General features: G+C 60.0%; 207 protein-coding genes (2 of these 207 cut by a window edge). 110 read left to right on the top strand and 97 right to left on the bottom strand.

The features are described 5' to 3' along the window. On the top strand, window positions 1-315 hold the end of the coding sequence (locus QRN61_RS04270; protein ID WP_285373300.1) for a PfkB family carbohydrate kinase. Its footprint begins 615 nt before the window's first position; 315 of the gene's 930 nt are visible here — the last part of the coding sequence; the start codon falls outside the window, past its left edge; the stop codon is at window positions 313-315. Window positions 316-433: 118 nt separating this feature from the next. Here the strand turns inward: QRN61_RS04270 and QRN61_RS04275 are convergent, their stop codons facing one another. The 4 genes from QRN61_RS04275 to QRN61_RS04290 all read right to left on the bottom strand — a co-directional run bounded on the left by QRN61_RS04275 (window position 434) and on the right by QRN61_RS04290 (window position 2,275). After that, window positions 434-814, bottom strand: coding sequence for a Rho termination factor N-terminal domain-containing protein (locus QRN61_RS04275; RefSeq protein ID WP_027612376.1), 381 nt, complete (start codon window positions 812-814; stop codon window positions 434-436). 63 nt (window positions 815-877) lie between these two features. Next, on the bottom strand, window positions 878-1,135 hold the full coding sequence (locus QRN61_RS04280) for a hypothetical protein (RefSeq protein WP_096794892.1): 258 nt from the start codon (window positions 1,133-1,135) through the stop codon (window positions 878-880). Between the two features lie 44 nt (window positions 1,136-1,179). Continuing rightward, entirely contained in the window at window positions 1,180-1,524 is a 345-nt protein-coding gene (locus tag QRN61_RS04285) for a hypothetical protein (protein WP_047598772.1), read from the bottom strand. Window positions 1,525-1,621: 97 nt separating this feature from the next. Continuing rightward, a complete protein-coding gene (locus tag QRN61_RS04290; RefSeq protein ID WP_027612379.1) occupies window positions 1,622-2,275 on the bottom strand; it encodes an HD domain-containing protein in 654 nt (217 codons plus the stop codon). Between the two features lie 229 nt (window positions 2,276-2,504). On the opposite strand from QRN61_RS04290, the gene QRN61_RS04295 reads away from it, so the two are divergent. The 3 genes from QRN61_RS04295 (at window position 2,505) to QRN61_RS04305 (ending at window position 4,423) form a co-directional block, all read left to right on the top strand. Next, window positions 2,505-2,984, top strand: a complete 480-nt coding sequence (locus QRN61_RS04295; protein WP_007961964.1) for a GNAT family N-acetyltransferase — start codon at window positions 2,505-2,507, stop codon at window positions 2,982-2,984. 661 nt (window positions 2,985-3,645) lie between these two features. Further along, the gene (locus QRN61_RS04300) at window positions 3,646-3,936 is read left to right on the top strand and encodes a hypothetical protein (RefSeq protein WP_027612380.1); all 291 of its coding nucleotides are present in this window, start codon (window positions 3,646-3,648) and stop codon (window positions 3,934-3,936) included. Next, window positions 3,929-4,423, top strand: coding sequence for a hypothetical protein (locus QRN61_RS04305; protein WP_285373302.1), 495 nt, complete (start codon window positions 3,929-3,931; stop codon window positions 4,421-4,423). Before QRN61_RS04300 ends, QRN61_RS04305 begins: the two co-directional genes overlap by 8 nt. A 43-nt stretch (window positions 4,424-4,466) precedes the next feature. Here QRN61_RS04305 and QRN61_RS04310 read toward each other — a convergent pair whose 3' ends face one another. Continuing rightward, complete coding sequence (locus QRN61_RS04310; RefSeq protein ID WP_285373303.1) at window positions 4,467-4,913, bottom strand: hypothetical protein; 447 nt, start codon at window positions 4,911-4,913, stop codon at window positions 4,467-4,469. A 189-nt stretch (window positions 4,914-5,102) separates the two neighbouring features. On the opposite strand from QRN61_RS04310, the gene QRN61_RS04315 reads away from it, so the two are divergent. The 5 genes from QRN61_RS04315 (at window position 5,103) to QRN61_RS04335 (ending at window position 10,278) form a co-directional block, all read left to right on the top strand. Continuing rightward, entirely contained in the window at window positions 5,103-6,092 is a 990-nt protein-coding gene (locus tag QRN61_RS04315) for a 2-dehydro-3-deoxygalactonokinase (RefSeq protein ID WP_285373304.1), read from the top strand. 19 nt (window positions 6,093-6,111) lie between these two features. Then, window positions 6,112-6,732 (top strand): 2-dehydro-3-deoxy-6-phosphogalactonate aldolase, encoded by a 621-nt coding sequence (locus tag QRN61_RS04320; RefSeq protein WP_285373305.1) that lies wholly within the window; start codon window positions 6,112-6,114, stop codon window positions 6,730-6,732. A gap of 48 nt (window positions 6,733-6,780) precedes the next feature. Then, window positions 6,781-7,929, top strand: coding sequence for a galactonate dehydratase (gene dgoD, locus QRN61_RS04325; protein ID WP_007961968.1), 1,149 nt, complete (start codon window positions 6,781-6,783; stop codon window positions 7,927-7,929). 180 nt (window positions 7,930-8,109) lie between these two features. Next, complete coding sequence (locus QRN61_RS04330; RefSeq protein ID WP_097088423.1) at window positions 8,110-9,414, top strand: MFS transporter; 1,305 nt, start codon at window positions 8,110-8,112, stop codon at window positions 9,412-9,414. Between the two features lie 60 nt (window positions 9,415-9,474). Continuing rightward, a complete protein-coding gene (locus QRN61_RS04335) occupies window positions 9,475-10,278 on the top strand; it encodes an IclR family transcriptional regulator (RefSeq protein ID WP_096794901.1) in 804 nt (267 codons plus the stop codon). Here QRN61_RS04335 and QRN61_RS04340 read toward each other — a convergent pair. Beyond that, window positions 10,275-11,327: an NAD(P)-dependent alcohol dehydrogenase gene (locus QRN61_RS04340; RefSeq protein ID WP_027612386.1), complete on the bottom strand. Its 1,053-nt coding sequence runs from the start codon at window positions 11,325-11,327 to the stop codon at window positions 10,275-10,277. The genes QRN61_RS04335 and QRN61_RS04340 overlap by 4 nt on opposite strands. 190 nt (window positions 11,328-11,517) lie before the next feature. Here QRN61_RS04340 and QRN61_RS04345 point away from each other — a divergent pair, with 190 nt between their 5' ends. Next, window positions 11,518-12,408: an AraC family transcriptional regulator gene (locus QRN61_RS04345; protein WP_007961974.1), complete on the top strand. Its 891-nt coding sequence runs from the start codon at window positions 11,518-11,520 to the stop codon at window positions 12,406-12,408. A 183-nt stretch (window positions 12,409-12,591) separates the two neighbouring features. Here QRN61_RS04345 and QRN61_RS04350 read toward each other — a convergent pair whose 3' ends face one another. Further along, a complete protein-coding gene (locus QRN61_RS04350; RefSeq protein WP_285373306.1) occupies window positions 12,592-14,256 on the bottom strand; it encodes an electron transfer flavoprotein-ubiquinone oxidoreductase in 1,665 nt (554 codons plus the stop codon). A 525-nt stretch (window positions 14,257-14,781) separates the two neighbouring features. Here QRN61_RS04350 and QRN61_RS04355 point away from each other — a divergent pair. The 10 genes from QRN61_RS04355 to QRN61_RS04400 all read left to right on the top strand — a co-directional run bounded on the left by QRN61_RS04355 (window position 14,782) and on the right by QRN61_RS04400 (window position 24,224). Beyond that, window positions 14,782-15,531 (top strand): electron transfer flavoprotein subunit beta/FixA family protein, encoded by a 750-nt coding sequence (locus tag QRN61_RS04355; RefSeq protein ID WP_003226982.1) that lies wholly within the window; start codon window positions 14,782-14,784, stop codon window positions 15,529-15,531. A gap of 2 nt (window positions 15,532-15,533) precedes the next feature. After that, a complete protein-coding gene (locus QRN61_RS04360; protein ID WP_007961977.1) occupies window positions 15,534-16,463 on the top strand; it encodes an electron transfer flavoprotein subunit alpha/FixB family protein in 930 nt (309 codons plus the stop codon). Between the two features lie 80 nt (window positions 16,464-16,543). Continuing rightward, window positions 16,544-17,365 (top strand): substrate-binding periplasmic protein, encoded by an 822-nt coding sequence (locus QRN61_RS04365; RefSeq protein ID WP_285373307.1) that lies wholly within the window; start codon window positions 16,544-16,546, stop codon window positions 17,363-17,365. A gap of 9 nt (window positions 17,366-17,374) precedes the next feature. Further along, complete coding sequence (locus QRN61_RS04370) at window positions 17,375-17,731, top strand: DUF4398 domain-containing protein (RefSeq protein WP_027612390.1); 357 nt, start codon at window positions 17,375-17,377, stop codon at window positions 17,729-17,731. Next, window positions 17,728-18,540, top strand: coding sequence for an OmpA family protein (locus QRN61_RS04375; RefSeq protein ID WP_027612391.1), 813 nt, complete (start codon window positions 17,728-17,730; stop codon window positions 18,538-18,540). Before QRN61_RS04370 ends, QRN61_RS04375 begins: the two co-directional genes overlap by 4 nt. Window positions 18,541-18,741: 201 nt before the next feature. Beyond that, complete coding sequence (locus QRN61_RS04380; RefSeq protein WP_003226969.1) at window positions 18,742-20,181, top strand: aminotransferase-like domain-containing protein; 1,440 nt, start codon at window positions 18,742-18,744, stop codon at window positions 20,179-20,181. A 78-nt stretch (window positions 20,182-20,259) separates the two neighbouring features. Beyond that, entirely contained in the window at window positions 20,260-20,751 is a 492-nt protein-coding gene (locus QRN61_RS04385; protein ID WP_285373310.1) for a translation initiation factor 2, read from the top strand. Window positions 20,752-20,916: 165 nt separating this feature from the next. Continuing rightward, entirely contained in the window at window positions 20,917-21,171 is a 255-nt protein-coding gene (locus tag QRN61_RS04390) for a YkgJ family cysteine cluster protein (protein WP_027612393.1), read from the top strand. 41 nt (window positions 21,172-21,212) lie between these two features. Then, complete coding sequence (locus tag QRN61_RS04395; RefSeq protein WP_027612394.1) at window positions 21,213-21,818, top strand: START domain-containing protein; 606 nt, start codon at window positions 21,213-21,215, stop codon at window positions 21,816-21,818. 312 nt (window positions 21,819-22,130) lie between these two features. Then, window positions 22,131-24,224, top strand: coding sequence for an LTA synthase family protein (locus QRN61_RS04400; protein WP_027612395.1), 2,094 nt, complete (start codon window positions 22,131-22,133; stop codon window positions 24,222-24,224). Window positions 24,225-24,279: 55 nt separating this feature from the next. On the opposite strand, the gene QRN61_RS04405 is transcribed toward QRN61_RS04400, so the two are convergent. Further along, on the bottom strand, window positions 24,280-24,438 hold the full coding sequence (locus QRN61_RS04405) for a DUF3309 family protein (protein ID WP_169432680.1): 159 nt from the start codon (window positions 24,436-24,438) through the stop codon (window positions 24,280-24,282). A 323-nt stretch (window positions 24,439-24,761) separates the two neighbouring features. Between QRN61_RS04405 and QRN61_RS04410 the strand changes: the two genes are divergently transcribed. From QRN61_RS04410 to csrA, 3 genes are all read left to right on the top strand, one after another. After that, a complete protein-coding gene (locus tag QRN61_RS04410; protein ID WP_285373312.1) occupies window positions 24,762-25,577 on the top strand; it encodes an SDR family oxidoreductase in 816 nt (271 codons plus the stop codon). Between the two features lie 63 nt (window positions 25,578-25,640). Beyond that, the gene (locus QRN61_RS04415; RefSeq protein WP_003226957.1) at window positions 25,641-25,973 is read left to right on the top strand and encodes a YnfA family protein; all 333 of its coding nucleotides are present in this window, start codon (window positions 25,641-25,643) and stop codon (window positions 25,971-25,973) included. Between the two features lie 146 nt (window positions 25,974-26,119). Beyond that, window positions 26,120-26,305 (top strand): carbon storage regulator CsrA, encoded by a 186-nt coding sequence (csrA, locus tag QRN61_RS04420; RefSeq protein ID WP_027612397.1) that lies wholly within the window; start codon window positions 26,120-26,122, stop codon window positions 26,303-26,305. Here the strand turns inward: csrA and QRN61_RS04425 are convergent. From QRN61_RS04425 to mnmC, 5 genes are all read right to left on the bottom strand, one after another. Beyond that, a complete protein-coding gene (locus QRN61_RS04425) occupies window positions 26,302-26,529 on the bottom strand; it encodes a YheU family protein (protein ID WP_003192759.1) in 228 nt (75 codons plus the stop codon). The two genes, csrA and QRN61_RS04425, sit on opposite strands and share 4 nt — an antisense overlap. A 202-nt stretch (window positions 26,530-26,731) precedes the next feature. Further along, window positions 26,732-27,922 carry an osmoprotectant NAGGN system M42 family peptidase gene (locus QRN61_RS04430; RefSeq protein ID WP_150368286.1) on the bottom strand — a complete coding sequence of 397 codons (1,191 nt, stop codon included), beginning with the start codon at window positions 27,920-27,922 and terminating at the stop codon, window positions 26,732-26,734. Window positions 27,923-28,087: 165 nt separating this feature from the next. Beyond that, a complete protein-coding gene (gene ngg / locus QRN61_RS04435; RefSeq protein WP_285373313.1) occupies window positions 28,088-29,836 on the bottom strand; it encodes an N-acetylglutaminylglutamine synthetase in 1,749 nt (582 codons plus the stop codon). 3 nt (window positions 29,837-29,839) lie between these two features. Then, complete coding sequence (locus QRN61_RS04440; RefSeq protein WP_150368284.1) at window positions 29,840-31,612, bottom strand: N-acetylglutaminylglutamine amidotransferase; 1,773 nt, start codon at window positions 31,610-31,612, stop codon at window positions 29,840-29,842. Between the two features lie 149 nt (window positions 31,613-31,761). After that, window positions 31,762-33,741: a bifunctional tRNA (5-methylaminomethyl-2-thiouridine)(34)-methyltransferase MnmC2/FAD-dependent 5-carboxymethylaminomethyl-2-thiouridine(34) oxidoreductase MnmC1 gene (gene mnmC / locus QRN61_RS04445; protein WP_285373315.1), complete on the bottom strand. Its 1,980-nt coding sequence runs from the start codon at window positions 33,739-33,741 to the stop codon at window positions 31,762-31,764. Between the two features lie 341 nt (window positions 33,742-34,082). On the opposite strand from mnmC, the gene pap reads away from it, so the two are divergent. Beyond that, window positions 34,083-35,597: a polyphosphate:AMP phosphotransferase gene (gene pap, locus QRN61_RS04450; RefSeq protein ID WP_285373316.1), complete on the top strand. Its 1,515-nt coding sequence runs from the start codon at window positions 34,083-34,085 to the stop codon at window positions 35,595-35,597. A gap of 103 nt (window positions 35,598-35,700) precedes the next feature. Next, window positions 35,701-36,885, top strand: a complete 1,185-nt coding sequence (locus QRN61_RS04455) for a thiolase family protein (protein ID WP_285373317.1) — start codon at window positions 35,701-35,703, stop codon at window positions 36,883-36,885. A gap of 110 nt (window positions 36,886-36,995) precedes the next feature. Here the strand turns inward: QRN61_RS04455 and QRN61_RS04460 are convergent, their stop codons facing one another. Continuing rightward, complete coding sequence (locus QRN61_RS04460; protein WP_285373319.1) at window positions 36,996-37,190, bottom strand: DUF6316 family protein; 195 nt, start codon at window positions 37,188-37,190, stop codon at window positions 36,996-36,998. A 209-nt stretch (window positions 37,191-37,399) separates the two neighbouring features. Here QRN61_RS04460 and QRN61_RS04465 point away from each other — a divergent pair, with 209 nt between their 5' ends. Next, window positions 37,400-38,359, top strand: coding sequence for a DMT family transporter (locus tag QRN61_RS04465; protein ID WP_285373320.1), 960 nt, complete (start codon window positions 37,400-37,402; stop codon window positions 38,357-38,359). Window positions 38,360-38,472: 113 nt separating this feature from the next. Here QRN61_RS04465 and QRN61_RS04470 read toward each other — a convergent pair whose 3' ends face one another. Then, the gene (locus QRN61_RS04470) at window positions 38,473-39,867 is read right to left on the bottom strand and encodes a class II fumarate hydratase (RefSeq protein WP_115984061.1); all 1,395 of its coding nucleotides are present in this window, start codon (window positions 39,865-39,867) and stop codon (window positions 38,473-38,475) included. A 193-nt stretch (window positions 39,868-40,060) separates the two neighbouring features. On the opposite strand from QRN61_RS04470, the gene QRN61_RS04475 reads away from it, so the two are divergent. The 5 genes from QRN61_RS04475 to QRN61_RS04495 all read left to right on the top strand — a co-directional run bounded on the left by QRN61_RS04475 (window position 40,061) and on the right by QRN61_RS04495 (window position 44,428). Next, the gene (locus tag QRN61_RS04475; protein WP_003226938.1) at window positions 40,061-40,579 is read left to right on the top strand and encodes a DUF2059 domain-containing protein; all 519 of its coding nucleotides are present in this window, start codon (window positions 40,061-40,063) and stop codon (window positions 40,577-40,579) included. A 12-nt stretch (window positions 40,580-40,591) separates the two neighbouring features. Continuing rightward, window positions 40,592-40,891: a BolA family protein gene (locus tag QRN61_RS04480; protein WP_003226935.1), complete on the top strand. Its 300-nt coding sequence runs from the start codon at window positions 40,592-40,594 to the stop codon at window positions 40,889-40,891. A gap of 147 nt (window positions 40,892-41,038) precedes the next feature. Further along, entirely contained in the window at window positions 41,039-41,980 is a 942-nt protein-coding gene (gene trhO, locus QRN61_RS04485) for an oxygen-dependent tRNA uridine(34) hydroxylase TrhO (RefSeq protein ID WP_027612407.1), read from the top strand. Between the two features lie 35 nt (window positions 41,981-42,015). After that, window positions 42,016-42,618, top strand: coding sequence for a DsbA family protein (locus QRN61_RS04490; protein WP_285373381.1), 603 nt, complete (start codon window positions 42,016-42,018; stop codon window positions 42,616-42,618). Then, window positions 42,611-44,428 (top strand): ABC transporter ATP-binding protein, encoded by a 1,818-nt coding sequence (locus QRN61_RS04495; RefSeq protein WP_285373324.1) that lies wholly within the window; start codon window positions 42,611-42,613, stop codon window positions 44,426-44,428. Before QRN61_RS04490 ends, QRN61_RS04495 begins: the two co-directional genes overlap by 8 nt. On the opposite strand, the gene QRN61_RS04500 is transcribed toward QRN61_RS04495, so the two are convergent. Next, window positions 44,429-49,045 carry a deaminase domain-containing protein gene (locus QRN61_RS04500; protein WP_285373325.1) on the bottom strand — a complete coding sequence of 1,539 codons (4,617 nt, stop codon included), beginning with the start codon at window positions 49,043-49,045 and terminating at the stop codon, window positions 44,429-44,431. Window positions 49,046-49,218: 173 nt separating this feature from the next. Here QRN61_RS04500 and QRN61_RS04505 point away from each other — a divergent pair, with 173 nt between their 5' ends. Continuing rightward, a complete protein-coding gene (locus QRN61_RS04505; RefSeq protein WP_097088389.1) occupies window positions 49,219-51,678 on the top strand; it encodes an EAL domain-containing protein in 2,460 nt (819 codons plus the stop codon). 79 nt (window positions 51,679-51,757) lie between these two features. Then, window positions 51,758-52,519, top strand: coding sequence for an iron-containing redox enzyme family protein (locus QRN61_RS04510; protein ID WP_262924845.1), 762 nt, complete (start codon window positions 51,758-51,760; stop codon window positions 52,517-52,519). A 138-nt stretch (window positions 52,520-52,657) separates the two neighbouring features. Here QRN61_RS04510 and QRN61_RS04515 read toward each other — a convergent pair whose 3' ends face one another. The 5 genes from QRN61_RS04515 to QRN61_RS04535 form a co-directional block, all read right to left on the bottom strand. After that, window positions 52,658-53,584 (bottom strand): GGDEF domain-containing protein, encoded by a 927-nt coding sequence (locus QRN61_RS04515; RefSeq protein ID WP_027612413.1) that lies wholly within the window; start codon window positions 53,582-53,584, stop codon window positions 52,658-52,660. A gap of 362 nt (window positions 53,585-53,946) precedes the next feature. After that, on the bottom strand, window positions 53,947-54,687 hold the full coding sequence (locus tag QRN61_RS04520; protein WP_103368361.1) for a YciK family oxidoreductase: 741 nt from the start codon (window positions 54,685-54,687) through the stop codon (window positions 53,947-53,949). Between the two features lie 167 nt (window positions 54,688-54,854). Then, a complete protein-coding gene (mupP, locus tag QRN61_RS04525) occupies window positions 54,855-55,526 on the bottom strand; it encodes an N-acetylmuramic acid 6-phosphate phosphatase MupP (RefSeq protein ID WP_285373326.1) in 672 nt (223 codons plus the stop codon). Window positions 55,527-55,530: 4 nt separating this feature from the next. Continuing rightward, on the bottom strand, window positions 55,531-56,229 hold the full coding sequence (gene ubiG, locus QRN61_RS04530) for a bifunctional 2-polyprenyl-6-hydroxyphenol methylase/3-demethylubiquinol 3-O-methyltransferase UbiG (protein WP_096794918.1): 699 nt from the start codon (window positions 56,227-56,229) through the stop codon (window positions 55,531-55,533). 58 nt (window positions 56,230-56,287) lie between these two features. Then, a complete protein-coding gene (locus QRN61_RS04535) occupies window positions 56,288-57,622 on the bottom strand; it encodes a TRZ/ATZ family hydrolase (RefSeq protein ID WP_027612416.1) in 1,335 nt (444 codons plus the stop codon). 108 nt (window positions 57,623-57,730) lie between these two features. Here QRN61_RS04535 and mtnA point away from each other — a divergent pair, with 108 nt between their 5' ends. From mtnA to QRN61_RS04620, 17 genes are all read left to right on the top strand, one after another. Then, window positions 57,731-58,807, top strand: coding sequence for an S-methyl-5-thioribose-1-phosphate isomerase (gene mtnA, locus QRN61_RS04540; RefSeq protein ID WP_096794920.1), 1,077 nt, complete (start codon window positions 57,731-57,733; stop codon window positions 58,805-58,807). A 425-nt stretch (window positions 58,808-59,232) separates the two neighbouring features. Further along, a complete protein-coding gene (gene gyrA, locus QRN61_RS04545) occupies window positions 59,233-61,887 on the top strand; it encodes a DNA gyrase subunit A (RefSeq protein WP_027612418.1) in 2,655 nt (884 codons plus the stop codon). Between the two features lie 231 nt (window positions 61,888-62,118). Beyond that, complete coding sequence (gene serC, locus QRN61_RS04550) at window positions 62,119-63,204, top strand: 3-phosphoserine/phosphohydroxythreonine transaminase (protein WP_027612419.1); 1,086 nt, start codon at window positions 62,119-62,121, stop codon at window positions 63,202-63,204. After that, window positions 63,204-64,298, top strand: coding sequence for a prephenate dehydratase (pheA, locus tag QRN61_RS04555; RefSeq protein WP_003226907.1), 1,095 nt, complete (start codon window positions 63,204-63,206; stop codon window positions 64,296-64,298). The genes serC and pheA overlap by 1 nt, the downstream gene beginning before the upstream one ends. Before the next feature lie 13 nt (window positions 64,299-64,311). Beyond that, window positions 64,312-65,424, top strand: a complete 1,113-nt coding sequence (gene hisC / locus QRN61_RS04560) for a histidinol-phosphate transaminase (RefSeq protein ID WP_285373327.1) — start codon at window positions 64,312-64,314, stop codon at window positions 65,422-65,424. Between the two features lie 28 nt (window positions 65,425-65,452). Next, a complete protein-coding gene (locus tag QRN61_RS04565) occupies window positions 65,453-67,660 on the top strand; it encodes a bifunctional prephenate dehydrogenase/3-phosphoshikimate 1-carboxyvinyltransferase (RefSeq protein ID WP_245223469.1) in 2,208 nt (735 codons plus the stop codon). Next, window positions 67,657-68,346, top strand: a complete 690-nt coding sequence (cmk, locus tag QRN61_RS04570) for a (d)CMP kinase (RefSeq protein WP_015093983.1) — start codon at window positions 67,657-67,659, stop codon at window positions 68,344-68,346. The genes QRN61_RS04565 and cmk overlap by 4 nt, the downstream gene beginning before the upstream one ends. Before the next feature lie 119 nt (window positions 68,347-68,465). Continuing rightward, window positions 68,466-70,151 (top strand): 30S ribosomal protein S1, encoded by a 1,686-nt coding sequence (gene rpsA, locus QRN61_RS04575; protein WP_027612422.1) that lies wholly within the window; start codon window positions 68,466-68,468, stop codon window positions 70,149-70,151. 216 nt (window positions 70,152-70,367) lie between these two features. Further along, window positions 70,368-70,646 carry a hypothetical protein gene (locus QRN61_RS04580; RefSeq protein WP_027612423.1) on the top strand — a complete coding sequence of 93 codons (279 nt, stop codon included), beginning with the start codon at window positions 70,368-70,370 and terminating at the stop codon, window positions 70,644-70,646. A gap of 152 nt (window positions 70,647-70,798) precedes the next feature. Continuing rightward, window positions 70,799-71,095, top strand: coding sequence for an integration host factor subunit beta (ihfB, locus tag QRN61_RS04585; protein WP_003189779.1), 297 nt, complete (start codon window positions 70,799-70,801; stop codon window positions 71,093-71,095). Window positions 71,096-71,125: 30 nt separating this feature from the next. Further along, a complete protein-coding gene (locus QRN61_RS04590; protein WP_285373328.1) occupies window positions 71,126-71,365 on the top strand; it encodes a lipopolysaccharide assembly protein LapA domain-containing protein in 240 nt (79 codons plus the stop codon). Between the two features lie 223 nt (window positions 71,366-71,588). After that, a complete protein-coding gene (gene rfbB / locus QRN61_RS04595) occupies window positions 71,589-72,665 on the top strand; it encodes a dTDP-glucose 4,6-dehydratase (protein ID WP_285373329.1) in 1,077 nt (358 codons plus the stop codon). Further along, window positions 72,662-73,555 (top strand): dTDP-4-dehydrorhamnose reductase, encoded by an 894-nt coding sequence (gene rfbD, locus QRN61_RS04600; RefSeq protein WP_285373330.1) that lies wholly within the window; start codon window positions 72,662-72,664, stop codon window positions 73,553-73,555. The genes rfbB and rfbD overlap by 4 nt, the downstream gene beginning before the upstream one ends. Beyond that, window positions 73,552-74,442, top strand: a complete 891-nt coding sequence (gene rfbA, locus QRN61_RS04605) for a glucose-1-phosphate thymidylyltransferase RfbA (RefSeq protein ID WP_285373331.1) — start codon at window positions 73,552-73,554, stop codon at window positions 74,440-74,442. The genes rfbD and rfbA overlap by 4 nt, the downstream gene beginning before the upstream one ends. Before the next feature lie 55 nt (window positions 74,443-74,497). Beyond that, entirely contained in the window at window positions 74,498-75,421 is a 924-nt protein-coding gene (locus QRN61_RS04610) for a glycosyltransferase (RefSeq protein WP_285373332.1), read from the top strand. Continuing rightward, window positions 75,418-76,380, top strand: a complete 963-nt coding sequence (locus QRN61_RS04615) for a UDP-glucose 4-epimerase family protein (protein ID WP_285373333.1) — start codon at window positions 75,418-75,420, stop codon at window positions 76,378-76,380. The genes QRN61_RS04610 and QRN61_RS04615 overlap by 4 nt, the downstream gene beginning before the upstream one ends. After that, window positions 76,377-77,402, top strand: a complete 1,026-nt coding sequence (locus tag QRN61_RS04620) for an MraY family glycosyltransferase (protein ID WP_285373382.1) — start codon at window positions 76,377-76,379, stop codon at window positions 77,400-77,402. The genes QRN61_RS04615 and QRN61_RS04620 overlap by 4 nt, the downstream gene beginning before the upstream one ends. Window positions 77,403-77,472: 70 nt before the next feature. Here QRN61_RS04620 and QRN61_RS04625 read toward each other — a convergent pair whose 3' ends face one another. The 10 genes from QRN61_RS04625 to QRN61_RS04670 all read right to left on the bottom strand — a co-directional run bounded on the left by QRN61_RS04625 (window position 77,473) and on the right by QRN61_RS04670 (window position 91,590). Then, window positions 77,473-77,859, bottom strand: a complete 387-nt coding sequence (locus tag QRN61_RS04625) for a GtrA family protein (protein WP_285373334.1) — start codon at window positions 77,857-77,859, stop codon at window positions 77,473-77,475. Beyond that, entirely contained in the window at window positions 77,856-78,608 is a 753-nt protein-coding gene (locus QRN61_RS04630; RefSeq protein WP_285373335.1) for a WxcM-like domain-containing protein, read from the bottom strand. Before QRN61_RS04630 ends, QRN61_RS04625 begins: the two co-directional genes overlap by 4 nt. A 9-nt stretch (window positions 78,609-78,617) precedes the next feature. Continuing rightward, window positions 78,618-79,547, bottom strand: coding sequence for a GNAT family protein (locus tag QRN61_RS04635; protein WP_285373336.1), 930 nt, complete (start codon window positions 79,545-79,547; stop codon window positions 78,618-78,620). Further along, on the bottom strand, window positions 79,544-80,491 hold the full coding sequence (locus QRN61_RS04640) for a glycosyltransferase family 2 protein (RefSeq protein WP_285373383.1): 948 nt from the start codon (window positions 80,489-80,491) through the stop codon (window positions 79,544-79,546). Before QRN61_RS04640 ends, QRN61_RS04635 begins: the two co-directional genes overlap by 4 nt. Further along, window positions 80,488-81,597, bottom strand: coding sequence for a DegT/DnrJ/EryC1/StrS family aminotransferase (locus QRN61_RS04645; RefSeq protein WP_285373337.1), 1,110 nt, complete (start codon window positions 81,595-81,597; stop codon window positions 80,488-80,490). The genes QRN61_RS04640 and QRN61_RS04645 overlap by 4 nt, the downstream gene beginning before the upstream one ends. Before the next feature lie 30 nt (window positions 81,598-81,627). Further along, the gene (locus tag QRN61_RS04650; protein WP_285373338.1) at window positions 81,628-83,358 is read right to left on the bottom strand and encodes a hypothetical protein; all 1,731 of its coding nucleotides are present in this window, start codon (window positions 83,356-83,358) and stop codon (window positions 81,628-81,630) included. 240 nt (window positions 83,359-83,598) lie between these two features. Then, entirely contained in the window at window positions 83,599-87,903 is a 4,305-nt protein-coding gene (locus QRN61_RS04655; RefSeq protein WP_285373339.1) for a glycosyltransferase, read from the bottom strand. Next, entirely contained in the window at window positions 87,896-89,248 is a 1,353-nt protein-coding gene (locus QRN61_RS04660; protein WP_096794936.1) for an ABC transporter ATP-binding protein, read from the bottom strand. Before QRN61_RS04660 ends, QRN61_RS04655 begins: the two co-directional genes overlap by 8 nt. Further along, window positions 89,238-90,065: an ABC transporter permease gene (locus QRN61_RS04665; RefSeq protein ID WP_096794937.1), complete on the bottom strand. Its 828-nt coding sequence runs from the start codon at window positions 90,063-90,065 to the stop codon at window positions 89,238-89,240. Before QRN61_RS04665 ends, QRN61_RS04660 begins: the two co-directional genes overlap by 11 nt. A 586-nt stretch (window positions 90,066-90,651) precedes the next feature. Further along, window positions 90,652-91,590: a glycosyltransferase family 2 protein gene (locus tag QRN61_RS04670; protein ID WP_150368270.1), complete on the bottom strand. Its 939-nt coding sequence runs from the start codon at window positions 91,588-91,590 to the stop codon at window positions 90,652-90,654. 623 nt (window positions 91,591-92,213) lie between these two features. On the opposite strand from QRN61_RS04670, the gene QRN61_RS04675 reads away from it, so the two are divergent. The 4 genes from QRN61_RS04675 to fabF all read left to right on the top strand — a co-directional run bounded on the left by QRN61_RS04675 (window position 92,214) and on the right by fabF (window position 96,824). Continuing rightward, on the top strand, window positions 92,214-94,076 hold the full coding sequence (locus QRN61_RS04675) for a polysaccharide biosynthesis protein (RefSeq protein WP_502942566.1): 1,863 nt from the start codon (window positions 92,214-92,216) through the stop codon (window positions 94,074-94,076). A 110-nt stretch (window positions 94,077-94,186) separates the two neighbouring features. Beyond that, window positions 94,187-94,522 carry a ComEA family DNA-binding protein gene (locus tag QRN61_RS04680; RefSeq protein ID WP_285373341.1) on the top strand — a complete coding sequence of 112 codons (336 nt, stop codon included), beginning with the start codon at window positions 94,187-94,189 and terminating at the stop codon, window positions 94,520-94,522. A gap of 212 nt (window positions 94,523-94,734) precedes the next feature. Further along, window positions 94,735-95,532 carry an SDR family NAD(P)-dependent oxidoreductase gene (locus QRN61_RS04685; RefSeq protein ID WP_285373342.1) on the top strand — a complete coding sequence of 266 codons (798 nt, stop codon included), beginning with the start codon at window positions 94,735-94,737 and terminating at the stop codon, window positions 95,530-95,532. A 17-nt stretch (window positions 95,533-95,549) separates the two neighbouring features. Further along, window positions 95,550-96,824, top strand: a complete 1,275-nt coding sequence (gene fabF / locus QRN61_RS04690) for a beta-ketoacyl-ACP synthase II (protein ID WP_285373343.1) — start codon at window positions 95,550-95,552, stop codon at window positions 96,822-96,824. Here the strand turns inward: fabF and QRN61_RS04695 are convergent. The 3 genes from QRN61_RS04695 to eat all read right to left on the bottom strand — a co-directional run bounded on the left by QRN61_RS04695 (window position 96,821) and on the right by eat (window position 99,197). Further along, window positions 96,821-97,378 carry a TetR/AcrR family transcriptional regulator gene (locus tag QRN61_RS04695; RefSeq protein ID WP_285373344.1) on the bottom strand — a complete coding sequence of 186 codons (558 nt, stop codon included), beginning with the start codon at window positions 97,376-97,378 and terminating at the stop codon, window positions 96,821-96,823. The genes fabF and QRN61_RS04695 overlap by 4 nt on opposite strands. Window positions 97,379-97,537: 159 nt before the next feature. Beyond that, window positions 97,538-97,705 (bottom strand): DUF2897 family protein, encoded by a 168-nt coding sequence (locus QRN61_RS04700; RefSeq protein WP_003226857.1) that lies wholly within the window; start codon window positions 97,703-97,705, stop codon window positions 97,538-97,540. Window positions 97,706-97,832: 127 nt separating this feature from the next. Next, a complete protein-coding gene (gene eat / locus QRN61_RS04705; RefSeq protein WP_027612450.1) occupies window positions 97,833-99,197 on the bottom strand; it encodes an ethanolamine permease in 1,365 nt (454 codons plus the stop codon). Window positions 99,198-99,596: 399 nt separating this feature from the next. Between eat and kdpF the strand changes: the two genes are divergently transcribed. The 6 genes from kdpF (at window position 99,597) to QRN61_RS04735 (ending at window position 107,669) form a co-directional block, all read left to right on the top strand. Further along, a complete protein-coding gene (kdpF, locus tag QRN61_RS04710) occupies window positions 99,597-99,686 on the top strand; it encodes a K(+)-transporting ATPase subunit F (protein WP_007963673.1) in 90 nt (29 codons plus the stop codon). Between the two features lie 8 nt (window positions 99,687-99,694). After that, window positions 99,695-101,389: a potassium-transporting ATPase subunit KdpA gene (kdpA, locus tag QRN61_RS04715; protein ID WP_027612451.1), complete on the top strand. Its 1,695-nt coding sequence runs from the start codon at window positions 99,695-99,697 to the stop codon at window positions 101,387-101,389. 10 nt (window positions 101,390-101,399) lie between these two features. Continuing rightward, a complete protein-coding gene (kdpB, locus tag QRN61_RS04720; protein ID WP_285373345.1) occupies window positions 101,400-103,463 on the top strand; it encodes a potassium-transporting ATPase subunit KdpB in 2,064 nt (687 codons plus the stop codon). Window positions 103,464-103,594: 131 nt separating this feature from the next. Further along, window positions 103,595-104,140, top strand: a complete 546-nt coding sequence (kdpC, locus tag QRN61_RS04725; RefSeq protein WP_285373346.1) for a potassium-transporting ATPase subunit KdpC — start codon at window positions 103,595-103,597, stop codon at window positions 104,138-104,140. 130 nt (window positions 104,141-104,270) lie between these two features. Continuing rightward, window positions 104,271-106,922 (top strand): DUF4118 domain-containing protein, encoded by a 2,652-nt coding sequence (locus QRN61_RS04730; RefSeq protein WP_285373347.1) that lies wholly within the window; start codon window positions 104,271-104,273, stop codon window positions 106,920-106,922. A gap of 48 nt (window positions 106,923-106,970) precedes the next feature. Continuing rightward, window positions 106,971-107,669 carry a response regulator gene (locus QRN61_RS04735; protein ID WP_047295501.1) on the top strand — a complete coding sequence of 233 codons (699 nt, stop codon included), beginning with the start codon at window positions 106,971-106,973 and terminating at the stop codon, window positions 107,667-107,669. A 141-nt stretch (window positions 107,670-107,810) separates the two neighbouring features. Here the strand turns inward: QRN61_RS04735 and QRN61_RS04740 are convergent, their stop codons facing one another. After that, a complete protein-coding gene (locus tag QRN61_RS04740; protein ID WP_047598663.1) occupies window positions 107,811-108,848 on the bottom strand; it encodes a patatin-like phospholipase family protein in 1,038 nt (345 codons plus the stop codon). A 216-nt stretch (window positions 108,849-109,064) separates the two neighbouring features. Here QRN61_RS04740 and QRN61_RS04745 point away from each other — a divergent pair, with 216 nt between their 5' ends. The 3 genes from QRN61_RS04745 (at window position 109,065) to QRN61_RS04755 (ending at window position 111,212) form a co-directional block, all read left to right on the top strand. After that, entirely contained in the window at window positions 109,065-109,343 is a 279-nt protein-coding gene (locus QRN61_RS04745) for a hypothetical protein (RefSeq protein WP_007963692.1), read from the top strand. A gap of 79 nt (window positions 109,344-109,422) precedes the next feature. Next, complete coding sequence (locus QRN61_RS04750; RefSeq protein WP_027612456.1) at window positions 109,423-110,190, top strand: CHAD domain-containing protein; 768 nt, start codon at window positions 109,423-109,425, stop codon at window positions 110,188-110,190. 227 nt (window positions 110,191-110,417) lie between these two features. Continuing rightward, the gene (locus QRN61_RS04755) at window positions 110,418-111,212 is read left to right on the top strand and encodes an acyl-CoA thioesterase (protein WP_103368370.1); all 795 of its coding nucleotides are present in this window, start codon (window positions 110,418-110,420) and stop codon (window positions 111,210-111,212) included. Between the two features lie 5 nt (window positions 111,213-111,217). Here QRN61_RS04755 and QRN61_RS04760 read toward each other — a convergent pair whose 3' ends face one another. From QRN61_RS04760 to QRN61_RS04770, 3 genes are all read right to left on the bottom strand, one after another. Next, window positions 111,218-111,583 (bottom strand): Mpo1-like protein, encoded by a 366-nt coding sequence (locus QRN61_RS04760; protein WP_027612458.1) that lies wholly within the window; start codon window positions 111,581-111,583, stop codon window positions 111,218-111,220. 213 nt (window positions 111,584-111,796) lie between these two features. Continuing rightward, window positions 111,797-113,278: a methyl-accepting chemotaxis protein gene (locus QRN61_RS04765; protein WP_098964916.1), complete on the bottom strand. Its 1,482-nt coding sequence runs from the start codon at window positions 113,276-113,278 to the stop codon at window positions 111,797-111,799. Window positions 113,279-113,488: 210 nt separating this feature from the next. Continuing rightward, entirely contained in the window at window positions 113,489-114,295 is an 807-nt protein-coding gene (locus QRN61_RS04770; protein ID WP_285373348.1) for a TatD family hydrolase, read from the bottom strand. 235 nt (window positions 114,296-114,530) lie between these two features. Between QRN61_RS04770 and QRN61_RS04775 the strand changes: the two genes are divergently transcribed. From QRN61_RS04775 to QRN61_RS04785, 3 genes are all read left to right on the top strand, one after another. Continuing rightward, window positions 114,531-115,955: an MltF family protein gene (locus QRN61_RS04775; protein WP_285373349.1), complete on the top strand. Its 1,425-nt coding sequence runs from the start codon at window positions 114,531-114,533 to the stop codon at window positions 115,953-115,955. A 108-nt stretch (window positions 115,956-116,063) separates the two neighbouring features. Beyond that, window positions 116,064-116,498 (top strand): DoxX family protein, encoded by a 435-nt coding sequence (locus QRN61_RS04780; RefSeq protein WP_007964771.1) that lies wholly within the window; start codon window positions 116,064-116,066, stop codon window positions 116,496-116,498. A gap of 248 nt (window positions 116,499-116,746) precedes the next feature. Next, a complete protein-coding gene (locus tag QRN61_RS04785) occupies window positions 116,747-117,055 on the top strand; it encodes a hypothetical protein (protein ID WP_003226820.1) in 309 nt (102 codons plus the stop codon). 5 nt (window positions 117,056-117,060) lie between these two features. Here QRN61_RS04785 and greB read toward each other — a convergent pair whose 3' ends face one another. From greB to QRN61_RS04800, 3 genes are read right to left on the bottom strand one after another with little or no spacing between them, the layout of a single operon-like run. Next, window positions 117,061-117,558, bottom strand: coding sequence for a transcription elongation factor GreB (greB, locus tag QRN61_RS04790; protein WP_016770885.1), 498 nt, complete (start codon window positions 117,556-117,558; stop codon window positions 117,061-117,063). 34 nt (window positions 117,559-117,592) lie between these two features. Further along, window positions 117,593-120,097, bottom strand: coding sequence for an ABC transporter permease (locus QRN61_RS04795; RefSeq protein WP_285373350.1), 2,505 nt, complete (start codon window positions 120,095-120,097; stop codon window positions 117,593-117,595). Beyond that, window positions 120,097-120,780 (bottom strand): ABC transporter ATP-binding protein, encoded by a 684-nt coding sequence (locus QRN61_RS04800; protein ID WP_007964778.1) that lies wholly within the window; start codon window positions 120,778-120,780, stop codon window positions 120,097-120,099. The genes QRN61_RS04795 and QRN61_RS04800 overlap by 1 nt, the downstream gene beginning before the upstream one ends. Window positions 120,781-120,790: 10 nt before the next feature. Here QRN61_RS04800 and QRN61_RS04805 point away from each other — a divergent pair, with 10 nt between their 5' ends. The 3 genes from QRN61_RS04805 (at window position 120,791) to QRN61_RS04815 (ending at window position 122,855) form a co-directional block, all read left to right on the top strand. Beyond that, a complete protein-coding gene (locus tag QRN61_RS04805) occupies window positions 120,791-121,396 on the top strand; it encodes an arylesterase (protein ID WP_285373351.1) in 606 nt (201 codons plus the stop codon). A 57-nt stretch (window positions 121,397-121,453) separates the two neighbouring features. Continuing rightward, window positions 121,454-121,747 (top strand): hypothetical protein, encoded by a 294-nt coding sequence (locus QRN61_RS04810; RefSeq protein ID WP_003226812.1) that lies wholly within the window; start codon window positions 121,454-121,456, stop codon window positions 121,745-121,747. A 136-nt stretch (window positions 121,748-121,883) separates the two neighbouring features. Continuing rightward, a complete protein-coding gene (locus QRN61_RS04815) occupies window positions 121,884-122,855 on the top strand; it encodes a L,D-transpeptidase family protein (RefSeq protein ID WP_027613458.1) in 972 nt (323 codons plus the stop codon). A gap of 122 nt (window positions 122,856-122,977) precedes the next feature. Here QRN61_RS04815 and oprI read toward each other — a convergent pair whose 3' ends face one another. Further along, window positions 122,978-123,229, bottom strand: a complete 252-nt coding sequence (oprI, locus tag QRN61_RS04820; RefSeq protein WP_025113130.1) for an outer membrane lipoprotei OprI — start codon at window positions 123,227-123,229, stop codon at window positions 122,978-122,980. A 635-nt stretch (window positions 123,230-123,864) separates the two neighbouring features. Here oprI and QRN61_RS04825 point away from each other — a divergent pair. Further along, on the top strand, window positions 123,865-124,146 hold the full coding sequence (locus tag QRN61_RS04825; protein WP_003226804.1) for a GNAT family N-acetyltransferase: 282 nt from the start codon (window positions 123,865-123,867) through the stop codon (window positions 124,144-124,146). A gap of 60 nt (window positions 124,147-124,206) precedes the next feature. Here QRN61_RS04825 and QRN61_RS04830 read toward each other — a convergent pair whose 3' ends face one another. Together QRN61_RS04830 and QRN61_RS04835 are read right to left on the bottom strand one after the other, a co-directional pair. Further along, window positions 124,207-125,283 (bottom strand): 3-deoxy-7-phosphoheptulonate synthase, encoded by a 1,077-nt coding sequence (locus QRN61_RS04830; protein WP_027613457.1) that lies wholly within the window; start codon window positions 125,281-125,283, stop codon window positions 124,207-124,209. A gap of 129 nt (window positions 125,284-125,412) precedes the next feature. Next, the gene (locus tag QRN61_RS04835) at window positions 125,413-125,856 is read right to left on the bottom strand and encodes a PilZ domain-containing protein (protein WP_003226800.1); all 444 of its coding nucleotides are present in this window, start codon (window positions 125,854-125,856) and stop codon (window positions 125,413-125,415) included. Here QRN61_RS04835 and QRN61_RS04840 point away from each other — a divergent pair. From QRN61_RS04840 to cysB, 5 genes are all read left to right on the top strand, one after another. Continuing rightward, complete coding sequence (locus tag QRN61_RS04840) at window positions 125,855-126,241, top strand: thioredoxin family protein (RefSeq protein WP_027613456.1); 387 nt, start codon at window positions 125,855-125,857, stop codon at window positions 126,239-126,241. The genes QRN61_RS04835 and QRN61_RS04840 overlap by 2 nt on opposite strands. Further along, the gene (locus tag QRN61_RS04845; RefSeq protein ID WP_027613455.1) at window positions 126,242-127,198 is read left to right on the top strand and encodes a putative 2-dehydropantoate 2-reductase; all 957 of its coding nucleotides are present in this window, start codon (window positions 126,242-126,244) and stop codon (window positions 127,196-127,198) included. A 27-nt stretch (window positions 127,199-127,225) separates the two neighbouring features. After that, window positions 127,226-128,131, top strand: a complete 906-nt coding sequence (locus QRN61_RS04850) for a 5'-nucleotidase (RefSeq protein ID WP_027613454.1) — start codon at window positions 127,226-127,228, stop codon at window positions 128,129-128,131. A 98-nt stretch (window positions 128,132-128,229) separates the two neighbouring features. After that, window positions 128,230-128,733 (top strand): universal stress protein, encoded by a 504-nt coding sequence (locus tag QRN61_RS04855; RefSeq protein ID WP_027613453.1) that lies wholly within the window; start codon window positions 128,230-128,232, stop codon window positions 128,731-128,733. A 113-nt stretch (window positions 128,734-128,846) separates the two neighbouring features. Next, window positions 128,847-129,821, top strand: coding sequence for an HTH-type transcriptional regulator CysB (gene cysB / locus QRN61_RS04860; protein WP_007908591.1), 975 nt, complete (start codon window positions 128,847-128,849; stop codon window positions 129,819-129,821). Between the two features lie 9 nt (window positions 129,822-129,830). Here cysB and QRN61_RS04865 read toward each other — a convergent pair whose 3' ends face one another. Next, window positions 129,831-130,313, bottom strand: coding sequence for a GreA/GreB family elongation factor (locus QRN61_RS04865; RefSeq protein ID WP_003226791.1), 483 nt, complete (start codon window positions 130,311-130,313; stop codon window positions 129,831-129,833). 2 nt (window positions 130,314-130,315) lie between these two features. Then, window positions 130,316-130,726 (bottom strand): hypothetical protein, encoded by a 411-nt coding sequence (locus tag QRN61_RS04870; RefSeq protein WP_115984010.1) that lies wholly within the window; start codon window positions 130,724-130,726, stop codon window positions 130,316-130,318. 125 nt (window positions 130,727-130,851) lie between these two features. Between QRN61_RS04870 and earP the strand changes: the two genes are divergently transcribed. After that, window positions 130,852-131,994: an elongation factor P maturation arginine rhamnosyltransferase EarP gene (earP, locus tag QRN61_RS04875; RefSeq protein ID WP_285373352.1), complete on the top strand. Its 1,143-nt coding sequence runs from the start codon at window positions 130,852-130,854 to the stop codon at window positions 131,992-131,994. A gap of 48 nt (window positions 131,995-132,042) precedes the next feature. After that, the gene (locus QRN61_RS04880) at window positions 132,043-132,612 is read left to right on the top strand and encodes an elongation factor P (protein WP_003226785.1); all 570 of its coding nucleotides are present in this window, start codon (window positions 132,043-132,045) and stop codon (window positions 132,610-132,612) included. Window positions 132,613-132,795: 183 nt separating this feature from the next. On the opposite strand, the gene QRN61_RS04885 is transcribed toward QRN61_RS04880, so the two are convergent. The 4 genes from QRN61_RS04885 to QRN61_RS04900 all read right to left on the bottom strand — a co-directional run bounded on the left by QRN61_RS04885 (window position 132,796) and on the right by QRN61_RS04900 (window position 136,066). Next, window positions 132,796-133,806: an alpha/beta hydrolase gene (locus tag QRN61_RS04885; protein WP_095137300.1), complete on the bottom strand. Its 1,011-nt coding sequence runs from the start codon at window positions 133,804-133,806 to the stop codon at window positions 132,796-132,798. A 34-nt stretch (window positions 133,807-133,840) separates the two neighbouring features. Continuing rightward, window positions 133,841-134,260, bottom strand: coding sequence for an organic hydroperoxide resistance protein (locus tag QRN61_RS04890; protein ID WP_027613448.1), 420 nt, complete (start codon window positions 134,258-134,260; stop codon window positions 133,841-133,843). 320 nt (window positions 134,261-134,580) lie between these two features. Next, complete coding sequence (locus QRN61_RS04895; RefSeq protein WP_103368328.1) at window positions 134,581-135,036, bottom strand: MarR family winged helix-turn-helix transcriptional regulator; 456 nt, start codon at window positions 135,034-135,036, stop codon at window positions 134,581-134,583. Between the two features lie 73 nt (window positions 135,037-135,109). After that, window positions 135,110-136,066 carry a LysR family transcriptional regulator gene (locus tag QRN61_RS04900; protein ID WP_096794959.1) on the bottom strand — a complete coding sequence of 319 codons (957 nt, stop codon included), beginning with the start codon at window positions 136,064-136,066 and terminating at the stop codon, window positions 135,110-135,112. Between the two features lie 110 nt (window positions 136,067-136,176). Between QRN61_RS04900 and QRN61_RS04905 the strand changes: the two genes are divergently transcribed. Next, window positions 136,177-136,926, top strand: coding sequence for a sulfite exporter TauE/SafE family protein (locus QRN61_RS04905; protein ID WP_027613445.1), 750 nt, complete (start codon window positions 136,177-136,179; stop codon window positions 136,924-136,926). On the opposite strand, the gene QRN61_RS04910 is transcribed toward QRN61_RS04905, so the two are convergent. After that, window positions 136,916-137,770 carry a LysR substrate-binding domain-containing protein gene (locus tag QRN61_RS04910; RefSeq protein ID WP_025113145.1) on the bottom strand — a complete coding sequence of 285 codons (855 nt, stop codon included), beginning with the start codon at window positions 137,768-137,770 and terminating at the stop codon, window positions 136,916-136,918. The genes QRN61_RS04905 and QRN61_RS04910 overlap by 11 nt on opposite strands. Before the next feature lie 96 nt (window positions 137,771-137,866). On the opposite strand from QRN61_RS04910, the gene QRN61_RS04915 reads away from it, so the two are divergent. Further along, window positions 137,867-138,088, top strand: a complete 222-nt coding sequence (locus QRN61_RS04915; protein ID WP_097088306.1) for a DUF1127 domain-containing protein — start codon at window positions 137,867-137,869, stop codon at window positions 138,086-138,088. Window positions 138,089-138,152: 64 nt separating this feature from the next. Then, window positions 138,153-139,379, top strand: coding sequence for a winged helix-turn-helix domain-containing protein (locus tag QRN61_RS04920; protein WP_027613443.1), 1,227 nt, complete (start codon window positions 138,153-138,155; stop codon window positions 139,377-139,379). 117 nt (window positions 139,380-139,496) lie between these two features. On the opposite strand, the gene QRN61_RS04925 is transcribed toward QRN61_RS04920, so the two are convergent. After that, window positions 139,497-140,843 (bottom strand): class II 3-deoxy-7-phosphoheptulonate synthase, encoded by a 1,347-nt coding sequence (locus tag QRN61_RS04925; RefSeq protein ID WP_027613442.1) that lies wholly within the window; start codon window positions 140,841-140,843, stop codon window positions 139,497-139,499. Window positions 140,844-140,996: 153 nt separating this feature from the next. Here QRN61_RS04925 and QRN61_RS04930 point away from each other — a divergent pair, with 153 nt between their 5' ends. After that, window positions 140,997-141,752, top strand: a complete 756-nt coding sequence (locus tag QRN61_RS04930; protein ID WP_027613441.1) for a spermidine synthase — start codon at window positions 140,997-140,999, stop codon at window positions 141,750-141,752. A 119-nt stretch (window positions 141,753-141,871) separates the two neighbouring features. On the opposite strand, the gene QRN61_RS04935 is transcribed toward QRN61_RS04930, so the two are convergent. Next, window positions 141,872-142,663, bottom strand: coding sequence for a crotonase/enoyl-CoA hydratase family protein (locus tag QRN61_RS04935; protein ID WP_210558371.1), 792 nt, complete (start codon window positions 142,661-142,663; stop codon window positions 141,872-141,874). Between the two features lie 421 nt (window positions 142,664-143,084). Here QRN61_RS04935 and QRN61_RS04940 point away from each other — a divergent pair, with 421 nt between their 5' ends. Next, window positions 143,085-144,758 (top strand): DEAD/DEAH box helicase, encoded by a 1,674-nt coding sequence (locus QRN61_RS04940; RefSeq protein WP_027613439.1) that lies wholly within the window; start codon window positions 143,085-143,087, stop codon window positions 144,756-144,758. Between the two features lie 117 nt (window positions 144,759-144,875). Here QRN61_RS04940 and QRN61_RS04945 read toward each other — a convergent pair whose 3' ends face one another. Beyond that, window positions 144,876-145,643: a DODA-type extradiol aromatic ring-opening family dioxygenase gene (locus QRN61_RS04945; RefSeq protein WP_285373353.1), complete on the bottom strand. Its 768-nt coding sequence runs from the start codon at window positions 145,641-145,643 to the stop codon at window positions 144,876-144,878. A 104-nt stretch (window positions 145,644-145,747) separates the two neighbouring features. Here QRN61_RS04945 and QRN61_RS04950 point away from each other — a divergent pair, with 104 nt between their 5' ends. Beyond that, window positions 145,748-146,404: a thiopurine S-methyltransferase gene (locus QRN61_RS04950; protein ID WP_285373354.1), complete on the top strand. Its 657-nt coding sequence runs from the start codon at window positions 145,748-145,750 to the stop codon at window positions 146,402-146,404. A gap of 198 nt (window positions 146,405-146,602) precedes the next feature. On the opposite strand, the gene htpX is transcribed toward QRN61_RS04950, so the two are convergent. Together htpX and QRN61_RS04960 are read right to left on the bottom strand one after the other, a co-directional pair. After that, window positions 146,603-147,490: a protease HtpX gene (gene htpX / locus QRN61_RS04955; protein WP_007964827.1), complete on the bottom strand. Its 888-nt coding sequence runs from the start codon at window positions 147,488-147,490 to the stop codon at window positions 146,603-146,605. Between the two features lie 304 nt (window positions 147,491-147,794). Continuing rightward, window positions 147,795-149,006 (bottom strand): pyridoxal phosphate-dependent aminotransferase, encoded by a 1,212-nt coding sequence (locus QRN61_RS04960; RefSeq protein WP_003226761.1) that lies wholly within the window; start codon window positions 149,004-149,006, stop codon window positions 147,795-147,797. A gap of 223 nt (window positions 149,007-149,229) precedes the next feature. On the opposite strand from QRN61_RS04960, the gene msrB reads away from it, so the two are divergent. The 3 genes from msrB (at window position 149,230) to QRN61_RS04975 (ending at window position 150,670) form a co-directional block, all read left to right on the top strand. Further along, window positions 149,230-149,625: a peptide-methionine (R)-S-oxide reductase MsrB gene (gene msrB / locus QRN61_RS04965; protein WP_027613436.1), complete on the top strand. Its 396-nt coding sequence runs from the start codon at window positions 149,230-149,232 to the stop codon at window positions 149,623-149,625. A 101-nt stretch (window positions 149,626-149,726) separates the two neighbouring features. After that, complete coding sequence (locus QRN61_RS04970; RefSeq protein WP_027613435.1) at window positions 149,727-150,212, top strand: glutathione peroxidase; 486 nt, start codon at window positions 149,727-149,729, stop codon at window positions 150,210-150,212. Then, window positions 150,209-150,670: a MarR family winged helix-turn-helix transcriptional regulator gene (locus tag QRN61_RS04975; RefSeq protein ID WP_027613434.1), complete on the top strand. Its 462-nt coding sequence runs from the start codon at window positions 150,209-150,211 to the stop codon at window positions 150,668-150,670. The genes QRN61_RS04970 and QRN61_RS04975 overlap by 4 nt, the downstream gene beginning before the upstream one ends. On the opposite strand, the gene QRN61_RS04980 is transcribed toward QRN61_RS04975, so the two are convergent. Next, the gene (locus QRN61_RS04980; protein ID WP_027613433.1) at window positions 150,654-152,975 is read right to left on the bottom strand and encodes a hybrid sensor histidine kinase/response regulator; all 2,322 of its coding nucleotides are present in this window, start codon (window positions 152,973-152,975) and stop codon (window positions 150,654-150,656) included. The two genes, QRN61_RS04975 and QRN61_RS04980, sit on opposite strands and share 17 nt — an antisense overlap. Before the next feature lie 165 nt (window positions 152,976-153,140). Between QRN61_RS04980 and QRN61_RS04985 the strand changes: the two genes are divergently transcribed. Together QRN61_RS04985 and msrC are read left to right on the top strand one after the other, a co-directional pair. Further along, window positions 153,141-154,031: an ATP-binding protein gene (locus tag QRN61_RS04985; RefSeq protein ID WP_027613432.1), complete on the top strand. Its 891-nt coding sequence runs from the start codon at window positions 153,141-153,143 to the stop codon at window positions 154,029-154,031. Continuing rightward, window positions 154,028-154,510 (top strand): free L-methionine (R)-S-oxide reductase MsrC, encoded by a 483-nt coding sequence (msrC, locus tag QRN61_RS04990; protein WP_285373355.1) that lies wholly within the window; start codon window positions 154,028-154,030, stop codon window positions 154,508-154,510. Before QRN61_RS04985 ends, msrC begins: the two co-directional genes overlap by 4 nt. Here the strand turns inward: msrC and QRN61_RS04995 are convergent, their stop codons facing one another. From QRN61_RS04995 to QRN61_RS05030, 8 genes are all read right to left on the bottom strand, one after another. Next, window positions 154,511-157,456, bottom strand: a complete 2,946-nt coding sequence (locus QRN61_RS04995) for an HD domain-containing phosphohydrolase (protein WP_183785381.1) — start codon at window positions 157,454-157,456, stop codon at window positions 154,511-154,513. Between the two features lie 48 nt (window positions 157,457-157,504). Next, window positions 157,505-161,146: a transporter substrate-binding domain-containing protein gene (locus tag QRN61_RS05000; protein WP_285373356.1), complete on the bottom strand. Its 3,642-nt coding sequence runs from the start codon at window positions 161,144-161,146 to the stop codon at window positions 157,505-157,507. A gap of 8 nt (window positions 161,147-161,154) precedes the next feature. Continuing rightward, the gene (locus QRN61_RS05005) at window positions 161,155-161,781 is read right to left on the bottom strand and encodes a response regulator transcription factor (protein WP_027613428.1); all 627 of its coding nucleotides are present in this window, start codon (window positions 161,779-161,781) and stop codon (window positions 161,155-161,157) included. 348 nt (window positions 161,782-162,129) lie between these two features. Beyond that, window positions 162,130-163,458 carry a deoxyguanosinetriphosphate triphosphohydrolase gene (locus QRN61_RS05010; RefSeq protein ID WP_003226741.1) on the bottom strand — a complete coding sequence of 443 codons (1,329 nt, stop codon included), beginning with the start codon at window positions 163,456-163,458 and terminating at the stop codon, window positions 162,130-162,132. A 76-nt stretch (window positions 163,459-163,534) separates the two neighbouring features. Next, window positions 163,535-164,698, bottom strand: coding sequence for an EAL domain-containing protein (locus tag QRN61_RS05015; protein ID WP_285373357.1), 1,164 nt, complete (start codon window positions 164,696-164,698; stop codon window positions 163,535-163,537). A 124-nt stretch (window positions 164,699-164,822) separates the two neighbouring features. Next, window positions 164,823-165,161, bottom strand: coding sequence for a hypothetical protein (locus tag QRN61_RS05020; protein ID WP_027613426.1), 339 nt, complete (start codon window positions 165,159-165,161; stop codon window positions 164,823-164,825). After that, entirely contained in the window at window positions 165,158-165,544 is a 387-nt protein-coding gene (locus QRN61_RS05025; RefSeq protein ID WP_027613425.1) for a phage holin family protein, read from the bottom strand. Before QRN61_RS05025 ends, QRN61_RS05020 begins: the two co-directional genes overlap by 4 nt. A 2-nt stretch (window positions 165,545-165,546) precedes the next feature. Beyond that, window positions 165,547-165,861, bottom strand: coding sequence for an ElaB/YgaM/YqjD family protein (locus QRN61_RS05030; RefSeq protein WP_003226733.1), 315 nt, complete (start codon window positions 165,859-165,861; stop codon window positions 165,547-165,549). A 305-nt stretch (window positions 165,862-166,166) separates the two neighbouring features. Here QRN61_RS05030 and QRN61_RS05035 point away from each other — a divergent pair, with 305 nt between their 5' ends. After that, window positions 166,167-167,375, top strand: a complete 1,209-nt coding sequence (locus tag QRN61_RS05035) for an ammonium transporter (protein WP_285373358.1) — start codon at window positions 166,167-166,169, stop codon at window positions 167,373-167,375. On the opposite strand, the gene QRN61_RS05040 is transcribed toward QRN61_RS05035, so the two are convergent. Beyond that, complete coding sequence (locus tag QRN61_RS05040; RefSeq protein ID WP_115989244.1) at window positions 167,372-169,084, bottom strand: cation:proton antiporter; 1,713 nt, start codon at window positions 169,082-169,084, stop codon at window positions 167,372-167,374. The genes QRN61_RS05035 and QRN61_RS05040 overlap by 4 nt on opposite strands. 201 nt (window positions 169,085-169,285) lie before the next feature. On the opposite strand from QRN61_RS05040, the gene QRN61_RS05045 reads away from it, so the two are divergent. From QRN61_RS05045 to QRN61_RS05055, 3 genes are all read left to right on the top strand, one after another. Further along, window positions 169,286-169,522, top strand: a complete 237-nt coding sequence (locus QRN61_RS05045; protein ID WP_027613422.1) for a glutaredoxin family protein — start codon at window positions 169,286-169,288, stop codon at window positions 169,520-169,522. Window positions 169,523-169,689: 167 nt separating this feature from the next. Then, the gene (locus QRN61_RS05050; RefSeq protein WP_003226726.1) at window positions 169,690-170,007 is read left to right on the top strand and encodes a transcriptional regulator; all 318 of its coding nucleotides are present in this window, start codon (window positions 169,690-169,692) and stop codon (window positions 170,005-170,007) included. 81 nt (window positions 170,008-170,088) lie between these two features. Next, window positions 170,089-170,979 (top strand): pseudouridine synthase, encoded by an 891-nt coding sequence (locus QRN61_RS05055; RefSeq protein ID WP_285373359.1) that lies wholly within the window; start codon window positions 170,089-170,091, stop codon window positions 170,977-170,979. Between the two features lie 76 nt (window positions 170,980-171,055). Here the strand turns inward: QRN61_RS05055 and QRN61_RS05060 are convergent, their stop codons facing one another. Both QRN61_RS05060 and mobA read right to left on the bottom strand, forming a co-directional pair. After that, on the bottom strand, window positions 171,056-171,277 hold the full coding sequence (locus QRN61_RS05060) for a YgdI/YgdR family lipoprotein (RefSeq protein ID WP_027613420.1): 222 nt from the start codon (window positions 171,275-171,277) through the stop codon (window positions 171,056-171,058). Between the two features lie 78 nt (window positions 171,278-171,355). Further along, window positions 171,356-171,958, bottom strand: a complete 603-nt coding sequence (mobA, locus tag QRN61_RS05065; RefSeq protein ID WP_097088285.1) for a molybdenum cofactor guanylyltransferase MobA — start codon at window positions 171,956-171,958, stop codon at window positions 171,356-171,358. Window positions 171,959-172,040: 82 nt separating this feature from the next. Between mobA and moaB the strand changes: the two genes are divergently transcribed. Beyond that, a complete protein-coding gene (gene moaB / locus QRN61_RS05070; RefSeq protein ID WP_027613418.1) occupies window positions 172,041-172,580 on the top strand; it encodes a molybdenum cofactor biosynthesis protein B in 540 nt (179 codons plus the stop codon). Continuing rightward, the gene (locus QRN61_RS05075) at window positions 172,564-173,790 is read left to right on the top strand and encodes a molybdopterin molybdotransferase MoeA (RefSeq protein WP_096794974.1); all 1,227 of its coding nucleotides are present in this window, start codon (window positions 172,564-172,566) and stop codon (window positions 173,788-173,790) included. Before moaB ends, QRN61_RS05075 begins: the two co-directional genes overlap by 17 nt. Window positions 173,791-173,847: 57 nt before the next feature. Here the strand turns inward: QRN61_RS05075 and QRN61_RS05080 are convergent, their stop codons facing one another. After that, window positions 173,848-174,156: a hypothetical protein gene (locus tag QRN61_RS05080; RefSeq protein ID WP_171061883.1), complete on the bottom strand. Its 309-nt coding sequence runs from the start codon at window positions 174,154-174,156 to the stop codon at window positions 173,848-173,850. Window positions 174,157-174,474: 318 nt separating this feature from the next. Here QRN61_RS05080 and yegS point away from each other — a divergent pair, with 318 nt between their 5' ends. Beyond that, window positions 174,475-175,392: a lipid kinase YegS gene (gene yegS / locus QRN61_RS05085; RefSeq protein ID WP_097088281.1), complete on the top strand. Its 918-nt coding sequence runs from the start codon at window positions 174,475-174,477 to the stop codon at window positions 175,390-175,392. Here the strand turns inward: yegS and QRN61_RS05090 are convergent. The 3 genes from QRN61_RS05090 to QRN61_RS05100 all read right to left on the bottom strand — a co-directional run bounded on the left by QRN61_RS05090 (window position 175,376) and on the right by QRN61_RS05100 (window position 177,887). Further along, a complete protein-coding gene (locus QRN61_RS05090; protein WP_007969079.1) occupies window positions 175,376-176,035 on the bottom strand; it encodes a response regulator in 660 nt (219 codons plus the stop codon). The two genes, yegS and QRN61_RS05090, sit on opposite strands and share 17 nt — an antisense overlap. After that, on the bottom strand, window positions 176,032-176,925 hold the full coding sequence (locus tag QRN61_RS05095) for a sensor histidine kinase (RefSeq protein WP_027613415.1): 894 nt from the start codon (window positions 176,923-176,925) through the stop codon (window positions 176,032-176,034). The genes QRN61_RS05090 and QRN61_RS05095 overlap by 4 nt, the downstream gene beginning before the upstream one ends. A 491-nt stretch (window positions 176,926-177,416) precedes the next feature. Further along, window positions 177,417-177,887 carry a hypothetical protein gene (locus tag QRN61_RS05100; protein ID WP_027613414.1) on the bottom strand — a complete coding sequence of 157 codons (471 nt, stop codon included), beginning with the start codon at window positions 177,885-177,887 and terminating at the stop codon, window positions 177,417-177,419. A gap of 456 nt (window positions 177,888-178,343) precedes the next feature. On the opposite strand from QRN61_RS05100, the gene QRN61_RS05105 reads away from it, so the two are divergent. Together QRN61_RS05105 and QRN61_RS05110 are read left to right on the top strand one after the other, a co-directional pair. Further along, entirely contained in the window at window positions 178,344-179,279 is a 936-nt protein-coding gene (locus tag QRN61_RS05105) for a chemotaxis protein CheV (protein WP_003226705.1), read from the top strand. Between the two features lie 189 nt (window positions 179,280-179,468). Further along, a complete protein-coding gene (locus QRN61_RS05110) occupies window positions 179,469-180,275 on the top strand; it encodes an MOSC domain-containing protein (RefSeq protein WP_097088280.1) in 807 nt (268 codons plus the stop codon). A gap of 71 nt (window positions 180,276-180,346) precedes the next feature. Here the strand turns inward: QRN61_RS05110 and ppnP are convergent, their stop codons facing one another. The 8 genes from ppnP to QRN61_RS05150 all read right to left on the bottom strand — a co-directional run bounded on the left by ppnP (window position 180,347) and on the right by QRN61_RS05150 (window position 189,704). Further along, window positions 180,347-180,631: a pyrimidine/purine nucleoside phosphorylase gene (gene ppnP / locus QRN61_RS05115; RefSeq protein WP_003226701.1), complete on the bottom strand. Its 285-nt coding sequence runs from the start codon at window positions 180,629-180,631 to the stop codon at window positions 180,347-180,349. Between the two features lie 114 nt (window positions 180,632-180,745). Beyond that, window positions 180,746-181,288, bottom strand: a complete 543-nt coding sequence (locus QRN61_RS05120) for a 3'-5' exonuclease (RefSeq protein WP_027613412.1) — start codon at window positions 181,286-181,288, stop codon at window positions 180,746-180,748. A 70-nt stretch (window positions 181,289-181,358) separates the two neighbouring features. Continuing rightward, window positions 181,359-183,320, bottom strand: a complete 1,962-nt coding sequence (locus QRN61_RS05125) for an acetyl/propionyl/methylcrotonyl-CoA carboxylase subunit alpha (protein ID WP_285373360.1) — start codon at window positions 183,318-183,320, stop codon at window positions 181,359-181,361. 109 nt (window positions 183,321-183,429) lie between these two features. Beyond that, entirely contained in the window at window positions 183,430-184,227 is a 798-nt protein-coding gene (locus QRN61_RS05130) for an enoyl-CoA hydratase/isomerase family protein (RefSeq protein WP_183785448.1), read from the bottom strand. Continuing rightward, the gene (gene atuD / locus QRN61_RS05135) at window positions 184,224-185,381 is read right to left on the bottom strand and encodes a citronellyl-CoA dehydrogenase (RefSeq protein ID WP_027613409.1); all 1,158 of its coding nucleotides are present in this window, start codon (window positions 185,379-185,381) and stop codon (window positions 184,224-184,226) included. The genes QRN61_RS05130 and atuD overlap by 4 nt, the downstream gene beginning before the upstream one ends. Window positions 185,382-185,411: 30 nt before the next feature. Continuing rightward, a complete protein-coding gene (gene atuC, locus QRN61_RS05140; protein WP_285373361.1) occupies window positions 185,412-187,028 on the bottom strand; it encodes a geranyl-CoA carboxylase subunit beta in 1,617 nt (538 codons plus the stop codon). A 3-nt stretch (window positions 187,029-187,031) separates the two neighbouring features. After that, window positions 187,032-187,901: an SDR family oxidoreductase gene (locus QRN61_RS05145; protein WP_285373362.1), complete on the bottom strand. Its 870-nt coding sequence runs from the start codon at window positions 187,899-187,901 to the stop codon at window positions 187,032-187,034. A gap of 12 nt (window positions 187,902-187,913) precedes the next feature. Beyond that, window positions 187,914-189,704: an acyclic terpene utilization AtuA family protein gene (locus QRN61_RS05150; RefSeq protein ID WP_285373363.1), complete on the bottom strand. Its 1,791-nt coding sequence runs from the start codon at window positions 189,702-189,704 to the stop codon at window positions 187,914-187,916. Window positions 189,705-189,887: 183 nt separating this feature from the next. Here QRN61_RS05150 and QRN61_RS05155 point away from each other — a divergent pair, with 183 nt between their 5' ends. The 3 genes from QRN61_RS05155 to QRN61_RS05165 all read left to right on the top strand — a co-directional run bounded on the left by QRN61_RS05155 (window position 189,888) and on the right by QRN61_RS05165 (window position 192,494). Next, a complete protein-coding gene (locus QRN61_RS05155; RefSeq protein ID WP_285373364.1) occupies window positions 189,888-190,511 on the top strand; it encodes a TetR/AcrR family transcriptional regulator in 624 nt (207 codons plus the stop codon). Window positions 190,512-190,603: 92 nt separating this feature from the next. Further along, the gene (locus QRN61_RS05160; protein ID WP_285373365.1) at window positions 190,604-191,401 is read left to right on the top strand and encodes a substrate-binding periplasmic protein; all 798 of its coding nucleotides are present in this window, start codon (window positions 190,604-190,606) and stop codon (window positions 191,399-191,401) included. A 79-nt stretch (window positions 191,402-191,480) separates the two neighbouring features. Continuing rightward, window positions 191,481-192,494, top strand: coding sequence for a GNAT family N-acetyltransferase (locus QRN61_RS05165; protein WP_285373366.1), 1,014 nt, complete (start codon window positions 191,481-191,483; stop codon window positions 192,492-192,494). A 134-nt stretch (window positions 192,495-192,628) separates the two neighbouring features. Here QRN61_RS05165 and QRN61_RS05170 read toward each other — a convergent pair whose 3' ends face one another. Next, entirely contained in the window at window positions 192,629-193,183 is a 555-nt protein-coding gene (locus QRN61_RS05170; protein WP_027613402.1) for an RNA polymerase factor sigma-70, read from the bottom strand. A 369-nt stretch (window positions 193,184-193,552) separates the two neighbouring features. Here QRN61_RS05170 and QRN61_RS05175 point away from each other — a divergent pair, with 369 nt between their 5' ends. Next, the gene (locus QRN61_RS05175; protein WP_285373367.1) at window positions 193,553-206,551 is read left to right on the top strand and encodes a non-ribosomal peptide synthetase; all 12,999 of its coding nucleotides are present in this window, start codon (window positions 193,553-193,555) and stop codon (window positions 206,549-206,551) included. Window positions 206,552-206,743: 192 nt separating this feature from the next. Beyond that, window positions 206,744-207,559 (top strand): alpha/beta fold hydrolase, encoded by an 816-nt coding sequence (locus tag QRN61_RS05180; RefSeq protein WP_027613400.1) that lies wholly within the window; start codon window positions 206,744-206,746, stop codon window positions 207,557-207,559. A gap of 113 nt (window positions 207,560-207,672) precedes the next feature. Here QRN61_RS05180 and dsbG read toward each other — a convergent pair whose 3' ends face one another. Genes dsbG through dsbD form a run of 3 tightly spaced genes read right to left on the bottom strand, consistent with a single transcriptional unit; the run spans window position 207,673 to window position 211,022 of the window. Continuing rightward, complete coding sequence (dsbG, locus tag QRN61_RS05185) at window positions 207,673-208,443, bottom strand: thiol:disulfide interchange protein DsbG (protein ID WP_027613399.1); 771 nt, start codon at window positions 208,441-208,443, stop codon at window positions 207,673-207,675. Then, a complete protein-coding gene (locus QRN61_RS05190; protein WP_003226672.1) occupies window positions 208,419-209,288 on the bottom strand; it encodes a TlpA disulfide reductase family protein in 870 nt (289 codons plus the stop codon). Before QRN61_RS05190 ends, dsbG begins: the two co-directional genes overlap by 25 nt. Further along, the gene (gene dsbD / locus QRN61_RS05195) at window positions 209,289-211,022 is read right to left on the bottom strand and encodes a protein-disulfide reductase DsbD (protein ID WP_285373368.1); all 1,734 of its coding nucleotides are present in this window, start codon (window positions 211,020-211,022) and stop codon (window positions 209,289-209,291) included. It lies immediately after the preceding gene. A 153-nt stretch (window positions 211,023-211,175) separates the two neighbouring features. Between dsbD and QRN61_RS05200 the strand changes: the two genes are divergently transcribed. The 5 genes from QRN61_RS05200 (at window position 211,176) to QRN61_RS05220 (ending at window position 215,745) form a co-directional block, all read left to right on the top strand. After that, window positions 211,176-211,856, top strand: a complete 681-nt coding sequence (locus QRN61_RS05200; RefSeq protein WP_096794987.1) for a response regulator — start codon at window positions 211,176-211,178, stop codon at window positions 211,854-211,856. Then, window positions 211,856-213,178 (top strand): ATP-binding protein, encoded by a 1,323-nt coding sequence (locus tag QRN61_RS05205; RefSeq protein ID WP_098964858.1) that lies wholly within the window; start codon window positions 211,856-211,858, stop codon window positions 213,176-213,178. The genes QRN61_RS05200 and QRN61_RS05205 overlap by 1 nt, the downstream gene beginning before the upstream one ends. A gap of 217 nt (window positions 213,179-213,395) precedes the next feature. Then, complete coding sequence (locus QRN61_RS05210) at window positions 213,396-213,881, top strand: GNAT family N-acetyltransferase (RefSeq protein ID WP_285373369.1); 486 nt, start codon at window positions 213,396-213,398, stop codon at window positions 213,879-213,881. Window positions 213,882-214,024: 143 nt separating this feature from the next. Then, the gene (locus QRN61_RS05215; protein WP_204896478.1) at window positions 214,025-215,437 is read left to right on the top strand and encodes an aspartate aminotransferase family protein; all 1,413 of its coding nucleotides are present in this window, start codon (window positions 214,025-214,027) and stop codon (window positions 215,435-215,437) included. Window positions 215,438-215,520: 83 nt separating this feature from the next. After that, the gene (locus QRN61_RS05220) at window positions 215,521-215,745 is read left to right on the top strand and encodes an MbtH family protein (protein WP_003226665.1); all 225 of its coding nucleotides are present in this window, start codon (window positions 215,521-215,523) and stop codon (window positions 215,743-215,745) included. A gap of 185 nt (window positions 215,746-215,930) precedes the next feature. Here the strand turns inward: QRN61_RS05220 and QRN61_RS05225 are convergent, their stop codons facing one another. From QRN61_RS05225 to QRN61_RS05260, 8 genes are read right to left on the bottom strand one after another with little or no spacing between them, the layout of a single operon-like run. After that, entirely contained in the window at window positions 215,931-216,836 is a 906-nt protein-coding gene (locus QRN61_RS05225; protein WP_285373370.1) for a metal ABC transporter substrate-binding protein, read from the bottom strand. Further along, the gene (locus tag QRN61_RS05230; RefSeq protein ID WP_003226663.1) at window positions 216,837-217,736 is read right to left on the bottom strand and encodes a metal ABC transporter permease; all 900 of its coding nucleotides are present in this window, start codon (window positions 217,734-217,736) and stop codon (window positions 216,837-216,839) included. It abuts the gene before it with no gap. Further along, window positions 217,736-218,584 (bottom strand): metal ABC transporter ATP-binding protein, encoded by an 849-nt coding sequence (locus QRN61_RS05235; RefSeq protein ID WP_285373371.1) that lies wholly within the window; start codon window positions 218,582-218,584, stop codon window positions 217,736-217,738. The genes QRN61_RS05230 and QRN61_RS05235 overlap by 1 nt, the downstream gene beginning before the upstream one ends. Then, window positions 218,581-219,510: a metal ABC transporter substrate-binding protein gene (locus tag QRN61_RS05240; RefSeq protein ID WP_253150016.1), complete on the bottom strand. Its 930-nt coding sequence runs from the start codon at window positions 219,508-219,510 to the stop codon at window positions 218,581-218,583. Before QRN61_RS05240 ends, QRN61_RS05235 begins: the two co-directional genes overlap by 4 nt. A gap of 35 nt (window positions 219,511-219,545) precedes the next feature. Further along, entirely contained in the window at window positions 219,546-220,121 is a 576-nt protein-coding gene (locus QRN61_RS05245; protein WP_285373372.1) for a DUF6162 family protein, read from the bottom strand. Beyond that, on the bottom strand, window positions 220,118-220,459 hold the full coding sequence (locus tag QRN61_RS05250) for a hypothetical protein (protein WP_097088250.1): 342 nt from the start codon (window positions 220,457-220,459) through the stop codon (window positions 220,118-220,120). Before QRN61_RS05250 ends, QRN61_RS05245 begins: the two co-directional genes overlap by 4 nt. Then, window positions 220,456-220,998 carry a PA2404 family protein gene (locus QRN61_RS05255; RefSeq protein ID WP_027613388.1) on the bottom strand — a complete coding sequence of 181 codons (543 nt, stop codon included), beginning with the start codon at window positions 220,996-220,998 and terminating at the stop codon, window positions 220,456-220,458. The genes QRN61_RS05250 and QRN61_RS05255 overlap by 4 nt, the downstream gene beginning before the upstream one ends. Continuing rightward, window positions 220,995-222,185 (bottom strand): PepSY-associated TM helix domain-containing protein, encoded by a 1,191-nt coding sequence (locus tag QRN61_RS05260; RefSeq protein WP_047599900.1) that lies wholly within the window; start codon window positions 222,183-222,185, stop codon window positions 220,995-220,997. Before QRN61_RS05260 ends, QRN61_RS05255 begins: the two co-directional genes overlap by 4 nt. A gap of 317 nt (window positions 222,186-222,502) precedes the next feature. Here QRN61_RS05260 and leuC point away from each other — a divergent pair, with 317 nt between their 5' ends. Together leuC and leuD are read left to right on the top strand one after the other, a co-directional pair. Next, complete coding sequence (leuC, locus tag QRN61_RS05265; protein WP_097088244.1) at window positions 222,503-223,921, top strand: 3-isopropylmalate dehydratase large subunit; 1,419 nt, start codon at window positions 222,503-222,505, stop codon at window positions 223,919-223,921. Further along, a complete protein-coding gene (leuD, locus tag QRN61_RS05270) occupies window positions 223,918-224,532 on the top strand; it encodes a 3-isopropylmalate dehydratase small subunit (RefSeq protein WP_097088242.1) in 615 nt (204 codons plus the stop codon). The genes leuC and leuD overlap by 4 nt, the downstream gene beginning before the upstream one ends. Window positions 224,533-224,655: 123 nt before the next feature. Here the strand turns inward: leuD and QRN61_RS05275 are convergent, their stop codons facing one another. From QRN61_RS05275 to soxR, 4 genes are all read right to left on the bottom strand, one after another. After that, entirely contained in the window at window positions 224,656-225,606 is a 951-nt protein-coding gene (locus tag QRN61_RS05275) for a LysR substrate-binding domain-containing protein (RefSeq protein WP_285373373.1), read from the bottom strand. A gap of 24 nt (window positions 225,607-225,630) precedes the next feature. Next, window positions 225,631-226,506: an alpha/beta fold hydrolase gene (locus QRN61_RS05280; protein WP_285373374.1), complete on the bottom strand. Its 876-nt coding sequence runs from the start codon at window positions 226,504-226,506 to the stop codon at window positions 225,631-225,633. A 239-nt stretch (window positions 226,507-226,745) separates the two neighbouring features. Next, window positions 226,746-227,204, bottom strand: a complete 459-nt coding sequence (locus QRN61_RS05285) for a VOC family protein (RefSeq protein ID WP_096794999.1) — start codon at window positions 227,202-227,204, stop codon at window positions 226,746-226,748. A 103-nt stretch (window positions 227,205-227,307) separates the two neighbouring features. Continuing rightward, window positions 227,308-227,757, bottom strand: coding sequence for a redox-sensitive transcriptional activator SoxR (gene soxR / locus QRN61_RS05290; RefSeq protein ID WP_096795000.1), 450 nt, complete (start codon window positions 227,755-227,757; stop codon window positions 227,308-227,310). A gap of 96 nt (window positions 227,758-227,853) precedes the next feature. Here soxR and QRN61_RS05295 point away from each other — a divergent pair, with 96 nt between their 5' ends. After that, window positions 227,854-228,219, top strand: a complete 366-nt coding sequence (locus tag QRN61_RS05295) for an antibiotic biosynthesis monooxygenase (RefSeq protein ID WP_285373375.1) — start codon at window positions 227,854-227,856, stop codon at window positions 228,217-228,219. Here the strand turns inward: QRN61_RS05295 and QRN61_RS05300 are convergent. Then, a protein-coding gene (locus QRN61_RS05300) for a sigma-54 interaction domain-containing protein (protein ID WP_285373376.1) crosses the window boundary here: on the bottom strand, window positions 228,216-229,173 show its 3' portion. Its footprint extends 146 nt past the window's final position; the window shows 958 of its 1,104 coding nt (coding positions 147-1,104); the start codon falls outside the window, past its right edge; its stop codon occupies window positions 228,216-228,218. The two genes, QRN61_RS05295 and QRN61_RS05300, sit on opposite strands and share 4 nt — an antisense overlap.

Below are 229,173 nucleotides of genomic sequence, written 5' to 3' on the forward strand. Positions count from 1 at the left end.
CTGGACCGGCTGGCGGATCATCTGCCCAAGGATGTGCTGATGGTGGTGCGCGATGGACCACAGGGTTGCTGGATTCAGCAGCGTGGCGAGCGACGGCATGTACCGGGGTTTGCGGTAAAAGCCGTGGACAGCAACGGGGCGGGTGATGCCCATGCCGGGGTGTTCGTCGCCGGGTTGGCGCAGGGTTTGACAGCCCATGAGGCGGCGCGGCGGGCGAATGCGGCAGCGGCTTTGGCAGTGACACGATGGGGGCCGGCAACAGCGCCGGGCGCGGCTGAAGTGGATGGGTTTATCCGCGGATCCGGCAGCGACTGAGCTGACGCTTTCGCGAGCAGGCTCGCTCCCACAGGGAGATTTGCATCGTTCATAGTTCCCTTTGTGGGAGCGAGCCTGCTCGCGAAGGGGCCATACGGCTCAGCACAAAAAATATGGATCAGCCCGCTTTGCGCAACGCCGCAATCAACTCATCCTTGCGCATCGAAGAACGCCCGGCAATGTTCTTCGCCCGCGCCTCCTTGCGCAGACTGTCTACGGTCTGAGTATCCCGGGAGGCCTTGCTGTCACGCGCATGTCCCTCGCGACTGGCCACTGCGCGTCGTGACGACTCCTTGCGGTCTTCGGACTTGGCACTCGCCGGTTTCTTGCGTCCGGAACCGCCAGCCTTTTCGCCGCCGCCCGACTGTTTGTTGACCGTCGCCCAGGCCCGCGCTTCGGCTGCATCCTTCGACAAGCCTTTTTTCTCATAGCTGTCTTCGATGTGTTCGGCCTTGCGCTTCTGTTCGGCGGTGTATTTGTCTTTGCTTCCACGAGGCATGGGATTTCTCCTCTTTTGTGCAGATTCGGCCGCTCGCCGCACCGGCAGCGAGCGGCCTGAGGACTACTGCAAATCCAGCTTGCGCGCCGCTTCGACGCCCGCCGCACTGAGCTTGATCGGCAGATTCAACGAGTGTTCGCCGGCCTCGTTGCAGGTCACATGACCATGGTGGATCAAGCCGCGATCCTGCAGGGAGGCGAGGGCGCTGGCCACCACTTTCTCGCCGCGATAATTGTCCAGCACCTCTTTGCCCAGTCCGCTCGGATGGGCATGCAGCAGGCGGGTGAGGACTTCTTTTTCCAGGTTTTTATCGACGTTCATGGTTACCTCTTCATGGATGTGAATAGGACGCTCGCGTCGGCGAACTACTGGCCGCCGCCCTCGGAGCCCGAGCCACCGGTGGTGGTTTTCGAGCCGATGCCGGGGCCGGCGTTATCGGGTGTGGCGGGGGAGTCAGGGGTGTTCATGCCACCCTGGCGACCGGGGTCACTGCCTTGGGTGCGTGGGTCGGTGCCAGTGGCAGGTGGCTGGTTGATCAAGGGTACGCCGGAGCCATCGGTGTTCATGCCGGGGGCACTGTTGATGGCGGGCGCGCGTGGCGGTGGAACCGGGTCGGTGGGGCCTGTGCCCGCTGCGGTGGTGGAGGCGGCGAACACCGCAGGACTCAGCAGGGCGGCGAAAACGAGGGCAGTCAACCTTGACGGGATCATAGGGCTTCTCCAGTGATTGGAATCCTTACCTGTATTTGGTCTGCCCTCGAATCGGATTGGTGCCTGATGAACGACGAACGGTCGAGACACAGGATTATCAGTCGAGGCCGATTTCTTCCTTGAACTGCTCCATGAAACCCTTCAGGCGTTGATGGCGGATCTGCGCCAGACGCTGACCGGCGCCAGTCTGGAAACCGTCGGCGAGGTGCAGCAGCTTGGTCTGGAAGTGGTCGAGGCAGAAGCGTGTGTCGTCGTAGTCGCGCTCCTTGGCTTCAGGGTCGAGCGGGTCATACAGCGCACTGCCCATGCGCCCGGCGACGTAGAAGGTGCGGGCAACGCCGAGCATGCCCAGCGAGTCGAGCCGGTCGGCGTCCTGAACGAGTTTCGCTTCGAGGGTCAGCGGGGTGATGTTGGCGGAAAAACTGTGGGCTTCGATGGCGTGGGTGACGCCGCTGATTTTGCTTTCGGGCCAGTCCAGATCGGCCAGCACGCTGGCGGCTTTTTCTGCGGCGAGACGCGAAGCCTGCGAGCGCAGCGGCGAGTTTTTTTCCACGGACACGCAATCGTGCAGCAGCACGGCAGCGAGCAACACCTCCAGGTCGCCACCTTCGTCAGCCTGCAAGGTGCGCGCGTTGTGCCAGACCCGTTGCAGGTGCGCGAGGTCGTGGGCACCGTCGTCGCCGGGTTCGAGGGCGTGGGGCAGCAGTGCTGCTGCAAGCGCCTCCACGGGCATAAAAATCTCAGTGTTCATGAGCATCCTTTCAGACTGGCGAAGTTCCTGTGGGAGCGGGCTTGCTCGCGAAGGCGTCAATCCAGTCACCATCATTGTTGTTTGTCAGAGCGCTTTCGCGAGCAAGCCCGCTCCTACAAAAAGCCACACTGTTTGCAATAGCGGAGCAGGATATTCTCTGTGTTGCCATGTGACGAGCGCCGTCCGTGGCCTTAGTATGGCGCTTTCCAATTTCCGACAAGGCCCGTCCATGACGATCGAAATCCGCCCGGCGACCCCCAGCGATGCACCGCAAATCCTCGCCTTCATCACCGAACTGGCAGATTTCGAAAAGGCCCGTCACGAAGTCATTGCCAGCGTCACCGACATCGAGCGCAGCCTGTTCAGCGAAGGCGCTACCGCCCACGGCCTGATCTGCCTGCGTGACGGTGTGCCTATCGGTTTTGCAGTGTTCTTCTTCAGCTATTCGACGTGGCTCGGCAGCAACTGCCTGTACCTCGAAGACCTCTACATCACCCCCGAACAACGCGGCGGCGGTGCCGGCAAAACCCTGTTGCGGCATCTGGCGAAAATCGCCTGCGACAATGACTGCGGACGCTTCGAATGGAGCGTGCTGGACTGGAACACCCCGGCCATCGAATTCTACAAATCCCTCGGTGCGCAGCCGCAAGAAGAGTGGGTGCGCTATCGCATGGATGGCAAGGTGTTGCGTGAGTTTGCCGAAGGCTGATGAGATGATGGCAATCCGATGCTGAAGTGATTGCCGCCACCGGGATGGCGGTGTTGTTGCCGATCATTGAGATCAACCAGTTGGTGCAGTAGCTGATTCCGAGGTCGTCTGGTCTGGCCTCTTCGCGAGCAAGCCCGCTCCCACAGGGGACAGAGTTGTTAATGCAATATATGTCACACCGCAAGAACCTGTGGGAGCGGGCTTGCTCGCGAAGGCGCCCGTCAGAACAACAAATAATTCAGACTTTTTTACCAGGACTTCAGCATCACCCGACCCTCAAAAGCACCATCCTCGGGTTCTCCTTTCTGTCATCTGCAACCACCCCGCAACGGCTGCAGCCGTGACATCCGTTCGGTCGCGCCCTCCGCCAACTGCCTATGACGTAACAGCAGGTTTTTGCAGGCCTGCGGCATCTTTGGCAACCAAAGTGTGGCAAGCAATAACCTCGATATCAACAACCCCAGCGTTTGCAACGGCATTGGCCGTCCTCTGAACTAAAAATCTTGAAACTCAATGGCGGGCTCTTTATGGGACCGCCATTTCAAAAAGGATTTCGTAGTGACTGCGCACTGCCCGCCACCAGACACAACGCCACCGCGTGTGCCAACGGCTTGAGCAGCCAAAGCGACGGCTCGACGGTTTCACGCTTGGAGGACAGAACGTGGGTACGACGACGGGATGGGCGAGCGAGCATCAAAAAGAGCCCGCGCCTAAGGCTGAATATTGGGTGAATGTGAGAGCCGATGCCAAGGACTGGAATTTTTCCGACCTGGTGGCTGATTTCGGAGAACAGTGGGATATGAAGAGCGGTCCGAACATGAATGGCAGGGTTGACGTTAACCACGCTGATGCATGGGCCATTTATATTGCCGATCTTGGCGCTGGGCTGTCAGCCAGAGATGTTCTGATGGAATCGGTGGTGTTGCATTTTAAAGGAAGGAAATGTGCGTAAGTTAATTCTGATTTTGATGTTTTCGATGTGTACTTCATGTGCGATCAGCCACGGAAAACCTACTGCAAAAATCGAGTATTTGGGGGTGGAGCGCTACTTGGATCGAAACATTTACCAAGTCAGTTTTTCGTCCGACGTCGATGTAGACAAACTCTTCAAGTCCAAGATAAGTCAGTCGCTGCTTTGTGCTTTGGGGGAGAGTAGAGATTTTTCGCAGTCGCGCAATCTGAATGAATATGGTGAAGGATGGATTGAGCCTCTGAAGCCTGCAGACGGATCCACTTTCAAAGCGGATCTCATGTTTTATCGTGTGAAAGACTCAACGAGTGAAACGCTGATGAGCAGCAAGGACTTAAGCACTGTATTAGCGGGGCGAAAAACAATCGCATGCAAAGTCAGAATCAACTCCTACTCCTACAAAATCTACTATTCAGAAACGATGAATATTCCTGTTGCTGAGCTGCTTAAGGAAATTGACAAGTATTGAGATTGGGCTTCTTGCCTGATCACAGGAAGCCTTGTTCTGATGCTCATTTCTCTGCGGATTCCCAATGACCGCTGAGCAATCCATCAAGTGTCTTTCGCACGGAAATCTTGAAAGCCCCGGCCTTCTCTTCATCGAAGGCCGCTCTCCAGTAGGTGTAGCCCTGACTGAAATCCGGAATCTGCGCCGTCTCTCCCACGCGACGAGTCAGGCTGCGCTGCAAAGCCTCGGCCTGGAAAGGCAGGTGGGGCATTGCGGTGAACTCGCCTCCGGTGACCGGGTTGATCATCCGAATGCCATCAACGCGGATATGCACGACGCTGCCGTAGTGCGGATAGCTTTCGATTTTGAGGATGGTCAAGGTCGAGGCTTCTTCACCCGGCCGGGTGTTGTAAGCCCAGATATCACCCTCCTTGATAGCGGGCAAGGCGCGGGCAATCGCCGCGAAGCAGAGTGCGCTGCAGAGCAGTAACGCCTTTAAAGCGGTTTTCATTTTTCTTCCTTGAACCTGTCGAGAGCGGTCGTCGCGTGAATGGGATCGGCATTTTAGAGATTTGGCGAAGAAACGGCTGTTACACTTGTAAATCCCATAATATGGGAATGATATTTATATATTGAGATTTTCCTGCGCCGAGGTTTATAGTCCGTCGTACTCACTGCCAAAAACAAAACAGGTGAAGCGATGCAGGCGCAATTGATCGCGCTCGACTGGGGGACGACCTCATTACGTGCTTACAAACTCGCAGCGGGCGGGGTGGTGCTGGAGCAGCGTGCGCTGTCGTCCGGGATCATGCAGTTACCGAAGACGCCGCGAGTCATCAACGGTGCTGAATGCGCCGACGGTTTTGAACTGGCCTTCGAAGAGGCGTGTGGCGACTGGCTCGAGGCGCAGCCGGATCTGCCAGTGATCGCCTGCGGGATGGTCGGCAGCGCCCAGGGCTGGCGCGAAGCGGCCTACTGCGAGACGCCGGCGAACGTCGCCAATCTCGGAAATTCCCTACAAACACTGGTCAGTCTGCGCGGCACACGGGTACATATCGTGCCGGGGGTGATCCAGCGTTCGCGTCTGCCCAATGTGATGCGCGGCGAAGAAACTCAGGTCCTCGGCGTACTGCAGAACCTGCCGGCCGAGGCGGGCGGCGATCTGTTGATCGGTCTGCCGGGTAGCCACTCCAAGTGGGTGGAGGTGGTCGAGGGCCGCATCACGCATTTCGACACCTTCATGACCGGCGAAGTGTTCGCCGTGCTTAGTGAGCACAGCATTCTCGGGCGTACCCAGCAACAGGGTGCGGCGTTCGACGGGTTGGCGTTCGACCGTGGCGTGCAAGTGGCGCTGTCGGCGGACGGCGAACTGGGCGTGCTCTCCACATTATTCAGTGCCCGCACCCTGGGCCTGACCGGCGAACTGGCGCCGACGGCGCAAGCGGATTACCTCTCTGGCCTGATGATTGGCCATGAACTGGTGGCGCTTGCCGCAGCCCAGCGGCGCCGACGCAATAGTGCGCATCTGCCGTCGATCATCCTCATCGGCAACGCGCAACTCTGCGCCCGTTACGGCCGAGCCCTCGATGCCTGCGGTTTCGCGCGCGTCACGCTGGCCGAGCAGGCCACCGAGCGTGGTCTGTGGCAACTGGCGCTGGCCGCCGGGCTGCTCGATTCCTTATCCCGTTAACCCTGACTGGAGGCCTGACATGCTCAAGCAAGCATTGGCACAAAACGGTCTGATCGCAATCCTGCGTGGCCTGCATCCGCAGGAAGCCGCTGCTGTCGGAGAAGTCCTGTATGCCACCGGATTTCGCGTCATCGAAGTACCGCTCAATTCCCCGTCGCCGTACGAAAGTATCCGCATCCTGCGTCAGACCTTGCCCGCCGATTGCCTGATCGGTGCCGGCACGGTGTTGACCCCGGAGCAGGTCGAGCGGGTGAAAGAGGCTGGCGGCCAGGTGATCGTGATGCCACACAGCGACGCCAAAGTGCTGCGCGCAGCGAAAGCGGCGGGGCTGTACCTGTCGCCGGGAGTAGCGACGCCGACCGAAGCGTTCGCGGCGCTGGAGGAGGGCGCGGACATTCTCAAGCTGTTCCCGGCCGAGCAGATGAGCCCGGCGGTGGTCAAGGCATGGCTCGCGGTGTTGCCTTCCGGGACGGTGCTGGCGCCGGTCGGCGGGATCACCCCGGACAACATGCAAGCATTCATCGACGCTGGCGTGAAAGGTTTCGGCCTCGGTTCCGGACTGTTCAAACCGGGCATGACGGTTGAGCAAGTGGCGGCCAATGCCAAGGCCTACGTGGCTGCCTGGAAAGCCCTTCGCTGAGATTTATCCGGCGCTGCGTGCGCTGCATCTAACAAGAGAGACAAACAGATGAAAATCACCAAACTCACCACCTTCATCGTCCCGCCGCGCTGGTGCTTCCTCAAGGTCGAAACCGATGAGGGTGTGACCGGTTGGGGCGAGCCTGTGGTCGAAGGCCGCGCCCACACTGTCGCCGCTGCCGTTGAAGAATTGTCCGACTACCTGATCGGCAAAGACCCACGCAACATCGAGGACATCTGGACCGTGCTGTACCGCGGCGGCTTCTACCGTGGTGGCGCGATCCACATGAGTGCACTGGCCGGTATCGATCAGGCGCTGTGGGACATCAAGGGCAAGGCCCTCGGCGTGTCGGTCAGCGATCTGCTCGGCGGTCAGGTGCGCGACAAGATTCGTGTGTATTCGTGGATCGGTGGCGATCGTCCGGCCGACACCGCACGCGCCGCGAAAGAGGCGGTGAGCCGGGGTTTTACTGCGGTGAAAATGAATGGCACTGAAGAGCTGCAGTTCCTCGACTCCTTCGAGAAAGTCGATCTGGCCCTGGCCAACGTTGCCGCCGTGCGCGATGCCGTCGGGCCGAACGTCGGTATCGGCGTCGACTTCCACGGTCGGGTGCACAAGCCGATGGCCAAGGTGCTGATGAAGGAGCTCGACCCGTACAAACTGATGTTCATCGAAGAGCCGGTGCTCAGTGAAAACTACGAAGCGCTGAAAGAGCTGGCACCGTTGACCAGCACGCCGATCGCCCTTGGCGAGCGGCTGTTCTCGCGCTGGGATTTCAAGCGGGTGCTGAGCGAAGGCTACGTCGACATCATCCAGCCGGATGCCTCGCATGCCGGCGGTATCACCGAGACCCGCAAGATCGCCAACATGGCCGAAGCCTACGACGTGGCGCTGGCGCTGCATTGCCCGCTGGGGCCGATTGCGCTGGCGGCGTGCCTGCAACTGGACGCGGCTTGTTACAACGCGTTTATCCAGGAGCAGAGTCTGGGTATCCATTACAACGAGAGCAACGATCTGCTCGACTACGTGAAGGATCCGCGAGTGTTCGACTACGATCAGGGCTTCGTGAAGATTCCGAACGGGCCAGGGCTGGGCATCGAGATCAACGAGGAATACGTGATCGAACGCGCGGCGGTCGGCCACCGCTGGCGCAACCCGATCTGGCGCCATGCCGATGGCAGTTTTGCCGAGTGGTGAGTCTCTTCTGACCCACCACAAATCCTTGTGGGAGGGGGCTTGCTCCCGAATGCGGCATGTCAGCTAAAGAGATGTCGACTGACACTCCGCATTCGGGAGCAAGCCCCCTCCCACAATTGATCTCCATGGATGGGAGATGGCGTCAATGACCTCAAATAATCATAAGAAGAGGCACCCCCCATGCCAACGCAAACCCTCACCGGGCAGGCGTCTTTAGTCACGCCTAGCCGCAAGCGGTTTTTCATCATGGTGTTGCTGTTCATCACCGTGGTCATCAACTACCTCGACCGCAGCAACCTGTCGATTGCCGCGCCCGCGCTGACCAGTGAACTGGGCATCGACCCGGTTCACGTCGGGCTGATTTTCTCCGCATTCGGCTGGACCTACGCCGCGATGCAGATTCCCGGCGGCTGGCTGGTGGATCGGGTGCCGCCGCGCATTCTCTACAGTGTCGCGCTGCTGCTGTGGTCGCTGGCCACGGTGCTGCTCGGTTTCGCTGCGAGTTTCATTGCGCTGTTTGTGCTGCGCATGGCGGTCGGCGCGCTGGAAGCACCGGCCTATCCGATCAACAGCCGCGTGGTGACCACCTGGTTTCCCGAGCGCGAGCGGGCCACGGCGATTGGTTTCTACACCTCCGGGCAGTTTGTCGGCTTGGCGTTTCTGACGCCGGTGCTGGCCTGGCTGCAACATGAGTTCGGCTGGCACATGGTGTTCGTCGCGACCGGTGCGGCGGGCATTATCTGGGCGGCGATCTGGTACGCGGTGTACCGCGAACCGCGAGATTTCAAGGGCGCCAACGACGCGGAGATCGACCTGATCCGCGAGGGTGGCGGACTGGTGGATATTCAAGCGCAAACGGCCAAGGCCTCGTTTAGCTGGACCGACCTCGGCATTGTCCTGAGCAAACGCAAGTTGTGGGGCATCTACCTCGGCCAGTTCTGTCTGAACTCGACGCTGTGGTTCTTCCTGACGTGGTTCCCGACCTACCTGGTGAAATATCGCGGCATGGACTTCATCAAGTCCGGCCTGTTGGCATCGCTGCCGTTTCTCGCGGCCTTTGTCGGCGTGCTGTGCTCGGGGTTCTTTTCCGACCTGTTGATCCGCCGTGGCTGCAGCGTGGGCTTCGCGCGCAAGTTGCCGATCATTGGCGGGCTGCTGATTTCAACCTCAATCATCGGCGCCAATTTCGTTGAATCGACACCGCTGGTGATTGCCTTCCTGGCGTTGGCGTTTTTCGGCAACGGTCTGGCCTCGATCACCTGGTCGCTGGTCTCGACCCTCGCTCCGGCGCGGTTGCTGGGGCTGACCGGCGGGGTGTTCAACTTCATCGGCAACCTGTCGGCGATTGCCACGCCGATTGTCATCGGGTTCCTCGCCAGTGGTGATTCGTTCGCCCCGGCGATTACCTACATCGCGGTGCTGGCGCTGATCGGTGCATTGTCCTACGTGCTGCTGGTGGGCAAGGTCGAACGTATCGAGTTGTAGTCGTCTGCGTCGGGCGACCATAATGCCGCCCGTTCCCTCGCTCAACGGTAAAGGCTGGATATGCAGGAAGACGCCCCGGAAAAAACCAAGGACGCCGCACCCACCGGCACCCAGACGCTGCTTCGCGGCCTGGGTGTGGTGCAGGCGGTGGCCAGTGGCGCCCGCGATCTGAAAGAGATCGCCCGACTGATCGGCACCACGCGCAGCACCACCCATCGTCTGGCCAGTTGCCTGGTGGACGAACGCTACCTACGCGTGGTTCCGCAAATCGGCTATCTGCTGGGGCCAAAACTGATCGAACTGGGGTTTCAGGCGCGCGAAGAGTTGCCGCTGGTGAGTCTGGCCGGGCCGTATCTGGACGAGTTGTCGGCGCTGACCGGCGACACCGTGCACCTGGGCATTCGTGAGGGCGACGAGGTCTTGTATCTGCTGAAGAATCCGGGGCGTAACGGTCCGGAAATGCGCTCGCGGGTCGGCCATCGCATGCCGTTGGCGCGCACCGGGATCGGCAAGGCGTTGATGCTCGATGATGCGCCGCAGGATTGGCAGCGGCTGTACGACATCAGCCTGCCGGCGGGTGGGAAAAGTCAGTTCTGGCCGCAGCATCCCCAGCAGTCGTGGGAACAGCTTGAACAGCGCATGACCGAGTACGTGGCCGGCGGCTACGCCTTCGATCTGGAAGACAACGAGCCGTCGATCCGCTGTGTGGCGGCGCCGATTCGTGATGCGAGCAAGCGCATTGTGGCGGCGATCAGTATCGCCAGCACCGTGCCGTACATGCCGCTGGAAAAAATGGCCGAGCTGATTCCCCTGATCAAAGGGGTCACAGCCCGGCTCTCGGCAGAACTCGGTCTGAAGGTTTAAAGCTTCAACGTCGCCATGTCGATCACGAAGCGATACTTCACGTCACCGGCAATCATCCGCGCGTAAGCCTCGTTGATCTGGCGGATGTCGAGCATTTCGATGTCGCAGGTGATGTTGTGCTCGGCGCAGAAATCCAGCACTTCCTGGGTTTCGGCAATGCCGCCGATCAACGAACCGGCCAGCACGCGGCGGCCCAGCACCAGGTTGGCAGCATGCACCGGCGGGTCGATCGGTTCGATCAGGCCGACCAGAATGTGCACGCCATCAAAGCGCAGGGTTTGCAGGTACGGGTTGAGGTCGTGCTGCACCGGAATGGTGTCCAGCAGGAAGTCGAACCGGCCTGCAGCGGCAGCCATCTGCTCGGCATCGGTGGAGACGATCACGTGATCGGCGCCCTGACGACGACCTTCCTCGGCCTTGCTCGCCGAACGGGTAAACAGCGTGACTTCCGCGCCCATCGCCTTGGCGAACTTGATGCCCATGTGGCCGAGGCCGCCCATGCCGAGAATCCCGACCTTGTCGCCGGCCTTGACCCCGTAGTGCTTGAGCGGTGAGTAGGTGGTGATGCCGGCGCAGAGGATCGGCGCGGCGCTGGCCAGATCCAGCTTTTCCGGAATGCGCACGACGAAGTGCTCGCTGACCACGATGCTGTCCGAATAACCGCCCATGGTGTTGCTGCCATCGACCCGGTCCGGGGTGGCGTAGGTCATGGTCGGGCCTTCGAGGCAGTATTGCTCGAGGTTCTGCTGGCAGGCAGCGCAGGTGCGGCAGGAGTCGACCATGCAACCGACACCGACCAGATCGCCGACTTTATGTTGAGTGACGTTCGCACCGACGGCGGTGACTTTGCCGACGATCTCATGGCCGGGCATCAACGGATAAACCGCGATGCCCCATTCGTTGCGCGCCTGGTGGATGTCGGAGTGGCAGACGCCGCAGTACAGGATCTCGATCGCCACGTCGTCAGCGCGTGGGCTGCGGCGTTCGAATTTCATCGGGGCGAGGGGAGTGGTGGCCGATTGGGCGGCATAACCGATAGCGGTGTACATGAGAAACCTCGCAGAAGCAGTGACAGGTGAGGTGGCGCATTTTGGGCGCCGTCTGCCGCTGCGGCCATGACGATTCCTCCGGGTCTCATGCCTAATCCTCCGGCATGCAGGTCTGGGCAAGCGCATTGGCAAAAGGATCTGCGATGATGCTTGCATGCCTTTTTCCGTGACTTTTTTGAAGACCCCTCCGATGCAGTTGACCCGTCACCTTGATGCCAATGCCACGCTGGTTTCGCTGATCGAGCCGCTGGCGCTTTGCGATGGTTACAGCCAGACCGGGCTGCCCGGCGTGCAGGTGTTGCGCGCCAGTTGCGACGTGGCGCGTGGCCCGCACATTTATGAGCCGAGCCTGATGATCATCGCCCAGGGCAGCAAACTGGCGTTCCTCGGCCCGCGCACCATGGAATATGGCGCCGGGCATTACCTGATTCAGGCGCTGCCGGTGCCGTTCGAGTGCGAAACCTTTGCCTTGCCGGATGCGCCGTTGCTGGGTGTGTCGGTGGCCATCGACCGGGTGCTGCTCGGCGAGCTGGTGCTGGCCATGGGGCTGGCGCCCGGGCGGCATATCCCGGCGCAAACGCCGGAGTCGATGACCTCGGTGGTGCTCGACGATGACATGCGTGGCTGCGTCGAACGCTTGCTGCGCTGTCTGCACGATCCGCTGGAGCGGCAGATTCTCGGGCCGGCGCGAGTGCGTGAATTGTTGTTCACTGCGCTGCGCGGGCCGCAGGCCGATGTGTTGCGCGCGCTGGTCGAGCAGCAGGGGCAGTTCGCCCGGGTTGCGGCATCGATCAGTCATCTGCATGCGCACTACACTGAGCCGCTGAACGTCGAGACTTTGGCCAGTTGCGCGAACATGAGCGTGTCGTCCTTCCACGAGCACTTCAAGCGCAGCACGCTGTTGTCGCCGGTGCAGTATCTGAAACGTTTACGCTTGCTCAAGGCGCAGACCTTGCTGGTCGCCGAAGGGCTGGGCGTGGCGCAGGTGGCGCATCGGGTGGGGTATCAGAGTACGTCGCAGTTCAGTCGCGAGTACAAGCGCTACTTCGAGCGTAGCCCTGGTGATGAGCGCGTAGCCTGATAAGACGATAATCCCCTGTGGGAGCGAGCCTGCTCGCGAAGGCGGTGTAGCAGTCGACATCATTGTTAACGACACACCGCTTTCGCGAGCAGGCTCGCTCCCACAGTTGTTTTGTGGTGTCAGAGGAATTTTGGGCAACAAAAAGGCCCCCGTTTCGGGAGCCTCGTTGTTCAGCGATACGGCTTACATGTTCGGGTAAGTCGGGCCGCCAGCGCCTTCCGGCGTGACCCAGGTGATGTTCTGCGAAGGGTCCTTGATGTCACAGGTCTTGCAGTGCACGCAGTTCTGGGCGTTGATCTGGAAGCGTTTTTCGCCGTCTTCCTTGGTGATCACTTCATACACGCCGGCCGGGCAGTAGCGCTGGGCCGGTTCGTCGTACAGCGGCAGGTTCTTGCTGATCGGGATGCTCAGGTCGGTCAGCTTCAAGTGGCACGGCTGTTCTTCTTCGTGGTTGGTACCGGAGATGAACACCGAGCTCAGTTTGTCGAAGCTGAGTTTGCCGTCCGGCTTCGGATAGTCGATCTTCTTGCAGTCGGCCGCGAGCTTCAGGCAAGCGTAATCCGGCTTGGTGTCGTGCAGGGTAAACGGCAGTTTGCCGCCGAAGATGTTCTGGTCCAGCCAGTTGAAACCACCGCCGACGATCGCGCCGAACTTGTGGATCGCCGGGCCGAAGTTACGGCTGGCGAACAGTTCGTCGTAGAGCCAGCTCTTCTTGAAAGCGTCGACGTAAGTGGTCAGCTCTTCGGTGCCATCCTTTTCGGCGAACAGTGCGTCGGCCACCGATTCAGCGGCCAGCATGCCGGACTTCATCGCGGTGTGGCTGCCCTTGATCTTGGCGAAGTTCAGGGTGCCGAGGTCGCAACCGATCAGCGCGCCGCCCTTGAAGACCATTTTCGGCAGCGAGTTCAGGCCACCTTTGCAGATCGCACGGGCGCCGTAGCTGACGCGCTTGCCGCCTTCCAGGTACTGGGCCAGCACCGGGTGATGCTTGAGGCGCTGGAACTCGTCGAACGGCGACAGGTAGGTGTTGCTGTAGGACAGGTCAACGATCAAACCGACCACCACCTGGTTGTTTTCCAGGTGATAGAGGAACGAGCCGCCGGTGTTTTCGGTGCCCATGATGTCCAGCGGCCAACCGGCGGTATGCACCACCAGGCCTGGCTGGTGTTTGGCCGGGTCGATTTCCCAGATTTCCTTCAGACCGATACCGTAGTGCTGGGCGTCGGCATCGCTGTCGAGGTTGTAGCGCTTGATCAGTTGCTTGCCGATGTGGCCACGGCAGCCCTCGGCGAACAGCGTGTACTTGCCACGCAGTTCCATGCCCGGGGTGTACAGGCCTTCTTTCGGGTTGCCTTCGCGGTCGACGCCCAGATCACCGGTGATGATCCCGCGCACGATGCCGTTTTCGTCGATCAGCGCTTCCTGAGCGGCGAAGCCCGGGTAGATTTCTACGCCGAGGTTCTCGGCCTGCTGGGCCAGCCAGCGGCACAGGTTGCCGAGGGAAATAATATAGTTGCCTTCGTTGTGCATGGTCTTGGGCACAAAGAAGTCAGGAATTTTCTGCGCACTGTCGGCGTTTTTCAGCACGAAAATGTCATCGCGGGTGACCGGAGTGTTCAGCGGGGCGCCGAGTTCTTTCCAGTCCGGGAACAGTTCGTTCAGAGCACGTGGTTCGAACACGGCACCGGAAAGGATGTGTGCGCCGACTTCGGAGCCTTTTTCGACCACGCAGACGCTGATTTCCTTACCGGCTTCGGCGGCCTTCTGCTTCAGACGGCAGGCGGCGGACAGGCCAGCGGGGCCGGCACCGACGATGACCACGTCGAATTCCATGTATTCGCGTTCCACAGGCTATCTCCTACTCAAGGCTCAACAGTTTTTTTTCTAATTTGGAGGTTCGGTGTCGCATCCGTTATTGCCTTTACGTTAACGTCAAGGGTAATAATGGGCAAACCACCTTTCTCTCTAGGCGGCGCATTATATCTACACCACTCCGAGCGTCCAATACAAACGTTTGTTTGAATCGGCTCCAGCCCAGAGAAATCAAAGAAGCGCGGCTTATGAACGGCCATTTTGCCGTATTGACCGGAATAGGCGTTCCGGTCAAGATACGGGCGGTTTTGCGCTCGCCGTAGGCAGACTGGCGGTTTCAAGAGCACCTCTAAAGACAGGGCACAGGCAGTACAAGGTGATGCGCAGCGCAAGTCCGGCGCGCAGTTTACACACCGTGCGATTCAATGACTTGTTGGTCACCACTGACGAACGGTCATCGCCCCCCGCCGGCGTTTTTAGAGGTGCCCTTGTGCCCGATGAGCATCAACCGCCAGGTTCGCCTAGGCGACTTTCTTTTCACCGGAGAGTAACGAGGAATCCATGAAGGTTCTTGTAGCTGTCAAACGCGTTGTGGATTACAACGTCAAGGTCCGCGTCAAGGCGGACAATTCCGGCGTAGACCTCGCCAACGTCAAGATGTCGATGAACCCGTTCTGCGAAATCGCAGTGGAAGAAGCCGTACGCCTGAAAGAGAAAGGTGTTGCGACTGAAATCGTCGTCGTCTCCATCGGCCCGTCCACCGCTCAGGAACAGCTGCGTACCGCACTGGCTCTGGGTGCCGACCGCGCCATCCTCGTCGAATCCGCTGAAGACCTGACTTCGCTGGCCGTGGCCAAGCTGCTCAAGGCTGTGGTCGACAAGGAACAGCCTCAACTGGTGATCCTGGGCAAACAGGCGATCGACAGCGACAACAACCAGACCGGCCAGATGCTCGCTGCACTGAGCGGCTACGGTCAGGGCACTTTCGCCTCGAAAGTCGAAGTCTCCGGCGACAGCGTTGCCGTGACCCGCGAAATCGACGGCGGCGCGCAGACCGTTTCCCTGAAACTGCCAGCGATCGTCACCACCGACCTGCGTTTGAACGAGCCGCGCTACGCGTCTCTGCCAAACATCATGAAAGCCAAGAAGAAGCCTCTCGAAGTGCTGACTCCGGACGCTTTGGGCGTTTCCACCGCCTCCACCAACAAGACCCTGAAAGTCGAAGCGCCGGCTGCACGCAGCGCAGGCATCAAGGTCAAGTCGGTGGCTGAACTGGTCGAGAAACTGAAAAACGAAGCGAAGGTAATCTAATCATGACTATCTTGGTAATCGCCGAACACGACAACAAGGTGCTGGCCCCGGCCACACTGAACACCGTGGCTGCTGCTGCCAAAATCGGCGGCGACATTCACGTGCTGGTTGCCGGTCAGGGCGCTGGCGCCGTGGCCGAGGCCGCTGCGAAAATCGCTGGCGTGAGCAAAGTCCTGAACGCTGACAATGCCGCTTACGCGCATCAGCTGCCGGAAAACGTCGCTCCTCTGGTTGCAGAGCTGGGCAAGGGCTACAGCCACATCCTGGCTGCCGCCACGTCCAACGGCAAAAACATCCTGCCGCGCGTTGCCGCTGCACTGGACGTTGACCAGATCTCCGAGATCATCTCGGTAGAAAGCGCCGATACTTTCAAGCGTCCGATCTACGCCGGTAACGCCATCGCTACCGTGCAATCGACCGCTGCGATCAAAGTGATCACCGTGCGTGCCACCGGTTTCGACCCGGTTGCCGCTGAAGGTGGTTCGGCGGCTGTTGAAGCGGTTGCTGCTGCGCACGACGCCGGCACTTCCAGCTTCGTCAGTGAAGAACTGGCCAAGTCCGATCGTCCTGAGCTGACCGCTGCCAAGATCGTCGTTTCCGGCGGCCGCGGCATGCAGAACGGTGACAACTTCAAACACCTGTACGCCCTGGCCGACAAGCTGGGCGCAGCCGTCGGTGCTTCGCGCGCCGCGGTCGACGCAGGTTTCGTACCGAACGACATGCAGGTCGGTCAGACCGGCAAGATCGTTGCGCCACAGCTGTACATCGCGGTCGGTATCTCCGGCGCGATCCAGCATTTGGCCGGCATGAAAGACTCCAAAGTGATCGTCGCGATCAACAAGGACGAAGAAGCGCCGATCTTCCAGGTGGCCGATTACGGTCTGGTGGCGGATCTGTTCGAAGCGGTACCTGAGTTGGAGAAGCTGGTCTAATCCGGCAGCTTCACTTATAAAGAGCCCGGCCTTATGGTCGGGCTTTTTTTTGTCTCGAATTTGCGTGGGAGTGTTTTGCCATGGATCTGCGCCGCGGGTTGTTATTGGGATTGATCCTGTTACCGGGGATGGCTGCGGCCGCCGGCAAATGCGAGCGCCTTGTCGTCACCGGCAGCCCGGATGCGCCGCCGTACCTGTGGCAGGATCCACAGAATCCCAAGCACTTGATCGGCGCCAGTGCCGACCTGTTGCAGCAAGTGGCCAAGGATCTGGGGATCAAGGTCGAGCTGCTCTACGCCGGCAAACGCGCGCAGGCCCTTGATGAAGTACGCAGCGGGCGCATGGACATGCTGGCCGACACGCCTCTGATGTTCAACGAGCTGGAAAACCTCGACTACATCTATCCGCCGTTGCTGGAAAACGACTATCTGGTGTGGACGCGCAAAGGCTCGACGCTGGTCTACAGCGAAGCCAAAGACCTGCAAGGGCACACCGGCGGGCTGTCGGAAAAGTCTCGGATGACCCAGGCATTCGGCACTTTCGCCGAGCAGAATCTGACCCTGACCCGGACGGCAAACCTCACTCAGGCCTTTCAGAAACTTCTGCTGGGTGAAGTGGAATACGTACTCGCCGGGCGCTACTCGGGCATGGCCGCCGCGCAGGCATTGGGCATGGCCAATGATCTCCTGGCGTTCGAGCAACCGATTGACCGACCGGGACTGTTCCTCGCGGTTTCGCACAACTCGGCCTGCAACGATCCGTGGTTGCGCGGACAGCTCGCTAAAAAGATGACAGAATTGCCCGCGTCCGGACTGACCGAAGCCGCGCTGCAACGCAACATCGAGCGCTGGAAGGCTCAGCAGCAACAGCCGCAGCCACCTGTCAGTGCCCCAAAACAGTAGGGATTCTTAGTGAGTATTCGACCTCTTTTCGCGGCCATGGCCGTTCTGGCCCTGGCCGGCTGCGCCAACGATCCTGCGCCCAATGAGCAAATGCGCCTGACCGAGCAGGCCATCACCCAGGCCAAAGCTGTCGGTGCGACCGCCGATGAAATGCCGGAAATGAAACTGGCCGAAGACAAGTTCAACCGGGCCAAGGGCAACATGACCGACGAGTCTTTCAAGAACGCCCGCATGCGCGCCGAACAGGCCGAGCTGGACGCACGTCTGGCAGAAGCGAAGGTGTTGACGCAAAAGAGCGAAGAGCAACTGAACGTGCTCAACACCCGCATCATCCGTCTGCGCAAGCAACTGGGAGATGCCCAATGAGCCTCAAGTCCAAAGCCCTCGGCGGTTTGCTTCTGGCCGGTTGCGCGAGCCTCTATGGTTGCGCCGGTCAACACGGTGAGGCCGCATTGCAACAGGCCGGCAGTGATTTCCAGAAGGTCAAGGAAGATTCCAACGTGCTGCGTATCGCGCCCAAGGATGTGATCCGCGCCGGTGAGTCGCTGGCCCGTGCCGATCGCCTGTCGACCTATTGGGGCAGTGGCTCGGACGTGGTGCATTACGCCTACCTGAGTCAGCGCTATAGCGAAATCGCCCGCGAACACACCAATCTGGTGCTCAACGAAGAGCGCGCGGCGAAGCTCGAGCTGGAACGCCAGCGCCTGCAACTGGCCCTGCGTGAGTCCAAACTGCTGAGCGTGCAGCAGCAGGGCAAGTGGCTCGAGGAGCAGATCGTTGCGCTGGCCACCACGCAAACCGATCGCGGTCTGGTCATGACCTTGGGCGACGTGCTGTTCGACACCGGCGAAGCGGAGCTGAAAAACTCGGCCAACCGCGTGGTGCTGAAGATCGTGCAGTTCCTGCAGCTCAACCCGAAACGCGTGGTGCGCATCGAGGGCTACACCGACAGCACCGGCGGCAAGCAGGAAAACCTCAAGCTGTCGCGTGATCGTGCGCAGGCGGTGGCCGATGTGCTGATGGACCTGGGTATCGAGGACAAGCGGATTCAGGTCGAAGGTTACGGCGACGAATACCCGGTGGACGTCAACGCTTCCGAGCGTGGGCGAGCACAGAACCGTCGGGTGGAAATTGTGTTCTCCGACGAAAAAGGCCAGCTCGGCGCCGCCCGCTGAGGGCTGCGTCTCTGGAAAGCCCGGCCTGTCATGCAGCGCCGGGCTTTTTTACGTCTGTCGAATAGCACGCAAATCCGTACAGTTGTAGCTGACACTGCACTGTACGGTCGACTATGGTGGCAACTGTCCCAGTACACTTCTAAACTGTTCCGGTATTGTTTCACACAAGAATAAAATGCCCGTGAAATCGAGTGCTGCGTCATGACCAACCTCTTGCTCTACCAACGTATTGCTCAACAGCTGGCGGAAGACATCCGGCGCGGTGTCTATCAGCCCGGAGAACGCGTGCCGTCGGTGCGCAAGATGAGTTCGCAGCTCAATGTCAGCCATGCAACGGTGTTGCAGGCTTACGCCAACCTCGAAGATCAGGGCCTGATCCGTGCACGGCCGCAGTCCGGTTACTACGTGCACCAGACCCCGGCACTGACAGCGCCGACCCCGGACATCGCCCGGGTCGAGCGGCCAGGACTGGTCACCCGCGCCAGCATCATTCAGCAAGTGTTGGTCGAATCGCGGCGCGAAGGGGTGTTCCCGTTGGGCGCTGCGGTGCCGAGTGTCGATTACCTCCCGGTGCGCGCGCTGCATCAACAACTGGCCAAGGTCACCCGATTCCATAGCCCACGCGCGTTCAGTTACATGTTCAGCCCGGGTTTTGAACCGCTGCGTCGGCAAGTGGCGATCCGCATGCGCGATGCCGGGGTCGTCGTCGATCCTTCAGAAGTGGTGATCACCCACGGGTGTGTCGATGCGCTGCAGATGTCGCTGCGGGTGCTGACCCGTCCGGGCGACCTGATCGCCGCCGAATCGCCAACCTATTACGGTCTACTGCAACTGGCCGACCTGCTGGGCCTGAAAGTGATCGAGATCCCCAGCGATCCGGCCACCGGCATGAGCCTCGAAGCCTTGCAACTGGCGGCGAACCAATGGTCGATCAAAGCCTTGGTTCTGACCACTCGCCTGAGCAATCCCCTGGGCGGCACCATGCCGGAAGAGCGGCAGAAACAACTGCTGCGCCTGGCTTCGGACTTCGATATCCAGATCGTCGAAGACGACATCTATGGCGAGTTGATGTTCGAACAGGGCCGCACCAAAGCCCTCAAGGCCTACGATCGACTGGATCGGGTGATCTACTGCTCGAGCTTTTCCAAGACGTTGTCGCCGGGTGTGCGCGTCGGCTGGATGATCGCCGGCAAGTATCAGCAGGAAATCCAGCGTCTGCAGACCTTCACCACGCATTCGGCGTGCAGCGTCACGCAAATGGCGATTGCCGCTTATCTGGAAAATGGCGGTTATGACCGGCATTTACGGTACATCCGCCAGGAATACCGAAAAAACCTCAGCGCGTTCCAGTTGGCGGTGCAGCAGTACTTCCCCGAAGGCACGCAAATGACCCGGCCCACGGGCGGTTTCATTCTCTGGGTGAGTCTGCCGGGCAGGGTCAATACCCAGGAATTGCACGTCCGCGCCTTGCAGCAGGGCATCAGTATTGCGCCGGGGCTGATCTTCAGTAATACCGAGCAGTTCAACCACTGCATCCGCCTGAACTGCGGCACGCCGTGGAATCGCGAGGCGGAAAGGGCGCTGATGACCCTCGGTTTGCTGGCGACTCAACTGTGTCAGGAAACCGCAGGCGGTTTCTGAACGAGTGGCGCACCGTGCTTGTCTTGTGACGCTCAACAGGCGAGCATATGGCCCTCTGCCGTTAGTGTTGTGGGGCTCATGAAAGCGATTTTGCCTGCTGCCTGGATTTTGCTTGGTGTGTTGACGATGGGCCATGCGCCCGGTGTCATGGCAGCCGCCGTTCAGGAAAAGCCTGCGGCGTCAGCTGCGGCGAGTAAAACGGGCAGCAACAAAGCCGTTGCGGACAAGAAAGCTCAGACGAAGAAAGCCCCGCAGAAGAAAGCGGCCCCGGTGAAGAAGCGGGCCCCGATTGCCTCCAAGTCAAAACCGGCCAGTGAAGTGGCTAAAACCAGACTGCCGCCGGCCAAACTGGACCTGAGCCTGCCCAAAGACATGGTCCAGCAGCTCAAACCTGCCGGTACCGTGCCGATGCCCAAACACGACGCGATCCTGCCGCAGATGTTTGGCGAGAAGAACAGCGGCTTCCAGCTCAATGGCCGCCTGCTCAGCAATGAAATGCAGTTGCAGCTGCGCAACGAAGAGCGCCGCGAAGTCGAAGGCGCAGCGCTGGATTTCGAGTTCAAGCAATAAATTCAATCGAGCCGTGACCCGCGAACCAGACGCTTTGTCGGAGACTGGTCAGTCACATTCAGTTATCGGTAAAAACCCCGGTCCAGGGAATTTGAAACAACCGTTTTAGCGGTTACTCTGTCCGTGTCTCTTTAACACATTGCCCGTCGCGAGGACTTGCTCGTCATGAAATGCCGTGAAGGCTGTGGCGCTTGCTGCATTGCCCCGTCCATCAGCTCTGCCATTCCGGGCATGCCCAACGGCAAACCTGCCGGCGAACGTTGCGTGCAACTCTCGGTCGAAAACCTGTGCAGCATTTTCGGCCAGCCGGAGCGCCCGGCGGTCTGTTCGGGATTTGCCGCCGATGTCGAAGTCTGCGGCAGCAGCTCGGAAGAAGCGATCAGGTTGATCGGTTGGTGGGAGCAGATGACGGCGGCGTGATGTGTCAAACGAACGGAACTTCAACAATAAGGAATAAGACTATGGGTTCGCTGCATCGTATCGCTGTGTTGTGTGGTTTGACCGCTGTGCTGGCTACTTCGATGGCTCAGGCCGAAGACTGGAAGGTCGCCAAGGAACAGGACGGGATCAAGGTCTCGCTGGCCGAAGTGCCGGGTTCCGATTACAAGTCCTATCAGGGTGTTGCCCTGATGAAGACCACCGTTGCCAAACTGCGTGCCTTGCAGGAAGACGTGGCCGGAGCCTGCGCCTGGATTCACGAATGCAAAACCCAGAAACTGCTCAAGCACGAGGGCGATCAGAGCTGGACCTACACCCAGTTCAATACGCCGTGGCCAGTGACCCCACGTGATTCGGTGTTGCACATCACCACCGTTGAGGGCGCCGATGGCAGCCTGACCCGCAACCTCGAAGGCGTGCCGAAGTACCTTCCCGAAGAGAAAGGCTTTGTCCGTGTCGCTCAGGTCAAAGGGTTCTGGAAGTTCGTACCCAAAGGTGATCAAGTCGAAGTGACCTATCAGGTGCACACTGAGCCCGGCGGCAGCGTGCCGAGCATGATCGCCAACAAGTTCGTGGTCGATGCGCCGTTCAATACGCTGAAAGCCCTGAAAGAACGCGCCGAGAAGTAATTCTTCGCGCTGACAGCAAAACGCCCCGACCGAATCGGGGCGTTTTGTTTTGTCGTTATATTGTGTTTCCAGATATGCGTTGGACGAAATTTTCACAAAGTGTTCCAGACAATTCGCCCGCGCAACTCGGTTTGTCCCCCGTCCGAATGCTTGTATGAAAGAGTCGGGCAATGGGGCAGTAATCAATGGCAATGCTGCCGTTGATCGTGCAACATTTGCGCACCGCGCACGCCCCGGGGCCTGGAATGGCCAAAAGAGGGCATGGCGCCGCTGTATTTTGCAACTTCAACTTCCAATGGGTCCTAAAACGACATGGCAAACCCGGACGCCCTGAATCAGCAGCGATCTTCCACTCGCCTGCTGCAACCGACCGTCAAATCGCATCTGGCCTACACGTTGCTGTGTGCCCTGGTCATGATGGTGATGTTTTCCGTGCTGCGCCTCGCGCTGCTGGTCTACAACCGCGAGATGATCCTCGATACCCCGGCTTCGACCTTCCTCGAAGCCTTCGCCAACGGCCTGCGTTTCGACCTGCGCCTGGTGGTCTACGTCTGCGTTCCACTGGTGCTGGCACTGTTCAGCGCCCGTGCAATGGCTGCGCGTGGCTTCTTCCGTCTATGGCTGACCGTGGCGTCCAGCATCGCGCTGTTCCTCGGCCTGATGGAAATGGACTTCTACCGCGAGTTCCACCAGCGCCTCAATGGTCTGGTGTTCCAGTACGTGAAGGAAGACCCGAAAACCGTGATGAGCATGCTCTGGTACGGTTTCCCGGTAGTGCGTTACCTGCTGGCGTGGGTCATCGGCACCGTGATCCTGACTCTGGCCTTCAAGGGCGCCGACCGTGCGACCCGTCCACGCGGCCCGTTCAGCGGCGGCAACGTCGGCACCCGTCAGGTGGCGCCGTGGTACACCCGCCTGGCGGTGTTCGTGGTCTGCCTGCTGATCTGCGTCGTGGCCGCCCGTGGCACCCTGCGTCAGGGCCCGCCGCTGCGCTGGGGTGACGTGTACACCACCGAATCGAACTTCGCCAACCAGCTCGGCCTCAACGGCACGCTGTCGCTGATCGCCGCCGCCAAGGACCGCATGGGCGAGGACCGCGATAACATCTGGAAAGCCACCCTGCCGCAGGAACAGGCGCAGAAAGTGGTGCGCGAGATGCTGGTGATGCCGGACGACAAACTGGTCGATGCCGACATCGCTGCCGTGCGTCGTGACTACACGCCGCCGGCCGACAAGACCCTGCCGATCAAGAACGTAGTCGTGATCCTGATGGAAAGCATGGCCGGTCACTCGGTCGGCGCCCTGGGCGCACCGGGCAACATCACACCTTACCTCGACAAACTGTCGAAGGAAGGCCTGCTGTTCGACCGCTTCTTCTCCAACGGCACCCATACCCACCAGGGCATGTTTGCGACCATGGCGTGCTTCCCGAACCTGCCAGGTTTCGAATACCTGATGCAGACCCCGGAAGGCAGCCACAAGCTGTCCGGTCTGCCGCAGCTGCTCAGCGCGCGCAAGTATGACGACGTATATGTCTACAACGGCGACTTCGCCTGGGACAACCAGTCGGGCTTCTTCAGTAACCAGGGCATGACCAACTTCGTTGGCCGTAACGACTTCGTCAATCCGGTGTTCTCCGATCCGACCTGGGGCGTGTCCGACCAGGACATGTTCGACCGTGGTCTGCAGGAGCTGAAGGCACGGGAAAACGGCAAGCCGTTCTACGCGCTGCTGCAAACCCTGTCCAACCACACGCCGTACGCCTTGCCGACGCCATTGCCGGTCGAGCGCGTGACCGATCGTGGCAGCCTCAACGAACACCTGACTGCCATGCGTTACGCCGACTGGGCGCTGGGTCAGTTCTTCGAGAAGGCACGCAAAGAGCCGTACTTCAAGGAAACCCTGTTCGTCATCGTCGGTGACCACGGTTTCGGCAACGAACGCCAGATCACCGAAATGGACCTGGGCCGCTTCAACGTGCCGATGCTGATGATCGCCCCGGGCATTCAGGAAAAATTCGGCACCCGTGACCACACCGTGGGTACGCAGATCGACATCGTGCCGACCATCATGGGTCGTCTGGGTGGCGAAGTGCGTCATCAGTGCTGGGGTCGCGACCTGCTGAATCTCCCGGCCGGCGACACCGGTTTCGGTGTGATCAAGCCGTCGGGCAGCGAGCAGACCACCGCCATCGTCACTGCCGACCAGATCCTGGTGCTGCCGAAAGAGAAGGAAATGGCGCCGAAGATCTACCAGTACCAACTGGGCGCGAACCCTTCTGCCGAGATCATTCCGGACGCACCGCGTACCGCCGAACTGAAGCTCAAGCTGGAAGCGTTCCTGCAAACGGCGACCAAGAGTCTGATGGACAACACTGCCGGTGTGATCAACGGCAAGCCGGACTGAAAAACCGCTGCATAAAAAAGAGGCCCCTGAGGGCCTCTTTTTTTGTCTTGGGGTTTTATATCCTGCCAAGTAACAGCAAGACCAACAGCACCACCAACACCACGCCGATAATGCCCGAAGGACCATAACCCCAACTTCTGGAGTGCGGGAAGACCGGCAGACCACCGATCAGCAACAGGATCAGGATAATGATAAGAATTGTGCCCATGTCGATTTCCTTGTTTATAGCGTTCGAGAAGACTTGGTGTTCAAGGGCGACTGGAGGCTAACTAATTCCAGACGGCTTACAAATTCCGACTGGTGCGAATGAAAGAAAATTCAATGTTTTTTTAATGTATTTGGATTACTCGTTTATTTCCTTTAAAGCGCGAGATCAAAAGATCGCAGCCTTCGGCAGCTCCTACAGGGAACTGATGTAGGCGCTGCCGAAGGCTGCGATCTTTTGATCCTGTATTCAGCAATCTGATGGAGCGTGGGTGGCCAGTGTTCCTTCGCTACACTCCGCGCATCTCCTACGGAACAACAAGGCTGTCTGCTATGCAAAATCGCATGATGATCACGGGTGCGGGCTCAGGTTTGGGTCGCGAAATCGCGCTGCGCTGGGCGCGTGAAGGCTGGCACCTGGCCTTGTCCGACGTCAGCGAACCTGGCCTGCAGGAAACCCTGAAGCGGGTGCGCGAGGCCGGTGGTGACGGTTTCACCCAACGTTGCGATGTGCGTGACTACAGCCAGCTCACCGCGTTTGCCCAGGCTTGCGAAGTGAAGCTCGGCGGTATCGATGTCATCGTCAACAACGCCGGTGTGGCGTCCGGCGGGTTCTTCAGCGAACTGTCGCTGGAGGATTGGGACTGGCAGATCGCGATCAACCTGATGGGAGTGGTCAAGGGCTGCAAGGCGTTCCTGCCGCTGCTGGAGCAGAGCAAAGGCAAGATCATCAACATCGCTTCGATGGCTGCACTGATGCAGGGCCCGGCGATGAGCAACTACAACGTGGCCAAGGCCGGTGTAGTGGCGCTGTCGGAAAGTTTGCTGATCGAACTGGCGCAGCAGGAAGTCAGCGTGCATGTGGTCTGCCCGTCGTTCTTCCAGACCAACTTGCTCGACTCGTTCCGTGGTCCGACCCCGGCCATGAAAGCCCAGGTCGGCAAGTTGCTGGAAAGTTCGCCGATCACGGCTGCTGACATTGCAGACTATATCTACCAGCAAGTGGCCGCCGGCGAATTCATGATCCTGCCGCACGAGCAGGGGCGCATGGCCTGGGCGATCAAACAGAAGAACCCGCAACTGATCTACAACGAAATGACCACCATGGCCGATAAAATGCGCGCCAAGGCCAGACAAACCAACGGCTGAACTTGCCCCGAGGATGTTGCGTCGTTAGGGTGGCCGCAATGGTCACCCTGTCGAGACGCATCAATGCTCAATTACCTGTGGTTCTTCCTCGCGGCGCTGTTTGAAATCGCCGGTTGTTTCGCCTTTTTCATGTGGCTGCGTCAGGGCAAAAGTGCCTTGTGGGTGATCCCGGCGCTGCTCAGCCTGACCCTGTTCGCCCTGTTGTTGACCCGCGTCGAAGCGGCTTATGCCGGGCGCGCCTATGCCGCCTATGGCGGGATCTACATCGTCGCGTCGATCGGCTGGCTGGCGGTGGTCGAGCGCGTTCGCCCTTTGGGTTCGGACTGGATCGGCGTGGCGCTGTGCGTGATCGGCGCGAGCGTGATTCTGTTCGGGCCGCGATTTTCCGCGGCTTGAGGCGAGACTGTTTAGCGATTTGCAGGAAACGTCTGACGGGCGCGGCGCTTGTGGGTGTAGGGCAAGACTGAATTGCTCTGCGTGCATTGTCGAGCGGGCGTCCACCGCGCATCTTCAGGGCTGGCTAACCCTGAAGGATAAATTCCATGCTTGTACTCAGCCGTGTAGTGGGCGAGTTGATTTCCATCGGTGACGACATTTCCGTGCGCGTACTGTCAGTCAACGGTTCCAGCGTGCGCTTTGGTGTCGAGGCGCCGCAGAAGGTCAATGTGCACCGTTCTGAAGTCTATCAGCGGATCCAGCGCAAACAGGTCACCGAAAAGGTCCGCTAGTCGAACAGATGCTTGGGCACATCGTGTTTGAGCATCAACTGGCATTGTTCGCTTTCCGGGTCGAAGACGATCAGCGCCTGGCCTTTGGTCAGCGCCTGGCGCACGCGCAGCACGCGGGTTTCCAGCGGTGTGTCATCACCGTTGTCGGTGCCGTCGCGGGTGACGAAGTCCTCGATCAGGCGGGTGAGGGTGTCGACTTCAAGAGCGTCGTAGGGAATCAGCATGGGCACCTCGGCTAAATCAATGACGGGATGCTACGGCGATTGGTGGCTGGCTGCCAGTTTTGTGTAGGCGGGTCTGGCCCCATCGCTGGCAAGCCAGCTCCCACAGAGTTTGTTGATGTACACAAACAGGTGATCCACCTCGAAAACTGTGGGAGCTGGCTTGCCAGCGATGGGGCCAGTCCAGCCACCACAGAACCCCGGATCAACTGTCGGAACGCTGCCCTACCAGACTGTCCACCGACGGCACTCGCGTATCGCTCTCCATCTGTGTCTCATGTTCGATCTGGTGACTGAAGCGATCCAGCGAAGCATTGGCCGGCGCCGCATCGCTGGCAAATACCGGCGGACTCAGAATGTACGCCCCGAGCAAACGACTGAGCGCCGCCAGACTGTCGATGTGCGTACGTTCATAACCATGGGTCGCGTCGCAGCCGAAGGCCAGCAGAGCGGTGCGGATATCGTGCCCGGCAGTGACTGCCGAATGCGCGTCGCTGAAGTAATAGCGGAACAGGTCGCGCCGTACCGGCAGTTCGTTTTCACCGGCCAGACGCAGCAAATGCCGCGACAGGTGATAGTCGTAAGGGCCACCGGAATCCTGCATCGCCACGCTCACCGCGTGTTCGCTGGAGTGCTGGCCGGGCGCGACCGGCGCGATGTCGATACCGACGAATTCGCTGACGTCCCATGGCAATGCCGCCGCCGCACCGCTACCGGTTTCTTCAGTGATGGTGAACAGTGGGTGACAGTCGATCATCAACTCCTGACCGCTCTCGACGATGGCTTTGAGCGCAGCGAGCAATGCCGCAACCCCGGCCTTGTCGTCGAGGTGACGGGCGCTGATGTGGCCGCTCTCGGTGAACTCCGGCAGCGGGTCGAACGCCACCACGTCGCCGACGCTGATGCCCAGCGAGTCGCAATCGGCCTTGGTCGCGCAATACGCATCCAGACGCAATTCGACGTGATCCCAACTGATCGGCATCTCGTCGACGGCGGTGTTGAAGGCGTGCCCGGAGGCCATCAGCGGCAGCACGCTGCCACGAATCACGCCGTTGTCGGTGAACAGGCTGACCCTGCTGCCCTCGGCAAACCGGCTCGACCAGCAACCGACCGGGGCCAGGGTCAGACGACCGTTGTCTTTCACTGCACGCACGGCGGCGCCGATGGTGTCGAGGTGCGCGGAGACAGCGCGGTCAGGGCTGTTTTTCTTGCCCTTGAGGGTGGCGCGAATGGTGCCGCGACGGGTCATCTCGAAAGGGATGCCAAGTTCTTCCAGACGCTCGGCGACGTAGCGCACGATGGTGTCGGTGAACCCGGTAGGGCTGGGAATGGCGAGCATTTCCAGCAGGACTTTTTGCAGGTAGTTCAGATCCGGTTCAGGGATTTGAGTGGTCATGGAAACTCCTGATGAGTTGAGGCGCATCGATGGTTTCGATGAGGGAATTTGTGTTGCCTGTCAGGGCCTCATCGCTGGCAAGCCAGCTCCCACAGTGATTGGGTACACCGATAAACCTGTGGGAGCTGGCTTGCCAGCGATGGGGCCGGTTCAGGCGCTACATGATCAAGAAACAGCCGGCTGACTGTGCGGAAACAACAGATCGACAAATCGCTCTGCCGTCGGCTGCGGCTCGTGATTGGCCAGTCCGGCGCGTTCATTGGCTTCGATAAACACGTACTCGGACTGATCCGCCGCCGGCACCATCAAGTCGAGGCCAACCATTGGAATATCCAGCGCCCGCGCTGCGCGGACGGCGGCATCGACCAGCGTCGGGTGCAGAATTGCCGTGACATCCTCCAGCGTGCCGCCGGTGTGCAGATTGGCCGTGCGACGGACGAACAGGTGCTCGCCCGCCGGCAGGATGCTGCTGTAGTCATACCCGGCCGCGTGCAGGGTGCGTTGGGTTTCGTGATCCAGCGGGATCTTGCTCTCGCCACTGGTAGCGGCTTGCCGACGCCGGCTCTGCGCCTCGATCAATGCACCGATCGAATGATGGCCGTCACCGACCACCTCGGCGGGACGACGAATCGCTGCCGCCACCACTTCAAAACCGATCACCAGAATCCGCAGGTCGAGGCCTTCGTGGAAGCTTTCCAGCAGTACGCGGCTGTCGAAACGCTTGGCGGCTTCGATGGCCTGCTGCACCTCTTCGATGCTCTGTAGATCCACCGCCACGCCCTGGCCTTGTTCACCGTCGAGCGGCTTGACCACCACACGCTGATGCTCGTCAAGAAACGCCAGGTTGTCGTCGGCGTTGCCCGCCAGTTGCTGCGAAGGCAGCTTCAGTCCGACGCCTTTCAACACTTTGTGGGTCAGGCTTTTGTCCTGACACAGACTCATGCTGATCGCGCTGGTCAGGTCGCTCAACGATTCGCGGCAACGTACCCGGCGCCCGCCATGGCTGAGGGTGAACAGCCCGGCTTCGGCATCGTCCACTTGCACATCGATGCCGCGCCGGTGCGCTTCCTCGACGATGATCCGCGCATAAGGGTTGAAGTTGGCTTCCGGCCCGGGCCCGAGGAACAGCGTCTGATTGATACCGTTCTTGCGTTTGATGGCGAAGGTCGAGAGGTTGCGAAAACCGAGTTTGGCGTAGAGGTTCTTGGCCTGACGGTTGTCATGCAGCACCGACAGATCCAGATAACTCAGGCCGCGACTCATAAAGTGTTCGATCAAGTGCCGCACCAGCACTTCACCGACGCCCGGCCGCGAGCACTGCGGATCCACCGCCAGGCACCACAGGCTGCTGCCGTGTTCCGGGTCGTTGAAGGCTTTCTGGTGATTGAGGCCCATGACGCTGCCGATCACCGCGCCACTGTCTTCATCTTCGGCCAGCCAGTACACCGGGCCGCCCTGATGATGCGGAGTCAGGCGCGTGGCATCGATCGGCAACATGCCGCGTGCCTGATACAGCAGATTGATCGCTTGCCAGTCCGCTTCGCTTTGCGCGCGGCGAATGCGGAAGCCGCGAAACACGCGGGTGGCCTGGCGGTAATCGCTGAACCACAGGCGCAGAGTATCGGATGGGTCGAGAAACAGTTGCGTCGGTTCCAGCCCGAGAATCTGCTGCGGTGCGGCGACATAAAGGGCGATATCGCGTTCGCCGGGCTGCTCGTTGAGCAGTTCCTGCGCCAGCGTCGCCGGGTCAGGGAAAGTGTGGCCGATCAGCAGCCGGCCCCAGCCGCAGTGCACGGCGATGGGGTCGGCGCCGAGTTCGCTGCCGTCTTCGGCCAGACGCGCCTGCAAGCGTTCATACGACGGTGTCTGACCGCGTAACAGGCGCTGATTGATCGCTGTGGCGTGAGGTTTCATCAATCAGATTCCTTGTTCACTGAGCCACAGGTTCAGGGCCGCCAGTTGCCACAGTTTCGAGCCGCGCAACGGCGTCAGTTGGCCTTGCGGATCAGTCAGCAATTTGTCGAGCATGGCCGGGTTGAACAGGCCACGATCCTGGCTCGGATCCAGCAGCAGTTCACGCACCCAGTTCAGGGTGTCGCCTTGCAAGTGCTTGAGGCCCGGCACCGGGAAGTAACCTTTCTTGCGGTCGATTACTTCGCTTGGAATCACCAGACGTGCAGCTTCTTTGAGTACCTGTTTGCCGCCGTCCGGCAGCTTGAACTGGCCGGGAATCCGCGCCGAGAGTTCCACCAGGCGATAGTCGAGAAACGGCGTGCGCGCTTCCAGGCCCCAGGCCATGGTCATGTTGTCGACACGTTTGACCGGGTCATCCACCAGCATCACCGTGCTGTCCAGACGCAAGGCTTTATCGACTGCGGCATCGGCGCCGGGTTGGGCGAAGTGTTCTTTCACGAAGTCGCCGGCCGCGTCATTCGCGGTCAACCATTTCGGTTGCACGGTGGCGGCGTAGTCGTCGTAGCTGCGGTCGAAGAACGCCGCGCGATAGGCTGCGTATGGATCCGCCGCACCGTCGACTTGCGGGTACCAGTGATAACCGGCGAACAACTCGTCCGCACCCTGGCCGCTTTGCACCACTTTGCAGTGCTTGGCCACTTCGCGCGACAACAGGTAGAAGGCGATGCAGTCGTGGCTGACCATCGGCTCGCTCATCGCACGGAACGCAGCAGGCAGTTGCTCGATGATCTCTTTTTCGTCGATGCGCAATTGATGATGCTGCGTGCCGTAGTGTTTGGCGATCAGGTCGGAATACTGAAATTCATCGCCACGCTCGCCGCCGGCATCCTGGAAACCGATGGAAAAGGTCGACAGGTTCTCCACCCCGACTTCTCGCAGCAGGCCGACGAGCATGCTCGAATCGACACCGCCGGAAAGCAGCACGCCGACATCCACCGCTGCGCGTTGACGGATTGCCACGGCCTCGCGGGTGCTGTCGAGCACGCGGTCGCGCCAGTCTTCGAGGGTCAGGTTTTTCTCGTCGTCCTGTGGGCCGTAGGGCAGGGTCCACCAGGTTTTCTGCTCGGTGCGGCCATCGGCTTCGACGCGCATCCAGGTCGCTGGCGGCAGCTTTTCGATGCCCGCGAGCAAGGTGCGTGGAGCCGGCACCACCGCATGGAAATTCAGGTAGTGATTGAGCGCCACCGGATCGAGGATCGGGTTGATGTCGCCGCCCTTGAGCAGCGCCGGCAGGGCCGAGGCAAAGCGCAAACGCTGGCCGGTGCGCGACAGGTACAAAGGCTTCACGCCGAGACGGTCGCGAGCGATGAACAGGCGCTGGGCATCACGCTCCCAGATGGCGAACGCGAACATGCCGTTGAGTTTCGGCAGCAGCGCTTCGCCCCAGGCGTGGTAGCCCTTGAGCAGCACTTCGGTGTCGCCACCGGAATAGAAGGCGTAGCCCAGCGCTTCGAGTTCGGCGCGCAGTTCCGGAAAGTTGTAGATCGCGCCGTTGAAGGCCAGGGACAAGCCGAGTTGGCTGTCGATCATCGGCTGCGCCGAGCCATCCGACAGGTCCATGATTTTCAGGCGACGATGGCCCAGGGCAATCGGCCCTTGGGCATGGAAGCCCCACGCGTCGGGGCCGCGAGGGGCCAGGTGATGGGTGATTCGCTCTACCGCTGCAAGGTCTGCAGGTTGATGATCAAAACGTAACTCGCCAGCTAATCCGCACATAAAGTCCTTACCGGTTTTTCCGTTGGGGAGGGGTGATTCAAGTCAGGCCAAAATGGCCGGTACTCAGAAACTGACCCGCTGCAGATGTGGGAGTTTTAGAACGATGAGTTATAAGAGGGGGCGACTGACCAGCGGCCAGTCGCGATTTTTCATTTGCCGCGAATCAACGTACGCAGCGCGAAACGGTTGGGGTGGCAGGCTTCGGCGACACTTCTGGGCAGTGGCAGCGGCTCGTTGTCCAGCCACGCCGCGAGCAGTTCGCCCGACAGCGGCGCGGTGATCAGCCCGCGTGAACCGTGGCCGCTGTTGACGTACAGGCCATCGAGCCACGGGCAGGCGATGTCCGGCACTTGTCGTGCATCCTTGCTCAACGCCGCATAGGCCTGAGCGAAGGCTGTGCGGTCGGCGAGGGGGCCGACGATCGGCAGATAGTCGGGACTGGTGCAGCGGAATGCGGCGCGTCCCTCCAGAGTTTCCGGGGGCAGTTGATTGATGTGCAGGCGCGCCACCAGATCGCCGGAGATCTGTTCGAGCATCGCCAGATTGCCCAGGTGTTCGGCGGTGGTCGGCGTCAGGTCATCGCTGTTGAAGTCGAAACTCGCGCCCAGCGTGTGTTCGCCCAAGCGTGCCGGCGCGACATAACCTTCGGCGCAGACCACGGTGCGCAGCGCCTGGCTTTCAGCGGTTTGCGGCAGGCGCGTGATTTGCCCGCGAATGCGCTTGAGCGGCAACTCGGCACTTTGCGCAAAGCGTTTGATCTCCGCCGCGCCGGCCAATATCACCACCGGCGCGCTGGCGAGCACGCGCTCGCCGTCGAGGGCTTGCCACTGACCTTCGACCTTGCGCAGTTCCAGCGCATCGTGATGCTTGAGCAGTTCGATGTTTGCTTGCGCGGCTTGCGCCTGGCACAGCGCGGGTGGATGCACCCAGCCCCCTTCGGGGTAGAACAGCCCGCCGTGTGCCAGCGCAATCCCGGCTTGGATTTCGGCTTGCGGCTGATCAAGCCAGTGCACCAGATCTTCCGGGAAGGCCGCGGCCAGTTGCGCCTGACGCTCGGCTTCCTTGGCATTGAAAGCCAGTTGCAGCACGCCGCAATCGTCCCAGTCGGTGCCGCGTTGCAGGGTTTCCAGCAGGCGGCGGGTGTAGCCGAAGCCGCTGACGATCAGTTGCGACAACGCGGTGCCGTGGGCCGACAACTTCAGGTACAGGACGCCCTGCGGATTGCCCGACGCTTCCTGTGCCACGGCCTCGTGACGCTCCAGCAGACTGACTTGCCAGCCGCGCGCGGCGAGGCTGGCAGCGGTCGCACAACCGGCCAGCCCGGCGCCGATCACCAGCGCCCGACGCTCGCCGGTCAGCGGGGCAGGGCGAGCGAACCACGGTTTGTCCGGCAGTGGTGGCGCGACGTCCTGCGGCCAGCCGAGAAACTCGCCGCGCAGGATCTCCCACTTGTGGCCGATGCCCGGCGTGCGTTTCATCTTGAACCCGGCGGCGTTGAGCAGACGCCGCACCCAACCGGTGCTGGTGAAGGTGCTGATGGTCGAACCCGGCGCGGCCAGTCGAGCCAGTTCGACGAACAGTTCAGCGGTCCACATGTCGGGGTTTTTCGCCGGGGCGAAACCGTCGAGAAACCACGCATCAATCTGCGCATCGAGTTGCGGCAGTTGCTCCAGCGCATCGCCGATCAGCAGCGTCAGCGTCACGCGGCCATTGCCGAGAATGATCCGCTGAAAGCCCTGATGGATCGCCACGTACTGCGTCAGCAGTTGATCGGCCAGTGGCTTGAGCTGCGGCCACAAGGCCAGCGCCCGTTGCAGATCCGTCGGACTCAGCGGATATTTTTCGACGCTGACGAAATGCAGCCGCGCACCGGCCACCGCGTGCTGTTCGAACAACTGCCAGGCGCAAAGGAAATTCAGCCCGGTGCCGAAGCCGGTTTCGCCGATCACCAGCCGCCCGTGCGCCGGCAGCGCGGCAAAGCGCTCGGCCAGACGGTTCTGTTCGAGGAACACGTAACGGGTTTCATCCAGCCCCGACTGGTCGGAAAAATACACATCATCGAACACCCGCGAGCGCGGGCGTCCCTGGTCATCCCAGTCGAGTTGGGCGTGGGGCAATACAGGTTTCATGGCAGGCTCGGCAACGACAAGGCGGCCATTCTAGCCGATCGTGCGGAGCGTGCTTGATCCATGGCAAGGCCTGGCTGTGCAGCCTCGAAGACAATCAACGATTTGGGCGCGGATCAGAGCAACCTGTGGCGAGGGGATTTATCCCCGATCGGCTGCGTAGCAGTCGCAATCCCGCTAACAGCGTGCATATGGCGTTGAATGGCTTTGGGGCCGCCGCGCTGCCCATCGGGGATAAATCCCCTCACCACAGAGTTTTTCTTGAAGCCAAAAGGAGCGGAATTTCTCCGCCGCGCCCATGCCCAATCCGCTAGTCTTGCTGAATCCTGGAAGGAGCCGTCCCCATGTTTGAATCCGCCGAAATCGGCCATGCCATCGACAAAGAGACTTACGACGCGGCTGTACCTGCCTTGCGTGAAGCACTGCTGGAAGCGCAATTCGAGTTGCAGCAGCAGAAGCGTTTTCCGGTGATCATTCTGATCAACGGCATCGAGGGCGCAGGCAAGGGCGAGACCGTCAAGTTGCTCAACGAGTGGATGGACCCGCGCCTGATCGAGGTGCGCACCTTCGATCAGCAGACCGATGAAGAGCTGGCGCATCCACCGGCCTGGCGTTACTGGCGGATGCTCCCGGCCAAGGGACGGATGGGCGTGTTCTTTGGCAACTGGTACAGCCAGATGCTTCAAGGGCGGGTTCACGGTCTGTTCAAGGATCCACGCCTGGATCAGGCGATCAACGCCGCCGAGCGTCTGGAAAAGATGCTCTGCGATGAAGGCGCGCTGATCTTCAAGTTCTGGTTTCACCTGTCCAAGAAACAGATGAAGGCCCGCCTCAAGGCGTTGGCCGATGACCCTTTGCACAGCTGGCGCATCAGCCCGCTGGACTGGCAGCAATCGCAGACTTACGACAAGTTCGTCAAATACGGCGAGCGCGTGTTGCGCCGCACCAGCCGCGACTACGCGCCGTGGCATGTCATCGAAGGCATGGACGCCAATTATCGCAGTCTTGCCGTCGGCAAAATCCTGCTGGAGGGCCTGCAGAATGCGCTCAAGCGCCCCGAGGTGCATACCGAAGAGGTCAACGCGGCGCCGTTGGGCACGGCGGTCGATCAACTCAACCTGCTCGACAGCCTCGACCTGAACCAGCGGCTGGAAAAGAAAGACTACGAAGAACAACTGATCACCGAGCAGGCGCGGCTGTCCGGGCTGATGCGCGATAAATGCATGCGCCGCCACGCACTGGTGGCGGTGTTCGAAGGCAACGATGCGGCGGGCAAGGGCGGGGCGATTCGCCGGGTGGCGGCGGCGCTCGATCCGCGTCAGTACAGCATCGTGCCGATTGCCGCGCCCACTGAAGAGGAGCGCGCGCAGCCGTATCTGTGGCGCTTCTGGCGGCATTTGCCGGCGCGGGGCAAGTTCACCGTGTTCGACCGCTCCTGGTATGGCCGGGTGCTGGTGGAGCGGGTCGAGGGCTTCTGCAGCCCGGCCGACTGGCTGCGGGCTTACAGCGAGATCAACGATTTCGAAGAGCAGATCGCCGACGCCGGGGTCATCGTCGTCAAGTTCTGGCTGGCGATCGACAAGGACACGCAGATGGAGCGCTTCCAGGCCCGCGAGCAGATTCCATTCAAGCGCTTCAAGATCACCGAGGACGACTGGCGCAACCGCGACAAGTGGGACGCCTACCGCGCGGCCGTGGGCGACATGGTCGACCGCACCAGCACCGAGATTTCGCCGTGGACGCTGGTCGAGGCCAATGACAAACGCTGGGCTCGGGTCAAGGTGCTGCGTACGATCAACCGTGCCCTCGAAGAGGCGTTCGCGAAGTCCGACAAACGCGCGAAAAAACACAAGGACTGAGCCGATGGACCCGCATACGCGGGGTGAATGATTGTCGCGGTCGGCGGTGAGGTGGACTTATGCTCGGTCCACTCTCCTCCGACAACAACAATTGAGGTATGCCATGCGTGAAGTGGTGATCGTCGACAGCGTGCGGACCGGCCTGGCCAAATCCTTTCGCGGCAAGTTCAACCAGACCCGCCCCGACGACATGGCGGCCCATTGCATCAACGCGCTGCTGTCGCGCAATGACATCGACCCGGCCAGCGTCGAGGACTGCATTGTCGGCGCCGGATCCAACGAGGGCGCGCAGGGTTACAACATCGGCCGCAACGTGGCGGTGCTGTCGCGGCTGGGCACCGGCGTGGCCGGCATGACCCTCAACCGTTTCTGCTCGTCGGGGTTGCAGGCGATCGCGATTGCCGCCAACCAGATCGCCTCCGGTTGCAGCGACATCATTGTTGCCGGCGGCGTCGAATCAATCAGTCTGACCCTGAAAAGCGTCAACACCGATCACCTGATCAACCCGTTGCTCAAGCAGCAGGTGCCGGGCATCTACTACACCATGGGCCAGACCGCCGAAGTGGTTGCGCGCCGTTACGACGTCAGCCGCGAGGCGCAGGATCGTTACGCGCTGCAAAGCCAGTTGCGCACTGCTCAGGCGCAGGCGGCTGGGCTGTTCAATGATGAAATCGTGCCGATGACGGTCAAGTACCGGGTCGAGGACAAGAACAGTGGTGAGGTGCAGATCCTCGATGGCATCGTCGATCACGACGACTGCAACCGCCCGGACACCACTTACGAAAGTCTCGCCGGACTGAAACCGGTGTTTGCCGAGGACGGCTCGGTCACCGCTGGCAACTCATCGCAGCTGTCTGACGGCGCCTCGATGACGCTGGTGATGAGCCTGGAAAAAGCCCTGCAACTGGGGCTCAAGCCGAAGGGGTTTTTCCGTGGTTTCACCGTCGCCGGTTGCGAGCCGGACGAAATGGGCATCGGCCCGGTGTTCTCGGTGCCGAAACTGCTCAAGGCCAAAGGCTTGCAGGTGGCGGATATCGATCTGTGGGAACTCAACGAGGCGTTTGCTTCGCAATGCCTGTATGCCCGGGACCGGTTGGAAATCGACAACGACAAATACAACGTCAATGGCGGCTCGATTTCCATCGGCCACCCGTTCGGCATGACCGGCTCGCGGCAGGTCGGGCATCTGGTGCGCGAGTTGCAGCGGCGTAACCTGCGTTACGGCATCGTGACCATGTGCGTGGGGGGCGGGATGGGGGCGACGGGGTTGTTTGAGGCGGTGCGCTGAACCCTGGAAGGTGGGGTGGTTGATCTACCGCTTTCGCGAGCAGGCTCGCTCCCACATTGGAATGCATTCACCTGTGGGAGCGAGCCTGCTCGCGAAGAGATCGACCGGATTTACCGGTTGGAATCCAGAAGCTGCATCCGCGCGATATACGCCTGAATTTCCTGCTCAGCCTTATCCGGGGAATCGAACGGCCCCTCAAGGGTGTTCTCCCGCGTGCTGAAAAACAGTTCGCCATTGACCCGACACACTCGGTCACTGCGAAAGTGCGTGGCGGGGGCGCTGTCATCGGCGCGCATTCCGTACATGATCCGGCTCCTTGATTGATCCGTTGCAGGGATCCAATCAGCTTATGCCTGAAGCACTTGGCGCGCTTCGTCAGCCGATCAACGGCAAAGCGTCAATTTAATGCTGCGACCTGCACAGTTTCATTCGCGGCCTGGCCCGAACTGTCCCTGTGTTGCGTCTGTCGGCGGGCCTAGAATAACCGCTCTTGTCAGCAGGCATTGGGGTTCGCATGCACATTTCATCCGGTCGCTGGGTCTACGGTCTGTTCCTGGCGCTGCTGACGGCGTTTTTGTGGGGCATCCTGCCGATCAAACTCAAACAGGTGCTGCTGGTGATGGACCCGATCACCGTGACCTGGTTTCGCCTGTTGGTGTCGGGCGGCTGCCTGTTCATCTACCTGGCGGCCACGCGCCGCCTGCCGAGCCGCCAGGTGCTCGGTCCTCGAGGCGGCTGGCTGGTGCTGATGGCGGTGCTCGGGCTGGTGGGCAACTACGTGCTGTACCTGATGGGCCTTAACCTGCTCAGCCCCGGCACCGCGCAGTTGGTGGTGCAGATGGGGCCGATCATGTTGCTGATCACCAGCCTGTTTGTGTTCAAGGAGCGCTTCAGCATCGGTCAGGGCATTGGCCTGGCGGTGCTGCTGATCGGCTTTGTGCTGTTCTTCAATCAGCGTCTGGCTGAACTGCTCACCTCATTGTCGGACTACACCGCCGGCGTGTTGCTGGTGCTGCTGGCCTCGACAGTCTGGACCTTCTACGCACTGGGGCAGAAGCAATTGCTCACGGTGTGGAATTCGTTGCAGGTGATGATGGTGATCTACCTGTTCTGCGCGCTGTTGCTGACGCCGTGGGTGCATCCGCTTGAGGCACTGGAACTGAGCCCGTTGCAGGGCTGGTTGTTGCTGGCGTGCTGCATGAACACATTGATTGCTTATGGCGCGTTTGCTGAAGCACTGGCGCACTGGGAGGCCTCGCGGGTCAGTGCGACGCTGGCGATCACGCCGTTGGTGACCTTTGGCGCGGTAGCGATTGCCGCCGGGGTGTGGCCGGAATATGTGCATGCCGAGCAGATCAATGGGCTGGGTTATGGCGGGGCGGTGCTGGTGGTGCTGGGGTCGGCGCTGGTGGCGTTGGGGCCGTCGTTGATTGCCGGATTGAAAGCGCGGCGGATGCGGATTGCAGCCAGTTAGACCGCGCTGCTCCCATTCGCGAGCAGGCTCGCTCCCACATTGGTACGGAGTACACCGATCCAAATGTGGGAGCGAGCTTGCTCGCGAAGGCGGCCTGTCAGGCGCTACAAATCTCAGCCCTTGGCGCCAGCCTCGATCATGTTTTCCGGCCGCACCCACGCATCGAACTCTTCACTTGTCAGATACCCCAGCTGCAGCGCCGCCTCGCGCAAGGTCAGGCCTTCGCCGTAAGCCTTCTTGGCGATTTCCGCCGACTTGTCGTAACCGATGTGCGGATTCAGCGCGGTCACCAGCATCAGCCCACGCTCCAGGTGTTTGGCCATGACTTCGGCGTCGGGTTCAAGACCGGCAATGCAGTGCTGCTGGAAGTTGCTGCAACCATCGGCAAGCAGGCGGATCGATTGCAACACGTTGTGGATGATCACCGGTTTGTAGACGTTCAGTTGCAGGTGACCCTGACTCGCCGCGATGCCGATGGTGACGTCGTTGCCCAACACCTGGCAGGCGAGCATCGACAGCGCTTCGCACTGAGTCGGGTTGACCTTGCCGGGCATGATCGAACTGCCCGGTTCGTTGGCCGGCAGCTTGACTTCGGCAAAGCCTGCGCGAGGGCCGGAGCCGAGCAGGCGCAGGTCGTTGGCGATTTTCATCAGCGCCACGGCGAGCGTCTTCAGGGCGCCGGACAGACTGGTCAGCGGCTCATGCCCGGCCAGCGCAGCAAACTTGTTCGGCGCAGTGACGAACGGCAGACCGGACAGCGCGGCGAGTTCCGCGGCAATCGCTTCGCCAAAGCCGTGCGGCGAATTCAGGCCGGTGCCGACCGCGGTGCCGCCCTGCGCCAGTTCACACACCGCCGGCAGTGCGGCGCGGATCGCCCGTTCGGCGTAATCCAGCTGCGCTATAAAGCCCGACAACTCCTGACCGAAGGTGATCGGCGTCGCGTCCATCATGTGCGTGCGACCGGTCTTCACCAGTTTCATATGGCGTGCGGCCAGTTCGGCCAGGCCGCCGGAGAGCTCGGCGATCGCCGGCAGCAATTGCTCCTGCACGGCTTTGGCAGTGGCGATGCTCATGGCGGTGGGGAAGCAGTCGTTGGAGCTTTGCGAGCGGTTGACGTGATCGTTGGGGTGCACCGGCGTCTTGCCGCCGCGCGGGTTGCCGGCCAGTTCGTTGGCGCGACCGGCGATCACTTCGTTGACGTTCATGTTGCTCTGGGTGCCGCTGCCGGTCTGCCAGACCACCAGTGGAAACTGGTCGTCGTGCTGGCCGTCGAGGACTTCGTCGGCGGCTTGTTCGATCAGGCGGGCGATGTCGGCGGGCAGGTCGCCGTTGCGGTCGTTGACCCGGGCGGCGGCTTTCTTGATCAGGGCCAGGGCGTGCAGTACCGGCAACGGCATGCGTTCCTGACCAATGGCGAAGTTGATCAGCGAGCGTTGCGTCTGAGCACCCCAGTAGGCGTCGTCCGGGACTTCGATCTGGCCCAGGCTGTCGGTTTCGATACGGCTCATCGTGCACACTCCTGTTGGTTCGTTTGCGCAGTTTAGGCCCGGTCAGGCCCAGGTGGTTCCCTCGAACCGATTGTTGACCGGTAAAACCCGGGCAATCAAGCGCGGCAAGGCTCGGGGGTTGAGCCACGAGGTTTTTTAGGCGCAGAATGGTCGCCCTTGGGGTTTTACCTCGCCTAGCTGAAAAGGAAACTCGATGACTCGTCTTCGTGCCATCTGCACCGCGGTTGCACTGGTTTGCGCCAGCGGCCAGGTGCTTGCCGATACCGCCAGCCACAACGCCAGTGCTGAAGCTTTCCTGACCCTGGCGCACGCTGACAAGCTGGGCACTCCGGTGTACATGCAAGTGCAGCAAATGTTCGCTCAGCGTTTTGAACAGACCAAAGCCCCGGAATCCAAGAAAGCCGTACTGGAAACCTACCAGGCCAAGGCCAACGCCGCCCTGGACCAGGCCATCGGCTGGAACAAGCTCAAGCCTGACATGGTCAAGCTCTACACCAGCAACTTCAGCGAATCGGAGCTGAAAGATCTGGTCGCGTTCTACCAGTCGCCACTGGGCAAGAAAGTCCTGGAGAAAATGCCGCAGCTGACCCAGCAATCGGCCCAGATGACTCAGGCCAAGCTGGAAAGCGCCGTGCCTGTCGTCAACAAGCTGCTCGACGACATGACCAACGAGCTGGCACCGAAAGGCGCTGCGCCGGCCAAGAAGAAGTAAGCGGAGTTCGTGATGACCATGCAACAACGCATCGAATCGACGCTGGGCCTGCTGCAGCCTGAGCATCTGCAAGTGCTGGACGAAAGCCACATGCACAGTCGCGGGTTACAGACGCACTTCAAGGCAGTGGTGGTCAGCGCGCAGTTCGAAGGCCTGAACCGGGTCAAGCGCCACCAGAAAGTCTACGGCACGCTTGGCGAGCTGATGGGCGAGTTCCATGCGTTGGCGCTGCACACCTACACCCCGCAGGAATGGGCAGAAGTGGGCGCCGCCCCGGCGTCGCCGACCTGTGCCGGCGGTAGCAAACACTGAGGATTGCGAGGGCTCCCTCGCCACAGAGTTTTGACAGATCCTAAATCCACCGTGTTTTTGCTAGAATCCGCAACGCGCCGCTCACCCGGCGCGTTTTTTTTGAATCCGGTTCACCCTTTGCGAGGGTAGCCACCTGGAGAAATACCCATGACACAACCGATTGTCGTGGCGGCACTGTATAAGTTCGTCACCCTCGAAGATTACGTTGACCTGCGCGAGCCCCTGCTGCAAGCGATGGTCGACAATGGCATCAAAGGCACCCTGCTGATCGCCGAAGAAGGCATCAACGGCACCGTGTCCGGCAGCCGCGAAGGCATCGACGGCCTGCTCGCCTGGCTGAAGAACGACCCGCGCATGATCGACATCGACCACAAAGAGTCGTACTGCGACGAGCAGCCGTTCTACCGCACCAAGGTCAAGCTGAAGAAAGAGATCGTCACCCTCGGCGTCGAAGGCGTGGACCCGAACAAAAAGGTCGGCACCTATGTCGAACCGCAGGACTGGAACGCGCTGATCAGCGATCCGGAAGTGCTGCTGATCGACACCCGCAACGACTACGAAGTGGCGATCGGTACCTTCGAAGGCGCCATCGATCCGAAAACCACCAGTTTTCGCGAATTCCCCGACTACATCAAAGAACACTTCGACCCGGCCGTGCACAAGAAGGTCGCGATGTTCTGCACCGGCGGCATTCGCTGCGAGAAAGCCTCCAGTTACATGCTGGGCGAGGGGTTCGAAGAGGTTTACCACCTCAAGGGCGGCATCCTGAAGTACCTCGAAGAGGTGCCGCAGGAAGAAACCAAGTGGCAGGGCGACTGCTTCGTGTTCGACAACCGCGTGACCGTGCGTCACGACCTCAGCGAAGGCGACTACGATCAATGTCATGCCTGCCGCACACCGGTCAGTGTTGAAGATCGCGCCTCCGAGCACTACGTGGCCGGCATCAGCTGCCCGCATTGCTGGGACAAACTGAGCGAGAAAACCCGCCGCAGCGCCATCGATCGGCAGAAGCAGATCGAACTGGCCAAGGCGCGCAACATGCCGCACCCGATCGGCTACAACTATAAACAAGCATCCACCGAGGCCTGATCATGACTGCGCGCCTGCTCTATGTGATGGATCCGATGTGTTCCTGGTGCTGGGGGTTCGCTCCGGTTGCCAAGGCATTGGTCGAGCAGGCGCAGGCAGCCGGGGTGGAGTTGCACCTGGTGGTCGGCGGGTTGCGCACCGGCAGTGGTGCGGCATTGGAACCAACTACACGTCGCTACATCCTCGAGCACTGGCAAGCGGTCAACGAGGCTACCGGTCAGCCGTTCAAGTTCGACGGGGCGTTGCCCGACGGTTTTGTCTACGACACCGAGCCGGCCTGTCGGGCAATCGTCACCGCGCGCAGCCTGGCGCCGGATTGCGCGTGGACGCTGGTCGGCCTGATCCAGCAGGCGTTTTATGCTGAAGGTCGCGATGTCACTCAGGCCAGTGTGCTGGTGGAGCTGGCTGAGAAGGCTGGCGTGCCGCGCATCGAATTTGCTGCCTTGTTCGATCATGCCGACCAACACAAAGCGACTCAGGCTGATTTCAGCTGGGTGCAGGATCTGGGCATCGCCGGGTTCCCGACCCTGCTCGCCGAGCGCAATGGCCAACTGGCCTTGCTGACCAACGGCTATCAACCGCTCAGTGAACTGTCGCCGTTGCTCGGCCGTTGGCTGGAGCGCGCCGCCTGTGCCTGACCGGGCCGATGACACGCCAGCCGTAAAGCGTGTCGACCGGCTGAGCTGGGCAGAAGTCCGGCGCCTGGCACTGCATCACAAAAAATCCCTGTGGATCGCCAACGGCGTGGCCGTGCTGGCGACGCTGTGCAGTGTGCCGATTCCGTTGCTGTTGCCCTTGCTGGTGGACGAAGTCCTGCTCGGGCATGGCGATGCTGCGCTGAAAGTCATGAACCACGTGCTGCCGTCGATGTGGCAACAAGCGGCGGGTTACATCGGCCTGATGCTGGTGGTCACCTTGACTCTGCGTTGCAGCGCCCTGTGTTTTGGCGTGTTGCAGGCGCGGCTGTTTGCCCGGCTGGCGAAAGACATCGTCTACCGCATTCGCGTGCGGCTGATCGAGCGCCTGAAAAGGATTTCCCTCGGCGAATACGAAAGCCTCGGTAGCGGCACCGTGACCACCCATCTGGTCACTGACCTCGACACTCTCGACAAGTTTGTCGGCGAAACCCTCAGCCGGTTTCTGGTGGCGATGCTGACCCTGGTCGGCACCGCGAGCATCCTGATGTGGATGCACTGGAAGCTGGCGCTGCTGATCCTGCTGTTCAATCCATTGGTGATCTACGCCACGGTGCAACTGGGCAAGCGGGTCAAGCACCTGAAGAAACTGGAGAACGACAGCACCTCGCGTTTCACTCAAGCCTTGAGCGAAACCCTCGATGCGATCCAGGAAGTGCGCGCCGGCAACCGTCAGGGTTTCTTCCTCGGGCGACTCGGCTTGCGCGCGCAGGAAGTGCGTAACTATGCGGTCAACTCGCAGTGGAAGACCGATGCCTCGAACCGTGCCAGCGGTCTGCTGTTCCAGTTCGGCATCGATATTTTCCGCGCGGCGGCGATGCTCACGGTGCTGTTCTCCGACCTGTCGATCGGCCAGATGCTCGCGGTGTTCAGCTACCTGTGGTTCATGATCGGCCCGGTCGAACAACTGCTCAATCTGCAATACGCCTACTACGCGGCGGGTGGCGCACTGGCGCGGATCAACGAACTGCTGGCGCGGGCTGACGAGCCGCAATACCCGGGCGGCGTCGATCCGTTCAAGGGGCGGGAAACCGTGGGTATCGAGGTGCAGGGACTGAGCTTCGGTTACGGCGATGAATTGGTGGTGGATCAGATGAACCTGTCCATCGCCCCCGGTGAAAAAGTCGCGATTGTCGGCGCCAGCGGCGGCGGCAAAAGCACTTTGGTGCAACTGTTGTTAGGGCTGTACACGCCGTTGTCCGGGACTATCCGTTTCGGCGGTTCGACCCAGCAGGAAATCGGTCTGGAGCTGATTCGTGAAAACGTCGCGGTGGTGCTGCAGCATCCGGCGCTGTTCAACGACACCGTCCGCGCCAACTTGACCATGGGCCGCACCCGCAGTGACGAAGCCTGCTGGCAGGCGCTGGAAATCGCCCAGTTGGAGACGACCATCCGGGCGTTGCCGGACGGACTCGACAGCATCGTCGGACGTTCCGGCGTGCGCCTGTCCGGTGGTCAGCGTCAGCGTCTGGCAATTGCGCGGATGATCCTCGCCGAGCCGAAAGTGGTGATTCTCGACGAAGCCACTTCAGCCCTCGACGCTGCCACCGAATACAACCTGCATCAGGCCATGGCGCGCTTCCTCAATGGCCGCACCACGCTGATCATTGCCCATCGCCTGTCGGCGGTGAAGCAGGCGGATCGGGTGCTGGTGTTCGATGGCGGGCAAGTGGCCGAGGATGGCGACCACCAGCAACTGATCGCCGATGGCGGCCTCTACGCCAAACTCTACGGCCATCTGCAGCGCCTGTAATCAGCCCCACAGCACCTGCAACGCCGCCTCGCCGCCGTCATGGCCGAACTGCTTCATCACCACCGAACAGGATTCGCACGGGCGCATCGTTGTTGCGATGTCGACCGCGCGGATTTCTGTCGGGTCGGGATATTTCTCGCGCAGCACGCTGATCAGTTTGCTTTCGCTGTCCAGCGAGGTCGGCCGGCTGGTCTGCGTCGGCTGATAGGTTTTCAGCTCCTTGATGGTCAGCGGCACGGCCAGCAGTTGCCCTTGCTCGGTGACCTCCAGCGAGGTGCGCGGGAAGTCTGGGTTGTAGTCGATGTTGATGTAAGTGGTGTCGCCGATCCGCACGTGATCGGCGTTGATGCGGCTAAACAGCGGCAAGCACTGTGTGCTGCCCTGAGCGCCGGAGACACTGACGTACACCTCCCGATTGCCGCTGGTCGTGGTGACTTCTGCATAGGCAATGTTGCGCGGATTGTGTGACTGCTGATGCGCGGGCAACCGTTTGTGCAGTTTCTGCATGGCACGGTTGATACGCAGGGGCGCGTTGGTGTTGGCCGGGTTGATCGTCGGTGACAGAAACAACGTGTCGAAAATCTCTGCGGTTTTCTGCCGGAAGAGCTCCGGCGCTTCGCTGCTGCGCGTCCAGGTGGTGGCGCCTTCGGGCAGGCGGGTGACGATCATCCGTGTCGAATTATCGAACATCAATGCTTCGCCCGGGCTGGTGTCGACCTTCAGCCATTTCATATTGTTTGCAGGAATGGCCGTGGTGCCGATGGGGATCGCGATCTGTTCCATGGTGTGCATCGCGCGCTGCACCGATTCCAGACCATGGATGCGCACGATGTTGTTGGCGTGTAGCGAGCCGGTGTAGACGGTCAGCAGTTCAGCACCGAGGGTGCCGTCGGCCAGTTCGGCGGGTGCCAGGCGCCTGAAGGTCAATTGATCGGGCGCTTTTTTACCCTTGGCGATGGTGGCCAGGTAGTACTCCTGGATGTTGATTCGGAAGAACACGTAGGAGGCCGAGTCGTCGATGGCCGGCATTAGCACCGCACCAACCTGATGTGAGTCATTGATCCCGTCATAGCTGCCGCCGGTTTTTATCCGCGCATAAATGCCTTTGCGAAACTGCAGCGTGGCTTGAATCTGCTGTCTTGGTACCAGCCTGCCTTGATGGAATCCAAGGAGTCGCAGATCACCGGTGAACAGCCTCGGGCGGTTATCGATGATTTGATAAAGCCTGGCATCGACCGCCAGGAACATTCCGTCTTGATGGGGCAGCATGGCCGGCTCCGAAACCCGCTCGCCGAACCATGGCGCGTAACCCTTTTCCTTGTCGATCGTGCCGAGGGCGGGGGTCGGAGCGGGTTCGGCGGTGATGTAGCTGACGCGGCAGTCGCCCGCGCCCGGTGCGCGGCGTATCCGGCATGGCAGCAGCGTCCAGTGCTGACTGTCATCGAGCAGATCGACCCGGCGCAGTTCATCACCGTCGAATCGATACGGCACATCATCGATCAAGACCGTGGTGCGTCCGCCAGCCTCGGGCATCAGTTCGACGCGCCTGTCGGGCATCAGCTCGATATCGATCTTGTCGTCGGTTTTTTTCACCGTGCTGTAGTGCGAACGCCCCAGCGAAAAGTCATGTTCGTGTGCAAGCAACCGGGGGCCGTAAGGGCGGTCAGACAGCGGATCGAGCACGTGATACCGCGAGCCGCCAACGTTGCGCACCGGCACATCGTCAATGCCTCTGACCACGGCCAGATGATCGGCAGGGTTCAGCGCTTTCCAGCGCCCGGCATCCAGTGCCTGGGGCAGACTGTGCAGCAGGTCATAGTCAGCGCTTCTGCCGGCCAGCCTTTTCAGACGTGCAACCGCGCGGTGTTCCAGATGCGCCACGGCCCGCACTGCGCCGATCGCACCTCGGCCGCCGAGCTTGAGCAAAGCAGGCGCAGCGTCCAGCGGATTGAGATTTCTCAAGCTCGAAACCAGCAGGTTTTTTGACAATTGCGCCATGCGTGGCAGGGCGACGCGAATCGCCATTTTCCCGGCCACGGCAGCGAGGCGAATGCTGCCGGCGACGAACTTGCCCAAGGGAATCGCGAACGAGACGATATCGAGGAGCAGGCCGAGTACGCCCATTGCGCGTTTGCCCGGACTGTCCGACTGCAGGTCTTCGAGACTGCCCCAGAACGGGATGAAGCCCTTGAGGGCATGAGTCCAGTGCTGTTTGCGGCTTTCGCGCTCGAAGCGGGTATCACCCCAGGCCTCACTGCGCAGCGCCTGCTCATCGGCATAGAACAACCGGGTCGCGATGAACGAGGCGATGTGCGCCGTGCGCGGCGAGGTGAAGGTCAGGTTCGGCGAACTGTCGTGATGGGCCGCCGGGATCATCGATACCGGGAGGGAGTCGCCCAGCGGTTCGAGGATCGCGACGCATTTGGCGTCGGGGGCAGGTGTCGAACCGTCCCAGTGTGCTTTTCGATCGAACGGCAGGCGGCGGGTGACGATGCGGGTGATGCTCTGGCCCTTGGTCCGTCCACGTTTGGGCGGCAAGGGTGGCAATAACAGACCGCCAACATGTGTGCTAACCAGATCCGGGCGTTTACGAATGATGCCGGCGCGTGGCAGGCATTCGTAGAATTGTGGCGGGCCCTGATACGTCGCCTGCAAAACGAAGCCCATGCGGGCCCGGTGCGGCAGGATGTTTTCCGCTGTCTCCAGGTGAGCTTCGATATGCCGTGTCGGATCCCTGAGGCTGTGAATCCGCACTTCGCCGTGCTCCAGTGCCCGGCGGTCGGGCCACGGCAGTGTGACCAGCAGCGACTTGATCAGGTATTCATAGGCTTCGCGGGTCTCGCTCAGATAGTCATCGAACTGCTGCTCGAACAAGAGCCTGATCTCGGGCAAGGTGCAGTTGCTCGGAAACCGTGAAAGGCGTCGGCCTGGATGTCCGGTATCGACAAAACCGCTTTGCAGTTTGCCTGCTGCGTTGAGGCTGATCCATTCGCTGGCACTGCGGCCATCGTTGCTGACGTACCAGCGTGTGTCGCTGCTCAACCCGCCGGCGGCATAGACCTCCAGCAACGGCCAGGTCGGCAATACCACATCCGGGGTGTCGATAATGCTGCGTCGGCTACGGTTGGGCGTTGAAGGATGGTGGCGTTTGAGGCGAATCGTCGTGTGATCGTACAGCTCGTTGGCCAGCGCCTTGTCCAGTTGCTGTTTTGCCAGGGCGAGTCGCCGTGGCGGCTCGATGTCCAGTTGCAGGATCGCTGCGTTCATTTGCTTCTTGTGGTCTTCCAGCGCTTGCAGGGCAGCGTCATCGCCGGATGTCTCGTTCGCTGCGGCCTGGGCTCCGGTGGCCAGTGTCCAGGTCTGTGCGGCAGCCACTCGGGTCATGGCGATCAGGGTTTGCAGGTCGGTGCTGGCGTTTTCACTTTTGTGCAGCGGCAGATCGACCAGTTGTTGAAAGCTCAGATGTTCCAGCAACTGTGGATCGAGGGCATGGGCGAGGTGCACGCCATGCACGAAATTGACCCAGACCACCGAGCTGGCGTACGGCAGGTCGTCAGGAATGTCGCGCACTTGAAAATCCAGTCCGAACTGCGTCAGGCATACCCATCCCAGCACATGTTTTTCGGTCGGGGTCGAGGTTCGGTGAGAATCCTCCAGGTGCTTTAAAAAGTCCCGGCGAATGGCGGCGTAGCTGGCGCCGTAGTAAGCGCGTTGTTCCAGCGCAAAACCAGCCACTTCGGTCGAGCTGCCTTCGCCGGGCAGTTCGTACCACAGGCACAACGCCTCGAGCAGTAAACGCAGGCCGATATCGGGCACGGTCAGTTCATCGGGCCGCGCGCCATACCATTGCAGTTTCTGCAGCAGGCGCTGGCCCAGGTCACGCGCCTTGGGGGTGTCGAGCAGGCGTTCCAGGCAGGCGGCAGGCTGCTGTTCCAGTTGCTGGCGGGTGAATGGGGGCGTTACTTCGCTGGCCAGGCTGTCGATGGCCGACAGGGTTTTGCCGGTAAGCCAGTCGCCAATCAGGTCGTGAATCGCGGCTTTGTCATCGTCGCTCATCAGTCCCGTCAGCGCCGGGTGATGCCGCAGATTCAGTCGATGGCTGGCGCGTTGTTCTTCGACCTTGCCGATCAGCCGGGCCAGTGCCGTGGCGTCCTGTACGTCGGCAAATGTGAACCCGGACTCACGCAGCAGTTGTGACAACGGCAGCAGCCTGTCGGAACGCAGGTGTGCGCCTATACTCAGCAACGCTCGCTGAAATTCTTGAATTGTGCTGGAGGCCCGGGTGACATCCTCGATGGTGAAGCGGGCGCAGCTGCCATCGGGACGGTTGAAGGAAAAGCTGCAGTGACCGGCTGCGGCGTCGACTTGCAGCAATGATCCTCTGGACGTTTGCAGGTAGGCCGCCAATTGTGGCTCGCCGCTGTCATCGAACAGTGCTTGCAGAAGGTTTTGCGCCTGGTCGTGGGCTGCACCAAGGCGTGAATGTGTCTGGGGTGTGAGGTAGTAGGTCTGCAGTGAGGTTGAAGCGCTGAGCACGGCGCGCAGGGCGGTGATCATTGCGCGGTATTCGCTCTGTTGGGCAGTATGGCGTTGCAGCGTGGCGGAAGGTGACTGCATGGAAAACGGCTCTGGAATGATTGAAAGCCGTCAGTGTCGAAGCATGGCGAACAGCGGGTGCGGTACATACGTATCGCCGGTTGAAAATGTCCTGGTTTGCTGGAAGGGGTCGCTCCCTTGTCTGGCTCTGGCGATCTCCCCTTGAAGATGACAGTGCGTGCGCAAAGGACCTCATGAAGCATAAAAGGACTCTCGGAACGCCACGGTTGTTGGGCATCGTCTGGCCATTTATCGCCGTCGTGTTATTTCAGGCGTTATTGGGGGGCGTGAGTCTTTATGTCCTGTCGGCCGTTCGCGGCTATGTCGCCGGCGAGAGTCTCTGGTCCAAGGGCCAGAAAGACGCCATCTATTACCTGAACCTGTATGCCGACAGCCGCGACGAGGCGATCTTTCTCAAATACAAGCAAGCGATTGCCGTGCCTCAGGGCGGTCACCAGTTGCGTCTGGCGCTGGATCGTCAGCCACCGGATCTGCAGGCGGCACGGGAGGGGATCCTCAAGGGCGGCAACCATCCCGATGATGTGTCGAGCCTGATTTGGCTGTACCTCAATTTCCGTCATTTCAGTTATCTGGAAACCGCGATCGACCGCTGGACCATCGGTGACGCCTATCTGGTGCAACTGGACAATGTCGCGCGCGAGATGCATCAGGGCATCAGCGAAAACATCGCGACGCCGGCTGATATACAGCACTGGAAAGCGCAGATTTTTGCCATCAACGACGGTGTGACGCCGGCAGCCAAGGCGTTCAGCGACGCCTTGGGCGAAGGCTCGCGGATGATCCTGCGCCTGCTGCTGTTCACCAACCTGGCCACGGCGCTGGGGTTGATCGTGCTGGCCCTGTTGCGCACCCACAAACTGCTCAAGCAGCGGCATGCCTTTGCCCAGGCGCTGCAGCTGGAGAAGGATCGGGCACACATCACCCTGCAATCGATTGGCGACGGGGTGATCACCACCGACGTCAACGGCGCGATCGATTACATGAACCCGGCGGCGGAGGCGATGACGCACTGGAAGTCCGAGCACGCGGCGGGGTTGCCATTGGCAGCGCTGTTCAATCTGCTCGATGACAATGCGCAGACCGAAGGGCTGACGCTGATCGAGCACATTCTCAGCGGGCAACTGATCGGTGGCAGCGAGCACTCCAAACTGATTCAGCGCCTGGATGGCAGTACGGTCTCGGTGACGCTGGTGGGCGCGCCGATCCGCAACGCCGAGAAGGTTATCGGTACGGTGCTGGTGCTGCATGACATGACTCAGGAACGGCAATACATCGCCAACCTGTCGTGGCAGGCGACCCACGATGCACTGACCGGTCTGGCCAACCGCCGCGAGTTCGAATATCGCCTGGAGCAGGCCCTGCACAACCTGACGCGCCAGCCCGGTCGGCATGCGCTGATGTTTCTCGATCTGGACCAGTTCAAACTGGTCAACGACACCTGCGGTCACGCCGCTGGCGATGAGTTGCTGCGGCACATTTGCACGCTGTTGCAATCGGGCTTGCGCGAAAGCGACACCCTCGCGCGGCTGGGCGGCGACGAGTTCGGCATTCTGCTGGAGAACTGCGCCCCGGATGCCGCCGAGAAAATCGCCGAGAGCCTGCGCCAGACCGTGCAGAACCTGCATTTCGTGTGGAAGGGGCGGCCGTTTTTGACCACTGTGAGCATTGGCCTGGTGCACATCGCCCAGACCCCGACCACCCTCGAAGCGTCATTGCGCGCCGCCGACATGGCTTGCTACATGGCCAAGGAAAAGGGCCGCAACCGGGTGCAGGTCTATCATGCCGACGACTCCGAGCTGTCGCTGCGCTTCGGCGAAATGGCCTGGGTGCAGCGCCTGCACATGGCGCTGGAGGAAAACCGCTTCTGCCTCTATGCCCAGGAAATTGCTCCGCTGGGCGCTACAGCCCATGGCGGGGGGCACATCGAAATACTCTTGCGTCTGCATGACGAAGCCGGACGGATGATCCTGCCGGACAGTTTCATTCCGGCGGCCGAACGTTATGGTCTGATGAGTCAACTGGATCGTTGGGTCGTCGAGAATGTTTTTAAAGTGATTGCCCAATGTATTACCGAACAACATGAAGGTCCGTTGGCAATGTGTGCGATTAATCTTTCAGGCATTACTATCGGAGATGACGCGTTCTTGCACTTTCTGCGTGAACAGTTTGTTAATTACGCTATACCCCCTGAAATGATTTGTTTTGAAATTACTGAAACCAGCGCCATCGCCAATCTCGGCAGCGCAATTAGATTTATTAATGAACTCAAAGGCTTAGGTTGTTACTTCTCACTTGATGATTTTTGTGCCGGAATGTCTTCATTCGCTTATCTGAAACATTTGCCTGTAGACTTCCTGAAGATCGACGGGAGTTTCGTAAAGGATATGCTGGACGACCCGATTAACCGTGCAATGGTCGAGGTGATCAATCACATCGGGCATGTCATGGGTAAGCAGACAATTGCCGAGTTTGTTGAAACAACCCAGATCGAGCAGGCATTGCTTGAAATCGGGGTGGATTACGCTCAGGGTTATGTCATCGAACGCCCGCAGTTGTTTACCTGCGACAGTTTGCAAAGTCGGCCCGCCAGACCGCAGCCGCTGTTGTTCAAGGCGCCTGGCACGTTCCGTTGAAATATCTTGCCGATCCTTACAATCACAAATCAAAAGGAGCCGAACAGTGATCGACACATTCAACCGAACCGGACCACTCATGGAAGCTGCAAGTTATCCTGCCTGGGCACAACAGCTCATTGCAGATTGCAGCGAGAGCAAGCGCCGGGTTGTCGAACATGAACTGTACCTGCGCATGCGCGATAACAAGCTCAGCGCCAAAACCATGCGCCAGTACTTGATCGGGGGCTGGCCAGTAGTTGAACAGTTTGCGTTGTATATGGCGCAGAACCTGACCAAAACCAAGTTTGCCCGCCATCCTGGGGAGGACATGGCGCGCCGCTGGCTGATGCGCAACATCCGCGTCGAACTCAATCATGCCGACTACTGGCTGAACTGGAGTCGCGCGCATGGGGTCAGCCTGGAGGATCTGCAGGCCCAGCAAGTACCGCCGGAACTGCATGCATTGAGTCACTGGTGCTGGCATACGAGTTCGGCGGATTCGCTGATCGTCGCCATCGCTGCGACCAACTACGCCATCGAGGGCGCGACCGGGGAGTGGTCGGCGCTGGTCTGCTCAACTGGCGTGTACGCGGCAGCGTTCCCGGAAGAAGAGCGCAAGCGTGCAATGAAGTGGCTGAAGATGCATGCCCAGTACGACGACGCGCACCCGTGGGAGGCGCTGGAAATCATCTGCACGCTGGCGGGCATGAACCCGAGCAAGGCGCTGCAGACCGAACTGCGTCAGGCGGTGTGCAAGAGCTACGACTACATGTACCTGTTTCTGGAGCGCTGCATGCAACTGGAAACTGCCGAGCGGGCGTTGCACGGGCGTGAACGCCGGGCGCTTGTAGAGAGCTGATTCTCGGCAAAACGCCAAAGCAAATGTGGGAGCGGGCTTGCTCGCGAAAGCGGTGTGTCAGTCAGCAATTGTTTGACTGGCACACCGCTTTCGCGAGCAAGCCCGCTCCCACAGTGGTTTTTGGGTGTCTGGAAGGACTCAGCCCGCCATTGCCAACCGATTACGCCCTTCGCGCTTGGCCACGTACAGCGCACTGTCGGCCCGGCGCAGCAGGCTGTCAGCTGACTCTCCCGGCAACAGAGTCGAGCAGCCAAGGCTCACGGTCAGGTCGATCAGTTTGCCGTCCGCGAAATATTCTGCAGTCTGCGCGGCGTGGCGCAGACGCTCGCCGACCATCGCTGCCGCTTCCCGGCCGGTGTTGCACAGCAAGATCAGAAATTCTTCCCCGCCATAGCGAAACACCATGTCGACGTTACGCAGTTGGCCCTTGATCGACGCTGCCACCGCTTTGAGCACGTCATCCCCGGCACTGTGGCCATGGCTGTCGTTGACCCGTTTGAAGTGGTCGATGTCGAGCATCAGCACCGACAACGGTTGCAGGTGCCGGCGTGACATGTCGATCTCGCGTTGCAGGGTCTGCTCCATGGCGATCCGGTTGCCGGTTCCGGTCAACGGGTCGCGCAGCGCACTTTGCGTTGCGGCGCGGTAGAGCAGGGCGTTGCGCATCGGAAACAGCAGCGACGACAGCAGCGATTCGAGGTTGCCCTGATCCTGCTCGCTGAAGCGCTGGTTGCGGCGGAAGACCAGTTCACCCAGGTGCTCGCCTTCGTGGCTGAGGCTGTAGCTGACCGAATGGTGACCGCGGGCACCGAACTCCAGGCGCAAGTCGCTGCCCGAATGCACGTAGCTCAAGGCATCCAGCGGCACAAGACGCTGAACTTCGCGGAAAAACAGACCGAGGATTCGTTGCGGCTCAAGACTGGTTTGCAGTTGCAGGCTCATTTGCTGGCGCAATTGCGCCAGGCTGGCCGGGCGTTCCAGAAGCGGAGGCAGCTGACCAAAGCCCAGGCGTTGCAATTTGGCACTGTCAAAGTCAATTGCATTGGTCTGGGAAGGTGATTTCATATGGCGTGAGCCCCTAAGCAGTAAGTCTGTCTTACAGGCTGGGTGAGAGCGGCTATGGGCTGCGCGTCATACTGATCCATCAGTCCCGTAGGACATTTGGCGTAAGTTTAGTCTGCCTGATGACGATTAGTCAGCTATCGAAATCGGCCTTGCCCCAGTGCCTTCACACGGCATGCTTTGAGGAGAATTAGAGCGAAAGTCGTGCCATTCGGTTCAGGTTTATTAAAACCTTTATGAATCAACAGGATGGCTTTTTGCTTTGAGGGCGGGTGGCGGATATTTGACTGAGGTGTGACGGTGGGAAGCGGCAATTGTGTGCCGCGACGGTAATCCGCCACGGCAACAAAAGCGACGTATGGCAGTTATTGCGCGTTGAATGCCTGGCCATTGATGCCCGTGCTGTCCGGGCCCATCAGGTACAGGTACACCGGCATGATCTCTTCCGGGGTCGGATTGTTCAGCGGGTTTTCTCCCGGATAGGCCTGTGCACGCATGCTGGTACGCGTGCCGCCCGGGTTGATGCTGTTGGAGCGCACGGGTGCCACGCCATCGACTTCATCGGCCAGGGTTTGCATCAAGCCTTCGGTGGCGAACTTCGATACTCCGTAAGCGCCCCAGTAGGCCCGGCCCTTGCGCCCGACGCTGCTGGAGGTGAACACCACCGAGGCATCCTGCGACAGCTTGAGCAGCGGCAGCAGGGTGCTGGTCAGCATGAACATGGCATTGACGTTGACTTGCATGACACGCATGAAGTTTTCGCCCGACAGCTGCTCGATCGGCGTGCGCGGCCCGATGATCGAGGCGTTGTGCAGCAAGCCGTCGAGGTGGCCGAACTCGCTCTCGATCATCGCCGCCAGCTCATCGTATTGATGGGGCAGGGCGGTCTCGAGGTTGAACGGGATCACTGCCGGTTGTGGATGCCCCGCGGCTTCGATCTCGTCGTAGACCTGAGTCAGATTGGCTTCGGTCTTGCCCAGCAGTAGCACGGTGGCGCCGTGGGCGGCGTAGGTTTTCGCGGCAGCCGCACCGATGCCACGACCGGCACCGGTGACCAGAATGACCCGATCCTTGAGCAATTCGGGACGGGCGGTGTAATCGAACATAAGAACCTCACAATCCATTCATGAAGACCTGCTTCCTTGTGGTGAGGGGATTTATCCCCGACCGGCTGCGAAGCAGTCGTAAACCTGCATATCGAATCGACCTGAAAGATTGCGGGGGCTGCTTCGCAACCCATCGGGGATAAATCCCCTCGCCACAAAGGCCGTTTTCAGCAGCTGCACAGCGCGCTGTCGAGCACCTTGCGCAACTCCAGCGGATGATCCACCACCACATCCGCGCCCCAGTGCCGCGGGTTGTCGTCCGGGTGGATATAGCCGTAGGTCACGGCGCAGGTCTTGGTGCCGGCATCGCGCCCGGATTCGATATCGCGCAGATCATCGCCCACAAACAAAACCGTCGACGGATCCAGATCAAGCATCTTGCACGCGAGGATCAGCGGCTCCGGATCCGGCTTGCTGTTCTTCACGTGATCCGGGCAGATCAGCAGCGCCGAGCGCTCGGCCAGCCCCAGCTGTTGCATGATCGGCTCGGCAAACCGTACCGGTTTGTTGGTGACCACGCCCCAGATCAGGTTGGCCCGCTCGATGTCGGCCAGCAACTCGCCCATGCCGTCGAACAGCTTGCTGTGCACAGCGCAACCGGCCAGATAACGCTCGAGGAATTCCTGACGCAGCTCCTCGAAGCCCGGCGATTCCGGGTCCATCGAGAACGTCACCGCGACCATCGCTTTGGCGCCGCCGGAGATTTCGTCGCGGATGTGCTTGTCGTTCATCGGCGGCAAGCCGCGATCCGCGCGCATCGCCTGACAGATGGCGAAGAAGTCCGGCGCGGTGTCGAGCAGGGTGCCGTCCATGTCGAAAAGGACTGCTCTGATGGCCATCGGCTTACTCCTCGCGCAGGGTCTGGATCATGTAGTTGACGTCAACGTCGCTGGCCAGCTTGTAGTGCTTGGTCAGCGGGTTGTAGGTCAGGCCGATGATGTCCTTGACGGTCAGGCCGGCAATGCGGCTCCAGGCGCCCAGCTCGGACGGGCGGATGAATTTCTTGAAGTCGTGGGTGCCGCGCGGCAGCAGCTTCATGATGTATTCGGCGCCGATGATGGCGAACAGGTACGCCTTCGGGTTGCGGTTGATGGTCGAAAAGAACACCTGGCCGCCGGGCTTGACCATGCGGTAGCAGGCGCGGATCACCGACGACGGGTCCGGTACGTGCTCCAGCATTTCCAGGCAGGTTACGACGTCGAACTGCTCGGGCATTTCTTCAGCCAGGGCTTCGGCGGTGATCTGCCGGTATTCGACGCTGACCCCGGACTCCAGCTGATGCAGTTGTGCAACCGCCAGTGGCGCTTCGCCCATGTCGATGCCCATGACAGTGGCGCCGCGCTGGGCCATGGCTTCGCTGAGGATGCCGCCGCCGCAACCGACGTCGAGAACTTTCTTGCCGGCCAGATTGACTCGCTCGTCAATCCAGTTGACGCGCAGCGGGTTGATGTCGTGCAGCGGTTTGAACTCGCTTTCACGGTCCCACCAGCGATGGGCCAGGGCTTCGAATTTGGCGATTTCGGCGTGGTCGACGTTGCTCATGATGTATTCCTCGAAAAACTTGAAAAGGGCTGTAGCCGCGGAGTCTGCTCCGCGGTGTTTACGATTCGGTATGGCCGCTGATGCGCTGGCCCCAGGCCCGGGCGGTGGCGCCCAGCTGTTGTTCGTCCAGACGGGTCAGGCGCCGGTCGTCGAGTAACTGTTTGCCGGCGACCCACAGGTGTTTCACGCAGTCGCGGCCGGTGGCATAAATAAGCTGCGACACCGGGTCATAGACCGGTTGCTGAGCCAGGCCGGACAGGTCGAAAGCGACAATGTCCGCAGCCTTGCCGATCTCCAGCGAACCGACCTGCGCCTCGATGCCCAAGGCCCGTGCGCCGTTGAGCGTGGCCATGCGCAGCGCACGATGGGCGTCCAGCGCGGTGGCCGAGCCGGCGACGGCTTTGGCCAGCAGCGCGGCAGTGCGGGTTTCGCCGAGCAGGTCGAGGTCGTTGTTGCTCGCCGCGCCATCGGTGCCGACGGCGACGTTCACGCCAGCCTGCCACAGGCGCTCCACCGGGCAGAACCCGCTGGCCAGCTTCAGATTCGATTCCGGGCAGTGGATCACGCTGGTGTTGCTTTCTACCAGCAATGCCAGATCGTCATCGCTGATCTGGGTCATGTGCACCGCCTGGAAGCGCGGGCCCAGCAGGCCGAGGCGACCGAGGCGGGCCAGTGGCCGCTCGCCGCGATGCTCCAGCGATTGCTGGACTTCGAAGGCGGTCTCGTGGACGTGCATGTGGATCGACGCGTCCAGCTCTTCGGCGATCACGCGGATTTTTTCCAGGTTCTCGTCGCCCACGGTGTAGGGTGCATGGGGGCCGAAGGTGATCTTGATCCGTTCGTGATGCTTCAGATCGCCGAACAGCTCGACGCCCTGACGAATGGCCTCATCGGCGCTGCTGGCGCCGGGGATCGGGAAATCGAGGATCGGAATCGCGATCTGCGCGCGAATGCCGCTATTGTGCACGCGCTCACTGGCGACTTTCGGGAAGAAATACATGTCCGAGAAACAGCTGATGCCGCCCTTGATCTGCTCGGCAATCGCCAAGTCAGTGCCATCACGGACGAACTCTTCATCGACCCATTTGGCTTCGGCCGGCCAGATGTGGTTTTCCAGCCAGGTCATCAGCGGCAGATCGTCGGCCAGACCGCGGAACAGGGTCATCGCCGCATGCCCGTGAGCGTTGATCAGGCCCGGGCTGAGCAGCACGTCCGGTAATTCGCGGACTTCTGTGGCGTTACACTTCAATGCTTCGGCGCGCGGGCCGATAAACACGATGCGACCGTCGCGAATGCCCAGGCCATGCTCCTTGAGCACAACGCCTGCAGGTTCGACGGGTACCAGCCAGGTCGGCAGCAATAATAAGTCGAGCGCAATGGCAGGTTTCGGCATCGAGGGTCGGTTCCAGTGCTTTTGTAAAGGATGGCGAAGTATACCCGAGCGTCTTCGCGGGGGGATCGCTATAATCGGCGGCTTTTGTTCATGAGTGCGGGGTGAGGGATGCGCGATCGACTGTTGGCTGCGGAGAAAGTAAAGGCCATCGATTGGCGAGATGGCGCGCTCCACCTGCTGGATCAGCGTATTTTGCCGTTCGAGGAAACGTGGATTGCCTACACCAGCGCTGCCGGTGTGGCTGAGGCGATTCGTTCGATGGTGGTGCGTGGCGCACCGGCCATCGGCATCAGCGCGGCCTATGGCATTGTGCTGGCGGCCCGCGCCCGCGTGGCTGAAGGCGGCGACTGGTACGCGGCGCTGGAAGAGGATTTCGCCCTGCTGGCGGATTCCCGCCCGACGGCGGTCAACCTGTTCTGGGCGTTGAATCGCATGCACGATCGGCTCGATCGTCTGAAGGACAATGCCGATCCGCTGGTGGCGCTGGAAGCCGAAGCCATTGCCATTCATGAAAGCGACCGCGAAGCCAACCTGACCATGGCCCAGCTCGGCGTCGATCTGATCCGCAAGCATCAGGGCAATGCCCAGGCGATCCTGACCCACTGCAACACTGGTGCTCTGGCCACCGGTGGTTTCGGTACCGCGCTGGGGGTGATTCGTGCGGCGTATCTGGAAGGCATGGTCGAGCGGGTGTATGCCGATGAAACCCGGCCATGGCTGCAGGGTTCGCGCCTGACCGCGTGGGAGCTGGCGAACGAAGGCATCCCGGTGACGCTGAATGCCGATTCGGCCGCTGCACACATCATGAAGACCAAAGGCGTGACCTGGGTGATCGTCGGCGCTGACCGCATCACTGCCAATGGCGACGTGGCGAACAAGATCGGCACCTATCAACTGGCGGTCAACGCCATGCACCACGGCGTGCGTTTCATGGTGGTGGCGCCGAGTTCGACCATCGACATGCATCTGGCCAGTGGCGACGACATCCCGATCGAGGAACGTGACGGCGCCGAGTTGCTGGAGGTGGGTGGCAAGCGCGTGGGGGCCGATGTCGAGGCGTTCAACCCGGTGTTCGACGTGACGCCGGCGGATCTGATCGATGCGATCGTCACTGAAAAGGGCATCGTCGAGCGGCCGGATACGGCGAAAATGGCTCAGTTGATGTGCCGCAAGCGCCTGCATTGATTGGCTTTGGCGTCTGCAAGGACGCCTTCGCTGGCAAGCCAGCTCCCACAGGTTCTGTGCTCGCCGCTGACCCTGTGGGAGCTGGCTTGCCAGCGATGGGGCCCTAAAAGTCAATAAACATCGCAAAACCTGACCTCAAAACTGCATTCAAAGAAGCTCTGAGCCTCTCTCGTCCCCTTTACGCCTGTCATCGGTCAACTAACTATGCTCCATGCGCATCTGGGGGATAGGTGCGTGGCGGCTCTTGTGATAACATCCGGCGTTTTCCGAGGCAGCTTCACGGAGCTGTCTTTACTGCGCAAATCCACGGTTCGATTTGTTGATTTGTCGTAAGTCGGCGCATGGCACTCAGCCTGCCCCGACGAGCTTCGTACATCCCATATGGATATGACGAAGTTTCACCAGAAAAAGGAATCAGGCTTCTCATGGGCGAACTGGCCAAAGAAATCCTCCCGGTCAATATCGAAGACGAGCTGAAACAGTCCTACCTCGACTACGCGATGAGCGTAATCGTCGGCCGTGCACTGCCGGATGCGCGCGATGGCCTCAAGCCCGTGCACCGTCGCGTACTGTTCGCGATGAGCGAGCTGGGCAACGACTTCAACAAGCCGTACAAGAAATCTGCCCGTGTTGTCGGTGACGTGATCGGTAAGTATCACCCGCACGGTGATACCGCGGTGTACGACACCATCGTCCGCATGGCTCAGCCTTTCTCCCTGCGCTACCTGCTGGTTGACGGTCAGGGCAACTTCGGTTCGGTGGACGGCGACAACGCCGCGGCCATGCGATACACCGAAGTGCGCATGACCAAGCTGGCGCACGAGCTGCTGGCTGACCTGCATAAAGAAACCGTGGACTGGGTGCCGAACTACGACGGCACCGAAATGATCCCGGCGGTGATGCCGACGCGCATCCCCAACCTGCTGGTCAACGGTTCCAGCGGTATCGCCGTGGGCATGGCAACCAACATTCCGCCGCACAACCTCGGTGAAGTCATCGACGGTTGCCTGGCCCTCATCGACAATCCCGAGCTGACCGTCGATGAGCTGATGCAATACATCCCTGGTCCGGACTTCCCGACGGCCGCGATCATCAACGGTCGTGCCGGCATCATCGAAGCCTACCGCACCGGTCGCGGCCGCATTTACATGCGTGCCCGTTCGATCATCGAAGACATCGACAAGGTCGGTGGCCGTCAGCAGATCGTCATTACCGAACTCCCGTATCAGCTGAACAAGGCGCGTCTGATCGAGAAGATCGCCGAGCTGGTCAAAGAGAAGAAGCTTGAAGGCATCACCGAGCTGCGCGACGAGTCCGACAAGGACGGTATGCGCGTCGTGATCGAACTGCGTCGCGGCGAAGTGCCTGAGGTGATCCTCAACAACCTCTACGCCCAGACCCAGCTGCAATCGGTATTCGGCATCAACATCGTCGCGCTGATCGACGGCCGTCCGCGCATCCTGAACCTCAAGGATCTGCTGGAAGCCTTCGTCCGTCACCGTCGCGAAGTGGTCACCCGTCGTACCGTATTCGAACTGCGCAAGGCCCGCGAGCGTGGTCATATCCTCGAAGGTCAGGCCGTTGCCCTGTCGAACATCGACCCGGTGATCGCCCTGATCAAGGCGTCGCCGACCCCGTCGGAAGCCAAGGAAGCGCTGGTCAGCACCCCTTGGGAATCCAGCGCCGTAGTCGCGATGGTTGAACGTGCCGGCGCCGATTCGTGCCGTCCGGAGAACCTCGATCCGCAGTACGGTCTGCGTGAAGGCAAGTACTTCCTGTCGCCAGAGCAGGCGCAAGCCATTCTGGAACTGCGTCTGCACCGTCTGACCGGTCTGGAGCACGAGAAGCTGCTGGCCGAGTATCAAGAGATCCTCAACCAGATCGGCGAGCTGATCCGCATCCTCAACAGCGCCGTGCGCCTGATGGAAGTGATCCGCGAAGAGCTGGAAGTGATCCGCGCCGAATACGGCGACGTGCGCCGCACCGAGATTCTCGATGCGCGCCTCGATCTGACCCTGGGCGACATGATCCCGGAAGAAGAGCGCGTCGTGACCATCTCCCACGGTGGCTACGCCAAGACTCAGCCGCTGGCTGCGTACCAGGCTCAGCGTCGTGGCGGCAAAGGCAAATCGGCGACCGGCGTCAAGGATGAGGACTACATCGCTCACCTGCTGGTAGCCAACAGTCACACCACGCTGCTGCTGTTCTCCAGCAAAGGCAAGGTGTACTGGCTGAAGACTTACGAAATTCCGGAAGCGTCCCGTGCCGCCCGTGGTCGCCCGCTGGTCAACCTGCTGCCGCTGGATGATGGTGAATACATCACCACCATGCTGCCGGTCGAGGAATACACCGAAGGTCACTACATCTTCATGGCGACCGCCAACGGCACCGTGAAGAAGACCCCGCTGGAATCCTTCAGCCGTCAGCGCAGCGTCGGTCTGATCGCGCTGGAGCTGGACGAAGGCGATGTGCTGATCTCTGCGGCCATCACCGATGGCGAGCGCGAAGTGATGCTGTTCTCCGACGGCGGCAAAGTCACGCGCTTCAAAGAGTCTGACGTGCGTGCCATGGGCCGTACCGCACGTGGTGTGCGCGGCATGCGTCTGCCGGAAGGGCAGAAGCTGATTTCGATGCTGATCCCGGAAGAAGGCAGCCAGATCCTCACCGCTTCCGAGCGTGGTTATGGCAAGCGCACCGCGATCACCGAGTTCCCTGAGTACAAGCGTGGCGGCCAGGGCGTGATCGCCATGGTCAGCAACGAGCGTAACGGCCGACTGGTCGGTGCGGTTCAGGTGCTCGACGGCGAAGAAATCATGCTGATCTCCGATCAGGGCACTCTGGTGCGCACCCGTGTCGACGAAGTGTCGAGCCTGGGCCGTAACACCCAGGGCGTGACCCTGATCAAACTGGCCAAGGATGAAACCCTGGTCGGTCTGGAGCGGGTTCAGGAGCCGTCGGAAGTCGAAGGCGATGAGCTTGAAGGTGAAGAGGGTGCCGGGTTCGAGGGGGATGTCGTGATCGACGACGTTGCCGAGGACCAGCAACTCGACGCCGCAGCTGACGAAGAGCCGCAGGAATAAGCGGACAAGCGAGGGGGCGGATGAAAATTCGCCCCCTTGTTATTTGTCCGGTATGAAATTTCGACATCATGGAGATCCCCTGTGGGAGCGAGCCTGCTCGCGAATGCAGGCGCTGCGGTACCTCTGACCCACCGCGGTGATGCATTCGCGAGCAGGCTCGCTCCCACAGGGCTGTGTTGATCGGTAGTGTGATTTATTGCGTGATACCACCAAATCAGAGCGAGATTGGATGTGAGCAAGCGAGCCTATAACTTCTGTGCCGGTCCTGCGGCGCTTCCTGAAGCTGTCCTGCAACGTGCCCAGGGTGAACTCCTTGATTGGCATGGCAAGGGTCTGTCGGTCATGGAAATGAGCCATCGCAGCGATGAGTTCGTGTCCATCGCCACCCAGGCCGAGCAGGACCTGCGTGACCTGCTGAATATCCCGTCGAACTATAAAGTGCTGTTTCTGCAGGGGGGCGCCAGCCAGCAATTCGCGCAGATCCCGCTGAACCTGTTGCCTGAAGGCGGCAGCGCCGACTATATCGACACCGGTATCTGGTCGCAGAAAGCCATCGAAGAAGCCTCGCGCTACGGCCACGTCAATGTTGCCGCCACCGCCAAGCCTTACGACTATTTCGCCATTCCGGGCCAGAACGAGTGGAATCTGTCGAAAGACGCCGCTTACGTTCACTACGCGCCGAACGAAACCATCGGCGGTCTGGAATTCCAGTGGATCCCGGAAACCGGTGATGTGCCGCTGGTCGCCGATATGTCCTCGGACATCCTCTCGCGTCCGGTCGACATCTCGCGTTTCGGCATGATCTACGCCGGCGCACAGAAGAACATCGGCCCGAGCGGTATTGTCGTCAACATTATCCGCGAAGACCTGCTGGGCAAGGCGCGTTCGCTGTGCCCGACCATGCTCAACTACAAGGTCGCGGCCGATAACGGCTCGATGTACAACACCCCGCCGACCCTGGCCTGGTACCTGTCCGGCCTGGTGTTCCAGTGGCTGAAAGAGCAGGGCGGCGTCGAAGCGATCGCCAAGCTCAATGACGTCAAGCAGCGCACGCTGTACGACTTCATCGACGCCAGCGGCCTCTATAGCAACCCGATCAACAAGTCGGACCGCTCGTGGATGAACGTGCCATTCCGTCTGGCTGACGATCGCCTGGACAAGCCGTTCCTCGCCGGTGCCGACGAGCGCGGCCTGCTCAACCTCAAAGGCCACCGCTCCGTGGGCGGCATGCGCGCCTCCATCTACAACGCCGTCGACATCAACGCCGTCAACGCGCTGGTGGCGTACATGGCTGAATTCGAGAAGGAACACGGCTGATGTCCGAGCAAGAACTCAAGGCACTGCGCGTTCGCATTGACGCTCTGGACAGCAAGGTCCTCGAGCTGATCAGCGAACGCGCCCGCTGCGCCCAGGAAGTTGCGCGAGTAAAGATGGCCTCGCTGGCCGAAGGCGAAGTGCCGGTGTTCTATCGTCCCGAGCGTGAAGCTCAGGTGCTCAAGCGGGTGATGGAGCGCAATCAGGGGCCGCTGGGTAACGAAGAGATGGCGCGGTTGTTCCGCGAAATCATGTCCTCGTGCCTGGCGCTCGAGCAGCCGCTGAAAGTGGCTTACCTCGGCCCTGAGGGCACCTTCACCCAGGCGGCGGCCATGAAGCACTTCGGTCACGCGGTGATCAGCAAGCCGATGGCGGCAATCGACGAAGTGTTCCGTGAAGTGGCGGCGGGTGCGGTGAACTTTGGCGTGGTGCCGGTGGAAAACTCCACCGAAGGCGCGGTCAATCACACCCTCGACAGCTTCCTCGAGCACGACATGGTGATCTGCGGTGAAGTCGAGCTGCGCATCCATCATCACCTGTTGGTCGGTGAAAACACCAAGACCGACAGCATCAGCCGCATCTACTCCCACGCGCAGTCGCTGGCCCAGTGCCGCAAGTGGCTGGACGCGCATTACCCGAATGTCGAGCGCGTGGCGGTGTCGAGCAACGCTGAAGCGGCGAAGCGGGTCAAGGGTGAGTGGAATTCGGCGGCGATTGCTGGCGACATGGCCGCAGGCTTGTATGGCCTGACGCGTCTGGCCGAGAAGATCGAAGACCGTCCGGACAACTCGACGCGCTTCCTGATGATCGGTAACCAGGAAGTGCCGCCGACCGGCGACGACAAGACTTCGATCATCGTCTCGATGAGCAACAAGCCCGGCGCGCTTCACGAGCTGCTGGTGCCGTTCCATGACAACGGGATCGACCTGACCCGGATCGAAACCCGTCCGTCGCGCAGCGGCAAATGGACCTACGTGTTCTTCATCGACTTTGTCGGCCATCACCGTGATCCGCTGATCAAAGGTGTGCTGGAAAAGATCAGTCAGGAAGCAGTAGCACTCAAAGTGCTGGGTTCCTACCCGAAAGCAGTTCTTTAAGGGGCGGTAGCAAATGAGTGGCAACTTCCTCGCTCTGGCACAGCCGGGCGTGCAACAACTTTCGCCGTACGTTCCGGGCAAGCCTGTGGACGAACTGGCGCGCGAGCTGGATCTGGATCCGGCGAAAATCGTCAAACTGGCAAGCAACGAAAATCCGCTGGGCGCCAGTCCGAAAGCCTTGGCGGCGATCCGCGAAGAACTGGCCGAGCTGACCCGCTATCCGGACGGCAACGGCTTCGCGCTGAAATCGCTGTTGGCCGAGCAGTGCCGCGTCGAGGTGAACCAGGTGACCCTGGGCAACGGCTCCAACGACATTCTCGAGCTGGTGGCGCGCGCCTATCTGGCGCCGGGCCTGAACGCCGTGTTCAGTGAGCACGCGTTCGCTGTTTACCCGATCGCCACCCAGGCTGTCGGTGCGCAGGCCAAAGTGGTTCCGGCCAAAGACTGGGGGCATGACCTGCCTGCGATGCTCGCGGCCATAGACGCCAATACCCGCGTGGTATTCATCGCCAATCCGAACAACCCGACCGGCACCTGGTTCGGTGCCGAAGCGCTGGACGAGTTCTTGCAGGACGTGCCGGAGCACGTGCTGGTGGTGCTGGACGAGGCGTACATCGAATACGCCGAAGGCAGCGATCTGCCGGACGGTCTGGACTTCCTCGCGGCGTACCCGAATCTGCTGGTATCGCGCACGTTCTCCAAGGCCTATGGCCTTGCAGCGCTGCGCGTCGGTTATGGCCTGTCCACTGCGGTAGTAGCGGACGTGCTGAACCGCGTGCGCCAGCCGTTCAACGTCAACAGCCTGGCCTTGGCCGCGGCCTGTGCGGCGCTGAAAGACGAAGAGTATCTGGCGCAAAGCCGTCAGCTCAACGAATCCGGCATGCAGCAGTTGCAGGCGGGGTTCCGTGAGTTGGGTCTGAGCTGGATCGAGTCCAAAGGCAACTTCATCTGCGTCGATCTCGGTCAGGTCGCAGCGCCGATCTTTCAGGGCTTGCTGCGTGAAGGCGTGATTGTGCGTCCGGTGGCCAATTACGGCATGCCGAACCACCTGCGGGTGACCATCGGTCTGCCGGCGGAAAACAGCCGCTTCCTCGAAGCGCTGCGTAAGGTTCTGGCTCGTGGGTGATGTCACTGCTCTGCAATCTGCTGCACCTATGATCGGTCGCCTTGTAGTGGTCGGTCTGGGCTTGATCGGTGGTTCGTTTGCCAAAGGCTTGCGTGAAAGCGGTATCTGCCGCGAAGTGGTCGGGGTCGATCTCGACCCGCAATCGCGCAAGCTGGCGGTCGAGTTGGGTGTGGTGGACCGTTGTGAAGAAGACCTGATCGCTGCGTGTCAGGGCGCCGACGTGATTCAGCTGGCGGTGCCGATTCTGGCCATGGAGAAAGTCCTGGCTCGTCTGGCGAGCGTTGATCTGGGGCAGGCGATTCTGACCGATGTCGGCAGCGCCAAGGGCAATGTGGTGCGCGCGGCGACCGAGGCGTTTGGCGGTATGCCAGCGCGCTTCGTGCCGGGCCATCCGATTGCCGGCTCCGAGCAGAGCGGGGTGGAAGCCTCCAACTCTGAGCTGTTCCGTCGGCACAAGGTGATTCTGACGCCGCTCGAGCAGACCGACCCGGCCGCACTGGCGGTGGTTGATCGCTTGTGGCGCGAACTGGGTGCCGACGTCGAGCACATGCAGGTCGAGCGCCATGATGAAGTGCTGGCTGCGACCAGTCATCTGCCGCACCTGCTGGCCTTCGGTCTGGTCGACTCGTTGGCCAAACGCAATGAAAACCTTGAGATCTTCCGTTACGCTGCGGGCGGTTTCCGCGATTTCACAAGAATCGCCGGAAGCGACCCGGTGATGTGGCACGACATCTTCCTCGCCAACCGCGAGGCTGTCCTGCGCACACTCGATACATTTCGCAGCGACCTCGACGCCTTGCGCGACGCGGTCGATGCAGGGGATGGGCACCAATTGTTGGGCGTCTTCACGCGCGCCCGGGTTGCCCGCGAGCATTTCAGTAAAATCCTGGCCCGCAGGGCCTATGTGGACGCTATGAATTCCAACGATCTGATTTTCCTGGCTCAACCTGGTGGCCGCCTGTCCGGTCGGATTCGCGTACCAGGTGACAAATCGATTTCCCACCGCTCGATCATGCTCGGCTCGCTGGCCGAAGGCGTGACCGAGGTTGAAGGTTTCCTCGAGGGCGAAGATGCCCTGGCGACCTTGCAGGCATTTCGCGACATGGGCGTGGTCATCGAAGGCCCGCACCACGGTCGTGTGACCATTCACGGCGTCGGCCTGCACGGTCTGAAGCCTGCGCCGGGTCCGATCTATCTGGGCAACTCCGGCACCTCGATGCGCCTGTTGTCCGGCCTGCTGGCGGCGCAGAACTTCGACAGCACCCTGACCGGCGATGCGTCGCTGTCCAAGCGTCCGATGAATCGCGTGGCCAATCCGCTGCGTGAAATGGGCGCCGTGATCGAAACGGCTGCCGAAGGTCGTCCGCCGATGACCATTCGTGGCGGGCACAAGCTCAAGGGGCTGACCTACACCATGCCGATGGCCAGTGCTCAGGTGAAGTCCTGCCTGCTGCTGGCGGGCCTGTACGCCGAAGGCAAGACCACCGTGACCGAGCCGGCGCCGACCCGTGACCATACCGAGCGCATGCTGCGCGGTTTTGGCTACCCGGTAAGCGTCGATGGCGCCACCGCATCGGTCGAGTCCGGCGGCAAGCTGACGGCGACCCACATTGAAGTGCCGGGCGACATCTCGTCGTCGGCGTTCTTCCTGGTGGCGGCGTCAATCGCCGAAGGTTCCGAGCTGGTGCTGGAGCACGTTGGCATCAACCCGACCCGTACCGGCGTCATCGACATTCTGCGTCTGATGGGCGCGGACATCACTCTGGAAAACCAGCGTGAAGTTGGCGGCGAGCCAGTGGCTGACCTGCGTGTGCGCGCTGCTAAACTCAAGGGTATCGAGATTCCGGAAGCGTTGGTGCCACTGGCCATCGACGAATTCCCGGTGCTGTTCGTGGCGGCGGCGTGTGCCGAAGGTCGTACCGTGTTGACAGGTGCTGAAGAGCTGCGGGTCAAGGAGTCGGATCGCATTCAAGTCATGGCGGACGGCTTGCTGGCGCTGGGCGTCAAATGCCAGCCGACTCCCGACGGCATCATCATTGATGGCGGCCAGATCGGTGGCGGCGAAGTGCATGGTCACGGTGATCACCGTATCGCCATGGCTTTCAGCGTCGCGTCGCTGCGCGCCACTGCACCGATCCGCATCCATGATTGCGCCAACGTCGCGACGTCGTTCCCGAACTTCCTCGCGCTGTGCGCGCAGGTCGGCATTCGCGTGGCTCAAGAGGCTCAGTCGTGAAAAACATTGCACCGGTCATCACCATCGATGGGCCAAGCGGTTCGGGCAAGGGCACGGTCGCCGGGATCCTGGCCAAGCGTCTGGGCTGGAATCTGCTGGATTCCGGTGCGCTGTATCGCCTGCTGGCGTTCGCTGCGCACAACCATGGTGTCGACCTGACCAATGAAGAGCTGCTGAAGAAACTGGCCGCTCATCTGGATGTGCAGTTCATCGCGGCGACCGACGGTCAGCTGCAGCGCATCATTCTGGAAGGCGATGAAGTCAGCGACGTCATCCGTACTGAAAGCGTCGGCTCCGGCGCTTCTCAGGTGGCGGCATTGCCGGCGGTACGCGAGGCGCTGCTGCAGCGCCAGCGTGCTTTCCAGGAAGCACCGGGCCTGGTGGCTGACGGTCGCGACATGGGCACAGTGGTTTTTCCGGATGCGCCGCTGAAGATTTTCCTCACCGCCAGTGCCGAGGAACGGGCGCGCCGCCGATATTTGCAGTTGAAGGGCAAAGTCGAGGGTGTTAGTCTGTCGAGTCTGCTAGATGAGATCCGTGCACGCGACGAGCGTGATACCCAGCGCGCAGTAGCTCCGCTCAAGCCGGCGGCTGATGCGATACAGCTGGATTCCACGGAGTTGTCCATCGATCAGGTGCTTGAACGCATCATGAGCGAGATCGCCATTCGCGATATCGCCGGGTGACCAAGAAGGCCGCAGGGGACCAGTCATAGTCCTGCGACGCTTCTTTTAAATGAAACTAACCCACACCGTCTGGGGTGTGGAGATGGGCGTATTCTTCGCCCTCATCTACAGGAATTAAAATGAGCGAAAGCTTTGCGGAACTCTTTGAAGAAAGCCTAAAGACCCTGAACCTTCAGGCAGGCTCCATCATCACCGGTGTTATCGTTGATATCGATTACCAGGCTCGCTGGGTAACCGTTCACGCTGGCCTGAAGTCTGAAGCACTCATCCCGCTGGAACAGTTCTACAACGATGCTGGTGACCTGACTATCAATGTCGGTGACGAAGTTCACGTTGCTCTGGATTCGGTTGAAGACGGTTTCGGTGAAACCAAGCTGTCCCGTGAAAAAGCCAAGCGCGCTGAATGCTGGATCGTTCTGGAAGCAGCCTTCGCAGCTGAGGAAGTGGTCAAGGGCGTTATCAACGGTAAGGTTAAAGGCGGCTTCACTGTCGACGTTAACGGCATCCGTGCGTTCCTGCCAGGTTCCCTGGTTGACGTCCGTCCAGTGCGCGACACCACGCACCTGGAAGGCAAAGAGCTGGAATTCAAGGTCATCAAGCTGGACCAGAAGCGCAACAACGTTGTCGTTTCCCGTCGCAGCGTCCTGGAAGCCGAGAACTCCGCCGAGCGTGAAGCTCTGCTGGAATCCCTGCAGGAAGGCCAGCAAGTCAAAGGTATCGTCAAAAACCTCACCGATTACGGCGCATTCGTCGATCTGGGTGGCGTGGACGGCCTGCTGCACATCACCGACATGGCGTGGAAGCGTATCAAGCATCCTTCCGAAATCGTCAACGTTGGTGACGAAATCGACGTCAAGGTTCTGAAATACGATCGCGAACGCAACCGTGTTTCCCTGGGCCTGAAGCAACTGGGCGAAGATCCATGGGTTGCTATCAAAGCCCGTTACCCAGAAGGCACTCGCGTTACCGCTCGTGTAACCAACCTGACCGACTACGGCTGCTTCGCTGAGCTGGAAGAAGGCGTTGAAGGTCTGGTACACGTTTCGGAAATGGACTGGACCAACAAGAACATCCACCCTTCGAAAGTCGTACAGGTCGGCGACGAAGTGGAAGTCATGGTTCTGGACATCGACGAAGAGCGTCGTCGTATCTCCCTGGGTATCAAGCAGTGCAAGTCGAACCCATGGGAAGACTTCTCTGGCCAGTTCAACAAGGGCGACAAGATCTCCGGCACCATCAAGTCGATCACCGATTTCGGTATCTTCATTGGTCTGGACGGCGGCATCGACGGTCTGGTTCACCTGTCCGACATCTCCTGGAACGAAGTGGGCGAAGAAGCCGTACGTCGTTTCAAGAAGGGCGACGAGCTGGACACCGTCATCCTGTCGGTTGACCCAGAGCGCGAGCGCATCTCCCTGGGCATCAAGCAACTGGAAAGCGATCCGTTCTCCGAGTACGTCTCGGTTAACGACAAGGGTGCTATCGTGACCGGTACCGTGAAAGAAGTTGACGCCAAAGGCGCCATCATCGTTCTGGCCGACGACATCGAAGCAACCCTGAAAGCCTCTGAAATCAGCCGTGACCGCGTTGAAGATGCGCGCAACGTTCTGAAAGAAGGCCAGGAAGTTGAAGCCAAGATCATCAGCGTTGATCGCAAGAGCCGCGTAATCCAGCTCTCGATCAAGTCGAAAGACGATGCTGAAGAGAAAGAAGCCATCCAGAGCCTGAAAGCAGCTCCGGAAGGTGAAGCAGCTGACACCACTATGGCGGCACTGCTGCGTCAAGCAATGGCCAAACAGAACTAAGTTCTGCTTGATCATGAAAAAGGGCGACTTCGGTCGCCCTTTTTTGTGCCTGCGATTTGGTGGCGGTGCGCGCCGCGGTTTGCGTGTATCGAGGCTACGGTGAAACCAATCACTTCAGCGGGTTGTCTGTTTCTTTAATCGGATCAATCGCCTATTCGCGACTAAGCTGGGTATTAGTCGTGCAGTAGTCGGGCGTTGCCTGGCATAAGGAAGTGGATGAACAGATTTATTGTCTTGATTGCGGTGTTGGTACTGGCTGGCTGCACCACAAGTGCCAAAACGCATGCTGTGCGTGGCGTCAGCGGTATCGAGATCGACTGCTCTGGTCTGGGTTCGGGGTGGGAGAAATGCCAAAAGCGCGCAGCGAAGGAGTGCAAGGGCGCGGGTTACAGGGTAATCACCCGATCTGATCAGGCCAAGGATGAAGATGAATATCCGTTTGGCTTCAATCCCGCAGGCTACGTCACTCGAACCATGCTGGTCATGTGCCGTTGAGTGTGTACTGCTTCGGCTTGTGCTTGTGTGCACTGAAAACAGGCGTTTCAGCGCCAAGGAAGATATGTCAATCCCTGGGCTGTTCAAAATCTTCCGGGCGTGCTAAAACCTTTCAAGCGCTGATCTAGCTGCTTGAAAAAGAAGGGAAAAATATGACGAAGTCGGAGTTGATCGAACGAATTGTCACCCATCAAGGGCTACTCTCATCCAAAGATGTGGAGCTGGCCATCAAGACCATGCTTGAACAAATGTCCCAGTGTCTGGCCACCGGTGATCGCATCGAGATCCGTGGGTTTGGCAGCTTCTCCCTGCACTATCGTGCGCCGCGCGTCGGTCGCAATCCAAAGACTGGTCAGTCGGTTAGTCTCGACGGCAAATTCGTTCCGCATTTCAAGCCGGGTAAGGAGTTGCGTGATCGGGTGAATGAGGAAGAGGAGGAGGGGGTTTGACAGTCGCTATCTCTACACAGGGAGTAACCCATGCGTAACCTCAAACGCATACTTCTTGGTGTTTTTATTCTTTTGCTGGTGTTGGTGATTCTGGCGTTTGTTCTTGAGAATCAGCAGTCGGTATCTTTGTTGTTTCTTGGGCTGTCTGGTCCGCAGTTGCCAGTCTCGTTGGTCGTCGTACTGGCGTTGCTCGTTGGTATGTTGATTGGGCCAGTACTTGGCTGGTTCTTGGGGCGTTCCTCCAGAGCCGCGCGTAAACGACTGGTCTGAGAGCGGCAGGTGCAGGGCATCTGTCGAAATTGCGCCCCAGTCTGTCTTTATCCATTAGTAAAACCATCATTAAGCTGTAAAATGCAGCCCTTGTTCGATAGTGCCTTATTGCATGTCGTTTCAGACTGACTCTGACGGATGCCACTGCTTGATGGCTTCTGCATTCATGGATTAGACAGCGCTCGTTTTTGGCTCTGTCCGCAGCTCAAGGGTATCGTTTCGCGTGAAAATTCTAGTTACCGGCGGCGCCGGGTTCATCGGCTCGGCAGTCATCCGTCACATCATCTCCAATACCACCGACTCCGTCGTTAACGTCGATAAGTTGACGTATGCCGGTAACCTCGAATCCCTGGCAGAAGTCAGTCAGAATTCGCGTTACGCCTTCGAGCGCGTCGATATCTGCGATCGCGATCAGATCGACCGTGTCCTGCGTGAGCACCAGCCAGATGCAATCATGCACCTGGCCGCAGAATCCCACGTTGATCGCTCGATCTCCGGCCCGTCTGAATTCATCCAGACCAACATCATCGGCACCTACACGCTGCTCGAAGCTGCTCGCCATTATTGGGCGGCGCTGGATGATGCGCGTAAAGCCAACTTCCGCTTCCACCACATTTCGACTGATGAAGTTTACGGAGACCTCGAAGGTCCGGAAGACCTCTTCACCGAAACCACGCCGTATCAGCCAAGCTCGCCATACTCGGCCAGCAAAGCCAGCTCCGATCACTTGGTTCGTGCTTGGGCTCGTACATACGGCTTGCCTACTCTGGTCACCAATTGCTCGAACAACTACGGCCCATGCCATTTCCCTGAGAAGTTGATCCCGCTGATCATTCTCAATGCGCTGGAAGGAAAGCCGCTGCCGGTTTACGGTAAAGGTAACCAGGTCCGTGACTGGCTGTACGTAGAAGATCATGCTCGTGCGTTGTACAAAGTCGTGACCGAGGGTGTGATCGGTGAGACTTACAACATCGGCGGCCATAACGAAAAACAAAACATTGAAGTGGTGAATACCCTTTGTGCATTGCTGGACGAACTGCGTCCTGACTCTGCTCATCGTCCACATGCCAGCCTGATCACTTATGTTCAGGATCGGCCTGGTCACGATGTGCGCTATGCAATCGACGCGAGCAAGATTCAGCGCGAGCTGGGCTGGACGCCGGAAGAGACTTTCGAGACTGGTATTCGCAAGACTGTCGAGTGGTATTTGAGCAACACTGAATGGGTAGAGCACGTGAAGAGCGGTAGCTACCAGCAGTGGATTGATCAGAATTATGCGGATCGCTCGAGCAAGGCATGAAGATCCTACTTCTAGGGAAAAACGGCCAAGTGGGTTGGGAGCTGCAGCGCTCACTGACGCCGCTTGGCGAGGTAGTGGCTCTTGATCGTCATCCCGTTGATGGGCTCAGTGGTGATCTGTCCAATCTCGAATCCCTGCGTGCAACGATTCGTCAGGTAAAGCCTGACGTTATTGTTAACGCCGCTGCGTATACCGCGGTCGACAAGGCTGAATCTGAAACCGAGCTAGCAGATCACGTAAACGGCCTTGCGAGTGGCGTTATGGCGGAAGAAGCCGCAGCGTCGGGCGCATGGCTGGTTCACTACTCAACGGATTATGTTTTCAGTGGCCGAGGCGTGACTCCATGGCAGGAAACAGACGCTGTTGCGCCGGTGAACCATTACGGCTCCAGCAAGCTCGCCGGCGAGCTGGCAATTATCGCGTCGGGTTGCAAGCATCTGATTTTCCGCACTAGCTGGGTGTACGGTGCTCGCGGCAATAACTTCGCAAAGACCATGCTGCGCTTTGCGAAAGATCGCGAAACGTTGAGTGTGATTGCGGATCAGATCGGAGCACCTACCGGGGCAGATCTAATTGCTGATGTAACGGCGTTGGCCATCCAGCAAGTTCTCGGGCGTCCAGGGTTGGCCGGTCTCTATCACTTGGCCGCTGGGGGCGAAGTGTCTTGGCATGGCTATGCCACTCATGTCATTGACTTCGCAAAAGCCCAAGGCGAGGAACTCGCTGTGACGACGGTCAGTCCGATCGAAACAACCGCCTACCCAACACCTGCGCGCCGCCCTCTGAATTCGCGATTGAATACTCAGAAGCTGCGCGACAATTTTTCACTACACTTGCCGGATTGGCAAAGTGGCGTAACTCGAATGCTTATGGAAGTCCTGAATAAATGACCACAACAAATCGTAAAGGCATCATTCTCGCTGGCGGCTCGGGCACGCGCCTGCACCCGCTGACTCTTGGTGTGTCCAAGCAGATGCTGCCGATCTACGACAAGCCGATGATCTTCTATCCGCTATCGGTGTTGATGCTCGCGGGGATGCGAGAGATTCTGATTATCTCCACGCCAGATGACTTGCCATGCTTTCGCAAGTTGCTGGGGGACGGCAGCCTGTACGGTATCAAGTTGACTTACGCTGAACAGCCTAGCCCAGACGGCCTGGCTCAGGCGTTTATCATTGGCGAAGAGTTCATCGGCAATGACCCTTGCTGCCTGATCCTTGGCGACAATATCTTCTACGGTCAGCACTTCTCGGATAACTTGCGTTCTGCGACTGACCAGAAGACTGGTGCGACCGTATTTGGTTATCATGTTTCTGATCCCGAGCGTTTTGGTGTGGTTGAATTCGATGCTACTGGGCGTGCTCTCAGCATTGAAGAAAAACCACTGAAGCCCAAGTCCAACTATGCGGTAACCGGACTGTACTTCTACGACAATGAAGTTGTCGAGATAGCCAAGAACATCAAGCCTTCCGAGCGTGGCGAGCTGGAAATCACCGACGTCAACCGTGCTTATCTAGAGCGCAAGTCCCTCAACGTCGAAATGCTTGGCCGTGGTTTTGCGTGGCTAGATACGGGTACTCACGACTCGCTACTTGAAGCCAGCCACTTCGTGCATACCATCGAGCAGCGCCAAGGCTTGAAAGTGGCTTGCCTGGAAGAGATCGCTTACCACAATGGCTGGATCAATGCCGAGCAGCTTGGCGCTCAAGCTGACGCCCTGAAGAAGACTGGGTACGGTCAGTACTTGCAGAAGTTGCTGGACTCGCCTTCCCACTGATTCGGAGGCTCAATCCTTCGAACAGTAGCGTTTAACCGGTCCAGGCAGGAATGGCATGCCAGTAAAACATCCCAAGGTTGCGGTTTTGCTGGCTGCCTACAATGGCATGCAGTGGATCGAGGAGCAGTTGGCTTCGATCCTCGACCAGTCAGCTGTCGACGTAACCGTTTATATCAGTATTGATCCCTCCACTGACGGTACCGAAGCCTGGTGCGCGGCTTATGCGGCTGAGCATCCCGAGGTTTTGGTCTTGCCGGCTGCCGGTAGCTTTGGCGGTGCCTCCCGTAATTTCTTCCGCCTCATCCGCGATGTCGACCTTGAGGGCTACGACTTTGTCGCCTTTGCCGACCAGGATGATGTTTGGTATTCGAATAAACTTCAGCGTGCGACCCAAGCCATCCAGGCTCGTAGCGTAGATGCCTATTCCAGTAATATCACGGCCTTCTGGCCAGACGGCAGCACTCATGTGCTGGACAAGGCGCAGCCTCAGGTCGCGTGGGATTTTCTGTTCGAAGCGGCTGGCCCAGGCTGCACCTACGTGATGAGCAAAGAACTCACGGATTCGCTGAAGTCTTCAATGCTCGCCAATTGGCAACAGTTGCAGGATGTCTGCTTGCATGACTGGTATTGCTACGCCTTCGCTCGTAGCCATGGTTACCGCTGGTGTATCGACCCGGAGCCATCCATGGACTATCGCCAGCATGAGCGTAACCAAGTAGGTGCCAACAAGGGCTTGAGCCCTTTGATTGCCCGCTACAAAACCATTCATGACGGTTGGTGGTTCAATCAGGTTCAGTTGATTACGCTGTTGGTGGGGCAGGGAGCCGATCCTTTCGTACAGACATGGCTGAAACTGCGCCGCAGACAACTCATGAAGCTTTCCTTCAGCGCCTGGCGTTGCCGGCGGCGAGTGCGGGATAAAGTGTTTTTCTTTTGCATTTGCTGGGCTACCGCATTGATAGGGAAGAAAACCAAATGACCATCCCGAAGGTAATGGTCACTGGGGCAAGTGGGTTTGTTGGAGAGGCGTTAGTTTTCAGGCTGTTAGTGGACAAAAAGTTTAGCCCGATCGCAGCTGCTCGCGGCGCTACGCGGTTGCACGGGCTATGTCCTGTGGTTCCCTTCTATCTCACCCACTCCAAGATCCTGCCCGCACTCGACGATGTACAGGTAGTCGTTCATGCCGCTGCCCGAGTGCATGTCATGAATGAATCCGCGGGGGATCCATTGGCCGAGTTTCGCAAGGTCAATGTGGAAGGCACGCTCAAGCTGGCTCAGTGCGCTGCAGCGTCGGGAGTAAGGCGTTTTATCTTCATCAGCTCTATCAAGGTGAACGGCGAAAACACCCTAATGGGTAAACCATTCAAAGCCGATGATCAGCCAAATCCGCTGGATCCTTATGGTGTGTCCAAGTACGAAGCGGAAGAGACTCTGAAACAACTAGGACGCGACACTGGCATGGAAGTGGTAATCATCCGTCCACCACTGGTCTACGGTCCTGGCGTGAAAGCCAACTTTCTGAGCATGCTGATCTGGCTCAATAAGGGAGTTCCTTTGCCACTTGGCTCGATTCGGAATCAGCGTAGCCTGGTAGCAATCGGAAATTTGGTGAGCCTTATAGCTACTTGCATTGATCATCCTGCCGCGGCCAACCAAACTTTTCTGGTTAGCGACGGTGAAGACTTACCAACAACGCAGCTGTTGCGTTTTCTGGCTAGAGCGTTAGGCAAGCCTGCCCGTCTTCTGCCGCTACCTGAATGGCTATTGAAGCTGGGGGCCTCGATATTGGGGAAGCAGGCCGTGGCTCAGCGTCTGTGCGGATCGTTGCAGGTCGATATCAGCAAAAATCGCGAGTTATTGGGGTGGTCGCCACCCATCAAGATGGACAAAGCCATGCGTCAAACCGCTGGCTATTATCTGGAAAAGCAAACGAAATGACTGTTTGGTGGCTGCTGCTCGCAGTATTTGCTGTTTCATGGGTGTTAACGCTCGTCTTGCGTCGTTACGCGTTGGCAAAGAGTTTGATGGATATCCCCAACGAACGTAGCTCCCATTCCGTCCCCACGCCACGGGGGGGAGGGGTAGCTATCGTCATCGCGTTTACCTTGTTTCTTCCGGTGTTGACTGCATTGGGCCTGTTAAGTACAACCGCACTTTTAGGGCTGTTGGGCTCAGGACTACTGGTAGCAGTAATTGGATTTACCGATGATCACGGACATATAGCCGCCAGATGGCGTCTGCTGGGGCACTTTATCGCGGCAGCCTGGACATTGTTCTGGTTCAATGGCCTTCCTGCTATTTTGATCTTTGATGTCGCGATTGATTTAGGTTGGTTGGGAGATATCCTGGCGTTGATCTATCTGGTCTGGATGCTAAACCTTTATAACTTCATGGACGGTATTGATGGCTTGGCCAGCGCTGAGGCGGTTAGCGTGTGTCTAGGCATGTGCCTGGTTTATTGGTTCAATGGTTACGTCGAGCTGATTTGGGCTCCGTTGATATTGGCGGCAGCAGTAACTGGGTTTCTTTGCTGGAATTTTCCACCAGCGAGGATTTTTATGGGGGATGCGGGCAGTGGTTTTCTTGGTATCGTCCTTGCGCTCCTGTCTATTCAGGCCGTGTGGGCTGCGCCTCAACTGTTCTGGAGCTGGCTGATATTGCTAGGCGTGTTTATTGTTGATGCCACATGGACACTCCTGCGGCGACTGCTTCGAGGGGATAAGTTATATCAAGCCCATCGCAGTCACGCTTACCAATATGCCTCCAGACACCTTAGAAACCATAAGACGGTTACCCTTGGGGTAATTGGGCTTAATGTTCTCTGGCTATTTCCCATATCTGTGTGGGTGGGAGCGAAAGGGATAGATGGTTGTGTAGGTTTAATACTTGCTTATTTGCCAGTATGTTGTCTTGTTTGGAAGTATAACGCTGGAATGCCAGAGATCAATGAGTCTCGATAGTTTCTAGGTGGAGTCAACCGGTCGAATATCGGCGTCGCTGACTCCAGCTGTGATTCTTATTCGTGGTTGGTTATTTTTTCGTAAAGATAGCCTTGGATAGTAAGTATGTAAGCGGTATCGTAATTATAACTGCTATAAGGGGGGCTACTTTTTCATTGAAGTGTAGGTGATCGATCCATAGCCAAAGTATGCCCATGCTTGCCAGGTATTGAGCGAGATAAACTAATGGGTATAACAATATGGAGCGGGATCCTGTAGTGCTTTTGAATACAAAATGCCGATTCAGAAAGTATGATAAAAAAATTCCGAAAATATAAGTTATAGTATAGCTTGCCTTGTAGTTAATTATATTAAGTAGCATTAAATATAATGCGTATGTTGCTAATGTGTTGAACGCTCCTGAGGCTAAAAAGCGCGCAAAGCTAAACTCGTGAAGTCTCTTTAATAGGTTTGTCATTGAGGGAGCATGGTTTTCTTAGTTGATACAAATTCATCGTAGTTGCGGATGTAGTCTGCGGAGTCGTAGTAGTGTGAGGCGAAGACTAATAAAACTGCGTCATTGGAGTAACGATACTGTATTCCCCATGTCATCGGAGGTAGATGAATTCCCATTGAGGGGCGGTCCAGTACGAACTCTTCACGATTACTTCCATCATCAGCCACAACATGAACTGTCCCCTTTACAGCAATCAGGAACTGATGGCATTCAATGTGCGCGTGCTCGCCCCGCGTTTCGGCTGTAGGAACATCATAAATCAAAAAATATCGATTAGTACTAAAAGGAATCTGCTTTTCAAATTCCCCGACCGTAAGGTTGCCTCGTATGTCGGGTACATTTGGCAAGTTGTGAATGTTTACGCCACTAACTGACGTCTGAGTAACTCCAGGCAAGGGGAGTCTATCGACTTTAGTATCTACTTGAGAGGTAGATGTTTCGACGTAACCCACGATCTTTGCTGGGTTGCCTTCAACGACAGCAAGAGGAGGGACGGAACGATTGACGACTGATCCAGGCCGTACAACGGCCTTGGATCCGATAATAACGCCCTCATAAATCGTCGAGTTACTTCCAATGACCACTCCGTAGCAAATTTTTGTGATGTTGTCTGCTGTGCCCGAGAGAATTACGGCGTTGTGGCCAATATGAATTTGATCTTCAAGAATGGCGGAGTCTGCTATGTATGCACCCGCTTTGATTATGTTCACAAAGATACCTCAAATAACTTTAACGAATACGTGCGAGGATTTTCCATAGGAGTATCCAAGTTTTTCCCATGTTCTAATGACTGCTTTGTTCGTCGACTGTGTGGTCATGAACGCAACATCTATACCTTTGTCCTTGAAAATATAAGACATTTCGGAAATAAGTTTGACATACCAACCTCGGCGCTTTTCACCGACGGCAGATAGTATCATACGTGCTGATGATTTATCCGGTATTGATGGATTGGCCGGAAGTAGATTAGCCGTTAGAAAAGCGTCTGCGCTGTTTTCATCTGGATTGGGCACAAGTGTAATGTCAGCAAATCCACGCACCGAGTTTTCTACGAATGTTGCTAGAAATTTATCAGCAATCTGCTCACTAAAAAAATAGTCTGCGTGAAATCTATCAAAATCATTTCGCGATTTCATTGCTGTAGATTTCAGATTTTCAATGTCAGCGAGTGTTGCATCTCTTACAGGAAACCGCTTTGGATAGTTATAACTTTGGATCTGATCTGTATAGTAGGTCAGTCGAGTTTCAACTAGTCGCCATTCTGATAGGCAAAGTGCCTGGATTGGGAAAATGGCTTCGGAGGGTATTTCTGCAAATAGATACGCACTCCCATGAGCTTCCTTAAGTTTTAGTGAGAGTGAGTTGATGCATTTTCTATAAGAGTCGATTGCTGGTTTTGCAATCGACTCGCTGCACATCAGTTCAATACGATAGGTGGGTACTCCAAAATATTCAGAGTCCCATTGAAGATGGCGATAATAGACTGTTGTTTGGTTTTCATCGTCAGAAAATAGGGCGATATTCCCTTTTTTGAAATCTGTCTCCAGGTTTAATAGTAGCTCACTTCCCAGAGAGTTATGAAGCTTATGGAGAAAGCTTGTAGGGCTGAACTGAGCTGCTTGCGCAATAAGAGTATCTGGATAGTTCATGAACGTTTGCCCATAAATTCATGTGTATTGAGAACCACATTTAAAGGTCGTTGTTTGGTGTTTTCGTAGGTTCGCCAAGCGTAGGAGCCTACAATTCCTAGCCCAAACAAGTTTATTGATCCGAAGAACACAATCGACAGGATAGTAACGGCATATCCTGGAACGGTTATTTCACCTATGAGCTTGGACAGAATGACTAAAAAACCAAAGAGAGCAGCAAGAATTGCCGTTCCACCTCCCACTCTAGTCAATAGACGTATAGGCAAATCCGTAAAAGCAAAAACACTATCCATTAAGTAATTAACTTTTTTCTTCAGCGTCCAAGCTGATGTTCCGTGCTGCCGCTCTTGCCGCGTATAAGTGATCAACTGACGTTTGTATCCCAGCCAGAAAATTTGTGCAATCAGGGAACTGTGTCTTTCCTCCAATCGTAACAAAGCATCCCGGAAAGCTAGGCTACACGCAAATACATCTACCCCCCCGGGTGGGATTTCAGGAACGATATAACGACGATAGAATCCCCAAAATAACCCAGCCGCCAATCGACTGAAAAGCGGATCATTACGACCTTCTCTTACTCCGATTACAACATCTGTCGAACTATCTTCGATCAGCCGGGTATTCATTGCTACGACCAATTCAGGTGGTTCTTGAAGGTCTGCCGCCATCACCGCGAAACGGTCGCCAGTACCGACTTCGAGCCCGGCACGAATGGCCGCAAAAGATCCAAAGTTTCTACTTAAAAGCACAAGTTTTGATTTGAACTCGGCATTAGGAAGCGAGTCACGCAGGATTTCGTAACAACGATCAGGGCTGCCATCAATTACAAACACAACCTCCAATGCAGAGTTGAGTTCTTTATTCATCGAACTCAACTCCGAAAGCAGGTCTGGGATTGAGCCCTCGTTGCGATAGACAGGGATCACCAGTGTTAACAAGATTATTTCTCCTTAAAGAAGTAAGCGGTTACTGCGCTTATTACACGCTTAACTTCTTCATCAGTCAAACCGGGGAAACAAGGCAGTGAAATAACCGTTTCACATGCACGTTCGGTTTCTTCCAGCGACGTTGTTTGAGGAGCGGCGTATGCAGGTTGGTTGTGATCGGCGATCGGATAATGTATATCCGTGCTGATTAGTTGTTCTTTAAGTGCCGCTGCAAAGGCGCTTCGATTCTTGACCCGCACAACGTAAAGATGACCAACATAGTCTTCTCCCACTGACGACGGGAGCTGCATATCCAGTCCGGAAAATGCGTCATTATAGCGTTTAGCGATGGACCGTCGCTGCGCATTCCAATTGTCCAAATGCGGCAGTTTCATACGAAGAATGGCTGCCTGCATCTCATCAAGGCGGCTATTCCGTCCACCTGGGATTGCTACCTGATATTTCTGTGACCAGCCATATTGGCGTAGCTGCTTAATTTTTGCAGCCAGCTCGCTGTCGTTCGTAACCACGGCCCCGCCATCACCCAACGCGCCAAGGTTTTTTGTGGGGTAGAAACTGAAGCAGGCAACGGTTCCGAAGCTGCCAGCCTGTTTTCCATTCCGCCGCGCCCCGTGAGACTGTGCGCAGTCCTCAAGAACGGGTACGCCAGCGGCGGAGGCTATCTTGATCACCTCTTCAATATTGGCAAGCTGTCCATAGAGATGAGTGACGATTACGGCAGATGGTTTAGTATCAATTACCTTGGAAAGAGACTTGGGGCACAGTGTCAAAGAGACCGGGTCTATCTCAATATACAGAGGGGCTGCACCCACTGCATGGATTGCGGTGCTTCCATAGAAACCGGCGTTTGCGACAGCGACTACGCGATCATTAGGCTGTACTCCAAGGCCTTTAAGTGCGAGTTCCAATGCATCAGATCCGTTGGCAACGCTGATGCAATGCTGTACACCTACATAGTCCGAAAATTCTTCTTCAAATTTATTTACTTGCTCGCCTAAAATGTACCAGTGGCTGTTTAAAACGTTTTCTATAGGTTTTAAAAAATCTAGCCCGGTGTTAGCTATTGGGGCAGAGAAAAGTGGGATCGTTTTGACGTTTAACATAAATATATAACCCTATGGTTTAGAAAGATATTAGTGAGCAATATTTTCTCGGCAGCGAACTTCGAGGTCACCCAAGGACAACAGTTGTGGATTTACAACCGGGTCGAAGCGCAATGCATCTAAAAATCCACTCTCGCTCGTGATGTTGAAAGAAATCGTACCATCAGTATTGCTGATCGATATGATCTTTGAGTCATGCTCACTGAAAGATGATTTTCCATTAGGCAGAAAAAATAATTGAGTGAGATCGCTGCCTGAGATTTTTATGTTCGCATTTACTTCGAGTGAGCGGCAGTTGCGAAGCATTTCAGGTTTGCCTGTCGTTATCAATAAGTTAGGATCGTACTCTGTCTGGATCTTTATATCGCTCGAAGAGTCATTTACCTGATAGGCGTTAGTCAAACGAATTTCATTTTTGTGTTCGGAGAGTCGGTATAGCGGAGCGGGCGTATTTATACCAAGTGGAATGGGAATGTAAAAAAGATCACGGGTGAAGGACGCACCAGTGCGTTTGGCATTTGCGATAGCTTTGTTTAGGTCACTTAGCTCGAGCTGTTTGCAGAGCAAGTTTTCATTCGCTTGTGTTTTTTTCTGTAGGCATTGAATACCCTCTACTCGACTTTGCATTGTCGCTTGATAAAATTCTTTATGATCAAATACATTAGAGTATTTGATGCCGGAAAAGATTAGTGTTGTGAAAATAAAGGCAGTGATGTACGTAGCGACTCCACTCGTCTTTTTTTCTAAAATCTTAATAAAAATGGCCGCGGTGATCCAGGGCCACAGTATAGTGATCCAGTAAAAGTGAAAACGATAAAAGCCAAAGGAGAAAATATCCAAAAATGTCGTGATGTTTTCAGGTCTTAAGTGTGTTCTGCCGGCTGCTATCAATAACAAATAAAGGGAAGTTGTTACAATCAAACTTGAAATAATGATGGTAAGGGAAGTGATTTCGAATGATTGTTTTTTTAAAAAGCAACGTTTTATTAGTGTGAAGACAATGAAGCTGGTAACTGCTAGTGCAATAAGGGTTATACCAAGAGATAATAACGGATGGCTGACGGGTAGCATCAAAGAGCGGGCTACCTTACCTAACAAAAAAAGCCAGAAATCACTCTCCCAAGGATACGCCATAGGTGCATCGGCTCGATGCGTACCGTGCTGAACTCCTACAATCACCCAGAGTTGGGCACAGCTAGTAACTACGGCTGGAATGAGAAGGCTCAAGCCTGACGCCAACAAGCGATTCTTGTTAGGTGTATGGATAAAAGCTTGCGCGGCAATAAAGGTAAGACTCAAACCTAAAATGGCGAATGCGCCACTAATGTAAGATAGCCCCGAAATAAAGCCGATGCAGATAATTAATGGGGTCGTCCGTTTTGTTGTCCAGCTTTCTGACAGTGCCAGATACAGACATGCTAAAACGCAGACCAACGGAATGGCTTGGTGATAAGCTAAATTTGACCAACCCCAATAGGTGTCAGGTTGCACTATCAGAATTGCAGTACTAAATGCACAGGCTCTAGCAAAAAAATTTTTAATGCTTATTTGTAGTAATTTCCACTGTAGGAACAGCAGGGATCCAAGTATGGTGAACAAGGATATGAACTGGTACGCAACTGTATTTCCGTCTAAAAATTTGAATGCCATTGCATCCAAGAACAACCCGATAGGACTCAATGTGTCGTTAACTGAGGTGAAAAGATAACTTGGCGATATGTCTCCCATGGTATCGTTCCGATACTGGCGCCAGTCATCCATAAGAGGCATATCAATGCCGAATCGCAACCATGATACCAAATTCAAAATTAAGCTAAGAATTGGAAGTGTTATCAATAAATAGCTCAAACAAACTATCAGTTTTGAAGGCGTATTAGAGTCAAAAGCTCTGTAATGGTTATGCATTCGTGTACCTAAATGGTTGCGCGCGCGTCTCAAGGGGATCTAGGTCAAATTGTAGGGCGCCTGAAGCGGCGCTCTAAATTTGATTTAATTGCATTGTCATAGTTTTATTCTAGGTGGCCAAGCAAGTCCAAAGTCTTCATGATCAAGAGTCAAATTTGGATTGTATGCATAATCTTTTTGTATGTTGGGCCAGCGAGCCTGAATATACGTAATTTCTTTCATGAAGCGTTGTTGCTTTTCTGGGGTGTCTTCTAATCCCCGAGTCGCCGATTCGTGATGATACATCTCTGCGAATGGAGTCCACACGTTTTTGTAGCCGGCTTCCTGCACACGTAAACAGAAGTCGACATCGTTGAAGGCGATTTTCAAGTGCTCTTCATCCAGACCGTCTACTTCATCAAATATGGACTTTTTGATGATCAGGCAGGCAGCCGTCACTGCAGAAAATTCCTGAATCAAACCAGCCCTGCAGAAATATCCATAGTCCCCTTTAGGAAGATACTTGTGCGAATGACCAGCGACTCCACCTACGCCAACGACGACTCCGCCATGTTGTAGGCGATCATCTGGGTACCACAGACGCGCGCCGACTGCTCCAACACCTGGTTGCATAGCAATGGAAACCATTTCCTCCAGCCAGTCTGGCGTAATTATTTCGATATCATTGTTGATCAGCCCGATCACTGAGCCATTGGCTATGCGCGCTGCACCATTATTCAGTGCTGAGTAATTGAACGGGCCGTCGTCTCGCAATACACGGATATTCGGTTCTTGATCAATCTCGGAAAAATACTTCAGTGCCTCGGCGTCATCTGATCCGTTATCTATCAGGATAATTTCGTAATTCGGGTAAGTTGTCAGCTGGTTGATACTGTCGATACATTGTTTAACCAATCCATGGGCATTTCTGGTAGGGATGATGAGACTCACCAGAGGCAACTGTTCCGGCAGTTTATAGTGGACTCGGTACATACCCATCGGTAGGAGTTCAGTATTACCGATCTCGCCCTTGCGCTGCAGATGCTCGTCAAGGGCCTTAACGCCGGCGAGGGCTGCGTAGGGCTTCTCATCGCCAGCCATTGCAGTGCTACCGGAGTGAATGCGCCAGTGGTATAGAATTCGCGGAATATGAATGATTTGTTCGCGCTCGAGATGTTCTACACAACGAAGAGCCAAATCATAGTCTTGGGCTCCTTCGAAACCTGCACGGAATTGCCCAACGTTGGTCACCAGGTCTCTGCGATAGACGCCCAAATGGCAGATCATGTTCTGGGACCGAAACAGATATTCGTTCCAGTCAGATTTGAAATAAGGTGAGCTTCTTTTACCATCAGTGCCGATTTTGTCTTCGTCGGAATAAATCAGACCAACACCTGGATTTTCAATAATGGTACGAGCAACCCAGTAAAGAGCATGCTCTGGCAGCAGGTCGTCGTTATCCATCAAAGCAATGAATTCACCCTGAGCCAATTCCAGTGCCGAATTGCTGGCCTTGGAAATATGTCCGTTCTCGGTACGGAACACTACTTGAATACGCTTATCTTCATTTCTGAGCGTTCTAAGATATTCCTGTACCGCGGGTTGCGTTGAAGCATCGTCAGCAATACATAGCTGCCAGTTTGGATACAGTTGTGAACGAATGCTCTCTACGGCTTCGCGCAGTAGGTCGATAGGAGGGTTGTAAACAGGCATGATAATAGAAATCATCGGCTTGCTTGCCCATTTCCTGATTTCCTCGCTCATGCGCCAGCGACCGTTATCATCGATCGTGTCGTAGTAATCAACCCATCGTGCGTAATCGTGACGATCCGGGACTTCGCGAGTCTCCTGCCCGACGAATGCGAATTCGCTAGCGCCGTTAAGGTAGCGAATCCGCGCGATGATTCCAGCCGCGCCTTGTTGTTTCCAGACGCTCAGTGCTTTGTTGGCGGTATTTTTTATGCCGCCACCGCGACGAATTGCGGATGGCAAAATTCGGAGAATCTTCTGCAAACGACGTATCAGCCGTACAGATTTGCGCAACGGTGCAGTTATCTTCCAACTGGTAGAGCTTTGCATGCCAATAATCTGTAGGTTCAGATTATGAATATGCGTATCTTTTTGAATTTGTTGCAGGGTGAGCTGGCTTTCAAGCTGTTCGATTTTTACATCTTTATTTTTTATTTCTGTAAATAAAGTCTGCAGTTTCTCTTGAGTGGCATTATGCAGTTCAGCATGCTTCGTGGTTTCAAGTAAAAGCTGTTGCTCTAGTTTTTTGTGCAAAGCTAAAAGTTTTTCAGTCGACGTCGTTTCGTTTATCACAGTAATCTCTTGAGCCAACTGCTCATCCGTAAGTAATGTCAAGTCTATTTCCAATGATAACTGACCAAGATCACCGAGAGAAATTAGTTCAAGAGGCAGTATCAGGTGTGGATCATTATTGACAGGAATAAAAAGTGCGGCATTGTCTAATCGGCTGAGTTTCACTGCACCCGAATTGATTTCGCCATTTCCCTGCCATAGCCAAACAGATTGGCCGTTACGAGAGAGCTGCATTCGGCTAATGAAGTAAGGCTGTCGGGTACTTACTGGATCCAATCGCAACTTATTGCATTCAGCGGGGATGTCTTTCAGACAGAAGACGATCGTTTGCGCACCCGTTGTAAGTTCTTGATTTATTGTTTGAGCTTCGGAAAAGGAATACGCAGTGTTCCCATAATACAGCGTTGCAGTGGCACCCTTGGCTTCCGTGACCCCTCTAGCCTGAACGCTTTTGTGGGGCGACCAATCCAAGAAGCTTGAAATGTTTCGGCCTGTCACGTTCTGCTGGAAACGAGCTTCTTCGCCGATATAGCGATCGAGGTCGACAGGGGTGATTTGCAGGCCGACGTTCCCCAGGAGCTCAATAATGAATTCTTGTCGACTCGGGGTTGAATGACCGGAGTATGTCGGAGTAGCGCTAGCTAGCAACAGAAGCAACGAGCGCATTAGTAAGTGGCCGAGCTCCACGCCCTCGGCCAATTCCCATTCGATATCGATCAAACAAGGGGAGCCGTCCTCCTTGATCACAATGTTGTGAGGCACGGCGTCGATATACTTGCCGGGCAAGAGATCTTTAATATTCTTCAGATCAACATTCACGCCGTCGTCGAGCAGTAAAACTCTGAGCTTTTGAAGATAAGCTTGCAGAAAGGGAGTAAAACTTGCGGGCGTCCAATCAACATCCGAAGCCTTCTCCAAAAACTGTTGGCTTAGAACGTGGCCGGCTGCATAAGCGTCTGTATCAGGAAGCACATAATTAAAGAGCTTGTTTTCTTCATGGACTGCTTTCTGAGCCAGTCGGCGATACCGAACCTCAATGCCTTGCTCTGTCTTGACGAATTTCGATTCTTTACAATATGGGGCCCGTCGACCGGTGCTGTAATGATAAGCGAGGATGGTCTTTGCAATGGTCGGCGCTCCATCACAAGACGCTGCAATCAAAAAGGAGTTCGCCAGGTCCATACCGAGGTCATTGTCGATGACGACCGGCCAGGCTTTCTCAAGATTGAAGTGGGTGGTTCCCGGCAACTGCGGATCTTTTTTTACGTTCTGCCAAGCGAGTGCGGCAGCGTCAAATTCCTGGGTCGCAAATCCTGCTTCGGTGATGATCGAATTTGGAAGCTTATAATCCGGACTCGGCGACAAAAACGTCGAAGACTTGAAGCCTGCAAGCTCAATTAATCGTTGCAGTTCAGCACGACCGAATGTTTTCGGTTGTCCATCAGCATATCGTCCTTCAATTCCATACATTGGAATACTGACGTGGTCTTCCGGGGCGCCTGCGAAATATTTCAGCCCCAACTGATTCTCTATCGCGATGAAAAGATGCCCGTCAGGTTTGAGCATGCTCCGAATACGCTTGAGCATTGCATACGCAGGATCAGCGTCAGCGCTAAACATGCTGGCGTATTCCAAAACACCAATGAGCGTGATTGCATCGAATTGCTCGTCACTTTTGAAGTCGTCGAAGCGTTCCGCCAGTACGGTCACATTGGCAAGACCGCGAGTGCGGCTTGCAGCAATGGCTGCACGGCGTGGGCTACCTTCAAGGCTGAGCAGTTGCGCGCCGCACTCGCCCAGGAATCGACTGATGGCGCCGCAACCTGCGCCGATTTCAAGAACCCGCCCCTTGAGCAGATGTTCGAACGGACGCAGGATATTTCCGCGTATGGAACTCAAGTGATACAGCGTTGCCCAGTCGGTGCAATGTTGAGGCAGTTCCTCGGACAGAACAGATACATCCGCAGCTTCACGTATGATCGCAGCCAGTTTGTTTTCGGATGCATCGCCATCGCTGTAAGCGATTCCTTTGTAGTCGGCACGAACCCATACCCCGGTCTGTTCATCGCGGTTGTATCCGTAGCGTTCAAGTTCAAACATTGTCATTTACCAATTTAATTTCCATGGAGGCACCTAAATCAATCAAGCCAAGCACTTCCGGCGTGGGCGCGACGACAAAATGAATCGAGTCGTAACGGCGGTCGTGGGGCAAGACATCTTCACCGGATCTTGATGCGACTCCGACGGAAATAAAGTAATCACCTGTTGCAAGCCTATTGATAAATTTCACACAAGCTGTTGCTTGTGTACCGGCAGAGCCGATTGTTTGCATCGATTCGCAATCGAGCAGGTACGAATTGGTACCGTATACCGTTACGCCTTCTTTGGTCTTGATGGTGAAGCCCAGAATTGGGCTGACAACCATGTGGCTAAATTGTATCGCGAGATTAATCACGATTTCCTCACCCGATTCAATCGTGTTCGGATACTCGCGTCCGCTGGCGCTCAGATGGAAGTCCAGCAGCGAAGCAGCCCCATCACCCCAGCGGTATTCATGGGAGTTGTAGCCGGGACGACTCTCGTAGGCGCCAGATTCAAAATTCATCTTCACTGCATCGACGGACAAGATTTTGGGTGCCGCCACTGTTTTCGGTGCATCGTCTTTTTCTACCCGTTTTTCACGGCCGAAAAGGATGTCCATGTAACGATTGACCACTGGTCGAGACTCGCCGATCAGCTCCACACGACTGTCGTTAATCAAAACCGCTCGAGAGCAATGGGTCACCACCTGCTCACTGGAGTGGGTAACGAGCAGAATACTGGTGCCGTTATCTTTTAACTGCCGCAAGCGTTCGAAACACTTGGCCTGAAACCGTGCATCACCGACTGACAGTGCTTCATCGACAATCAGAATGTCTGGATCTACCTGAGCCTGGACGGCGAAAGCCAGGCGCACAGCCATACCGCTCGAATAAGCTTTGACAGGTTGATCAATGAACTCGCCAATGTCAGCGAAACCGGCGATAGCATCGAACCTGTCATTGACTTCGTCACGTGTCAGTCCAAGGACCGCGGCATTGAGGTAGATGTTCTCCCGGCCGGTAAACTCCGGGTTGAAGCCCGAACCAAGCTCCAATAGTGCGGCGATACGCCCTCGGGTCTCGATCGTGCCCGTAGTGGGGGTCAGTGTGCCGCTGATAATTTGCAGCAGGGTGGATTTTCCGGAGCCGTTGCGGCCCACAATGCCAACGGTTTCACCTTTTTTGACATCGAAGCTGATGTCGCGAAGAGCCCAGAATTCTTTGCCATAAGAGGTGATTTCGTCACCTGCCCAGCGTTGAAGACGCGGCATGATGGCCTGCTTCAAACGATCCCGAGGTTTGTCATAGGTATAAAAGCACTTCGAGATGTTTTGTACGCTGATTGCGACGTTATCAGAGGACATCAGCGAATCCTTTTCGTGTTTTCTGAAAAAACCAATATCCGGCAGCGGCGATAATTGCCCCAATCACCACTGCGAGGCACAGGCTACCCCAGTCTGGTAACTGCCCAAAGAGCAGGACGTTGCGGCTTTCTTCGATGATGTAGGTCAGTGGATTCAGTTGCAGCCAGGGCCTGTAGACTTCGGGAAGCGCTGCTACCGGGTATAACACCGGCGACAAAAATAACAGCACGGTAGTCAGCACCGCGATTACGTGCCCGACATCCCGCAGGAATACACCGAGAGATGCCAGAAACCAGCTGACGCCAAGTGTGGCCAGTAGCAGCGGCACCAAAAGCAGCGGAAATAACAGCGCTGTCCATTGCATGGTGTGCGTGAGAATCACTTGAGCGATCAGCAGGACAACCAGACTGATAGCGCTATGGAACATGGCTGAGCCCAACGTGATGACGGGAAGTATTTCCAGAGGAAAAACCACCTTCTTCACATAGTTGCCATTTGTCAGAATCAGCGAAGGCGCTCGATTTGCACATTCGGCGAACAGTCCGTGAATAATCATCCCGACAAAGAGAAGGATCGCGAAGCCTCCTTTGCTGGGATCCATGCCGACCCAGCGAGCCTTGAATATTTCGGAGAACACGAAGGTATAAACCGCGAGCATCAATATCGGGTTAAAAAAGGACCATGCGAGACCCATCACTGAGCCCCGATAACGCCCTACGACCTCTCGAGTCGTCATCTGGGCAATCAGTTGGCGGTTGTGCCACAAGCTTTTGACAAGACTGACAGGGCTGCTTGCAGGTGAAAGATGTGGGTTCACTAAGCGGACACCTCTGTGTCTTGGAGCAGGTTAGCTGCCTGATCTGTAGCGGACAAGGTAGTTGCCTCCTCAAGGGGTTCAGTCGAAGACGCTGGCTCGCTCGTTCCCGGCCAGACTACGCTCGTCGACAATTGGTTGAATTTATTGGTCACGTACACGGGGGAAGGGGGGCAGCGTCAGGCGAGCCAATATTCAGGCCATGAGTGCATTCATCCGGTTCCTCTGGAATAGCCATGAATGTAGTCGTTTTCGTCATGCGTTCTCAGCTTAGGGAAAAGTGATACCAATGCCGTGGACGTCATTTCGTGAACCTTCATTCATCCTTGACGTGGTGACCAAAGTCCAGTCAACAACTGGCGTGTAACGATACCGGCTGGGAGGTATAACGCTTCACGAGAGGTTGAGACCCTTTTCTCATGTCTCCTGGCGCAGTCTAAAAAGTAGGATTTCCAGAAATGCCAATGCTCAGCGAGCCTCGCCGGAGGCGGGCGGCACATTACCATATGTGAGCCGCAGAGGCATCCATGCCCCCACGTTCAGACGTCACCAGTGCTGTACGCTCTTTCGGCGAAATAAAGTTCACTGCTCAAATTTTGTTCAGGCATGCTGCTACGAAGAGGCTGATGTTTCCTGGCAGCGTTTGACGATGAATCCCCGACTTTTTCATCAGATAAAGGCGCTTGAATAAAGGGCTTTTACGCGCTTGTTCGAAAAGATCCATGGCCCGCTGGTTTTGGGCGGTCAGGTGATGACGAAAGCAATGCAGGATCAGCAGGTTGTGGGTACTCCATTCACCGAAGCGGCCCGACCACATCCGTCCAATACGAACCAAGCGTTCGCGTGCGCTATTATTTGCGCCAATTAGGTTTTCGCCGTGTTGTCGGTAATCCAGCGAGGGGCGATGATCATAGATGACCACTCCACCGCAGCCGGTTATGATTAAGTAGGTCAGCCAGTCATGGGCGACGATGACCGCGTCATCAGGCGTCTGCGCTAGTAGATCCCGCGCTTGAGAGTTGATGAGCATAGTATTTGCGCCAGCGATGCTCTGAACCAACGCGTTGGCGAATGTGGGTGACGCCGAGAATAAAGGTGAAAACCCCTGAATTTTTTTGTCAGCGGAAATTAGGCGGGTTCTTGAGCAGTAAAGCGCAGGGGCAGCAGAAACGGCTCGAATCTTTGCCAGGCTTCTTTCCAGTTTGTCCGCAAACCAAATGTCGTCTTGATCACTGAATGCAAAGTAGTCTGCAATAATTGACTGATTTTTAACCAAGGATAGGAAGTTTTTGGCGAAGCCATTTCGAGGGCCATGGAATATGACCAGTCGGTCGTTGCCCAATATTTGTTGATACCGAGTCAGAAGCTTGAGCGTGTCGTCTGTGGAACCATCGTCCGAGGCGTAGATTACCCAATTTTCGTGGGTTTGACTGATGAACGACTCCAATTGCTCTTTGAGAAAATTTGCGCCGTTGAAAGTGCAGAGTAAGATGGCGATCTTTGGATTTAATGTATTGATTTCAGACATTTCCTTCGTCGTAGAGTGCAAGTTCAAACCCTGTGGCTGCGTAGTCATTTTTGTCTCAAACGTTCCGAATCACGTAAATCTCAAGATGCATTTGACCTTAGGCTGAGCTGGTAGCGTGCAGCTGAAGGAGTGGCGATTCAGGCTGTCTTGGCGGAACGGAGCTGAAAGGGTATGCCTTGGTAGCCATTTTAAAAGGGTTCAGGTGAAATGTCTGTCTCGGCCGCACTTTAAGAGATCTGCGCAATCGAAAGGTTCTGCAACGGCCCAATTTTCGTAGCTTTTTCGAGTGGTCACGTACAGTGGCTGCGCCGGTGCAGGGGAACGCCGTAGCAAATGACGCGATAGTGTCAATAGGAGCTTTTGCATCGCATTTGTACCGGCTAAATTGAAGTGATTGCGGACGCTTACAGAGCTGAGCACCTGAAAGGACTCGCCAGCGGTGCAACAGTCGGTATTCGGGAAAAGGAGCGTAAATAGTGTTCGATGATGTTACAGATGGGGTCCGACGCTATTTGGTGAGTTTGCCTCGTCGGCAAAAACGGCTGATTCAAGTCACCACTGATGTTTTCCTGGTGTGGTTAGCCCTCTGGCTGGCATTTATCGTTCGGCTTGGCATCGACGATATGTACAATCCGTTGCGTGTCCATTTGTGGCTTTTCGGCTGCGCTCCTGTCGTCGCGATCCCTTTGTTTATCCGTTTTGGAATGTACCGTGCTGTCATGCGTTACTTCGGCAATGATGCACTTATTGCGATAATCAAAGCGGTCAGTCTTTCTTCTCTGATTCTCGCGGTCGTCGTCTACTGGTACAGCAACCATGAAACCGTTGTACCTCGCTCCATCATTTTTAATTACTGGTGGCTTAGCCTCGTCATCATTGGCGGTCTACGACTGTGTATGCGCCAGTATTTCATGGGCGACTGGTTCAACGCGGCCCAACACGTGCCATTTGCAAATCGCGATGATGGTCTTACCAAAGTCGCGATTTACGGTGCTGGCGTAGCGGGTAATCAGCTGGTTGCTGCGTTACGTATGGGACGCGTCATGCGTCCGGTAGCGTTTATCGACGATGACGCAAGCATCGCGGATCGGTCAATTTCAGGATTGCAGGTATACAAGCCCAAGCACATTCAACAAATGATCGATGTAACTGGCGCGCAGGAGATCCTTCTAGCGCTTCCATCATCTACTCGCGCCAGACGACGAGAAATTCTCAACCTGTTGGAAGGTTTTCCACTGCATGTTCGAAGTGTTCCAAACTTCACCGATCTCGCTAGTGGTCGTGTCAAGGTGGAAGACATTCAGGAAGTCGACATCGCTGATTTGCTCGGTCGGGATTCAGTGCCGCCGCAGAGTGACTTGCTGGAGCGCTGTATCAAGGGGAAGACGGTCATGGTGACCGGCGCGGGCGGATCCATCGGGTCAGAGCTTTGTCGGCAAATATTCTCCCTCGAGCCTAAAACACTGATTTTGTTCGAGCACAGCGAATTCAACCTATACAGCATCTTGTCGGAACTTGAGCAGAGAGGAGCTCGCGAGTCATTATCCATCAGGCTTTTACCGATATTGGGTTCTATCCGCCACCAACACAAACTGCTGGATGTCATGAGAACCTGGGACGTTGAGACGGTTTACCACGCGGCTGCCTACAAGCATGTGCCTATGGTTGAGCACAACATTGCCGAAGGTGTTTTGAACAACGTGATTGGTACGCTCAATACTGCTCAAGCGGCATTACAGTGCGGTGTGGCTAACTTTGTGTTGATCTCCACTGACAAAGCCGTCCGTCCAACTAATGTCATGGGCAGCACAAAGCGCTTGGCGGAACTGACACTTCAGGCTTTAAGCCGTGAGATCGCTCCTGTGTTGTTCGGTGACAAGGTCAACGTTTCCAGAGTCAACAAAACCCGCTTCACCATGGTCCGTTTCGGCAATGTGCTGGGTTCGTCGGGTTCGGTAATCCCGCTGTTTCACAGCCAGATCAAATCAGGCGGCCCACTGACGGTCACCCACCCCAAGATCACCCGCTACTTCATGACGATTCCGGAAGCTGCGCAGCTGGTGATTCAAGCCGGATCCATGGGGCAGGGTGGTGATGTCTTCGTGCTCGACATGGGGGAACCCGTGAAAATTGTCGAGCTGGCAGAAAAAATGATCCACCTGTCCGGCTTGAGCATTCGTTCCGAGCGCAACCCGCAAGGCGATATTTCCATTGAGTTCACGGGTTTGCGGCCAGGTGAAAAGCTCTACGAGGAGCTGTTGATCGGCGACAACGTAGCAGCAACGTCACATCCGATGATCATGACCGCCAACGAGGATCACCTTCCTTGGGATGTACTCAAGGCTCGCCTACACGAACTGCTCGTCGCAGTCGAAAATGATGATTACTCACGAGTGCGTCAGTTGCTGCGCGAAACCGTGAGCGGCTATACCCCCGACGGCGAAATCGTCGACTGGATCTACCAGCAGCGCCGCCTGGAACCCTGATTGTTTCACATCCTGTAATAGACGCATTTTTGACACCCGCCAACCATCGCCTAAGTTTGGAGAGCAGCTTCGGAAAAGCTGCTTTCCCAAACGATGATGGAGCGTCATTTATGCGTAACGGTTTTTTCTACTCTCTGGTTTTTGCTTTGCTCACCAGTGCTTCAATCGCTGTAGCGGCGGCACCTGCCGTTGTCCCGAACACGGAAAAGGCAACGATGGTGAGCGATACCGTTGCGACGTCTACCAGTGAAAAGGTCGATCTCAACGGGGCGGATGCGATAACGCTGCAAAAACAGTTGTCCGGAGTCGGCGAGGCGAAGGCTAAAGCCATTGTTGCGTATCGTGATGCTAACGGGCCATTCGCCTCGGTGGATGAACTGCTTGAAGTGAAGGGCATCGGCAAAGCGATCCTGGATCGCAACCGCGATAAGCTGGAAGTGAACTAAGCTGATTATTCAACGCCAAGGGGCCGGTCATTGACCGGCCTTTCTGCTTTCTGGTGGCAGAGATGCGACAGAGGGAGTGGCGTCGCGTTTGTCGGTGAGCTGAAAATTATGGGTATCATATTGTCTTTGGATTATGCCTATAATAATTTCCGTCACCTCCAGGCAAGTGAGCGTTGGAGGCCTATCTCCCAATATGTTTCAGGAGCGCTCTCATGAATTCCGCACAATCCCAAGGTACTGCTCTGGTGACCGGCGCATCGTCCGGTATCGGTGCCATCTACGCGCAGCGACTGGCGGCGCGTGGTTTTGATCTGCTGTTGGTTGCGCGTGACAAAGACCGCCTGGAAAGTGCTGCGAGCCAGTTGCGAGACGCCCATGGCGTTCAGGTCGAAGTGCTCAAAGCCGACCTGACGCAAAAGGATGATGTCCTCAAACTCCAGCAACGCCTGCGCAGTGATTCAAGTATCACCCTGTTGGTGAATAACGCGGGGGTCGCAGCCGATGGCCTGCTGGCCAATTCCGACGCCGAGCAACTGGAGCGTCTGATCCAGTTGAACGTCACCGCCGTGACGTTGCTGGCCTCAGCCGCTGCTGCCAGTTTCGCCAAGGCTGGACGCGGCACGATCATCAATATCGCCTCGGTGGTGGCGCTGTTTCCAGAACGCTTCAATGCAACCTACAGCGCGAGTAAAGCCTACGTGTTGAGCCTGACTCAGTCGCTCAACGCCGAGCTCGAAGGCACTGGCGTGAAGGTGCAAGCGGTGCTGCCCGGCGTTACCCGCACTGAAATCTGGGAGCGTTCCGGCATCGACGCCAGCGGCATTCCGGCGGAGATGGTGATGGAGGCCGGCGAGATGGTCGATGCGGCGCTCGCCGGTCTGGATCAGGGCGAGTTGATTACCATCCCTTCGTTGCCGGATGAGGGGGAGTGGCAGGCATTTGTCCGTGCGCGGCATGTCATGGCACCGAATCTGTCGCGCAGCTCCGCGGCCCAACGCTATAAAAATTGATCAGAGGTAACTGCGGTATGAGTCAGCGTCGAATTGTTGTCACCGGTATGGGCCTGGTTTCGCCTTTGGGCAGTGATCTCGAGATTGTCTGGCAGCGTTTGCTCGCCGGGCGCTCGGGCTTGCGCAATTTGCCGGAGGCGGTGAGCGCAGATCTGCCGACCCGGGTCGCCGGGATGGTGCCAACGGCGGCGGAGGACGTCGAGGCCGGTTTCGATCCGGATCTTGCCACGCCGCCCAAAGAGCAGAAGAAGATGGATCGCTTCATCCTGTTCGCTATGGAAGCGGCGCGCCAAGCGTTGGCGCAAGCCGGATGGCAGCCGTCCGAGGCCAAGGATCAGGAGCGCACCGCGACGATCATCGGCTCCGGTGTTGGCGGGTTCGGTGCAATAGCCGACGCCGTACGCACCACCGACGGTCGTGGCCCGCGTCGTCTGTCGCCGTTCACCATCCCATCGTTTCTGGTCAATCTGGCGGCCGGTCATGTGTCGATCCAGCACGCTTTGAAAGGCCCGCTCGGCGCACCGGTGACTGCTTGTGCTGCCGGGGTCCAGGCAATCGGCGATGCTGCGCGGATGATTCGTGCCGGTGAAGCGGATATCGCGGTTTGCGGCGGCGCGGAAGCCTGCATCGATCGGGTCAGCCTGGCCGGTTTTGCCGCGGCGCGAGCGTTGTCCAGCGGTTACAACGACACCCCCGAACGTGCCTCACGACCCTTTGATAGTGGTCGCGATGGTTTCGTAATGGGTGAGGGCGCCGGTCTGCTGGTGATCGAATCGCTGGAGCATGCACTGGCCCGCGGCGCGCAGCCTTTGGCTGAGCTGGTCGGTTATGGCACCACTGCCGACGCCTATCACCTCACCGCCGGGCCGGAGGACGGCAGCGGTGCACGACGCGCGATGCAGTTGGCGCTGGCTCAGGCGGGTGTTGCGCCGGAGCAGGTGCAGCATCTGAATGCGCATGCGACCTCAACGCCGGTGGGCGATCTTGGTGAGTTGGCAGCGATCAAGGCGCTGTTCGGTACGGAGAATAAAATCGCCGTGACTTCAACCAAATCCGCCACCGGGCATTTGCTCGGCGCTGCCGGCGGACTGGAAGCGATCTTCACCCTGTTGGCCATCCGCGATCAGGTCGTCCCGCCGACGCTCAACTTCGAAAATCCGGATCCGGCGAGTGCGGGTGTAGACATCGTTCATGGTCAGGCACGGTCGATGCCGATCGAGTATGCCCTGTCCAACGGTTTCGGTTTCGGCGGGGTAAACGCCAGTGTGCTGTTCAAGCGTTGGCAGGCTTAGTCCTGCGATTGCTTGAGGTGGTCGCGAGTGACGTCGAGGATGCGCTGGGCAAGCTCGGCGTCAGCGACACTGCGTGACAGCAAGAGCGCGCCGACCAGCGTCGACATGATGACGATGGCCCGGTCGGCGCTGTTGTCGCCCTCAAGAGTGCCTTCGATTTGACTCAGTCGGGCATTGAGTACCGCATCACTGGTCGGGCTCGGCTGGCCGCGCAGACCCAGCTCTGAGGAAATGGTCAGCAGCGGACAGCCTTCGTGCGGGGAGGTCTGATGCCATTCGGACAGGTAGGTGTCGATAAACGCCTGCAGCGGCTGTTCCTTGGCAAAGATCTCGGCGCACAGACCATCGACTTGATTGCTTGCCTCCTGCAAGGCTTTCTCGACCAGTTCGTCCTTGGATTTGAAGTGCGAGTAAAAGCCGCCGTGGGTCAGCCCCAGCGCTTTCATCAGCGGTTGCAGACCGGTGGCACCGATGCCGTCTCTGCGAAATCGCGCCGAGGCTTCCTTGATGATCCGCTGATGGGTTTGAGCTTTATGATCTTGCGAGTAACGCATGTGGAACTCTCCGCAACAAGACCACCATCTTAACCAAGGTAAATGACATGGTGACTGTACTTCTACTTCTTAAAAGCGCTCCGCTGAGTCCAATACGATCCTTGGAGTTAATACTCCGCACAAAAAACAAACCCCGCCGATTCAGGCGGGGTTCTTCGTTCAGCGATCCTGCGCGTCTTTGATGTCCGCTTCGGCGTTACGCTGTGCAACGCGTTTGCGTTCTTCATCGGTCAGTTCAACCTTGTTGGCGGTGTCGCGCAGCATCATCAATCCGCCAACGATCGAGCCGATTGCAACGACCAGAATCAACCAGGCATACCAGGGCATAACGGCTCTCCTTAATGGCAGCTCGGCGGGCGAGGGTTTCGCCAGCGACGCTGCATACCACTTTGAGCGAAGTGAGTTCGCAGTGGTTCCATTCTAGGCCGGTTACGCCCGGTGTACCCGAAATCCCTCAGCGGCCGGTCAGCATTGCATCGGCCGGAGCGTCAGCGCGCAGTTGCCCGGTCAGCAGGAAGTAGCCGAAGCCGACTGCCATGAAGCCGAGGAAAATCAGTCCGATCAGTGCATTGAACCAGGCCATGGCGATCAGACACACCACCGCCAGCACCAGTGCGATCAGCGGAATCAGCGGATAGCACGGCGCACGGAAAGTCCGCTCGAGATTGGGTTCGGTTTTGCGCAGCTTGAACAGGCTGAGCATGCTCATGATGTACATCACGATCGCGCCGAACACGGCCATGGTGATCATCGCCGCGGTGAGGGTCATGCCGCCGAGGTTGATCAAACCATCGCTGTAGATCGCGGCGATGCCGATGATACCGCCGGCGATGATCGCCCGGTGCGGGGTCTGGAAGCGCGAGAGTTTCGCCAGCGAGGCCGGCAGGTAACCGGCACGGGCGAGGGCGAAGAACTGCCGCGAGTAGCCGAGGATGATCCCGTGGAAGCTCGCCACCAGACCGAACAGGCCGATCCACACCAGCATGTGCAGCCAGCCGGAATTGTCGCCGACCACGGTCTTCATCGCTTGCGGCAGAGGGTCATTGATGTTCGCCAGGGTGCGCCAGTCACCGACGCCGCCTGCGAAGAACATCACGCCCATCGCCAGCAACACCAGGGTCAGGATCCCGCTGATGTAGGCCTTGGGGATCGTGCGCTTCGGATCCTTGGCTTCTTCGGCAGCCATCGCCGCGCCTTCGATGGCGAGGAAAAACCAGATCGCAAATGGAATCGCGGCGAACATCCCGGCAATCGCTGGCGGCCCGAACACATCGGAACCGGCCCAGCCATTCAGGGCAAAGCTACTGAAGCTGAACGCCGGTGCGACCACACCCATGAACACCAGCAATTCGATCACCGCCAGCACGCAGACGATCAGTTCGAACGTCGCGGCCAGTTTCACCCCGAGGATGTTCAAAGTCATGAACACGATATAGGCGCCGACTGCCGCGTGTTTCGGGTCGAGCGCTGGAAATTGCACATTCAGGTAGGCGCCGATCGCCAGCGCAATCGCCGGAGGTGCGAAAACGAATTCGATCAGCGTGGCCAGCCCGGCGATCAGCCCGCCTTTCTCACCGAACGCACGACGGCTGTAAGCGAACGGCCCGCCGGCATGGGGAATCGCCGTGGTCAGTTCGGTGAAGCTGAAGATGAAACAGGTGTACATCGTGGCGACCATGAACGAGGTCACCAGAAAACCCAGCGTGCCTGCCACGCCCCAGCCGTAACTCCAGCCGAAATACTCGCCGGAAATCACCAGCCCGACGGCGATGCCCCACAGGTGCAAGGTGCCCAGCGTGGGTTTGAGTTGTGTGTTCATGCGCTTGCTCCCGGAACGATTTGGAAAGCTCGGGGGAGGGCGTGTGCAGCGGGCGTGCCATTGCTGGGAGTCAGGTCGTAATGCGCTGAAAGCTGTCGTATCGGGGATGTTCGCGGCTGGATGAGCATTTTTTGTGCGCCAGTTGGGTGCGATGTTGTCGGTTATGCCGTCTTCGCGAGCAGGCTCGCTCCCACAGGGGAATGCATTTCAAAATGTGGGAGCGAGCCTGCTCGCGAAGAGGCCAGCCCATACGGCGCAAAACCCCGCTGTAACGCCAGCATAAACCCACTCTTTACGCTTTCTTTATGCCCAGCTAACCCCCTCGGTCTCGTTCCTTTACAGCCTCCTTTCCGACAATGCCTCCACACGCGGCAATACGCCGTAACACGGAGATCTTCCATGAGCGTTCTGGACGGGGTGTCCCTGCTGTTGGCAGCCGGGCTGTTCATTTATCTGTTGGTTGCGCTGTTGCGCGCGGATCGGAACTAGGAGCGGCTATGCACAGTTATGACTATTGGCTGATCCTCGCGTTTTTTGCGGTGGTCTTGCTGCCGGCGCCGTTCCTCGGGCGCTTTTACTACAAGGTGATGGAAGGTCAGCGCACCTGGCTGACACCGATTCTCGGCCCGGTCGAGCGCGGTTGCTATCGGATTGCCGGGGTGGATCCGCAGGCTGAGCAGAGCTGGCAGAAGTACACGCTGGCCTTGCTCGCGTTTAACCTCGCCGGTTTCCTGCTGCTGTTCGCGATCCTGTTGTTTCAGGATCACCTGCCGCTGAACCCGCAAAACCTGCCGGGCCAGGAATGGACTCAGGCGTTCAACACCGCGGTCAGTTTCATGACCAACACTAACTGGCAGTCCTACAGCGGTGAAGCGACCCTCAGCTACCTGAGCCAGATGGTCGGTCTCACCGTGCAGAACTTCGTCAGTGCCGCCACCGGTCTCGCCGTGCTGGTTGCGCTGTGCCGTGGCATCGGTCGCAAGTCGACCAAGACCCTGGGCAACTTCTGGGTCGACATGACCCGCGCAACCCTCTACGGCCTGCTGCCGCTGTGCCTGCTGCTGGCGCTGTACCTCGTCTGGCAGGGCGTGCCGCAGACCTTCGCGCAATATGTGAACGCGGTGACGATGCAGGGCGTTGATCAAGTGATCCCCCTTGGCCCGGCGGCCAGCCAGATTGCGATCAAGCAACTGGGTACCAACGGCGGTGGCTTCTTCGGTGTCAACTCGGCGCATCCGTTCGAGAACCCGACCGCGTGGAGCAACCTGTTCGAACTCGCGTCGATCATTCTGATTCCGGTAGCGCTGGTGTTCACCTTCGGTCATTACGTGAAAGACCAGCGTCAGAGCCGCGCGATCATCGCCTGCATGCTCGCACTGTTCCTGATCGGCGGCGCGACTTCGCTGTGGGCCGAATATCAGCCCAACCCGGCGCTGAACAATGTCGCGGTCGAGCAGACCGCGCCACTGGAAGGCAAGGAAGCACGCTTCGGTACCACCGCCACCGTGCTGTGGTCAGTGACCACGACTGCGGCGTCGAACGGTTCGGTCAACGGCATGCATGACAGCCTCAACCCGCTCAGCGGCATGGTCGCGCTGGTCAACATGATGGTCGGCGAAGTGATCTTCGGCGGCGTCGGTGCCGGGCTCTACGGCATGTTGCTCAACGTGCTGATCGCAGTGTTCCTCGCCGGCCTGATGATTGGCCGCACCCCGGAATACCTGGGCAAGAAATTGCAGGCGCGGGAAGTGCAATTGCTGGTGGTGACCTTGCTGGTGATGCCGGTGGGCGTGCTGGTACTCGGCGCCATCGCGGCGGCTTTGCCTGGCCCGGCGGCGACCATCAGCAACCCCGGCCCGCACGGTTTCAGCCAACTGCTGTACGCCTACACCTCGGCCAGCGCGAACAACGGTTCGGCTTTCGGTGGCCTGAGTGCCAACACGCCGTTCCACAACCTGATGCTCGGTCTGGGCATGTTGATCGGTCGCTTCGGCTACATCCTGCCGGTACTGGCCCTGGCCGGCAGCCTGGCGATGAAGAAAACCGCACCGATCGGCCAGAACAGCTTCCCGACCCACGGCCCGCTGTTCGTGACCCTGTTGACCGTGACCATTTTGCTGGTGGGCGGCCTGACCTTCCTGCCGACTCTGGCGCTCGGTCCGATTGCTGAACACTTGAGCATGGGCTTCTAAGGAATCGATCATGAATATGCATGTTCCTGCAAAACCTGCGGTGCCGACCCAGTCGGCAGAAGCACCGAAAACCGCGATCTCGGCCCTGTGGCGTCCGGCGCTGGTGCAAGCCTTCGTCAAGCTCGACCCGCGCCAGCTGGTGCGTTCGCCCGTGATGCTGGTGGTCGAACTGACGGCGATTTTCACCACCGTGCTGTGCTTCATCCCGGACAACGTCGTGCCGACTTTCGTCGCCGCGCAGATTGCCCTGTGGCTGTGGTTCACCGTGCTGTTCGCCAACTTCGCCGAGGCCTTGGCCGAAGGTCGCGGCAAGGCTCGCGCCGACAGCCTCAAGGCTGGCAGCGAAGGCCTCAGCGCGCGGCGCAAACTGGCCAATGGCAGCTTCAAGGTGGTGCCCGCCGCCAGCCTGCGCAAGGGTGATGTGGTGCGCGTCGAAGCGGGGGAGATGATCCCCGGTGACGGCGAAGTCATCGAAGGGATCGCGGCGGTCAACGAAGCGGCGATCACCGGTGAATCGGCGCCGGTGATTCGCGAGTCCGGCGGCGATCGCTCGGCGGTCACCGGCAACACGCGCCTAGTGTCCGACTGGTTGTTGGTGAAGATCACCGCCAACCCCGGTGAGTCGACCCTCGATCGCATGATCGCCCTGGTCGAAGGCGCCAAGCGCCAGAAGACCCCGAACGAAGTCGCGCTGGATATCCTGCTGATCGGCCTGACCCTGATCTTCCTGCTGGTGGTGGTGACTCTGCAGCCGTTCGCCCATTTCGCCAACGGCAACCTGCCGCTGGTGTTTCTGGTGGCGCTGCTGGTCACGCTGATTCCGACCACCATCGGTGGCCTGTTGTCCGCCATCGGTATTGCCGGGATGGATCGACTGGTGCGGCTGAACGTGATCGCCAAATCCGGGCGCGCCGTGGAAGCGGCCGGTGACGTGCACGTGTTGCTGCTGGACAAGACCGGCACCATCACCTTCGGTAACCGCCGTTGCAGCGCGGTGTATGCCGCGCCGGGTGTGAATGGTCGCGAACTGGCCGAAGGCGCGTTGTTTGCCTCGCTGGCGGACGAAACCGCCGAAGGCAAATCCATCGTCGAGTACCTGCGCGGTCTGCACCCACAAACCGAGCCGGCGCTGGATACGTTGACTGCCGTGCCGTTCAGTGCGGAAACCCGCTTGTCCGGTGTCGACTATCAGGGCCGCGTGTACCGCAAGGGCGCAGTCGATTCGCTGCTGGCCTTCCTCGGTCAACAACGCTCGGATCTGGCCCCGGCACTGTCGCGGGAAATCGACAAGATCGCGCAGAGCGGCGGCACGCCGTTGCTGGTCTGCGCCGACGGCAAGCTGCTGGGTGCGATCCATCTCAAGGACGTGGTCAAGCCAGGCATTCGCGATCGTTTTGCCGAGCTGCGCAAACTGGGGATTCGCACGGTGATGGTCACCGGCGACAACCCGTTGACCGCTGCGGCCATCGCGGCAGAAGCGGGCGTCGATGACGTGCTCGCCGAAGCCACCCCGGAGAAAAAACTGGCGCGCATCCGCCTTGAGCAGAACGACGGTCGTCTGGTCGCCATGTGCGGCGACGGTGCCAACGATGCCCCGGCGCTGGCCCAGGCTGACGTCGGCATGGCGATGAACGACGGCACGCAAGCCGCACGCGAAGCCGCAAACATGGTCGACCTCGACAGCGACCCGACCAAGCTGCTGGACGTGGTGCAGATCGGCAAGGAATTGCTGGTGACCCGTGGTGCGCTGACGACGTTTTCCATCGCCAACGACGTCGCCAAATACTTCGCGATTCTGCCGGCATTGTTCGCCGCGATCTATCCGCAACTGGGCGTGCTGAACATCATGCACTTGACCAGTCCGCAGAGCGCGATCCTCTCGGCGATCGTCTTCAATGCCTTGATCATCGTGGTGCTGATTCCACTGGCACTGCGTGGCGTGCGCGTGCAGGCAGCGAGTGCCGCGGCACTGCTGCGGCGCAACCTGCTGATCTACGGACTGGGCGGGATTCTGGTGCCGTTCGTGGGGATCAAGGCGATCGACATGCTGCTCACGGCTTTGCATTTGGTGTGATCCATTCGCGAGCAGGCTCGCTCCCACATTTGCAATGCGGCCTCCTGTGGGAGCCAGCCTGCTGGCGATGAAGTCGACTCGGTCTACCTGAATTAACGCGGTATCCGCTTTCTGAATTCGAGGATTTTGCAATGTCCACAATGATACGTCCGGCCCTGAGCCTGCTGGTGCTGATGACCCTGGTCACCGGCGTGGCCTATCCACTGGTGGTGACTGGCGTCGCCCAGGTCGCTTTCCCTGAACAGGCCAATGGCAGCCTGGTGCACGACGCCGATGGCAAGGTGCGCGGCTCGTCGTTGATCGCCCAGGATTTCGTCGGTGATGCGTGGTTTCATCCGCGTCCTTCGGCGGGCGCCTTCGCGACCGTTTCCAGCAGCGCCAGCAACCTCGCGCCGAGCAATCCGGCGCTGGCAACTCGGGTAATCGACGACGCCAACAAGTTGCAGGTGCCAGGCCAGGGGCCGGTGCCCTTGGCGCTGCTGACCACCTCCGGCAGCGGCCTCGATCCGCACTTGCCACCGGCGGCAATTGCCTATCAACTGGCGCGTGTCGCGCAAGCGCGCAACTTGCCGGTGGCGACCTTGCAGCAACTGCTCGATGCGCACATCGAACAGCCGCTGGTGGGGCCGCCGGTGGTGAATGTGCTGGAGCTGAACATGGCGCTGGAAAAACTCTGAACCGGCGGCGCGGCCATTCGCGAGCAGGCTCGCTCCCACAGGAATACGTGTTCCAAATGTGGGAGCGAGCCTGCTCGCGAAGAGGACCGAAAGAACACCGCATAACTATCTGGAAGAGAGAACATCAAGCATGAGCGACTCCGGCCGCGCCGACGCGCTGTTAGCAGACCTGCCCCGCGACGGCCGTGGCCGGCTGAAGATTTTCCTCGGCGCCGCCCCCGGGGTCGGCAAGACCTACGCCATGCTCCAGGCCGCGCACACGCAATTGCGCCAGGGCGTGAAAATCATCGCCGGTGTCGTCGAAACCCATGGCCGTGCAGAAACCGAAGCGCTGCTCGGCGGTTTGCCGCAGCAGCCGCTGGTGCGCTCGGAATACCGTGGCGTGATGCTCGAAGAAATGGACCTCGACGGCCTGCTCGCGGCCAAACCCAAGCTGGTGCTGGTGGATGAGCTGGCGCACACCAACGCCCCCGGCAGTCGCCACGCCAAGCGCTGGCAGGATATTCAGGAACTGCTCGCCGCCGGCATCGACGTCTACACCACAGTCAACGTCCAGCACCTGGAAAGTCTCAACGATCAGGTGCGCGGCATCACCGGTGTGCAGGTGCGTGAAACCCTGCCGGACTGGGTGCTGCAGGAAGCCTACGAACTGCTGCTGATCGACCTGCCGCCGCGTGAATTGCTGGAGCGTCTGCGCGAAGGCAAGGTCTACGTGCCGGAGCAGGCGCGGGCGGCGATCGATGCGTTTTTCACCCAGACCAACCTCACCGCGTTGCGCGAGCTGGCGATGCAAACGGCGGCCGCGCAGGTTGATAACGATCTCGCGCAAGGCTATCGCCAACTTGGTCAGGCAGCTCCGGCGGTGCGCGGGCGTTTGCTGGTCGGCGTCGATGGCGATGCGCATGCCGAACGCCTGGTGCGTCACGCCAGTCGCGTGGCCCAGCGTCGGCATTTACCGTGGAGTCTGGTGCATGTCGACAACGGCACAGTGCGCGACGAGCAATCGCGCCTGCGCCTGCAAAATGCCCAGCAACTGGCCGAACGCCTCGGCGGCGAAGTGGTATTGCTGCGCGCCGGCGAAGTGGCGAAAACCCTGATCCAGCATGCCGCCGAACGCCGTGCGAGTCTGCTGCTGGTCGGGCAGTCGCGGCCGAGTCTGCGCCGTCGCCTGTTCGGTGGCGGGCTCGCCGCGCGTTTGCTGCGCCAGGCCCACGGCCTGGAAATCAACGTCCTCGACAACGACCATGAACACCCGCAGCCGCGTCTGCGGGCGACGCCGACGCTGGTCTGGTTCGACTATCTGTTGGCGCTGGTTGCCACGCTGTTGGCCAGTGCCCTGGCATGGGCGGTATCGAGTATTTTGCCGCTGCCAAATATCTCGCTGGTGTTCCTCGCGGCGGTGCTGCTGGTGGCGGTGCGCAGCAGCCTGGGCCCGGCGCTGGCCTGCGCGGCGTTGTCGTTTCTGACTTACGATTTTCTGTTCATTCCACCGAATTTTTCCTTCGCCATCCAGCGTGAAGAAGACGTTCTGACCTTGCTGTTCTTCCTGCTGATGGCGGCGCTCACTGGTAACCTCGCGGCGCGTCAGCGGCGGCAGTTGCAGGCGTTGCGCGACACGCAGGAAGAGACCACGGAGCTGCTCGATCTGTCGCGCAAACTCACTGCCGCAACCGATCGTCAGGCAGTGATCAGCGCTGCGGCGCAGCACCTCAACGGCTGGAGCGATCTGCAATTGTGCCTGCTCAACCGCGACGGCCAGGGCGGCTGGAAAGTCGAGACCGGCGGGCCTCTGGAATTCAGCGAATCGGAACGTGCCGCAGCCGACTGGGCCTGGCAACACGATCAACCGGCCGGCATGGGCACCGGCACGCTGCCGTTCGGTCGCTGGTGGTGGTGGCCGCTGTCGGTGGAGGACGGGCCGCTGGCGCTGCTCGGGGTCTGCGCCAAAGAGGGCCAGACCTTGAGCGGCCAGCGTCGACGCCTGCTCACCGCGTTGAGTCAGCCACTGGCGCAGGCACTGGCGCGGGCGCAACTGGCGGACGATCTGGAAGCCGCGCGCCTGCACGGTGAAACCGAGCAGTTGCGCAGTGCGCTGCTGGCCTCGGTATCGCATGATCTGCGCACACCGCTGACCGCCATGCGCGGCAGCATCGACAGCCTGCTGGCCCTCGGCGAAGCGATTCCGCTGGAGGATCGCCGCGAGTTGCTCGAAGGCACCCGCGATGAAGCCGAACGCCTCGACCGCTACATCCAGAACCTGCTGGACATGACCCGCCTCGGCCATGGTGCATTGAAGCTCGCGCGCGACTGGGTAGCGCCGGCGGACATCGTCGGCAGTTCGCTCAATCGCCTGCGTGCGGTGCTCGCGCCGTTGCAGGTCAGCACCGATGTGCCGTCCGAGTTGCCGCTGCTGTTCGTGCATGCGGCGCTGATCGAACAGGCGCTGGTCAATGTGCTGGAAAACGCCGCACGCTTCTCGCCGGTTCACGGTCGTTTGCAATTGAGTGCTGGTGCCAATAACGAAGAGATCTTCTTCACAGTCAGCGATGAGGGGCCGGGGATTCCCGAGGACGAGCGGGCGAAGATTTTCGACATGTTCTACACCGCCGCACGCGGTGATCGCGGCGGACAGGGCACGGGGCTGGGGCTGGCGATCTGTCAGGGCATGGTGGGTGCGCATGGCGGGCGCATCAGCGTCGCCGACGGCATCGACGGGCACGGCACCAGCATCACCCTGCACCTGCCATTGCAGACGCAACCGGGGATGGACAATGAAGCCTGATCGCGACTGCGCTACTCTCTTGCCAATCTTTTGTGTTGATGTGAATTCATGAGCCAGACCGCGACCATTTTGGTCATCGATGACGAACCGCAGATCCGTAAATTCCTGCGCATCAGCCTCGCCTCACAAGGCTACAAAGTGCTGGAGGCCGGCACCGGTGCCGAGGGCCTGGCCCAGGCCGCGCTGAACAAACCCGACCTGCTGGTGCTCGACCTCGGCCTGCCGGACATGGACGGCCAGCAGGTGCTGCGCGAGTTTCGCGAGTGGGCCACCGCGCCGGTGCTGGTGCTTTCGGTGCGGGCCAGCGAAGGGCAGAAAGTCCAAGCGCTGGATGGCGGCGCCAATGACTACGTGACCAAGCCGTTCGGCATTCAGGAATTCCTCGCCCGGGTCCGTGCGCTGTTGCGTCAGGCACCGGCCGGCGAGGCCCAGCAAGCAGCGCTGACGTTCGGCCCATTGACCGTGGATCTAGCCTATCGACGAGTGCTGCTCGACGGTGCCGAAGTGGCGCTGACTCGCAAGGAATACGCAGTGTTGGCGCAACTGGCACGGCATCCGGGCCGGGTGATCACCCAGCAGCAATTGCTCAAGGACATCTGGGGGCCGACGCATACCGAGGACAGTCACTACTTGCGGATTGTGGTCGGGCATTTGCGTCAGAAGCTGGCGGATGATCCGACGCGGCCGCGGTTTATTGTGACGGAGGCGGGGGTTGGGTATCGGCTGTTGAGTGACAACAGCCTGTAGGTTTTGGGTTGGCTGAGCTGACGCCTTCGCGAGCAAGCCCGCTCCCACAGGATTCTCCGGTGTGATTGAAATTTGTGTTTCACACCGGCCACTGTGGGAGCGGGCTTGCTCGCGAAGAGGCCCTGACAGCCAGCCGTGATTTCAGCCCTGCTCACTCTCATACCGATCCAGCGTATCCCGCGCAATCTCCCGCCCCAGCGCGATTAGTTCCGGCGCCTTGTAGAACTCGAAAAACCGGCACACGCGCTTCGGCACGTTGATCAGGATGTCCGGCGGATAGCCGGCGATCTTGTACTGCGCCAGCGAGGTCTGCATCACCTCGAAACTCTGGTTGATCAGGTCCAGCAGCGACGCCGGCCCGACGTTGTCGATGATGAACGAACCGGTGGCGGACTTCGGCGCGCCTTCGCGCTCGGGTGCCGCTGCCGGTTGCTGACTTTCCGGTTCGCTGCCTTCCAGCCACGGGTTGATGTCGGCGGCTTCGGCGCGCAGCGCCTCCTGTTCCAGCAACAGCAATTGCTCGGCCTGTTTGCGGCGGAACGGCATCTTCGAACCCAGCGAACTGAGCAAACTGTCGAAGCGCGAACGAAACGCGGGCGGGCGCTGAATCACCGGCAATTTGTAGTGGCGCTGGTTGGTCGCGTTGAGGTTGACCGCGATGATCAGGTCGCAGTGGCTGGAGACCACCGGCACGATCGGCAACGGGTTGAGAATGCCGCCGTCCACCAGCATCCGGTTGCCTTGCATCACCGGGGTGAACAGGCTGGGAATTGCCGCCGAGGCGCGCATCGCCTGATGCAGGCAGCCTTCCTGAAACCAGATTTCCTGCTGGTTGGTCAGGTCGGCGGCGACCGCAGTGTAGGGGATGCGCAGGTCTTCGATGTTGATCTCGCCGACGATCTTGCGGATCTGCCCGAAGACCTTTTCGCCACGAATTGCGCCGAGGCGAAAACTCACATCTACCAGCCGCAGCACATCCAGATAGTCGAGGGTTTCGATCCAGGTGCGGTACTCGTCAAGTTTGCCCGCCGCATAGATCCCGCCGACCACCGCGCCCATCGAACAACCGGCAATGCAGGCAATGTCGTAACCGCGTCTTTCGATCTCCTCAATGACCCCGATATGGGCATAGCCCCGGGCGCCACCGGAGCCCAGCACCAGTGCGACACGCTTTTTCATCAAACTTCCTCCCGACAAGGCTCCACAATGCACCCTTCGGGGGGCGGGCGACAATCGGCAGGGTCGTTGGGGGCAGCCGGGGCGTCGTTTTTTCGATACTCCGTGACCGCTCGGCGCTATGCTCTGGTCACCGCAGATTCATGGGGCGCCAAGGCACTTTTCCCGCGCCGCAACGTCTTACCTGCACGACTGTTGACCTATTTTGAGGTGTGAGTGATGAAAGCCTGGATCTGTGTGCCGTTGATCGCGCTGGCATTGGCCGGTTGCGCGGGCAAGACTGCTTATCGGGACAGCTGTGGCAGTCAGCTGGATGCGGCGTGGCATGAACTGGACCTGGCCAAGGCCGAAGGTTTCGCCGGCACGGTCAGCTACTCCAAGGCGCTGTCGTTGCTGACGGCTGCCAAGACTCAGCAGCAATTCGAAGGCTTTGAAGGCTGCAGCAACAAGGCCGAGAAAGCCCGTTTCTATATTCGCGAATCCCGCGCCGGACGCTAAGCTGCTGACCTGACGCAAGGATGCGTCTGCCTTGCAGCGGCAGACTGGTCTTTCAAGCCATTTGAATCAGGAGCAAGCGATGTCTGGGTTGGTTGACCGGTTGGTGGCTCATGTCCTGAGCCTGGAAGTGCGGCTGCTGGCCTGTCAGGCGCGCCTGACTGCGCGGACCGACCCCGAGGCGCTGCACGACTTGCGCACCACGGTACGGCGCTTGCGCAGCCTGTTGCGACCCTTGCGTGGTTTGCCCGGAGTCGAGCAACTGGAGGGCGCGGCGTCGGCAGTTGGTCAATTGACCACACCGTGGCGTGATCGCGAGGTGTTGGCGGCGTATCTGCTCAAGCATGATCAACCGCAAGCGGCGCAGCGGCGCATGGCGCAAATGGACGAAGCCTATCCAACATTGGCGGCGAGCGCCGAAGTGGCTTCGCTGCTGATTATCCTCGATGCCTTCCCGCGATTCCTGCGTGCTTCCGAGCGCCAGGGCCTGCTCAAGGGCCTGGGCAAACGCATCGAAAAACGCCTGCACAAACAATGGAAGAAACTCGACGAGGCGCTGCACGATCCGGCCCACGACCGCCATCGTCTGCGCTTGCTGATCAAGCGCGTGCGTTATGGCATCGAAGCCTATCCGGAACTCGATCGCCTGCCTGAGCCGGCGCTGGCGCGGTTGAAGTCGGCGCAGGGCGCGCTGGGTGACTGGCACGATTGCTGGCAGTGGCTGGCGCGGGCCGAACTGGAAAGCGATCTGCAACCGTGCGTCGCGACCTGGCAGGCGGGCCTGATCAAGGCAGAAGCCAAGGCCGATCGGGTGCTCGACAAACTCAGCACTGCCTGCTTCAAATCCTGAATTCTCCATAGAACCTTTGTGGGAGCGGGCTTGCTCGCGAAAGCGGTGTATCAGTAGACAGATCGGTGACTGACACACCGCTTTCGCGAGCAAGCCCGCTCCCACATTCGATTATCTTCCTGACCTTAAGGCCTTTCTGTCAGTCCATTTGACCGGAATAGACGCTGCGGCGCTCTGCCATGCTGGTTAAGATCGCTGCATCCCTTTTTTCGCTTGCCGAGGTTGTCATGCGCTTTTCCGATCTGATCGAGGCGGTCCGTCGCCAGCCAGAAGTGACCATTCCCGCCGAGTGGGGTCAGGGGCGAGCCAGTTTTGGTGGCCTGGTGGCGGCGCTGCAATACGAGACCATGCGCGCGAATGTGCCGGCGGATCGCCCGGTGCGTTCGTTGGCGATCACTTTTGTCGGCCCGGTCGAGCCGGAAATTCCGGTGCGTTTCGAAGTTGACGTGTTGCGCGAAGGTAAAGCGGTCAGCCAGGTGCTGGGTCGGGCTGTGCAGAACGGTCAGGTGGTGACAATTGTGCAGGGCAGCTTCGGCGCTTCGCGACCTTCGGAAGTGGCCGTTGCCGCCTATCCGGCAGCCGAAATGAAACACTGGGACGAATGCCAGGAGTTGCCCTACATCAAGGGCGTGACCCCGGAATTCATGCGGCATCTGGCGATGCGCTGGAGTGTCGGCGGCATGCCGTTCACCGGCAACACATCGCGGCAGATGGGCGGCTGGGTGCGTTTGCGTGGCGATGTGAAGGAAGAGCCGGTCAATGAGGCGCATCTGCTGGCGCTGGTGGATGCGTGGCCACCGGCCTTGTTGCCGTACCTGAAGAAGCCGGCACCGGGCAGCACGCTGACCTGGACTATTGAATTCGTGCAGCCGTTACGCGAGTTGAGCACCCTGGACTGGTGCAAATATCTGGCAGACATCGAATACGCCGCCGACGGCTATGGCCATGTCGCCGCCAAGCTGTGGAGCGCGGAGGGAGAGTTGATCGCCATGAGTCGGCAGACCGTGACGATTTTTGCCTGAATCACTCAATGCCGACGGTGGCGCTCCCGCCAGGCGCGCCACCAGCCGCCACTGAGGAAGAACCGTGGAAAGGTCAGAAACTGCTCGACCAGCAAGCGCGACACGGCATCTTTACGATCACTGAACGGCTCGGAGGCTTGCGCCTCCAGGCTGTGGCCGTGGCGCTGCAGACCCAGCGCCGCGACGATACCGATCACACCGATGGCAATACTGGCCAGACTCAGGCTGAACACGCCGGACACTATCAGCAGAAATGCAACGATGAACAGCGGCACGGCAATCAGGTGCAACACCAGATTGGTCGGGTGCTGGTGATTGTTCGGGTACGCGCGCCATTGCCACGCGGGAAGATTGGGGTGACGTTTGCCCATGTTGACTACTCCTCGATCCATGTTGAACACATGCTTGAAGAATAGGCCGGGGCGGGTGGGGCGGCGAATCAAGGTTGGCTATGGTGGTGATAGGCGTTATCGCCGGATTCGATGTTGATCCGGCTGACGCCTTCGCGAGCAGGTTCACTCCTACAAAGGATCTGCTGCGCACACAAATCCCCTGTAGGAGTGAGCCTGCTCGCGATGAGTCCCTTAAAGTTTGAGTTGACCGATGGCCTTGCTCAATTCCCCGGCCAACGTCGCCAACTCATTACTGGTAGTCGCCGAATCCACGGTTTGTTGCACGGTGTTTTCGGTCACATCACGAATGCTCACCACCGCCCGATTCATCTCTTCCGCCACTTGGCTTTGTTGCTCCGCCGCCACCGCAATCTGCGTGTTGCTCTCGCGCATCTGCGCCACGGCGCCAGTGATTTCCGCCAGTGCTTCGCCGGCCTCCTGCGCCTGCTGCACGCAGTCATCGGCCTTGTACGAACTCTCCTGCATGAAGTCCACCGCATCGCGGGTGCCGGCCTGCAGCGCCGAAACCATGGTGGTGATTTCATCGGTGGAGGTCTGCACGCGCTTGGCGAGATTGCGCACCTCGTCGGCAACCACCGCAAAACCGCGGCCCATCTCGCCGGCACGGGCCGCTTCGATGGCGGCGTTCAGCGCCAGCAGATTGGTCTGTTCGGCGATGCTGTGGATCACACTGACTACGCCGTTGATCTTCTGGCTGTCTTCGGCCAGGCGCTGGATCATTTCGGCAGTCTGCTGCACACCGCTGGAGAGTCCGGCAATCGACTGTTGCACGCGGCTGACCACTTGCTGGCCACTGCCGGCCAGACCATCGGCGGTCTGCGACAGGTCGCGGGTGGCGCCGGCGTGCTGGGCGATGTGGTAAACCGTGGCGGTCATTTCGTTGATCGCGGTGGCGGCCTGATCGGTCTCGCTCTGTTGACCGAGCATGCCGTGGCGCACTTCGTTCATGCTCGCCGCCAGACGCGCAGCGCCGACGTCGAGTTGCCGCGCGGTGTTGGCGACGGTGGTGACCACGCGCTGATAACCGGCCTGCATCGCGTTGAACGCATTGGCCATTTGCCCGACTTCGTCCTTGCAGGCCAGCGGCACGCGGGCCGAGAGATCACCACTCTTCTCTACATGCAGCATCACGTCTTTCAAGGTGTTGAGCTGACTGAGCAGGAAGCGGATCAGCAACTGCGAAGCGCCGAGCATGGCCAGCATCAGGATGAACACCGCCACCGCGTAGTTGGCAAAACGATCACTGAACACTTGCGCCAGGCTCGGGCCATAGGCGATGACCGCGACTTGCTCGCCGTCGGCACGGCTGAACACTTCAGCGCCCAGCAGCGGGTTGTTGCCGAACAGCGGCAGATGATTGATCTCGTTCCAGCCGTTGCTGTCGCTGATCTCCAGCAGCGGTTGATCATTAAGGCGCGGCGCTTCCCCGCGTTTGAAGGTCAGCACCTGATCGGCCTTGGGCAGCGCCTGCCCAGCCGGCCAGGCCTTGAGCAATTGCGCCTGGGCCTGTGCGGAAGCCTGTGAGGCGTGGCTGCGTGCCTGCTGCTCAAGCTGCACGGCATACAGCACCAGCAGCAGGGTGGTGACGAAAGCGACCGCATTGACCGCCCAGAATTTGTATTTCAGCGAGATATTGCTAAGCCAGGCACCCATGGAGGTCTTCTCTGATAGCGGAAACAGTTTTGGCAAGGTGCCAGCATTGTGCCGCTATGCAGATCTGAAGATCTTGATACATATCAAAAGAACACATCGCCCCCTGTGGGAGCGAGCCTGCTCGCGAAGAGGGCGTGTCAGCCAACATCATTGACATTTGAACCACCGCTTTCGCGAGCAAGCCCGCTCCCACAGGGGGATTCTGGCGTGTCAGGGCAGGGCGGGGAGGTTGAAGAACGCGCGGGCACACGCCGTTGTGTGCGCAGCCAGATCTTTCTCGGTCTCGCCCCGATGCAGCGCCACTTCGCGCAGCACCTCGGTCAGATATGCCGGTTCATTACGGCCGTTCTTCGGCTTTGGGCGCAAGGTGCGAGGTAGCAGGTACGGCGCGTCGCTTTCGAGCATCAGTCGTCCGCGCTTGATCTCCTTGACCAGCGGGTGCAGATGCGTGCCACGGCGCTCGTCGCAGATCCAGCCGGTGATGCCGATGTGCAGGTCCAGATCGAGGTAACTGAACAGGGCTTTTTGCTCGCCGGTAAAGCAGTGCACCACGGCGGCGGGCAGTTGATCGCGGAAGTCCCTGAGGATTTCCAGCAGACGCTGACTGGCATCACGTTCGTGCAGGAACACCGGCAACTGCAGTTCTACCGCCAGCGCCAGATGTTCTTCGAGGACTTTTTCCTGTTGCGGGCGCGGCGAGAAATCACGGTTGAAATCCAGTCCGCATTCACCCACGGCGACCACGTTTGGCTCTTGCAGCAGACTGCGCAAACGACGCGCGCTGTCAGCGTTCCAGTCACTGGCCGAATGCGGGTGAATGCCAGCGGTGGCAAACAGCCGCTGGCCGCTTTGATCCAGTTGCCGGCAGAGCTCCAGCGCCTGCTCGCTACCCTCGACGCTGGTGCCGGTCAGCACCAGTTGGCAGACCCCGGCAGCGTAGGCGCGGTCGAGCACGGCCTGATGTTTTTCGGCGAAACTGGGGTTGGTCAGGTTGACGCCGATATCGATGAGTTGCATGGTTCTACCTCGGGCCGAAGGCCGGAAAGCATACCAGAGCTGTAGATTTATAAGAAAAGCCAAGAACTACAACGAGTTATAGCTGTCTTTTGATGCCATGACGTAGCCCGGGTTGGCAGAAAAGCCATCACTGTGCCAGTCTCTCGCACTTTGCCAGCGCTCCAGGCGCTCTGTTTTCGTCGGTGATTTCGACCGTTCAGCGGTGAAATCACCCCGTATTCTTTCCGGAGAGTGGATGCATCGTCCCTCGGTTTTGCTCCTGTTGTGCGCGTCGCTGCTGCTGCTGCCGATAACGGCGGTTGCGCGCTTGCCCGGGCCACAGCAAGCCGTGCCGGCCGCCAAGGTTCGTGACCTGTCGGAGATCCGCAGCAGTCGCGTGTTGCGCGTGCTGGTCAATCAGAGTCGCAACAGTTCCGGTGAAGTCCAGGGTCAGGCCATCGGCGTCGAATACCATCGCCTGCGCGCCTTCGAGCAATACCTCAATGGCCACGCCCGCGATGGTCAGGAAATTACCCTCAAGATCATTCCCAAAGCCAAGGATCAGCTGCTCGGCGCGTTGCAGCGTGGTGAAGGTGATCTGGTCGCGCCCGGTGAGCTGCTCGATCTGCAACCCGGCCACGCGGTGGCCAGCAGTGAGCCGATCGCCAGCAACGTGCCGCTGGTGCTGGTCGGCATCAAGGGCGAGCGCCGTTACACCAAGGTCGAGCAGCTTTCCGGCAAGATCCTGGCCTTGCCCACCGGCAGCGCGGCGGGGGAGGCAGTCAGCCAGCTCAATCAGAAACTGGCGTTGCACAAACTGGCGCCGATCAAGATCGAATGGGTTGACCCTACGTTGGCGGTCGAGGACGTGCTGGAGATGGTGCAGGGCGGGATTTTCCACCTGACCGTCGTCGAGCAACCGATCGCCGAGCGTTGGGGCAAGATCCTGCCCAAGCTGCGTTTCGACCGACAATTGATGATCAGCGAGCCGGGTGAGGAATACTGGTTCGTGCGCCGTGATGCCTCGATGCTGCGGGCGAGCATCGATCTTTTCCTGGTCGGCTACAGGAAGCCGGCGAACGAGGATGCGGAGTTTCTGCGGATCTATCGACGGCTCTACAAAGTGCATTATCCGTTGGCCAAGGCTGACCGTCAGCGTCTGGAGAAACTGCGCCCGACCCTGCAAAAACACGCCGACGCGCAAAGCATGGACTGGCTGAATCTGGCGGCGCTGGCCTTCAAGGAGTCAGCCCTGCAACCCAGCGCCCGCAGCGGCAGTGGCCCGACCGGGTTGATGCAGATTACCCCGTCCGCAGCGCAGCGAGTCGGTGTGAGCAACATCCAGAATCTCGATGCGAATGTGCAGGCCGGGGCCAAGTACCTGGCGATGATTCGCCGCAAGTTTTTCAACAGTCCGAAACTCAATGAGCGCGAGCGCATGGCGTTCACCCTGGCGGCCTACAACATCGGCCCGGAGCGGGTGCAAGGCATGCGCGCCGAGGCACGGCGGCGCGGGCTGAATCCGAACCAGTGGTTCTTTCAGGTCGAGCGCATCGCCATGGAGCAGGTGGGCATGGGCCCCGTCAGCTATGTTAATAGCGTGAACAAGTATTACTTGGCGTTCGACCGGGAACGGGAGTCGCTGGAGCCCCGGGGACAGAAAGTCGCTTCACGGAAATGATCTAATAATTTGATTGTTATAGCGGAATAATTGCGCTTTTAACATGAATTTAACTGATTAATATAGCGGCCAATCCCAACACACTTCTCGCAAAACAAGGAATGCCCCATGAGCTCTCTGATCAACAAGGTTCTGTTCACTCGCGCCGGTTACGGCCTGACCATTCTGCGTATCGCGGTCGGCGTGATCTTCGCCGCCCACGGTTCGCAAAAACTGTTTGGTCTGTTCGGTGGTTACGGTCTGGCGGGCACCGCGCAATACATGGACAGCATCGGTCTGCACCCGGGTTACCTGATGGCCACGCTGGCCGGCGGTACCGAGTTCTTCGCCGGTCTGGCGCTGATCATCGGCCTGCTGGTGCGCCCGGCAGCGCTGGGTCTGACCTTCCTGTCGCTGGTGGCGATCTTCACCGTACACATCAGCAACGGTCTGTTCATGGCCAACAACGGTTACGAGTTCGCTCTGGCGCTGCTCGGTGGCAGCCTCGCGGTGATGATCGAAGGCGCCGGCAAGCTGTCGGTGGATCGCGCCATCGCCGGTTGAGCGCTCTGGCTCAAGCAAAAGGCCCGCATTGTGCGGGCCTTTTTTGTTGCGGCCGATTCTTGACACTCATCGGTCACGTTATCTAGGATGTTGCTCATGCGCCGATTTAAACAGCTACTTGCGGGGCGCCAGGTGACTCAGACAGTTGCCGTCAGAAGCCGGAACAGGGCTTCGAAATACCGCTAAAGCGCTGGTTCGGTGTTGCCTCTCACCTGCCATGCAGACTTTTGAGGCAGAGACACGACACGATGAATGCACTACGCCCTCCAGCACGTCCCGCGCCGATCACGGCACATATCACCCAGCGCAACCCGAAAATCCTGCTTGGCGGCAAACATCAGCCAACGCTGTTGCGTTATCTCGATGGCTGGCCACGTCGCAGCGGCGGTCCTGCCGCGTTCCTGATCCAGTTCGTTGAAGATGGCGAGTCGCTGGCGCGGTTTGCCAGTGACAGTTTTGACCTGGCGGTGATTCAGGCACCGAGCGCTGAAGACGCGCCGGAAATGATCAAGCAACTGACCCGCGTTGCGCGGCAGGGTTTGATCACTCGCCGCTGAAACGCTCAGGGATATTCGATCGCCACGATATAGACAAACTGCTCACCGGTTGGCGTCTGTACCCGGACTTCGGCGTCCAGCGCCTTGCCGATCAAGGCGCGGGCCAGTGGTGAGTCGATGCTGATCAGACCCAGTTTCAGATCCAGTTCATCCGGACCGACGATGCGGTAGCGCGACTGCTTGCCGTCTTCGTCCTCGATGGTCACCCAGGCGCCGAAGTAGACCTTGTTCGGATCGCTGGGTTTTTCGCTGACGACCTTCAGTGCTTCGAGACGCTTGGTGAGAAATCGCACGCGGCTGTCGATCTCGCGCAGCATTTTCTTGCCGTAGGTGTACTCGGCGTTTTCCGAACGATCACCCTGCGCCGCTGCTTCGCTGACCGCTTGCGTTACCTGCGGGCGGCGCACATGCCACAGCTCATGGAATTCGGCGCGCATCCGCGCTTCACCTTCAGGGGTGATCAGCGCGGTGCCGGCGGTGCGGGGAGGGCGATAACGGCTCATGGCAACTTCTTGTGGTGACGAAGGCTGGAGTCTATCAACCCTCGCGCAAGACTGTCAGCGGACTCGCATTCAATGCCCGACGCGTGCCGAACACCCCGGCACCGCCAATCAGCGCGGCGCCAATCAACGGCAGCATCAGCAACCATGGATGCGGATGCCATGGCAGATCGAACGCATAGCGATACAACACCAGACTCACCACTTCCGAACCGATGGACGCGAGCAAACCGCTGACCGCACCGAGCAAGCCGAACTCGATGCGCCGCGCCTTGATCAGCAACTGCCGTTGCGCGCCCAGCGCACGCAGCAGCGCACCTTGGCGAATGCGTTCATCCAAGGTTGCCTGCAAGCCGGAGAACAGCACCGCCATCCCCGCCGCCAACACAAACAACAACACGTATTCCACCGCCAGGGTGACCTGGGCGAGGATGCTGCGCAGCTGTTCGAGCAGGGCTTCGACCTGAAGGATGGTCACCGCCGGGAATGCCCGTGACAGCTCGACGATCTGCTGATCGTGACCGGGTGCCAGATAGAAACTGGTCAGGTAAGTCGCCGGCAGATCCTTCAGGGTGCCGGGCTGGAAGATCATGAAGAAGTTCGGCTGGAAGTTGTCCCAGTTGATCTCGCGCAGGCTGGTGACTTTCGCTTCACGATTGACCCCGCCGACGCTGAACACCATGTGATCGGCGAGTTTGAGCTTGAGGCTTTCGGCGACTTTACCTTCAACCGACACGCCCGGTACGTCGTCCGAGGGTTGCCCGGTCCACCACGTACCGGCGGTGAGCTTGTTGCCGGCCGGCAGGTCGGCGGCCCAGGTCAAGCTCAAGTCGCGTTGCACCGCGCGGTCGCCGGCCGAATCCTTGCTGACGATCTGCTGCACCGGTTCGCCGTTGATGCTGATCAGCCGTCCCGGCACCACTGGGTACAGCGGCGCCGCCTGCGCGGACACCTTGATCAAGTGATCGGTGAAGGCCTGTTTGTCCGCCGGCAGGATGTTCAGGGCGAAGTAGTTGGGGGCGTTTTTCGGTAACTGGTTTTGCCAGGTGTCGAGCAGCTCGCCACGCAGCAGGGCGATCAGCGCCATCGACAGCAGGATCAAACCGAACGCCAGCGCTTGCCCGGCCGCCGCCAGCGGATGACGCAACAACTGGCCCAGACCGAGACGCCACGGCAGCGGCGCGCGGGCGAGCATTCGGCGCAGGCTGTTGAGCAACAACAGCAGCAAGCCACCCAGCACCAGCGCAGCGACCACGCCACCGCCAAGCAGGGCGAAGGTCAGCAGCAGATCCAGACTCAGGCGCCACATGATCAGGCCCAGTGCACCCAGCGCCGCGCCATAGACCATCCAGGTGCTCGACGGAATCGGCAGCATGTCGCGGCGCAGTACCCGCAGCGGTGGCACCCGACCCAGCGCGGCAAGTGGCGGCAGGGCGAAGCCGGCCAGCGCCACCAGCCCGGTGCCGATCCCGGCGAGCGCCGGAAACAGACCGCCGGGCGGGACGTCCGCTGGCAGCAGATCATGCAGCAGGGCAAACAGGCCCAGTTGCGCCAGCCAGCCGAGCACTGCGCCGCTGAGGGCAGCGAACAGGCCGAGTACGGTCAGTTGAATGCTGAACAGCAACATGGTTTCCCGACGCGACAAACCAAGGCAGCGCAGCAAGGCACTGGCATCGAAGCGGCGACTGGCGAAGCGGTTGGCCGACAGCGCCACGGCCACGCCGGCCAACAGCACCGCGACCAGACTGGCCATGTTCAGGTAGCGCTCGGCCTTGCCCAGCGCGCCGCCGATCTGCCGGTTACCGTCGCGCGCATCCTGAATGCGCTGATTGGCGGCCAGACCGGGTTTGAGCAGTTGTCGGTAGGTTTCCAGCGCCTGCGGTTCGCCGCGCCACAACTCGCGATAACTCACGCGGCTGCCGGGCTGGACCACACCAGTGGCGGCGAGGTCCTCGAGGTTGATCATCACCCGAGGCGTGAGGCTGTAGAAGTTGCCGGCGCGATCCGGCTCGTAAGTCAGCACGCGGGTCAGCTTCAGGGTTTTCATGCCGACGTCGATGCTGTCGCCGATCTTCAGATCCAGCGCAGTCAGCAGACGAGCTTCAACCCACGCTTCACCGGGTTGCGGCTCGCCGCCCGAGGTTTCAGCGGCAAACGGGGCCGGGGCACTTTTCAGCTCGCCGCGCAGCGGGTAGGCGCGGTCGACGGCTTTGATGCTCGATAACTGAATGCCGTTGTCGGTGGCAATGACGCTGGAAAACTCCACCACCTGCGCATGATTCAAGCGCAGCTCGGTACCGCTGCGAATCTGTTCGTCGCGGGCCGGCGAGCTGCCCTCAAGCACCAGGTCGGCGCCAAGGAACTCGGTGGCGCGCAGCATCATCGCACCGTTGAGGCGGGCGCCGAAGTAGCCGATGGCAGTACTCGCCGCGACAGCCACGACCAAGGCAAAAAACAACACGCGCAATTCGCCGGCGCGGGCATCGCGCATGAGTTGACGTAGGGCGAGACTGAACAGACGCAACAGCGGCAGACGTGCCATCAAGGCTCCAGAGGGGCAACCAGCAGCCCGGCTTCAAGTCGGATCAGGCGCCGGCAGCGATGGGCCAGGCGTTCGTCGTGGGTCACCAGCACGAGGGTGGTGCCGCGTTCCTTGTTCAGTTCGAACAACAAGTCGCTGATGCGCTCGCCGGTGTGGCTATCGAGGTTGCCGGTGGGCTCGTCGGCGAACAGCACGTCCGGCTCGGCAGCGAAGGCCCGGGCAATCGCCACGCGCTGTTGTTCGCCGCCGGAGAGCTGGCGTGGCGAGTGCGTCAGGCGCTGGCCGAGACCGACCCGTTGCAGCAGTTCGGTGGCGCGTTCGCGGGCGTCTTTGCGGCCATCGAGTTCCAGCGGCAGCATGACGTTTTCCAGGGCGTTGAGGCTGTCCAGCAATTGGAAGGACTGAAAGACGAAACCCACGTGTTCGGCACGGATGCGCGCGCGCTGGTCTTCGTCGAGATTGCTCAGGCCTTGCCCCGCGAGGATGACTTCGCCGCTGCTTGGCAGGTCGAGGCCGGCGAGCAGGCCGAGCAGGGTGGATTTGCCGGAACCGGACGCGCCGACGATGGCCAGGCTGTCGCCCTGGTTCAGTTCCAGGCTGAGTTCGTGCAGGATAGTCAGTTCACCTTCCGCGCTGGGAACCACTTTGCTGAGGTTCTTCGCGGTGAGAATGCTTGCGCCCATGGAGAATCCGATGCGTGTTTGGTTTTTGAGTGCTGGCCTGGCCTTGATGTGCATGGCCCAGAACGCAGCGGCGGGTACTGTCCTGATCGTTGGCGATAGTATCAGCGCCGGTTTCGGACTGGATACCCGCCTGGGGTGGGTATCGCTGCTCGAGCAACGGCTCAAGCAGGAGGGTTTTGACGACAAAGTGGTCAATGCCTCGATCAGCGGCGACACCAGTGCCGGAGGCCAGGCGCGCCTGCCGGCGCTGCTTGCAGAGCACAAGCCGGAACTGGTGATCCTCGAGCTTGGGGGCAATGATGGCCTGCGCGGAATGCCGCCAGCGCAATTGCAACAAAACCTTGCGGCGATGATCGACAGCTCGCGCCAGAGTGGCGCCAAGGTGTTGCTGCTGGGCATGCAATTGCCGCCCAACTACGGCAAGCGTTACACCGATGCCTTTGCCGAGGTCTACGGCAAACTTGCGGACGATAAAAAAATCCCGCTGGTGCCGTTTTTCCTCGACGGCGTGGGTGGGCATCCCGAGCTGATGCAGGCCGATGGTCTGCACCCGGCCGCCGGGGCTCAGGGCAAGTTGCTGGAAAATGTCTGGCCGACGCTAAAACCGCTGTTATGAGGCTTTTCTAGTGGCAGGCTTTCGGCTAATGTGGCGCCCCCTTATTTGGAGCCCCCGATGCCGCGTCCTGCCTGGTCCCTGTTTGCCTACCAACTGATCGAGCCTGACGAACAGCTGGATCTGTTCGCCTGCCAGGAAGTGCGGGTGCATCTGGTGACCCGTCAGCTCGAACTCGGTGGCTCGGCAGACCGCACGTTGTGTGGCAGTCTGCTTCCAGCCCAACCGCGTTGGTCGAGTGTGGATCGTCGGGTGTTTCAGGATCAGCGTCTGTGTTCGTTGTGCCGGGCGATTCTCGAGTCGCAGAAGCGCGGCACCTCGCCGATCTGGCCTGAGTTGCGTTTCGAACTCTAGGATCAACAGATCGCAGCCTGCGACAGCTCCTACATGAAGACTTCTGGCTGGCCATCGGCGCATCTCCCCGAATTCCCGAGGTGCGGTGTACAATCGCGCTCTTATACCCTTGTTGATCATGCGAAGGATTTTCCGGATGTTGCCGCGCTTTCCTGCCGTCACCCGCTGCCTGTCACTTGCCGCCCTGTGTGTGGCCGGTCCCGTTGCTGCATTGGAGTTTCCCCTGCCACCACCCGGTGAGGACATCATCGGCCAGGTGCAGGTGATCAAGGCCAAATACGAAGACACCTTCGCTGACCTGGGCACCAAGTACGACCTGGGCTATTCGGAAATGGTCGCGGCCAACCCGGGCGTCGATGCCTGGCTGCCGGGCGCCGGTACCGAAATCGTCCTGCCGACCCGGTTCATTCTGCCGCCGGGTCCACGCGAAGGCATCGTGATCAACCTCGCCGAGTACCGCCTCTACTATTACCCGAAAGGCCGGAACGTGGTGTACACCTTCCCGCTGGGGATTGGGCGTGAAGGTTGGGGCTCGCCAATCGCACACACCTCGATCACTGCCAAGACGCCGAACCCGACCTGGACCCCTCCGGCGTCGATCAAGGCCGAGCACGCCGCCGACGGTGATCCGCTGCCGAACGTGGTACCGGCCGGCCCGGACAACCCGCTGGGGCCGTTCAAGTTCACCCTGGGCACTCCGGGCTACCTGATCCACGGTTCGAACAAGAAGTTCGGCATCGGTATGCGCACCAGCCACGGCTGCTTCCGCATGTTCAACAACAACGTGCTGGAAATGGCGGCCATGGTGCCGGTCGGCACTTCGGTGCGCATTCTCAACGATGCCTACAAGTTCGGCAGCAGTGGCGGCAAGGTCTATCTGGAAGCGCACACACCCATCGATGACAAGGGCAACCCGTCAGTGGTCGACAAGCACACTGCAGTGATCAATGCGATGCTCAAGCGCGAAGATGTCACCAACAACCTGCGCGTGAACTGGGATGTCGTGCGTGATGTGGTAGCGGCCGAAGATGGCCTGCCAACTGAAATCGGCACACCGAATACCTCGGCGCCGATGGTCTCGAACACCCCGATCGACCTGCAGCAGTAAGTCGATCAAAACCCGCAGGCGCGTGCAGCGTCGGCGGGTTTTTTATTGCCCGGGGGAAAGTACCGGCAATAAAAAAGCCGACCCAAAAAATGGGTCGGCTTGATAACAATCCCGAGGGATTATTACTTGCGGCTAGCTTTGTCCAGCATACGCAGAGCACGCTCGTTAGCTTCGTCAGCAGTCTGTTGTGCTTTTTGAGCAGCAGCCAGAGCTTCATCAGCTTTACGGTATGCTTCGTCTGCACGAGCTTGAGCGCGAGCAGCTGCGTCTTCAGTAGCGGTCAGACGTGCTTCGGTTTCTTTCGATGCGCTGCTGCAACCGGTAGCCAGAACTGCGGCCAGAGCCAGAGCAGAGAATTTCAGAACGTTGTTCATCGTGTTCCCCTTCAAGGACTTTCAATTAAGTGGCTTTCTCCTCCGATTGAGGAAATAGCCGGCGTACATACTACCCATTACTTGTAGTAAGTAAACTGACGGAGCGCAAGAAGCAAAAAAAATTGTAGGCGTTGATTCTTTTTCGAGCAACTTTTAACCGGGCTGTATAAAAAATATCCAGCTGCAGGCCCCGGCCTGAGCGTGTTAATGAGAAAAAGTTCCCGTTGTCCGGTGCTGTTTCTGCGTCTTGCACCAAGTCTGCCTAGATGAATTCGTCTACACTTTTGTTCCGATTTTGCATGACACCTCACATATCTTTGTCGCTCTTGAGGTGACTTTAAAGAAGAGGCTGCGTCTTAAGTCTCGACATCCGGCAATGTTCAGGCGAGTGCCTGGGGAAGATCGTCCCCGCGCCTGCCACTACGCCCATCGGAGTCACCCGTTCAACGAGCATGATGACGAGCGCACCTTGAGCATTTTCGCCAATGGTGCCTACTATTTATGACGTGCTCGATTGCGCGAGACCGGTGTGGTTTTTCTCGGTGTCCATCAGGCACGGGGTGGCGTAGATGTTCCTTCGCCGGAAAAACATCGGTAAGGTAGGGGTCAGAATTCGAGACCCGCGAGGAGTAGTGATGAGCGAGGCGTTGTCCATCCACCATGACCAGGCTGGTCATCAGTTCGAGACCAATGTGGACGGTCATCGTGCCTACCTGACCTATATGGATCTGGGGAAACAGACCCTGGATATCTATCGCACCTTCGTGCCCAACGCCTTGCGCGGCCGTGGCATTGCCGCCGCGCTGACCGAAAGCGCGCTGCAGTACGCCGAAGAAATGGGCTACACGGTGATCCCGTCGTGCTCCTACGTCGAGCGCTACATGGAACGTCATCAGCGCCGCGCCGCCAAGATCTGAATCGCACACACGAAAACGCCGGGCAATGCCCGGCGTTTTTTTATGCCCGTGAAACGCTGATCAGCTGCGCTGACGTTTCGGCAGAACATCCTTGAGCTTGGCGTGCATGCCGCGCAGGGTGTTCTCGGTGGCGGACCAGTCGATGCAGGCATCGGTGATCGACACGCCGTATTGCAGGTCGGCGAGGTCTTTCGGGATGGCCTGGCAGCCCCAGTTCAGATGACTCTCGACCATCAGGCCGATGATCGACTGGTTGCCTTCGAGGATCTGGTTGGCGACGTTCTCCATCACCAGCGGTTGCAGGGCCGGGTCCTTGTTGGAGTTGGCGTGGCTGCAATCGACCATGATGTTCGGTTTGATCTTCGCCTTGTTCAGCGCCTGCTCGCACAGGGCGACGCTGACCGAATCGTAGTTCGGCTTGCCGTTGCCGCCACGCAGCACCACGTGACCGTAGGCGTTGCCCTTGGTGGTGACGATCGACACGCCACCTTCCTGGTTGATCCCCAGGAAACGGTGCGGGCTGGACACCGACTGCAGGGCGTTGATCGCCACGGTCAGGCCGCCGTCGGTACCGTTCTTGAAGCCGACAGCCGAGGACAGACCGGAAGCCATTTCACGGTGGGTCTGGGATTCGGTAGTGCGTGCGCCGATGGCCGACCAGCTGATCAGGTCCTGCAGATACTGCGGGGAGATCGGGTCGAGGGCTTCGGTGGCGGTCGGCAGGCCTTTCTCGGCCAGGTCCAGCAGCAACTGGCGACCGATATGCAGACCGTCTTGAATCTTGAACGAGTCATCCAGGTACGGATCGTTGATCAGGCCTTTCCAGCCAACGGTGGTTCGTGGCTTCTCGAAATACACGCGCATGACCAGATACAGGGTGTCGGAGACTTCCTCCGCCAGCACCTTGAGGCGATCGGCGTATTCGTGGGCAGCCTTGATATCGTGGATCGAGCACGGGCCGATCACTACGAACAGACGGTGGTCGGTGCCATCAAGAATGTTGCGAATGACTTCGCGGCCCTTGGTGACGGTGCGCAGCGCAGCATCGCTCAGAGGGATATCACGCTTGAGCTGATCGGGAGTGATCAGGGTCTCGTTAGAGGCGACGTTTAGGTCGTTGATCGGTAAATCAGCCATCGTTTACTCGTCAGGTCACGGGTGCCGGCCGCCAGCGATCCCCGCGCGGCGGAGCACAGCAGATTTAAGCGCGTCGGGGAGCCGAACCTTAGCGCGTCAGACGCGGCTCGACAATGGGCAAACGCCGCTTTAATCCAGCACTGGCTGGGCAAAAGCCTTGCGCACGCTGTCGTGGGAGAACTCGTCGGCGTGTTGTTCGACCCATTGCAGGGCCAGCGCCTGAATATCCTGCAGATCGTCGTGGGCCTCGTTCATGCGGCAATAACGCTCGATCTGGCACACCTGTTCACCCATCCGGGCACTGAACAGCGTCTGCTCATCGGTGAATGCGATCCCCACCAGATAGCCCTTTTTGCGCCGCAGACACCACGCGACATAGCCCGGATAACAGATCTCGGCGTTGAGTGTCGGCATGCGCACTTGCAGCGCCGTGCCGTGGCGCCACGCGCGGTGATAATTGCAAGCGATCCCGCCGAGGCTGATAGTGTGCAGCTGTTGCCTGGAAATACACTCGGGCTTGAGCAAGGTTAATTCAACCGGCACTTCGTCCGGATGAGGAATGAAACGTCCCATGAGCACAGACTCCCTGTGTCGGCCATTTGACATTGTTTCACCCAGTATAGTGGTCGAATCCGAGCTGACCGATTTCGACGCCGACCAGCGGCTGCTGGCGATGAGCGGCGTTTCGCTGGTGATTTTCACCAGCGTCGGCTGTTCCAGCTGCCGCTATGCCAGAGAGGTGTTGCCCGGGTTCGAGCTGGCGGTGGATCGCCTGTGCTGGATCGATGCCGGCAACAACGGCGGGTTGGTGGAGCGCTATCAGGTCTTTCATTTGCCGGCGCTGTTTGTGGTACGCGACGGCGAGTTCTTTGGGGCATTGCACACGCGTCTGACCGCCGTTGCGCTGAACGCGGCAGTGGCGCAGGCGCTGGGTCGAATTGCAGAGGAGTTGCCATAGATGGTGGGAGCAGACAGCAAACCGGTGATCGGGATTATCGGCACCGGGGCCATTGGCGGGTTTTACGGTCTGATGCTGGCGCGGGCCGGTTTCGATGTGCACTTTTTATTGCGCAGTGAATTCTCGGCGGTGGCCGAACGTGGTTTGCAGGTGGACAGTGCCGTGCATGGCACCCTGACGCTGAACCCGGTGCAGGCCTATGCGAAGGCCGAGGACATGCCGGCTTGCGACTGGTTGCTGGTCGGCGCCAAGACCACCAGCAGCGCGGGTCTGGCCCCGGCGATCATTGCTGCGGCCAGGCCCGGCGCGAAAGTGCTGGTGCTGCAGAACGGTCTGGACGTCGAAGACAGCTTGCGCGAGTTGCTGCCCGATTCCCTGCATCTGCTCGGTGGTCTGTGCCTGATCTGCGTGCATCGCGAAGGGCCGGGACACATCACCCATCAGGCCTTGGGTGCGGTGAATGTCGGCTATCACAGTGGCCCGGCGGCGGATGAAGCGGCGCGCATGGCGCTGGTCGAGGAGGGTGCCGGTCTGTTCCGCGCCGCTGGCATCGATTCGCAGGCGATGCCCAATCTGCAACAGGCGCGCTGGCAGAAACTGGTGTGGAATATTCCCTACAACGGTCTCTCGGTGTTGCTCGGCGCCGGCACCACGCCGCTGATGGCCGACGCGGACAGTCGCGCGCTGATCCAGGCGTTGATGGCCGAAGTGGTGCAGGGCGCCAGGGCCTGCGGTCACGACGTTCCTCCCGGTTACGCCGAGTACCTGTTCATGATGACCGAGAAAATGCCCGACTATTGGCCGAGCATGTACCACGATTTTCTGCATAAACGGCCGCTGGAACTGGAGGCGATTTATGCCCGGCCACTGGCTGCGGCCAAAGCGGCAGGCTGTGAGTTGCCACGGATCGAAGCGCTGTATCGCACATTGAGTTTTATCGACCGACGCAACACTTGAGTCGGTTTTCGGGGGAGTGGGGAAGGCATGGCCAAGAACATCGATGACAAACTGGTGCTGGCGATTTCGTCTCGCGCCTTGTTCGACCTGAGCGAGAGTCATAAGGTCTATCTGGCGAGCGGCGTCGAAGCCTATCGGCAATACCAGATTGAACACGAAGACGAAATTCTCGCGCCCGGCGATGCGTTCCCGCTGGTGGAAAAACTCCTGAGCCTCAACAGTCGCCTCGACCGCGCCCGGGTCGAGGTGATTCTGGTTTCGCGCAACAGTGCCGACACCGGCCTGCGCGCGTTCAACTCGATCGATCATTATGGGCTGGACATCTCGCGGGCGGCCTTCGTCGGCGGGCGCAGTCCGTATCCCTATCTCAAAGCGTTTGGCTGTGACTTGTTTCTGTCCACCCACGCCGAGGATGTGCGCGCCGCGCTGGACGCCGGGTTTGCCGCGGCGACGATTCTCTCCGGCGGCGCCAGTCGCGCGGCCAGTGATGAGTTGCGCATCGCCTTCGACGGCGATGCGGTGTTGTTCTCCGACGAATCCGAGCGCGTTTATCAGGCCGGCGGGCTGCTGGCGTTTCAGGCCAAGGAACGCGAGTCGGCGCGCGAGCCATTGCGCGGTGGGCCTTTCAAGGGCTTTCTGGCGGCACTCAATGCGCTGCAACGCGAGTTCCCCGAAGACGACTGCCCGATCCGCACGGCGCTGGTTACCGCGCGTTCGGCACCGGCTCATGAGCGGGTGATCCGCACCTTGCGCGAGTGGGACATCCGCCTCGACGAGTCGCTGTTTCTCGGCGGGCTGACCAAATCGGCGTTTCTCGAAGCCTTCGCTGCCGATGTGTTCTTCGACGATCAGACCGGCCACTGCGAGGCCGCCCGCGAAGTGGTCGCCACCGGTCACGTACCGCATGGCATCAGCAACGAACCGTCGATCTAAAGCCCCTGTGCTTCAAGACGTTGCGTCGCACGTCGTACTCGCCAAGGCACTGCTAAGCTGAATCAAATCTCCGCCATGTTGGCACGCGAGGAGGTCATATGATTCGTTCGATGCTGTATGCCACTGACCTCGGTCTGTACGCACCTTTAGTGATGCAGCATGCCCTGGCACTGGCGCGGACATTCAATGCCGACTTGTATGTGGTGCATGCAGTGGAACCCATGGGGCTGTTTGCCGAATCGGTGTTGCAGAGTTATCTCGACGAACAGGCATTGAACGAATTTCACAGTCAGGGTCTGAAAACTGTCATCGCCAATATCGAGCAACGGGTACTGGACAGTTTTCGCGAAGAGCTGGGCGACGAGGGCGAGCAGGATCTGCAGCGGATTTGCGCGGTTCGGGTGGTGCAGGGCGATCCGGCGCAGGTGATTCTCGACCAGGTGCAGAAACTCTCTGTGGATTTGCTGATCGTAGGCACTCACAGCCACGGCGTAGGGGCGGAAACGCCTTTGGGGCGCACGGCGACTCGGGTCCTGCAATTGGCCAAGGTGCCGGTTTATCTGGTGCCATTGGTGGAGCGCCGGCGCCGGGGGGATCGCTGAAGCGGGAATAATGGCCTTTTGATAAAAAAGTTCTAGATTTATTCATCAAACCATTAATATAGTTATATACCGTCGCTGATGCCCGTGGCGTCTACCTGCTTTGAGGGATACATATGAAGCTTCAACAATTGCGCTACATCTGGGAAGTGGCGCACCACGACCTCAACGTTTCCGCTACCGCCCAAAGCCTTTACACCTCGCAACCGGGTATCAGTAAACAGATCCGCCTGCTGGAAGACGAACTTGGCGTTGAAGTGTTTGCCCGCAGTGGCAAGCACCTGACCCGCGTCACCCCGGCCGGCGAGCGCATCATCACCACCGCAGGCGAAATCCTGCGCAAGGTCGAAAGCATCAAGCAGATTGCCCAGGAATTCTCCAACGAGAAAAAAGGCACCCTGTCGATCGCCACCACCCACACCCAGGCGCGTTATGCATTGCCGCCGGTGATCAGCAATTTCATCAAACAATACCCGGACGTGGCGCTGCACATGCACCAAGGTTCGCCAATGCAGATCGCCGAGATGGCCGCTGACGGCACCGTCGATTTCGCCATCGCCACCGAAGCGCTGGAGCTGTTCGGTGATCTGGTGATGATGCCGTGCTATCGCTGGAACCGCTGCGTGGTCGTGCCCCAGGGCCACCCGCTGACCAAGCTGCCGAAGCTGACCCTCGAAGCGCTGGCCGAATACCCGATCGTGACTTACGTGTTCGGTTTCACCGGCCGTTCGAAACTCGACGAAGCCTTCAGCCATCGCGGCCTGACGCCGAAAGTGGTGTTCACCGCGGCCGACGCCGACGTGATCAAAACCTACGTGCGTCTGGGCCTGGGTGTGGGCATCGTTGCCAAAATGGCGGTCGACACCAAGCTCGATAACGACCTGGTGGTGCTGGATGCCAGCGAGCTGTTCGAGTCGAGCATCACCAAGATCGGTTTCCGTCGCGGTACTTTCCTGCGAGGTTTCATGTGCGACTTCATCGAGAAGTTCGCCCCGCACCTGACCCGCGAAGTGATGGCCAAAGCCATCCAGTGCCACAACAAGCAGGAGCTGGAAGAGCTGTTCGACGGCGTCGAACTGCCGGTCCACTAAGACCCTGCCTCAAAGCACCTCGGTGACAGCAAACTGTTGCCGGGTGCCCGCCACCAGGATCTCCACTTCATCGCCCTCGAACTTGCCCAGCAGGCTTTTGCCCAGCGGCGAGCGCGGGGTGATGACGGTAATCGGCTGACCCACCACATCGACTTTCAGGCCCGCCGCATCCGGGGCCAGAAACAGCCATTGCTCGCGACCCTTTTCGTCCTCCAGACCGAGCAGGGCGCCGATCTCGATGCCGCGATTTTCGTCATAGGCACGCAGTGTCAGGTTCTGGCACAGCGCCAGTGACTGGCGGATTTCCTCGACCCGTTTCGCCTGACCCGCCGCCAGATAGGAAGCCTCAAGCCCGAGCGTGTCGTATTTGTTCTCGGCGATGTTCTCTTCGTGGGTCGCGGTTTCGTAAGCGGTCTGCGCGGCGCGCTCGGCGATGTCGAGGTCGACGCGCAGTTTGTCGAGGATCAGTTGGTGGACGGTGTGCTTGTTCATGATCAATCGCAGAATTGCAAAACGTTGGCGCGGCTCTTTTCGCTCGGCGCGGTCTGGTCCTGTTGCAGCCAGAACTGGCACTTGGGATTCGACTGGTTGCGACTGCTGCCGCGAGCCTGATCCAGACGTGCCTGCTGCTCGTTCTTGCGCAGGTTTTCTTCGTACTGCTCGAACAGCGGGCTCTGTGGCGGAATGTCCGGTTGTACCTGGACGGCCGCTGGCGGCTTGGCCAGTTGCTGCACCGCCTGAGCGACAGGCGCCAGTTGTTCGGTGAACACCAGGCGCGAGAGCAGCCAGCAGGTCAGGGCGATGGCCAGAAAGCCCAGCCACATGCCCAGGGCAATGCTGCCGGTCAGTTGCAGCGCGCTAAGCTGAACAGGCAACGGACGACGCGGGTTGGGACGATAGGGCATGGCTGCCTCCTGGCGGATGATTGCGGGCAAGTGGCGATTGTCGCACGAAGATTAATCGCCGTCGGCTCTTCTGCGCGAGGTCATTTATGCGGACAATCAGCGCTTTTGCCAACGGGAGTCTTTGCATGCCGGTATCGAAAACCCGCTGGGATATTTTTTGCACCGTGGTCGACAATTATGGCGACATCGGCGTGACCTGGCGTCTGGCCCGGCAACTGGTGGCCGAACATGGACTGGCGGTGCGCTTGTGGGTCGATGACCTGCGTGCCTTCGAACGTATCTGCCCCGAGATCGACATCCACCTGGCGCAGCAATCGCAGCAGGGCGTCGAGGTGCGGCATTGGCCGAGCGACTGGCCGCAGACGGAGGCGGCGGACGTGGTGATCGCCGCATTTGCCTGTCAGCTGCCATCGGCGTACATGGACGCCATGGCCGAGCGGCAACAGCCACCGCTGTGGATGAACCTCGATTACCTCAGCGCCGAAGACTGGGTCACCGGTTGTCACGGTTTGCCGTCGGTGAAGTACAAGTCGGTACAGAAATTCTTTTTCTTTCCCGGATTTCAACCGGGGACGGGCGGCTTGCTGCGTGAAAACGGTCTGCTTGAGCGGCGTCGGCGATTTCAGCAGGACGCGGCTGCGCAGCGACAATTCCTGCACGGCCTGGGCGTAGATCGCGCAGCTGACGCACAGCTGATCTCGTTGTTTGCCTACGAAAATGCCGGGCTGGCCAGTTGGCTGGATGCGTTGGCGGCCGATAGCACTCCGACCCATCTGCTGGTGCCGGAAGGGCGGATTCTCGGTGATGTTGCGCACTGGCTCGGGGTCGATGCATTGGCTGTCGGCGATCTGGACGTGCGTCAGGCGCTGACGGTGCAGGTGCTGCCGTTCGTCCGTCAGGATCAATACGATCAGTTGCTGTGGTGCTGCGACTTCAACGCGGTGCGCGGTGAAGACTCGTTCGTCCGTGCACAGTGGGCCGGGCGACCGATGCTCTGGCACATCTATCAGCAGGACGAAGACATTCACCTCGACAAGCTCGATGCCTTTCTCGCGCTCTACACCAAAGGGCTTTCCCCGGCCGCTGCCGAGGCGATGAGCGGTCTGTGGCGGGCCTGGAGTGCCGGGAAACCGATCGGCGAGCACTGGCTCCAGGTCCGTAAACACTGGCCAGAACTGCAGGAAAACGCCGAGCAATGGTGTCTGGAACAAGGCTTGCAGGCGGATCTTGCCACGGCGCTGGTACAGTTTTACCTAAATTGGATATGATACGCGGCCTAGATTTTTGTAAATCCCATCCAAATTCGGATATTCGCAATGAAAACTGGTAAAGAACTCAAACCCGGTACCGTGATCCGTATCGACAACGATCCTTGGCTGGTTCAGAAAGCTGAATTCACCAAGTCGGGCCGTAACAGCGCGATCATGAAGACCAAGCTGAAGAACCTGCTGACCGGTTACAAGACCGAAACCGTTTACGGTGCGGACGACAAGCTGGACGACGTGATCCTCGACCGCAAAGAAGCGACCCTGTCCTTCATCAGCGGCGACACCTACACGTTCATGGACACCACTGACTACACCATGTACGAACTGAACGCCGAAGACATCGAAAGCGTTCTGCCTTTCGTTGAAGAAGGCATGACCGACGTTTGCGAAGCCGTGTTCTTCGAAGAGCGTCTGGTTTCCGTAGAACTGCCGACCACCATCGTGCGTCAGGTTGACTACACCGAAGGTTCCGCTCGCGGTGACACTTCCGGCAAGGTGATGAAGCCTGCCAAACTGAAGAACGGTACCGAGCTGTCGGTTGCTGACTTCATCGAAATCGGCGACATGATCGAGATCGATACCCGCGAAGGCGGTTCCTACAAAGGCCGTGCCAAATAAGCACTGCTTTTTACGGAAAGAAAAAGCCCGACCATTGGTCGGGCTTTTTTGTGTCTGCGTTTTGCGCTTCACGCCTGTCCCCTGTGGGAGCGAGCCTGCTCGCGAATGCGTTCTGTCAGTCAGCACACAACCGGATGACACACCGCTTTCGCGAGCAGGCTCGCTCCCACAATGGGATGGTGGTTACTTCAAGTGTTGCTTGAGTTCCTCAGACGCCTGCAACATCGCCGAACGCACCGCCGGCACCTGGCTGACCACGTTGAGCAAGCCGTAATCGTGAATCATGCCGTTGTACCGTACCGACGTTACCGCTACACCCGCCTCGTCGAGTTTGCGTGCGTACGCTTCACCTTCATCACGCAATACATCGGCGCTGGCGGTCTGCACCAGTGCTGGCGGCAGGCCCTTCAATTGCGCGGTGGTTGCTCGCAACGGCGAGGCATAGATCTCGTTACGCTGTTTGGCATCGGTGGTGTAGTTGTCCCAGAACCACTTCATCATGTTGCGTGTGAGGAAGTGCCCTTCGGCGTATTGGTTATACGAGCCCGTGTCGAAACTGGCGTCCGTCACAGGCCACAGCAGTACCTGGAATCTGATCGCCGGGGTGCCTTGGTCTTTGGCCATCAGCGCCACCACGGCCGCCATGTTACCGCCGACACTGTTGCCCGCCACGGCCAGACGCTGGCCGTCGACATTGATCTCTTTACCGTGCTCGGCGACCCACTTTGTCGCGGCGTAGGCCTGGTTGATCGCCACCGGGTAATGCGCTTCCGGAGACGGCGTGTAATTGACGAAGACTGCCGCCGCGCCCGAACCGACCACCAGATCGCGCACCAGCCGTTCGTGGGTCGGGAAATCGCCCAGTACCCAGCCGCCACCATGGAAGAACATGAACACCGGCAGCTCGCCCTTGACCCCGGCCGGCCGGACGATGGTCAGCTGCAACGGTTGGCCATTGACCTGAATGGTCTTCTCGCTGACGTCTGCTTTGGGCAGCGTCAGCTTGACCCCCGACTGCGCGCCGACCAGCACGGCGCGGGCGTCTTTGGGTGTCAGCTGTTCTATCGGCTTGCCGGTGCCGGCATTCAACACATCGAGAAAGGCCTGAGTGTTGTGTTCGACATCACCGGCGAACGCACTGTGGATGGACAGGGCGAGAAGGGTACCGGTCAAGACTTTGCTGAAAGTGTTCATGTTCATTTCCTGTTCGGGCCTGGGGCGTCAGTGCTTAAACGGTGACGTGCAGACGCACGTCGACGTTGCCACGGGTGGCGTTGGAGTACGGGCAGACCTGGTGCGCCGCGTCGACCAGTGTCTGCGCGTCGGCTTGTTCCAGACCCGGCAGGCTGATGTGCAGGTCAATGTCCAGACCGAAGCCGCCAGGGATCTGGCCGATACCGACATGAGCAGTGATCGAGGCATCGTCGGGGATTTTGCGTTTGGTCTGGCTGGCGACGAATTTCAGTGCGCCGATGAAGCAGGCCGAGTAACCGGCAGCGAACAGTTGCTCAGGGTTGGTCGCTGCGCCGCCGGCACCGCCGAGTTCTTTCGGGGTGGCGAGTTTGACGTCGAGGATGTTGTCGCTGGAGATCGCACGACCATCACGGCCGCCAGTGGAGGTTGCGATTGCAGTGTAGAGAGTTTGCATGGTGTGGGCCTCGTTGGGTGTCTGTTTTTGCGCTAATTGTTTGCGCGCTAAGTAAGTGCGATAGGAATGTAGCTCGCTAATGTTTAGTGCGCAAGATAATTTTCTGAAAAATATGCGCTTCGACGAAGGACTGGTTCGTTTGGTTAGCCTGGAAGGCGCGGTTTAGAGAGGATGGCGGGAAGGTCAGGCGTGGAAAAATATTTTTCAGACAACGAGATTACCTGTAGGAGTGAGCCTGCTCGCGATAGCGATGCAGCAGTCAACACGATGGCGGCGCGTTCACCGCTATCGCGAGCGGGCTCACTCCTACAGTGGCGGGCTCAGGCCAAACTGTTTTGCAGATGGTTGCGCAGGGCTTGCAACTCAGATTGAAGCTTCTGCAGGCGTTCGAGGGTGAAACCACTGGCGCCGAGGATGCATTGTGGAATGGTTTGCGCCTTGTCGCGCAGTGCTCGACCTTGCTCGGTCAACTCGACAATCACCACACGCTCATCTTCACGACTGCGCGTGCGGCTGAGCAAGCCTTCACCTTCCAGCCGTTTGAGCAGGGGTGTCAGCGAGCCTGGATCGGTCAGCAACCGCGTGCTGATTTCGCCCACGGTCAAACCATCCTTTTCCCACAGCACCATCATCGCCAGATACTGCGGGTAGGTCAGGCCCAGCGCTTGCAGCAGCGGCTTGTAGACCTTGGTCATCATCAGTGAAGTGGAATGCAGGGCGAAGCACGCCTGATTGTCGAGCAGCAGGTCGTCGCAGGTGTCGCGTTCGGTGGTCATGGCAAAGCCTTGTTCGGTGATGGGCTTGAATCTAGCGCCCGAATGTTTAATGCGCCAGATAATTATCCAGGATCTAGTGTCGGCCCAGCTCGCGTTGCAGCGCCAGATCCCACGGTGGCACCGGGCTGAAGCGGGTCTTGAGGTATTCCAAAAGCAGACGGCTGCGCGAGTGGGTCTGCTGTTCCATGCGCAGCGCATAGATGCCGGTGCTTTCCGGTTGCGGCAGGCCGTTCTCGCAGAACAGCGGCAGCAGTTCGCCGCGCAGCAGGTATTCGCTGGCCAGCCAGGTCGGCAAATGCGCGATGCCCAGCCCGGCCAGAGCACCGCACACCAGCGCTTCGGCATTGTTGGCGCTCATGCGGATGCGCGCGGGGCGATGCAGTTGCATTTGCCCGTCCAGTTCGAAGCGCCAGGCGAAGGGCGGGGCGAGACCTTCCCAATCCAGCCCGTCATGTTCACTCAACTGCGCGGGATGGCGCGGTGCGCCACGGCGTTTCAGGTAGTCGGGGCTGGCGCAGGCAATGCGTACCATGCTCGCCAGGGGCGTGGCGACCAGCCGCGTATCGGCCATTTGCCCGGCGCGCAGCACCAGATCGACTTTGCCCAGATTCGAGCCGTGCATGTCGATGAAGCTGTCGATCAGGTGCAACTGCACGTCGAGGCCCGGGTACAGCACCAGAAAGTCAGCGATGACCGGCGCGAGATGGCGGCGACCAAAAGCGGCCGGGGCATCGATGCGGATCAAGCCTTCCGGCGCACTGCTCAACGACACCGCCTCGGCGCGGGCCAGTTGCAGTTCGCTGACGATGCGCCGTGCTCGCTCGGCAAACGCCAGACCCGCCGGGGTCGCCCGCACGGCGTGGGTGCTGCGAATGAACAACTGGCTGCCAACCGCGCTTTCCAGGCTGTCGATGCGCCGCGCCACGGCGGAAGGCGTCAGCGGATGACGACGGGAAGCCGCAGAAAAACTGCCGCTTTCCAGCACATCGAGAAACAGCCCGAGCTGTTCGGTCAACTGATTGGGATTCATGAGTGTTTCGGTGCTTGTGCGAAATTGGCATAGCCATTGTGCGTTGCTGTGCGTTTCCCCGCCAGCCTCGACTGGGTAGGATGAATCGCCTGACGGATGAGGAAATCGTTGTGATCGAGTTTTTGTTGTACCTGCTGTTTGGCGCCGCCCTTGGCACATTGGGCGGGATCTTCGGCATCGGCGGTGGTTTGATCGCCATCCCGCTGCTGGGCGTATGGTTTGGCCTTGATCAGCAGATCGCCCAAGGCACGGCGCTGGTGATGGTGGTGCCCAACGTGATGCTGGCGCTGTGGCGCTATCATCAGCGCAATCGCATCGAATTGCGTCATGCGCTGCCGCTGGCGGTCATGGGTTTTTGCTTTGCGTGGATCGGTTCGATCTGGGCGGTGGGCATCGATGCGCAAACCATGCGCATCGGTTTTGTCGCGTTCCTTGTGGTGCTCTCGGCGTACAACCTGCTGAAGATGTTCGGCAAGAAAACCGCCGTGACCTCCGAGATGCGTTACTCATGGCCATGGCTGGGTGTTTTGGGCGCAGCGTCCGGGACCATGGGCGGTCTGTTCGGTGTCGGCGGGGCCGTGGTGGCGACGCCAGTACTGACCAGTCTGTTCGGCACCAGCCAAGTGGTTGCTCAAGGCCTGTCGCTGGCTCTGGCGTTGCCAAGCACCGGCGTGACCCTGGTGACCTACGCGGTGCATCACGAAGTGGACTGGATGATCGGCCTGCCGCTGGCCATCGGCGGTCTGGCCAGCATCAGTTGGGGGGTGAAAGTCGCCCACGCCATGCCGGAAAGGCTCCTGCGCGGGCTGTTCTGCGGTTTTCTGGTGCTGTGCGCGGTGATGCTCGCGTTTAAAGTTTGAAGCCTTCGACGATGTGTTCGGCCAGGCATTCGGTGATCGGCGACGGATTGTTCAGGTTGCGGATCAGCATGATGCTGGCCTCGGGCAACAGCGGCAGATCCTCGGCGGCGCCGAGAATGCGCATGTCCGGGGTGATCAGGCTCTCCAGTTGCGCGGTGATCGCCAGACCCGCGCTCACCACCGCCATCAGCGCCGACAGGCTGGTGCTGTTGTAGGCGATGCGGTAGTCGCGGCCCATCGCGTCCAGCGCATTGCACGCCCACAAACGGCAGAAACAATCACTGTTGAACATCGCCAGCGGCAACGGCGTCTGCTCGTGGGCGCTGAAATTCTGCGCCTCGGCCCAGACGAAACGCTCCTTGCGCAGCAACTGACCGATCTCGTTGCCCGGCTCGCGGGTGACAATCGACAGGTCCAGATCGGTGCGCTGCAACAGTTGTTTGCTGGACTCGCAATGCACTTCGATCTGGATCAGCGGGTAAAACTGAGCGAACCGCGAGAGGATCCCCGGCAGAAACCGCATCACGTAATCATCCGGCGTACCGATGCGCACGGTGCCGACCATGTGCGGCTCGCGCAGCGTGTTGAACACTTCGCTGTGCAATTTCAGGATGCGCCGCGCGTAACCCAGCAATACCTGGCCTTCGGCAGTCAGGCGTACCTGGCGGCCGTCGCGCTCGAATAGCTGGCGTTGCAGTACATCTTCTTCGAGGCGCTTCATCTGCATGCTCACCGCCGATTGCGTGCGGTTGACCATCTCGCCGGCGCGGGTAAACCCGCCTTGATCGGCAATCGCGACGAAGGTGCGCAGGACATCGGTATCGATACTGGGGTAGGCCGACAATTGATGAATCTCCGTGATGAATGCCATCAGAAACATTCGTTGGATTGATCTTAGCGCCAGCGCGAGACTTGAGCCATCCACAAGGAGGGCAACACGATGAAAGGTCAAAGAGAGTATGTAGACGACGCAAAATTTTCCGGCCACGGGCATATCGTTTCCGACCTGCTGCACAAGTTTAGCCGCTGGTACGAACTGCACCGAGAACGCGAGTTGCTTGCCAGCCTGAGCGACGAAGCGCTGAAGGACATCGGGGTCAGCCGTGCCGACGTCGAACACGAGGCCATTCGGCCGTTCTGGGACGATCCGATGCATAAATGATCAGGGCCTTACTACACAAACCACTTTCAGGTGAGGTAGGTTGCGAGCAGACAAGGAGATGCTCATGCCCGCGACTCTGGCCTTTTCCCTCAAACAGGCGCGACGTCTGGCGCTGGCTGCCCAAGGGTTCAACGGGCGCCAGCCGCCGACCGTCAAGGCGCCGCAACTCAACCGGCTGATCGAACGGCTGGGGCTGTTGCAGATCGACTCCGTCAACGCCGTGGTGCGCTCGCACTATCTGCCGCTGTTTTCCCGTCTGGGTTCCTATTCTTCCGATCTGCTCGACCAGGCTGCCTGGAGTTCGGGGCGTCGGCGCACGCTCTTCGAATACTGGGGCCACGAAGCGTCGTTGCTGCCGCTGGCGATGTATCCGTTGATGGGGTGGCGGATGCAGCGGGCCAGAACTGGCAGAGACATCTATCAGCAACTGGCGAAGTTTGGTCTTGAGCAGCAGGACGTCGTGCGCCGGGTTTTAAGCGCGGTTGAGGCGCGCGGTGCATTGGGCGCCGGCAGTCTGTCGACCCGCGAGGACAAGGCCGGGCAATGGTGGGACTGGAGCGCGGAAAAGCATGCGCTGGAATGGTTGTTCGCCGCCGGTGAAGTGACCGTCGCCGGCCGCCGCGGTTTTGAGCGTTTGTATGATTTGCCGGAGCGGGTGATCCCGACATCGATTCTGCAGCAGCCGTTGCCGGATGAAGCCGAAGCACAACGTGGTTTGCTGCTGCACGCGGCCCAGGCACTGGGCGTCGGCACGGAAAAGGATCTGCGCGATTATTTCCGCTTGAACCCTGGCGATGCGCGACCGCGTCTGGCGGAGCTGGTCGAGGACGGGCAATTGCAGACCTGCGAAGTCGCTGGCTGGCGACAGATCGCCTACTGCCTGCCGCAGCCGAAAGTCCCACGTAAAGTCATCGCCAGTGCGCTGTTGTCACCGTTCGATTCGCTGATCTGGGAGCGCAGTCGCACCGAGCGCTTGTTCGATTTTCGTTATCGGCTGGAGATCTATACGCCGCAGGACAAGCGGGTCTACGGCTATTACGTGTTGCCGTTTCTGCACAACGAGCGGATTGCCGCGCGGGTCGATCTGCGCGCCGAGCGGGCGTCGGGACGATTGGCGGTGCATGCAGTGCACGAGGAAGAGCCGGGGCTGGACGAAGAGGGGATGCTGGCGCTGGCGTTGAATTTGCGGCAGATGGCCGATTGGCTGGGGCTTGCGCGAGTGCAGCTTAATTGTCAGCGCGAGAGTGCGGGGCGGTTGCGGGTGGCGTTGGCGCAGATCGGCTGTGACTGAGCGGGCCTCTTCGCGAGCAGGCTCGCTCCCACATGGGTTTTGTGTACGACACAGATCCAGTGTGGGAGCGGGCTTGCTCGCGAAGGCGGCCTGCCAGACGCTAAAAATCTGACTGATTCAGCGGCGGACTTGTTTCAGGGTTTCCGCGATCAAAAACGCCAGTTCCAGCGACTGATCGGCATTCATCCGCGGGTCACAGTGGGTGTGATAACGATCCGACAACCCGTCTTCAGTGATTGGCCGCGCACCACCGATGCACTCGGTGACATTCTGCCCGGTCATCTCGATATGAATCCCGCCAGCATAAGTGCCTTCGGCTTCGTGCACCTGGAAGAACTGCTTCACCTCACCCAGGATCTGCGCGAAGTCGCGGGTCTTGTAGCCGCTGCTGGCCTTGATGGTGTTGCCATGCATCGGGTCGGAGCTCCACAGCACTTGCTTGCCCTCACGCTGCACCGCGCGGATCAGCGCCGGCAGGTGATCGCCGACCTTGTTCGCACCCATCCGCGCAATCAGGTTCAGGCGCCCCGGATCGTTGTCCGGGTTGAGCGCGTCGATCAGGCGGATCAGATCATCCGGGTTCATGCTCGGGCCGACTTTCACCCCGATCGGGTTGTTCACTCCGCGCAGAAATTCGACGTGAGCGCCGTCGAGCTGACGGGTGCGGTCGCCGATCCACAGCATGTGCGCCGAGCAATCGTAGTAATCGTTGGTCAGGCTGTCGCGACGCACGAAGGCTTCTTCGTAGTTCAGCAGCAGCGCTTCGTGGGCAGTGAAGAAACTGGTTTCGCGCAGTTGCGGCGAGCTGTCCATGCCACAGGCGCGCATGAACGCCAGGGTTTCATCGATGCGGTCGGCGAGGTGGCTGTACTTCTCGGCCAGTGCCGAGTTGGCGATGAAGTCCAGGTTCCACTTGTGCACTTGATGCAAATCGGCAAAACCGCCCTGGGCGAAGGCGCGCAACAGGTTCAGGGTGGCGGTGGACTGGTGGTACGACTGCAGCAGGCGCTCCGGATCCGGCACGCGGCTCTTTTCGTCGAAGCCGATACCGTTGACGATGTCGCCACGGTAGGCCGGCAGGGTCACGCCGTCGATAGTTTCATCGTTGGCCGAGCGCGGCTTGGCGAACTGGCCGGCCATGCGCCCGACCTTGACCACCGGGCAACCGGCGGCGAAGGTCATGACGATCGCCATTTGCAGCAATACTTTGAACGTGTCGCGAATCTTCGCCGCCGAGAACTCGGCAAAGCTTTCCGCGCAATCGCCGCCCTGCAGCAGGAACGCCCGGCCCTGAGTCACTTCGGCAAATTGACGGCGCAGCTCGCGTGCTTCGCCGGCAAACACCAGCGGCGGATAACTGGCCAGGGTCTGCTCGACCTGGCGCAGATGCGCCGCGTCAGGGTATTGGGGTTGTTGCTGGATCGGCAGGGCGCGCCAGCTGTCAGGGCTCCACGGTTGGCTCATCACGGTCTCTAATTGGTTCTACGCACGGGAAGCCCATGGTAGCAGCAATTAGTGCGTGACCTGCTCCCGCCCCATCACCGACAATCGCCGCTTTGCCACGGCGCCGCAGCGGTGCCATCGCGTCACCGCGCCCGGTGACCATCAGGAGACGAAATGACTGAGGAGCGCGTCGAGCTGTTGCTCGCCGAGGTACAGGATGAGTTCGGCGTGATTCGCGTGCTGGAAGTGGCCGATTACCGCTTTCTGGAATTTGGCGATGCCATCGAGCAGAGCTGCGTGTTCACCGCCGATCCGAGCTGGCTCGAATATGACTACACCCGGGCGATGCTGATTGGCGCGTTGTGCCATGAGCAACCGGAGAGCGCGCTGTTTCTCGGCCTCGGTGCCGGCACGCTGACCCAGGCCTGCCTCAAGTTCCTGCCGCTGGAAGACGTCGAAGCCATCGAACTGCGCCCGGACGTGCCGCGTCTGGCGATCGAGTACCTGGGGCTGGATGACGATCCGCGCTTGTACATTCGGGTCGGCGATGCGCTGGAGTTGCTGCCGACGGCCGAGCCTGCGGATCTGATCTTTGTCGATCTTTACACCGATGTCGGCCCGGGTGTCGGGCACCTGGCCTGGAGTTTTCTCGGCGACTGTCAGAAGCGTCTGAACCCGGGCGGCTGGCTGGTGATCAACCAGTGGGCCACCGATGACGGCAAACCGTTGGGCGCGGCGTTGTTGCGCGGGCTTTATCACCGGCATTACTGGGAGCTGCCGGTGAAGGAGGGCAATGTGATTCTGATTGTGCCGGCGGATCTCGATCAGGAGCTGGACATGCAGGCGCTGACCGCCCGCGCCGAAGTGCTGGCGCCACGGCTGGGTTATTCGCTGCAGTCGTTGATCAAGGCGATTCGCCCGGCGACTTGAGTTGCCAGTGATGGCCCCTTCGCGAGCAGGCTCGCTCCCACATGGGTCCTGTGGCACTCACACAATTTTCTGTGGGAGCGAGCCTGCTCGCGAAGAGGGCCTGATAACCCGCGAATATTTCAGATCCCTTTGAAGATGCCCGGGCGCCGCTCCACCAACGACCGCACCCCCTCCTTGGCATCCTCACTCCCCAGCAACTTCTTCACCAGTGCCGGCAATCCCTGCGCCGCCGCCGTCTCGCCTTCATACCGCGCCTGGCGCGCCGACATCAGCGTTGCCTGCACCCCCAACGGTGCCTGCCGGGCAATCCGTTCGGCCAGTTCGATCGCCCGCGGCAACAGATCCTCACTGGCCATCACTTCCTGCACCAAACCCAGACGCAACGCATCGTGGGCATCAAACTCATCGCCGGTCAGCAACCAGCGCATCGCGTTGCCCCAACCAGCCACCTGGTGAAAGCGCAATGTCGCGCCCCCAAACGGAAAGATCCCCCGCTGCACTTCCATTTGCGCGAAGCGGGTATTGCTCGCGCACAGGTTGATATCCGCGGCCAGCATCAACTCGATACCGATGGTCAGGCAGTAGCCTTGCGCGGCGACAATTACCGGTTTGCTGACCCGTGGACCAACGAAAACACCCCATGGGTCGCAACCACCGGTCGGAACCTGCCAGCCTTCGGCGAGGGCGGCGCTGGCGTTGAGCAGATCCAGACCGGCGGTAAAGTGTTCGCCATGCCCGAACACCACCGCCACTCGCGCCTCGCTGTCGGCCTCGAACTCGCCGTAGGCCAGGCTCAAGTCATTGAGCAGATCGAGGTCGAAGGCGTTGCGTTTGGCGGCCCGGTCAAGGCCGATCAAGTGGATATGACCTCGACGTTCACGGCTGACGCGGCCGGGGCAGGGCTGATTCATGGAGAAATCCTCGGGCGGGAAGGGCGGGTGCAGCGACGGTATGCCGCACATCGATGAATCGTTTAAGCGTCATCACCCGCAGGGCCGGGCCTTTCCAAAATAGACCTTTGCACGATTATCCGCAAAACCCCGTTACACAGCGGTGACACACCGATTCAGGCGATAAAAAAAGCTCCCTTTTTGGGCAAATTCCGGTATAGTGCGCGCCGGCCTTTAACCGGGCCGCGTTTAGGTAGCGCAATTCCCCGAAGTCAGCTTCGGCTGCATGTCCGCACTGCGGGCTCTTCCTTGACGATTCTTTTTCATTCATACGTTTTCGCAAATCCCCGCCGACAAAGCTGCCAGGGCGACTCTTGAGTCTCAACACGGCATGTGCAGCTTTGGAGCATGGGTCTTTGCGGATGCACTTAGAGGCAGACCCATGACCCAGGAAATCGGCGGCTTCGCCGCTCTTGAACTTCATCCCAATATTGTCGCTGCAGTAGTCGCTACCGGCTATGAAGAGCCTTCGGCCATTCAGCAGCAGTCGATCCCGATCATCCTCGCCGGTCACGATATGATTGGTCAGGCGCAAACCGGTACCGGTAAAACCGCTGCCTTTGCCCTGCCTATCCTGCACCGCATTGATCCGTCCAAGCGCGAGCCGCAAGCTCTGATCCTGGCCCCAACTCGTGAGTTGGCGCTACAAGTTGCAACCGCTTTCGAAACTTACGCCAAGCAAATGCCGGGCGTAACTGTTGTGGCTGTCTACGGCGGCGCGCCGATGGGCCCACAATTGAAAGCAATCCGTAATGGCGCACAGATCGTTGTCGCCACTCCGGGCCGTCTGTGCGACCACCTGCGTCGCGACGAAAAAGTCCTCGCTACCGTGAACCACCTGGTTCTGGACGAAGCAGACGAAATGCTCAAACTCGGTTTTATGGACGACCTGGAAGTGATCTTCAAGGCCATGCCGGAAACCCGTCAGACCGTATTGTTCTCGGCAACCCTGCCGCAGTCGATCCGTGCCATCGCCGAGCGCCACCTGCGCGATCCGAAGCACGTGAAGATCCAGAGCAAGACCCAGACCGTTACCGCGATCGAACAGGCTCACCTGTTGGTTCACGCTGACCAGAAGACCTCCGCCGTTCTCAGCTTGCTGGAAGTGGAAGACTTCGACGCGCTGATCATGTTCGTGCGCACCAAGCAAGCGACCCTGGATCTGGCCAGTGCCCTCGACGCCAAAGGCTACAAGGCCGCTGCGCTGAACGGTGACATCGCCCAGAACCAGCGTGAACGCGTCATCGACTCGCTGAAAGATGGCCGCCTGGACATCGTTGTCGCGACCGACGTGGCTGCCCGTGGTCTGGACGTTCCGCGCATCACCCACGTATTCAACGTGGACATGCCGTACGACCCGGAATCCTACGTGCACCGTATCGGCCGTACCGGCCGTGCCGGTCGCGAAGGTCGCGCACTGCTGCTGGTGACTCCGCGTGAGCGCCGCATGCTGCAAGTGATCGAGCGTGTCACCGGTCAGAAGGTTGCCGAAGTGCGTCTGCCGGACGCTCAGGCCGTTCTCGATGCACGCATCAAGAAACTGACCAACAGCCTGTCGCCGCTGGTCGCTGATGCTGAGTCGACTCACGGCGAACTGCTGGATCGCCTGACCGCTGACATCGGTTGCACCCCGCGTGCCCTGGCTGCAGCTCTGCTGCGCAAGGCTACCAACGGTCAAGCGCTGAACCTGGCGGCGATCGAGAAGGAACGCCCACTGGTGCCGAACAATGCACCGCGTGGCGACCGTCCTGAGCGTTCCGGTGATCGTCCTGAGCGTGGTGATCGCGAGCGTCGCGCGCCAATGCCTCTGGGCGAAGGCCGTGCCCGTTGCCGTACCGCGCTGGGTGCGCGTGACGGTATCGCCGCCAAGAACCTGCTGGGCGCCATCCTCAACGAAGGTGGTCTGGCTCGCGAAGCAATTGGTCGCATCCAGGTGCGTGACAGCTTCAGCCTCGTCGAGCTGCCGGAAGATGGTCTGGACAAACTCCTGACCAAGCTGAAGGATACTCGCGTCGCTGGCAAGCAGCTGAAACTGCGTCGCTATCGCGAAGATTGATCCGCCCTTGGGCTGATTGATCGAACATGAAAAATCCCCGACTGGTTCGGGGATTTTTTTTGCCTGCTTTTTGCCTCGCCCCACAACCCTGTGGGAGCTGGCTTGCCAGCGATGACGTCAGCCGAAGCGATAGATATCCATACCCAGTGCACCCATCGTGAAGCCTTTATGCGCTACGCGGAACTCACCTCCCGCACCACGGGCAAAATACAGCGGCAGCAAATGCTCGTCACTCGGATGGCTGCGCACCGCATTGGGCGCCTGCTGACGATAATCGTGCAGTGCCGCCTCATCGTCGGCCGCCAGCTTGTCGATCATCCAGTCACGGAAGTCACGTGCCCACAGCTCGACGCTTTCCGGGCCGGCGTGCCAGTCCAGTTCGCGCAGGTTGTGGGTGATGCTGCCGGAGCCGATCAGCAGAATGCCCTGCTCGCGCAGACTCGCCAGCGCTTGTCCGACACGGGTTTGCAACACCGGGCCGCCGCGACTCGGCAGCGACACCTGCACCACCGGAATATCCGCCTGCGGGTACATCAGCGACAGCGGCACCCAGACGCCGTGATCGAACGGTCGTTGCGGATCGAGGCGTGCCGGCAGATGCGCGGCGTCAAGCAATTCAGCCACTTCGGCTGCCAGTTGCGGATTACCCGGTGCCGGGTACTGCACCTCGAAAAGGGCACGCGGGAAGCCGCCGAAGTCATGCCAGGTTTCCGGACGAGGATTGCTGCTGACCAGCAGTTCCTGGCTTTCCCAGTGGGCAGAGACGATCACGATGGCTTTAGGCCGCGGCAGTTCGGCCGCCAGACGCGTCAGCGCCGGGCCACTGGCACCGGGTTCCAGGGCCAGCATCGGTGAGCCGTGGGAGATAAACAGGCTGGGAAACATGGAAAGGTTCCTGAGCGGTAAGATGGCCTCATCTTCAGTCAGATCATTGATCTAAATCTAATATAAGTTTTAACGCCTTTTGATCGAATTTTTTGGGGTGATGCATGCAGCCTGAGTTTTGGCACAAGAAGTGGGAATCCAATCAGATCGGCTTTCATTTGTCTGAGGTGAACCCGTATTTGCAGCGGCACTGGCCGCAACTGGCGATCCCGGCCCAGACCCGGGTGCTGGTGCCGCTGTGCGGGAAAAGCCTGGATCTGCTGTGGCTGGCCGGGCGCGGGCATCTGGTGCTCGGAGTCGAGCTGTCGCTGAAGGCCGTCGAGGATTTTTTCAGTGAACATCAGGTAAAGCCGCAGGTCAGTGCCAAGGGGCCGTTCAAGGTCTATCGCGCCGATTCCATCGAGTTGTGGTGCGGTGATTTCTTTGCGCTGACAGCCGACGATGTAGCGGATTGCGCGGCGTTGTACGACCGGGCAGCGCTGATTGCCTTGCCGGCTCCGATGCGTGAGCGCTATGCGGCGCATTTGCAGCAGATCCTGCCGCAAAGTGTGCAAGGGTTGTTGATCACCCTGGATTACGATCAGGTGCAAATGCCAGGGCCCCCGTTTGCAGTGGCGGATGATGAAGTGCAGCGGTTGCTGGGCGAAGTCTGGCAGGTGCAGGTGCTTGAAGAACAGGATGTGCTGGCGGAGAGTGTCAGGTTCCTGCAGGCGGGCGTGACACGGTTGGAGGAGCGGGCTTATCGGGTTTCTGGCCAATAGTTTTGTATCGGCATTAACGGCCTCATCGCTGGCAAGCCAGCTCCCACAGTGATCCGTGTTGAATCAGAAATCCAGAGAACACCACAAAACCCTGTGGGAGCTGGCTTGCCAGCGATGAGGCCAGAACAGGCAACCCATAATCCCGAGCATGAAAAAGGCCCGCATCACTGCGGGCCTTTTCGTTACTGCGCCAACCGATCAACCGCGACGACGCAGCGCGTCGATACGCTCTTCCAGCGGCGGGTGGCTCATGAACATGCGGGCAAAGCCTTGTTTGATGCCACCGTTGATGCCGAATGCGTTGAGGGTGTCCGGCATGTGCACCGGCAGGCCCTGTTCGGCGCGCAGGCGTTGCAATGCACCGATCATCGCATTGGTACCGGCCAGACGTGCGCCGGCTTCATCGGCACGGAATTCGCGTTTGCGCGAGAACCACATGACGATGGCGCTGGCGAGAATGCCCAGTACCAGTTCGGCGAAGATCGTCGCCACGTAGTAGGCGATACCCTGGCCTTCTTCGTTCTTGAAGATCACCTTGTCGACGAAGTTGCCGATGATCCGCGCGAAGAACATCACAAAGGTGTTCACCACGCCCTGTATCAGCGCCAGGGTGACCATGTCACCGTTGGCCACGTGACCGATTTCGTGGGCCAGAACGGCTTTCACTTCATCTGGCGAAAAGCGCTCGAGCAGGCCCTGACTGACCGCGACCAGCGCGTCGTTCTTGTTCCAGCCAGTGGCGAAGGCGTTTGCTTCGTAGGCCGGGAAAATACCGACTTCGGGCATCTTGATCCCGGCTTCGCGGGACAGTTGCTCGACGGTTTGCAGCAGCCATTGCTCATGCCGGGTACGTGGCTGGCTGATGATCTGGGTGCTGGTGCTCATCTTCGCCATCCACTTGGAGATGAACAGCGAGAACAGTGAACCGGCGAAACCAAAGACCGCACAGAAAACCAGCAGCTGACTGAGGTTGAGATCAACCCCGTTGGCCGCCATGAACCCGTTGAAGCCGAACAGGCTCAGGGTGATGCTGGCTATCAGCACGACCGCCAGGTTAGTGGCCAAAAACAGCAGGATGCGCATCATGGTTGTAGAAATCTCCTCAAGCTAAAGATGTAGCGTACTGCGGGGTATATAAGGTGCGGCACCGGGTGATTCAACCGAGTGACTATTTCAAACTGTGTCCTACAGCGACTTCCCGAGTCTGCAGGTCATTGCCCACGGCCAAAACCGAAAGGGATTACAGCCGGCCGCTACCCGCCGCCACTGCGCCAGAGGCGGGTGGGCCCTATGAATCGCAAGTGTAGAAGGCGCAGCGAGGCGGGGAGAGCAGAAGTGTTGCTGAATCAGACAGTGCGCAACGTTCGGGCCGTTGCGCACCGTTGACCGGTTACTGGCGGTAGGACTTGAGGAAGTTGCCGATGCGGCCGATGGCCATTTCCAGATCGTCGACGCGGGGCAGGGTCACCACGCGGAAGTGATCCGGCCACGGCCAGTTGAAGGCCGTGCCTTGCACCACCAGCAGCTTCTCGGAGAGCAGCAGGTCGAGGACGAATTTTTCGTCGTTGTGGATCGGGCAGACTTTCGGGTCGATCCGCGGGAACGCATACAGCGCGCCCATCGGCTTGACGCAGCTGACGCCCGGAATGTCGTTGAGCAGCTCCCAGGTACGGTTGCGCTGCTCCAGCAGCCGGCCCTGCGGCAGCACCAGGTCATTGATGCTCTGATAGCCGCCGAGGGCGGTCTGAATCGCATGCTGACTCGGGACATTGGCACACAGGCGCATGTTGGCCAGCATGTCGATGCCTTCGATGTAGCTCTGGGCATTGTGTTTCGGCCCGGAGATGGCGATCCAGCCGGAGCGGAAACCCGCCACGCGATAGGATTTCGACAGGCCGTTGAAGGTCAGGCACAGCAGATCGGGCGCCAGCGAAGCGGTGCAGATGTGCACGGCGTCGTCGTAGAGGATCTTGTCGTAGATCTCGTCGGAGAACACCACCAGGTTGTGCGCGCGGGCGATTTCCAGCATGCCCAGCAGCACTTCCTTCGAATACACCGCGCCAGTCGGGTTGTTCGGGTTGATGATCACCATGGCCTTGGTGTTCGGGGTGATCTTGGCCTTGATGTCGGCCAGATCAGGGAACCAGTCGGCACCCTCGTCGCACAGGTAGTGCACGGCGTTACCGCCGGCCAGGCTCACGGCGGCGGTCCACAGCGGGTAGTCCGGTGCCGGCACCAGCACTTCGTCACCGTTGTTGAGCAGCGCCTGCAACGACATCACGATCAGCTCGGACACGCCGTTGCCCAGGTAGATGTCTTCGATGCCGACACCTTCGACATTTTTTTGCTGGTAGTACTGCATCACCGCTTTACGGGCACTGAACAGGCCTTTGGAGTCGCTGTAGCCTTGGGCGGTCGGCAGGTTGCGGATCACATCCTGAAGAATTTCGTCCGGCGCTTCGAAACCAAACGGCGCCGGGTTGCCGATGTTCAGCTTGAGGATGCGCTGGCCTTCCTCCTCCAGACGTTTGGCGTGCTTGAGCACCGGGCCGCGAATGTCGTAGCAGACGTTGGCGAGCTTGTTCGATTTGCTGAACTGCATGGCGATGTGATCCCGAAAATGAACGATCCAGACGGCGGATGGCCAACCGTACTGGGATTCCTGCGTCTTCGCACAGGCGGAGTCTTGCGCCATGGCGCCGAGAATCCGTTTGAATGCGCCCGGTCTGGCTGCCAGACTGGCGTGTGACGAGGCGCAATCATACGTGCCACCCGATCCGTGGAAAAGGTACAGATCGGGCTTTTTCAGCCGCTGAGGTGTGATGATGGAAAAGTTGGAAAAAACCCTGGAAGAATGGCGGGCGATGCTCGACCCCGAGCAGTACAACGTGTGCCGTCTCAGTGCGACCGAACGGCCGTTTTCCGGCAAATACAACGACACCAAAACCGACGGTGTCTATCACTGCGTCTGCTGCAATGAGCCGCTGTTCGACTCCACGACCAAATTCGATTCCGGCTGCGGCTGGCCGAGCTTCTACGCGCCGATCGGCGAAAGCGCCATGACCGAGATCCGCGATACCAGCCACGGCATGATCCGCACCGAGGTCAAATGCGCCCGCTGCGACGCGCATCTGGGCCACGTGTTCCCCGATGGCCCGCCACCGACTGGCTTGCGTTATTGCATCAACTCGGTGTGCCTGAATCTCGAGCCGCGCGAGTAAGCGGACAGGCGACCTGCGGGTCGCCTTTCGGATAATTAAATTGCGCACAATTTAATTGCTCGCTATGTTTGGCCTTTCCCGATAACCCGCGGAGCCGACCCATGAGCGACAACCTGCTGAATATCCCTGTCACCACCATCAAGGGTGAGCAAAAGACCCTGGCCGATTTTGCCGGCAAAGCGGTGTTGGTGGTCAACACCGCCAGCAAATGCGGCTTCACCCCTCAATACAAAGGCCTGGAAGAGCTGTGGCAGACCTATAAGGATCAGGGCCTGGTGGTGCTGGGGTTTCCGTGCAATCAGTTTGGCAAGCAGGAGCCGGGTAACGAGGGGGCGATCAGCGAGTTCTGTGAGCTGAACTACGGCGTGAGTTTCCCGCTGTTCAAGAAGATCGACGTCAACGGGTCTGATGCGCATCCGCTGTTCGTGCAGTTGAAAAAGCGCGCTCCGGGTTTGCTCGGCTCCGAGGGCATCAAGTGGAACTTCACCAAGTTCCTGATCGGCAAGGATGGGCAACTGGTCAAGCGTTTCGCCCCGACCACCAAGCCGCAGGACATCAGCGGCGAGATCGAAGCCCTGCTCAAATGAACAGCCTGCCCGACGATTCGCTGAAGCTCGACAGTCAGTTGTGCTTCAAGTTGTACGCCGCGTCCCGGGCGGTGATTCGCGCTTACAAGCCGATGCTCGATCAACTCGGCCTGACCTACCCGCAGTACCTGGCGATGCTGGTGCTGTGGGAGTGGCAGGACAGTGCACCGGAGCAACCGACGGTCAAGGCGTTGGGCGAGCGCCTGGCGCTGGACTCCGGCACCCTGACGCCGTTGCTCAAGCGTCTTGAACAATTGCAGTGGGTGCAACGCCAGCGTTCGGCGCGCGACGAGCGTGAAGTGCATCTGAGCCTGACCGCGCAAGGCCAAGCGCTGCGCGAGCAGGTCGGGCCGCTCAAGGCCCGGTTGTTGTGCGACAGCGGGGTGGATCTTGATCGGCTCAACGATTTGCGCAATGGCCTCGATCACCTGCTGGGGCAGATCAAAGCGCTGACGTAGCCGGCATCCACTGGTCGAGCAGGGCCGCCAGCTCTTCGCGGCGGAACGGCTTGGCCAGGTAATCGCTCATGCCGGCCGCACGGCAGCGCTCGCGTTCTTCGGACATGGCGTTGGCGGTCAGTGCGACGATCGGCAGGTGCGGCCAGCGCCCGCTCTGGCGGATCTGCCGGCTCGCTTCGTAGCCGTCCATCACCGGCATGTTGCAGTCCATCAGCACCAGATCGAACTCATCGTGCTCCAGTTGATCCAGCGCCTCGGCACCGTGGGCGGCGACCACCACGTCGCAACCGAGCTTGCCGAGCATGCCTTTGGCCACCAGTTGATTGACCGGATTGTCCTCCACCAGCAGCACCTTTCCGCGCCGCCGGACCGGCTGGCTCTCGAGGCGCGCATCGTTGCTCGTGGTGACATCGGCCAGCAGAATGCGCCGCAGGATCTGGTACAGCGCGTTGCGTGCCAGCGGTCGGGCTTGTTGCTGCAATGGCGCCAGCGCGGCGGCTTCTTCGCCGGGCATGAAACTGCCATAAGCGGTTACGACGAGGATCGGTGCGCTGATGGTCGGGCGCAGACTGAACAGGCATTCCGGGCAATCGGTGATCAGCAGATCGGGTGCCAGGCCCAGCAACGGGTCATCCATGGTGCGCTGTTCATAGCTCACGCCCCACACCGGCAGCAATGTCTTGAGCAGTTCCGCCAGCCCGCTGCTGGCGGCCGTGATCGCCAGCACCTTGCCGTGCAGTGGCGGCGGCATGACCGCCCGGGTGTGACACAGCAGTGGCAGGTCGGCACAGAACTGACTGCCGAAACCGGCCTCGGAACTGATGGTCAATCGGCCTTGCATGGCCTCGCACAGGTTGTAGGTCAACGCCAGACCGAGACCGGTGCCGCCGTACTGCCGGGTGATGCCGGCACCGGCCTGGGTGAACGGCTGGAAGATTTTCACCTGGGCATCCTGAGCGATGCCAATGCCGGTGTCGCAGACTTCGATGCGCACCCCGTCCTTGTGGGCGGACAGGCGCACATCGACCCGGCCGAAGCGGGTGAACTTCAGGGCATTGGACAGCAGGTTGCTGACGATTTGCCGTACCCGGGTCGGATCCCCCAGCACCAGCGCGGGAAAGTGCGGGTCGATCAGGCAGGTCAGCTCGACGCTCGGCGCAGCGTTCTGCGACAGCAGGTTGGCGGTGTCCTCGATCAGTGAGCCGAGGTCGAACGGGATGTGTTCGAGCTCCAGTTGCCCCGCATCGAACTTGGACAGGTCGAGAATATCGTTGAGCAGTTCCACCAGCACCTTGCCCGAGTCATGGGCAATCGACAGTTGCTGTTGCTGCTCGGCATTCAGCGGCCCATCGAGGGACAATGCGATCATCCCCAGCAGGCCGTTGAGCGGGGTGCGGATCTCGTGGCTCATGTTGGCGAGGAATGCCGAGCGCGCTTCGGCCATGTCCAGTGCGGTGCTGCGAGCGACTTCCAGTTCTTCGTTGGACTGGCTGAGCCGGGTGTTGATGGCCTTGAGCTCGGCAGTGCGGGCCGAGACGATGTGCTCCAGTTGTCCGAGGTAATCGGTGAGGCGGTTTTCCGCGTTGCGCCGTTGCTGGATCTCCGTGGCGATATTGTCGAACTGCTGGTTGGCGACTTTGACCAGTACGCCGATCTCGTCATTGGCGTGGCCGGCCGGACATTCCAGGGTCGTCGGTTCTGCACTGCGTGCGTCACGCGCGCTGAGTTCCCGGATCAGGCGCACCAATGGCTTGGTCAGCATCACGTAGAACAGCGCCAACAGGATCCCGGTGAGAATCAGGCTGCGGGCAAAGCCGTTGAGCAGGGTGACTTCGGCGCGGCGCAGAAACCGGCTGCCGAACGCGTAGGTATCGACCTCCAGGCTCAGCGTGCCCAGTGATTCCTCGGGCAGGTGGTCGAGGTATAGGCGGTCTTCGAACTGGCGCTTGGCACCGAACAGAAAGTCGCTGATCACCCGGTAACCGCTTTGCAGCTCCGGGCGCTTGACGTTGGCCAGGACGTTGCCGTTGTTGTCGGTCAGTTGCGCCGAGATGATCGCCGGCGAACGCAACAGGCCCAGGGTCAGTTCCTGCGCCAGTTCCGCATCGATGTTGTAGGCGATTCGCGACGCCGGATTGTGGCTGATTTCCAGCAAAGACAGGATTTCACGGTTGATGGAGGCGTCTTCGCTGGCATAATCGATGCCGATTTGCAGCAGGCTGAGCAGCGTGCCCAGAACGAACCCGACCAGCACCGTGAATCTGGCTTGCTTGTATGACAGCCGGTGGGTGAATTTGATATCCATGGGGTGTTGAACCACTTCCGTTTCCCTTCGCTGCTCAAGCATAGTCGATCATGTATGGATACCGAGGTTCCCGAAGCGCCTTGTAACAAGGCTTGAACGGGGATTGAGATCTGTCTGTCGTCGCTGGATCGACATCATCACTGTGAACGTGCCCGAGGAGAAGACGTGGATTCCCGATTGAATGCTTTTCTTGAACGCGCCGAGTCGGTTCTGGCGCGGATCGAACCCTTGCTGCCGGCGCCGCGTCCGCTGATCGACTGGGAAACCTGCCTGGCGGCGCGCTGGCAGCGTGACGGGCGCAGCGGCTATTTGCTGCCACTGGAAGTCAGCCTCGACATGCGCCTGTCCGACTTGATTGGTGTCGACCGTCAGTTGGAACAACTGGGCCGCAACACTCAGCAGTTTCTCGACGGCATGCCGGCCAACCATGCGCTGCTCTGGGGCTCGCGCGGCACCGGTAAATCGTCGCTGGTGCGCGCGCTGCTGGCCGAACACGCCAAGGCCGGCCTGCGTTTGATCGAAATCGAGCGCGACCATCTGGCCGACCTGCCGCGCGTGGTCGAGCAGATCGGCAAACTGCCGCAACGCTTCGTGCTGTTCTGCGATGACCTGTCGTTCGAATCCGGCGAAGGCGATTATCGCGTGCTGAAAAGCGTGCTCGACGGCTCGCTCGAACAGGCCCCGGACAACGTTCTGCTGTACGCCACTTCCAACCGCCGCCATCTGGTGCCGGAAAAGGAAAGCGACAACGAAAACTGGAAACGCGTCGACGGCGAGCTGCATCCGAGTGAGGCGGTGGAAGACAAGATCGCCTTGTCCGACCGTTTCGGCCTGTGGTTGTCGTTTTACCCGTTTACCCAGGAACACTTCCTCAACGTCGTCGAGCACTGGATCGGCCAGTTGGCCGCCAAGGCCGGCTTGAGCTGGCAGCGCGACGAAGAGCTCGACATCCTCGCCGTGCGCTGGGCAACCGGGCGCGGCAATCGCAACGGACGTTGCGCGTACCAATTCGCCCGTTACTGGGTGGGACTGAAATTGCTGGAGCACAAGGCATGATTGATTTGCAACAAAGCGGCCAGGGCCTCGAAGGCTATGGCATGTTGGCCGCACAACTGGAATCGCTGCTGGCGGACGAGCGCGATTTCATCGCTAACGCCGCGCAGTTTTCGGCGTTCCTGTTCAACCAGCTCGACGATTTGAACTGGGCCGGTTTCTACCTCAATCGCAACGAAGAACTGGTGCTTGGCCCGTTTCAGGGGCAGATCGCCTGCGTGCGCATTCCGTTCGGTCGCGGTGTGTGTGGCGCGGCAGCGGCCAGTCGACAGACCCAGCGCGTTGAAGACGTGCATGCGTTCCCCGGTCATATCGCTTGCGACAGCGCCTCCAACAGCGAGCTGGTAGTGCCGCTGGTCAAGGACGGTCGGCTGATCGGCGTACTTGATCTCGACAGCCCGAAACTCTCGCGTTTCGGCACCGCCGATCAGGCCGGCATCGAGCAACTGGCGGCGATCTTCCTGCGTCTGACCGACTGCTGATCAGGCACTCAGGCCAGCCTTGCGCAACAGGCTGGCCGGATCCACCGCATCGATCTGGCGCGGATCGAGAAACCGCGCGGCGTACTGCATATACACCCCGTCGTTGATGAACAGCGCAAACAGCTCGGGGTCGATGTGCGCCTCGCGGGACATGGTGGCCATGATCCCCAGCGCCTCGTTCAAGGATTTGGCCTTCTTGTACGGTCGATCCGCCGCTGTCAGTGCCTCGAAAATATCGGCAATCGCCATCATCCGTGCCGGCAGGCTCATGTCCTCGCGCTTCAGGCGTTTGGGATAACCGCTGCCGTCCATCTTTTCGTGATGCCCACCGGCAATTTCCGCAACGCTGTCCAGGTGCCCGGGGAAGGGCAGGTGGCTGAGCATCAGGATCGTCTGCACCATGTGGTGATTGATGATGTAGCGCTCTTCGCGGGTCAGCGTGCCCCGGGCAATGCTCAGGTTGTACAGTTCGCCGCGATTGTATTTGTAACGCGGCACATCCAGTTTGAACCCCCACGGATTGTCTTCCGGTATCAGTTCGCTGTCGGCGCGTTCTATCAGGTGTTCGGGCTTGTCCGCCAGCAGTGGCTCGCTGACCGGCAGATTCGCCGCCGGCGTTTGCGCCTGACGGCGGTTTTCCTCCCATGACACCCCCAGGCGATCATCGAGGGTGCGCATCCAGCGCCGCTCGGCAATGCGTTCAAGACGTTGCAGATCGGCGGGCGCCATGGCCTCACCGCCCAGATTGCAGCGGGCAACGAAGGCAAAGTCGTCATCCAGTTGCGTAAGCGTGGCGTCACGCAGTTCGCTCAGTTGCGCCGCGTTGCCGCCCAGTGCGATCGCCTGCCAGTAACTGATCCAGGCATCGCGCTTGAGCACTTCGAAACGGGTGCGGATTTCGTGGATGCGATCATTGAGGGTTTCCAGTTTGGTTGCCTTGTCGACGACATATTCTGGTGTCGTGACTTTGCCGCAATCGTGCAGCCAGGCCGCAATGTGCAGGGCTTCCCATTCGTCTTCAGTGGGCTGATAGCTCTGGAACGCCGGCGCCTGGCTGGCGGCCGCGGCCTGCGCGAGCATCAGGGTCAGTTCCGGCACGCGCTGGCAGTGGCCGCCGGTGTAGGGGCTCTTGGCGTCGATGGCGCCGGCCAGCAACTGAATGAACGCGTCGAGCAACTGCTTCTGCTTCGCTTGCAGGCGCTGACTTTCGATACTCACCGCCGCCGCACCAGACACGGCTTGCAGGAAGGCGATGCGGTCCGGGCGCAGTTTTTCCAGGTCCTGAGCGCTGCCGCTGTCGTTGATCAGCAGAAGCAACAGGCCGATGGTTTCGTTGTGCCGATTACGCAGGCGGATGCCGATCAGGTGGATGCGCGGCGACTGCATGGCCAACAGGACTTTCTGCAAGTCCCCGGCCTGCTCGAAGCCAAGGCTGCTGACCACGTTGTCAGCGTTGATCAGTTGCTGGAACCACGCCGGCCCTTGATCGGCCAGGAGATCCCGGCCCAGCACAGCGAACTCGCCCGGCTCGTGCGAGGCGCCATCAATGACCAGTCCGTAAGGCTCCATCCGGTTGCCATCGCTTTCGCGCAGATAGATCAACCCCGCCTGCGCCTGGGCGATCTGCGCCGTTTCGAACAGCACCCGTTGCAGCAGCGGGGCGAAGCGGGTTTCGGCGCAGAGGCTGTCGGTGATGCGGAAGAAACTGGCGAGCGTGTCCTTCATGCGCGCCATCGACAGGCTCAACTGGTCAACCTCCAGCACCGGCGAGCGGCGGGTGACCGGAAAGTTGAAATCGAAACTGCGGATCGCGTCGGCTTCCTTGACCAGCGCGTGCAACGGTTTGACCAGAATCCGCGAGATCAGCCAGCCCAGCGGCAGGCACAGCAGCAAGATCGCCAAGGTGATCAGCGCGCCTTGCCAGCGCATGCGGTAGGCATCGGCAAGCAGTTCGTCCTCGGGCACCAGCAGGGCCATCTGCAAACCTTTCGGCCCGCCTTCCTGCAGAGTGCTGCGGGCGACGATCCAGTGGCGGCCATTGACGTCGAGCCGTTTGCCCGGATGGGCGGTGGACAGCAACGCGTGCAGATTCGGACTGAGGTCGGCCGCTTTGGCCAGGCGTGCGCTGCTGCCGTCGACGATCAGCCGGCTGCTGTCCGGATAGGCCACCGCATTGCCATCGGCATCGAACAGCACGATTTCGGTCGAGGGGGTGACCACATGCTTGGTCAAGGTAGCCGAGAGTGCCTCCAAAGTCAGATCGGCACCGATCACACTGGTTGCGCTGCTGCGTCGAGCCAGGGTGGTGCCCACATTGTGCGTGGAAAAAAATACATAGGGTTCGGTGGTGATCTGATCGCCCTGTTGCAGGGCGTTGTTGTACCAGTTGCGGGTACGCGGGTCGTAGCGGTCGTCGGGATTGGTGTCGCGTCCGACAGGCGTCAGCGTCTGGTCGAAGAACAGTGACTGCGACAATACGGTGCCGCTGGCGTCGTGCTCGATGCTCCAGACCTGATAGGCCGCTGTTGGTGGTGCCTTGAGCAGGGTTTTCAGCGCGCTGGTGCGCAAGGGCCGGACCATGAAGAAATCGCCGTTGCCGTACCCCAGATACAGCGAGGCGAGATCGGTGTTGTCCTTGAGCGACTGACTGAACGGCTTGAGCAGCGCCAGACGCTGTTGCAGGTTCGGCGCCTCGGCCGCCTGATTGTCGGCCAGCAGGCTCAGCAGGTGCCGGATCGGTTCGTAGGTCGAATGCAGGTCCAGGCGCACGTCCTGTTCGATGCGATTGAACAGGTTTTCACTGCTCGACAGGATGATCCGGGTGGTCTGGCGATAGTTGAACAACCCCAGCACCACGCCGGTCAGCAACAGCAGAAAGGTGAACATGACGCTGATGTGCACGTGCAACGGGAACCGGCGTTGATCCGGGCGCAGTGGGCTGGGCATTGCTGACTCTCCATTGAAGTAAACACACTGCTCAGCGTCCAAGCATAGTTAAGGCTCGGTCATTGTGCTTTTTTCGAACGGTTCCAGTTGTTGCCGCAACGCCTGCTCCAGTTCGAGCATGGCTGCGTCGGTGGCCTCGACGCAGCGCACGATGGTCGGTGCGGGCGTTGTCTGCATGCAGGCCTGTTCCAGCGCATCGCAACAGGCGATCAGACGCGAGGCCTGGGCGATCCGGGCGGCGCCTTTGATCTTGTGGGCGACCAGCGCCACTGCCTGACGATCATTGCAGGGGGCCAGGGCTAATAATTCCTCGCGATCGAGACGGCTGCTCTTGAGCAATTGCGTGAGCAGACGCCGGACTTGCAGCGGGTTGCCGCCAGTCAACTGACTCAACCCGTCAAGATTGAACGCCGGTTCAAGCGTCGCGGGCTGCAGACCATTGATCCAGTGGCTCAGTGCGCTGAGGCTCAACGGCTTGAACAGGCAGTCATTCATGCCGGCCTGTTTGCAGCGCTGTACTTCTTCAGGCTGCGCGTTGGCCGTGAAACCCAGCACGGTACACGGAGGGCGGCCAGTGCGTTGTTCCTGCTGGCGGATCGCCTCGGTCAGTTCGTAGCCGTTCATCAACGGCATGTTGCAGTCAGCGATAACCAGGTCGAATGCACCGGTCTGCCATTTCTCGAATCCACTCCGACCCTCTTCGGCGAGGGTGAATCGGTGCCCGAGGAACTCCAGTTGCTGGCACATCAGCAGGCGATTGGCCGGATGATCGTCGACCACCAGAATGTTCAGTGGTGCAGAGGTTTGCAGCACAGGCTCGGTTTTTGCCGTGGTCACCTGGCACGGCAGCGTCTGCAGCGGCAGCGACAGGCAGACCTGGGTGCCGATCCCCGGCTGGCTGCTCAACTGCAACTGCCCACCCATCATTTCACACAGGTTGCGACAGATCACCAGCCCCAGGCCTGCGCCGCTGCGAGCTTGCTGCCGGCCACTCTCGGTCTGGGCGAACGGCTCGAACAGGCGTTGTTGATCTTCGATGCTGATGCCGACCCCGGTGTCCTGGATCGTCAACTGAACGAGCGAGCATTGGCCCGGCCCGTTGGGCAGCACATCCAGATTGATCCGCACCTGCCCGGACTCAGTGAATTTGATGGCATTGCTGATCAGGTTCGACAGGATCTGCTTGAAGCGCAACGGATCCAGTTCCACGTCAACCTGCAGCCCGGGCGGATTGATGATCAGCGGCAGGAGGAGGTTTTTCTGGCGGGCGAGGCCGTCGAAGATCCTGACCACCGACGCCACTGTTTCGACCAGATTGACCCGTTCCGGGCTCAGGCTCAGGTGCCCGGATTCGATCCGCGCGATATCGAGAATGTCGCCGATCAGGCCCAGCAGATCCTTGGCCGAGCAGTAGGCGGTTTCGATGGAGGAGCGATCCGGAGCCTGATCGTTCATGCGTTCGAGCGTCAGTTCGAGCATGCCGATAATGGCATTCATGGGGGTGCGGATTTCGTGGCTCATGGTGGCCAGAAAGGTACTTTTGGCGCGGTTGGCGTTGTCCGCCTGTTCCTTGGCCCGGCGCAGTTCATCGAACAACTGGCGACGTTCACTGATGTCGATCCAGCCGCCGATGATCCCCTGCACATCGCCACTGGAGTCGCGGTACGGCAGGATCCAGTGGTAGATCGTCAAACGCCGGCCACCGATGTGCAGCGGTCGATCGAGCAGCAGAGGCGTGCCTTCGGCCACCACCCGCTGGTAATCCGCCTGGTATGCCTGGGCTTCGAAGGCGTTGCTCAGGGTGCCCTGCATGACACTTTTGCCGATCACGTCTTCGCGTTTGGCGTTGAAGGCTTCGAGGTAGCTGTCGTTGCAGCTTTGCAGCAGACCTTGGCGGTCGCGCACGTAGATCGGGTGAGGGGTGCCGTTTACCAGTGAACGCATGAATTCGAACTGATCGTTGAGTGCCCGTTCGGCGGCCTGGCGTTGCTTGATCTGGCGACGCATGTAGGCGTTCCACAACAGCGACAGCAACAGCAGCAGGCAGGCCGCGCCGATCAATTGGTAAAACAGGCGCTTGTAGTGATGCCAGTTGCTTTGTGCCGCATTGGAGAAGCCGCGCCAACGACTGTTGATGACCCCCAGTTCCTCCGGTGTGATGCTCAGCAGCGCCTTGTCGAGGATCGAGCCCAGTTCGGCATTGTCACGGGCGCTGGCCAGCGAGAAGGCCGCCTGACGTGTGCCCAGGGTGGTGGTGATCTGCAACTGATGTTCGAAGATCCGCGACGAAATCAGATAGTTGGCAATCACCAGCGAGGCGACGGCGCCATCGGCCTTGCCTTCGGCGAGCAAGGTTGCGGCACCGAAAGTGTCGGAGGTTTCGATCAGGTGGATGTTGGGGAATTCGCGGCGCAGGTAATCAGCCATGGGACTGCCTTGGGCAATCGCCAGGTATCGGTTCTTGAGCTGGGTGGGATGTGTCGGGCTGTCAGCGGATTTGCGCGTCAGCAGGACGAAGGAGTTTTCCAGATAGGGACGGCTGAATTGCAGGGTCTTTTCCCGTTGGGGGCTGGGTAGCAATGCGGCGATCAGATCCGCCCGATGCTGATTGATCTGCTCGATCATTTCACCATCACTGCGGCTGCGGACCAGTTCGAAGCGCAGGCCGGTACGCAGGCGCAGCAGTTCGAGCAGGTCGGCGGTGATGCCTCGCAGGTTGCCGTCGCTGTCGAAGAATGTCAGCGGCGCGAACGCCTCGTTGACGACGACGCGCAGCACCGGGTGCTGTTTGAGCCACTGTTCTTCGTGGTGGGTCAATTGCAGCTTCTGGTCGGTCAGCAGAATGTCGCTGCCGGCGCTCCAGCGCTTGGCGATGTTGTCCCGTTCGCTGGCCGGTATGGCTTGCAGCACGGTGTTGATGATCGCCAGCAGTTGCGGGTTGTCGGCGTGAACGGCAAAGCTGAAACCATGGGCTTCCTGTTTGCCGAAATTGGCCATGCGAATGTTGTTCAGATAACCCTTGTTGATCATGTAGTGGGTGGAAATGGTGTCACCCAGAAACACGTCAGCCTGATCGAAAGCCACCGCGTTGATTGCGTTTTGATAGGAGGGATAGGACGTCAGGATGGCTTTGGGATACTGCGCCTTGACCTCATCCTGGGGCAGATAGTGATAGACCATGCTCAGCCGCAAACCGGCCAGACCTTCAGTCAGCGGGCGGGTCTCGCCTTCGCGGGTAACCAGAACCGGCTGATCGATGGCGTAGGGCGTTGAAAGCAGGATATTCGCGTTACTGGCCTCGAAACCGTTGGCCGTACCGAGCATGTCGACCTGACCTGCATTCAACGCCTGCAAGGCGGCTTCCCGTGAGGCAAAGCGCTTGACCCGGATTGGCAACCCGACAGCCTGTTCGAGCAGACCGGCGTAGTCGGCGGTAAAACCTTCGTAATCACGACCGCTGGCGGTCATGTCGAACGGCGGATAGTCCGGCGCGGAAGTGCCCAGTACCAGTTCGCGGCGACTCTCCAGCCATTGCCGTTGCGCGGGTTCAAGGGACACGGATGGCGCTTCGTGGCCCGAGCGGCTGCGCAGCACATAATCTTGCGCGGTGACGAAGCTGGCATGCACCTGAGTCGTCAGGCACAGGCTGACGCAACATAGGGCGAGACAGATCTTTAAACGACTGGGCATTCAGGCTCTCACACTAGCGCGTTGCGTTTGGCCATCTCGATCAGTTCCACCAGAGATCTGGCCTTGAGTTTTTGCATCAGGCGTTTTTTGTAGGTACTGACTGTCTTGTTACTGAGAAACATGCCCTTGGCTATTTCCTTGTTGGTGCGTCCCTGGGCAAATAATTGCAGGACCATCAGCTCGCGGTCGTTGACGGATTTGAATAACTCCAGTTCGGCATAACGCACGTCGTCGAGGCGTACCGGATTCAATGCCTGGCTGGGGAAATAGTTGTAACCGGAAAGTACCGCCTTGATCGCACTGACCAGTTCACTCAAGTCTTCCTCTTTGCAGACATAACCGGATGCACCGGACTGCATGCAGCGAATGCCGAACAGCGTCGGGCATTGCGCCGTCAGTACCAGGGTCTTGAGCGGGGTGCCCATGGCGTTGAAACGGGCGAGAACTTCCAGGCCGTCGAGTTTGGGTATGCTGATATCAAGGATGATCAGGTCGGGCATGCATTCGCGGACCATTTGCATGGCATCGACCCCGTTATCGGTTTCGCCGACGACCTTGTAACCTTCATGCTCGAGCAGCATTCGAACGGCAAGTCGGATGACGGGGTGATCATCGACAATAAAAACGGAGTTCATAATCAAATCCCATACGTGCGCGAATAAAGGGCGCACCTTAGCTCAGATAAATGAGCTGCCGCATGAACTCCCGTGGCTGTTGCGGCAATATAGGATAAGTCCTACGCACTAAAAGGAAACCGACTACGACCAAACTCTGTGTCGCGTAAGGAAGTGTTGTGCTGATTTGTTTATCTGAATGTTTTAAGTTGCTTGTCGAACCTTGAATAAACAAGGTTTTGTTTGCGTAGTTGGCTGTTAAACGGATTTACCTTTCAGTCGATCCGTTTGCCTGAGACCACAGAACCGGTTCAATCGAGGTATCGCTCATCCGGGCAGTTGCCTGACCCGGTTGAGCAATTTTTTCTGTCAGTGGCTGGAACGCCCGGTCATTTCCAGCGCCATGTCACTGGCGTAGCTGTCGGTCATCCCGGCGATGAAGTCGATCATGCGCAGGAACGAGGTGTGCAGCGGGCCATGGGGATCCGGCGCATTGTTGCCCAGCAGATCGAGGATCCGGCGGCTCTTGAACGACGGCGTGCGGCCGCCATGTTGCTCCAGGGCCGCGCCGCAGAACGCGTTGAGGAGGATTTCCAGGGTGGTGTAGGCGCCGATTTCATGCAGCGTCTTGCGCTTGTCCTGGAAGATTTTCTTGCGGGCGATGTCCTTGGCGTTGAGTACGCAGCGTTTGGCCGGGCCGTGCATATGTTCCACCAGGTCGCCGTGCAGGGTGCCGGCCAGCAGCGCATCCTGTTGCTCGACGAATGCCCGGGCAGCGGCGTTGGTCAGGTGCTCGATGGCCTTGCCGCGCAGGATCGCCAGTTTGCGTCGACGCGAATCCTGCGGGCCGAGCTGGCGATAGGTTTCCGGGAGGTCGTCACCGACCAGACCGAGCAGCAGCGATTCGACTTCCGCGTACTCCAGCAGCTCCATTTCCAGGCCGTCTTCGAGGTCGATCAGCGCGTAGCAGATGTCGTCGGCAGCCTCCATCAGGTACACCAATGGGTGGCGCGCCCAGCGCTGGTCTTCCAGTTGCGGCAGACCGAGCTTGTGGGCGATCTGCTCCAGCAGCGGCAGTTCGCTCTGATAGCAGCCGAATTTGTGTTTCTTGTAGCCCAGCGAGTCGGCGTGACGTGCGGTCCACGGATATTTCAGATAGGTGCCGAGGGTGGCGTAGGTGAGGCGGGTACCGCCGTCGAACTGGTGATACTCCAGCTGAGTCAGCACCCGGAAGCCTTGCGCGTTGCCTTCGAAATTGAGGAAGTCACCGCGCTCGGCTTCGCTCATGCCGTCGAGCCAGCCGCGCCCGGCTGCCTGCTGGAACCAGTGACGAATCGCGTCTTCACCGGAGTGGCCGAACGGCGGATTGCCGATGTCATGGGCCAGGCAGGCCGATTGCACGACCATGCCCAGGTCGCTCGGGTCGCACCAGTCGGGCAGGGCGCTGCGCAAGGTTTCACCGACGCGCATGCCCAGCGAGCGCCCGACGCAGCTGACTTCCAGCGAGTGGGTCAGGCGGGTGTGGATGTGGTCGTTACTCGACACCGGATGCACCTGGGTCTTGCGGCCCAGACGGCGGAAGGCACCGGAGAAGATGATGCGGTCGTGATCTTTGTGGAACGGGCTGCGGCCAAGCTCTTGCGGGCTGTGCAGCGGTTTTCCAAGGCGTTCGCGGTTGAGCAGGGTCTGCCAATCCAAGGCTGGTTCTCTCCGTCGGTGACTGGGATGACTGTTGCCCTAGCTTCCCGGTTCAGCCACACACCTGCAAGCGGAACTACAAGCCCGCGGCATCAATATCGATCAGCAGCAGGCGCTCGCCGTTATCGAAGAACTGCCCGGCGGTCAGGCAATACTGGTTGCTGGTGGCATCGCGGTAGGTGCTGGACAGGGTCAGGCGCCGCTCTTCCCAGCCTTCGGCGAGCAAATGATAGAAGTACGGACGCCATGACCAGTTGTGGCCCAGATAGCAGTTATCGGCGACCCAGCCGTTGTTGCGCCATTCGAGGTTGGGCGTGAGTTGGGTGCCGTGACGGTCGCATTGGTAGAACCGCAGCAACCACGGGAAGGCTTCGAGTTGCGGCAGCGCACTCAGCGGCGCGTGGGCCTGAGCCCAGCTCTGGAGGATCGCCATCAGTTCGCCGAGTTGCTGGCGCATCTGCATCAGGCGCCCGCGTTCGGCCAGTTTCTGCCGCACGTAACGCTGGCGCAGTTCAGCGAAGCGCTGCACGAAGGCATCGGTTGGATAGAACGCCTCCTGCGCCCGGGCGAACAGGAAACCCTGAACGTAGCGCGAACCGCATTCCAGGGCGAAATTGAGCTGGGCCTCGGTTTCCACGCCTTCGGCGATGATCCAGCAGCCGGTTTTTTCGGCCATCTGCGCCAAAGCCTTGACCACGTCACTGCTCGGCCCGCCCAGTGCGGCAGCCTGAAACAGGCGCATGTCGAGTTTGAGAATGTCCGGCTGCAACGCCAGCACCCGATCGAGCTGCGAGTAACCGGCGCCGAAGTCATCGATAGCGATCCGCGCTCCGGCCTCGCGATAGCGCGCGACCACCTCGGCCAGACGCTGACTGTTGCCACCCAGTTCAGTGATCTCGAACACGATGCGTTGCGGATCGACGCCGTGGCGCAGCATCTGCTTGAGGCTGGGCAGCGGTTGATCGGCGCGCAGGCGACTGATCCAGCGCGGCGACATGTTCAGGCTGAGAAACCACTCGGCGGGGGCTTCATGCAGTCGGCTCATGGCGTTGTCGCGGATCTGCCGGTCGAGCCGGCGCAGGGCGATGGCGGGTGTGCGTGGGTCGGCAAACAACGGCCCGACCGAGGCCAGTTGGCCGTCAGGCTGGCGCAGGCGACCCAATGCTTCGACGCCTGCAATACGTCCGGTGGCGGTATCGATGAAAGGTTGAAAGCAGGCGAGCGGTTGCCCGTCGATCACGGGGCCTCCTTAGTCGTTCTTGTTCTGGATGAACCCCGCCGACCGGGTAGGCGCGCGGGATTGAACCTCCGGGTAAAGAGGTTCATCCCGCGGATATTGCAAGAATGTAGCCAGATGCGTCGGCTTAGCGTTTGCCCGAACTCTGCATGACCAGTTTGATCAGTGGCCCGAGGCTGGTGCCCAGCCGTATCAGCCGGGTCAGCCCGCCAACACCGCCGCTTTTTGCGCCTTTGCCGGTGATGAAGCCCAGCAGGGTAACGGCGGCCACGCCCCAAAGCGGCGCGTGCTTGATGCCGAAGCCGCCTTGCAGGTTTTGCGTCATGCCGCGCATGCGCTGCAAGGGCTGCAGCACTTGCCCGGCTTCGTGGCGGATTTCCTGACGATGCATTTCCATGCGCAGGCGGATCAGCGCCTTGCGCATTTCCCGGCGCGAGCTGTTGTGTGGCAGTTCAGGCAGGCTCATGGCAGCAGGCGCTCCCGATCATTGGCCAATTCTTCCAGCGTGCCGTGGAAGGGCGAGGATTCATCGAAGACTGCTGCCTTGAGACGCAGCCCGCAGAAAGCGGCCGCCAAGGTGTAGAACACGCACAGGCCGATGATCGCTGCCAGACGATAGGTATCCCAGAACACGATCAGCACCAGCGTCGACAGACCCACCAGCAACAGCAGGGCAAACACCAGCGCCAGCCCTGCGAACAGCAACAGGCTGACGGTGCGTGATTTCTGCTCCTGCAATTCAATGCCGAACAGTTCGACATGGCTGTGCAGCAAGCCGAGAACAGCGGCGCCCAGACGCCGCGTGGAAGAGGAGGTGCCCGACCCCAGGCCGGATTCGCCGATCGACATGATCAGCGCCGAGTGGCCAGCAGGCCAATCAGGAAGCCCACCCCGGCGGCGATGCCCACCGATTGCCAAGGGTTGGCCGACACATAATCTTCGGTGGCGGTGACCGCTGCCTGGCCGCGATCACGCAGGGTGTCTTCGGTCAGCTTCAGGGTTTCCCGGGCGCGCAACAGGCTGTCGTGAATCTGATCACGCAGCTCATCAGCCTGATCGCCCGCCAGGGACGCGGTGTGTTCGAGCAGCCGCTCGGTGTCGGCGACCAGAGTCTGGAAGTCGTTCATCAGGATTTCTTGAGCAGTCTTTGCCTTGATGCTGGCCATGGGTGGATCTCCGTAAGTGACGTCTGAAGCGTTCGAGTATGAGCCTTGCGCGAAGGTTCAGTACAAATGACTGGTACAGCTTTTGCTATGTCGTGGTGCGTCCTGCTGCCGCCGTGCGCTGTTGGCGGGCGTACATGCAGCAAAACCTTAACTCAAATAATCCTGGTTCGTGTCAGGACATCGACCTTGTGCGCCAAACCGGTTCATCGCAGCTTCATTGCGCAGACCGACCGGTCGCAACTTGGTGCATGAATTGTCCGCGCGAACCGCTTTGGTGCCTTTTTAGCCTTCAGGTCTGCCTCTTTATGGAAAATCTGCAAAGCGCTGTGGACACGCTGGTTCACAGCTCCAACACGTTGTTCATTCTGATCGGTGCGGTGATGGTGCTGGCGATGCACGCCGGTTTCGCCTTCCTTGAAGTCGGCACGGTGCGCCAGAAAAACCAGGTCAACGCACTGTCGAAGATCCTCAGCGACTTTGCCGTTTCGTCCCTGGCCTATTTCTTTATAGGCTATTGGATCTCTTACGGTGTGACCTTCATGCAACCGGCGGCGGTGCTGAGTGCCGATCACGGATATGGGCTGGTGAAGTTTTTCTTCCTGCTGACGTTTGCTGCGGCGATTCCGGCGATCATCTCCGGCGGGATTGCCGAGCGCGCGCGCTTCGTTCCGCAGTTGTGCGCAACGGCGCTGATCGTGGCGTTCATCTACCCGTTTTTCGAAGGCATGATCTGGAACGGCAACTTCGGTCTGCAGGCTTGGCTGACGGCACGTTTTGGCGCGGCGTTCCATGATTTCGCCGGATCGGTGGTGGTGCACGCCATGGGCGGCTGGCTGGCACTGGCGGCGGTTTTGCTGCTCGGCCCGCGTAACGGTCGTTATCGCGACGGGCGGCTGGTGGCGTTCGCGCCGTCGAGCATTCCGTTTCTGGCGCTGGGCTCGTGGATTCTGATTGTCGGCTGGTTCGGCTTCAACGTGATGAGCGCGCAGACCTTGCAGGGCGTCAGCGGTCTGGTGGCGGTCAACTCGCTGATGGCCATGGTCGGCGGCACGGTGGCGGCGTTGATTGTCGGACGTAACGACCCGGGCTTCCTGCACAACGGCCCGCTGGCCGGGCTGGTGGCGATCTGCGCCGGTTCCGACCTGATGCACCCGGTGGGTGCTCTGGTGACTGGCGCGATTGCCGGTGCACTGTTTGTCTGGTGCTTTACCGCCGCGCAAGTCAAATGGCGTATCGACGATGTACTCGGCGTCTGGCCGTTGCACGGTTTGTGCGGGGTGTGGGGCGGGATCGCCTGCGGCATCTTCGGCCAGACTGCGCTGGGTGGCCTCGGTGGCGTCAGCCTGATCAGTCAGTTGATCGGCACTGCGCTCGGTGTGGTGGTCGCATTGCTCGGCGGATTTGCCGTTTACGGCGTGATCAAGGCCTTGCACGGCCTGCGCCTGAGTCAGGAACAAGAGTATTACGGCGCCGACCTGTCGCTGCACAAGATCGGCGCGGTCAGTCAGGACTAAGTTTCCTTGTCGTCGGTGCCGGGGTAAAAGCCATGCAACAGGCGATAGCGATTGATGCGCACCTGGTCGACTTTCTCCTGTACCTGATGAGCTGGCAGACCGAGCATGATCAAGGCGTGGGAGGCGAGCATCAGGCTCGACTCCAATAGCTCCGGCACCACTTCGGTGGCGCCGGCAGCTTTGAGTTCAGCCCATTGGCTGTCGTCGCGGGTGCGCACCAGAATCGGTATCCGCGCATTGAGCCGGCGCGCTTCCTTGAGAATCCGCAGGCTGACATCGCTCTGATCCACGGCGATCACCAGCAGTTTCGCGCGCAACAATCCGATGGCCGTCAGCAAGTCACCGCGCGATGAGTCGCCATAATGCACATCACTTTCCTCGGACGCGGCTTCCTGCACGCGCACCGGATCGTTGTCCAACGCGATGTAAGGTTGATTGGCATTGCGCATGAAACGGCCGATGGACTGGCCAACCCGCCCGTAGCCGCAAATTACCACATGCTGGTCGAGGTCGGCGTTGAGCGCACTGATCTCCTCGATTTGCGCCTCCTGATTCGGCTTGCGGTGCAGGCGCAGGGCAATTTTCGGTGCCCCGCGCAACAATAACGGGGTCAGCAGCATCGAGCAGAACGTCGCCGCCAGCAGCAGGCCGCCCAGCTCGTCAGGCAGCATGCGGTTTTGCTGCATCTGCGCCATCAGCGCAAAACAGAACTCACCGCCTTGCGCCAGGGCCAGGCCGCTGCGCCAGGCAGTTTCGTGATCGCTGCCGCGCCACTTCACCAACAGCGCGACGACCGTGCCTTTGATCAGCATCAGGCCGAGGGTCAGGCCGAGAATCAGCAGGCTGTGACTGACGAACAGTTGCAGGTCGATCAGCATGCCGATGCTGACGAAAAACACCCCGAGCAGGATGTCGCGAAACGGCCGGATATCGGCCTCGATCTGATGGCGATAGTGGCTCTCGCCGAGCAGCATGCCGGCGAGAAATGCGCCGAGGGCAGGGGACAGGCCCAGCAGGTGCGTCAGCCAGGCGGTCAGCAGCACAATCACCAGCGCCAGCAGGACGAACAATTCCGCCGAGCGCGACGCGGCCACCTCATGGAACAGCCGTGGCAGCAACCAGCGGCTGGCCAGCAGCAGACCGAAAAACAGCACCACGGTCTTTACCAGCGTCAGCGGCAAGGCCCAGTACCAGGCCTGTTCGCTGCTGCCGGCAAACACTGGCACCAAGGTCAGCAATAACACCGCCACCACGTCCTGAAACAGCAGGACCCCGACCGCGTTTTGCCCGTGACTGCTGAACACCTCGCCCAGGCTGCTCAACTCCTTGGTGACAATCGCCGTTGACGACAACGACAGCCCGGCGCCAAGCAGCAGGGCCGGGGTCGTCGGCATGCCCAGCACGATCAGCACTATTCCCAGTAATGCCGTGCTGAGCAATACCTGCTGACTGCCCAGGCGAAACACCACCTGGCGCAGCGCGATCATTTTCGACAGGGAAAACTCCAGGCCCAGCGAAAACAGCAGAAACACCACGCCCAACTCGGCCACGTCCGGCAGGTGCTCGCTCTCGTTGACCCAGTTGAACGCGGTCGGCCCCACCATCAGGCCCACGCACAGATAGCCCAGCACCGGCGGCAAGCGCAGGCGGCGAAACAGGGCAATCATCACCAGGGATGAGGCGAGGATGATCAGCAGGTTGGCAAACACAAGGCACTCCGATGTCAGGCTCAGGCTTCTCAAGCGTAGAGGCAAAAAGCCCGGGAGCATGGCCTGATTGGCTTTTCTCTGGACTGATTTGCGTCAGGGTTTTGCGTACTGGTTGCCGTGCTCGGGCCTTTGGGCGGCAGCGGCTCGACGGGTTTTCGAGGCAGGCCTAGAATGAATGCTCATTTTTCCGGTTGAGCGATCATGCCTCCTGAATGTCAGTTGTTCGGCACCTTGGGATGCCATTTGTGTGAGGTGGCAGAGGCCGAGTTGATGCCTTTTGTCGAGCATGGTCTGCTGGTCGAACTGGTGGATATTGCTGACGATGAATCCTGGTTCGAGGCTTACAGCCTGCGAATTCCGGTACTGCGCCGAATTGACACCGGCGCGGAGCTGAGCTGGCCTTTCAGTGCCGATCAGGTGGTGGCCTTCCTGCGCTGAGCCTGTTTCTTCGTTGACGCGACATGGCTTTCCGCCGGTCGCGACCGCGCATCCTTCCCTTGGCGCTTTGCGGATTATTCGGTTACTGTATGTGCATACAGTAATTGGATGGGCCTGCTGCTTTTGATGACTTGAGCAGGTGAATCCGGCAGTCAGAGGGACGAACCGTGGTCAATGTCGAACAGTTGAAGAACAGCGTGAACCGGATGTCGGTTGACGTGGTGCGCGAGGCCGTCCTCGAGTTGCGCCTGGACGGGCTGGTCACGGAGGGCAAGACGCCTTTCAACAAATTGCATTTCAACACCTGTTTTGCCGAGATCGAGGCGCTGTTCCAGCGTGCCGGTTATCACAAGCAACTGGATGTGGTCGGTTATCAGGGCCTGCTCTATGCCTTGTATGACCCGGGGCGCTGGGAGGCCGTCGATGTGCTGCGCTGGCTCAAGGAATTCACCGAAGCCGCCGCGCTCAAGTCGATCCCGGCCTGAAGCGGGCGGTGGAATCGGCGCTAGGTTCGTATCGCTCAGTGTTGGATAATGCCGACCTGCATTGAGGGTTCGAATTTCCGTATGTCCACACCAACGTTTTCCGCTGCGCAGAATCAGGCCAGCACCCTTTACCTTCCTCCGGGGAGTTGGCCTACCGTCCTTGATTGCCTGTGTGAGCATTTCAGTGCGATCAGTCGCGAGCAATGGCTGGACCGGATCGCCCGGGGCCGGGTACTGGATGGTCAGGGGCAGCCGATTGCGCTGGATCTGCCGTACAAGGAAGGCCTGCGCATTCACTACTTCCGTGAAGTGCCGGATGAAAAACCGATCCCGGTGGTCGAGTCGATCCTGTATGCGGACGAACATCTGGTGGTGGCGGACAAGCCGCACTTCCTGCCGGTGACGCCGGCCGGCGAATACGTCGAACAGACGTTGCTGCGTCGTCTGATCCGTCGCCTCGATAATCCGCATCTGGTGCCACTGCACCGCATTGACCGGCACACGGCAGGCTTGGTGATCTTTTCGGCTAACCCACAAACCCGCTCCGCATATCAGTCGCTGTTCCCTACGCGGCAGATCGATAAACGCTATGAGGCGATTGCCCGTGCGCTTCCGGCGCTCGAATTTCCCCTGGTACACAAAAGCCGTCTGATTGATGGCGAACCATTCTTCCGCATGCAGGAAGGGCCAGGCGTTGCCAATACGGAAACAGCGGTGGAAGTCCGGGAAAAGAACGGTGATCTGTGGCGCTACGGCCTGTACCCGGTGACCGGCAAGAAGCATCAGCTAAGGGTGCATATGACCGCGCTAGGGGCGAGTATCTGTAACGATCCGTTCTACCCGGATGTGTTGAAAGACGTTGAGGATGATTACGCCAATCCGCTCAAGCTGCTGGCGCAGGGGCTGCGGTTTGTCGACCCGGTGACCGGTGAGGATCGTGAATTCGAGAGCCGGATCACCCTGCAGTGGTGACGCCAGGCACTTTTCCGCGCCCATGAAAAAGCCCGCATTGATGCGGGCTTTTCTGTATCCGGTATCGACGTAAAGCTTACAGCTCTTTAACGGTACGAACCTGATCCTTGTTGATGCGGGTCTCTTTGCCGTCCAGTTGCTTGAACTCGTAGAAGCCCGAATCTTCATCGTATTTCGGGGTGTCGACGGCCTGGATTTCGCGACCGTCATTCAAGGTGAGCACTGTTGGCGAGGAGCAACCAGCGAGGGTAGCCAGGCCCAGTGCGAGCATGAAAGTGGCGAGGGTCCGTTGAGTCATGGGTGTGTCTCCGAATGGGAATACTTTTGGTTACTGAGCTTGAGACGTATACAAGGCGTGAGAGTTCCTTGAATGCTGTCAGTCTGACACAGTGTTGTGCGTATTTAACAGTTCGGGGGTGTTCAGGTTGGCCAGTCGCGGGTCATTGTCCGGGCATTGCAGGGCAGTCGCGCCGAGATTGCGCATGACCCGGCCGGGGCTGCGTTCACCGGCGTTCCACGCGGTTTCGAAGGCGGGCAACAGGGCGACGGGAATTACACACAGCAGGGGTTCCCAGTGGTCGTCGTGACGCAACATTAAAGGTTTTTCAGGAAACCGGTCGGCGGTTTCACGCATGTCCTGCAACAGCGCGGCGTCGATTCGCGGCACATCGCAGGGCAAGACCAGCAGGTGTGGCTGGCGGGCTGCCTTGAGTCCGGCGAGGATGCCGGCCAGGGGACCGGGAAAATCGCCTTGCTCATCGCTGACCAATTGATCGGCGTAGGCGGCATAACGCTCGTGATTGCGATTGCAGGAGATGATCAGATCGTCAGTCAGCGGTCGGACCTTGCGCTGCAAATGCGCAATCAGCGGCTCACCCTGCCATTCGACCAGCCCTTTGTCCTGGCCGCCCATGCGCTGGCCGCGTCCGCCTGCCAGGAGCAGAATGGAGCAGGGGGGCAATGGCGTATTCGAGGTCATGGCAGCTCTCCAGCGGGGCGGCGAAAAATTCAGGCGCTGTGATATAACACCGGGCTGTTTCTCCTACAACTGGACGAGCCTAATGAAAGCCAAGGCCGATGTACCTTTTACGCCGCTGAACATTGCGGTGCTGACTGTCAGCGATACCCGAACCCTGGAAACCGACACCTCAGGCCAGGTCTTCGTCGACCGCCTGACTGCTGCCGGTCACCGCTTGGCCGAACGGGTCCTGCTCAAAGATGACCTGTACAAGATCCGCGCGCAAGTTGCCCACTGGATTGCCGAGGACGTCGTGCAGGTTGTGTTGATTACCGGCGGCACTGGTTTCACCGGGCGTGACAGCACGCCTGAAGCCGTGGCTTGTCTGCTCGACAAGCAGGTTGACGGCTTCGGTGAACTGTTCCGGCAGATTTCGGTGGCCGATATCGGTACTTCGACCGTGCAGTCGCGGGCACTGGCCGGTCTGGCCAATGGCACACTGGTGTGCTGCCTGCCAGGTTCGACCAATGCGGTGCGCACCGGTTGGGACGGCATTCTCGCCGAACAGCTGGATTCGCGGCACCGTCCGTGCAACTTCGTCCCTCACCTGAAACAGGCGGCGCCCTGTGAATCCCGTGGGTAAGCCGGGCAAGACCGGCAGCCTGATGCCTGTCGAGCAAGCGTTGGCCCGCCTGCTGGAGATGGCTGAAGCCTCGCCGATTGTCGAACGCGAGTTTCTGCCCTTGGCCGAAGTCGAGGGGCGGGTGCTCGCCGAGGACCTGGTTTCGACCCTGGACCTACCACCCTGGCCAAATAGCGCCATGGATGGTTATGCCCTGAATCTGGCCGACTGGACCGGCGCACCGCTGCCGGTCAGCCAGAAAGTCTTTGCCGGGCAGGCGCCTGAGCCGTTGAAGCCCGGTACCTGCGCGCGGATCTTCACCGGTGCGCCAGTGCCTGCCGGGGCCGATTGCGTGGAAATGCAGGAGAATGCCGAGGTTCAGGACGACGGCAGCGTGCGTTTCATCGAAACCATGAGCGTCGGCCAGAACATTCGTCCGAAGGGGCAAGAAACCACCGTGGGTGAGTTGATTCTGGCGGCAGGTACCCGGCTGGGACCGATTGAGCAAGGTCTGGCGGCGTCGCTGGGGTGTGCCGGGTTGAATGTGGTACGCAAGGTCCGAGTGGCGGTGCTGTCCACCGGCGATGAGCTGGTCGAGCCGGGCCGGCCGCTGGGGCCGGGGCAGATCTACAACAGTAATCGGGTGGTGTTGTGCAGCTGGCTGCAGCGCCTGGGTTGTGAAGTGATTGATGCCGGTATTCTTCCGGACGATCTGGCGACCACGCGGGCGCGCCTTGGCGACTTGCAGGGTGTCGACCTGATTCTCTCGACCGGAGGCGTGTCGGTCGGTGAAGCGGATTTTCTTGGCATCGCATTGCGGGAAGAGGGCGAGCTGGCGCTGTGGAAACTGGCCATTAAACCGGGCAAGCCGCTGACATTCGGTCATTTTCGCAAGGTGCCGGTCATCGGCTTGCCGGGCAACCCCGCTTCGACGCTGGTGACCTTTGCTCTGCTCACGCGGCCCTACTTGTTGCGGCGTCAGGGCGTACAGGATGTCGAACCCCTGAAGTTTACGATTCCGGCAGGTTTTGTCTGGCCTGTGGCCGGCAATCGGCGCGAATACCTGCGCGGTCGTCTCGAGCAGGGGCGGGCGATCATCTACCGCAATCAAAGCTCCGGTGTGCTGCGCAGCGCGGCCTGGGCGGATGGTCTGGTAGAGGTGCTGGAAGGCCGCACGCTGGTAGAAGGCGATGAGGTCGGGTTCATTCCCCTGAGCGACCTGCTCGGCTGATCCGCTTCCGGTAATTGCAGGCTCGACCGATACCGCGTCGATGCCTGCATTCCTCTGTCAATGGCTCATCAGTGTGACCAACTGATCGAACCGGCTGTTGGCAACCCATCCCAGCAGTCCCAGGACCACCGCCGTCGCACCCGCCGAATAGGCGAGACGGTGCTTGATGGTCTTTACATCCCCGCGAACTTCGTCCATATCCCGACGAATGTATTTGAGGTGGGTTTCCAGTTCGGTCACGCGCGGTTCCATATCAACTTCTCCAGCGGTTCTGGCGTTCTTTCTGAAATCGGATTTGTGACTGGCGCGACTTTCGTCCAGAGGGGCAACCGGACTATTTGCAATTCTGGCTTCATGGCTTGGCATGGAAATGTCCATCGGCTGTTTCAAGTGTAAGCGCACCGGCCTTCCCGTCATCCAGACTGCCAACAGCTCCGAGGGTGTATCCAATCATTACCTGCACATCCTTGTGTTGTTGAATCGAAAATTGATACCACCTGCACAAGGTGAATCAAGGATCGTGTCCGGTCAATTGAGCCGATTCCTCACATGTTGTAAGAAAAAATACCGTCGCGTAGGACGCAACGGGTCAGTCGCTTGAATTAAATGGTGTTCCCATGGCTTTTTTGCCTGCGCCAGTGGTCAAGATGTTTCATACCGATTCAATCTTGGGGAGTGACCGTAATGAGTGAACGCAGGGCGCTGTTGATTCTGCATGGCAAGCAGGCACTCAATGAGGCGGTTCGCGCCGCCGTCGAAGGCAAACGCAAGCAGGGCTGGGAATTGGCCGTACGGCTGACCTGGGAGGCCGGTGACGCTCAGCGTCTGGTGGAAGAAGCACTGGCGAGTGGCTTTCGGAAGATCATCGCCGGAGGCGGAGATGGCACGTTGCGCGATATCGCTGAAGCGCTTGCCGCGCATCCGGACGAGGCCAGTCTGGTGCTGTTGCCGCTAGGAACGGCTAACGATTTTTCCCGCGCGGCGGGGATCCCGCTGGAGCCGGCCGAAGCACTGGAAATGCTCGACGTGCCACCGCGCAAGATTGACCTGGGCGAAGTCGGTGGGCAGATTTTCCTGAACATGGCGACGGGTGGTTTCGGCAGCCAGGTCACGGCCAATACCTCTGAAGATCTGAAAAAAGTGCTCGGCGGGGCCGCCTATCTGTTCACCGGTTTGTCGCGCTTCAGTGAGCTGCACGCGGCTTACGGTGAACTGCAAGGGCCGGACTTTCACTGGAGCGGCGAGCTGCTCGCATTGGGCATCGGCAACGGTCGTCAGGCAGGCGGCGGACACGTCTTGTGCCCGCAGGCACTGGCGGACGATGGTCTATTGGACATCAGTATTCTGCCGGCGCCACAGGAGTTGGTGGGCACACTGAAGAACCTGCTCAGCGACGGCTTCGGCCTCGACAATATGTTTGTCCGGGCCCGTTTGCCCTGGGTCGAAATCAAGGTTGCCGAGGGGCTGAGCATCAACCTTGACGGCGAGCCGCTGGAGGGCGACAGCCTGCGTTTCGAGGCGCGCCCCGCCGCCTTGCAGGTGCATCTGCCGGAGCATTCGCCGCTGTTGGGCGGCGCGGGTTCGATCAGTCGTCCAGACTGATGATCTGTTCGCGCACCGCGAACAGCACCAGACCCGCCACGTCGTAGATCTGCAGGCGTTTCATGATCTGAGAGCGGTGGGTTTCGACGGTCTTGATGCTCAGGCCCAGGCCGTTGGCGATTTCCCGGGTGGACTTGCCGCGCACGATCAACCGCAGGATTTCCAGCTGGCGTGCCGTCAGATTGTGCGAGTCGGCCACTTCCGGCTGGTTTTTCTGCGTACGGGTCAGCGCCTGGTTGATCACGGTGTGGGCGATGGCCGGGCTCAGGTAGCGCTCGTTGTTGCGCAAGGCTTCGAGGGCATGTTCCAGCTCGGTGGCCGTGGTGTCCTTGAGCAGATAGCCGTGCGCCCCGGATTCCAGGGCCTGCATGATCAGCGCCGGATCGGTGTGCATCGAGAGAATCAGCACCTTGCTTTGCGGGCGCACCCGCTTGAGCCGTTGCAAGGCTTCCAGGCCACCGGTTTCCTTCATCGAGATATCCAGCAACACGATGTCGGGCGCCAGTTGCTCGACCATTTCGAGCAACTGCGAGCCGTCGCTGGCTTCGCCAACGACCGCGTAACCGGGAATATCGAGCACCAGAGCGCGCACGCCGGCCCTGATCAGCGAGTGGTCATCCACCAGAAGTAAGTTACAAGTCAACGCATAACCTTATTCGTACTGGCCCGCTCGAGTGCACGGGGCGCCCAGGGGAATAGTGCTTCGATTTGAGTGCCTTTGCCCGGCTCGCTGATGACGTTCAGCGTGCCGCCCAACTGTTCGATCCTTTCGGCCATCCCGGCCATTCCACGCTGTCCTTCGCGACCCGGATCCGCAGCAGGCGCAAAGCCTTGTCCGTCGTCGCTGATCAACAGCGTCAGGCCTTTTGGCAAGCGTTGCACGCGGATCAGCAGATTGCTGGCCTGCGCATGACGCAGAATGTTGGTGACCGCTTCCTGGGCAATGCGAAAGGCAGCGACCGCCATTTCTTCCGGAATGCCATTGAGCCGTTGCTGGCAATCGAGGCTCCAGTGCACCGAGGTGTTCGCCAGGGTCTTGAGCAGGTGCGCGCGCAGACTGGCCTCCAGCCCGAGGCTGGTCAGTTGGCGCGGATTGAGAATGGCGGAAACGTCGCGCACCTTGTTGAGGGTTTCATCAAGGGTGTCGCAGAGTGTCGAGCATTGCGCTTGCAAGTCGGCTGGCAGGCGTTTTTTCAGCCATTCACTTTGCAGCTTGGCCGCTGTCAGTAACTGGCCGATATCGTCGTGCAGTTCACGGCTGAGACGGTGGCGTTCGTTTTCCTGGACTTCCAGCAAACGGTCGGCGAGTTCCTGAGGCTGAAACTTGATCGATTTGCGCGACAGTCGATATTGCACCCAGACACAAGCAGTGGCGGCAATATTCAACAGCAGCAGACCCAGTGAGAGCGGAGCAGACAATCCGTAGGTCAGCAGGCTGCCAGCGGCGGCGATGACACTCAATATGAGAGTGAACCGGCGTGCATTTTCCCGGGACGGTGGCCATTTGATGATTGACTTGAGGCTGGCGTACATAACGGATGGAGCCAATGGATGTTCGCTACGGGCAGACCGGCCGGTGGCTGGCGGATCTCTGTCTGAAAATGCTGTCAATTATGCTATTGATTTTAACGAAGTACAGTGAACGATATTCGACCATCAAGTTCGTTGGATGACAGTCGCTGAATCACTGTGCCATTAGTTGAAAGCAACTAACGGTCGGCATAATACCACTTAAGATACCGTTGGTCGCGTTTGCCATATATGTCCAATGAGTCAGGAAATACGCCATGTTGGACGTGAGTTCCATTATGGAAAATGTCGTTTTATTGTGCTTGGTAGAGATCCGTGCGGTTCGAAGTTGATCGTTACACAGACACAGGCAAACCCTGAGGCCGCGGCAGAATATCCGCTGGTGTCAGGTGTGATTATTTAATTCGAATTGTCGCTGGCAGGTATGAACTATTCAATTGCGACATTCAGCGATTCCCATCTTCAGCCTGGATTTACGCTTTGAATGCGGCGGATCACGCCTGACGCTCGGAATAAGACAACAGCGAAAGCGGCTGAGGCCGGAGCGGTGGCTTGAACTGGCTCTGACCGACCTGAAACGCGAACGCTTCGATCAGTGAGGTTTGTTCGCTGCCATCCAGGCTCAATTGGCCGGTATTGTGATCGACCAGTTCAATCTGCCAGGCCATCAGGGTGAAACAGTCCTGCAGCGCATTCAGCGCCTGTGCGTGCAGATCGATATGATCCGGCGCGTGGTCGAGCAGGCTGTGAATATGCAGGGAAAACTCGGAGATCGCCTCCAGTGCCAACGCTTCAGCCCGGCTCGCCAGTTTAAGCAGGGTGTTGCGCATGCAGTCGATGGCATCTTTGTCGTTGCTGATCAATTGCAGGTGGCTCAGGCACTCTTCGGACTTGGCCAGGAGTGTTTCAGCTTCGACGAGGAATTCGGGAAAGCGTTGCGCCCAGTCTTTACGGTCGATTGGCATGCTTATCTCCACAGCGTCATGTCTGATGAGGGAATGCCGTGTGTGTCGACGTTCGTGGATCGTCGGGAGATCGCGCCCCACCGTGCAATTGCACTGGCTGAGGTTTTCCAGAGGGTGGGGTTCCACTGACCTGCGATCGCACACAATAGCCTGACTCCGTTCATGCAATGAGAATGGCGTCACATTAATGGCTATTGGATATTGCGAACATCAGGTTGGGCCTGATTGTTCCTAGGGGATTCCCTTACGCGCGGGAACCTGTGGCGCAAACTGTGGTCGCGCCAGAAGAGAATGTAGCAGATGAAAACACCGGGCCAGTAAACCATGATGTTAATGTGACATCAATGCCCGTGTGTGGCATTTTGATGGTGAATTTTGTGGGGATCAAGAATAGCCATAAACAGCCGATAACCCCACTTAGTAGTGAATTCATCAGAACAAGCCCAGGAGTCATTGATGGCCGGCATTCTCGACACGGTAGACCAACGCACGCAACTGGTGGGTGAGAATCGCCTGGAAATTCTCATGTTTCGACTGGCCGGACGCCAATTGTTCGCGATCAACGTGTTCAAGGTTCAGGAAGTTCTGCAACTGCCAAAGCTGACCTTGATGCCACAGCGTCACCCCTTTGTATGCGGCGTGGTCAACCTGCGCGGCCAGACGCTGCCGGTGATCGACCTGTCTCAGGCGATCGGCATGCGCCCGCTGGTGCCGGGCCCGAACAGCACCATCATCGTCACCGAGTACAACCGTTCGGTGCAGGCTTTCCTCGTCGGTGGTGTGGATCGCATCGTCAACATGAACTGGGAAGCCATTCTGCCGCCGCCGACCAGTGCTGGCCGCCAGCACTACCTGACTGCAATCAGCAAGGTTGACGATCAACTGGTGGAAATCATCGACGTCGAGAAAGTCCTCGCCGAAATCGTCCCGTACAACGCCAAGGTCTCGCGCGACAAGCTTGACGATCCGGTGCTGGAGCGTGCCCGTGGCCGCGAAGTGCTGCTGGTGGACGACTCCAACGTGGCCCTTTCGCAACTGCGCGACACCCTTGGCCAGCTCGGGGTGAAAATGCACATCGCCAGTGACGGCCTGAAGGCACTGAACATGCTCAAGGCCTGGGCCGATACCGGCGTGAACATGACCGACAAGCTGTTGATGGTGTTCACCGACGCGGAAATGCCGGAAATGGACGGCTATCGCCTGACCACCGAGATCCGCAACGATCCGCGTCTGCGCGGTCTGTACGTGGTGTTGCACACTTCGCTGTCCGGCAGCTTTAACGACTCGATGGTGAAGAAGGTCGGTTGCGACAACTTCCTCTCCAAATTCCAGCCGGACAAACTGGTCGATGTGGTGCGTCAGCGTCTGATGCTCGATGAAGTGCCGGCCTGATCCTGACGCTTCAGCCTCCTGTGGGAGCGAGCCTGCTCGCGAAGGCGGATTCCATGTCAACACATGTGTTGAATGAATTTCCGCTTTCGCGAGCAGGCTCGCTCCCACAAGGTTTGCACTGCACAAACTCTTTTGATTCGCCGATAAAGCTCGTATAGGGTGGCTTTTTTGCCCACCAGGGAGCTGGCCATGCTGCGTCTGAGCGCGCTTTATCGTTATCCGTTGAAATCCGGCAAACCCGAGATTCTGCAATCGATTGGCCTGGACAAACTGGGCCTTGCAGGGGACCGACGCTGGATGCTCGTGGACGAGGCCAGCGGCCGCTTTCTGACCCAGCGGGCCGAGGCGAAAATGAGCCAGTTGTCGGCGCTGTGGAATGCGCAGGGCGGTCTGACCCTGAGTGCCCCCGGGCTTGCCGCGCTGGACGTGCCATTGCCCGAGGCCGATTCCGACTTGCGCGGTGTGACCATCTGGCGTGACACCCTGCGCGTGCCGGATGCCGGTGATGCAGCGGCCCGCTGGGTCAGCGAGTTCATCGGCAAACCGACCCGTCTGGTGCAGGTTCCCCTTGATCGCGCGCGCATGACGCAGGCCGGTTATGGCCGTGAGGACGATCAGGTCGCGTTCGCTGACGGTTTCCCGCTGTTGCTGATTGGCGAAGCGTCACTTGAGGATCTGGTGCAAAAGGTCGGACGACCGCTGGAGATGCTGCGCTTTCGGCCGAATCTGGTGATCGAAGGCAGCGCGGCGTTCGCCGAGGACGGCTGGAAGCGCATTCGTATCGGTGACGTCGAGTTCCGCGTGGTGAAGCCTTGCTCGCGCTGCATTCTGACCACCATCGATCCGCAAACCGGCGAACGCAGTGCTGATCGCGAACCGCTGGCAACCCTGCAGAAATACCGTGCGCAGGCCGATGGCGCGATGTTCGGGCAGAACCTGGTCAACGACAGCAATGGTCAACTGGAAGTCGGAATGCCGGTGGAAATCCTCGAGTAACCGCTGCCGGAAATGAAAATGCCCGTGTCCATGGACACGGGCATTTTTTTGCACCGGGAAAAACCGTGGGCTTAGCCGCGGTATTCGCACAGATAAGCGGTATCAACGGCGACTTTCAGCTGGAACTTGCTGTTGGCCGGAACGTTGAACTGGCTGCCGGCGGCGAAGGTTTCCCAGTCGCTGCTGTCCGGCAGTTTGACGGTCAGCGCACCGGAGACCACGTGCATGATCTCGCGCTGAGCGGTGCCGAATTCGTATTCGCCCGGGGCCATGACGCCGATGGTCGCCGGACCTTCAGCGGTGCCAAAAGCGATCGACTTGACGGTGCCGTCGAAGTACTCGTTGACTTTGAACATGGGCGATTCCTCTCGAAAAGGGCAAAAAAGGGTTAAAAAGGGCCGGTCAGTATGCACAAGGCTCCCGGCGCCGTCACCTGCCCGGGGCGTGTCCGGCGAGTTCTCGCCCTGACTTCAGAGTGGCAAGACCAACGGCAGCAACCGCGCGGTATTGCGCGCATCTTCCAGCGCTCGGTGCTGTTGACCGCTGAACTGCATGCCGGCCAGTTGCAGCGCACCGTTCAAGCCCAGCGGTCGTTCCAGGCGCCGGGCCTTGGCGAAGCGCTGCTTGAGGTTCATGTGTGGCACCCGGCTCAGCAGGCTGTCGAGTTGCAGGCGCTGCCATTCCTGGAGCAACTGCTTGCGGTCGTAATCGCCCCAACTGGCCCAGCCTTCGAGGCGCGTCTGGTGTTGCCCGAGCCAGCGTTCGAAGGCCGGCCAGACCTCGTTCAACGGCTGCGCGGCGTCGATGTTGGCCTGGGTGATGTGCGTGAGCTCACGGCAGAACGGCGTCAGCAACGGCCGCCGGGTCGGTTTGACGAACCGCTGAAAGTGATCCTGCTCGCGACCGGCACGGTCGACCAGCGTCGCGCCGATTTCGATGATTTCCATTTCCGTAACCGGCCAGCCACCTTCATCTGTGGTGGCTTCCAGATCAATGACCAGCCAATGGGGCATCGCAGGTTTCCTGATTTACGCGTCCTGATAGATCAGAGCGTAGTCAAACCTTGCGTTTGCGCCTGGCGACTCACTCGACCTGCAACAGAACCTGACGATTTTTTACCTGATCGCCGACCTTGACCTGCACCCGCTTGAGCACGCCGTCGATGCCGGCCTTGAGCGGATGCTCCATTTTCATTGCCTCCAGCACCACCAGCAACTGACCCTTGCTGACCGGGCTGCCTTCGCTGACCAGCACGTCGACGATGGCACCGTCCATCGGCGCTTTCAGTGTGCCGGAGCTGACGCTGCTCTGACTGCTGATCAGCGCATGAGTTCGATCCTCCAGGCGCAGGTTGCCGGGGTGGGTGAACAGCCAGAGTTCTTGGTCATCGATCCGGTAGGCGTGACGCTGGCGCAGGCCGTCGACTTCCAGTGTCACCGCGCGCTCGTCGCAATTGATGACGGTCAGTACCAGTGCGCGCTGCATCACGTTCACGGTGAAGCGGTCATCCCCGTCCGCAAGCAGTTGCACGGTCCAGTCCTGCTGTTCAAGCCCGAGGCGGTAATTGAGCGGCGCGCCGACATTGTTGCGCCAGCCCTTGAGCGGCGCACGATGCGCCTGCGCGCCAGCCTGATAAAACAGCACGGCGGCGATGGCCAGCTCCTCGGCGGTGGGGGCGTAAGTGTGCAGGCATGGGTGGTCAGTGAAATGCTGCGCGATGAACGCGGTGCTGAACTCGCCGCTGATGAACTGCGGATGCTGCAGCAGGCTGACCAGCAAAGTCTGGTTGCTCTGAACGCCGAGCAGCACGCTGTCCTGCACCGCGCGCAACAGCTTGCGGCGCGCCTCTTCGCGGGTGGCGCCGTGGGCGATCAGTTTGCCGAGCATCGGATCATAAAACGGGCTGATCGACTGACCTTCGCGCAAGCCATGATCGATCCGCGCTCCCGGGCCCAACGCCGGTTCCCAGGCCTGTACACGACCGGTCTGCGGCAGGAAATTCTGCGTCGGATCTTCGGCATACAGACGCACTTCCATGGCGTGACCGTTCAGCGCGACCTGATCCTGAGTCAACGGCAGCGGCTGCCCCTCGGCGACGGCCAATTGCCAGGCGACCAGATCCTGCCCGGTGATCAGTTCGGTCACCGGATGCTCGACCTGCAGACGCGTGTTCATTTCCAGAAAGTAGAACTGCCCACGGGCATCGAGCAGAAACTCGACGGTGCCGGCACCGACGTAATTCACCGCTCGGCCAGCTTTCAATGCCGCTTCGCCCATGGCCTGGCGCAACTCGCGTGTCATCACCGGGCAGGGTGCTTCCTCGACGACTTTCTGATGGCGGCGCTGCACCGAGCAATCGCGCTCGCCGAGGTAGATCAGGTTGCCGTGATGATCGCCGAACAGTTGCACCTCGACGTGCCGTGGTTCGATCAGCGCCTGTTCGAGGATCAGTTCATCACTGCCGAAACCGTTCAGCGCCTCGGAGCGGGCGGTGCGCAATTGCGCCGGCAATTCCTCGCTGCTGTGCACCAGACGCATGCCGCGTCCACCGCCGCCAGCGCTGGCCTTGATCATCAGTGGATAGCCGATGCGCCCGGCTTCGCGCAGCAACGTGGCGTCATCCTGCGCGGCGCCTTGATAGCCGGCGATACAGGGAACACCAGCGTCGAGCATGGCGATTTTCGACAGGCGCTTGCTGCCCATCAGCTCGATGGCCTCGGCGCTGGGGCCGATGAAGGTCAGGCCGGCCTCTGCGCAGGCACGGGCGAATTCGGCATTTTCCGAGAGGAAGCCATAGCCGGGATGGATCGCGTCGGCACCGCTGCGGCGGGCGGCGTCGAGGATCGCCGGGATGTTCAGGTAGGACTGCTGCACCGGTGCGGCGCCGATGTTCACCGCTTGATCGGCCATCTGCACGTGCAGGGCATCGGCGTCGGCATCGCTGAATACGGCGACGGTGCGATAGCCGAGGGCCTGGGCGGTGCGCTGGATGCGGCAGGCGATTTCACCGCGGTTGGCGATCAGGATTTTGTGGATGACGGGCATGGCTGTTCCCTCGGAATTTGCGGTGTCGGTGCTGGCCTCTTCGCGAGCAAGCCCGCTCCCACATTTGGAATGCGTTCCGTCTGTGGGAGCGAGCCTGCTCGCGAAGCTTTTAAGGGGCCCATCGCGGTTTGCGCTTTTGCACGAAAGCCATGGTGCCCTCGATCCCTTCGGCCCCGGTCACCGCTTCGCTGAACCACCGCGCCGCTTCATCCAGCAGCTCATCCGAGGGCTGCCCGGCACTGGCGAGCAGCAATTTTTTGGTCGCCGCATTCGCTTCGGGCGCGCAGCACAAAACATGGTCGAGCACTTCGTCGAGGCGTTCTGCCAGTGCCTGCGGATCCTGCTCGACAAAATGCACCAGTCCCAGCCGCCGCGCCTGATGGCCGTCGAAACGCGCAGCGGTCAGTGCCAGTCGGCGGGTCTCGGTCAGGCCGATGCGCTGCACCACGAATGGCGCGATCTGCGCCGGCAGCAGACCGAGGCTGGTTTCCGGCAGACCGAACTGCGCTTGATGGTCGGCCATAGCGATATCGCTGACACATGCCAGCCCGAAACCACCACCGAGCACTGCGCCCTGTAAAACGGTGATCAGCACTTGTGGTGCGTCCTGAGCTTCTTGCAGCAGAGCTCCAAAGGCGCGGTTCAACACGCGGTAAGCGTCGGCCCCTTGGGCACGGGCATTGGCCATGTCCTTGATGTCGCCCCCCGCACAGAAATGCCCACCGGCACCGCTGAGGACCAGAGCGCGAACCCCGCGGTCATCGCGCACCGCCGCCAATACCGCGCGCAGTTCGGCGACCATTTGCAGGCTCATCGCATTGCGGCTGTCCGGGCGATTGAGGGTGATGTGCAGCACGCCGCCGTGCAGTTCCAGCAGCAGAGTCTGACAGTCGGGCAGGGGGCTCATTTCTTTTTTCCCGGCAGAATGCCCATCAGTTTGCAGATGATCCCCAGCATGATTTCGTCGGCGCCGCCGCCGATCGACACCAGCCGCACATCGCGATAGGCGCGGGCTACCGGGTTGTCCCACATGAAGCCCATGCCGCCCCAATATTGCAGGCAGCTGTCGCTGACTTCACGGCCGAGACGCCCGGCCTTGAGCTTGGCCATCGATGCCAGACGTGTGACGTCCTGACCTTTCACATATTGCTCAGTGGCCTGATAGACCAGCGCCCGCAGGCATTCGATTTCGGTCTGCAATTCGGCGAGGCGGAAGTGGATCACCTGATTGTCGATCAGCGCGTTGCCGAAGGTCTTGCGTTCCTTGCAGTACTCGATGGTGCTGTCGACGCAATATTCCAGACCCTTGATCATGTTCGCCGCGCCGAACAGGCGTTCCTCCTGGAACTGCAGCATCTGCATCATGAACCCGGCGCCTTCGTGGCCGATGCGGTTGCGCTGCGGCACACGCACGTTGTCGAAAAACACCTGAGCGGTTTCCGAGCTGCGCATGCCGAGCTTGTCCAGGTGCGAGCTGAGGCTGATGCCCGGAGTGTTCATCGGCACCATGATCAGCGACTTGTTGATGTGCGGCTTGTCGTCCGAGGTATTGGCCAGCAGGCAGATGAAATCGGCGCTCGGCGAGTTGGTGATCCACATCTTGCTGCCGTTGATCACGTAGTCGTCGCCGTCCTTGCGCGCGCTGGTCTTGAGTCCGGCGACGTCGGAGCCGGCACCGACTTCCGAGACGCCGATGCAACCGACCTGCTCACCGGTGATCGCCGGACGTAGGAATTCGTCGCGCAATTCATCAGAGCCGAAACGGGCCAGCGCCGGGGTGCACATGTCGGTCTGCACGCCGATCGACATCGGAATGCCGCCACAATGAATGGTGCCGAACTCTTCGGCGGCGACAATCGAATAGCTGTAGTCGAGGCCCATGCCGCCGAATTTTTCCGGCTTGGAAATGCCCAGCAGTCCGAGGTCGCCGGCCTTGCGGAAAATCTCGTGGATTGGAAAGCGTCCGGCCTTTTCCCATTCATCGACGTGCGGGTTGATCTCGTGCTCGACGAACTGGCGGACGGTACGGCGCAGTGCTTCGTGTTCCGGGGTGAAGATCATTTTTATTGTTCTCCTTGGGATCCGTGGCAGTCAGAAGCGGCTGACGCCGAAGCTGTTGGGTTGCAGCGTGCGGATGTCGGCTTCGTGGCAGATATCCAGCAGGTAACCGAGCAGGGTGCGTGTATCGCGTGGGTCGATCAGGCCGTCGTCCCACAGGTTGGCGCTGCCGTAGAGCGCGGTGGATTGGCTGTCGAGTTTCTGCGCGGTGACCTGTTCGAGCATGTCGAGCATTTTCGGATCCGGCACCAGGCCTTCCTTGAGCTGTTTGGCCTCGGTGACGATGCGCAGCACCTTGCCGGCCTGCGCGCCGCCCATCACCGCGGTGCGGCTGTTGGGCCAGGCGAAGATGAAACGTGGATCGAGACCGCGTCCGCACATCGCATAGTTGCCGGCACCGTAGGAGCCACCGACCACAATCGTCAGTTTAGGCACTCGCGCATTGGCCACCGCTTGAATCAGTTTCGAGCCGTGTTTGATCACGCCTTGCTGCTCGGACTCGGTGCCGACCATGAAACCGGTGGTGTTGTGGAAAAACAGCAGCGGCGTCTGGCTCTGATCGCACAGTTGAATGAACTGCGCGGCCTTGCTCGCGCCGGCGGGGGTGATCGGGCCGTTGTTGCCGATCAAGCCGCAGGCGCGACCGTGGATTTTCAATTGGCCGCAGATGGTTTGCTGATCGAACTCGCCCTTGAATTCAAGAAACTCCGATTCATCGGCAATCCGCGCAACGATTTCGCGCACGTCGTAGGGCTTCTTCGGGTCTTCGGGAATCAGCCCGAGCAACTCGTCGATCGGGTACAGCGGCGCCTTGTATTGCGGCTCCGGCAGCCACGGCAATTGCTCGTTCCACGGCAGCATGCGCAAGATCTCGCGGACCAGGCGCACGCCGTCGGCATCGTTCTCGGCCAGATACTCGGCGGTGCCGGCGACCTGCGCGTGCATCTCGGCGCCGCCCAGCTCTTCATCGGTGGCGACCTCGCCCGTCGCGGCCTTGAGCAGTGGCGGCCCGGCAAGAAACAGCTTGGCCTTGCCGCGCACCACCACCACGTAATCCGACAGCCCCGGTTGATAGGCGCCACCGGCCGTCGCCGAGCCGTGCACCACGGTAATTTGCGGCAAACCCATGGCCGACATCCGCGCCTGATTGGCAAAACTGCGTGCGCCTTCGACGAATATCTCCGCCGCATAATTGAGGTTGGCGCCGCCGCTCTCTGCCAGAGTGATCACCGGCAGTTTGTTTTCCAGGGCGATCTGTTGCAGCCGCAGGGATTTTTTCAGGCCGGTGGGGGAGATCGTGCCACCCTTGATCGCGCTGTTGTTGGCCACCACCATCGCCCGGATGCCGGACACGTAACCGATGCCGGCGATCAGGCCGCCACCGGCAGCGCTGCCGTCCTTGTCGTCGTGCAGCTTGTAGCCGGCCAGACTCGCCAGTTCGAGGAACGGCGCACCGGGGTCGAGCAGCAGGTTCAGGCGTTCGCGGGGCAGCAGTTGCCCGCGCTTGTCGAATTTGCCCTTGGCTTCGGCAGCCTTGTTCAGCAGGTTCTGTTCCAGTTGCTGGACGTGCTCGATGGCCGTGAGCATCGCCGCGCAGTTGCGCGCGAAAGCTTCACTGTGCGGATCGAGTTGGGACTGGATCTGCGGCATGGCTTACTCCTTGTCCTTGAGCACGTCGGGCAGGTACGCCCGATGGAAACCGTTGAACGACTCGCTGTGGCTTGCCTTGTGCAACGGCCATGCGCGGCTGCCGAGACTGGCCGCGCCATCGATTTTCAAGGTGCTGCCGCTGATGAACGCCGCCGCCGGGCTGAGCAGAAAAACGATCGCCGCACTGACCTCCGATTCGGTACCGATGCGTTTGAGTGGCACGTGTTCGCGCAGGGTCGGGATCACGGCTTTGAAAGCGCCTTCATAAGTGTCCATGCCGCTGGACGCGATCCAGCCCGGCGCCACCGCATTGACCCGCACCCCGGCGTACCCCCACTCGAACGCGGCGGTTTTGGTGAAGTTGTCCATCCCCGAACGTGCCGCGCCCGAGTGGCCCATGCCGGGCATGCCGCCCCACATGTCGGCAAGCATGTTGACGATGTTGCCGCCGTTTTTGCTCATCGACTGGTTGAACACTTCCCGGGCCATCAGGAAGCCGCCGACCAGATTGGTGCGCAGTACGGTTTCGAAACCTTTCTGATTGATCGAGGCCAGTGGCGACGGGTACTGGCCGCCGGCATTGTTGACCAGACCGTGGATCGGCCCGTGTTCGGCGATCAGCCCGGCGATCAGTTGCTTCACCGCGTCTTCGTCACGGATGTCGCAGGCCTGCCAATGGGCGCGGCCGCCGTCTTCGGCGATTTCGGCGGCGACCTTTTGCAGTTTTTCCGGCTTGCGTCCGACCAGCAGCACAGTGGCGCCGAGCGCCGCCAGTTCATGCGCGGTGCAACGGCCGATGCCACTACCGCCACCGGTGACGATGATGGTCTGGCCGCTGAACAGATCGGCTTTGAAAATCGATGCGTAAGCCATGAAGCCCAACCTCTAGTCGAGTTGTTCGGCGATGCTCTGCGGCACCGGGATCTGGATTTCCAGCAGTTGCTGGGCGAAGGCCTTGCCCTGGGGATCGATGCGCAGACTCGCCACGCCTCCGCCGCCAAGCGCGTTCTCCAGCAGAAAATTCAGGCTGTGGGTGCCGGGCAGGTACCAGCGTTCTACCCGGCCGTGAATCGGGTCGAGCACATGGCGCATCCAGTCGACGATCACCGCTGGCGTCAGCGCTTCGGCGATCCATGGCAGGTATTCCGGTCGACGCGGCAGGACACCGATGTTGCTGTGGTTGCCCTTGTCACCGGAGCGCGCCACCGCCAGTTTCACCAACGGCACACTGGCGTCGGCGCGGCCTTGGGGTTTGGGTGGCTGGTCGGGGGTTGGCAGGTCATGGCTGTCGAGCGGCATTTGCGCGGGGAGGGCGCAGGGAAGCTGTTCACCGGACATGTCGATGTGCAGGGTGCAGGCGGTTTTATCGATCAGGAACGAGAATAGCCGGATCAGCGGGTATACCGTCGGCCGTCCGCCGACGATTCCCGTCAGTCCCGGTGCCATGCCGGTGGCAGCCTGGGCGATTTCCCGGGAGAACAGGATCAGCGCCGGTTTCAGTGGATGGCGCACCGCAAGTTTGATCACCACCTCGCGGCTGTCACGACGCTGGCCGTGAGGGCCGTAGGTGGCTTCGCTGCCGAGCAGTTCAATGTTGACTTCGCTGTAGGGTGGCCAGCCGCGCTGGCTGAACATTTCTGCAGTCTTGTCGATGATTGCCTGACTGACGCGGCGCGCCTTGTCCACCGCATCGATGCCGGCGATCAGGCAACTGGCGGTGCAGCGGAAACCGTCCGGGTAAGTTGCGCTGACCTTGTATTTATCGCTGGGCGGCAGGCCTTTGGCTCCGTGGACGTGCACGGCGTTTTTGCCCTGTTGCTGCAGTTTCACTTGAGTGAAATCGCAGACTACATCCGGCAACAGATAGGCCTGTGGATCACCGATTTCATAGAGCATCTGCTCGCCAACGGTCAGCGGCGTCACCAATCCGCCGGAGCCTTCGGGTTTACTGACGATGAACTGGCCGTCGGCGCTGACTTCGACGATGGGGAAACCGATGTGTTCGTAGTCCGGCACGTCGCGCCAGTCGGTGAAATTGCCCCCGGTGCATTGCGCGCCGCATTCGATGATGTGCCCGGCCAGCGCGGCCTGGGCCAGTTTGTCGTAGTCGTGCCACGCCCAGCCGAACTCATGCACCAGCGCCGCACTGACCACCGCGCTGTCGACCACGCGCCCGGTGATGACGATGTCGGCGCCCAGGCGCAGGGCTTCGACGATGCCCGGCGCGCCGAGGTAGGCGTTGGTTGATACGCACATCGGCGGCAGCGGCGCGCCGTTGAACATTTCGTGGATGCCTTGGGCGGCGAGTTGCTTGAATTGCGGTTGCAGATCGTCGCCGAGCAGCACGGCGATTTTCAGACTGACCCCGGCCTTGTCGCAGGCAGCCTGCAGGGCGGCGGCACAGGCTTTCGGATTGATCCCGCCGGCGTTGCTGATCACGCGGATCTTCTGTTCGGCCAGTTGCGGCAGCAGCGGCGCGAGCACCTCGACGAAGTCCCCGGCGAACCCGGCCTGAGGGTCCTTCATGCGCGCGCCGGCCATGATCGACAGGGTGATTTCGGCCAGGTAATCGAACACCAGATAATCCAGCTGCCCGCCGGCCACAAGTTGTGCGGCGGCGGTACTGGTGTCACCCCAGAATGCGCTGGCGCATCCGATCCGAACGGTGGTGGGCATTTTTATCTCCGACTCAGGAACCTGCGACAGAAGTGTCTGGAGGCTACCAAGCAAGCGCTTGGTTTGTAAACCACTGAAATATCTTCTGCCCAAGCGCTTGCTTGGTTGCGGCCCGCGGCTTAAATTGCGCGCAACCCTGCGTGTTCAGGGGGCAACAGACTGATCGACTGTAGGAGAGAACGGGTGGACGAGCAAAAAGCCCTGAGGGTCATGCGCGAACTGGTCGACCAAGGCCAGTTGACCGACCCTGACAGCGCCCGCGGCAAACTGCTGCAAGTGGCGGCTCACCTGTTCCGCAACAAGGGTTATGAACGCACCACCGTGCGCGATCTGGCCGGGGCGGTGGGGATCCAGTCCGGGAGCATTTTTCATCACTTCAAGAGCAAGGATGAAATCCTCCGGGCGGTGATGGAAGAAACCATCCGTTACAACACCGCGTTGATGCGCGCCGCGTTGGTCGAAGCCAGTAACGTGCGCGAGCGGGTGCTGGCGCTGATCCGCTGCGAGTTGCAGTCGATCATGGGCGGCAGCGGCGAAGCCATGGCGGTGCTGGTCTATGAATGGCGTTCGCTGTCCGAAGAAGGTCAGGCCCGGGTGCTGGCCCTGCGCGATGTCTATGAAGACCTCTGGTTGCAGGTGCTGGGCGAAGCCAAGGAGGCGGGGTTTATCCGTGGCGATGTATTCATTACCCGACGTTTTCTCACTGGCGCGCTGTCCTGGACCACCACCTGGTTCCGTGCCGGCGGCAGCTTGAGCCTCGATCAGTTGGCCGATGAAGCGCTGATTCTGGTGCTCGAAGAGCGTTAACCCACGTTCCAACAGGTCAGGAAACTGGCTAACTGGGCGAAACCGCCTAGCTTGAATGCATTGATCGGTATTTTTTCGGGGAGTGGGGTGTTTTGAAGTCTTCGCCAATTCGGACGGCCACGGGGCTGGTACTCGTCGCGCTGACGGCATTTTCAGGGTTGTCTGCGCAGGCGGCGCAACTGGTTCGAGTGGGCGCCGCGCACTTTCCGCCTTACACCATCCGCCCGGAAAACGGTGCCGACACCGGTCTGCTGCCGGAATTGGTCGAAGCGCTGAATGCGTTGCAGACGGAGTATCAGTTTGTCCTGGTACCGACCTCGATTCCCCGGCGTTTCGGTGACTTGAAGGAAGGGCGCACCGACATGGCGATTTTCGAAAACCCGGAGTGGGGCTGGAAGGACATTCCACACACCACGGTCGATATGGGCCTGGAAGATGCCGAGATTTTCGTCGCGCAACGCGAAGAGGGTCGGCAGCAGGATTACTTCTCGGACCTCAAGGGCAAGCGGCTGGCGCTGTACAGCGGTTATCACTACGAGTTCGCCAATTTCAACGCCGACCCCAAATTTCTCGCGGATACGTTCAAGGCCACGTTGACCTATTCCCATGACAGCAACCTGTTGATGGTGCTGCGCGGGCGCGCCGACATTGCCTTGGTCACGCGCTCCTACCTGTTCGACTACCTGAAACGCAACGAAAAGGTGGCCGACAAGTTGCTGGTGTCGCAGCGCATCGATCAGGTTTATCACCATTACTCCATTCTGCGCCCGGCCGCGCCGATCACCGGCGAGGCGTTTGGCAAATTGTTGCAGGAGCTGCGGGACAACGGGCAGATGCTGAAGATTTTCGAGCCATACAAGATCGCTCTGGTACCGGTACCGCAACACTGATTTCACCCCGTCGGCTAAATTTTCCCGTGCGGCTCACGTCCCATCGTTGAACTGTCGACGATTATCGTGAGCCCGACCCATGTCCAATCTGAATGACCTGACTGCCTTGGCCTTGCCTTCGGGCAGTGAACTGGTAGCCGATGCTACTGAAAGCCGTCTGAGCCTGAGCCTGGACGGGCAACCGCTGGTTCGCTTGCGTCTGAATCGTGACGGCACCGGCCCGATTCAGCTCGATGAGCGTTTTGCCCTGCCGCCCGGCCTGGCGTTGTGGGCGGCCTGTTACTGGTTGTTCGCCCGTGAGCCGGAGCGTCAGCAATTGCTCTGGCAACTGGACCAGCCGCCCACCGAAGCCTTGCTCAGCGGCTTGCTGGTCAGCACCGAAGTGGCCGGCGAATACCGTTGCGAGCGCACCCTGTTCTGGCAATTGCCGCAGCCATGGCTCGGTACATCGCTGAGCGGCAGCTACCCGCAACAAATGGTGATCAGCCAGGGCAAGCGCCATCCGCTGCGTCCGGTCAAGCCGCGCGGCGAAGTCTATCGACGTTTCGATGCACGCCTCGGGGCGTGGATCTCCCTGCGCACGCTGGAGATCGAGCAGGATCTGGCGCGTTTCAATCGCTGGCAGAACAGTCCGCGTGTCGCCAGTTTCTGGCAGGAGGAGGGCAGTCTTGAGCAGCATCGCGAATACCTGAGCAAGCTAGACGCCGATCCGCACACGCTGACGTTGATCGGCTGCTTCGACGATCAACCGTTTGCCTATTTCGAGGCCTACTGGGCCAAGGAAGACCGTATCGCGCCGTTCTATGATGTCGACAATTACGACCGTGGCATTCACATGCTGGTGGGGGAAGAGAATCACCGTGGCCCGCACAAGGTCGCGAGCTGGTTGTCGGCGCTGGTGCACTATCTGTTTCTGGATGATCCGCGTACCCAGCGCGTGGTCGCCGAACCGCGTGCCGACAACGCGAAGATGATCGGCCACATGCAGAATCAGTGCTTCCACTGCGAGAAGGAATTCGACTTTCCGCACAAGCGCGCGGCGTTGATGATTCTGGGGCGTGAGCGGTTTTTTGATCGGTGCAAGCTGGCCTGAGGTTCAGGCCTCAAAGATCTACGTGATCTTGAGGCCGCATTCGCGAGCAGGCTCGCTCCCACACAGGTTCTGCATACACAGGACAAATGTGGGAGCGAGCCTGCTCGCGAATGGGGTTACCACGATTTCGCTGATTAACGACGCCCCATCGAAGCCGCATCCCCGCGACTGCCCGACACCTTGCGGCAGTGCACCAGCGCATCGCGAATCATGAAATTGACCAGGGTTGGCGAGACGCCGAGTTCCTTGGCGATGTCCTTTTGCGGCACCCCGTGCAGACGGTACATCTCGAAGGCGTAGCGGGTGCGGCTGGGCAGTTCGGTCAGCGCGTCGGCGATGTGTTCCAGCGTCGAGAAGTTGATATGCGAGGTTTCCGGCGAAGCGCCCTGAATGACCACATTCAACCCTTCCTCTTCCGGGCCTGAGTACTTCTGTTCCAGCGCCTGTTTGCGGTAGTGATCGATGGCGAGGTTGCGCACGATCTGGAACAGGTAACTCAATTGCGCCTTGATCGACGACGTGATCGGCGGGGCCGACTGCAAGCGGAAGAACGCATCCTGCACCACGTCTTCGGCGCGCGAACGGCAGCCGGTAATGCGCGCTGCAATCTTCACCAGAATCAGTCGATTGTCGACGAAGGCCTGAAGTAGCGGTGAATCGCACCTGCTTGTGGATACTTGTTCCGTCATGGAAATCACCTTGCTGCCAATAGGTTAGTGGGACGCCGGGGGACGGGGCCGTCCTACACATCGAGCGACAAATTATGTTGAATGATAATGATTGTCAATTGAGAAAGAGAACTAATGCTCCGTAAAGGTGCGAATCGAGAACTGCGACACACCGCCACACCCCGGCCCCCGTTGGCGATCCAGCCTGCCGACTAATTATTTCAAGACGTCATCCGTTCTCATTGGTGAATGGTTCCGGGTACCGAGCCCCGGCCAGACAGCATTCCGATGCCTTGCGCGGTCGGCACAGACCGCGCCCTGCACGCCCTCGATCGGCGTGACGCAGCAACCCGATTCCACTTAGCAAGCCGAATTCAGGCAGGAAACCTCATGACCGACGCGTTCGAACTCCCCAGCACTCTGGTCCAAGCCCTCCAGCGCCGTGCGGCACAGACGCCGGATCGCCTGGCCCTGCGCTTTCTCGCCGAAACCGAGGAGCAGGGCGTGGTGCTCAGTTACCGCGAACTCGATCAGCGCGCGCGCACCATTGCTGCCGCGCTGCAGGCCCAGGCTGAGTTCGGTGATCGCGCGGTGCTGCTGTTTCCAAGTGGCGCAGATTACGTCGCGGCGTTTTTCGGTTGCCTGTACGCAGGGGTGATCGCAGTGCCGGCCTATCCGCCGGAGTCCGCCCGTCGTCATCATCAGGAACGCCTGCTGTCGATCATTGCCGACGCCGAACCGCGTCTGTTGCTGACCAGTGCCGACGTGCGCGATGCCTTGCAGCAAATCGACGGCGCGCCGCCGTTGCTGTGCGTCGATACCCTCGACAACGCCCTGGCCGAGCGCTGGGTCGAACCGGCTCTGCCGCAAGACCACATCGCCTTCCTGCAATACACCTCCGGCTCCACCGCGCTGCCCAAAGGCGTGCAGGTCAGCCACGGTAATCTGGTGGCCAACGAGCTGCTGATTCGCCACGGTTTTGGCATCGATGTGAACCCTGACGATGTGATCGTCAGCTGGCTGCCGCTGTACCACGACATGGGCCTGATCGGCGGCCTGCTGCAACCGATTTTCAGCGGCGTGCCGTGCATCCTGATGTCGCCGGCTTACTTCCTCGGTCGCCCGTTGCGCTGGCTCGAAGCGATCAGCCAATACGGCGGCACCATCAGCGGCGGGCCGGATTTCGCCTATCGTTTGTGCAGCGAGCGGGTCAGCGAATCGGCGCTGGAGCGCCTCGACCTGAGCCGCTGGCGCGTGGCCTATTCCGGCTCCGAACCGATCCGTCTCGATACCCTTGAGCGCTTCGCCGAGAAGTTCACCCCGTGCGGCTTCAGCGAAGACAGCTTCATGGCCTCCTATGGTCTGGCCGAGGCGACCCTGTTCGTCGCCGGCACACCACGGGGCACCGGCATTCCTGCGCTGCGCGTCGATGATCAGGCACTGGCGCAAAACCGCGCCGAGCCGGGCGACGGCAGCCCGATCATGAGTTGCGGCATCAGCCAGCCTGAACATGCGGTGCTGATCGTCGAGCCGAGCAGTCTGCAAGAACTCAATGACAATGCGGTCGGCGAAGTCTGGGCCGCCGGCCCGAGCATCGCCCACGGCTACTGGCGCAACCCCGAGGCCAGCGCCAAAACCTTCGTTCAGCACGCCGGCCGCACCTGGCTGCGTACGGGCGACCTGGGCTTCATCCGCGACGGTGAACTGTTCATCACTGGTCGCCTGAAAGACATGCTGATCGTGCGTGGCCACAACCTCTATCCGCAGGACATCGAGAAGACCGTCGAGAACGAAGTGGAGGTGGTGCGCAAAGGTCGCGTCGCGGCATTCGCGGTCACTCAAGACGGTGAAGAAGGCATTGGCATCGCCGCAGAAATCAGCCGCAGCGTGCAGAAAATCCTGCCGCCCGAAGCGCTGATCAAAGCTATTCGCCAAGCGGTGGCCGAGGCCTATCAAGAGGCACCGAGCGTGGTGGTGCTGCTCAACCCCGGTGCGCTGCCGAAGACGTCCAGCGGCAAGCTGCAACGCTCGGCGTGCCGCAATCGTCTGGCCGATGGCAGCCTCGACAGCTACGCGGTGTTCCCCTCCGCCGAGCTGCAAAGTAGCGAATCGACCCTGGCAGCTTCCGAGCTGGAAGCCCTGATCGGCAAGATCTGGGCCGAGCAACTCAACCTCAAACAGGTCAACGCCGACGACCACTTCTTCCTGCTCGGCGGCAACTCGATTGCCGCCACGCAAGTGATCGCCCGGGTACGCGAAGAGCTGGCGCTGGAGTTGAATCTGCGTCTGCTGTTCGAAGCGCCGATCCTGTCCGCATTCGCCGCTGCGGTCGCGCAACAGCAACAGGACGGCGGCAGCGCCCAAGGCGCAATCACTGCGTTGTCGCGCACGCAAGCACTGCCGCAATCGCTGGCGCAAAACCGACTGTGGATCACCTGGCAACTCGACCCGCACAGCAGCGCCTACAACATCCCCGGCGCCCTGCGTCTGCGCGGCGAACTGGACGAAGACGCGTTGCGCGCCAGCTTCCAGCAACTGATCGAGCGCCACGAATCGCTGCGCACGCGCTTCTTCGAGCGTGACGGTGTGGCGCTGCAACAAGTCGACGCCGCACCTGAATTCAATCTGCAACTGATCGACATCAGCGGCTTGCCGGCGCACGAGCGTGAAGCCCGTGCGCAACAGATCCGCGAGGACGAGGCGCGCACTCAGTTCGATCTGGAAAAAGGCCCGCTGCTGTGGGTGACACTCGTACGCCTCGACGATGAAGATCATCAGCTTCTGGTGACGCTGCATCACATCATCGCCGACGGCTGGTCGCTGAACGTGCTGATCGACGAATTCTCGCGCCTGTACGCTGCGGCATCCCAAGGCCAGCGCGCCGAACTCGCGCCGCTGCCCACCCAATACGCCGACTACGGCAGTTGGCAGCGCCAGTGGCTGGCGCAAGGTGAGGGCGAGCGACAACTGGCGTACTGGAAAGCGCAACTGGGCGACGAACATCCGGTGCTGGAACTGGCCACCGACCACCCGCGTTCAGCCAGACAATTGCACAGCGCCGCGCGCCACAGCGTGCGCCTCGGCGTCAGCCTCAGTGATGCGATCAAGCAGACCGCGCAGGCGCATCAATCGACGCCGTTCATGCTGTTGCTTTCGGCGTTCCAGAGCCTGCTGCACCGCTACAGCGGTCAGCGCGATATCCGCATCGGCATCCCCAACGCCAACCGTCCGCGCCTGGAAACCCAGGGCTTGATCGGCTTCTTCATCAACACTCAGGTGCTGCGTGCCGAGGTTGATTCGCGGCTATCGTTTGTCGAGTTGCTGGCGCAGACCCGCGAGGCTGCACTGGGTGCGCAGGCCCATCAGGATCTGCCGTTCGAACAACTGCTCGAAGCGTTCCCGCAGGCTCGCGAACAAGGTCTGTTCCAGGTCATGTTCAACCACCAGCAACGCGACTTGAGTGCGCTCAAACGCCTGCCGGGCCTGCTCGCCGAAGAGTTGCCGTGGCACAGCCGCGAGGCCAAGTTCGACCTGCAACTGCACAGTGAAGAGGATCGCAACGGGCGACTGACCTTGTCCTTCGACTACGCCGATGAACTGTTCGACGCGGCGACCATCGAGCGTCTGGCCGAACACTTCAGCAATCTGCTGCGCGCCGTCTGCGAACAACCGCAACAGGTGATCGGCGACCTGCCATTGCTGACTCCGTGCGAGCAGGAACAGCAACAAGCGTGGAGCGTCGCCCCGTGCACCCCGGCGCAGCAATGGCTGCCGGAGCTGCTCAACGAACAGGCGCGGCGGACCCCGGAGCGCACCGCGCTGGTGTGGGACGGCGGCAGTCTCGATTTTGCCGAATTGCACGCCCAGGCCAACCGCCTCGCGCACTATCTGCGCGACAAAGGTGTCGGCCCGGACGTGTGCGTGGCGATTGCCGCCGAGCGTTCGCCGCAACTGCTGATCGGCCTGCTGGCGATCATCAAGGCCGGTGGCGCCTATGTGCCGCTGGATCCGGATTATCCGGCCGAGCGCTTGGCTTACATGCTTAGCGACAGCGGCGTCGAACTGCTGCTGACCCAGACCGCATTGCTCGACCGCTTGCCGGCCAGTGACGGCGTCAGCGTGATCGCCATGGACGCGTTGCACCTGGAAAACTGGCCGAGCCAGGCACCGGGTCTGCACCTGCACGGCGACAACCTCGCCTACGTGATTTATACCTCCGGCTCCACTGGTCAACCGAAGGGCGTCGGCAACACCCACGCTGCATTGGCCGAACGTCTGCAATGGATGCAGAACAGCTATCGCCTGAACGACAGCGACGTGTTGATGCAAAAGGCGCCGATCAGTTTCGACGTGTCGGTGTGGGAGTGCTTCTGGCCGCTGATCACTGGCGCGCGTCTGCTGATCGCCGACCCCGGTGAACACCGCGACCCGCATCGCATCGCGCAACTGGTGCAGAAATACGGTGTGACCACGCTGCACTTCGTGCCGCCGCTGCTTTCGCTGTTCATCGACGAACCGCTGAGCGCCGAATGCACCAGCCTGCGCCGGGTGTTCTCCGGCGGTGAAGCGCTGCCGGCGGAACTGCGCAACCGCGTGCTGGCGCAGCTGCCGGCGGTGCAACTGCACAACCGTTACGGCCCGACCGAAACCGCGATCAACGTCACCCACTGGCACTGCACCACGGACGACGGTGAGCGTTCGCCAATTGGCCGGCCGCTGGGCAACGTGATTTGCCGCATTCTCGATGCTGATCTCAACCCCGTGCCGGCCGGTGTGCCGGGTGAGCTGTGCATCAGCGGCATCGGTCTGGCCCGGGGTTACCTTGGTCGTCCGGCACTGACTGCCGAACGTTTCGTGGTCGATCCACTGGGCGAGCAGGGCGTACGGCTGTATCGCACCGGTGACCGTGCACGCTGGACCGCCGACGGTGTGATCGAATACCTCGGGCGCCTCGATCAGCAGGTCAAGCTGCGGGGTTTCCGCGTTGAGCCGGAAGAAATCGAAGCGCGGCTGCTGGCCCAGGACGGCGTCGCCCAAGCGGTGGTGCTGGTGCGTGAAACCGCAGCCGGCGCGCAACTGATCGGCTACTTCACCGCTGTCGATGCCAGCGAAGATCAGCACGCGCAGATCGTCCGCCTGAAAACTGCGCTGGCCGCCGAGCTGCCGGAATACATGGTCCCGGCGCAACTGATGCGCCTGGACGTAATGCCCCTGAGCCCGAGCGGCAAGCTCGACCGTCGCGCCTTGCCAGAGCCGCAGTGGCAAGTGCGTGAACACGTCGAACCGGTCACAGAGCTGGAACAACAGATCGCCGCGATCTGGCGCGAAGTGTTGGGTCTGCCACGGATCGGTCTGCGCGACGACTTCTTCGCCCTCGGCGGGCACTCGTTGCTGGCCACACAAATCATCTCGCGCAGCCGTCAGGCCTGTGACGTCGAACTGCCGTTGCGCGCCTTGTTCGAGCACAGTGAACTCGGCGATTTTGCCGAGCAGATCCGCCTGATCCAGGCCAGCGGCCAGACCAACAAACAGCCGCCGATTGCCAAAGTCGATCGCAGCCAAGCGGTGCCGTTGTCGTACTCGCAACAGCGCATGTGGTTCCTCTGGCAGATGGAGCCGGACAGCCCGGCGTACAACGTCGGCGGCATGGCGCGCCTGCGCGGCGTGTTGCACGTCGAGCATTTCGAGGCAGCCTTGCAGGCGTTGATCCTGCGCCACGAAACCCTGCGCACTACGTTCCCGAGCGTCGATGGCGTGGCCCGTCAGCAGGTGCATGCCGAGACCGGCGTGCGCATGGGCTGGAAAGATTTCTCGAAACTGCCGGCTGACCAGCGTGAACAGCAGGTCCAGCAACTGGCCGATGACGAAGCGCATCTGCCGTTCGATCTGGAAGGCGGTCCGCTGCTGCGCGCCTGTCTGGTGAAGACCGACGAGCACGAACACTACTTCGTGCTGACCTTGCACCACATCGTCACCGAAGGCTGGGCGATGGATATTTTTGCCCGCGAGCTCAGCGCGCTGTACGAAGCCTTTGTCGATGAGCGCGATTCGCCGCTTGAAGCGTTGCCGGTGCAGTACCTCGATTACAGCGTCTGGCAACGGCAGTGGCTGGAGTCAGGTGAGCGTCAGCGCCAGCTCGACTACTGGACCGCGCAACTCGGTCGCGAACATCCGCTGCTGGAACTGCCCGGCGACCGTCCGCGGCCACCGGTGCAAAGCCACCAGGGCGAGCTGTTCCGTTTCGACCTGAGCGACGATCTTGCCGCCCGCGTCCGTGCGTTCAATGCGCAAAACGGTCTGACCCTGTTCATGACCATGACCGCTGCGCTCGCCACCTTGCTCTACCGCTACAGCGGCCAGACCGACCTGCGCATCGGCGCGCCGGTGGCCAACCGGATTCGTCCGGAAAGCGAAGGGCTGATCGGTGCATTCCTCAACACTCAGGTGCTGCGTTGCCAGCTCGACGGCCAGATGTCGGTCGGCGAACTGTTCGAGCAAGTGCGCCACACGGTGATCGAGGGCCAGTCGCATCAGGATCTGCCGTTCGATCATCTGGTCGAAGCGCTGCAACCACCACGCAGCGCGGCGTACAACCCGTTGTTCCAGGTGATGTGCAACGTGCAGCGCTGGGAATTCCAGCAGAGCCGCATGCTCGCCGGGATGACCGTCGAGTACCTGGCCAACGATGCGCGGGCGACCAAGTTCGACCTCAACCTGGAAGTCACCGACCTCGACCATCGCCTCGGTTGCTGCCTGACCTACAGCACCGATCTGTTCGATGAACCGACCATCGCACGCATGGCCCAGCATTGGCGCAACCTGCTGGAAGCGTTGATCGCCGATCCGCAACAGCGTCTGAGCCAATTGCCGCTGCTCGACCCGACTGAACAACAGCAGCTGCTCGACAGCCTCGGTGTCGAACCGGGCGAACGTCGTCTCGATCAATGCATCCATCATCTGTTCGCCGAGCAGGCGCTGGCGCGCAAAGATGCCCCGGCCCTGACCTTCGCCGGCCAGACCCTGAGCTACGCCGAACTCGACGCTCGCGCCAATCGTCTGGCCTGGGCCCTGCGTGAGCGTGGGGTCGGCCCGCAAGTGCGGGTTGGTCTGGCGCTGGAGCGTTCGCTGGAAATGGTCGTCGGCCTGCTGGCGATCCTCAAGGCCGGCGGCGCCTATGTGCCGCTGGACCCGGAATACCCGCTCGATCGCCTGCACTACATGATCGAAGACAGCCGCATCGGTCTGCTGCTCAGTGACCGCGCGATGTTCAACGCCCTCGGCGATTTGCCGTCGAGCGTGGCGCGCTGGTGCCTGGAAGATGACAGCGCGGCGCTGGTGGATTACCCGGCCACTGAGCTGCCCTTTATCAGCCTGCCGCAGCATCAGGCCTATCTGATTTACACCTCGGGTTCGACCGGCAAGCCGAAAGGCGTGGTGGTGTCCCACGGTGAAATCGCCATGCATTGCCAGGCCGTGATCGAACGTTTCGGCATGCGCCCCGACGACTACGAGCTGCACTTCTATTCGATCAACTTCGACGCCGCCACCGAGCGTCTGCTGGTGCCGTTGCTCAGCGGCGCGCAGGTGGTGCTGCGAGCGCAAGGGCAGTGGGATGCGGAAGAAATCTGCGGGTTGATCCGCACCCACCGGATCAATGTGCTCGGCTTCACCCCGAGCTACGGCAGCCAGCTGGCGCAGTTCCTCGCCACGCAAAACCAGGTTCTGCCGGTGCGGATGATCATCACCGGCGGCGAAGCGCTGACCGGCGAACACCTGCAACGGATTCGCGCCGCGTTCAAACCGAGTCTGTTCTTCAACGCCTATGGCCCGACCGAAACCGTGGTCATGCCGCTCGCCAGTCTCGCCCCGGAAGTGCTTGAAGAGGGCGCCGGCAGCGTGCCGATCGGCAGCGTGATCGGTGACCGCGTGGCGTACATTCTCGACGCCGATCTGGCGTTGGTGCCGCAAGGCGCGACCGGTGAATTGTTCGTCGGCGGCCCCGGTCTGGCGCAGGGCTATCACGACCGTCCGGGCATCAGCGCCGAGCGTTTCGTGGCAGACCCGTTTGCCGCCGATGGCGGGCGCATGTACCGCACCGGCGATCTGGTGCGCCAGCGCGCCGATGGTCTGGTGGAATACCTGGGCCGGATCGACCATCAGGTGAAAATCCGTGGTTTCCGCATCGAGCTGGGTGAGATCGAAACCCGACTGCTCGATCACCACTCGATCCGCGAAGCGGTGGTGCTGGCGCTGGATGCGCCGAGCGGCAAGCAACTGGTGGGCTACCTGGTCAGCGAAGTTGCCGAGCAGGGCGAAGCGCAACAAGCTTCACTGCGTGAAGCCCTGAAGTCGCACCTCAAGGCGCAACTGCCGGACTACATGGTGCCGACGCACCTGATCCTGCTGGCGAGCATGCCGCTGACCGCCAACGGCAAACTCGACCGCCGCGCGTTGCCGGCACCGGATCCGGAGTTGAACCGTCAGCACTATGTCGCCCCGAGCAATGAGCTGGAGCAGACCCTGGCACAGATCTGGTGCGAGGTGCTCAACGTCGAGCAGGTCGGTCTCAACGACAACTTCTTCGAACTCGGCGGCGACTCGATCCTGTCGATTCAAGTGGTCAGCCGGGCGCGGCAGCAGGGCATTCATTTCAGCCCGCGTGACCTGTTTCAGCATCAGACGGTGCAGACCCTGGCCGCTGTCGCCAGCCGCAGCGAGCAAGTCACTGCCGAGCAGGGACTGGTGGTCGGTGAATCGGCCATGACGCCGATTCAACACTGGTTCTTCGACACTGATATTCCTGAGCGTCAGCACTGGAACCAGGCGCTGCTGCTGGAGCCGAGCGTGGCGCTGGAACCGCATCGTCTGGAGCAGGCGCTGCTGGCAGTGATCGAACAGCACGACGCCTTGCGTCTGCGCTTCACCGAGGCCAACGATCAGTGGCACGCCACTCATCAACCGGTCTCCGATGCCGCCGTTTTGTGGCAGGTGCGGGTGGCGGCGATGGACCAGTGCGCAGCACTGTTCGCCGATGCCCAGCGCAGTCTCGATCTGCAGAACGGCCCGCTGCTGCGCGCCTTGCTGGTCGATGGTCCCGAAGGGCAGCAACGCCTGTTTATTGCGATCCATCACCTGGTGGTCGACGGTGTGTCGTGGCGCGTATTGCTCGACGACCTGCAAACCGTGTATCGCCAGCTCGACGCCGAACAGTCGGTAAAACTGCCGGCAAAAACCAGTGCCTTCAAAGACTGGGCTGCACGTTTGCAGGCCTATGCCGGCAGCGAATCACTGCGTGAAGAACTGAACTGGTGGCAAACCCAACTGGCCGGATCGAACGCCGATCTGCCGTGCGAAAACCCGCAGGGCGGACAGCAGAATCGTCACGCGCAAACCGTCAGCGTGCGCCTGGATGCCGAGCGTACCCAACAACTGCTGCAACTGGCGCCGCGGGCCTACCGCACGCAGGTCAACGACCTGCTGCTGACCGCGCTGGCCCGCGTGCTGTGCCGCTGGAGCGGGCAGCCGTCGGCATTGATTCACCTGGAAGGCCACGGCCGCGAAACGCTGTTCGACGAGATCGACCTGACCCGCACCGTTGGCTGGTTCACCAGCGCTTATCCATTACGCCTGACCCCGCATAACATCGAAGAGGCCGCCGGGCAGGGCGCTTCGATCAAGGCGATTAAGGAGCAACTGCGCGCCGTGCCGCACAAAGGCCTCGGTTATGGCGTGTTGCGTTATCTGGCCGATGACCTCAGTCAGCGCAGCATGGCGGCGTTGCCGAATGCTCCGGTGACCTTCAACTACCTCGGCCAGTTCGACCAGAGTTTCGCCAGCGATGCGCTGTTCCGTCCATTGGACGAGCCGGTCGGTGCGGCCCACGATCCGCAAGCGCCGTTGCCCAACGAGTTGAGCATCGACAGTCAGGTGTACGGCGGCGAACTGCTGCTGCGCTGGACTTTCAGTGGCGAGCGCTACGAGGCGCAAACCATCAACGATCTGGCCGACGCCTACCTCGGCGAGCTGCAAAGCCTGATCGAACATTGCCTGCAAGACACGGCCGGTGGCCTGACGCCGTCGGACTTCCCGCTGGCGAAACTGACCCAGGCGCAACTCGATGCACTGCCGGTGCCGGCGGCGCAGATCGAAGATGTCTACCCGCTGACGCCGATGCAGGAAGGCATGTTGCTGCACACCTTGCTCGAACCGGGCACCGGTCTGTACTACATGCAGGATCGCTACCGTATCAACAGCGAGCTCGATCCCGAGCGTTTCGCCCAAGCCTGGCAAGCGGTGGTCGCCCGTCATGAAGCGCTGCGTGCATCGTTCTGCTGGAACGTCGGCGAGGACATGCTGCAAGTGATCCACACCCCGGGTCGTACGCCGATCGAGTACCTGGACTGGAGCGCCATCGCCGAGGACGAGCAAGAACCGAAGCTGCAAGCGCTGCTGAAAAGCGAGCGTGAGGCCGGGTTCGATCTGCTCAATCAGGCACCGTTCCACCTGCGCCTGATCAAGGTCGGCATGGCGCGTTACTGGTTCATGATGAGTAACCACCACATCCTCATCGATGCCTGGTGCCGTTCGCTGCTGATGAACGATTTCTTCGAGATTTACACCGCCCTCGGTGAAGGTCGCGAAGCACAGTTGTCGGTGCCGCCGCGTTACCGCGACTACATCGGCTGGCTGCAACGCCAGAGCCTGGCCGAGGCACGTCAGTGGTGGCAGCAGAACCTGCAAGGTTTCGAACGCACCACGCCGATCCCGAGCGACCGACCGTTCCTGCGCGAACACGCCGGCGAAAGCGGTGGCATGATCGTCGGTGACCGCTATACCCGTCTCAACGTTGAGGATGGCGCCCGTCTGCGTGAGCTGGCCCAGGCCCATCAACTGACCATCAACACCTTCGCTCAAGCGGCATGGGCTCTGGTATTGCGCCGCCTGAGCGGTGATCGCGACGTGCTGTTCGGCGTCACCGTGGCCGGGCGCCCGGTGGAAATGCCGGAGATGCAACGCACCGTCGGCCTGTTCATCAACAGCATTGCGCTGCGGGTGCAGATACCGGCGGACGATCACCGTGCCAGTGTGCGCCAGTGGTTGAGCGCTCTGCTCGACAGCAACATGCAGCTGCGCGAGTACGAATACCTGCCGCTGGTGAACATCCAGGAGCAGAGCGAATTGCCGAAAGGCCAACCGCTGTTCGACAGTCTGTTCGTGTTCGAGAACGCGCCGGTGGAAGTCTCGGTGCTGGACCGTGCACAGAGCCTCAACGCGACATCGGACTCCGGTCGTACCCACACCAACTTCCCGCTGACGGCGGTGTGCTACCCGGGCGATGACCTCGGTCTGCATCTGTCGTATGACCAGCGTTATTTCGACGAATCGACCATCGAGCGCATGCTCGGCGAGTTCAAGCGCCTGCTGCTGGCACTGGTCGATGGCTTCCATGGCGACATGGCTGACCTGCCGCTGCTGGGCTTTGATGAGCAGGAATTCCTGCTGCACGGCTGCAACCAGAGCGCGCACGATTATCCGCTGGAGCAGAGCTACGTGGCGCTGTTCGAAGCGCAGGTCGCTCAACATCCGCAACGCATTGCCGCCACTTGCCTTGATCAGCAACTGAGCTATGCCGAGCTGAACCAGAACGCCAACCGTCTCGGCCATGCACTGGTTGCGGCCGGGGTGCAGATGGATCAACCGGTGGCGTTGCTGGCCGAGCGTAATCTCGATCTGCTGGGGATGATCATCGGCAGCTTCAAGGCCGGTGCCGGTTACCTGCCGCTGGATCCGGGCCTGCCGAGCCAGCGTCTGCAGCGGATCATCGAGCTGAGCCGCACGCCAGTGCTGGTGTGCAGCGAAGCCTGCCGCCAACAGGCGCAGACTTTGCTCGATGAATTCAGCTGCGCCAACCGTCCACGGCTGTTGGTCTGGGAAGAAGTGCAGGCGCTGGCGACATCGCTGCAGAACCCGGGAATCTACAGTGGCCCAGACAACCTGGCCTACGTGATCTACACCTCGGGTTCGACCGGGTTGCCGAAAGGCGTGATGGTCGAGCAGCGCGGCATGCTCAACAACCAGTTGAGCAAGGTGCCGTACCTGCAACTGACGGACGCCGACGTGATCGCGCAGACCGCTTCGCAAAGCTTCGATATTTCGGTCTGGCAGTTCCTCGCCGCGCCGCTGTTCGGGGCGCGGGTGGACATCGTGCCGAACAGCATCGCCCACGATCCGCAGGGTCTGCTGGTGCATGTGCAGGCGCAGGGCATTACCGTGCTGGAGAGCGTGCCGTCGCTGATTCAGGGCATGCTCGCCTCCGAGCGCCTGAGCCTCGACGGTCTGCGCTGGATGCTGCCGACCGGCGAAGCGATGCCGCCGGAACTGGCGAACCAATGGCTGCTGCGTTACCCGGACATCGGTCTGGTCAACGCTTACGGCCCGGCGGAATGCTCCGATGACGTGGCGTTCTTCCGTGTGGACATGGCTTCGACTCGTGGCAGCTATTTGCCGATCGGTACGCCGACCGACAACAACTTGCTGTACCTGGTCGATGGCGCGCTGGAACTGGTGCCGCTGGGCGCGGTGGGCGAGTTGTGCGTGGCCGGGACCGGCGTCGGTCGCGGTTACGTCAGCGATCCGCTGCGCACTGCGCCAGTGTTTGTGCCGAACCCGTTCGGCGCGCCGGGCGAGCGTCTGTATCGCACCGGTGACCTCGCGCGGCGGCGCAGTGACGGGGTGCTGGAGTACGTTGGCCGGGTCGACCATCAGGTGAAGATTCGCGGTTACCGGATCGAACTGGGTGAAATCGAAGCGCGTCTGCACGAACAACCGGAAGTCCGCGATGCGGCGGTCGGCGTGCAGGAAGGCGTGAATGGCAAGCACCTGGTCGGCTATCTGGTCGCGGCGGATTCGGCGCTCAACCCGAGCGAACGTCTGGAGCGGATCAAGCAACGCCTGCGCAGCGAACTGCCGGAATACATGGTGCCGCTGCACTGGTTGTGGCTCGATCAGCTGCCGCACAACGCCAACGGCAAACTCGACCGCAAGGCCTTGCCGGCGCTGGAGATCGGCCAGTTGCAGAGCGAGGATTACCTGGCCCCGCGCAACGAACTGGAGCAGACCCTGGCCGACATCTGGGCCGAAGTGCTCAAGGTCGACAAGGTCGGCGTGCGCGACAACTTCTTCGAACTGGGCGGGCATTCGTTGCTGGCCACGCAGATCGCCTCGCGGGTGCAGAAAACCCTGCAACGCGATGTGCCGCTGCGGGCGATGTTCGAGTGCAGCACGGTGCAGGAACTGGCCGAGTACATCGAAGGCCTGGCGTCCGGTGATATGACAGAGGACAAGGTGGATCGCTTGAATGATCTGATGGCGGAGCTGGAGGGCTTGTAATCTTCGGCGTCTGTACCGGCCCCTTCGCGAGCAGGCTCGCTCCCACATGGGTTTTGTGTCGATCACAGATCCCCTGTGGGAGCGAGCCTGCTCGCGATTGGGGCGGCACATTTTCAGACATTTACACGGTTGACGATCAACAACCGGCAGCTCAGTCTGCCGGTTCTCTTTTTTTTGTCGCGGGGGTGGTCGATGCCTTTCTTCACGGTTGACGGACAAGCGCTGCACTACATTGATCAAGGCACCGGCCCGGCCGTGTTGCTGGCGGGCAGTTATCTGTGGGACACGGCCATGTGGGCGCCGCAGATCGCTGCGCTGTCGCCGCACTACCGGGTGATTGCGCTGGACCTGTGGGGCCACGGCGAATCCGGGCGCTTGCCGCAAGGCACCACCTCGCTGGATGACATCGCGCGGCAGGTCGAGGCCTTGCTCGACCACCTGCAGATCGAGCAGATAACGCTGGCGGGGCTGTCAGTCGGCGGCATGTGGGGCGTGCGTCTGGCGTTGTCGGCACCGCAGCGGATCAACGGTCTGGTACTGCTCGACACCTACGTCGGCGTCGAGCCTGAGCCAACCCGTCAGTACTATTTCTCGCTGTTCAAGCAAATCGAGGAAAGCGGCGAGATTGCGCCTCAGTTGCTCGACATCGTGGTGCCGATCTTCTTCCGCCCGGGCATCGATCCGCAGTCGGCGCTGTATCAGGACTTCCGCGCCAAACTGGCGGCCTACACCGCGGATCGCCTGCGCGAAAGCATCGTGCCGATGGGGCGTATCACCTTCAGTCGTGATGATCTGTTGCCGCGCCTGGGCGAACTGAATGCCGCGACCACCCTGGTGCTGTGCGGCGATCAGGACAAACCGCGACCGCCGTCGGAGGCACAGGAAATGGCTGAATTGATCGGTTGCCCGTGGGTGCTGGTGCCGGAGGCGGGGCATATTTCCAGCCTGGAGAATCCGCAGTTTGTGAGCGAGGTGTTGTTTACTTTTTTGGCTGAGCGCAACCGCTAAACCGTGTCATCGTTCTTTTCGCGAGCAAGCCCGCTCCCACAGTGACCGCGGTGATCCCTGTGGGAGCGGGCTTGCTCGCGAAGAGGCCCGATCAGGCAATAAAGAAGCCGGACTCACTTTGGCCCGAGAATTTTCGCCAGTTTCTCCGGCGAAGGCGCGCCTTGCTGCTGTTGCAGCTCACCCTTGTCATCCATGTAGAAAATCGCCGGCGTCGCCTGCAGTTCCAGGTCTTCCATCAACTGCATGTTGGCGGCCAGTTTGGTCTGCACCGCTTTTGGAATGTCTTTCAACGGCTTCAGGGTGCTGGCCTTGCCGGCCTTTTCGTGATCTTCCAGGGCCTTGGCCGGATCTTTCGCCGCCAGCAGCGCGGCGGATTTCGCCGGGCTGTCTTCGCGGATGATCCCGACCATGATGTGCCGCAGCTGCACCTTGCCGGCCTTGACCCATGGTCGCGCCTGTTCCCAGAACATGTTGCAGTACGGACAGTTGGGATCGCTGAACAGGTACACGGTGCGCGGCGCGTCCTTGTTGCCGTCCTGAATCCAGTTGCTGGCTTCGAACTTGCCCCAGATTTCCTTGGCCATCGGCGCATAGACCAGTTTCTGCAACGGCTCGCTGCTCAGATCCTTGCCGTCGGCGTCGTACAGATTGCCGAGCAGCACGTGTTTCCCGTCCGGCGTCAGGTACAACGCCATGCCACGGTTCTGGTACTGCGCCGCATAACCACGCAAGCCGTCCGGGGCGTCGAACTGGCCGACGATTTTTGCGCCCTTGGCTTCGATCTGCTTGATCGCGGCGGGCAATTCTTCGGCGGCCTGCACCGACGGCAGGTGCAGCAGGGCAGTGCCCAGAGTCAGCGTCAGCAGGTGGCGGAGGCGGGGCATGGCAGTTTCCTTGCAGAGGTGGCCGGTGCGGCGGTTGGATTCGGGATGTCGAAATTTTCCAGGGCGCGGGCCAGGCTGGCGTTCGACAGTTCGCCCAGATGACTGCTCAGCAAGCGACCGTCAGGGCTATAGAACAGCGTAGTCGGCAACGCCATGGAGCCCACGGCCTGACCCAGTCGACCGCTGCGGTCGAACAGCACGTTGTTCAGGCTCAGGCCCTGGGTTTCCAGGAAGGTGGCAACGCTTTGCATGCTTTCGGCCTGATTGACGAACAGAAAGGTCAGGTCCGGGCGTTGTTGTTGAGCGTTTTCCAGCACCGGCATCTCGCGCCGGCACGGTGGGCACCAGGTTGCCCAGAGGTTGATCACCAATGGTCCGCCCTGATAGTCGCTGAGCTGGATGGTCTCCCCGGCGGCGTTGCGCAGGGTGATTTCCGGCAGGCGCGTGCCTTGTTCGTAGATGTTCAGTGACAGGGTCGCCAACAACCAGAACAGCACGCCGCTGGCCACGCCAAACCCCAATGGCCGACGCAGGCCCGGGCGACGCCAGCCGCGATAGAGAGCGGCGAGCAGCAGCACGATCACCCCCGGCCAGGCGAGGAATCCACCATCGCGCAGGTCGATGATCTGCCACGGATCGTTGCGATAGTGGCCCCAGTACAGGGCGACAAACGCCACGCGTGCCGCGAGCATGCCCAGCAGAAACAGGCTGAACAGCGCCGACTCGGGGTTATCGCCGCCACGCTTGGCCACCCGCCAGCCGACAAAGGTCGCCAGCGCCAGGGCACTGATCAGCAGCAGGTGGTTAAGCGCGATGGCAAAGGTGCCGAGGGTGAACGTCAGCATTTAATTGGCGTCTCGGGTGGTGGTCCAGCGTTGCAGGAACGTCTCGGCATCCACCTCACCGGTGATGCGCTGGCTACGTCGTTCTTCGCCGTCGGTGCCGATCCAGACAAAACTCGGTGGCCCCGGGACTTTGTAGCGGCCGAGCAGCTCGCGGCTGGCGGCATTATCGGCAGTGACGTCGAGGCGCAGCAGGCGCACATCGCTGAGTGCCTGCATGACCTTGTCCTTGCCGAACACCTGTTTTTCCATGACTTTGCACGACACGCACCAGTCGGCGTAGTAATCGAGCAGCACCCACTGGCCCTGAGCCTTGGCGCTATCCAGTTCGCGCTGCAGGGCGGCCGGATCCTTGATCGTGGTGAACGCGTCATGCCCGCTCGGCGTGGTGCTGGCGACTCGGCCGGCGCTGTACACCTGCAGCGGTTGATACGGGTCGTCACTGCCACCGGCGGCACCGATCAGCAGCAGGCTGCCCCACAACCCGAGCAACAGCGAGCTGGCGCCGAACACTTGGGCGACCCGGCCGAAGCCGTCCGATTGCTTCCAGGCGCAGAACGCGGCGATCAGCAGCAGCGCGCCGCACAGGCCCAGCCACAGCGACGAGTCCAGCACCGGGCGCAACATCAGCAGCGCGGTCGCGAGGAACAGGAAACCGAAGATGCCCTTGAGCAGGTTCATCCACGCTCCGGGTTTCGGCAGAAAGCGATTGCCGACGGTCACCAACAGCAACAGCGGCACCCCGATACCGATGCCCAGCGCAAACAGAATCAAGCCACCGTGCAGCGCATTGCCGCTCTGCGCGATGTACAGCAAGGCGCCGGCCAGTGGCGCGGTCATGCACGGGCCGACCAGCAGACCGGACAACGCGCCGAGCACCCCGGCACCGATCAGGCTGCCGCCATTGCGACTGCGCGAAGCGTGTTCGAGGCGGTCACGCAGGGCCACCGGCAATTGCAATTCGAAGAAGCCAAACATCGGTAGCGCCAGCACCACGAACACTGCTGCAAATGCACCGAGCAGCCATGGATTTTGCAGCCACGCCTGCAGGTTGGCGCCGAGCAGCGCAGCGATCACCCCCATCGCTGCATACACCAGCGCCATGCAGATCACATAGCTGCTGGCCAGGGCGAAACCACGGCGTGGGGTTGCACCGCTGCCGACAATCATGCCCGCCAGAATCGGCAGCATCGGCAACGAACACGGGGTAAACGCCAGCAACAGGCCGAGGCCGAAGAACACCAGCAGGCTCCAGCCCAGCGCCCGTTGTTGCAGGCTGCTGGCCAGGGCCTGATCCGGTGCTTCAGTGCTGGTCGTTGGCGTCGCTTCGCCGCCCAGATCGATGACCCGGGTCTGAGGCGGATAACACAGGCCGGCATCGGCGCAGCCCTGGTAACTGACCTTGATCTGACCGCTGGCCGAGGCCGGGACTTTCACCTCCAGCCCTTGGCGATACACCGGTTGTTCACCGAAGAACTCGTCACTGTGCGACTCGCCCTCGGGCAACGCCGGCTGCTGCTCGGCCGTCAAACCGTCGAATTTCAGACGTTTCTGGTACAGGTAATAGCCGTCGGTGATTTGCCAGAACAGCTGGGTTTCCCCGGACTCAAGGCGTTCGGAGGTGAGCACGAAGGCTTTGTCGACCGGGAGAAATTCCGGTTTGGTCTCGAATGGATTGTTTCCCGCCTGGGCCAGGCCGGAGATCAGCAGTGCAAACAAAAGAAAAAAATGACGCATGGAGGAGCCTTGTCCCTGTGCAAGTGTGGGCACAATGGTGGATGGCGATTAACCGATGATTAACCGTCACGCCCTTGTCGCTGTGGCGTTGGGCGCCATAATGTCAGCTTAATCGGCCAACGGCCTAATCGGCTTTTTTCTACGGGACGGATCATGCACGTACTGGTTTGCGAAGACGATGAACTGATCGCCAGCGGTATCGTTGCCGGTCTCACGGCGCAGGGCTTGACGGTCGAGCACGTCAACACCGCCTCGAAAGCGCGGGCGATGCTCAAGGTCGCCGAATTCGACGTGATGGTGCTCGATCTCGGCCTGCCCGACGAAGATGGCCTCAAGTTGCTGCAACAGCTGCGTCAGCAAGGCCTGGAAATTCCGGTGCTGATCCTGACCGCACGCGACTCGGTCACCGACCGCGTGGATGGCTTGCAGGCCGGGGCTGACGATTACCTGCTCAAACCCTTCGATCTGCGTGAATTGTTCGCGCGTCTGCAAACCCTGCTGCGCCGGGTCGCCGGGCGCAGCGTCAACCTGATCGAACACGGCGCACTGACCTACGATCCAAGCAGCCGCGAAACCATGTTGGCCGGGCAACCGGTGGACTTGTCGCGCCGCGAGCAATCGCTATTGCAGGCGCTGCTGCACAACCGTGGCCGAGTGCTGTCCACCGAGCAGTTGAAGGACAGCGTCTACGGCTTCAATGACGAATTGGAGAGCAACGCGCTGAACGTGCATATCCATCACCTGCGCAGCAAACTCGGCAAGGGCATCGTCGAAACCGTGCGCGGTCTGGGTTATCGCCTCGGGCCGGCCGATGGTGGAGAACAACAGAAGTGATGAGTCTGCGTCTGCGCCTGAGTCTGACCCTCGGCGCCGCGTTCGCCCTGATCTGGGCGCTGGCTGCGGCCTGGATGCTCAGCGACTTGCGCAATCAAATGATGTTTTCCCTCGACCAGCGGCTGGTGGCCTCGGCGCGCATGGTCGCCGGGCTGCTGGAGCAACTGCCGGCGCTGCCGAGCAAGGGCGAGGGCACCCATTTCAGTGCCGAACAATTGAACATTCCCGGCGGCATGGCCTGTCAGGTCAGTTCGTTGCGCGGGGAAATTCTGGCCCGCAGCCACAGCAGTCCCGAGCAAACCCTGGAAGCGGAAAAAATGGGCTTCCACGATCAGATGATCGATGGCGCGCCGTGGCGCAGTTTCACTCTCGCGCGGGGGGATGTGCGGATCACCACGGCCGATCGGCAGATCGAACGCGAAGCGCTGAACATGTCGATCCTGCTGGCGGCCTCGGTGCCGGTGGGCGTGGCGTTGCTCGGTTGCCTGTGCCTGTTGTGGCTGGGCATCGGTCAGGGCCTGGCGCCGCTCAATCGACTGCGCGAGGCCTTGATGCGGCGTAACGCCGACTCGCTTGAGCCATTGCAGTTGCAGTCGTTTCCCAGTGAACTGAAACCGCTGCTCGATACCCAGAATCAGTTGTTTCAGCGCATCGGCAAGACCATCGAGCGTGAACGCCGCCTGACCGGTGATGCCGCCCACGAACTGCGCAGCCCGCTGACGGCGATCAAGACCCACCTGCAAGTGGCACGCATGACCGAAGGCAGTGCCCGTGATCAGTCGTTGGCACGCGCCGAAGAGGGCGCCGACCGCATGCACCGCACGCTGGAGCAACTGCTGTTGCTGGCGCGGGTCGAGGGCAGTCTGTCGTTCGATGACGGCGTGCAGTGCAGCGCCGAACAGGTGGCGAAACTGGCGATGCAGGATGCGGCCGGCGGCGAGCGTCAGCGCATCAAACTGCAATTGCCCAAGCAGCTCTCCAGTGCGCCGGTGCAAATGCCGGCGGTGCTGTCGATTGCCGCGTTGCGCAATCTGCTCGACAACGCCCTGCGCCATACCCCGGCGGACGCTGAGGTGGAGCTGAGTCTGGAAACGGTCGGCCAGCGCGCCCGTTTTGTGGTGCGCGACCACGGCCCGGGGATTGCGGCGGAAGATCTGCAGCACCTGACCCAACGCTTCTGGCGCAACGGCCAGAGCACCGGCTGCGGACTGGGCCTGGCCATCGTGCAAGCCATCGTCCAGCGCTGCGCCTGCACCCTGCATTTCGACAGCCGGCCGGATGGCTTGCGCGTCGAGTTGACCATGCCGCTGCAACCTGTCTGAACCAGCAAAAATCCCCTGTGGGAGCGGGCTTGCTCGCGAAGGCGTCCGGTCAGTCGACAGGTTGCTGACTGGCACGCCGCCTTCGCGAGCAAGCCCGCTCCCACATTAGGGGATTTGTGGTGTGGCACATCAAATGTAACGTCTCTGCGTTGGTGATTCGCCAGCCTCGGCGTTAAGGTCGGGGCTGCTCTGACTCAATGGATTGAGGGAACGCGCCATGGAAGCATCGATCTGCATCTGCCCGGCGAAACCTGCCGACGCCGGCATCATCAGTCGCATCATCGAGCGATCGATTCGCGTCGGTTGTGCGCTCGAACACCGCAACGATCCGCAACTGGTCAGCCGCTGGATCGGCCGACAATCTGCCGACGTCATCAGCGCGCACCTTGCCGACGCGCATTGCTACCTGAATATCGCCTTGTTGCAGGACAAACCGGTGGGTGTCGGCATGGCCACGGCCAGCGGTGAGATAGGTTTTTGCCATGTGCAGCCGGAATGGTTTCGCCGTGGCGCAGGGCGCGCCCTGATGACCGACCTTGAAGGCTGGCTGCGGATTCGTGGTGTGCCGCAGGCGCGCATCGCCAGCACATGTAGCGGCGCGGCTTTTTATCGGCATCTGGGCTACTGCGATGCAGTGCCACGCGCCAGCGATCAGGGCTTGCACCGCGTTACGCTGCACAAGCTGTTGCCATTGTCCGACTGACATCTCGATCAAGGGTCTAAATCCTCGCCCCGCTTAAGCGTTTCCAGAACAGGAAAACCTGCATGTGCGCCCCGCGACCGGAACGCGCACCTGTGCGGTGTGCTGTTTTGGTCACTATCCATAGCGTATTGAGGGGTCGAGAGATGTCAGTCGCCACCAGCCTTATCGAAGAGTCGTCGGCCCGGATCAGCTCCGCGCCGGCGGAAACCCTGTATCAGTTCAACGAATCACCACTGCTGGCCCGGCAGAGCCAGCAGGAATCCAACGCCCGCAGCTACCCGCGACGCATTCCGCTGGCCCTCAAGCGCGCCAAGGGCCTGTACGTCGAAGATGTCGAAGGTCGCACCTTCATCGACTGCCTGGCTGGCGCCGGCACTCTCGCGCTGGGGCACAATCACCCGGTGGTAATCGAGGCGATCCAGCAAGTGCTGGCCGATGAGCTGCCGCTGCACACCCTCGACCTGACCACGCCAGTGAAGGATCAGTTCGTCCAGGACCTGTTCGGTTTGCTGCCGCCAGCACTGGCGGCCGAAGCGAAAATCCAGTTCTGCGGCCCGACCGGCACCGATGCGGTGGAAGCCGCGTTGAAACTGGTGCGCACCGCCACCGGGCGCAGCACCGTGCTGTCGTTCTCCGGCGGTTATCACGGCATGAGCCAGGGCGCATTGAGCCTGATGGGCAGTCTGGGGCCAAAAAAGCCGCTGGGCGCCTTGCTCAGCAACGGTGTGCAATTCATGCCGTTCCCTTACGACTACCGTTGCCCGTTCGGTCTCGGCGGCGCGGCCGGGGTCAAAGCCAACCTGAGTTACCTGGAAAACCTGCTTAATGATCCTGAGGCCGGCGTGCAGTTGCCGGCAGCGGTGATCGTCGAAGCGGTGCAGGGCGAGGGCGGGGTGATCCCGGCCGATATCGAGTGGCTGCGCGGCTTGCGTCGGATCACCGAAAAGGCCGGGGTGGCGCTGATCGTCGACGAGATCCAGAGCGGTTTCGCGCGCACCGGCAAGATGTTTGCCTTCGAACACGCCGACATCGTCCCCGACGTGGTGGTGTTGTCCAAAGCCATCGGCGGCAGCCTGCCGCTGGCGGTGGTGGTCTATCGCGACTGGCTCGACACCTGGCAACCGGGTGCCCATGCGGGCACGTTCCGTGGCAATCAGATGGCAATGGCAGCCGGTTCCGCGGTGATGCGTTATCTGCTTGAACACAAGGTCTGCGAACACGCCGCCGCCATGGGCGAGCGCCTGAGCGAACACCTGCGCATCCTGCAACGCGACTTCCCGCAACTGGGCGACATTCGTGGTCGTGGCTTGATGCTCGGCGTCGAACTGGTTGACCCGAACGGCGCGCCGGATGCGCTCGGTCACCCACCCGCGTTCGCGCGTCTGGCACCGCTGGTGCAGCGCGAATGCCTCAAGCGTGGGCTGATTCTCGAACTGGGCGGCCGGCACGGTGCGGTGGTGCGCTTCCTGCCGCCGCTGGTGATCACCGCCGCCGAAATCGACCGCGTCGCCGAGATCTTCGGCCGGGCCCTGGCCGCTGCCACCGCCGCTTTGTAAATTTTTCGCAGCGCCGAACGTTCTTACTACATACCCGGCTGCACCCCCGGTGCAGCCCACCCTTACAACGATGGAGAACCAGCATGACGTCAGTATTCGACCGCGAGGACATCCTCTTTCAGGTCGTGGTCAACCACGAAGAGCAATACTCGATCTGGCCGGATTACAAAGCCGTGCCGGAAGGCTGGCGCACCGTGGGCAAGAGCGGCCTGAAGAAGGAATGCCTGGCCTACATCGAAGAAGTCTGGACCGACATGCGTCCGCTGAGCCTGCGGCAGAAGATGGAAGGGCAGGCGGCCGCTCAGTAATCCGACAGACAAAACAAACCCGCTGGACTGGTGACAGGCAGCGGGTTTTTTCATGGCTGGCAATGGTGTTGTTCTGGCGGGCCTCTTCGCGAGCAAGCCCGCTCCCACATTGGATCTGTGGTGCACACAACTCCCCTGTGGGAGCGGGCTTGCTCGCGAAGAACGATAACGCGGTGTTACTGAAACTACGCTCCGCTCAAGCCCTTGAGCAACAAATCCACATTCCCCTCCAGCTCCGCCACCGGGTCCGCTGCATCGGTACTCAACACCAGCAGATGACTCCCCGACTCGGCAATCGCCGCTTTCACAGCCTCCGACGGCTGACGATGATGCAGCACCAGCGCCACGTCGTTGTCCTTCAGCGTCGCCGTGAGCTTCTTCAGATCTTCGGCTGTCCACTCGGCATCTGCTCGCGCGTCCTGGCCGATCAGCTCCAGATTCAGGCTGCCAATCAGGTAACCGAAGTGATCGCTGAGGCTCATCACGCTCAGGTTTTCAGCCTCGGCCAGGCGCGCTTCGCTGTCGGCACTGAGCTTGAGCAGGCGCTGTTTCAGCGCCGCCAGATTGGCCTCGATCTTCGGTTTGGCCGACGGCGCCAGACGCACCAGGTCTGCCGCGATCACATCAGCCATCCGTCCCATGTTGTTGCTCGCCAGCCATGGCTGACTGTTCAAGCCATCGACCTTCAGCCCCGGTTGCACGGCGATCCCCGGCAGGGCGCCATCCACCGGGCGCGCCGCGTCGACTTCGACAATGCGAATGTTGCTGCGCCGCGCGATCGGGTACAGCGGATCATCGGCCCACAGCGAGCGCACGCCGATCACCGCGTCGGCATTGCTCGCCAGTTTGCCCAGCGCCGGAGCGCCGCGACCGGTGAAGTATGCGGTCTGACGGCTGCCCGGCAGATTCGCCGGGGCCGCGCGTTCCAGGCTGACGTCGGTGCCTTTGAGCAGCACTTCGCCGAGGCCGTAGGTGATGGGCAACGAGGCCAGTACGCGCAGCGATTGAGGGTTTTCAGCCGCCAGCAACGGGCTGCCGACCACGCCGCACAGGGCCATGGCCAGGGTCAGTTTTCGCAGTGAGAAGATCATTTATCCAAGGTTCCCTTTCAGACTCGGGACAACCCCGCGCGCAATGGCGGCGAGGGCGAAGGCGATGCCGGCGACCAGGATGATCGCGGCGCCGGACGGGATTGGCAGATCGAAGACGATCGGCGCGAGAATCCCGCACAGCGTGCTGACGGTAGCAATCAGCACCGAGCACCAGAAGAAGCCCTTGAGCGACTGGCTGAGCAAACGCGCGGCCGCCGCCGGAATCACCAGCAACGCGCCGACCAGAATCGCGCCGATGACCTTCACCGCCGCGACGGTGATCAGCGTCACCAGAATCACGAACAGGTAATCCAGAGTCTTCACCGCGACGCCGCGCACCGCCGCCAGTTGCGGGTTGAAACTGGCGAGCATGATCCGGTTGTACAAAGGCAGTGCCAGGGCCATGACCAGCGAACCGACGATGGCCAGCACCAGCAGGTCGTTGCCATTGACGGTGAGCACCGAACCGAACAGCACGTTCTCCAGAATGTGCACGTTGATCTTGCCCGCCAGAATCAACAGCAGGCTCGCGCCAAGCGCCAGCGACACCGACAGGAACACACCGATCAGGGTGTCGGGCGCCAGGCCGGTGCGGTTGCGCAGGTAGTTGAGCAGGATGCCGAACAACAGGCAGTAACCGAACAGGCTGCCGTACGGCCCGGTGTAGGGTTCGCCGAGCAGAATGCCGATGGCCACGCCGGTCAGCGCCGCGTGCCCGACCGCTTCGGAGAAAAACGCAAAGCGCTTGACCACCACCAGCGTGCCGAGGCCACCGAGCACCGGACCGATCAACAGGCCGGCGAGCAATGCGTTGACCACAAAGCCGTAGGCCAGCGCTTCCGGCAGGTACCCGGACGACGCCCAGCCCTGAACCATCAAACGAAAGGCTTCGTAACTCATCAGACCGCGCTCCGTGGATGGGTGGAAAACAGACTCAGCAGACGTTCCGGGGTCAGTGCCTGTTGCGGCGTGGCGTCGAATAGCACGCGGCGGTTGAGACCGGTGACCCGGTCGGCCAGACGCTTGACCGCTTCCAGATCGTGCTCGATCCACAGCACGGTGATGCCAGCGGCGCGCCAGTCGCCGAGCAGGCGTTCGAACACCTGGATCCCGGCTTCGTCGAGGGCCGACATCGGCTCATCCAGCACCAGCAATTGCGGAGCCGGGATCAAGCCTTGAGCGAGCAACACGCGCTGCCGTTCGCCACCGGACAACGCGCCCATGCGCCGCTTCCGCTTGTCCTGCATGCCGACCCGTTCCAGCGCCTCGCCGATGGCCTTGGCGTAATGCTTGCTCAGGCCGAGAAACGCCGGGCGGCGCTGGCACATGGCGGCCATGAAATCGTCGACGGTCATCGGCAGGCCGCGATCAAACTCCAGCGCCTGCGGCACGTAGCCGATGGTGCCGGGTTGGCCGGGCCAGTGCAGGCTCAGTTGACCCTGATGCGGCATTTGCCCGAGCAGGGTCTTGATCAGCGAACTCTTGCCACCGCCGTTGGGGCCGACCAGGGCGTGGACGTGACCGGGCTGAACCTGGAAGGTCACGTTGTCGAGGATCGTGGTGCGCCCGAGGGTCAGAGAGACTCCCGCAAAATCCAGAGTCGGCCCACTTACCCCTTGTGGGAGCGGGCTTGCTCGCGAATGCGGTGGTTCATTCAATAATGATGCTGACTGACCGGACGCCTTCGCGAGCAGGCTCGCTCCCACAGGGGATGGCGGGGTGTCAGAGAGGGTTTCTTTTGCTGTCATGCCCCGGACTCCTGAATCGCCCGCACCACGGTGTCGAGGTTGCCGGTCATTTCCTTCTCATATTTGTCGGCGCTGTATTCGCCATAGGAAATGTGCGACAGCGGGTACAGCTTCACCCCGGACTCACGCTGGATGGTTTCGACGTAGGTCGAGGGAAAATCCATCTCCGAGAAGATCACCTTCACGTCGAGTTCGCGCAGTTGGTCGATGGTCTTTTTCAACTGGCTCGGGCTCGGTTCGATGCCGTGGGCCGGTTCGACCACGGCCGTCACTTCCAGGCCGAATTCGCGCAGCAGATAGTCGTAGGCCGCATGCACCGTGGCCACGCGCAGTTCGGCGTTCGGTGCCTGAGTCAGTTTGGCCAGCGCATCGGCGCGCATCTGCCGCAGGCGTTTGCCGTAGGCGCGGGCGTTCTGGGTGTAGGTCCTGGCGTTGTCCGGGTCGAGTTTGCCCAGCTCGCGGGCGATGTTGTTGACCTGGGCAATCGAGGCGCTGATCGACAGGAAGGTGTGCGGGTTGACCACTTTGCCGGCGCCGCGCGCAGCGGTACCGGTGGCCGCCAGCAGCGGCACGTTTTCGTTGGCTTCGATGGTCTTGATGTTCGGCGTTTCGCTGGCGGCGATCATGCGGTCGGCGAAGTCGTCATGACCGACCCCGTTGAGCACGATCACATCCAGACCGCTGATGCGTTTGATGTCTTCAGCGCGTGGCTCGTAGGCGTGCGGGTTGAAGCCGGCGGGAATCAGCGGCACCACCTCGGCCTTGTCGCCGACGATATTCGCCACATAGCTGTAATACGGGTGCAGGGTGATGCCGATGCGCAGGCGTTTGCCCGGTTCGGCGCTGGCCAGCGGGCTCAGCAGGCACGCGCACAGGCCTAACAGCAGGGTGCGCAGGAGGGGACGGCGAGTCAGGGAAATAAGCATGGGCAAGCGGTCTTCTCTCGGGTGAAGGCGAAGGTTCAGTGGCGATGCTCGCGGGTCACGCCGGCATCGAACTGCGCGACGATCTGTTTCCAGCCTGCGGCGGACAGCGCGGCGTCAGTCAGTTCGGTGGGCGTCTGCAGCTCGGCGGCGCGGTTGAGCCAGATGTCCGGCGCGGCAGTGGCGTCGGCGCTCAGTAGCATCACGAATGAACCGGCGACGGCGGGCGCCTGGCTGTGGCCGAAATAGGCCGTGTCCGCCAGCAATTGCCAGGCATGCCCGCCACGGCTGACCGAACTGGCGTCCTGGGCGAACGGGGCGAAGCCTTCTTCAGCCAGAGTCTGTGGCGTCGGCAGGCTTTGCTGTTCCTCACGCAGCAGGCGAATTTCATCGAGGGTCACCCGCAGATCGGCATAGATGCCTTGCTCGGCAGCGCTGAGATCGCGCCGCGCATCGAACTGATGGCTGGCGACCGGTTCCGGTTCATGGGACACCCCGCGCCATGCCACCACTGATCCGGCGACGGCAAGGATCAGCAAACACAACAGCAGAACATTGAGGGTTTCATGCCCGGCACCGGCCGGGCGGACGACTTGGGTGGTGGGCGTGCTCATGGGGCCTCGATGTCGGCTTGGTCGATTTCCACGACGTGGCCGGGGCCGGCGTCGAACAGCACATAAAACTCGGCCGCCGGTTTCTTGAACGTCACGGTCGAATCGGCGCCGAGCTTGCCCGGCAGCAGAATGGTTTCGTCGTAACCGATCACATCGAGGGTCACCCCCGGCGCGCCGCTGCCGTCGGAGAAGCCGCCGGTGCATTTGATCTGCTCGGCATCGACGGCTTTGCATTCGCACATCGGGTTATGGGCCAGGGCGCCGGCGCTGAAACCTGCGCACAGCATCAGCAACGCGGCGCGCAACTGCAGGCGGGAAGGGCGTTGAACGCGGTTCATGGTTTGGCTCCTTGTTGGTTCAGCCAGGCGAGGGTGGCGGGGGAGGCCTGGCTCAGGGGAATCGAGGCCTGATGCATGCTGCCGTCCCAGCCTTCCATCGTGATCCACAGTTCGGCATCGGCTTTGGTTTTTTCCGCCACCGGCAATTGCGCGCCCATGCGATACGGCGTGCCAAAGAAAATCACCCCGGCGGCGCGCAGGCTGCGCGGTTTGCCGATGCGCAGGTACGTCGCCTTGACCTGTTCGACACAGGCATCGCAGAGGGCGGCATTGAAGTCCTTCATGTAACCGGCGGGGCCGCTCAGGCGCGGTGCTTCGTTACGCAGTTCGGCCAGGCGCAGGCTCCACGGGCCGACCTGGATTTCGCCGACCTCATGCTCACCGAGGCCGACGTCACCGCGAAACAGCGCGGCATCGGCGAAATACTTGGGCATGAAGCCCAACGGAATCAGCAGCAACAGGGCGTTCAGATGAAAACGCCATTTGTGCCAGAAGCGGCGCAGGGCGGACGGTTGGGCAGTGCGATTGGACGGGCTCACAGGCTGACCTCCGCCGGTTCACGGCTGACGCGGGGGCTGCGGGCCTTTTTATTTTCGCGCTTGAGGGCGTTGGCGGTGGCCAGCGCGGTGCGCTTGGTCCAGATCAATAGGCCGCTGAGGACCATCATGCTCAGCAGCAGACCGAAGAAGAACCAGATCAGTTTGATCCACAGACCGCCGAAATCACCGGTGTGCAGTGGGCGCATCGACTCGGTGACAAACTCCAGCGAGGAGCGGTCAGTCAGCAGTCGCGTGGCGGCCATGTCACCGTTGTACGGGTTGAGCGTGGCGGTCTGGAACATCAGTGGGTACCAGCCGCGCCCGCCAAGGCTCAAGTGGCTGTAGGCATTGCCCGGCAGGCTGACGAAGCTGACCTCCAGCCCGGGGATGTGCTGTTCGGCGATCTGTACCGCGCGATCGAGGCTGATCCGTGGGGGAGGACTGGCGTCGCTCGACATCGGTACGCTTTCCCGAGACATGGCGGGAATGATCGGTTCGCTGCTGATGGACACCTGGTTGTCGGCCAGAATGGCCTGGATCAAAAACCAGGTGCCGGTGATCGAGATCACCGCGATGAACCAGATCGACCAGATGCCGCTCAGTCGATGGAAGTCGCCCCAGAAGATCCGCGCACCGTGACGAAAACGCAGGGTGGGTTTGAAGAAACCTTTCCAGAAACGCTTGTACACCACCAGCCCGGTGACCAGCGAAGCGAGCATCGGCAGGCCGAGGAACGACACCAGGTACCAGCCCCAGCTGAAACCATTGGTGAACGGCACCAGCCACCAGCCGTGCAGGGCGCGGGTGAACGCCTTGAAGTTGAAGTCCGGCGCCGGGCCTTGAATCACCCCGGTGTACGGGTTGACGTAGACCGTCTGCGAGCGGCCGTCGGGGTAGCTGACCTCGACGTCGAGGGCGAAGTGCGATTCGTCGGGACGGCTGATGCTTTCCACCAGCGTCTGCGGTTCGGCCTGTTTGATCGCGGCCAGCACTTGATCGTAGCTGAGCAGCGGCGCGTCATCCGATGGCTGGCTGGCGCGCATCTGCGGGTTGGCCAGCCAGACGATTTCCTGGCTGACCACCGCCAGCGTGCCGGTAACACAGACGATCAGGACAAAAAACCAGATCGGCAGCGCGAGCCAGCTATGCACCAGGAACCACAGTTTGGAGCGGGATTTCTTCGACATGATTGCGCGTCTTGATTTCGATGAAAGGGCACGCGGCTACGGGCTTCGCAGCGCGGGTGTCCGCAAAAGGCGCGGTCGTGGCTGTTGCCTGTGCGAGCGGCCTGCATCTATATAGGACGGATGAGCCGGACAAATCCCGAAAGACGATATGAAAGCAAATGTTTCGCAATTCCCCCTGTCACCACCAACTCCCTGTGGGAGCGGTGAGCAGCCGATCAAACACGATTCATGAACGCCGCTCTCACTGCCTGCCAATTGATGCCATCAAAGCGCTCCCTATGATGGAAAGCACCGCATTCCCTTGAGCGAGCGCCCTGATGAGCCCCAGAACTCTCTACGACAAACACATCGATTCGCACACCGTGTGCCGCCTCGACGATCAGGGCCATGTGCTGCTGTATATCGATCGCCAGGTGATCAACGAATACACCAGCCCGCAGGCGTTCAGCGGTCTGCGCGCCGCCGGGCGCAAGGTCTGGCGGCCGGGTACGGCGTTGGCGGTGGTCGATCACGTCAACCCGACCACCCCCAAACGGGTGGCGGCGATGCCTGATGCCGGCGGTGCGCGGCAGGTGTCGTATCTGGCGGAGAACTGCCGGGACTTCGGCATCGAACTGCTGGACATTCTCGATAAACGTCAGGGCATCGAGCATGTGATCGCCCCGGAGCAGGGCTTCATTCTGCCGGGCATGGTCATCGCTGCCGGTGACAGCCACACCACCACGTACGGTGCGCTGGGGGCGTTCGGATTTGGCATTGGCACCTCGGAAATCGAGCACTTGCTGGCCTCGCAGACGCTGGTCTACAAACGCCTGAAAAGCCTGCGCGTGACGGTGGATGGCGAACTGGCGCCGGGGCTGACGTCGAAGGATGTGATCATGGCGCTGATCGGCCGCATCGGTGCGTCGGGCGCCACTGGCTATGCGATTGAGTTCTGCGGATCGACCATCGATGCGCTGAGCGTCGAAGCGCGGATGACCATTTGCAACATGGCGGTAGAAGCCGGTGCACGCGGCGCCTTCATGGCACCGGACGAAAAAGTCTTTGCTTATCTCAACGGCAAACCCCGCGCACCGCAAGGCGAACTGTTAGCGCGCGGCGTGGAAAGATGGCGTGAACTGCGCAGCGATCCCGGCGCGGTGTTTGACCGCGAAATCCACCTCGATGCCAGTCTGCTGGAGCCGATGGTCACCTGGGGCACCAGCCCCGATCAGGCCGCGCCGATCGGTGCGCAGGTGCCGGACCCGCAACGCATCGACGATCCGATCCTGCGTCAGGACATGCGCCGCGCCCTCCAATACATGGGCCTGGAGCCGGGGATGGCGCTGCGCGATATCGTCATCAGCCACGCTTTTATCGGCTCCTGCACCAACGCGCGGATCGAAGATTTACGTGACGCCGCCAGCGTCGTGCGCGGGCGGCGGGTGGCAGGGCATGTGCGGGCGATGATCGTGCCCGGCTCCAGTGAGGTCCGCGCTCAGGCTGAAGCCGAAGGGCTGGCGCAGATCTTCATCGACGCCGGTTTCGAATGGCGTCAGTCCGGCTGCTCGATGTGCCTGGCGATGAACGATGACGTGCTCGCGCCCGGCGACCGTTGCGCCTCCAGCACCAACCGCAATTTCGAAGGCCGCCAGGGCGCCGGGGCGCGCACCCACCTGATGAGCCCGGCGATGGTCGCCGCCGCCGCGATCAGCGGCCACCTCACCGACATCCGCCACTTTGGAGAACGCCCATGAGCCTGCAACCCTTCACGCAAGTCAGCGGCCGGGCCGCGCCGCTGCTCGCGGCCAACGTCGATACCGACGTGATCATGCCCAAGCAGTTTCTCAAGGGTATCGATCGTCAGGGACTGGATCGTGGACTGTTTTTCGATCTGCGCTTTCTTGCCGACGGTACGCCCAACCCGGAATTCGTGTTGAACCAACCGGCCTGGCAGGGCGCGAACTTTCTGGTGGTCGGGCCGAATTTCGGTTGCGGTTCCAGCCGCGAACACGCGGTGTGGGGGTTGCAGCAAATGGGCATTCGCGCGCTGATCGGCAGCCGTTTTGCCGGGATCTTCTACGACAACTGCCAGCGCAACGGGGTGTTGCTGATTACCCTGGACGAGGCACAGGTGCAGCGCATTGGCCGGTTGGTGAGTCAGCCTGAAACGGCACTGATCCATGTGGATCTTGAGGCGCAGCAGATACGTCTGGCGGACGGTGAAGTCATCGATTTCCAGATTGACGGCTTGCGCAAGACCGCACTGTTGCTGGGGCTGGATGCGATAGGCAGTACCTTGCAGCGGCGTGAGCAGATCGAGGCGTTCGAGCGCGAACATCTGGCCGCCAACCCATGGCTGACCTGACACCCCTTTGACCCTGTGGGAGCTGGCTTGCCAGCGATGAGGCCAGCACATCCAACATTTATATTGGCTGAGCTGACGCCTTCGCTGGCAAGCCAGCTCCCACAGAGTTTTGTGGTGTCTGGGCTAGAGAGAAAGATCCTTGAAATGCCCCTGCAAAAACTCCACACACGCCCGTAGCTTGCCGGAATTGGCCAGCCGCGTCGGGTACACCGCCCAGACATTGGCGCTCTGGCTGTAAGCGGCCAGCACCGGCAGCAGTCGGCCCTGTTCCAGCAACGGTTTCACATCCCACAATGAACGCAGCAGCACGCCGCGTCCGTCGAGCGCCCATTGCAGGACGATCTCGCCGTTGTTGGAAGACAGCGGCCCACTGACCCGCACGCTTTCCTGCGTGCCGTCGCGATCCAGATGCCAGACGCCGAAAGCGTTGTCGCGCTCCTTGATCACCAGGCAGTCATGTTGTTGCAGATCGTCCAGAGTCTGCGGTGTGCCGCGGCGCTCAAGGTATGCGGGCGCAGCGCACAGCACCCGGCGGTTACTCACCAGTTGCCGGCCGATGTGCTGACCGGGCAGGTCGTCGCCGACGCGGATTTCCAGATCGAAGCCTTCGTTGACGATGTCCACCGCGCGGTCGAACAGGTCCAGGCGAATCTGCAACTGCGGGTGAAGCTCGGCCAGCCGCGAAACCGCAGGCGCCACATGGTTGCGGCCGAAACCGAAGCTGCTGCAGATGTGCAAACGCCCGCGTGGGCTGTCGTGGGCGTCGGCGAGATCGTCATGCAGTTGTTGAAAATCATCGAGGATGCGCAAGGCCCAGCGCTGCACCCGCTCGCCGTCCTCGGTCAGCGACACGCGGCGACTGGTGCGGTGCAGCAGGCGAGTGCCGAGGGTCGATTCGAGAATCTGGATGCGTTTGCTGACGTAGGCCGGGGACAGGCCCAGTTCATCCGCAGCGGCGGCAAAACCGTTCTTGCGGATAACGGTCAGCAGCACGCGCAGGTCTTCGGGCAGGGGCACGGGGTTTTGGTTCTGGGACATGTGGGAACGAGCATTGGCGGCACAAGCCGCCAGCATAGCATCGGCGGTACAGGGCTCGATTCAGCGCAGGAAATCCAGCGCTTCGGCGAGCAACAGTTCGGGCACTTCTTCGGCCAGATAATGCCCGGCAGGCAGCGCCTTGCCACTGACGTCGGTTGCCACGTGCTGCCATTCCTTGAGCGGGTCGTAGCAGCGCCCGACCGTGCCTTGCGCGCCCCACAGCACCCGCAGCGGCAGGTCAAGATGATGGCCGGCAGCGATGTCGGCCCGATCATGTTCCAGATCGATGCTGGCACTGGCGCGGTAATCCTCGCAAATGCCCCGGGCGCTGCCGGGACGTTGCAGGCAACGCAGGTATTCGCTGAACGCTGGCTCGGTGAACGGCGTAAGTCCGGCGCTGCGGCTGCCCATCACGCTGCGCAGATAGGCTGCGGGATCGGCCTCGATCAGGGTTTCTGGCAACGGCGCCGGGCGGATCAGGAAGAACCAGTGCCAATAGGCGCGGGCAAAGGCTTCGTTGGTCTGCGTGTACATCGCCAGGGTCGGGGCGATGTCCAGCAGCATCATCCGTTGCACCGCAACGCGGTGGTCGAGGGCCAGGCGATGGCCGACCCGGGCGCCACGGTCGTGGGCCAGAATCGAAAATTGTTCGAAGCCCAGCGCCTGCATCAACTCGAGGTTGTCCCTGGCCATTTCGCGTTTCGAGTAATTACGATGTTGTTCATCGGCAGCCGGTCGGGCGCTGTCGCCGTAGCCGCGCAGGTCGGCGGCGACCACGGTGAAATGCTCCGCCAACTGCTCGGCAATCTTGTGCCAGATCACGTGGGTCTGCGGGTGTCCGTGCAACAGCAACAACCCTGGGCCGCTGCCGCCGAGGCGATAGGCGATGTCGACACCGTTGACGTGGCGCTGGTCTTTGACGAATCCGGCAAACATCGGGCTGATCCTTGTTCAGGTGCGGGTGGGATGCATCCTGAAAGTGTTCGGCATTCGGGGCAAGGGTTGAAGCGTGGTGTGGTGGTTCATGAAGTGTGATGTGTGTCGTCAGGGCTGGCCCCTTCGCGGGCAAGCCCGCTCCCACAGTGTTTTTCTGTGTGACACCCATCGTATAAACACCGGAGATCCCTGTGGGAGCGGGCTTGCCCGCGAAGAGGCCAGCCCAAACCCTGAAAATCTCAACCCTGCTGAAACATCTCCATCGCCCGCTGCTTGATCTGCTCCTCGGTCAGATCCTCCTTGCGCGTCGCCAGAAACCACAGGTGACCATAGGGATCCTTCAGCGTCCCGCTGCGATCACCATAAAATTGATCCTTGACCTCCGACACCGCACTCGCCCCGGCATCCAGCGCCCGCTGAAAGGACTTGTCGACATCGGTGACATACAGATGCAAACCGACCGACACGGCATTGTCCGGACCACTCAATGGCCCTTGATCGCACGGCGTGCCGAGCATGATCGCGCTGTCGCCAATACGCAGTTCGGCGTGGCCGACGCGCCCGTCGGGCATGTCCAGGCGCATGACCTGGGTCGCGCCAAAGGCTTTCTTGTAGAACTCGATGGCTTCGGCAGCCTTGAGGATGCCGAGGTACGGGGTAATGCTGTGATACCCCTCGGGAATGGGTTTGACGCTCATGACGTTCTCCCTGTTTTTGTTTTGCGAGGTATGGCTCCACCGGATTTGTGGAAGATTCACTATAGAACTGTCTGCGCGGCCAGCATTTTTCCCCGACGAGCAGTCAGTCCAGAAAGTGCGCCCCCGGCCCCTGATCACCGAGCACATCGCCCTGATTGCGCAACGGGCAGGCCTCCATCGACAGACACCCGCAACCGATGCAACCGGTGAGCCGGTCACGCAACAAGGTCAGCTGATTGATCCGCTCGTCCAGTTCGCGGCGCCATTGTTCGGACAGGACTTTCCAGTCTGCTGCTGTCGGAGCGCGGTCGTCGGGGAGTCTCTTCAGCGCCTCGCCAATCTCCGCCAGCGGAATGCCCAGACGCTGCGCGACCTTGATCAACGCCACCCGGCGCAAGACTGCCCGTGGATAACGGCGCTGATTGCCGGCATTGCGCTGGCTGCTGATCAGCCCTTTCGATTCATAAAAGTGCAGGGCAGTGACCGCGACTCCGCTGCGCGCGGCGACTTCGCCCACGGTGAGCTGTTTGTGCAGATTTTCCGGGGTGATCATTTTGCAAAAGGACTCTTGACCTTGACTTAACTAGAGGTTTTACCCTGCAAGCCTTCGAGTCGCAAGACTCGGCTTAATGATGAGTGGGGACTTCTCATGCAAACCTCGACGAAAAATCGCAGTTTTACCCAATTGATCGAATTCGAGATCGAGCCGCGCCAGCAACCGGCATTGGTCTGTGCGCTGGCGCAGCAGAGCGAACATCTGGCACAGCGCTACGCTGGCTTTGTCAGCGCCAGCGTCCAGGTCAGCGACGACGGTCGGCGGGTGCTGAGCTTACTGCAATGGCAGAGCCGCGAGGCCGGGGAGGCGGCGTTCTGTCGCTTTGAAAGCGGCGAGCAGGATTTCTGGCAGCTGATCCGCGCCCATCAGGCGAAGACCGTGACCTTCAATTCATTTCAGGTGTTGAGCAGCATCGCCCGCAGTCATGACGATGCGCTGCACTGCAATCTGGTCGGCTAGATCGACAACTGGATCAGGCGTTCACCGTGCAGGTTCTCCGTGAGTCGCCGTTTGTTCACCGCCAGTTCGCCGATCTTGATCAGCCGCGTGCGGGTGACATTGCGGCTCAGACCGAGCAGCGCGGCGGTGTGCACCTGGTTGTAATGGCAGAAGCGATAGGCGGCGCGCAGCAGGGCGTCTTCGACCTTTTCGTGGAGGGCGCCGGCCTGTTGTTCGAAGAGCTTCTGGAAGGCTCGCTCCAGCAGCGCTTCCGGTGAATCGTCGGCGCTCGACTGCTGATCGTCCGGGCGCTCGATGCGCAGGTTCGACAGGCGCAGATCGTCGCGCTCGATCACGCCGTTGCGGCAGATCAACAGGGTGTGATGGATGACGTTTTCCAGTTCGCGGATGTTCCCCGGCCAACTGTAGCTGCGCAGTTTCTGTTCGGCACCGGAGCTGATGCTGACCCGTCCGTAACCCAGGCGCTGGCTGTAGGCCTCGATGAAATGTCGGGTCAGCGGCAGAATATCGCCGGGTCGTTCGCGCAGCGGACTGAGTTCCAGATTGACCACGTTCAACCGGTAGAACAGGTCTTCGCGGAAGTTGCCGGCATTGATCGCTTTCTCCAGTTGCACGTTGGTCGCGGCCAGCACGCGCACATCGATCGGAATGCTCTTGCGCGAGCCGAGGCGCACCACTTCGCGCTCCTGCAACACCCGCAGCAACTTGACCTGAATCGCCATCGGCAAATCGCCGATTTCGTCGAGGAACAAGGTGCCGCCATCCGCCTCTTCGAACCAGCCGGCCTTGGCGCTGAGCGCGCCGGTGAAAGCGCCTTTTTCATGGCCGAACAGCTCGGCCTCCACCAGCGATTCGGAAAACGCGCCGCAGTTGACCGCGACAAACGGCCGATGCCGGCGATTGCTCAGGTTGTGGATGTGCCGCGCCACCAGCTCCTTGCCGGTGCCGGTCTCG

Origin of the sequence: Pseudomonas sp. lyk4-TYG-107 (genome assembly GCF_030209055.1) — a bacterium.
Lineage (GTDB): Bacteria > Pseudomonadota > Gammaproteobacteria > Pseudomonadales > Pseudomonadaceae > Aquipseudomonas > Aquipseudomonas putida_A.

Coding starts and splice junctions, on each gene's coding strand:
- QRN61_RS04670 (WP_150368270.1), bottom strand. CDS start 91,590: ATGTCTGAAATCAATACATTAAATCCAAAGATCGCCATCTTACTCTGC.
- QRN61_RS04660 (WP_096794936.1), bottom strand. CDS start 89,248: ATGTCCTCTGATAACGTCGCAATCAGCGTACAAAACATCTCGAAGTGC.
- QRN61_RS04760 (WP_027612458.1), bottom strand. CDS start 111,583: ATGGGCAAACGTCACCCCAATCTTCCCGCGTGGCAATGGCGCGCGTAC.
- QRN61_RS05000 (WP_285373356.1), bottom strand. CDS start 161,146: ATGCCCAGTCGTTTAAAGATCTGTCTCGCCCTATGTTGCGTCAGCCTG.
- gyrA (WP_027612418.1), top strand. CDS start 59,233: ATGGGCGAACTGGCCAAAGAAATCCTCCCGGTCAATATCGAAGACGAG.
- QRN61_RS04425 (WP_003192759.1), bottom strand. CDS start 26,529: ATGCTGATTCCCTACGACGCTCTTGAAGTCGACACCCTCACCCGCCTG.
- QRN61_RS04340 (WP_027612386.1), bottom strand. CDS start 11,327: ATGTACACCGCTATCGGTTATGCCGCCCAATCGGCCACCACTCCCCTC.
- QRN61_RS04995 (WP_183785381.1), bottom strand. CDS start 157,456: ATGCCCAGCCCACTGCGCCCGGATCAACGCCGGTTCCCGTTGCACGTG.
- moaB (WP_027613418.1), top strand. CDS start 172,041: ATGAAAGCCAAGGCCGATGTACCTTTTACGCCGCTGAACATTGCGGTG.
- QRN61_RS04275 (WP_027612376.1), bottom strand. CDS start 814: ATGCCTCGTGGAAGCAAAGACAAATACACCGCCGAACAGAAGCGCAAG.
- QRN61_RS04520 (WP_103368361.1), bottom strand. CDS start 54,687: ATGTTCGATTACACCGCCCGTCCCGAATTGCTCAAGGATCGGGTCATT.
- QRN61_RS04635 (WP_285373336.1), bottom strand. CDS start 79,547: ATGAACTATCCAGATACTCTTATTGCGCAAGCAGCTCAGTTCAGCCCT.
- QRN61_RS04535 (WP_027612416.1), bottom strand. CDS start 57,622: ATGCCGAAACCTGCCATTGCGCTCGACTTATTATTGCTGCCGACCTGG.
- QRN61_RS04675 (WP_502942566.1), top strand. CDS start 92,214: ATGTACAATCCGTTGCGTGTCCATTTGTGGCTTTTCGGCTGCGCTCCT.
- QRN61_RS05210 (WP_285373369.1), top strand. CDS start 213,396: ATGGAAGCATCGATCTGCATCTGCCCGGCGAAACCTGCCGACGCCGGC.
- QRN61_RS05020 (WP_027613426.1), bottom strand. CDS start 165,161: ATGAGCCTGCCTGAACTGCCACACAACAGCTCGCGCCGGGAAATGCGC.
- QRN61_RS04935 (WP_210558371.1), bottom strand. CDS start 142,663: ATGAATCAGCCCTGCCCCGGCCGCGTCAGCCGTGAACGTCGAGGTCAT.
- QRN61_RS04355 (WP_003226982.1), top strand. CDS start 14,782: ATGAAGGTTCTTGTAGCTGTCAAACGCGTTGTGGATTACAACGTCAAG.
- QRN61_RS04380 (WP_003226969.1), top strand. CDS start 18,742: ATGACCAACCTCTTGCTCTACCAACGTATTGCTCAACAGCTGGCGGAA.
- QRN61_RS04765 (WP_098964916.1), bottom strand. CDS start 113,278: ATGGGTGCCTGGCTTAGCAATATCTCGCTGAAATACAAATTCTGGGCG.
- QRN61_RS04855 (WP_027613453.1), top strand. CDS start 128,230: ATGATTCGTTCGATGCTGTATGCCACTGACCTCGGTCTGTACGCACCT.
- leuD (WP_097088242.1), top strand. CDS start 223,918: ATGAGCCTGCAACCCTTCACGCAAGTCAGCGGCCGGGCCGCGCCGCTG.
- earP (WP_285373352.1), top strand. CDS start 130,852: ATGCCGGTATCGAAAACCCGCTGGGATATTTTTTGCACCGTGGTCGAC.
- csrA (WP_027612397.1), top strand. CDS start 26,120: ATGCTTGTACTCAGCCGTGTAGTGGGCGAGTTGATTTCCATCGGTGAC.
- ubiG (WP_096794918.1), bottom strand. CDS start 56,229: ATGAGCAACGTCGACCACGCCGAAATCGCCAAATTCGAAGCCCTGGCC.
- QRN61_RS04385 (WP_285373310.1), top strand. CDS start 20,260: ATGAAAGCGATTTTGCCTGCTGCCTGGATTTTGCTTGGTGTGTTGACG.
- fabF (WP_285373343.1), top strand. CDS start 95,550: ATGAGTCAGCGTCGAATTGTTGTCACCGGTATGGGCCTGGTTTCGCCT.
- QRN61_RS05110 (WP_097088280.1), top strand. CDS start 179,469: ATGCTGCGTCTGAGCGCGCTTTATCGTTATCCGTTGAAATCCGGCAAA.
- QRN61_RS04365 (WP_285373307.1), top strand. CDS start 16,544: ATGGATCTGCGCCGCGGGTTGTTATTGGGATTGATCCTGTTACCGGGG.
- QRN61_RS04650 (WP_285373338.1), bottom strand. CDS start 83,358: ATGGATGACTGGCGCCAGTATCGGAACGATACCATGGGAGACATATCG.
- QRN61_RS04825 (WP_003226804.1), top strand. CDS start 123,865: ATGAGCGAGGCGTTGTCCATCCACCATGACCAGGCTGGTCATCAGTTC.
- QRN61_RS04620 (WP_285373382.1), top strand. CDS start 76,377: ATGACTGTTTGGTGGCTGCTGCTCGCAGTATTTGCTGTTTCATGGGTG.
- QRN61_RS05295 (WP_285373375.1), top strand. CDS start 227,854: ATGCAAACCTCGACGAAAAATCGCAGTTTTACCCAATTGATCGAATTC.
- QRN61_RS05175 (WP_285373367.1), top strand. CDS start 193,553: ATGACCGACGCGTTCGAACTCCCCAGCACTCTGGTCCAAGCCCTCCAG.
- QRN61_RS05240 (WP_253150016.1), bottom strand. CDS start 219,510: ATGCTTATTTCCCTGACTCGCCGTCCCCTCCTGCGCACCCTGCTGTTA.
- QRN61_RS04970 (WP_027613435.1), top strand. CDS start 149,727: ATGAGCGACAACCTGCTGAATATCCCTGTCACCACCATCAAGGGTGAG.
- QRN61_RS04390 (WP_027612393.1), top strand. CDS start 20,917: ATGAAATGCCGTGAAGGCTGTGGCGCTTGCTGCATTGCCCCGTCCATC.
- QRN61_RS04800 (WP_007964778.1), bottom strand. CDS start 120,780: ATGGGCGCAAGCATTCTCACCGCGAAGAACCTCAGCAAAGTGGTTCCC.
- kdpB (WP_285373345.1), top strand. CDS start 101,400: ATGAATATGCATGTTCCTGCAAAACCTGCGGTGCCGACCCAGTCGGCA.
- htpX (WP_007964827.1), bottom strand. CDS start 147,490: ATGATGCGCATCCTGCTGTTTTTGGCCACTAACCTGGCGGTCGTGCTG.
- dsbG (WP_027613399.1), bottom strand. CDS start 208,443: ATGCCCCGCCTCCGCCACCTGCTGACGCTGACTCTGGGCACTGCCCTG.
- QRN61_RS04815 (WP_027613458.1), top strand. CDS start 121,884: ATGTTGCCGCGCTTTCCTGCCGTCACCCGCTGCCTGTCACTTGCCGCC.
- QRN61_RS05045 (WP_027613422.1), top strand. CDS start 169,286: ATGCCTCCTGAATGTCAGTTGTTCGGCACCTTGGGATGCCATTTGTGT.
- dsbD (WP_285373368.1), bottom strand. CDS start 211,022: ATGCGTCATTTTTTTCTTTTGTTTGCACTGCTGATCTCCGGCCTGGCC.
- QRN61_RS04780 (WP_007964771.1), top strand. CDS start 116,064: ATGAGCTCTCTGATCAACAAGGTTCTGTTCACTCGCGCCGGTTACGGC.
- QRN61_RS04400 (WP_027612395.1), top strand. CDS start 22,131: ATGGCAAACCCGGACGCCCTGAATCAGCAGCGATCTTCCACTCGCCTG.
- QRN61_RS04615 (WP_285373333.1), top strand. CDS start 75,418: ATGACCATCCCGAAGGTAATGGTCACTGGGGCAAGTGGGTTTGTTGGA.
- QRN61_RS04865 (WP_003226791.1), bottom strand. CDS start 130,313: ATGAACAAGCACACCGTCCACCAACTGATCCTCGACAAACTGCGCGTC.
- rpsA (WP_027612422.1), top strand. CDS start 68,466: ATGAGCGAAAGCTTTGCGGAACTCTTTGAAGAAAGCCTAAAGACCCTG.
- QRN61_RS05275 (WP_285373373.1), bottom strand. CDS start 225,606: ATGCTGGCGGCTTGTGCCGCCAATGCTCGTTCCCACATGTCCCAGAAC.
- oprI (WP_025113130.1), bottom strand. CDS start 123,229: ATGAACAACGTTCTGAAATTCTCTGCTCTGGCTCTGGCCGCAGTTCTG.
- QRN61_RS04745 (WP_007963692.1), top strand. CDS start 109,065: ATGAAAGCCTGGATCTGTGTGCCGTTGATCGCGCTGGCATTGGCCGGT.
- QRN61_RS05130 (WP_183785448.1), bottom strand. CDS start 184,227: ATGAGCCCCCTGCCCGACTGTCAGACTCTGCTGCTGGAACTGCACGGC.
- yegS (WP_097088281.1), top strand. CDS start 174,475: ATGAGTGAACGCAGGGCGCTGTTGATTCTGCATGGCAAGCAGGCACTC.
- QRN61_RS05180 (WP_027613400.1), top strand. CDS start 206,744: ATGCCTTTCTTCACGGTTGACGGACAAGCGCTGCACTACATTGATCAA.
- QRN61_RS05165 (WP_285373366.1), top strand. CDS start 191,481: ATGTCCAATCTGAATGACCTGACTGCCTTGGCCTTGCCTTCGGGCAGT.
- mtnA (WP_096794920.1), top strand. CDS start 57,731: ATGCGCGATCGACTGTTGGCTGCGGAGAAAGTAAAGGCCATCGATTGG.
- QRN61_RS04345 (WP_007961974.1), top strand. CDS start 11,518: ATGCAGTTGACCCGTCACCTTGATGCCAATGCCACGCTGGTTTCGCTG.
- QRN61_RS04885 (WP_095137300.1), bottom strand. CDS start 133,806: ATGAACACTTTCAGCAAAGTCTTGACCGGTACCCTTCTCGCCCTGTCC.
- QRN61_RS04395 (WP_027612394.1), top strand. CDS start 21,213: ATGGGTTCGCTGCATCGTATCGCTGTGTTGTGTGGTTTGACCGCTGTG.
- QRN61_RS05205 (WP_098964858.1), top strand. CDS start 211,856: ATGAGTCTGCGTCTGCGCCTGAGTCTGACCCTCGGCGCCGCGTTCGCC.
- QRN61_RS04700 (WP_003226857.1), bottom strand. CDS start 97,705: ATGCCCTGGTATGCCTGGTTGATTCTGGTCGTTGCAATCGGCTCGATC.
- QRN61_RS04375 (WP_027612391.1), top strand. CDS start 17,728: ATGAGCCTCAAGTCCAAAGCCCTCGGCGGTTTGCTTCTGGCCGGTTGC.
- cysB (WP_007908591.1), top strand. CDS start 128,847: ATGAAGCTTCAACAATTGCGCTACATCTGGGAAGTGGCGCACCACGAC.
- dgoD (WP_007961968.1), top strand. CDS start 6,781: ATGAAAATCACCAAACTCACCACCTTCATCGTCCCGCCGCGCTGGTGC.
- QRN61_RS04510 (WP_262924845.1), top strand. CDS start 51,758: ATGGAAGCTGCAAGTTATCCTGCCTGGGCACAACAGCTCATTGCAGAT.
- QRN61_RS04750 (WP_027612456.1), top strand. CDS start 109,423: ATGTCTGGGTTGGTTGACCGGTTGGTGGCTCATGTCCTGAGCCTGGAA.
- QRN61_RS04740 (WP_047598663.1), bottom strand. CDS start 108,848: ATGAAAAAGCGTGTCGCACTGGTGCTGGGCTCCGGTGGCGCCCGGGGC.
- QRN61_RS04490 (WP_285373381.1), top strand. CDS start 42,016: ATGTGTTCCTGGTGCTGGGGGTTCGCTCCGGTTGCCAAGGCATTGGTC.
- QRN61_RS05230 (WP_003226663.1), bottom strand. CDS start 217,736: ATGAGTTACGAAGCCTTTCGTTTGATGGTTCAGGGCTGGGCGTCGTCC.
- QRN61_RS05280 (WP_285373374.1), bottom strand. CDS start 226,506: ATGTTTGCCGGATTCGTCAAAGACCAGCGCCACGTCAACGGTGTCGAC.
- QRN61_RS05170 (WP_027613402.1), bottom strand. CDS start 193,183: ATGACGGAACAAGTATCCACAAGCAGGTGCGATTCACCGCTACTTCAG.
- atuC (WP_285373361.1), bottom strand. CDS start 187,028: ATGCCGCAGATCCAGTCCCAACTCGATCCGCACAGTGAAGCTTTCGCG.
- hisC (WP_285373327.1), top strand. CDS start 64,312: ATGAGTGGCAACTTCCTCGCTCTGGCACAGCCGGGCGTGCAACAACTT.
- QRN61_RS05060 (WP_027613420.1), bottom strand. CDS start 171,277: ATGACTCAACGGACCCTCGCCACTTTCATGCTCGCACTGGGCCTGGCT.
- QRN61_RS05145 (WP_285373362.1), bottom strand. CDS start 187,901: ATGGCTTACGCATCGATTTTCAAAGCCGATCTGTTCAGCGGCCAGACC.
- QRN61_RS04695 (WP_285373344.1), bottom strand. CDS start 97,378: ATGCGTTACTCGCAAGATCATAAAGCTCAAACCCATCAGCGGATCATC.
- QRN61_RS04580 (WP_027612423.1), top strand. CDS start 70,368: ATGAACAGATTTATTGTCTTGATTGCGGTGTTGGTACTGGCTGGCTGC.
- QRN61_RS04785 (WP_003226820.1), top strand. CDS start 116,747: ATGAATGCACTACGCCCTCCAGCACGTCCCGCGCCGATCACGGCACAT.
- QRN61_RS04880 (WP_003226785.1), top strand. CDS start 132,043: ATGAAAACTGGTAAAGAACTCAAACCCGGTACCGTGATCCGTATCGAC.
- rfbD (WP_285373330.1), top strand. CDS start 72,662: ATGAAGATCCTACTTCTAGGGAAAAACGGCCAAGTGGGTTGGGAGCTG.
- QRN61_RS04315 (WP_285373304.1), top strand. CDS start 5,103: ATGCAGGCGCAATTGATCGCGCTCGACTGGGGGACGACCTCATTACGT.
- mupP (WP_285373326.1), bottom strand. CDS start 55,526: ATGGCCATCAGAGCAGTCCTTTTCGACATGGACGGCACCCTGCTCGAC.
- QRN61_RS04295 (WP_007961964.1), top strand. CDS start 2,505: ATGACGATCGAAATCCGCCCGGCGACCCCCAGCGATGCACCGCAAATC.
- atuD (WP_027613409.1), bottom strand. CDS start 185,381: ATGATCTTCACCCCGGAACACGAAGCACTGCGCCGTACCGTCCGCCAG.
- QRN61_RS04330 (WP_097088423.1), top strand. CDS start 8,110: ATGCCAACGCAAACCCTCACCGGGCAGGCGTCTTTAGTCACGCCTAGC.
- rfbA (WP_285373331.1), top strand. CDS start 73,552: ATGACCACAACAAATCGTAAAGGCATCATTCTCGCTGGCGGCTCGGGC.
- QRN61_RS05035 (WP_285373358.1), top strand. CDS start 166,167: ATGGAAAATCTGCAAAGCGCTGTGGACACGCTGGTTCACAGCTCCAAC.
- QRN61_RS05095 (WP_027613415.1), bottom strand. CDS start 176,925: ATGTACGCCAGCCTCAAGTCAATCATCAAATGGCCACCGTCCCGGGAA.
- QRN61_RS04945 (WP_285373353.1), bottom strand. CDS start 145,643: ATGTTTCCCAGCCTGTTTATCTCCCACGGCTCACCGATGCTGGCCCTG.
- QRN61_RS05260 (WP_047599900.1), bottom strand. CDS start 222,185: ATGTCGAAGAAATCCCGCTCCAAACTGTGGTTCCTGGTGCATAGCTGG.
- QRN61_RS04335 (WP_096794901.1), top strand. CDS start 9,475: ATGCAGGAAGACGCCCCGGAAAAAACCAAGGACGCCGCACCCACCGGC.
- QRN61_RS04900 (WP_096794959.1), bottom strand. CDS start 136,066: ATGAATCCCAATCAGTTGACCGAACAGCTCGGGCTGTTTCTCGATGTG.
- QRN61_RS04410 (WP_285373312.1), top strand. CDS start 24,762: ATGCAAAATCGCATGATGATCACGGGTGCGGGCTCAGGTTTGGGTCGC.
- QRN61_RS04805 (WP_285373351.1), top strand. CDS start 120,791: ATGCGTGTTTGGTTTTTGAGTGCTGGCCTGGCCTTGATGTGCATGGCC.
- QRN61_RS05150 (WP_285373363.1), bottom strand. CDS start 189,704: ATGCCCACCACCGTTCGGATCGGATGCGCCAGCGCATTCTGGGGTGAC.
- QRN61_RS04795 (WP_285373350.1), bottom strand. CDS start 120,097: ATGGCACGTCTGCCGCTGTTGCGTCTGTTCAGTCTCGCCCTACGTCAA.
- QRN61_RS04320 (WP_285373305.1), top strand. CDS start 6,112: ATGCTCAAGCAAGCATTGGCACAAAACGGTCTGATCGCAATCCTGCGT.
- pheA (WP_003226907.1), top strand. CDS start 63,204: ATGTCCGAGCAAGAACTCAAGGCACTGCGCGTTCGCATTGACGCTCTG.
- mobA (WP_097088285.1), bottom strand. CDS start 171,958: ATGACCTCGAATACGCCATTGCCCCCCTGCTCCATTCTGCTCCTGGCA.
- trhO (WP_027612407.1), top strand. CDS start 41,039: ATGACACAACCGATTGTCGTGGCGGCACTGTATAAGTTCGTCACCCTC.
- QRN61_RS05215 (WP_204896478.1), top strand. CDS start 214,025: ATGTCAGTCGCCACCAGCCTTATCGAAGAGTCGTCGGCCCGGATCAGC.
- QRN61_RS04360 (WP_007961977.1), top strand. CDS start 15,534: ATGACTATCTTGGTAATCGCCGAACACGACAACAAGGTGCTGGCCCCG.
- ngg (WP_285373313.1), bottom strand. CDS start 29,836: ATGAAACCTCACGCCACAGCGATCAATCAGCGCCTGTTACGCGGTCAG.
- QRN61_RS04920 (WP_027613443.1), top strand. CDS start 138,153: ATGCCCGCGACTCTGGCCTTTTCCCTCAAACAGGCGCGACGTCTGGCG.
- QRN61_RS04940 (WP_027613439.1), top strand. CDS start 143,085: ATGACCCAGGAAATCGGCGGCTTCGCCGCTCTTGAACTTCATCCCAAT.
- QRN61_RS04845 (WP_027613455.1), top strand. CDS start 126,242: ATGGTGGGAGCAGACAGCAAACCGGTGATCGGGATTATCGGCACCGGG.
- QRN61_RS04950 (WP_285373354.1), top strand. CDS start 145,748: ATGCAGCCTGAGTTTTGGCACAAGAAGTGGGAATCCAATCAGATCGGC.
- QRN61_RS04565 (WP_245223469.1), top strand. CDS start 65,453: ATGATCGGTCGCCTTGTAGTGGTCGGTCTGGGCTTGATCGGTGGTTCG.
- QRN61_RS04830 (WP_027613457.1), bottom strand. CDS start 125,283: ATGGCTGATTTACCGATCAACGACCTAAACGTCGCCTCTAACGAGACC.
- greB (WP_016770885.1), bottom strand. CDS start 117,558: ATGAGCCGTTATCGCCCTCCCCGCACCGCCGGCACCGCGCTGATCACC.
- QRN61_RS04415 (WP_003226957.1), top strand. CDS start 25,641: ATGCTCAATTACCTGTGGTTCTTCCTCGCGGCGCTGTTTGAAATCGCC.
- QRN61_RS04735 (WP_047295501.1), top strand. CDS start 106,971: ATGAGCCAGACCGCGACCATTTTGGTCATCGATGACGAACCGCAGATC.
- QRN61_RS04610 (WP_285373332.1), top strand. CDS start 74,498: ATGCCAGTAAAACATCCCAAGGTTGCGGTTTTGCTGGCTGCCTACAAT.
- QRN61_RS05080 (WP_171061883.1), bottom strand. CDS start 174,156: ATGCCAAGCCATGAAGCCAGAATTGCAAATAGTCCGGTTGCCCCTCTG.
- QRN61_RS05200 (WP_096794987.1), top strand. CDS start 211,176: ATGCACGTACTGGTTTGCGAAGACGATGAACTGATCGCCAGCGGTATC.
- QRN61_RS05245 (WP_285373372.1), bottom strand. CDS start 220,121: ATGAGCACGCCCACCACCCAAGTCGTCCGCCCGGCCGGTGCCGGGCAT.
- msrC (WP_285373355.1), top strand. CDS start 154,028: ATGATTGATTTGCAACAAAGCGGCCAGGGCCTCGAAGGCTATGGCATG.
- eat (WP_027612450.1), bottom strand. CDS start 99,197: ATGAACACACAACTCAAACCCACGCTGGGCACCTTGCACCTGTGGGGC.
- QRN61_RS04930 (WP_027613441.1), top strand. CDS start 140,997: ATGACTGAGGAGCGCGTCGAGCTGTTGCTCGCCGAGGTACAGGATGAG.
- QRN61_RS05030 (WP_003226733.1), bottom strand. CDS start 165,861: ATGGCCAGCATCAAGGCAAAGACTGCTCAAGAAATCCTGATGAACGAC.
- QRN61_RS05285 (WP_096794999.1), bottom strand. CDS start 227,204: ATGAGCGTCAAACCCATTCCCGAGGGGTATCACAGCATTACCCCGTAC.
- QRN61_RS04455 (WP_285373317.1), top strand. CDS start 35,701: ATGCGTGAAGTGGTGATCGTCGACAGCGTGCGGACCGGCCTGGCCAAA.
- QRN61_RS04310 (WP_285373303.1), bottom strand. CDS start 4,913: ATGAAAACCGCTTTAAAGGCGTTACTGCTCTGCAGCGCACTCTGCTTC.
- QRN61_RS05025 (WP_027613425.1), bottom strand. CDS start 165,544: ATGTCGATCGGCGAATCCGGCCTGGGGTCGGGCACCTCCTCTTCCACG.
- QRN61_RS05235 (WP_285373371.1), bottom strand. CDS start 218,584: ATGACAGCAAAAGAAACCCTCTCTGACACCCCGCCATCCCCTGTGGGA.
- QRN61_RS04475 (WP_003226938.1), top strand. CDS start 40,061: ATGACTCGTCTTCGTGCCATCTGCACCGCGGTTGCACTGGTTTGCGCC.
- QRN61_RS04465 (WP_285373320.1), top strand. CDS start 37,400: ATGCACATTTCATCCGGTCGCTGGGTCTACGGTCTGTTCCTGGCGCTG.
- QRN61_RS05125 (WP_285373360.1), bottom strand. CDS start 183,320: ATGCCCGTCATCCACAAAATCCTGATCGCCAACCGCGGTGAAATCGCC.
- QRN61_RS04730 (WP_285373347.1), top strand. CDS start 104,271: ATGAGCGACTCCGGCCGCGCCGACGCGCTGTTAGCAGACCTGCCCCGC.
- QRN61_RS05105 (WP_003226705.1), top strand. CDS start 178,344: ATGGCCGGCATTCTCGACACGGTAGACCAACGCACGCAACTGGTGGGT.
- QRN61_RS04645 (WP_285373337.1), bottom strand. CDS start 81,597: ATGTTAAACGTCAAAACGATCCCACTTTTCTCTGCCCCAATAGCTAAC.
- QRN61_RS04430 (WP_150368286.1), bottom strand. CDS start 27,922: ATGACCACTCAAATCCCTGAACCGGATCTGAACTACCTGCAAAAAGTC.
- QRN61_RS04280 (WP_096794892.1), bottom strand. CDS start 1,135: ATGAACGTCGATAAAAACCTGGAAAAAGAAGTCCTCACCCGCCTGCTG.
- QRN61_RS04810 (WP_003226812.1), top strand. CDS start 121,454: ATGCCGCGTCCTGCCTGGTCCCTGTTTGCCTACCAACTGATCGAGCCT.
- QRN61_RS05250 (WP_097088250.1), bottom strand. CDS start 220,459: ATGAACCGCGTTCAACGCCCTTCCCGCCTGCAGTTGCGCGCCGCGTTG.
- QRN61_RS04770 (WP_285373348.1), bottom strand. CDS start 114,295: ATGCAACTCATCGATATCGGCGTCAACCTGACCAACCCCAGTTTCGCC.
- QRN61_RS04840 (WP_027613456.1), top strand. CDS start 125,855: ATGAGCACAGACTCCCTGTGTCGGCCATTTGACATTGTTTCACCCAGT.
- QRN61_RS04975 (WP_027613434.1), top strand. CDS start 150,209: ATGAACAGCCTGCCCGACGATTCGCTGAAGCTCGACAGTCAGTTGTGC.
- QRN61_RS04680 (WP_285373341.1), top strand. CDS start 94,187: ATGCGTAACGGTTTTTTCTACTCTCTGGTTTTTGCTTTGCTCACCAGT.
- QRN61_RS04290 (WP_027612379.1), bottom strand. CDS start 2,275: ATGAACACTGAGATTTTTATGCCCGTGGAGGCGCTTGCAGCAGCACTG.
- kdpA (WP_027612451.1), top strand. CDS start 99,695: ATGCACAGTTATGACTATTGGCTGATCCTCGCGTTTTTTGCGGTGGTC.
- mnmC (WP_285373315.1), bottom strand. CDS start 33,741: ATGAAACCTGTATTGCCCCACGCCCAACTCGACTGGGATGACCAGGGA.
- QRN61_RS04835 (WP_003226800.1), bottom strand. CDS start 125,856: ATGGGACGTTTCATTCCTCATCCGGACGAAGTGCCGGTTGAATTAACC.
- QRN61_RS04925 (WP_027613442.1), bottom strand. CDS start 140,843: ATGAGCCAACCGTGGAGCCCTGACAGCTGGCGCGCCCTGCCGATCCAG.
- QRN61_RS04625 (WP_285373334.1), bottom strand. CDS start 77,859: ATGACAAACCTATTAAAGAGACTTCACGAGTTTAGCTTTGCGCGCTTT.
- QRN61_RS04470 (WP_115984061.1), bottom strand. CDS start 39,867: ATGAGCCGTATCGAAACCGACAGCCTGGGCCAGATCGAAGTCCCGGAC.
- QRN61_RS04500 (WP_285373325.1), bottom strand. CDS start 49,045: ATGCAGTCACCTTCCGCCACGCTGCAACGCCATACTGCCCAACAGAGC.
- kdpF (WP_007963673.1), top strand. CDS start 99,597: ATGAGCGTTCTGGACGGGGTGTCCCTGCTGTTGGCAGCCGGGCTGTTC.
- QRN61_RS04285 (WP_047598772.1), bottom strand. CDS start 1,524: ATGATCCCGTCAAGGTTGACTGCCCTCGTTTTCGCCGCCCTGCTGAGT.
- QRN61_RS05220 (WP_003226665.1), top strand. CDS start 215,521: ATGACGTCAGTATTCGACCGCGAGGACATCCTCTTTCAGGTCGTGGTC.
- QRN61_RS04655 (WP_285373339.1), bottom strand. CDS start 87,903: ATGTTTGAACTTGAACGCTACGGATACAACCGCGATGAACAGACCGGG.
- QRN61_RS04870 (WP_115984010.1), bottom strand. CDS start 130,726: ATGCCCTATCGTCCCAACCCGCGTCGTCCGTTGCCTGTTCAGCTTAGC.
- QRN61_RS05190 (WP_003226672.1), bottom strand. CDS start 209,288: ATGCTGACGTTCACCCTCGGCACCTTTGCCATCGCGCTTAACCACCTG.
- kdpC (WP_285373346.1), top strand. CDS start 103,595: ATGTCCACAATGATACGTCCGGCCCTGAGCCTGCTGGTGCTGATGACC.
- leuC (WP_097088244.1), top strand. CDS start 222,503: ATGAGCCCCAGAACTCTCTACGACAAACACATCGATTCGCACACCGTG.
- QRN61_RS04915 (WP_097088306.1), top strand. CDS start 137,867: ATGAAAGGTCAAAGAGAGTATGTAGACGACGCAAAATTTTCCGGCCAC.
- QRN61_RS04755 (WP_103368370.1), top strand. CDS start 110,418: ATGCGCTTTTCCGATCTGATCGAGGCGGTCCGTCGCCAGCCAGAAGTG.
- QRN61_RS04890 (WP_027613448.1), bottom strand. CDS start 134,260: ATGCAAACTCTCTACACTGCAATCGCAACCTCCACTGGCGGCCGTGAT.
- QRN61_RS04505 (WP_097088389.1), top strand. CDS start 49,219: ATGAAGCATAAAAGGACTCTCGGAACGCCACGGTTGTTGGGCATCGTC.
- soxR (WP_096795000.1), bottom strand. CDS start 227,757: ATGATCACCCCGGAAAATCTGCACAAACAGCTCACCGTGGGCGAAGTC.
- ppnP (WP_003226701.1), bottom strand. CDS start 180,631: ATGTTCAAAGTCAACGAGTACTTCGACGGCACCGTCAAGTCGATCGCT.
- QRN61_RS04685 (WP_285373342.1), top strand. CDS start 94,735: ATGAATTCCGCACAATCCCAAGGTACTGCTCTGGTGACCGGCGCATCG.
- msrB (WP_027613436.1), top strand. CDS start 149,230: ATGGAAAAGTTGGAAAAAACCCTGGAAGAATGGCGGGCGATGCTCGAC.
- QRN61_RS04850 (WP_027613454.1), top strand. CDS start 127,226: ATGGCCAAGAACATCGATGACAAACTGGTGCTGGCGATTTCGTCTCGC.
- QRN61_RS05225 (WP_285373370.1), bottom strand. CDS start 216,836: ATGATCTTCTCACTGCGAAAACTGACCCTGGCCATGGCCCTGTGCGGC.
- QRN61_RS05055 (WP_285373359.1), top strand. CDS start 170,089: ATGTCCACACCAACGTTTTCCGCTGCGCAGAATCAGGCCAGCACCCTT.
- QRN61_RS04440 (WP_150368284.1), bottom strand. CDS start 31,612: ATGTGCGGATTAGCTGGCGAGTTACGTTTTGATCATCAACCTGCAGAC.
- ihfB (WP_003189779.1), top strand. CDS start 70,799: ATGACGAAGTCGGAGTTGATCGAACGAATTGTCACCCATCAAGGGCTA.
- QRN61_RS04960 (WP_003226761.1), bottom strand. CDS start 149,006: ATGCAGTTCAGCAAATCGAACAAGCTCGCCAACGTCTGCTACGACATT.
- pap (WP_285373316.1), top strand. CDS start 34,083: ATGTTTGAATCCGCCGAAATCGGCCATGCCATCGACAAAGAGACTTAC.
- QRN61_RS05100 (WP_027613414.1), bottom strand. CDS start 177,887: ATGCCAATCGACCGTAAAGACTGGGCGCAACGCTTTCCCGAATTCCTC.
- QRN61_RS04460 (WP_285373319.1), bottom strand. CDS start 37,190: ATGTACGGAATGCGCGCCGATGACAGCGCCCCCGCCACGCACTTTCGC.
- QRN61_RS05005 (WP_027613428.1), bottom strand. CDS start 161,781: ATGAACTCCGTTTTTATTGTCGATGATCACCCCGTCATCCGACTTGCC.
- QRN61_RS04480 (WP_003226935.1), top strand. CDS start 40,592: ATGACCATGCAACAACGCATCGAATCGACGCTGGGCCTGCTGCAGCCT.
- QRN61_RS04775 (WP_285373349.1), top strand. CDS start 114,531: ATGCATCGTCCCTCGGTTTTGCTCCTGTTGTGCGCGTCGCTGCTGCTG.
- QRN61_RS04590 (WP_285373328.1), top strand. CDS start 71,126: ATGCGTAACCTCAAACGCATACTTCTTGGTGTTTTTATTCTTTTGCTG.
- QRN61_RS04980 (WP_027613433.1), bottom strand. CDS start 152,975: ATGGATATCAAATTCACCCACCGGCTGTCATACAAGCAAGCCAGATTC.
- QRN61_RS05120 (WP_027613412.1), bottom strand. CDS start 181,288: ATGCCCCATTGGCTGGTCATTGATCTGGAAGCCACCACAGATGAAGGT.
- QRN61_RS04515 (WP_027612413.1), bottom strand. CDS start 53,584: ATGAAATCACCTTCCCAGACCAATGCAATTGACTTTGACAGTGCCAAA.
- QRN61_RS04895 (WP_103368328.1), bottom strand. CDS start 135,036: ATGACCACCGAACGCGACACCTGCGACGACCTGCTGCTCGACAATCAG.